Below are 230,686 nucleotides of genomic sequence, written 5' to 3' on the forward strand. Positions count from 1 at the left end.
TTGCGGTCATGACCACGGTCATGATCACGGCCACGACCATGATCACGACCACGGCGGCGGTTGCTGCGGCGGCGGTCATCATGCTCACAGCCATGATGCAGCCGAAGAGAAGAGCGGTTGCTGCGGTGGCGGCAGCTGCGGCAGCCAGGATCATCAACACTGATCCCCTGCCTTCTTTCGTAAAAAACCCGCGCCTGGCGCGGGTTTTTTTATGGGCGATCCATTGTCTGCGGCGACTCAGTAATGGGGAGGGGGGATCTCTTCGGCCATGCTGGCGATCTGGCTCGGCTCCACCCCTTGCAGCTTGTCGATCAACAACTGGATCTGATGCTTGAGCCTGTCGAGTTCGCGGCCCTGGGTCGTCACTTCGTCATTGAGCTGCTCTATGGTGTACTCGGCATAGGCGAGACGGGTTTCCAGGAGTTCGATGCGTTCGCGTTCTTGCTGGCTCATGGGCCTTGGGTCCTCACTTGATGGTCCAGATTTCTGCCAGGCCGCTGGAGCTGGCACTGACGAGGTGGTCATTGTCGCGCAAAGCGGCGGCGTACACCACTGCGCTCGGTGGTTTGACCCCGGGACGAGGGGCCACCGCCCAGTTTGCCAGCGCCTTGCCATCCTTTACCTGCCACAGGGTCAGCTTGCGCGACGGGGCCCCGGTGACCAGCCATTGCCCCTGATTGACGAAGCGGGCGCTGGTGTAAACCTCGAAACGGGCCTGTTTGTCGAGCCGGCTCAACTCCTTGCCGCTGACCAGATCCCAGATGCGACCGCTGCGACTGTCGGCGGTGAAGGCATAGCGACCGGACTCGTCGAGCCGTACCATCACCACTCGTCCCTCATGGTTGAAGCGATGCAGCACTTGGCCGCTTTGGGTATCCCACAGGTAGGCGCTGTAGTCATTGCCACCGGTCAGGGCGTAGCGGCCATTGGGGGAGAGGTCCACGCTGTTGACCTGCTCGGTATGACCAAGAAACTGCAAACGACGGCCGGTGCGGGTATCAATCCATTCCGCTTTGCCATCTTCGCGCCCGACCAGCACATCATGACCATCGCTCGAGATGGCGATGTCGCGCAGCCTGGATTCGGGCAGGGAGTAGTAGCCTTCTGCCTGACCATTATCCAGTCGCCAGATGGCAAAGGTGTCCAGGCTCGCTATCACGGCATGGCTGTCGCCCGGCCCGAAACGCGTGATAAACACCTGCTCCTTGGGGCTGTCAGACAGGTGCCAGCGCCATAACTGCTTGTCGTGCTCCAGATCCCAGGCGAGGGTGCCCTGTTCGATGCTGGTGACCAGGGCCAGCTTGCCATCTGCACTCAAATCCGCGCTCACGGCGCCGACACTGGAGAGGGGGATCTGGCGGTCGGAGGGAGGCTCCGAATGACAGCCGGTCAGTATCAGACAAATACCGATAAGATAAATGGCACTTTTTATCATTTTTCCTGTCTCATGCTTTCGTTACCTGCGATCACGGCGTTAGTATAAGGCGCTTATCACGATAAACCTCTCATTTCACGAAGGAACCGAGAGCGGTATTTAGAGTTTTGGAGAAACTGATGAACAATTTTCTGAAGGTGTCCCTGTTGGCCGCGGCCGTTGCCGTAGGTCTGACTGCTTGCCAAAAAGATGAAGCCCCTGCCGCCAAGAATGCAGAGGTGAAGGCAGAAGCCAGCAAGCCGGCAGAGGCCCCTAAGGCTGATGCCAAGAGCTTCGAAGAACAGTCTGGTTATGCTATTGGCCTCTCCATGGGTCGTTATATCGCCAATACCCTCGAGCGCCAGCAAGAACTCGGTATCAAGCTGGATAACGCCGTCATTCTCAAAGGGGTAACCGACGGCCTGGAGAAGAAGGCAGACATGAAGGATGAAGAGATCCAGAAAGTGCTGCAGGCCTATGACGCCAAGATCAACGAACTGACCAAGTCCAAGGCTGACAAGGATGCACAGGACAACCTGAAGAAGGGTGAAGAGTTCCTGGCCGGCAACCTGAAGAAAGAGGGCATCAAGAGCACCGAATCCGGCCTGCAGTATCAGGTCGAGAAGATGGGTGACGGCGCCAAACCCAAAGCCACCGACGTGGTCAAGGTTCACTATACCGGTACCCTGATTGACGGCACCAAGTTCGACAGCTCCGTCGATCGCGGTGAGCCGGCGACCTTCCCGCTCAACCAGGTTATCCCGGGTTGGACCGAAGGCGTACAGCTGATGCCAGTTGGCTCCAAGTTCAAATTCTTCCTGCCCTCCAAGCTGGGCTATGGTGAGCACGGCGCAGGCTCCATCCCGGCGAACGCCGTACTGGAGTTTGACGTTGAGCTGCTCGCCATCGAGAAGCCGGCTGCCGAAGGCGATGCCGCCAAAGCGGACGCCGCTGCCAAGCAGTAAGGCGACTCTGTGATGAAAAACGGCTCCCTCGGGAGCCGTTTTTATTGGTGCCAGCCCCGTTTAGGGGGAAGATAGCAACCATCGCAGGCTTGAGTCCGTGGCGATAGCCCATCAAAATAGACAAGCAAATCAATTGCAAGGATGAGTCGCCGTGGCGGAAAACAAACCCCGAGTGCTGTTGGTGGAAGATACCCGCAGTCTGGCTGTGGTCTACGAGCAGTACTTGCGTCAGGAGGGCTATGAGGTCACCTTGGCCGACTGTGGCCAGCGGGCCATCGAGCTGTTGCTGACTCGGCCGCCGACGGTGGTGCTGCTCGATCTTGAACTGCCGGACATGTCGGGGATGGACATATTGCAGCAGATCACCGAGCAGCAGTTACCGAGTGCCGTGGTGGTGATCACCGCTCACGGATCGGTGGATGTGGCGGTGGAGGCGATGCGTCTGGGGGCCTTTGACTTCCTGACCAAGCCGTTTGATGGCAAGCGGTTGTGCGCCACTGTGCGCAATGCGGTCAATCATCAGCAGCTCAGCTCTCTGGTGGCCCAATACCGGGAGAACTTCGAGCGCAGCTCCTTCGCCGGCTTCATCGGCTCGTCCATGCCGATGCAGGCTGTCTATCGCATCATAGAGAGCGCGGCGCCGAGCAAGGCGACGGTCTTTATCATGGGGGAGAGCGGCACCGGCAAGGAGGTGTGCGCCGAGGCCATTCATCAATGCAGCCCCCGTCGGGATCAGCCCTTCATCGCACTCAACTGCGCCGCCATTCCCCATGATCTGATGGAGAGCGAGATCTTCGGCCACGTGAAGGGATCCTTTACCGGCGCTCAGGGGGATCGCAAGGGGGCGGCCAGCCTGGCCAATGGCGGCACCCTGTTTCTGGATGAGATCTGCGAGATGGATCTCGACTTGCAAAGCAAACTGCTGCGTTTCATTCAGACCGGCACCTTGCAGCGGGTCGGCAGCGGCAAGCTGGAGACGGTGGACGTGCGCTTCGTCTGCGCCACCAACCGGGATCCGCTGACCGAGGTGAAGGCGGGACGTTTTCGGGAGGATCTCTACTACCGCCTGCACGTGATCCCGCTCACCCTGCCCCCCCTGCGCGAGCGCGGCGAAGACATTTTGCTGCTGGCCCGCAATCTGCTGCAGAGCTATGCCAGGGAGGAGAATAAACGTTTCAAGGATTTCGATGCCGGCGCCGTGCGGGTGCTGCTCGATTACCCCTGGCCCGGCAACGTGCGCGAGTTGCAAAACGTGGTGCGCAACATAGTGGTGCTCAACGATTGCGACATCGTGAGCCCGGCCATACTGCCGCCACCGTTGCAAGGGGGCATGGGGGTCGCGCCACCTCCCTTGAGTCAGGGGCAGGCTCAGGTCGGCAGTCGCGATCAGGCAGGGCCGATCCGGCCGCTCTGGCAGGTGGAGAAGGAGACCATCGAGAGGGCCATTGCCAGCTGTGATGGCAACATCCCCAAGGCGGCGGCCCTGCTCGAGATCAGCCCCTCCACCATCTACCGCAAGAAACAGAGCTGGGAAGAGGCTGATCTGGCCTGAGTGGTGGGCGGCGCTTGGGTCGCCCCGGTCTAGAGCTTGGCCAGCTGCTTGAGCCTGGCCAGTCGCTCTGCCGCGTTGGCCTTGAGCCAGGGATCCTGTGACAGCAGAAACCAGGCGCGGGCGAAGTATTCGGCCGCGGCCGGGTCAGACAGCGCCAGTGAATTTTCCCCCAGCTCCTCGAACAGATAGCCATCCTCCGGCTCGCCAGTCTCCACCATCTGTGCCTGCAACTGCGTCAGTTCGGCCAGCGCCTGTTCGTGCAAGCCTTGCGCCCGGGTTAGCCGCGCCAGACTCCAGCGGGCGATAAAGGCCTTGGCCGGGTTGTGGTGCTGCGCGTGCCAGGCCAGGCATTTTTGCTGATACTGGCGGGCCTCTTCCAGGCGGCCCAGTTCGAACAGCGTCCAGCCCTGGTTGTTGTAGAGGCTGGGGAGCCAGCCGCGGACCTTCTCGTCACTGCTGCGCTCCGCCAGTGCCATCGCCAGCTGGTGCCAGCGCCTCTGCTCCTCCAGCGGTGCGGCGATGGCGACCATGTGGGCGGCATCGATGGCGAGGTAATCCTCTTTCAGGGCGAGAGCCAACTGCCAGGCCTGTTCGAACAGGGGGCGGGCGGCCTCCTTGTCGGCTGCGCTGTTGAAACAGCGTCCCCGCTCGAGCAGCCACCTGAGCCTGGCCCGTTCCGTGTGGGCGGTGAGGCGGGGCGTCATGGCATCGAGCAGCTGATGAGCCTCATCGAACTGGTGGCGCAGGGAGTGGGTACGTGCCAGCTGGGTAATGAGCTCGAGTTCGAGGGGGAGATCGCCGCTGGCAACCGCCTCGGCGAGTTGAGTTTGAAAGCGCATGGCGCTGGTGACGGGATCCTGATAATCCCAGAGGGTCATGAAGTCGATCTGCATCTGGCCTCCGTGCCATTCGTCCTGATGACACCATGCCTCTTGACCACTCTTCATACAAGAGGGCCCCGTCACAGCCTGATCACGTGGAGACAGACTGGCGGGGCCCCAGCAGCAGGGCCTGTCGCCCCGTCATTTTTACCGGCTAGATCAGTAGACCATGGCCAGGCTCATCATCATCAACCCCAGGGCCGCGAAGGCCCCCTCCTTGATGGCCAGACGTGGCACCAGCGCCTTGGGCAGAGCAGGGAACAGGCACAGGGCAAAGCCCAGCCCTGGCATCAGCCAGTGAAAACCCGGGCTGCGCAGACTGGGGTCGGCGGCGCCGTTGATAACGATAAGCAGGATAAACAGGGTGAAGGCGGGCAGGATGAACCAGCGGGCGCTGCCCGATGCCACGGCGCGCAGGGGCGAGATGCGATAGAGCACCAGGGTGACGATAAAGAGCACCAAGGGCGCGAGCAGGTAGAGAGGAGCCGGATTCATGATGCTGTCCTGTGAGTAACGAATGGGGTGACGCAGAATGTGACAAGGGCTGGGTGGCGGATTTAACCAGTGTGCCGGGCCCTTGACCAGCCGAATGGACCCGTCCTGTGAGGAAGATCCCAGGCAAAGGTTTGCGAATGGCGTGCCGCTCAGGTGCGATCAGTGGCGGTTCAACCAGTACCAGGCGGCAAAGCCTGCCCAGCTCAGCGCCAGCAGCAGCCAGGGCAGGGGGTGTTGACGGCTCACCTCGACCAGCTCGATGGCGGACTCCTCTTCTGGCGTGTGGGACGCTGGCGCCTTGCTGCGGCTCTGCTGTTTCTTCTGACGGCTGGCCTCACGGGCGCGGGTCTTCATCTGCTTCTTGTACTCTTCGATGCCCTTTTGAATACCCTGGGCGATCAGCTGAGTCTGCTCCTTGGTCTGGCCAGGTTTTTGATTGGCGCGAGCCACACTCAAGGCCGCCTGCTGGGTCTCAGGGGAAATTTTGTCGTACTTGGCCATCTAGCTGCTCCATGTGGGCGAGGGCGCATTATGGCATAGCCATGGCGCTGACGGCAGCGGTGTTGGGTCTCTCCAGAGCTGGGCGATGGCCTTCATCTGCAGAAAAACGTTTGCCAACCTTGTTGAGCTAATTGGAAATAAGCCGAGATCACACTTATGTCATTTTTCCCGGGCAGGATGCCGATTGGATATCAATCGTTGATATATTGCCCCTGACCAAAGTCGGAATGGTCAGACTAAATACTAACAAAATCAAGGTGTGAAGGAATGAAACATAATTTGATCAAGGGGACCCTGGCACTGGCCGTGCTGGCGGCTCTGGCTGGCTGCAACAGTTCGAAAAATGAGAGCAAGGCCTGCGTTGAGGATGTGTGCAAGCTGACCGTGCTGCACACCAACGATACCCATGGCCGCTTCTGGCACAATGAAGATGGCGAATATGGCATGGCGGCCCAGAAGACCCTGGTCGATCGGCTGAGAGCCGAGGCCAAGGCCGCCAACAGCGAGGTGCTGGTGCTCTCCGGGGGAGACGTCAACACCGGGGTGCCCGAGTCAGACCTGCAAAATGCCGAACCCGATTTCATCGCCATGAACCACATCGGCTATGACGCCATGGCGGTCGGCAACCACGAGTTCGACAATCCGCTGGATATTCTCGAGCTGCAGCGCCAATGGGCCAAGTTCCCCATGGTGTCGGCCAACATCTATGACAAGAAGAGCGGCAAGCGCTACTTCGACCCCTACAAGATCTTCAAGTTGAACAACGGTCTGCGGATCGCCGTTATCGGCCTGACCACGGAAGATACCGCCCAGCTGGTCGACCCCAATCATGTACTCAACCTGGAGTTCCGCGACCCCAAGGTGGAAGTTGAGCAGGTGATCGATGGCATCAAGAAAGACAATGCGGCCGATGTCATCTTCGCCATCACCCACATGGGTCACTATGCCGATGGCGAACACGGCAGCAATGCGCCCGGTGATGTCGAGATGGCCCGTCAGCTGCCCGCTGGCAAGCTCGATGCCATCATTGGCGGCCACTCCCAGAATCCGGTCTGCATGGAGCCGGGGGTTGCGAACCAGTACGCCGACTTCAAACCTGGCGATGATTGCCAGCCGGATCAGCAAAATGGCACCTGGATCATGCAGGCCCACGAATGGGGCAAGTATGTGGGGCGCGCCCAGTTCGATTACCAGGATGGCAACTTCACCCTCACCAGCTATGAGCTGATCCCGGTCAACCTCAAGGATGAGAACGGCGCCTTCATCCAGGAGGAGATAGTGCGGGATCCGGCCCTGGAAGGGGTGTTGCAGGTCTATCAGGACAAGGGCTCCGAGGAGCTGGGTGTGGTCATTGCCGCGACCGATGGCCTGCTCGATGGCGAGCGCGCCAATGTGCGCAACAGGCAGACCAACCTGGGCCGACTCATCACCACGGCGACGGCAGAGACCCTGCGCACCGATTTTGGCATCGTCAACTCGGGCGGGGTGCGTGCCTCCATTCAGGCGGGGGATATCTCCTATCGCGACGTGCTGACCGTGCATCCGTTTGGCAACACGGTCAACAAGGCGATGATGCCGGGCAGCGAGCTGGTGACTTATCTGGGTCAGGTGGCCACCAAAACCGGCAACACCGGCGGTTATGCCCAGTTTGGCGGCATAGAGATGGCGGTGGATTGCCAGGCCAAGTCGGTCAGCATCACCAGCATAGGCGGCAAGCCGTTTGATGCGGGCACTCAGTACAGCTTCACCATCCCCAGCTTCAGCGCGGCCGGCGGCGATGGCTATCCCAAGATAGACACCGTCAATGCCGGTCTGGTCGATGCCGCGGTGCTCAAGGATTATCTGGCCGCCAAACAGGTGATCCATGTCGCCGACTACGCCCCCAAGGGTGAGGTGAGCTACCTCAACTCGGCCTCCAGCGAGTCGTGCAAATAAGCAGGCACCCAGTGCCGGACAACAAAAAACCGCAAGCCCCTGGCTTGCGGTTTTTTTATTGGGCGCGACCTATGGCTCAGGAGAGGAAGGGCAGCGCCATAAACAGCTTGATCACCATGGCGTTGATGATGTCGATGAAGAAGGCACCGACCATGGGCACCACCAGGAAGGCCAGGTGTGAGGGACCAAAGCGCATGGTGACCGCCTGCATGTTGGCAATGGCCGTCGGGGTGGCGCCGAGGCCGAAACCACAGTGGCCGGCGGCCAGCACGACGGCATCATAGTTACTGCCCATGACCCGGAAGGTGACGAAGATGGCGTAGAGCGCCATGGCCAGGGTCTGGGCCATCAGCAACACGAAGATGGGCAGCGCCAGACTCGCCAGATCCCACAATTTCAGGCTCATCAAAGCCATGGCGAGGAAGAGCGACAGGCTGACGTTGCCGAGCAGGGAGACCTCTCTGTCGCTCACCTCATGCCAGTTGAGCAGGGTCAGCAGGTTGCGCAGCAAGACGCCGACGAACAAGACACAGACGAAGATTGGCAGTTCGAAGGCGGTGCCGAGCATCGCCTGGGAGAGCAGTTCGCCCCCCTTGAGGCTGATGGCGATGAGTGCCAGGGTCTCGATGACGCTGAAGGTGGTGATGTGCCGTTCCGTTTCGGGCATCTCGAAGCCTTGGGGCACTTCGTCCAGGTTATGTTCCTCGCCCGGGACTTGCACCTTCTTGACCAGATAACGGGCCACCGGGCCGCCAATCAGACCACCCAGTACCAGACCGAAGGTGGCACAGGCAATGGCCAGCTCCGCTGCCGACTTGACGCCGTATTTGTCGGCAAAGGTCGCGCTCCAGGCCGCCCCGGTGCCATGGCCGCCGGACAAGGTGATGGAGCCGGCCAGCAGCCCCATATGGGGATCCAGCCCCATCAGGCTGGCCAGGGCGACCCCCAGGCCGTTTTGCATCAAGAGCAGGCCGGTCACTACACCGAGAAAGGTGAACACGGCGCGCCCGCCGCGCTTGAGGCTGGCGAGATCGGCGGAGAGGCCGATGGAGGCGAAGAAGGCCAGCATCAAGGGCGTTTGCAGGCTGGTGTCGAACTTGATTTCGATCCCGGCAGTCAGGCGCAGGGTCAGCAGTACCAGGGCAACCAGCAGGCCGCCAGCGACCGGCTTGGGGATGTTGAAGGTGCGCAGCCGCTCGACCCGGTTGACCAGCAGGCGGCCGAGCAGGAGGACCAGGGTGGCGGCAACTAATGTGGCATAAGCATCGAGTTGTAACATTGAGTACTCCCATGGTGATTGGCTGTGTCCTCGCTTGCGAAGACGCACAGATTCAGCCGGGATTGAAACAGTGTGGCTCAAGAGTATGGATAAGAACCATACGGATATGAGGCCATCAAAATGAGGGGCAAACTTGCCCGGCCTGGCAGTGATATACCTGGCCTGTCGGGCCCTGCAGGGTAGGAGCCGCGGATGTAGACTTTGCTATAACGGCGGCGATATTAGCAAAAAGCACTGATAACATCCAAATTTCTTAGAAACTAAACCTGTTAATTACCTTTTGTTGACATTTTTATCTAATTTGTGAATGAGTGATTTCGGTGACTTGGCCTTGATTTCCAACGGTTCGGGCTGTCATTGTCGTCGGTAAACTCTATAATTCGCCGGTTTCCAGCCCAGATGAGGAGAGGGTGTGAAGAAGTCCATCTATATAGCCTATACAGGCGGCACCATAGGCATGCAGCGCTCCGACCACGGTTATGTGCCGATGGCGGGCTTCATGGAAGATTGTCTGGCGCGGATGCCCGAGTTCCACAGACCCGAGATGCCGGATTACCATATCCACGAGTACGCCCCCCTCATCGACTCCTCCGACATGACCCCGGCGGATTGGCAACGGATCGCCGAAGACATTCGTGACAACTACGACAAGTACGATGGTTTCGTGATCCTGCACGGCACCGACACCATGTCGTTCACCGCCTCGGCCCTCTCCTTCATGCTGGAAGAGTTGCACAAGCCGGTGATCATCACAGGTTCCCAGATCCCCCTCGCCGAGCTGCGCTCCGACGGTCAGCAGAACTTGCTCAATGCGCTCTATATTGCCGCCAACTACCCGATCCACGAGGTGACGCTGTTTTTCAACAATCAGCTCTACCGTGGCAACCGCAGCAAGAAGGTCCATGCGGATGGCTTCCACGCCTTCGACTCCCCCAACTACCCGCCGCTGCTCAACGCCGGTATCGCCATCTCCCTGGACGCGGGTGAGCTCGGCAAGCCTTGTCAGGCGCCCCTGGTGCTCCATGACATCACCCCCCAGCCCATCGGCGTGGTGACCCTGTATCCGGGGATCTCGAGCGAGGTGATCGCCAATATCTTGCAGCAACCGGTCCGGGCGCTGATCCTGCTGTCGTTCGGGGTGGGCAATGCCCCCCAGAACCCCGCCATGCTGGCCCTGCTCTCCGAGGCCTCGGCCCGGGGCGTCATCATTGTCAATCTGAGCCAGTGCCTGCACGGCAAGGTCAACATGGGCGGCTATGCCACCGGCAATGCCCTGTCCCGCGCCGGGGTGATCTCGGGCTTTGACATGACCGCCGAGGCGGCGCTCACCAAGCTGCACTTCCTGCTCAGCCAGGATTTGCCGGCGCCGCGCATTCGCGAGCTGATGCAACAATCCCTGCGCGGCGAGCTGACGCCCTGAGAAACTGTCCACGCTCTTACTGCGAAGCCGTGATCAAGGCTCATGTGCTGCTCGCGTGTTTGTGAACCAGAGGCTCACGTATATCTATACGCTCCGGTTCCTGCGCTGCTCTTCACCTTGCTGACGCCTTCTCGCGACAGGTCGTGAACAGCTTCTGGCCTCCTCACCATGAGGGGGAGAGGAAAAGAGAGGGGAGCCATATTGGCTCCCCTCTCTTTTATCTGCCGTGCCCGGTCGCGGCATGGGCGGTGCGCCTCAGTGACTGAGATCGACGCGGATGATCTCTTCCTCATCACGATACTGGCGCTTGAGTTCACTCTTGCTCTTCATCACGATTTCGCCATCGGCCCCGATATTCATGTGCTCGGGGTTGGTCAGGTGCATCGCCTGCCAGGCCATCACGGCCTGCAGCGAGGTGGCCTTCTGCTCCTCGGAGAGAGGCTGGCCGTCCGGCCACTTGCCGAGTTCAACCGCGGTCTTGAGCCGCTCGTATACTTCCTCGGGCATCTGCCCTATAACCTGTTGAAATGACATGCGTCTCTCCTTGAAAACCCGAAATCATGAATGCCTGGTTCAGGCGGGCAGATCCTGACGGATCACGCCAGCCATTTTCTCCATCACCCGCACCACCTGGCAGCTGTAACCGAACTCGTTGTCATACCAGACGTAGAGCACGCAGTGATCCTCCTCGGCGATGGTCGCCTGGGAGTCCACTATACCGGCAAAACGGGAACCCACCATGTCGGAGGAGACCAGCTCAGTGCTGGCACTGAAATCAATCTGGCGATGGAGGGAGGAACTCAAGGAGGCCTGCTGCAGATAAGCATTCAGGCTCTCCCGGTCTGTGCCCTGTTCCAGTGACAGATTGATGATGGCCAGGGATACGTTGGGGGTCGGTACCCGGATGGCGTTGCCGGTCAGCTTGCCCTTGAGCTCGGGCAGCGCCTTGGCGACCGCCTTGGCAGCACCCGTGCTGGTCATCACCATGTTGAGCACGGCACTGCGCCCGCGTCGCTCGCCACTGTGGTAGTTGTCAATCAGGTTCTGATCGTTGGTGTAGGAGTGCACCGTCTCCACATGGCCATGACGAATGCCGTATCTGTCCTGCATCACCTTGAGCACCGGGGTGATGGCATTGGTGGTGCAGGAGGCGGCGGAGATGATGTTATCTTGCGGCGTGATCACGTCGTGATTGACCCCGAACACCACGTTCTTCATCTCACCCTTGCCGGGGGCGGTCAGCAGCACCTTGGCGGCGCCGCGGGCCTTGAGGTGCTCGCTAAGGCCCAGCTCATCGCGCCAGACCCCGGTGTTATCGACGATGAGCGCACGGTCGATGCCGTAGGCGGTATAGTCGATGTCGCTGGGCTGCTTGGCATAGATCACCTGGATGAAGGTGCCGTTGGCGATGATGGCGCTGCGTTCCAGATCCACCTCGATGGAGCCGTTGAAGGAGCCATGCACCGAGTCGCGACGCAGCAGGCTGGCCCGCTTCTCCAGATCCCCCTCACGGCCACCGCGCACCACGATGGCGCGCAGACGCAGGGCATTGGCGGCGCCGGTGCGCTCGATCAGCAGTCGGGCGAGCAGACGGCCGATGCGGCCAAAGCCGTAGAGCACCACGTCGGTCGGTGCCGGCAGGGCGCCCTGGCCGAGGGCGGGTGCCAGCTTGGCGGCCAGGTAATCGACTATGCCGCTTTCATCGCTGTGATCGCGCCAGTAGCCGACCGCCAGCTTGCCCAAGTCTATCTCGGCGGCGCTGGGGGCCAGCTCGCACAAGGCCTTAAGAAGCGGGAAGCAGTGTTGTATGGCGAGGGGTTGGCCTTCGTGGCGGCGAACCACCCGGTGGGCTTTGAGGATGTCGATGGTGGAGGCGTTTTGCAGGGGGCGTCCGTAGACGGTGATCTCGATCCCTTGCTGGCGGTAGAGGCGACCTATCAAGGGTTGCATGGCTTCGGCGAGCTCCTGGCTCTCCTGCCACGCTTGCAAATGGTGCTCGTGGGTCATTAACCAGATCCTTTATTTCACGTAACCGTGTTTTTCACGTTGTTGAAGCAAAAAGAAATTCGTCGAGTGCAGCTCACTGTAGGGGCGTATAATTCGTTATATTATTCTGCAATCGCGGCCAGCTTTTGGCGCGCGCATTGTAATGGATATGTGAGTGGTTTGCTAGCCGATGGTGGCTAAAGCGGGCTGTCGATGTTATCAACCAGATATGAACCATGACCCATCTTCCACTACGTCGGGCTGCTTTCGGTCTCGCCATGGGGCTCAGCCTCGTGGCCTGCAATGATGATCGCCTCCAGAACATCTGTGCCAACCATGCTGAGCTCTGTCTGGATCTGGTCGATGATGGCTGGTGCCGCATTGAGCGCACCGATGTGATCCGGGCGCGCTTCTCCCTCAAGCAGGAGGCGAGTGATCGCCACAAGTACGAGCTGATGAGCAAGCTGGAAGGCTATCTGCGCTGCATCGAACGTTCGACCCACATCGAGTACAAGTACGCCAAGGAGCGCAAGAGCGACCGGGTCGAGGGCATGCTGGCCGCCGGCGCCGAGTTGGAGCGACTCGATGGCGAGACCCGCCAATCCCTGGATCCCTATCTGCTGATCTGGCACTGGACCAACAATACCAATGATCAGGCCCGTCAGCAGTTTCTGGCGCAGGCGGGGACACCATCTCTGGAAGAGCCCGCCTTGCAGCTGGCGCTGGGGGGGATCTATGCCAAGACGGATCCCGAGCGTGCCATCAAGGTGATGAAACACGGCCTCTCCCTCTATCGGGAGGGGGATGAGGTTGACAGCCGTCTGCTCACCTCGCTCAGCACGCTCCACATGGGTCAGAAGCACTACCCGGATGCGTATCTATGGGGCAAGGTCAGCGCGGCCTTTCTGGGGGGGAGCGAGGTCTCGGCCAAGCGCTTCAGTCTCTATCACAGTCTGAGCAAGGCGGAGCTGGCGATCCTGGATACCCAGGCTGCCGAGCTGGTGCAGCAGATCAAGGCGGGGAGTTACCGGCCGTGAGCGAGATCACAAATGAGGCCATGGAAGATGCAATCATGATAGGCTCATCCCCTTTCTCCCTGCGTCTGATGCACGGTGATTTCCCCAAGCTGGAACGGCTGCTCGAACGCGTGACGGTGCGCGCCGTGGTACTGCGCGGCGATGAGTTGTTGCTGGTGCATTCGAGCGTCAATGGCGACTTCATGTTCCCGGGCGGCGGGGTTGAGGCGGGGGAGAGCCATCAGGATGCCCTGGCCCGCGAGCTGCGCGAGGAGTGCGGTGCCGAGCTGCTGGCCAAGGGGGGCTTGCTCGGCGAGACCCGGGAGTATCGCAGCGCTCGCGAGCCTGACTATGATGCCTACTGCATCCGCTCCCTCTATTACCTGTGCCGGGTGGGCGAGCACAGGGTCCCGCCAAGGTTGCAGGCCTATGAAGAGCGTCTTGGCTTCAAGGCGGGCTGGCATGCACTGGAGGAGGCGCTGCACAACAACCAGTGGCTGCTCGGTGGCCACTGCCCGCAGTGGACCCATCGTGAGACCCGGGTGCTGGCCCAGCTGTACCGTTGGCACAAGGATGGCGTGCTGCTGCCCCTGTAGGCATGCACAGATTGCGGATCTTCCCTCCATCGCCCCGGTGAAAACCAATAAAAAACCGCCCCGAGAGGCGGTTTTTTTGATGGCGATTAGCCATGGCTATCAGCGGCAGACGGGACACCAGGCATAGGTGCCCTGAGGGTCGTTGAAGCGCACCAGGGGATCGAGCGCCCGGTTGAGGGCGGTGAGGCTCTGGCCGAGTGGCGCCGGGATCACCCCCTTGAGGGAGGGAGCCAGGGCCTGGGCGCTGCTGCCGAGCAGCTCACGCAGGAACTTATCCTTGGTGGACTCTTCAGGCTCGATGGGGGTCACCTGCCACTCCTTCAGGTTGGCCAGCTCGGCGGCGGCGGCAATGGCATCGCTCTGGTTGCCAAATTCATCCACCAGGCCCAGCGCCTTGGCATCCAGGCCCGTCCAGACACGGCCCTCCGCCGCTTTCTCCGCCTCTTCCTGGCTCAGGCCACGGCCCTTGCCGACCAGCCCCAGGAAGCGCTGATAGGTGTTCTCCACATTGAGCTGGATGGCCTGGCCCACGTGTTCCGGCAGGGCGCGGGTCACGCCCAGGCCGACGAAGTCGGTGGTGCCGACCCCATCACTGTGGATGCCGAACTGGGAGAGGGCTTGATCGACGGTGGCAAAGAGGCCAAAGACGCCGATTGAGCCGGTGAGGGTGGTGGGGGAGGCGAAGATCTTGTCCGCATCGGCGGAGATCCAGTAGCCCCCGGAGGCGGCATAGCTGCCCATGGAGACCACCACTGGCTTGCCCGCTTGCTTGAGGGACAACAGTTCGGCACGGATCTGCTCGGCGGCGAAGGCGCTGCCCCCCGGGCTGTCGACCCGCAATACCACGGCTTTGATCTGGTCATCCAGCCGGGCATCGGCCAGCAAGTTGGCCAGGCTGTCGCCGCCTATGGTGCCAGCGGGCTGGATGCCGTCCATGATGGCGCCACTGGCGACAATGAGACCCACCTCATCCTTGCCACTCTGGGGATACTGTTCGGGAATGGCGGCCAGATAATCCTCGAGGCCAATCCCTTTCCAGATGTGATCCTCGGTCTCGCCAACCTCCTTGATCACCGCCTGGTTCATCTCTTCCCGGGTCGCCAGCTCATCGACCAGACCATTGTCCAGGGCATAGCCTGCGGCATTGCCCCCCGCTTTTTTCAGACGCTCGAGGAACTGCTCCTTGCTGGGGGAGACGGCATCGGGCTCGACTTCCCGCTGCTCGGCCACGTCCTGGACATAGGCCTGCCACAGCTGATCCAGCCAGCGCTGGTTCGCCTCCTTGCTCTCCGGGGACATCTCATCCCGGGTATAGGGCTCGACGAAGGACTTGTAGGTGCCGACCTTGAACACATGGGGAGTGACATTGAGCTTCTCCAGCGCCGACTTGAAGTAGGTCTGGTAGACCCCCAGTCCTTCGAGCAGCACGGCGCCGCTCTGGTTGAGCAGCACATGGTCGGCGTGGGCCGCCAGCAGGTACTGGCCCTGGGTGTAGTAGTCGGCCATGGCGATGACCGGCTTACCGCTTTGTTTGAAATCATCGATGGCGGCGGCCACCTCCTGCAGCTTGGAGAGGTTGCCTTGCAGCCCCTGGGGCTTGAGCACCAGAGCCTGAATGCGGTCATCTTCCTTGGCGGAGCGGATGGCCCACAGCAGATCCGATAGCAGGAACTCATGGGGCAAGTCTTCGCTGCTGCCCATCTGTTGCAGCAGCTGCTCGGTTGGACTTGTCTGGGTGAGCTGTTCGACCAGGGTGCCGTCGAGATTCAGGGTCAAGGCCCCTTCGACCGGGGCCTGGGGCGTATCTTTCTGTCCCAGTACAAAGACCAGGACCAGGACGACAAACAGAAATAGCAGATTGACCAGCATCAGTCGGGTGAAGTTGATCAGGCGCCAGAGGCTGCGAAAAATCCAGCCCAGGCCTTTGAAAATAGACATAGTCGCGTTATCGCCCTGTTAATGGGTTAGTGAGGCCATTATTAACCAGTTGCACCGTCGATTGCCATGCTCCATCACTCGCGGATTTGGCGTTACGCCTGTTCGCTGAAAAAACACCCAAACATTTGTTTGAAAAAGCAATTTCGATTCTTTACTCTACTGCAACTTGATAACAAAAAATTAACCGGAGGCCTCGTGAGCCATAACCCTGGTCTGCTGATGTCATCTGGCCCCGGCGTTACCCCGTGGTCATACCGGGCATTGGGTACTATCCCATGCCACCTGGCCTCAAAGAGGAGAGCATGATGAGCCGTTACCCCAAGCTGCTGGCCCCCCTTGATCTTGGGTTTACCCAGCTCAAGAACCGGGTATTGATGGGCTCCATGCATACCGGTCTGGAGGAGGAGAAGGGGGGCTTTGACAAGCTGGCCGCCTTCTATGCCGAGCGGGCTCGTGGCGGTGTGGCCTTGATCGTCACCGGCGGCATAGCCCCCAACCTGCGTGGTCGCCTGGTACCTCATGGCTCCCAGCTCAGCTTCCCCTGGCAGGTCGGCAAGCATCGCAAGTTAACCGAGGCGGTGCATGGTGAGGGGGGCAAAATCGCGCTGCAGATCCTCCATGCCGGTCGTTATGCCTACCATCCGTTCAGCCTGGCGCCGAGCGCCCTCAAGGCGCCGATCTCCCCGTTCAAGCCCCGTGCCATGAGCGAACGGCAGATCCGTGGCACCATACGGGACTTCGCCTCGACCGCCGCCCTCGCCAAGGCGGCGGGCTATGACGGGGTCGAGGTAATGGGCTCGGAAGGTTATCTCATCAACCAGTTCATCTGTGAGCGTACCAACCAGCGCCGCGACGGCTGGGGCGGCAGCAGCGAAAACCGGATGCGCTTCCCGCTGGAAATAGTGCGGGCCATTCGCGAGCGGGTCGGCACCGATTTCATCATCATCTTCCGTCTCTCCATGCTGGATCTGGTAGAGAAGGGCTCCTCCCTGGAAGAGGTGATAGCACTCGGGAAAGCGCTGGAGCAGGCCGGGGTCAGCCTCATCAATACCGGCATCGGCTGGCATGAGGCGCGCATCCCCACCATCGCCACCAGCGTGCCGCGCGGTGCCTTCAGCTGGGTCACCGCCGAGCTGAAGAAGCACCTCAAGGTGCCCCTGATTGCCACCAACCGCATCAATACCCCGCAAGTGGCGGAGGACATATTGGCGGGCGGGGATGCGGACATGGTCTCCATGGCGCGCCCCTTCCTGGCCGATCCCGAGTTTGTCATCAAGGCGGCCGAAGACAGGGCGGACGAGATCAACACCTGCATCGCCTGCAACCAGGCCTGCCTCGATCACGTGTTCAAACAAAAACGTGCCTCCTGCCTGGTCAATCCCCGCGCCTGTTTCGAGACCGAGCTCACCTTTGGCCGGGTACCTCAAGCCAAACGGCTGGCGGTGGTGGGGGCCGGGCCGGCCGGGCTGGCGTTCGCCTGCTACGCCGCCGAGCGTGGCCATCAGGTGAGCCTGTTCGATCAGGGCAGCGAGATCGGCGGCCAGTTCAACTTTGCCAAGCAGATCCCGGGCAAGGAGGAGTTTCACGAGACCCTGCGTTACTTTGCCAGGCGGCTGGAAAAGTGTGGCGTCGAACTCTATCTCGGCCAGCGCCAGAGCGCCGAGAGCCTGCTTGGCGGTGGCTTTGACGAGGTGATCCTCGCCACCGGCATCCGGCCACGTACCCCCAATATTCCTGGTATCGAACATGCCAAGGTACTCAATTATCTCGACGTGTTGCGCGATGGCAAACCGGTGGGTGACAAGGTGGCGGTGATCGGGGCCGGCGGCATCGGCTTCGACGTGGCCGAGTTTCTGGTGGAGAAGAAGAAGGACGGGAGCGCTGATCATCATCGCGATCACTGGCTCAAGGAGTGGGGCATCGACAAGAACCTCAAGGAGCCTGGCGGCCTGATGAGAGCGGAAATTGACGCACCCGAGCGCGAGATCTGGCTGCTGCAACGCAAGGAGAGCAAGGTGGGTGATGGCCTGGGCAAGACCACCGGCTGGATCCACCGTACCGTGCTCAAGAATCGCAAGGTCAAGATGCTCGCAGGGGTGCACTACCAGCGCATCGATGATGAGGGGCTGCATGTGGTGATAGAGGGTAGAGAGCAGTGCCTGCCGGTAGACAATGTCATCATCTGTGCGGGGCAGGAGCCGCTGCGGGAGTTGCAAGCGGGGTTGCAGGCGGCGGGCAAGCCGGTACACATCATCGGCGGCGCCGATGTGGCCGCAGAGCTGGATGCCAAGCGCGCCATCCGTCAGGGAGCCGAACTGGCTGCCATCATCTGAAGCCACTCATCCGAATGACAAAGGGACGCAAGGTCCCTTTTTTTCATCCTCCCGCGCCCCTCGTCCTGTCGTATCCAAATAGTTAGCTGTTAAGCTGCTGCGTCATTTAAATGTTGCGCAATGTCACAAAATAATTCAGTTTGTGTCGACTTCTGCCTGGGGTTACATGACGGCAAAGTTGCAAAAGCGTTCGAACCATTAGATGAAGGACATGTCATGTCCTGCAGGGTAGCGGGAATGGATCCCACGCCCTGTTCGGTGCAGGTCTCAACATGAGCCGCCGATCCGTTAGCAGGAAAATAATAATGAGCCAAGAAAAGTCCAACACCTCCCTTGCCCAGACGGGTTACCGACTGAGCGCCACCGCCTTGACGATGGCCATGGTCTTGCACAGCGGTGCCAGCCAGGCGGATCCCAAGGGGCAGATCATCTTCCTCGGCTGGACCGCCGATCTGCAACATTCGGTCTGGCTCTCCGCCATCTCGCCCGGCAAATTCGATGTCAGCTCCGCCAAGACCAACCAACCCTATGATGTCTGGACTCAGAATCACAAGGGATTGCACCTCACCGTCTCCCCGGAGCGGGAGGAGTGGGGCGGCACCCATATTCTCTATAGCTATGCCAATGCCGATACCAGTATCTATGACAGGCGTTTCGTCGATTCCGATAATCAGCGGCCGGATCGCTTCACCTTCCCGAATCAGTTCACTCCGCCAACTTTGCCCCCCAAACCCACCCAACCCGGGCCCAGTGCCCCCCCTGAGGGGATAACGCCAACCCTGCCCGGTGGCGTGCAGCCACCGGTGGGTACCTTGCCGCCGCAGGGAATAACGCCGACCCTGCCCGGTGGCGTGCAGCCACCGATAGCCACCTTGCCGCCGCAGGGAATAACGCCGACCCTGCCCGGTGGCGTGCAGCCACCGGTGGGTACCTTGCCGCCGCAGGGAATAACGCCGACCCTGCCCGGTGGCGTGCAGCCACCGATAGCCACCTTGCCGCCGCAGGGAATAACGCCGACCCTGCCCGGTGGCGTGCAGCCACCGATAGCCACCTTGCCGCCGCAGGGAATAACGCCAACCCTGCCCGGTGGCGTGCAGCCGCCAGTGGGTACTCTGCCGCCGCAAGGGATAACACCGACCCTGCCGGGAGGCGTGCAGCCGCCGGTGGGCACTCTGCCGCCGCAGGGAATAACGCCAACTCTGCCCGGTGGCGTGCAGCCGCCAGTGGGTACTCTGCCGCCGCAGGGAATAACGCCGACCCTGCCGGGAGGTGTGCAGCCGCCGGTGGGCACTCTGCCGCCGCAGGGAATAACGCCGACCCTGCCCGGTGGCGTGCAGCCGCCAGTGGGCACTCTGCCGCCGCAGGGAATAACGCCGACTCTGCCCGGTGGCGTGCAACCGCCAGTGGGCACTCTGCCGCCGCAGGGGTTGACCCCAGGTATGCCGACTACACCTCCTCAGGGATTGATGCCAAGCCGCCCCACTCTTGGAGACAGGCCCTTTATCATCCGCCCAGGTGCGATGCAGCCACCAATAGCCACCTTGCCGCCGCAGGGGATAACACCAACTCTGCCCGGTGGTGTGCAGCCACCAGTAGCCACCTTGCCGCCGCAGGGGATAACGCCGACCCTGCCCGGTGGTGTGCAGCCACCAGTAGCCACCTTGCCGCCGCAGGGGATAACGCCGACCCTGCCCGGTGGTGTGCAGCCACCGGTAGGCACCTTGCCGCCGCAGGGAATAACGCCGACCCTGCCGGGAGGTGTGCAGCCGCCAGTTGGCACCTTGCCGCCGCAGGGGATAACGCCAACCCTGCCGGGAGGCGTGCAGCCGCCGGTAGCTACTCTGCCGCCGCAGGGAATAACGCCGACCCTGCCGGGAGGTGTGCAGCCACCGGTAGGAACCTTGCCGCCGCAGGGGGGGATGCCCACTCGCCCTCCCTTGGGTGAACGGCCCTTTATCACTCTGCCGGGCGGCGTGCAGCCGCTGCCCGGCACCTTGATTCCCGAAGGGCGCTTACCGCCCCCGGCGATCCCGGCGCAGCCTGGTTATTTACCGGGTCAGCAGAGCGCGGGCCAACAGGCAAGCGAGCGAGCACTGAACGAGCGGACCCTGTGCGTGATGGCCGATGAGCGGGCTAAATTGCCGCCCGAGCAACAGGCTCAATACCCGGATTGCCCCTTCACCCGTGCCGAGTTGGCCGCAGGTCAAGGGGGCCAGCCAGTGGCTCAGCCTGAATCTGTGGAACGACGTTGGAACCTGTGGGCGGATGAGGTCTATTACGACATCTCGGATCACCGCGAGGGATTGGATATGTCGGGCTCAACCAATGTGTTCAGCCTGGGAGCCGATACCCGGTTGGACAAGAACACCATCCTCGGCTTTAGCGTCTCCCGGGTCGACAGCAAGGTGGACTCCTTCAATGGCGGCATGCGCATGGCGGCCGGTGGCTTCAACATAGGCCCCTACCTGGCGTATCAGGTATCGGACAGCTGGATGCTGGATGGCACGCTGATCTATGGCTGGATGGACAACAAGCAGGATCTGCTGTTCCTCTCCGGTGACTATGGCTCGACCTCGCTGAGCGGTAGTCTGGGGGCCACAGGTCAGTACTTCTGGTCCAATACCTCAATACGCCCGCGTCTGGCTATCAACTACAGCCACAACCGCAGCAAGGGTTACCGGATGAGCGGTGATTATCAGGGATTGGCGCTGCATCTTGATAATGAGAGTGGCAGCTACAACCAGGGCAACATGACGGGGACGGTTGAATTTAGCCGTGTCTATTACACCGACATAGGTCTGCCGCTGATGCCTTACGCCGAGCTGGGACTGGATTACGGCTTTGAGAGACCGAACGATGGCTATATCCTGACGGGAGATCTCAGTTCGGCTCGCACAGAACCGCTCAGCGGCACCATGCGATTGGGGCTGCGTACCCTGATTGGTGGCGAGGCCACCCTGACCACCAGTGCCGGTTACACCAGCATAGGGCAGGATGATCTCAATATCTGGGAGTGGCGCATCAATCTCTCCAAGCCGTTCTGATCCCCTATCGACACAGGGGCCTATGCTGGCCCCTCATGACTCAGAAGGAGCATCACATGGATGCATTGACCCTACTGCTTAACCGCCACTCCTGTGCCCGTCTGACGACGCCTGCCCCGAGTGGCGAAGCGCTCGACAACATCCTCAAGGCGGGGCTGCGCGCACCGGATCACGGCACCCTGACCCCTTGGCAGTTCATCCTGTTTGAGGGGGAGGGGCGTGAGCGACTCGGCACCCTGCTCGGCGACGCGGCCCGGCTGCGTGGTGACGACGATGACAGCATCAGCAAGAGTGAGCAGGCGCCCCTGCGTGCGCCGCTGGTGGTGGCCGTTGCGAGCCGTTTTCAGGATCACCCCAAGGTGCCGAAGCTGGAGCAGGAACTCTCTGCCGGTTGTGCGCTGATGGCGATGCAGATGGCCGCCCAGGCGCAAGGGTTCAATGGTATCTGGCGCTCCGGCTGGTTTATCTTCGACGAGCACATTCGTCAAGGGCTGGGGCTAGGGGAGCAGGATCAGCTGGTGGGTTTCCTCTACCTGGGTACCCCTCAACTGGAGGCTCGCAAGCTGCGTGAACTGCCCTTGGCCGATTTCGTCCGCCACTTCTGATGATGGCGAGCTGAGTGAATGGTGCATGCCATGAGACTTGAATGGAAAGCCCTGTTCTATCAGGGCTTTTTTTATGGAGCCGGAAATAATAACCAGAGCTGGGAGGGGAAATAAAGGGGGCAAGCAAGGCATTTTCTGTGGCAGCAAACACTTTTTTTAATAGTGAGAGGAAGTTCGCAAAATGAGTCGATCTCACTATGTAAAACGTTTGCGCCCCGTTATCATCCCTGTCGCCAGTTCAGAAGGCTCGCCTTCTGATTTTCTGCGATGAGAGTCGCAATTCCGTAGCACCTTTTATATAGCCCAACGTCTTCGTGACCTTGGGCTTCATTTTTTGGGTGCAACCTCATGGGCCCAGTGGGCGACATGAGGGCAAAAAAAGTGTGCGCTCCCCGGATTGGCCGCCCGTCAGTGGCTCTGCCTCGGGGGCAGTATGCGGGCAGGGTTGCCCACCACCCGCGCCCCGGCCGGTACATCCCTGCTCACCACGGCGCCTGCGCCGACGATGGCCTCCCGGCCTATGGTGACCCCTGGCAGCAAGATGGCGCCGCCACCTATCCACACCCTGTCTGCTATGGTGACCGGCAGTGCCGTCTCCACCCCGGCCAGGCGCTCATCGGCATTCAGGGCATGGGCGGCGGTATAGATCTGCACATTGGGGCCCATCATGACGCCGGCCCCGATGCGGATCGGGGCATTGTCCAGCAGGGTGGCCCCCATATTGATGAACGAGCCCACCCCCAGGCTGATATGGCGACCATAGCTGCACTGAAAGGGCGGGCAGATGAAGGCGCCTTCTGCCAGTTCACCCACCAGGGCTTTGAGCAGGATCTGCTGTGCATCCTCATCGTCCTCCCGATTGAAGCGGCGATAGAGGCTCATTGCCGTCTTGCGCAAGGCGGTGAGCTCGGGGGCCATGCAGTTGTAAGGCTGGCTGTCGATCATCAACTGGTAGTCGGTCATGGAGGGCCTCGTCGGTTGGGTGGCATGCAGGTTCGGTGCGTGCAGATGTTACCCCTTTATGGCGAGGAGAAGGGTGAGCGGTGGCGCACTGCTGATCCAGAACCGTGAGCTAACAATCGGGCCTGCTCTGGATCGGAGCAAAAGCCAGAAACAACAAGGGCACTTGACGGTGCCCTTGTGGGTTTACTCGCTGGCCATGGGCGGTGCTTGCGCACCGCCGCCGTTCAATCAGCCGTGCTTGCGGCCCGAGAGGCGGCACCACTCCTCTTTCACTGCGGTCTGGTCCATGTCGAACCACTGGCCGTAGATGGTCTCCAGCTCCGGCGCCTGGCTCTCCAGCACGCCGGACAGTGCCATCAGGCTGCCGGGCTTGCCCAGACCCTTGATGAGCGGCGCCAGTTCGCGCAGCGGGCCAGCCAGGATATTGGCGACCACCACGTCGGCACTGATGCCGTCCGGCTGATCCGCAGGCAGGTAGAGCTCTATCTGACCCGCGACGCCATTACGTTCGGCGTTATCGCGGCTGGCCTGAATGGCCTGCGGGTCTATGTCGATGCCGATGACCCGGGCGGCGCCGAGCTTGAGGGCGGCGATGCCGAGGATGCCGGAGCCACAACCGAAGTCGACCACGGTTTTACCGGTCAGATCCAGGCCATCGAGCCACTGCAGGCAGAGCGCCGTGGTGGGGTGGGTGCCGGTACCGAATGCCAGACCGGGATCCAGCATGACGTTGACCGCATCGGGGTTGGGCACATCGCGCCAGCTCGGGCAGATCCAGAGCCGCTCGCCAAACTGCATAGGGTGGAAGTGATCCATCCACTCGCGCACCCAATCCTTGTCTTCCAGCTGCTCGACCTTGTAACCGACATCTTCCCCGAAGATCTGCTGGAAGAAGGCGATGGTGGGGGCTGGATCCGTCTCGGCATCGAACAGCCCCATCACCTCGGTCTCGCCCCAGAGCGGCGTTTCACCTGGCAGCGGCTCGTAGACGGGCACATCCTGAGCATCCATAAAGGTCACCGCCTGGGCTCCACGCCCCAGCAGCATGTTGCTCACCTTGTCCGCGGTTTTAGCGGTGGCGTTGATTCGAATTTGTATCCAGGGCATGGGGTCGACTCTTCATGAATGTGAAACCGCGGGATTCTACCATTCCGGGCCTGCGCTGTCGTGGTTTGCCCGCGGCCGAAAGGAGCCGACTCCGTCCGTCAGCCTCTCATGAGAGAAAAACAAGGACCATCAGCAAGGTTGGCACGGTTAATGTATTAATCCTTACTGCTTTGCTCTAGGAAAGTTCCGTCATCTTTCACGCCACCCTCGGGTGGCGATTTTTTTTGGTGAAAGCCAGCCAGGAGAGAGGCTACGAGGAGGGCACGGCCGCACTGGCCAATAAAAATGACCCAGAGCGGGTCATTTTTATTGAGTTGGCACGGTAGCTGCAATCAATAAATTATCCTGCAAAGGATGTGTGTGTGATTGTTACCCCCAACGTTCAGGTATTTAGGGTCATCCCGGTCGGGATGGCCCCTTTTTTTGTCCGCTATGGCGTATGTTGGCCCTTTGAGCCGCCAGGGGGGCTCGCCGAGGGGTCAGGGCGTCACGAAATAGCCGTGCTGGGGAGGTGGGGTGCGCTTCCCTGTACGCTTTTGGTGCCTATCCCTGGTGAAATCACCCCATGATGGTGCGATTTCTACCCACTTAGGGGAGGGGTTAAGCGAACTCGGCCATGTCGATCACCAGTTTGCCGATCATCCGTCCCGCTTCTACCTCTGCGTGTGCTTGCGCCAGGGTGGCTGGGGTCAATGCAGTCAGGGTCTGGCCTAGGGTGGTGCGCACTGTTCCCTGATCGACCAGCTGGCTGACCTCGCTCAGCAGCCTGTGCTGTTCAATCATGTCCGGGGTCTGGAACAGGGAGCGGGTGAACATGAACTCCTGGCTGAAGGTGACGCTCTTTGCCTTGAGCAGGCCGAGATCCCAGGGCTCATTGGATTCGGCAATGGTGCAGATATGGCCGAATGGACGTATCAGGCTCGCCATGGCGCTCCAGTGCTGTTCGGTGGCATTGGTGCAGAAGATAGCATCGAGCTGATTGATGCCAAGGGCCGCAAGATCTCCCTGCAGGTTGTGATGGCTCACTACCCGGTGAGCCCCCATTGCCAGGCACCAGTCGCGGGTTTCTGGCCGGGAGGCGGTGGCGATCACCTCCATCCCGGTGAGCTGGCGAGCGAGCTGGATGGCGATGGAACCCACGCCGCCCGCCCCGCCGATGATGAGCAAGTGCCCCTTGCTGTCCCGCTGGAGGCCGATGCGATCGAACAGCGCCTCCCAGGCGGTGATGGCGGTAAGCGGCAGGGCGGCGGCTTCGACATCGGACAGGCTGGCGGGGGCCAGGGCGACGATCCGCTCATCGACCAGTTGCAGTTCGCTGTTGCTGCCGGGGCGACTGATATCCCCCGCGTACCAGACCCGGTCACCCGCCTTGAACAGGGTGACCTCGCTGCCGACAGCGACCACGTTACCCACCGCATCCCAACCCAGTACCCGTGGGCTGGCCTCCACTTTATCCTTGGGGGCGCGTACCTTGGTATCGACCGGGTTGATGGAGGTGGCGCCGACCTTCACCAGCAGATCCCGCGGGCCGGGAGTGGGGGTGGGGAGGCTGGCCTCGATGAAGCAGTGGGGATGATCGCTTGGCAGATAATGGGTGAGGGCGATGGCTTTCATGGCAATTCCTTGTCGGACAGATTGGGATTGCCTCGCAGTCTAGTCTGGTTAATTATTCCTATTAAGATGGGTAATTGGTAAAGACTGTTTGAATATATGAACAATCCAGAACTAGAGCTGATGGGGATCTTCGCCACTGTGGTGGAGCAGGGCAGTTTCACCGCCGCCGCCGAGTTGCTCGGCATGCCAAAGTCTTCGGTGAGCCAGAAGATATCGCGGCTCGAATCCCTGCTCGGCATGCGGCTGTTGCAACGGACCACCCGTCGCCTCAGTCTGACTCCCCAGGGCGAGATCTATGTGGAGCACTGCCAGGCGTTGCTCAATGTGGCGCGCGGGGCACACCTGGCGATGGCGCGGCTGCGTGAGGCGCCGGCAGGGAAGGTGAGGATCACGGCGCCAGAGGCAACCGGCACCCTGCTGCTCGGCAAGATACTGGCCGAGTTTCGGCTCCTCTATCCCGAGGTGGTGATAGAGCTGACCCTGAGCGATGAACAGCTGGATCTGGTGGCAAAGGGTTACGATCTGGCGCTGCGGGCGGCGCCGCTGAAAGATTCCAGCCTTATTTGCCGGCAGATTGGGCAGGTGGCGCGTCACCTGGTGGCGGCGCCTGGTTACCTCGCCCGGGCGGGGCGGCCGGATACCGTGGCCGATCTGAGCGGGCATGCCTGTCTGGTGCACAGTGCGCTGCCCCTGTGGCCATTGCAACCAGAGGGGTGGCGGCCAAAGGGAGTCTGTCTCTCCAACAGCCTGCTGGCCCTGCGAGAGCTGGCCATTCATGAAGGGGGAATCGCCCTGCTGCCTGCTCATGTCTGTCGGGATGAGTTGCTCAGCGGCAAACTGGTCAGCCTGTTGCCAGCGCACCCCATACCCAGCAATCCCTTCTATCTCATCTACCCGAGCCGGGAGCATCTGGCGCCCGCCTTGCGATCCTTGATGGATTTTGTCGCCGAGCGACTGGCGTTCACCCCTTAGCAAAAGCCCTGCCGACCGGCAACGTTCAGGGACTGCGCCTACCAGCGGATCTGGCTGCTCGACGCCTGATTGGGCTTGAGGCCAAGCGGCACAGACTGGCGCTCGGCCAGCATGCGGATCTGCCCCGCGATGAGCCCTGCATTGGGGCCCAGCACCAATACCAGCTGATGCTCGTTGAGTGCTATCCAGGAGAGGCAACCCAGGTTGAGCAGCTGGGATTGATCCACCAACTCCATGTTGCGTACCCGGATGCTGAGCCGGGTCAGGCAGACGCTGATGGCTTGCAGGTTGTCCATGCCGCCGAGCAGCTTGAGATAGCGGATGGCCAGCATCTGGGGGTCGGCAGGGGGAACATTGGCCATCTCCTGGGGGACAAGCTGCTGGTTGGAGAGGCTGAGGGGGGAGCGCCCCAGCATCTGATAGAACAGCAGGGCATAGGCCACGAAAAAGAGGATCCCCAGGGGAATGATCCAGAAGGCATGCACCCCGCTGCCATAGCTCAGACTGAGATCCAGCAACCCGGCGGAGAAGTAACTGCCGAGCTGGATATCGAGGGCACTGCAGATGGCGAACGACAGGCCGGTGAGCAGGGCATGGGCCAGAAACAGCCAGGGCGCCGTGAAGGCAAACAGAAACTCGATGGGCTCGGTGATGCCGATGCAGGCGGACGTGAGGGCCAGGGTCAGCAGCAGGGCACCGTGGGGCAGTTGCCGGAGGCGATGACGGTGCAACCAGATGGCGAAACAGGCACCGGGCAAGCCGAACATGATAATGGGATAGAGACCGGCGCCATAGCCTTGGTGCAGCGGCTGTGCCGCCGCCAGGGCCAGCTGATTGCTGGCACCCAGGGTCACCAGATTGCCCAACAGCTGGTGCAACCCGAGAGGGAGCAACAGACGGTTGAGCACCCCGTAACTGAAGGCGCCAAGGGGGGTCCCCAGATCCGTGGTTATCTGGCTGATCCCCTGCTCCAGGGCTGGCCAGATCAGTGAGAGTGGCACGGCGATCAGCAGGCAGACGAAGGCACTGAGCAGGGGGCCTTGCCAGGGACCGGGCAGATAGAGGCGTATCGGCTTGGGCACTGAGGGCGACCAGGGGCCAAACAGGGCCGTCATGATGCCCGCCAGCATGCCACAGACAAGATCGGCATGCAGGCCCGGGGCCAGCGCCGAGAGCGCGGAGCTCAGCAGCAGGAAGTTGACGGCCCCCGAGAGCGCCAACCCCCCCCGCTCGGTGCGACCAATCCCGAAGGCAATGGCGACCGCATAGATGAGGGGCATCTGACCGAAGATGGCCTGTCCGCTCAGCACCAGCACGGGCAGATCGAGGGCATCTGGCTGGCCGAGTCGATGGAGCAGGGCGGCCAATGGCAGGATGGAGACGGGCAGCAGCAAGGCATAGCCCAGTCGCTGCATGGCCTGGATCAGCGTCTGTCGGCGAGAAGGTGGCGTCATTGAAGAGGGGTGAAGTGTGACATAGCGCACACTTTACCCTTTACTCCCCTTAAGGGATAGCCTTCGAGGGATTAATCACCAATAAGTTAACCCCGATCAAACAGTTGGCGTACTACCACCCCTGGTGGTGGGGTCAGCAGGCTTACCAGTACGAAGACGAACAGACCCAGCCCCAGGCTGGGCACTATGGCGTGCAGTCCCGCCAGCTTGATGCCCCAATGGCTCAATACGCCATAGCAGAGAATGCCGCTGACCATGCAGGCCAGTGCCCCCTGGCCGTTGGCTCGGGGCCAATAGAGGCCGAGCACCAGGGGCCAGAGGAAGACGGCCTGCAGGCCGCCGAAGGCGAGCAGGTTGAGCCAGATGATCATCTCGGGGGGCTGCAGCGCGGCCAGCAGCACCAGGGTGCCCAGGATCAGGGTGGTGATCAGCGACAGGCGGGGAATCCGCACCTCCAGCTTCTGTTGGGACTGTTTGGGGCTCAGATAGTTGAGCCAGAGATCCTTGACCAGGGTCGCCGAGGTCTGGATCAGCTGGGAGTCGATGGTCGACATGATGGCGGCCATGGGGGCGGCCAGGAAGATACCCGCCAGCCAGGGAGGCAGCACCTCCATCATCAGGGCTGGCATGATCTTGTCAGGACTGTCCATGGCGGGCAGGATGGCGCGGCCCAGAGCGCCAGCCAGGTGCATGCCGAACATCAGCAGGGCACTGACGATGGTGCCGATGAGGATGCCGCGATGGAGCGCCTTGCTGTCTTTGTAGCCGAAGCAGCGCAGCGCCGAATGGGGCAGGCCGATGACGCCGACGCAGACCAGGATCCAGAAACTCAGCATGAAGGGCTGGGTCAGCATGTCCCCGGCCCCCTGGGGGCTGACCAGTTTGGGATCGATCACCTCGAGTTGATGGATGAGGTTGGGCAGACCGTCACCGGCTATCAACACCCCGGCCAGCAGGGCCCCGGTGCCTATCAGCATGATGATCCCCTGCAGGGCATCCGTCATCACCACGGCGCGAAAACCGCCGATCACCGTGTAGAGCAGCACGCAGCTGGCAAACAGGAAGAGCCCCTGCTGGTAGCTGAGACCGGTGGCGGTCTCCAGCAGACGAGCCCCGCCGATGAACTGCACCACCATGGTGGCGATGAAGGCGAGAATGATGGTCACCGAACCCAGCACCACCACCGCCTTGCTCTGATAGCGGGCCCACAGCATGTCGTTGATGGTCACCGCATTGACCCGGCGGGCGATGATGGCGAATTTCTTGCCAAGCACCCCCAGGGTGAGCCAGACGGTGGGCAGCTGGATCATCGCCAGCAGCACCCATCCCAACCCAATCTTGTAAGCGGCGCCAGGGCCGCCGATGAAGGAGGAGGCCGAGGTGTAGGTCGCCACCAGGGTCATGGCCAGCACCAGGCCACCCATGCTGCGATTGCCGATGAAGTACTCCTGCATGAAGTCTCCACCTTGGCGACGGCGGCTGGCCCAGTAGCCGATACCAAGCACCAGCAGCAGATAGATGAGCAGCGGCAGCAACAGTTCAATATTCATGACGGGGCTCCTGCGGGCTGGGTAACTCGGGGCTGAGGGGGATCTCGATAAACGGCAGGTTCACCATGAAGGCCTCTATTCCCATCAACAGCTGCGGTGCAGGCATCGGTAGTTGATCAAGCTTCATGACGGGGCTCCTGCTGGCTTGGCAATGCTGAGTCGAGGGGGATCTCGATAAACGGCAGGTTCACCATGAAGGCCTCTATTCCCATCAACAGCTGCGGTGCAGGCATCGGTAGTTGCTCAAACTTCATGACGGGGCTCCTGAGGGCTTGGCAACTCGGGATCGAGGGGGATCTCGATAAACAGCCAGTTCACCATGACAGCGCAGAGCACCATGAACAATAGGGGCATCAGTATGCAACTGAGCAGGAACCAGAGGGGCATACCCCAATACTGAAGCGTCTCGGGAATGAAATAGGCACAGCCATACCAGGCGACGAAATAGAGCAGGGTCAGCAGCAGGCAGAGGGTGGCTTCCCGGCGGGCGAGGTTGAAACGAGACATGTTGAATGCAGCCTCCAGAGAGTGAAGGGCGCAAGGATAACAAAAAAGGGCCATGTCGCCATGGCCCTTTTATTCGGGTCTCTTACAGACTCAACGTCTGGTGCAGATGATGGTTGTTACACGCCATCTTGCCCAGCGGCACTGTCTGCATTGAGCGGTCCTTACAGACCCAACTTCTTGTGCAGGTAGTGGATGTTGGTGCCACCGTGCTGGAAGTTTTCGTCCTTCATGATCTCTTTTTGCAGCGCCACGTTGGTCTTGATCCCTTCGACGACCAGTTCGTCCAGAGAGTGACGCATACGCGCGATGGCGATGTCGCGGTTCTCACCGTAACAGATCAGCTTGCCAATCATGGAGTCGTAGTAAGGCGGAACCTTGTAGCCAGCGTAGATGTGGGAGTCCCAACGCACGCCCATGCCACCCGGCGCATGGAAGCGCTGGATGAGGCCAGGAGACGGCATGAAGGTGGCCGGATCTTCGGCATTGATCCGGCATTCGATGGCATGGCCACGGATGCGGATGTCCTGCTGGGTGATAGACAGGGGCTGGCCGGCGGCGATGCGCAGCTGCTCCTTGATCAGATCCACGCCGGTGACCATCTCGGTGACCGGATGCTCAACCTGGATACGGGTGTTCATCTCGATGAAGTAGAACTCGCCGTTCTCGTACAGGAACTCGAAGGTACCGGCACCGCGGTAGCCGATTTCGAGGCAGGCGCGCACGCAGCGCTCACCGATGAACTTGCGCATCTCTTCGGTGATGCCCGGTGCCGGTGCCTCTTCGACCACTTTCTGGTGGCGACGCTGCATGGAGCAGTCACGCTCGCCCAGATAGATGGCGCTGCCCTGACCGTCAGCCAATATCTGAATTTCGATATGGCGTGGGTTTTCCAGGTACTTCTCCATGTAGACCATGTCGTTCTTGAAGAACTGGCCTGCTTCGGATTTGGTCAGGGCGATGGCGGCAGCCAGCTCGGCTTCACTGCGCACCACGCGCATGCCGCGACCACCACCGCCACCGGCGGCCTTGATGATCACCGGATAGCCGATGCGCTTGGCGACACTGGCGTTGTGCTTGGTATCGCTGTCGACCGGGCCGTCGGAGCCGGGGACGCAGGGCACACCGGCCTTCTTCATGGCTTCGATGGCGGAAACCTTGTCACCCATCAGGCGAATGGTTTCGGCGCGCGGGCCGATGAAGATGAAGCCGGACTGCTCGACCACTTCGGCGAAGTCGGCGTTTTCGGAGAGGAAACCGTAGCCGGGGTGGATGGCGACGGCCCCCGTCACCTCGGCGGCGGCGATGATGGCCGGCACATTGAGGTAGGATTCCCCGCTGGCAGGCTTGCCGATGCAGATGGATTCGTCGGCCAGCAGCACATGTTTGAGCTCCCGATCGGCGGTGGAGTGAACGGCCACTGTCTTGATCCCGAGCTCTTTGCAGGCGCGCAGGATCCGCAGGGCAATTTCACCGCGGTTGGCGATGACTACTTTGTCCAACATGGGTGAATATCCCCTTATTCGATGATGAACAGCGGCTCGTCGAATTCGACGGCCTGGCCATTCTCGACCAGAACGGCCTTGATCACGCCAGCCTTGTCAGATTCAATCTGGTTCATCATTTTCATGGCTTCGACGATGCACAGAGTGTCACCGACATTGACTTGCTGACCGACTTCCACGAAGGGTTTGGCTTCCGGGCTGGAGGAGCGATAGAAGGAGCCAACCATGGGGGAGCGCATCAGGTGACCACTCGGGGCGGCAGCCTCGGCGGTGGCAGCAGCAGGGGCGGCGACTGCGGCAGCGGCAGGTGCCATGGCAGGCTGCATCATCATCTGTGGTGCGACGTTGACCTGGCCGGAGAAATTACGGCTGATGCGAACAGACTCTTCCCCTTCGGAGATTTCCAGCTCGGCGATGCCGGACTCTTCAACCAGTTCAATCAGCTTTTTGATTTTGCGGATATCCATTAGCATTCTCTTTCTTCTTTGTCTGATCAGTGATTATCAAGCCGTGCCAAGTGACGCACAGCCGCGGTTAAAGCAAAGGTATAACCATCCGGCCCGAGTCCACAGATGACCCCTTTCGCGACATCAGACAGATAAGAGTGATGGCGGAACGGCTCTCTGGCATGGACGTTGGAGAGGTGCACCTCGATAAAGGGGATAGCAACCCCCAGCAGGGCATCTCGCAGCGCGACACTGGTATGGGTGAAGGCGGCAGGATTGATGATGATAAAATCCACCTGGCCCATGGCCTGGTGGATGCGCTCCAGCAGCAGATGTTCGGCGTTGGATTGCAGGTGGTCCAGTGTGACACCGAGTTGGCTGGCCTGGCGCTGCAGATCGGCGACGATCTCGTCGAGGGTCTGGCTGCCGTAGATACCGGGTTCCCGTTTGCCCAGCAGGTTCAAGTTAGGACCGTTGAGCAGAAGAATGCGGTGATGTTGCGACATAATGAGTACATCCTCGATGATAATGCTGTTAACTATCAGCTATCTTGCGGATGACCAGAAATCTAGCCATTTTTTGCGCAATTCGGTGTGCACTGACACACAGTTTTCGCAATTATATTGATTTCGTGAAAATTAGCAGCATTTTACTGGTCTAATCTCTACATCTGGCTGTTTATTGAGCATATTGATGCGCGGAGCCGCTCTGCCGCAGTGCCCGCCTCTTCAGGCTTTCCAGACACGATAAAGCCGGCACAAGGCCGGCTTTGTCGATCAGCAAGCGAAGGGGATCATGCCGCCTCTGACTTCTCGCGGATAAGTTTGTCCACGACCCCCGGATCCGCCAGGGTGGAGATATCTCCCAGGCTGTCGGTCTCGCCGGTGGCTATCTTGCGCAAGATCCGACGCATGATCTTGCCGGAACGGGTCTTGGGCAGCCCCTCGGCCCAGTGGATCACGTCCGGCGTGGCGATGGCGCCTATCTCCTTGCGCACCCACTCCTTCACTTCCTTAAGCAGCTCGCGGCTCGGCTCTTCCCCGGCGATCAGGGTGACATAGGCGTAGATGCCCTGACCCTTGATCTCGTGAGGCACCCCCACCACGGCCGCTTCGGCAATCTTGGGATGGGCGACCAGGGCCGACTCTATCTCGGCGGTACCCATGCGGTGGCCGGAGACGTTGAGTACATCATCGACCCGACCGGTGATCCAGTAGTAGCCATCCTCGTCGCGACGAGCGCCGTCGCCGGTGAAGTAGCGACCGGGGAAGGTGGAGAAATAGGTCTGCTCGAAACGCTCATGGTCGCCGAACACGGTACGCATCTGACCCGGCCAGGAGTCGGTGATCACCAGGTTGCCCTCGGTGGCGCCCTCCAGTGGCTCGCCCAGGTTGTCTACCAGTGCCGGTTGTACCCCGAAGAAGGGACGGGTGGCCGAGCCGGGTTTGAGGTCGGTGACGCCGGGCAGGGGGCTGATCAGGATGCCGCCGGTCTCGGTCTGCCACCAGGTGTCGACGATGGGGCAGCGCTCATCGCCTATGGTGCGGTAGTACCACTCCCAGGCTTCCGGGTTGATGGGCTCGCCCACGGACCCCATGATGCGCAGACTGGCACGAGAGGTGCCTTCGATGGCATCTTTACCTTTGGCCATCAGGGCACGGATGGCGGTCGGTGCCGTATAGAGGATGCTGACCTGGTGCTTGTCCACTACCTGGCTCATGCGGTTGGTGGCCGGGTAGTTGGGCACCCCTTCGAACATGAGGGTGGTGGCACCGTTGGCGAGCGGCCCATAGACCAGATAGGAGTGGCCTGTCACCCAGCCCACGTCGGCGGTACACCAGTAGATGTCCTCTTCGTGGTAGTCGAACACGTACTTGAAGGTGAGCGCCGCATAGACCAGATAGCCGCCGGTGGTGTGCAGCACCCCCTTGGGTTTGCCGGTGGAGCCCGAGGTGTAGAGCACGAACAGCGGGTCCTCGGCGTTCATCGCCTCGGGCGGGCAGTCGCTGCTTGCCGTGGCCATGGCCTCGTGCCACCAGAGATCCCGTGCGCCGTGCCAGGCAACCTGACCGCCGGTGCGCTTGAGCACTATCACTTTCTCGATGCGGGTTTCGGGGTTGGCGAGGGCGTCGTCGACGTTCTTCTTGAGGGGCACGGCACGGCCGCCGCGCAGCCCCTCATCGGCGGTGATGACGATGGAGGAGCCGGAGTCGATGATGCGGCCGGCCAGGGCTTCGGGGGAGAAGCCGCCGAAGACGATGGAGTGAACGGCGCCGATGCGGGTACAGGCCAGCATGGCCACGGCGGCTTCCGGCACCATGGGCATGTAGAGACAGACCACATCGCCGCGTTTGACCCCTTGGGCTTTGAGCACGTTGGCAAACTTGCACACTTCACCGTGCAGCTCGCGGTAGGTCAGCTTGCGATCTTCGGCCGGGTTGTCCCCTTCCCAGATGATGGCGACCTTGTCGCCACGCTCGTGGAGATGACGGTCGAGGCAGTTGGCGGAGACGTTGAGCTGGCCATCTTCGAACCATTTGATGGAGACGTGGCCGGGATCGTAGGAGCTGTTCTTGACCTTGGTATAGGGCTTCATCCAGTCGATGATCTTGCCTTGCTCTCCCCAGAAGGCATCGGGATCCTGTACCGAGGCCCGATACATGGCCTCATAGCCGGCCTTGTCCAGCAGGGCGTCCTGGCTGATGTGGGATTTGACCGGGTAGACCTTGTGCTCGCTCATTGTTCACTCCTTTGAATACATCTTCTTAATGATTACATAACAACTTATACCTTTGCCGGGGGAGGGCAATTAGACTTTTGGATAGCCGTGCGCTAGCGCCCACTTAGTGTTTCAAACGGCGTATTTTGCCGGTTCAAGGTTTGGGTGAGGGCTGGCGGCGGGGGCGTGTCGGTATGCTGGGGGGCTGGCGAAGAGAGTGCCAAAGAGAGTGCCAAAGAGAGTGCTGAAGAGAGTGCCGAAGTGGCCATTCTCAGGGGACCTTGGTTGGCGCGGGGCAAGGCAGGCCGGTGCGGGTTAGCCCTTCTGACGGCCGAAGGCCTGAAGACCGCGCACCAGCACCAGCAAGCTGAGGATGTGGAAGGGCAGCGCCAGTGCCCACAGCTGCCACCAGTTGGGTTCCCCCGCATAGCAGTTGATGAAGGCCACCCAGGCGACCAGCAGGGTCAGCATGCCTGCGAGCTGAAAGCGGCGGCGCAGCACCACTTCTACCCCCAGATTGGCGAGATAGAGCGTCAGCAGCACACCGCCAAACCCGGTGAGCTGGGCGCTGCCATAGAGGTCACGGTTGCTGTCAAACAGCAACCTGATAAGGGGAGTCAGGCCCTGCTCGCTCGGGATCAGGGCGAGTAGCCAGCAGGCGATGAGCAACAGGGCCGTCTTCATGACTCAGGACTCCTGGCCCTGAACCAGGCTGAGGTAATTGGCATCCATCACCAGGAAGACCCCGAGCAGGCGGGCGCAGGCGCCATAGAAGCCGAAGGCATCTTTGGCGCGGCACCCCTGTTCGAAGCGTTCGAACCAGCCGAGCAGGTGGTCATGCAGCAGTGCAGCCTGTTCGGCGAGCCAGCGGCTGCGCTCATCGGCGTTGGTGGCTTCGGCGGCGCGAATGATGAGGTTGCCCATCAGATCCAGCTCGATGGCCAGGTGATCTTCCGGCTCCTTGTACTTGTCGCTGACGCTGATGCCAAGCCGGGTGAGGCGCGCCTGCATCAGGGTCATGGGCGCCTGCATCAACAAGCCCCCTTCGCCGCGATAGAGGGATTCATAAGGCGGCACCCCTTGCTTGGGGTCACTGAGGAACAGACCGGCGAAATCGGCGGCCAGCTCCAGCTGGCGATCGGGGCGCACCAGCAGACGGGCGATGGCGTCGTTGAGCTCGGCCACGGCGTCACGCATGGGATCCAGGGTCGAGAGACTCTTCAAGAAGCTGCGCACGTCGTAGCTATCGTATTCGGCGATCTGCTCATCAGACAGTTCGGCGGCAAACAGGGTGGCAAACCACCAGTAGAGTTCGGCCCTGCGTTCGCTTGTGGCCAGAAATTCCTGCATTTTTCCTCCGTTGATGACAATCGGGAGCCATGATGGCCCCCGATTCTAACGACTTTGATAATAAAGGAAACCGTGGTTTCCCTTTTGTCCGGGCTAGCCTCGTTGGCTCGCCGCCCGAGCCGGGAACATGGGGTCTATGCCCGCTGCCGTGTCGGGCGCGCCAAAGGCGGTGATGGCCGGGATGGTGCCTTCGAACTTCTCGACGTCCACCAGGGCGGTGTGCGCCGTGGTGGCCTGGGAGAGGCGAGAAGCGCCGATATCGGCAGTCAACACGTTCGGGTCGCCATAGGTGCACAGGGTGCCCACCTTGCCCCCCTCCTGGGGGCCATACCAGGCACCTTCGTGGATGCGCACCACCCCGGGGGCGTAGTCCTCGCTCACCACCAGTCCCGCCAGCACCTGACCACGGGCGTTGAAGGCGCGCACCAGATCGCCATCCTTGAGACCGCGTGCCTTGGCATCTTGCGGGCTCATGTAGAGTGGCTCCCGCCCCTGCACCGCGTAGCTGGCGCGGAAGTGGTCCGAGGAGCAGAGCTGGCTGTGCAGCCGCTTGTCCGGGTGGCAAGATTGCAGATGCAGCGGATAGCGCTGGCTGCCAGAACCACCGTGGGAGCGCTCATAGGGTTCAATCCAGACCGGATGGCCGGGGCAATCGGCGTAACCGAAGTCGGCGATGGTCTTGGAATAGATCTCGATGAGGCCGGATGGCGTGCCGAGCGGCTCCAGATCTGGCTCCTGACGGAACGCCGCGTGGCGCACCCAGGGCTCACCCGCAGGCAGACTGACGAAGCCCTCTCCGTGCCAGAACTGGCTGAAGCGAGGCAAACGAATACCGATGCCGCGACCCTGCAGGCGGGCGTCGTCATAGATGCTCTGGATCCACTCCAGCTTGCTCTTGCCGCCGGTGAACTCGGCCTCGCGCCCGAAGCGGCGGCAGAGATCGGCGAAGATATCGTAGTCGTCGCGGGCTTCGAACAGGGGCTCCACAATCTTGTGCATCGCCAGGATGCCGGCATTGGCATGGGAACCCCACTGCTCGATGTCATCGCGCTCGTAGGTGGTGGTGGCGGGCAACACTATGTCGGCGAAGCGGCAGCTGGCGGTCCACTGGTGATCGATGTTGACCACGGTCTCCAGCTTGCGCCAGGCCGCGATCATCTTGTTGCGATCCTGCTGGTGATGGAAGGGGTTGTTGCCGCAGAACACCGCCATCTTCATTTCCGGGTAGGTGATGGTCTGGCCGTTGAAGTCGATGGTCTGCCCCGGATTGAGGATGCAGTCCACGAAGCGCGCCACCGGGATGTACTTGGAGTACCCCTTGAAGTCGCCGTCATGGATCGGCTTGGCGCCGGGGATGACGGAGCTGAAGCCGGACATGATGGGGCCGGTCGAGGTGATGGTACCGGCACCGTTGTAGTGCCAGCCAAAGCCAAATCCCCCCCCGGGCAGGCCAATCTGGCCCAGCATGGCGGCCAGTACCACCAGCATCCAGGCGTACTGTTCGCCATGGTGCATGCGCTGCACGCACCAGCCACCGATGAGCTGGGTTCGCCCGCCTGCGAGGGTGCGGGCCAGCTCGCGGATGGTGTCGGCGGAGATGCCGCAGAGGGGGGCGGCCCAGTCGGCGTCCTTGGCTTGACCGTCCTGCTCCCCCAGCAAGTAAGGCAGAAACTTGTCGTAGCCGGTGGTGTACTCCTTGAGGAACTTGGCATCGTGCAGACCCTCGCTGTGCAGGGTGTGCGCCAGGGCCAGCATCAAGGGGAGATCCGTCTGGGGGTTGAGGGCGACCTGCTCGCAGCCAAGGAACTTCTGGGTCTTGGACTTGACCGGATCGACGCTGATCACCCGGATCTCGCCCCTGGCGACCTTCTCCCTGAGCTGCTCCCAATAGGCATAGACCCCGTGATCCGGCACCAGCCAACCCACCTGCAGGTTCTTGATGGGATCGGATCCCCAGATGACGATGGTCTTGCTGTGCTCCAGCACCAGGGGCCAGGAGGTCTGCTGTTCGTACACCTCCATGGCGCCCGCCACGTGGGGCAGGATCACCTGGGCGGCGCCGGTGGAGTAATCCCCGGCCTTGCTCAGATAGGTGCCGTGCAGGTTCATGGCGCGGCCCAGCATGGCGCCGGCGGAGTGGAACTTGCCCACCGATTGCCAGCCGGAGTGGCCGGCATAGAGGGCGCTCGGGCCATGGTTTTTCTGCACTCGTTCCAGCTCGTGATAGAAGAAGTCCAGGGCCTGGGACCAGCTGACGCGCACGAAGCGATTCTGGCCACGCTCCTGGGTATCGGAGAGGTGTCCCTTGCGCAGCCAATCGAGGCGCACCATGGGGTAGCGGACGCGGGAGGGGTTGTAGACCACCTCACGCAAGCCTTGCAACATCTCGGTCGGGTGTTTGTCATGCTCGAATGGCCGGGTCTCGACCCAGCGCCCCTCGACCACCCGGGCGCGAAACGCACCCCAGTGGGAACCTGACAGCACCAGCTTGTCCTGGGCCTCGGCGGCTTGCACCGCACGGCCCAGCAAGGAGGGGCCGACCAGGGCCGCCGCGCCACCGGCCAGCATGCCCCCCAGAAAACCACGTCGGGAAACTGTGATCATTGTGTCTGTCCTCTTTCAAATGGGGTTAGTGCTGGCCCTGGCCACCGGTATCGGCGGCGTGGCTTTGCAGATATTTGAGCAGGGTGCGCTCTTCCTCTTTGCTGAGGCGGTAGTAGGCAGACATCGCCTTGAGCCCGGAGATCCAGCCGTTGGCGGTGAAGTGGGCCGGATCCGGCGCCCCGTGGCAGGAGTTGCAGGTGGATTTGTACATCTCGCCGGCGTAGTCCCAGATGGGTTTGAGTGAGGATTCGAGCCCCTGGCCGTCGACCCAGGCACTCACCTTCACCTGCTGCCACTGGATATGGGTGGCCGGATCCGTCTGCTCGGCGAGGATCTGTTCACCGGCCTTGAGCTCGTCGCGCACCGTGGCGACGAAGACTCGCTTGCCCATGTACTCGCTCAGCACCCGACCCTTGCCGTCACGTTCGCGCCAGCCTTCGATGTTGACCCTGAGCCGATCGCCACTGCGTTCCAGCACCTCGATACGGGAGGCGGGCAGCAGGCGCCCGGCCGGCTCGCTCGCCGTCTTGCTGGCAAACAGGTCCTTCTCGCCCAGGCTGTAGAGCACCTCGGCGGCCGGTGCCGCTATGGCCTCTGCCTGCAACTTGGCGAAGCTGGCCCTGAAGCCCCCCGCCATGTTGGGCAGCTCATGGGCGATGCCCTTGTGGCACTCGATGCAGTTCATGTTCTTGGCGGCGGCATCTTTCATGGCCAGGGCCGCGGCGGGGGACTGCTTGGCGTGATCCATGTTGTCGTAGCTGTGGCAGGACTTGCAGGTCTTGGAGTTCTGGCTGCTCATCCGTGCCCAGACCCGCTCGGCCAGGTGCAGACGCCTGTCCTCGAACTTCTCCTGGGTATCGATGCTGTGGCCGATGAACTGCTGATAGAGATCGTTGGCCGCCTCCATCTTGCGTACCACCTTGCCGACGAAGTCTTTGGGCTGATGGCAATCGGTGCAGATGGCCTGCACCCCTGAGGCGTTCTTGAAGTGCACCGACTCCTTGTACTCGGGGTAGACGGTGCTCTCCATGGTGTGACAGGAGACACAAAATTCGAGGCTGCTGGTCTTCTCGAAGCCGTAATGCAGACCCACCGAGCCCGCCAGGGTCACGCCGACGCCGACCAGTACCAGGGCCAGTACCGACCAGCGTCGACTGGGAGTGCGCAGCCATTGCCACAGTTTTTTCATGAGTGTTTGCTCTTATGACTCTTTTGATGGGCTCATGATAGGGAGATGCTGTGAACAGGGTTGGCGGGGGAAATGAATGAAATAGGGGTATTTATGACAAAATATGAATAGAATAATGACCCTGTTACTGCTGTGGAATCTACCGATGCGCCCTCATATCCTGGTTGTTGAAGACGATGCCGTGACCCGCGAGAAGCTGGTCGGCTATTTCGAGCGTGAGGGCTATCGGGTGAGCGCGGCGGGTGACGGCAAGGAGATGCGGGCCCTGATGGCGCGTGATAGCGTCTCCCTGGTGATGCTCGACATCAACCTGCCCGGTGAGGATGGCCTGCTGCTGACCCGTGAGCTCAGGGCCCAGAGTACAGTTGGCATCATCTTGGTGACGGGGCGCAGTGATGCGGTGGACAGGATCGTCGGCCTGGAGATGGGGGCCGATGACTATGTCACCAAGCCGTTCGAGTTGCGCGAGCTGCTGGTGCGGGTCAAAAACTTGCTGTGGCGCATCGCCCTGATGGGCAGCCAGACTCAGGCCGAGGAGAGCGATGATGCGGTGCGTTTTGGCCCCTGGCGCTTCGACATTCCCCGCCGCCAGCTCAGCAAGGATGGCATTGCCGTGCGCCTGACCAAGGCGGAATATGAGCTGCTGGTGGCCTTCGTGGCTCACCCTGGCCGGGTGCTGAGCCGGGAGCGGATCCTCTCCCTTATCAGTCACCGCGGCGACGGCCCAGGGGATCGCACCATAGACGTGCTGATCCGCCGCCTGCGCGGCAAGATGGAACAAAGTCCCCAGGATCCCCAGCTGTTTGTCACAGTGCATGGCGAGGGATACCTGTTCGCCGCCGATATCCACTCCTGAGTCATGCCGCTGAGAGCGATACCAGCCTCTCAGCTGTCACCGTGCATGGCGAAGGGTATCTGTTCGCCGCCGATATCCAGTCCTGAGTCATATCGTGGAGGGAGATGCCAGCCTCTCAGTGCCCTAGGGGTTTGTCACGGCACATGGACATCGCATGCTTGCGAGGTCACACCCGCACCGGCCGCGCTACTGGGTCCTGAACAGTACCTGGTGGCAGTGAGGACAGGCATATTGATGGCGAAAGTCGGCGAGATGTACCAGACCCTGGGCTTGCAGATGTTGGTGACCGCAGTGGTGGCAGGCTATCTGGTCATCGACCCGGGACTCGGGGTGCAGGATCAGGTACTGCTCCCGGGTTGGCAGGGCCTGCCAGCCGGCTCGGTTGGCCCGTTTGCGCCCGGCACAATAGTAGACCCAATAGAAGATGAAAAAGACCAACACTATCAGTAAAAACAGGGGGTTGTTCATGGTGATTTCCTCTTTGTGCTAAGGGGGCTGGCATAGCGCATGGGGGGCATCAGGGGGGTCAGATCTTTGACGAGCAGTTGACCTCGCTCATCGGCGCGACCCTCTTTGCGCCAGCCTTGGCGCAGATAGAAGCACTCGGCGGCGAGATGGGTCGGCACATAACGCAACCCGGCCGAGGTACTGCCTGCGGCGCGGATCCGTTGCAGCGCCTGTTCCAGCAACCAGCGTCCCAGACCGCGGCCCCGCCATTGCGGCACCAGATAAAGCAGATAGATGTATCCCCCCAGGCTGCCATCCATGCGTGCCATGGCGGGCGCCAACTCAAGCTGACCGATGGGGCTGTGATGACGCCAGAGGTGCAGCAACCCCTGGGGCTGTTCCCGTGTCAGGGTATCGAGCCAGACCCGCGTCTGCGCCTCATCAAAGCCGGCGACGCTGCCATGACTGATGCACCAGGCATCGCGGTGGCAGGCCAGAGCAAACTCGGGATAGAGGTCAAGGCAGGCAGGCTTGAGTCTGAGGCTGGTCATCTGCTTCTCCTACCGTGTCACAGGTTGAACAGACAAAAAGGTTCATATGGAGATCGTGCAGCCATCATATGAGGGGCTTGCCCGAGGAACCATGACGAGGGTCAGGTTTCGCGACAAAGAAGTGACAATCGAATCCTGGTACAGCTCCGGTTCAGCATCGGTGTCTAAAAAGACCCCATGAACGGCCTGTCCGGCAGCTTGTCGTCTGTCAGCCCTCGCTCTTGGCCCTCTGCAGATGAGTGACGCGTCGCTGCGCCTGAGCTAGTGCCCGGTGGAGTGGTTGCTGGGTTCGACCCGATAGACGGGGCGAAAATTGGGATCAGACAGGGTGCGGCTGTCTGTCATCATGGCACTGCTCAGGGTGAGGATAGGGGGGCCCATATGGCGAGGGCATTGCTGCTCATCGGCCTGGGGGGATTGCAGCAGACAGACGGCCTGGGCAACGGCCAGACGGCCTTGCTCGCGCATCTGGTCGCTGTTTGCCAGGGCCAGTTTGCCGCGCAGCAGGGCGCGCTCCACCCCGTGGCTGGAATAGATGGCGAGCACCGCGGGCTGGCGGGACTGGCTGGTTGTCGCGTCATCCGGGCTGCGCCGCGTCAATTCGTTCACCGCCACCTCGGCGGCCATGGCCCCTCCCACCAGGTAATCCAGATGGGGATGCTGGGTCAGCAGTTGCTGTACCAGAGTGCGCTGGATCTCGCGGCTGTTGTCGCCGCGCAGGGTGTCGACCAGCTCGACCGCACTGCCGTCAATGGCGGCGGTGAAGCCGGGCTCGACCACCTGATTGCCGCCTCGCCCCTCGGGGCCCGGCAACAAGGCCACTCGCACCGGCGGCGTGCCAGCCGGGTGACGCTCCGCCAACCAGTGGCCGATGCGCCAGCCCATCTGATACCAGGCCACCCCCACCTGGGCGACGACCAGATCCGATGGCAGGGCATTGACCAGCCCGAACACCGGCAAGGGGCTCTGGCGAATGGCGTTGGTCAGCGCCGGGCCGTCGACGGCGCCGAGCAAGATGGCATCGCTCCCCTCTCTGGCACACTCATCGAGCTGGCGAGCCTGCTCGACCTGGGCACCATAACCGCCCGCTTCATGGACCCGCAAGCCGACACCGAGCCGCCTGGCCTCTTCCACCATGCCCTGATTGACCGAGAGCCAGTAGGCATCGCGAAGGTGCGGATAGAGGGCGCATAGCACCCATGGTTGCGTGGCCCGCTCGGGCCCCGTCCAGGTGGTCACGGGGGATGTCTGCGGCGCCTCCGCGGCCGTGGGCCAGCGCTGGATCTCGAAGGCCGCATGGGCGAATGCAGGGGGCTGGGTGAGCAGCAGGCTGAGGATCAGGCATCGCATGGCGGCGGCTTTTGTTAGAGTGTGAGGCCATATTATCCCGACAATCACTGTGACAACCAAGAGGCCCTGTTGTGCGAACTCTCTCCGGTCTTGGCGGCAAGCTGCTGCTCGCCTTCTCCCTGATGGCCCTGCTGACCCTGACCGCCTCCCTGGTCGGCTGGTTTGGCCTCAGTCATCTGGGCACCCTGGACCGACGTCTGCAACACACCTTGTTGACCCTGGATGGCGCCCGGGAGCTGGCCCAGGTGAGTAGCGACATACTCGCCTCCTCCCGTCTGCTCACCATGGCGGCCAACGAGGCGGAGCGTACCCACCAGGGCCGATTGCTGACCTTGCAGGGCCAGCAGCTCCAGCGCCTGCTGGGTCAGCTTGGGGAGGGGCGCGAGCAGGATCCAGACTGGCAGTCTCTCGATCAGCTGGGCCTCGCCATTCTCGGCAATGTGGGGCAGCAGGGGCGGCTGGTGGGTGAGCGGTTGGCGTTGCAGGGGCAGGGGGAGCCACTGCGCGCCGAACTGGTGGCGGCCGCTGGTCGAGTCGCCGAGCTGGCGCGCAGCCAGATGGAGAATGCCCAGACGGTGACGGTGGCCAACATCGGCGGCCTCTATCGTCTGCAGGGGGAAGCCGCTCGCTCGGCGCTCGATACCCTGCTCGAACAGGATCTCGACTGGCTCGAGCAGATGACGGAGCTGCGCCACCGTACCCTGATGCAGCAGCAGCGGATCGAGGAGCTGTGGCGAGCCGAGCGTGGTGAGCGCCTCGACAGCTTGATGAGCGATTATGCACAGGACTTGGCGGTGATCCGGCTCAGGGCAGGGGCCGTGGCCGATCCGGGGCGCAGTCAGAAGGTGAGGGAGGCACTGAGTCAATTGGCGCAAGGGGAGCGACTCGCCCAGACACGCCGCCAATGGCTGGGGGTGGGTCAGGCCCTGGTCGCGCTCTCGGCCAGCAATCAGGTATTGATGGAGCGACTCAATCGCAACGTGGCAGAACGGGTCAAGGGGGCACGCAGCTCCCTCGAGCAGAGCCAGCAGCAGCTTAGCGAGCGACTGACCCAGACCAGACATGCACTGGGGGTGATCGGTGTCCTGACCTTGCTGTCGCTCGGGCTGCTGATGTGGCGCTTCGTCTATGGCCGCATTGTCTGGCCGTTGCAGCGCACCACCCGCAGCCTCAGCGCCCTGGCCCAGGGGGATCTGGGTCAGCCCCTCGTCCCTGTCAGCGGGCGGGATGAACTGGCGCGGCTTGCTCAGGCCCTTGGGGTCTTTCGCGACAACGCCATCGAGCTGCGCCGTTATCAGCAAGCGCTCGAATCCCGGGTCGCGGAGCGCACCGATCAGCTCAGCCTGGCCAATGTGCGTCTCAACGAAGAGGTGGCCAAGCAGGCTCAGGCCAGGGCCGAGGCGGAGCAGGCCAACCGCGCAAAATCCATCTTCCTCGCCACCATGAGCCACGAAATTCGCACCCCCATGAACGGCATACTCGGTGGACTCAGCCTGCTGGAGGAGACAGGGCTGAGTCCGGGCCAGCAGCGCTATCTGGCCGCCATCAGCCAGAGCGGCGAGTCCCTGCTCGAGATCCTCAATGACATACTCGACTACTCCAAGATAGAGGCGGGTCACCTGGAGGCCAGGCGGGCGCCCTTCGATCTCCATGGGCTTGCCGATGAGCTGTTGGCGCTGTTTCGCCCAAGAGCCGAGGCCAAGGGGCTGCTATTGAGCCTGTCAGTGGCCCCCGAGCTGCCACGCGCCGTGGAGGGGGATGGCGGCAAACTGCGCCAGGTACTGGCCAATCTGCTCGGCAATGGCATCAAGTTCACCCGCAGCGGCGAGGTGCGGCTGAGCCTCTCCTCTCTGGGCTGCCATGGGCCCTGCCCCCAGCCCTGCATCCTGTTCACGGTGAGCGATAGCGGGCCCGGCATACCGGCGAGCGAGCAGGAGCGGGTATTCGAGGCATTTCGCCAACGCCGTCGGGATGCGGGTCATCAGGGCGGGACCGGGCTGGGGTTGGCCATCAGCCGCCGCCTGGTCGGCGCCATGGGGGGGGAGCTGCAACTCGCCAGCGAGCCGGGTCAGGGTTGCCGCTTCTCCTTCAGTCTGGCGCTGCAACCCACCGCCTTGTTGCGACCGCGCCAGCAGGCCCGCATCAGCCTCAACGAGCCGCGGGACATCCTGCTGGTGGAGGATAACGAGATCAATCGGCTGGTGGCCGAGGGGATGCTGCTGCGCCTCGGTCATCGGGTGGTGATGGCCGAGGATGGCCGCACCGCCCTGGCCGCCATCACGGCGCGCCCCTTCGATCTGGCCCTGCTCGACATCAATCTGCCAGACATGGATGGCATCAGCCTGCGCGAGGATCTCGCCGCCATCAGCGAGGAGGAGCATGGTCAACCCCTGCCCGCCATCGCCATCTCGGCCCAGATGTACCCGGAAGATATACAGCACTGCCTGGGGAGCGGCTTTGCCGGGTTCGTCGGCAAGCCGGTACGGCTGGCTGAGCTGGCAGACAGCATCGCCGGGATCTTCATCCCACCGATGAACCCACATGCCTTGCAGTCCGCCCTGCCTGTTGCCGATGGCCAGGCAAGGGAGGAGGAGGTGGCGCCTCCTCATGTCGGGTATTCGCGGCATGCCGGGCCCTGGGAGGCAGATCCTGCCGAGCTGGCCGCCGTGGGAGCCATATTGGATGAGGATCTCCGCCAACTGGGCAGCAAGCGCATCGCGACCATGCTGAGGTTGTTCGAGCAGCAGGGAGAGGGCTTGGTGAGCGAGCTGCTGGTGACGGCCCCCGGCGAGGCGCGTCGTCGGCTCGCCCACAAGCTCAGGGGCAGCGCCGCCAGTCTGGGGCTGAACGCCTTGGCCGCCCTCTGCGAGCAGCTGGAGGCGGGGCAGGGGGATCCCGAGGCGCTGGCACGCCAGTGGCCTCAGGCGTTGGCCGCCCTGGCGCTGTGGCGACGGGCCCAGGGATGGGCTGAGGAGTCAGGGAGCCGGTGAGACTATGGTGCGGGCGGTGGCGGCCGGACTGTGGGGGCTCCGGGCCAAGGTGGCGCAGGATCTGGCCTGCCTCGGCGATGTGGTGGCGCTGCCCATCGCCCCTCTGCTGCTCTGCCTGCTGCGCGAACGCCCGCTCTCCTCCCTGACTCAGGCTTGCTGCAATAGCCTGGCAATCCCGCCCACCGTTGACTCTCCTGGTGTCGCCCTGGCTGGCCGAGTCCTGATGCCGCCGCTGCTGAGGCCATGTTGCATCTGGCAGGGATAGGGCCTGGCACTCAGCCCGAGCCCCCATTCGGGGAGTGGTGACACTCACTTATGGTTTTTTTTACATATATTCAACATTTTTTTGGGTGGTCGGACTGTCCCTTTGATGTCGCTGCGGTTACAATGCGCGGGCCCCATATCGCCCACGCGCAAACGATTTTCAGGAGATAAACGGATGTTGAAACGTGACATGACCATCGCAGGCTATGACCCTCAGCTGTGGCAGGCCATCACAGACGAAACCCGTCGTCAGGAAGAGCATATCGAACTGATCGCGTCTGAGAACTACACCAGCCCCCGGGTCATGGAAGCCCAGGGCTCCCAGTTGACCAACAAGTACGCCGAAGGCTATCCGGCCAAGCGCTACTACGGTGGTTGCGAGTACGTCGACGTGGTCGAAACCCTGGCCATCGAACGTGCCAAGGAGCTGTTTGGTGCCACTTACGCCAACGTGCAGCCGCACTCCGGCTCCCAGGCCAACAGCGCCGTCTATATGGCGCTGCTGCAGCCGGGCGATACCGTACTGGGCATGAACCTGGCCCACGGCGGTCACCTGACTCATGGCTCCCCGGTCAACTTCTCCGGCAAGCTGTACAACATCATCCCTTACGGCATCGATGAGTCCGGCAAGATTGACTATGACGAGATGGAGCGCCTGGCCGTTGAGCACAAGCCGAAGATGATGATCGGTGGCTTCTCCGCCTACTCCGGTGTGGTTGACTGGGCGCGTATGCGCGAGATCGCCGACAAGATTGGCGCCTGGCTGTTCGTCGACATGGCCCACGTGGCGGGTCTGATCGCCGCTGGCGTCTACCCGAACCCGGTGCCCCATGCTCACATCGTCACCTCCACCACCCACAAGACCCTGGCCGGTCCCCGTGGTGGTCTGATCCTCTCCGCCGCCGATGACGAAGATCTCTACAAGAAGCTGAACTCCGCCGTCTTCCCTGGCGGCCAGGGCGGCCCGCTGATGCACGTCATCGCCGGCAAGGCCGTGGCCTTCAAGGAAGCGCTGGAGCCCGAGTTCAAGACCTACCAGGCTCAGGTTGTCAAAAACGCCAAAGCCATGGCGGCGACCTTCATCGAGCGCGGCTACAAGATCGTCTCCGGCGGCACCGACAACCATCTGATGCTGGTGGACCTGATCGGCCGTGAGCTGACTGGCAAAGAGGCCGATGCGGCCCTTGGCAAAGCCAACATCACCGTCAACAAGAACTCGGTGCCCAATGATCCGCGTTCCCCCTTCGTCACCTCGGGTGTGCGGATCGGTACCCCGGCCATTACCCGCCGTGGTTTCAAGGAAGCCGAGTCCATTGAGTTGACCCACTGGATCTGCGACGTGCTGGACAACCACGACAACGACGAAGTGCTGGCCACAGTGCGCGAGAAAGTGCTGGCCATCTGCGCGCGTCTGCCGGTTTATGCCTGATACGCCAGATATCTTGGTTTGATAACAATGCCACCCTCGGGTGGCATTGTTTTTTGCATTCCGGCCCCGCCATGGGCACCATGCTTGTGCAACCAAGCGAGGAGGCTGCATGCCCAAAGAGACCACCATCACCGACGAGGAAGCGATCCTGTCCATCCGCGCCCAGTACCACTTTCGCCCCGCGCCCGAGGGGCTGCTGGCCTGGGATGTGCGCAGGCTGGTGAGGCTCAGCCGTGCGCTGCCGGTGCGCGCGGTGCCGCTTGCGCAGATTGCTGAGCTGGACAGCGTGCACTGGTACGGGCATGGCAGCGTGCAGCCCACGGTGCGCAGCATCGTCGAGCACTGCCAGCTGATGCTGGCCGCGGATCTCGCCTATCCCATCATCCTGGACAGCGCGGGCCGGGTCATGGATGGCATGCACAGGGTGAGCAAGGCGCTGATGCAGGGGGCGACCCACATCGATGCGGTGCAGTTCGGGCAAGATCCGGTGCCCGACTTTGTGGATTGCGATCCCGATACCTTGCCCTATGACGACTGAATTGGCGTCATTTAAGCCCCAACGCCACCTGCGGGTGGCATTGTTTTTTCTGGGCTTTTACCGGTTTTGGGTGGCCGTGTTACACTGGCTGGCCACGATCCTGACCCCGCGGGGCAGGTGCCTTTTCCGTTAACGCCGGAGGTCCGATGCATTGCCCTTTCTGTAGTGCCGTTGATACCAAGGTGATCGATTCCCGGTTGGTGGCAGAAGGCCATCAGGTGCGCCGCCGCCGTGAGTGTCTGCTCTGTCATGAGCGTTTCACTACCTTCGAGATGGCCGAGCTGGTGATGCCGCGGGTCATCAAGTCCAATGGCTCGCGCGAGCCCTTCAACGAGGACAAGCTGCGTGCCGGCATACTGCGGGCGCTGGAGAAGCGACCGGTGAGCATGGAGGCCATCGAAAAAGGGGTCAACCACATCAAGTCGCGGCTGCGCGCCACCGGCGAGCGGGAAGTTCCCTCCAAGATGGTGGGTAACCTGGTGATGGACGAGCTCAAGAGCCTCGACAAGGTCGCCTATATCCGCTTTGCCTCCGTCTATCGCAGCTTTGAAGACATTCGTGAGTTTGGCGAAGAGATCGCCAAGCTGGAGAAGTAATGCTATCGGGTGGGCAAGGTGATATCCGCTTCGCTCCCCCTACCTCAGGTTTGAGGACATTCGCCTTGTTTATGACAAGAAGCGGCGAAGAGATCGCCAAGCTGGAGAAGTAAGTCTTTCTGCTAACCCATGTTGCCGCGTCCGATTACGCTGCGCTAATCGAACCTACGATACTGCGCAAAGCCGGGATGTTTTGTCAGAGGAGCCCAGATGTTTAGTCAAGATGATTACCAATGGATGAGTCGGGCCCTCGAACTGGCTCGCCGTGGCCGCTATACCACGGCCCCCAACCCCTGCGTCGGCTGCGTGCTGGTCAAGGATGGCGTCGTGGTCGGCGAGGGCTGGCACCAGCGTGCCGGCCAGCCTCATGCCGAGGTTTATGCCCTCCATGGCGCAGGTGAAGTCGCCCGTGGCGCGACTGCCTACGTGACCCTGGAGCCCTGCTCCCATCATGGCCGCACGCCGCCCTGCGCCGAGGCCTTGATTGAGGCGGGTGTGGCCCGGGTGGTGGCCGCCATGGTCGATCCCAATCCCCAGGTCGGCGGGCGTGGTCTGCGCATGCTCTCCGAGGCCGGCATCAAGACCGACTTCGGTCTGCTCAGCGCTGAGGCCGAAGCCCTCAACCCCGGTTTCTTCAAACGGATGCGCACCGGCTTCCCGCAGGTCACCGTCAAGCTCGGTGCCAGCCTGGATGGGCGCACCGCCATGAAGAGTGGCGAGAGCCAGTGGATCACCGGCCCCCTGGCCCGTGCCGACGTACAGCGGCTGCGGGCGCGTCACGATGCCGTGCTCTCCAGTGCCGAGACGGTGCTGGCCGACGGCGCGTCCCTCAACGTGCGCTGGGACGAGTTGCCAGCCTCAGTCAAGCTCGCCTATCCCAAGGAGAGCCTGCGCCAGCCCTTGCGGGTGGTGATTGACTCCCAAAACCGCATCACGCCGGACTTGCCGCTCTTTGCAAGCCCGGGCCCCGTGCTGCTGGCGAGGCTGCAAAGTGAAGGGGAGTGGCCAGAGACGGTGCAGCAGCTCACCCTGCCCAAGCTGGATGGGCGGGTCGATCTGGTCAGTCTGTTCATGTTGCTGGCCAAGCAGGGGATCAACTCTGTACTGGTCGAGGCGGGGCCGCGCCTGTGTGGTGCCCTGCTTGAGAAGGGGCTGGTGGATGAGCTGGTGCTCTATCAGGCGCCTAAATTGCTGGGTGACGAGGGCAGAGGCATGTTCCAGTTGCCGGGCCTGGATCGTCTGTTCCAGGCACCCAAACTGACCCTGAAAGATGTGCGACTGGTCGGTCAGGACATCAGGATCACGGCCAAGCTAGCTTGAGCCAGATGAGGTAGAAACCATGTTTACCGGAATTATCGAAACCATGGGCACCCTGGTCGAGCTGCGTCGCCAGGGGGAAGACGTGGTCTTGACGGTCGAGGCCCCCGGGCTCGATTTTAGCGACGTCAAGCTGGGCGACTCCATTGCCACCAATGGCGTCTGTCTCACCGTCGTCACCCTGGGCGACAAGCGCTACAGCGCGGATGTCTCGCTCGAAACCTTGTCGCGCAGCGGCTTTGCCCAGGCAAGAGTCGGGGACAGGGTCAATCTGGAGAAGGCACTGACCCCGAGTTCGCGGCTCGGCGGCCACCTGGTCTCCGGTCATGTGGATGGCGTGGGAGAGGTGAAGAGCAAGTCCAGCAGCGGTCGCGCCATCGAGTACTGGGTGAAGGCGCCCGCGGAACTCTCGCGCTACATCGCCGAGAAGGGATCCATCGCGGTGGATGGCATCAGCCTGACGGTCAACGCCGTCAAGGGCGACGATTTTCGGCTCACCATAGTGCCTCACACCGCCCAGGAGACCACGATCGCGAATTGGAAGCCGGGCCACAGGGTCAACCTGGAGGTGGATCAGATAGCCCGCTATCTCGAACGGCTGCTGCAAGGTGGCGCCCAAGGCAGACAAGGGGCACCGGCCTCCAACCTGACCTTGGAGAAGTTGGCCCAATCGGGTTTTTTGTGAACCCGGTCTGATTGAAACGGGGCCAGCTGCCCCCATCTAGTCTTTATGCTTTTATCACCTTTGACGGAGTAGCCCATGGCGCTGAGCACAACCCAGGAAATCATTGCCGATATCAAGGCTGGCAAGATGGTTATCCTGATGGATGACGAAGACAGGGAGAATGAAGGGGACCTCATCATGGCGGCCTCCTGCGTGCGCCCCGAGGACATCAACTTCATGGCCCGCTACGGCCGTGGCCTCATCTGTCTGACCCTGACCCGGGATCGCTGCAAACAGCTGGCGCTGCCGCTCATGGTAGACCGCAACAACGCCCAGTTCTCCACCGCGTTCACCGTGACCATAGAAGCGGCCGAAGGGGTGACGACCGGCATCTCCGCCGCCGATCGCGCCGTGACCGTGCTGGCCGCGGTGGCCCCCGATGCCAAGGCCGCCGATCTGGTGCAGCCGGGTCACATCTTCCCGTTGATGGCGCAGGATGGCGGCGTGCTGACCCGTGCCGGTCACACCGAGGCAGGTTGCGATCTGGCTCGCCTTGCGGGCTTTGAGGCGGCCTCGGTCATCGTCGAGATCCTCAACGAAGATGGCAGCATGGCCCGTCGTCCTGACCTTGAAATCTTCGCCGAGCAGCACGGCATCCGCCTCGGCACCATCGCCGATCTCATCGAATACCGTAACCAGCACGAGACCACGGTGGAGAAGGTGGCCGAGTGCAAGCTGCCCACCGAGTTCGGTGAATTTGATCTGGTCACCTTCCGCGACACCATCGACAACCAGGTGCACTTCGCCCTCAAGAAAGGGGAGGTCAAGGCTGACCAGCCCACTCTGGTGCGGGTGCATCTGCACGACGTGCTGAGCGATCTGCTGCTGACCGATCGTCACGCCGCCCGTAGCTGGCCTTTGCCCAAATCCATGGCCCGTATCGCGGCCGAGGGCGGTGTGCTGGTGATCCTGGGGGCGGAAGCCGATGGCAATGAGCTGCTGGCGCGGGTCAAGGGATTCGAGGCCACGGATAAAGGGCTGGCGCCGGAAGGGGCCAAGTGGCAGGGCACCTCGCGCCGGGTCGGCGTCGGTTCCCAGATCCTCAAGGCGCTCGGGGTCGGCAAGATGCGCCTGCTTAGCTCGCCGAAGAAATACCATGCCCTCGGCGGTTTCGGCCTGGAAGTGGTCGAATACGTCGGCGAGTAAACGAGACTCCGATTTTGAATATGTAAACTCATGCCCGCCATGCGGGCATGGTTTTTGTCGAGGGTCTGTTGTGCTAGACTGTGCGCACTTTTGACCCCGGCCACATTTGACTGCACAGCTACAGGATTGCCAATGAAGGTTATCGAAGGGAATATCGCCGCCCCCGAGGCGCGCGTTGCAATTGTCGTTGCCCGTTTCAACAGCTTCATCAACGAGAGCCTGATCGATGGCGCCGTTGACGTATTGAAGCGTCAAGGTCAGGTGCAAGACAGCAATCTCACCCTGGTGCGTGTGCCGGGTGCCGTCGAAATTCCGCTGGCTATCAAGAAGCTGGCCAAGAGTGGCAACTACGACGCCATCGTTGCCCTGGGCACCGTCATTCGCGGTGGCACTTACCACTTCGAACTGGTGGCCAGCGAGAGCAGCAAGGGCATGGCCCAGGTGATGATGGAGTATGAAATCCCCGTCGCCTTTGGCGTATTGACCACTGAGAACATAGAACAAGCCATCGAGCGCGCCGGTACCAAGGCGGGTAACAAGGGTGCAGAGGCTGCATTGAGTGCGCTCGAAATGATCAACGTCCTGAAACAGCTTTAAGGAATAATACATTGAAACCGTCCGAGCGCCGTAAGGCCCGCCATTGCGCCACTCAGGCCATCTACCAGTGGCAGATGACCAAGGCAAACGTAGGTGACATCGAAGAGCAGTTCAAGATAGATCAGGACACCAAAGGGGTGGATCTGAGCTATTTCCGTGACTTGCTGTTCGGGGTTGCCCTGCATTGCAACGAGCTGGACAAGGTGTTTGCACCTTTCCTCTCCCGTCCGCTGGAAGAAGTGGACATGGTGGACAAGGCAATCCTGCGCCTGGCGACCTATGAGCTGACTCGTCGTGATGATGTGCCGCCACGGGTGGTGATCAACGAGGCGATCGAGCTGGCCAAGGCGTTTGCCGCCGATGACAGCCACAAGTTTGTCAACGGCGTCCTGGACAAGGTCATCAAGACGTTGAGCAAGCGTTAATCCCTGTTCCACAGCATTAAGAGAGGAGCCAGCCTAACCGCTGGCTTTTTACTGTATGGGTGAATTTGAGCTGATAGAGAAGTACTTCAAGGTCCCTCACGCCCGCAAGGATGTGGTGATGGGCCCCGGAGATGACTGTGCCCTGCTGACCCTGCCCGCCGATACCCAACTGGCGGTGAGCACCGATACCCTGGTGAGTGGCGTGCACTTCTTTCCCGACATGGATCCGGTGGATCTCGGCTACAAGGCGTTGGCGGTCAATCTGTCCGATCTCGCCGCCATGGGCGCCGAGCCGCGCTGGGTCTCCCTGGCGCTGACCCTGCCAGCCATCAACGAGCAGTGGGTCGCGGGGTTTGCCGAGGGCTTCCTCGAACTCGCCGAATATTACAACGTGGCCCTGGTGGGGGGAGACATGACCCGCGGGCCGCTCTCCATCACCGTCTCGGTCAAAGGTTCTGTGCCGACCGGCCGTGCCCTGCTGCGCAGTGGCGCCAAGGCGGGGGATGGCATCTATGTCACCGGCACCCTCGGGGATGCGGCCCTGGCGCTCTCTCATCTGCTCGGCAAACGGGTGCTCAACGAGAACCAGCTCGCCGCCGTCCTGCCGCGTCTCGATCACCCCCATCCACGCATTCTGGCAGGCCAGGCATTGCGGGGACTGGCGGGCAGTGCCCTGGATCTCTCCGATGGTCTGGCGTCGGATCTGGGCCACATCTTGAAAGCATCCGGGGTCAGGGCCCAGATTGACTTGGATCTGCTGCCGCTCTCGCCCGTCATGCAAGATGCCGTCTTCCCGGAAGATGCCTGGCAATTGGCGCTGGCGGGGGGTGATGATTACGAACTCTGCTTCACCGTGCCGGAAGAGCATCGAGGAGCCCTGGATACCGCCCTGGCTCACAGTGGGGTCAAGTTCAGCCGTATCGGCCGCATCCTGGCCGGTGAACCGGGCATCGATTATGTGCGCGCAGAGCAAGCGGTCGAACTAGATCTAAAAGGCTGGGATCACTTCGCGTGATGCCTTGGCAAGGCTGGGATTATCTGCATGATGCAATTGAAAGGAGGGGATTCCTCACATGATCAAACCCGAGCTTAAGAGACTGAACCTGAGAAATCCGCTCCATCTGCTGGCGGTGGGGTTTGGCGCCGGTCTCTCTCCCAAGGCACCTGGCACCATGGGGACACTGGTCGCCATTCCACTCTATCTGCTGGTGAGTGGCCTCTCTACGCCCTGGTTTATCGCCCTGTTGGTGCTGGGCTTCGTGGCTGGCATCTCTATCTGCCAGAGCGCCACCGATGCCATCGGCATGGATGACCATGGCGGCATCGTCTGGGACGAGGTGATTGGCTTTGGCATCACCATGATCGCGGCGCCAGCGGGCTGGTGCTGGATCCTGGCGGGTTTCCTGCTGTTCCGGCTGTTTGATGTGCTCAAACCCTGGCCCATCAGCTGGTTCGATCGCCGCATTCATGGGGGGATCGGCATCATGCTCGATGATGTCATCGCGGGCCTGTTTGCCCTGCTTTGTATGCAATTACTGGCCATCTGGCTGATTTGAGCCGGATGAAGGAGGGCACCCCTGAGGCGCCCTCCTTATATATGACTGTTTGGTTTTCATTCACTGGCAGATGCTGCCGTCAAAAAAACATTTCACATAAATATTCACTACTCATTCGACACTTCCCACTATCACTTCGTTAGTCACTTATGCTGCTTGTTAATAGATTGTGTCATATCAACTTTGTTTATATAGGCAATAATTAGTTTAATCAGCTACTTTTTGCGTAATAGATCACGATTTATGGCTGGTGATGCACCATGACGCACCGCAAAGTATTGCGAAATTGTATATCCAGATCATTTACTCTTTCGGCCAAAGCGTCTAAGTTACTGGCGGGTTATTCCAAAAAAATGCAAAAAACCCGCCCGGATCGCTGGTTTCCCTGCCTCATGGATTGAGCACTCTTTGCCCAAGGTACAAACCGGCATCTGCGGCTGATTTACGGAAGAATTATTTGGGACGGATGTCCCCCGCAGAGGTAAATATGTCCTTGCTAGAAGTTAAAAACTTGCGGATTGAGTACCCCTCCCGCTACGGGGTACTGGCCGCGGTGAAGGATCTCTCTTTCTGTGTCGAGAAGGGTGAGGTCGTTGGCGTCGTGGGTGAGTCCGGCGCTGGCAAATCCACCATCGGCAATGCGGTGATCGATTTGCTGAGTCCACCGGGTCATATCGCCCGGGGGGATATCTATCTCAATGGCGAACTCATCTCCGGCAAGAGTCAGAACGAGATGCGGGCCATTCGTGGCTCCCGCATCGGTTTCATCTTCCAGGATCCCATGACCTCGCTGAATCCGCTGTTTACCGTGGAGCATCAGCTGGTTGAGACCATACTCGCCAATACCGAGCTCAACCACAGTCAGGCGGTCGCCAAGGCCCTCGAGCTGATGACGGCGGTCGGGATCCCGAGCCCGGAGCTGCGCATCAAGCAGTATCCCCATCAGTTTTCCGGTGGCATGCGTCAGCGGGTGGTCATCGCCATCGCGCTCTCCTGCGATCCCGAGCTCATCATCGCCGATGAGCCGACCACGGCGCTGGACGTCTCCATCCAGGACCAGATCCTGCAACTCATCCGCACCCTCTGCAAGGAGCGGGACGTGGGCTGCATGCTGGTCACCCATGACATGGGCGTGGTCTCCAACGTCACCGACAAGGTGGCGGTCATGTATCGCGGCGACCTGGTGGAATTCGGCACTACCGAGCAGGTACTGGGGGCCCCGAATCACCCCTATACCCGCAGCCTCATCTCGGCGGTGCCCCGCTCCGACGTGAAGCTGGTGCGCTTCCCGCTGGTCTCGTACATCGAAGATGCCAGTGCGCCCGATACCAGCATTGACCTCAAGACCCACTGGCTCGGCCAGAGTCAGGATCAGCGTACCTATGAAGGCGCCCTGTTGCGGGTCGAGCAGGTGGATCTGAAGTTCGTCACCAAGGACTCCTTCTTCCCGAGCCGCCGTGAATACGTGCAGGCCTGCAACAATATCAACTTCGAGATCTTCGAAGGGGAGACCTTCGGTCTGGTGGGGGAGTCCGGCTCCGGCAAGTCCACCATAGCCCGTGCCATCACCGGTCTCTATCCGCCTGACAGCGGCAAGATAGTGTTCGAGGGGATAGATCTCACCGCCATCAAACACGAGAGCGAGCGTCGTCCGCTGCGCCGCCAGATGCAGATGGTGTTCCAGAACCCTTACTCCTCGATGAATCCGCGCATGAAGGTCCGTGACATCATCTCCGAGCCCATCCGTTTCCACCGGCTGGCCGAGGAGAATCAGATCGACGGCATCGTCAGCGATCTGCTCGATCATGTCGGCCTTGGTCGGGGCGCCGGGGTCAAGTACCCCCACGAGTTCTCCGGCGGCCAGCGCCAGCGCATCTCTATCGCTCGCGCCCTGGCGACCCGGCCCCGTTTCCTGATCTGCGACGAGCCTACCTCGGCGCTGGATGTCTCGGTTCAGGCGCAGATACTCAATTTGCTCAAGGATCTGCAAAAAGAGCTCGGCCTCACCATGCTGTTTATCAGCCATGATCTGCCGGTTATCCGCCAGATGTGCGATCGCATCGGGGTGATGAAACATGGTCATCTGGTCGAGGTGGCCGAGACGGAAAAACTCTTTACCAATGCCGAGCATGAGTACAGCCGCAAGCTGATCTCCCTCATGCCGGAATTTAAGGGAATGTCCCGCGAGGGGCTGGAAATCGCAAGCTAGGAAAGCACCGGCCTGCCGGTTTTTTGTGAAAAAGAGTGTCAATAAAAAGCTAACAGCATGGAGAAAGACATGAAGAAAGGATTATCCAAGATTGCAATGGCATTGTTTGCGGCCGGTTTGGCCTTCAATGTTTCTGCCGCCGATATCAAGGTTGCCGTGGCCTCGGATCCGACCTCGCTGGATCCCCAGGAGCAGCTCTCCGGTCAGACCCTGGAGATGTCTCACCTGGTGTTCGATCCCTTGATGCGTTACACCCAGGATCTGCAGTTCGAGCCGCGTCTGGCCGAGAAATTTGAACGTATCGATGACAAGACGGTCCGTTTCCACCTGCGCAAGGGCGTCAAGTTCCACTCCGGCAACGACTTCACCGCCGATGATGTGGTGTGGACCGTCAACCGTCTGAAAGCCTCTGTCGATTTCAAGGCCATCTTCGACCCTATCGCCGAAGTGAAGAAAGTGGATGACTACACCGTCGATCTGATCACGGCCAAGCCATTCCCCTTGGTACTGCAGACAGTGACCTACATCTTCCCGATGGACTCCAAGTTCTATACCGGCAAGGATGAGAACGGTAAAGACAAGGCCGAGATCGTCAAGAATGGCAGCTCCTATGCCTCTACCCATGTTTCCGGTACTGGCCCGTTCAGCGTCAAGTTCCGCGAGCAGGGTGTCAAGCTGGAATACACCCGCAACGCCAACTACTGGGACAAAGCCTCCAAGGGTAACGTTCAGAATCTGACCCTGGTACCGATCAAGGAAGATGCGACCCGTGTCGCTGCCCTGCTCGGCGGTGACGTTGATGTCATCTACCCGGTGGCCCCGAACGATCTGGAACGCGTCCAGAAAGGCAAGGACACCCAGCTGGTGACCCTGTCCGGTACGCGTGCCATCATCATCGAGCTGAACCAGGCCACCAACCCGGCCCTGAAAGACAAGCGTGTGCGTCAGGCCATCAACTACGCCATCAACCAGGTGGGCATCGTCGAGAAGATCAACAAAGGCTTCGGTACTCCCGCTGGCCAGCTGAGCCCGAAAGGCTACGCTGGTCACAACGAAGCCCTGGTGCCTCAATATGACTTGACCAAGGCCAAGGCACTGATGAAGGAAGCCGGTTACGAGCAGGGCTTCAAGATGAGCTTCATCTCCCCGGCCGCCCGTTATGTCAACGATGTCAAAATTGCCCAGGCCGTCTCCGCCATGCTCTCCAAGATCAACATCAAGGTTGACCTGAAGACCATGCCGGTGGCCCAGTACTGGCCAGAGTTTGACAAGTGTGCCGCTGACATGCAGCTGATCGGCTGGCACTCAGACACCGAAGATACCGCCAACTTCTTCGAGTTCCTGACCTTCACCAAGAGCGCCGAGACTGGCATGGGCCAGTACAACTGTGGTGGCTACGCCAACCCAGAAGCTGACAAGATGGTGATGGAAGCCAACACCGAAACTGACCCGGCCAAGCGCAGTGCCATGCTGCAGAAAGTCGAAGCCATGCTGATCGACGATGCCGCCTATGTGCCCTTGCATTGGGAAAACCTGGCCTACGGTGCCAAGAAAAATGCCGACATCAAGCCCATCGTCAACGTGATGAACTTCCCGTACTTTGGCGACCTGGTCGTAGGCAAGTAATAGCGTCATAAGAAGGACCGGCGGGGGCATCACTGGCAACAGTGGCCCCCGCCATTAACAGAAGCCGGTGCCAAGACATCGGCCAGAGTCAAGGACAAGCATGTTTACATTCCTGCTGAAACGGTTCTATCAGGCCGTGATAGTGATGTTCGTCATCAGCCTGGTCGCCTTCTCCATCCAGGACAATCTGGGGGATCCTCTGCGTGAGTTGGTGGGACAATCTGTCTCCGAGGCTCAGCGTCAGGCGTTGCGCGATCAGATGGGGCTCAACGATCCCTTCCTGGTGAAGTACAGTCGCTTCTTGAAAAATGCGCTGCAAGGAGATCTGGGCACGTCCTATTTCTTCAAGCGTCCGGCCCTCGAAGTCATACTCGACAAGCTGGTTGCGACACTCGAACTGGTGTTCGGGGCGGCCCTCATCATAGTCGTGGTCTCTATTCCGCTCGGCGTTTATTCCGCTATCCGTCCGCGCAGCATAATGACCAAAATCATCATGGCAGTGAGCAGCATAGGCATCTCAATTCCTGTGTTCTTGACCGCTATCATGCTGATGTACCTCTTCTCTATCCAACTTGGCTGGTTGCCCGCCTATGGCCGTGGCGAGACCTATAACCTGCTGGGTTGGGAATCAGGTTTCTTCACCTGGGACGGCATCTTGCACCTGATCCTGCCCGCGGTGTCGCTCTCTTCCATCATGCTGCCGCTGTTTATCCGGCTGGTGCGCTCCGAAATGCTGGAGCAGCTCTCTTCCGAGTACGTGAAGTTTGCCCGTGCCAAGGGGTTGGATAACAACAAGGTCTACTACCAGCATGCCCTGAAGAACACCATGCTGCCGGTGATCACCGTCGGCGGCGTGCAGATCGGTACCATGGTGGCCTACACCATCTTGACCGAGAGCGTGTTCCAGTGGCCGGGGACAGGTTTCCTGTTCCTGGAAGCCATCCACCGGGTCGATACCCCGCTGATCACTGCCTATGTCATCTTCGTGGGTCTTATCTTCGTGGTGACCAATACCCTGGTCGACCTGCTCTACGGGTTCATCAACCCGACCGTTAACCTGACTGCCAAGGGGTAAGCATGACTAACGCTGTGACTGCAAGCCCAAGCCGCTGGGCGCGTTTTAAAAATTCCGACATCGTCTACTATTTCCTGCGCGATAAAGTAGCCATGTTCAGCTTTGCCATCTTCGTGGCATTCGTGTTGGCCGCCTTGCTGGCACCCTGGCTGGCGCCGCACAATGTCTACGATCTGACCAGCTTCGACCTGATGGATGCCGAGCTGCCGCCCTCCTGGCTGGAAGGGGGAGACATACGTTTTTGGCTGGGCACCGATAACCAGGGACGGGATATCTGGAGCACCATTTTGTATGGCGCCCGTATCTCGCTGACCATAGGTCTGTTCGCGGTGGGTCTGCAACTGGTGCTGGGCATCGTCATCGGCCTCATCGCCGGCTATTACGGTGGCCGTATCGACAGCCTGCTGATGCGCTTCGCCGATGTGCAGTTGTCATTCTCCACCATGATGGTGGCCATCATCATCTCTGCCATCTTCCAGGCAAGTTTTGGCTCCGAACTCTATGCCGAGTTCGCCATCATCATGTTGGTGGTGATCATCGGCATCGCCGAGTGGCCGCAATATGCCCGGACGGTACGCGCCTCCGTGCTGGCGGAGAAGAAGAAAGAGTATGTGGAATCTGCGCAGGTGATGGGATTCCGTGCCCCGCGCATCATGTTCCGTCACATACTGCCAAACTGCCTGTCGCCCATCCTGGTCATCTCTACCGTACAGGTTGCGAATGCCATCATGAGTGAGGCGGCGCTCTCCTTCCTGGGGCTCGGCATGCCGGTGGATCAGCCCTCGCTGGGGTCGCTCATCAGTGTCGGTTTCAACTACATCTTCTCCGGCTCCTGGTGGATCACCGCCTTCCCAGGCATCTGTCTGGTGGTGCTGGTGCTGGTCATCAACCTGCTGGGTGACTGGCTGCGGGATGTGTTTAACCCGAAAATCTACAAGGGTTAACTCGGGTTAGCGGTAAAACAAGAAGGGCGCCATAAGGCGCCCTTCTCTATTGCTCGTAGGTCATCTCATCAGGCCTGCTGCCAGGCCTGGATGCTGGCCAGGATGCCTGCACTGTCGAGACCCAGCATGGCGTAGATCTCCTCCTGGGTGCCCTGTTCGATAAAGCGATCGGGCAGGCCAAGATTGAGTACCGGTTTGCACTGCCTGGTCCGCATCAGCAGCTCGTTCACCGCAGAGCCGGCACCGCCCATGATGGCGTTGTCCTCTATGGTGACGAACTCATGGTGGCTGGCAGCCAGGGAGAGCACCAGGGCCTCATCCATGGGTTTGACGAAGCGCATGTCCACCAGGGTGGCATCCAGCGCCTCGGCGGCGGCCTTGGCTTGATGGAGCAGGGTGCCAAACGCCAAGATGGCGAGCCCCTTGCCGTCGCGAAGGATGCGACCTTTGCCCAGCGTCAATGCCTGCATCTCGGTCTGAACCTCGATGCCACAGCCACTGCCGCGCGGATAGCGCACCGCCGCAGGCTGGTTGCACTGATAGCCGGTGTAGAGCATCTGGCGGCACTCGTTCTCATCGGACGGGGTCATGACGACCATGTTCGGCACGGTGCGCAGGAAGCTGATGTCAAACGCGCCCTGATGAGTGGGGCCGTCGGCACCGACCAGACCGGCGCGGTCGATGGCGAACAGCACCGGCAGCTCTTGCAGGGCCACGTCGTGGATCAGCTGGTCATAGGCCCGTTGCAGGAAGCTGGAGTAGATGGCGACCACGGGTTTCTGGCCCGAGATGGCGAGCCCGGCGGCGAAGGTCACTGCATGCTGTTCGGCGATGGCCACATCGAAGTAGCGGTTGGGGTACTGCTGGCTGAATTTGACCAACCCTGAACCTTCGCGCATGGCGGGGGTAATGCCGACCAGACGTTCATCTGCGGCGGCCATGTCGCACAGCCACTGGCCGAAGATAGCCGAGAAGCTCGGTTTGCCCGGGGTCGACTTGGGCAGTGCCCATTCGTCCGGGTTGAACTTGGGCACGGCGTGATAACCGATAGGATCCTTCTCGGCAGGCTCGTAGCCCTTGCCCTTCTTGGTTTTGATGTGCAGCAGCTGGGGACCCTTGAGGTTGCGCATGTTGCGCAGGGTCTCGACCAGGGCATCGATATCGTGGCCGTCGATGGGACCTATGTAATTGAAACCGAACTCTTCAAACAGGGTGCCTGGCACCACCATGCCCTTGAGGTGCTCCTCTGCGCGCCTGGCCAGTTCCTTGACGGGAGGCAGGCCGGACAACACCTTCTTGCCCCCTTCGCGAATGGTGGTGTAGAGCTTGCCTGACATGATGCGGGCGAGGTGATTATTCAGCGCGCCGACATTTTCCGAGATAGACATCTCGTTGTCATTGAGCACCACCAACATGTCCTTGTGGACGTCCCCTGCATGATTGAGTGCCTCGAAGGCCATGCCGGCGGTGATGGCGCCATCGCCGATCACCGCCACTACCTTGCGACCCAATCCTTCGCTTTCGGCGGCGACGGCCATGCCGAGCGCAGCGCCGATGGAGGTGCTGGAGTGGCCGACCGAGAGCACGTCATATTCGCTCTCGCCGCGCCAGGGGAAGGGGTGCAGACCATCCTTCTTGCGAATGCTATGAATGCGTTCGCGCCGCCCGGTCAAAATCTTGTGGGGATAGGCTTGATGGCCCACGTCCCACACCAGCCGATCGAAGGGGGTGTTGTAGACGTAATGCAGGGCGACCGTCAGCTCGACCGTGCCAAGACCAGAGGCGAAGTGCCCGCTGGAACGGCTCACCGAGCGCAGCAAGTACTCACGTAACTCGTTGCACAGGACGGGCAGGCGCTCCTTGGGCAGGGATCTTAACTCAACCGGGGTGTCAGCGAGGGCCAGGTTGGGGAACTTGCTTATATCAACGCTCATATTGTTACTGTTATCCAGCGTTCAGTGGGTTCGCTCGATGATGTAATCGGCAAACGCTTCCAGAATATCGGTATTGTAGGGCAAAGGGCGCAGGGCTGTTAAGGCTTTGCCGTGCAGTTCGCGAGCCAGCTCACGGGCCTGCTCCAGGCCGAGCAGCGCCGGGTAGGTGCTCTTGGCCAGTGCCAGATCCGAGCCCTGAGGCTTGCCTAGGGTGGCGGTATCCCCGGTGATGTCCAGTATGTCGTCTTGCACCTGGAAGGCGAGACCGATGGCGGCGGCATACGCTTGCAGCGCACTCAGGGTCTGTGCATCGATATCAGCCTTGCACAGGGCCCCCAGGGTGACGGCGCATTCGATGAGCGCCCCGGTCTTGTGGCGATGTACCTGCTCGAGTTCGGTCAAGCTTATCTGCCGACCTTCGGCTTGCAGGTCGAGTGCCTGGCCACCGCACATCCCCAGATAGCCCGAGGCGCGGGCCAGGGTACTGAGCATTCGGACCCGGTTTGCCATCAATGCGCCAGGCATGGGGTGGTCTGCCAGGATAGAGAACGCCAGGGTTTGCAGGGCGTCTCCCGCCAGGATGGCGGTACCTTCGTCGAACGCCTTGTGCACAGTGGGTTGACCACGACGCAGATCGTCGTCATCCATGGCGGGCAGATCGTCGTGCAGCAGGGAATAGGCGTGAATGCACTCTACCGCCGCCGCCGGACCATCGAGCAGATCAGCCTCAACGGCCAACATCTCGCCGACGGCATAGACCAGGAAGGGGCGCACCCGTTTCCCACCCAATAGCAGACCGTATTTCATGGCGTCGCGCAGACGCGGCGCCATGGGGGGCAGGGCATCGAGCTGTTGTGACAGCCGATCATCGATACGCTGGCGATGGAGGCGAGAGAAACTATCCAGCGACACGGTTCAGGCTCCTTGTTCGGGTTGGAAGGGAACAGCCTGCTCGCTGCCATCGGCCTGGCTCAGCAGGATGTGGATTTTCTGCTCGGCCTGCTCCAGCTTCTGCTGACCGGCTCGCACCAGATGGATACCCTGCTCGAACTGCTTGAGTGCCTCTTCAAGGGGGAGCGCGCCCTGCTCGAGTTGATGAACAATGGTTTCCAGCTCTTCCAAGGTGGCATCAAAACTCAGTCGGTCGATTTTCTTAACGGCCATGTTCATCCTCGAGGATTGAAAAAACGGCTCATCTTAACATCCTCGACCCCTGGGGGGGAGGGTGAAAGCGTCATTGCCTCAAACTCTGGCCACCGCTGCCGATATATAAGGCGACTGGGGTCAAGTGCGCACTTTCGAGCTTGCTGCTCGGGATGCAATAGCAGAAAATTCAATGAAATATAGTGAATTCAAGAATCGGCTGACAGGAGTTGCGGCGTGGATCTAGGTAGTCTTATCGGCATAGTGCTCGGTTTCTCGGTGGTGATCTACGGCATGGTGCTGGGGGGATCCCTCAGCATGTTCGTTGATGTGCCTTCTGTCTGTATCACAGTGCTGGGCTCCATCTTCATTGCCATGATGAAGTTCAACGTTGGCCAGTTCTTCGGTGCCTTCAAGATTGCGGGCAAGGCGTTCATTCACAAAAGCGAGAAGATCGACGATCTGATCCAGAAGGCGGTCGAACTGGCAGATGCGGCGCGTAAGGGGGGCTTCCTGGCATTGGAGGCGGCGGAAATCCCCAATAGCTTTATGAAGAAGGGCATCGACATGCTGGTCGACGGTCATGATGCTGAGGTGGTGCGTGCCGTGATGGAGAAAGACATGGAGCTCACCTCGGACAGGCACGTCATCGCCATCAAGGTGTTTCGGGCCCTCGGCGATCTCGGACCCGCCATGGGGATGATAGGCACGCTGGTGGGGCTGGTTGCCATGTTGTCGAACATGAGCGATCCCAAATCCATCGGCCCCGCCATGGCCGTTGCCTTGCTGACCACCCTCTATGGCGCCATCCAGGCCAACATGTTTGCCATTCCCATTGCCGACAAACTGGAGCTGCGCAGCGGTGAGGAGCGCCTCTCACGGGCGTTGATCCTGGACGCCATCATGGGGATCCAGGATGGCCAGAACCCCAGGGTGATCCAGTCCATGCTGCAAAACTACCTGCATCAGTCCAAACGCAACGCAGGCACCGAGTAGGAGTCGCCATGTCTAAATGCAACTGTCCTCCTCCCGGCCTGCCAGCCTATATGGGTACCTTCGCCGACTTGATGTCGCTGCTGATGTGCTTTTTCGTGCTGCTGCTCTCTTTTGCCGAGATGGATGTGCTCAAGTTCAAGCAGATCGCGGGCTCCATGAAGTATGCCTTCGGGGTACAGAATTTATTGGAGGTCAAGGATATCCCCAAGGGAACCTCTGTGATCGCCCAGGAGTTCAGGCCGGGACGACCCGAGCCGACCCCGATAGACACCATCATGCAGCAGACCATCGACATGACCCAGACCGAGCTGGAGTTCCAGCCGGGGGAGTCCGATCAGTCCGGTGGCCAGCAGAAGGATGCGGGTAACCTGACCGGAGGCAAGACCAGCGAGCAGGCGCAAGAGCAGCAACAGCAGCAACAGGCCCAATCCAATGAGCTGGCCAAGAAGCTGGCGGAGCAGCTTCAGGATCAGATCCAGGATGGCGCCATCGAAATAGAGTCCCTCGGCCAGCAGATCATCATTCGCATCCGTGAGAAGGCCTCCTTCCCGGCGGGCTCTGCCTTCCTGCAGCCCCAGTTCTGGCCGGTGATCCGCAGGGTCGCCAGTCTGCTCAAGGATGTGCCGGGGGAGATTACCGTCTCCGGTCATACCGATGACGTCGCGACCGAGAATGAGCTATTTAACTCCAACTGGGAGCTCTCTTCCCAACGGGCGGTGGCGGTTGCGCATCAGATGATCAAGGTGCCAGGTTTCGATCAAAGCCGGCTCGTGGTGCAAGGCATGGCTGACTCTCAGCCGCTGGTACCGAATAACTCGACCGAGAACCGCAGCAGCAATCGCCGGGTCGAGATTGCCATCCTGCAAGGCAAGCCGAGCGCTTCGACGCCGATTGCACTGCCAAACGAGGTTAAATAAGCCGGAGAGAGGATAAAGGTGGGGCTGGGGGGGACCATGGATTTTCCCCTGACTTCATATTAAGATGCCTCATCCAAACCGATGGCAGCGGCTCTCCCTTGATAGCCGCTGTCTCATTTTCAAGCAACTCAGGTTTTGACTATGAATCCTACTCCGATGACTGTGCGCGGCGCCGAGCAGCTGCGCAAAGAGCTCGATTATCTTAAGACCGAGCTGCGTCCGCAGATTATCGAAGCGATTGCTGATGCCCGTGAGCATGGTGATTTGAAAGAGAACGCCGAATACCATGCCGCCCGTGAGCAGCAAGGCTTCTGTGAAGGCCGCATTCAGGAAATTGAAGCCAAACTCTCCAATGTCCAGATCATCGATGTCACCAAGATCGCCAACAATGGTCGCGTCATCTTCGGTGCCACCGTCAATCTGCTCAAGTCGGAGACGGAAGAAGAGGTGACCTATCGCATCGTCGGTGACGATGAGGCTGATATTAAAAAGAACCTCATCTCGGTGAACTCCCCCATAGCCCGTGCCCTGATCGGCAAGGAAGTGGATGATGTCGCCATCGTCAAAACCCCGGCGGGCGATGTGGAATATGAAGTATTGAGCGTCGACTACCTGTAATAGGCAGCGTGACAGCGAAGAGGGGAGCCTGGCTCCCCTCTTGTCATTTGTGCGTCTGCCTCACTCCGTGGGCGGCGCATAAGCCTGGGTGAAGGTGCTCTGGTGGTGCTGGAACATCCAGCCACGCAGCAGCTCCTGATCCGTCTCGTTCATCTGGAAGTTGATGGCCCAGCCTATGCTGGTTTGCTGCTCGCGCACCTCCCGGATCAGGACGCCACTGAGCATCAGAGGTGCCAACTCATCCAGCCTCAGGATGGCACTGATGGCATCCCCTCGCTTTAGATGACTGGGCAGTTGCTGGACGATGAGACCATTGAGGGAGAGGCTGGTGATCCGATAATCCTCCCCGTTGTGCTGCAGCCAGCCTTCCGTATCCAGGCGCCAGGCGCGGGGATGCTCGTGGCTGAGTTCCTGAATGACGGGGGCCGCGATGCGTGGCTCGAGAAAGCCGTCATCGCCTTGGGTGAAATAGAGAGGGAAATGGAGCTGATGACCGGCGAAGCGGGCCTCCAGGGCCAGCATGTCGGCTCGTTGCAGCAGGCCAAGCAGCGGGGTATCCAGATAGCCGCTCAGGGATTGCCCGGCGGCCGACTCCTGGTCTTTCCCCAGCTCCCGCAACATGGTCAGTTCTTCGTCAGTGAGTATCTGCTGGTGATCCATGGCGTCGTTTCCAAGTATTCATCGCAGGTTAAGGCCCCGGCGACTACTTTGGCAAGCGACTTAGGAAGAGGGGGAATGAGGGAGAGAGCAGTGCTCTCTCTTACTTGCGGGGCAGTTGGATTTTTGGTTCGTTGGCCTTGCGATAGATGGTCAGCACATGACCCATGCTCTGCACCTTGATGGCGCCAGTTTCGCGAACGATGGCTTCCATCACCAGCGCCTTCATCTCACGATCTTCGGCGGCAACTTTCACCTTGATCAGCTCGTGATGGGCCAGTGCGAGATCGATCTCGGCGAGAACGCCTTCGGTCAGGCCGTGCTGGCCAAGCAGTACGACGGGTTTCAGGCTGTGGGCCAAGCCCTTGAGGTACTGTTTCTGTTTATTGTTGAGCATCATGGCAAAATTCTTCATAAGTCAGGGTTGAAAGGGGCGTATTCTACCCCCACTTAGCCCTTAATACTAATAACCCTTGTGGTTTTTTAAAGCCGATCACCATGACCCAGAAAAAACGTTCCCCCAGTTCAACGCGCTGGTTGAAAGAGCATTTCGACGACCAATACGTCAAAAAAGCCCAGAAGCTTGGGCTGAGATCTCGTGCCGTGTTCAAGATTGACGAGATCCAGGACAAGGACAAGTTGCTCAAGCCTGGCATGACGGTGGTGGATCTTGGCGCCGCTCCCGGTGGCTGGTCCCAGTTTGCCATCGATCAGGTGGGTGACAATGGACGTGTCATCGCATGTGACATTTTGCCGATGGATTCCATCGCCGGTGTCGATTTCCTGCAAGGGGACTTTCGGGAGGAAACTGTCCTGGCTGCGCTGCTGGCGCGGGTGGGGCCGGACAAGGTGGACGTGGTCATGTCTGACATGGCACCCAACATGAGCGGCACTCAGCAGGTGGATCAGGCGCGAGCCATGTATCTGGTCGAGCTGGCGCTGGACATGTGCAACCAGGTGCTGCGCGCTAATGGCAGTTTCGTGGCCAAGGTGTTCCAGGGAGAGGGATTTGATATCTATCTCAATGAAATACGACAACTTTTTACAGCAGTCAAGATACGCAAGCCGGACTCATCAAGAGCCCGCTCGCGCGAAGTGTACATTGTGGCTACCGGTTTTAAACTGTAGTACCCTACCTTTTAGCGTTAACTGTCAGTCTGCGAGGTTACTGATTTGAGTGACATGGCGAAAAACTTAATCCTGTGGCTGGTCATCGCCGTCGTGCTGATGTCGGTATTCAACAGCTTCAGCCCCAGTGATACCACCAGTCGCCAGCTGGACTATTCCAGCTTTGTAAAAGAAGTGGCCCAAGAGCAGATCCGTGAAGTGCGGATGGACGGTAAGGTCATCAATGGCGTCAAGCGCACCGGTGAACGTTTCCAGACGATCATTCCGGCGCCGGATCCCCAGTTGCTCAACGACATGCTCAATCACAATGTGAAGGTCATGGGTGAGAAGCCGGAAGAGCCGTCGTTGCTGACGTCCATCTTCATCTCCTGGTTCCCGATGCTGTTGCTGATCGGTGTCTGGGTCTTCTTCATGCGTCAGATGCAAGGCGGCGGTGGCAAGGGTGCCATGTCGTTTGGCAAGAGCAAGGCTCGCCTGATGAGTGAAGAGCAGATCAAGACCACCTTCGGTGACGTCGCAGGCTGTGACGAAGCGAAGGAAGAGGTGAAGGAGCTGGTTGACTATCTGCGCGATCCTTCCAAGTTCCAGAAGCTGGGCGGCAAGATCCCGACGGGTGTGTTGCTGGTCGGCCCGCCTGGTACCGGTAAGACCCTGCTGGCCAAGGCCATTGCGGGGGAGGCCAAGGTGCCTTTCTTCACCATCTCGGGTTCCGACTTTGTCGAAATGTTCGTGGGTGTGGGTGCCTCCCGGGTACGCGACATGTTCGAGCAAGCCAAGAAGTCATCGCCCTGCATCATCTTCATCGATGAAATTGATGCGGTCGGTCGTCAGCGTGGCGCCGGTCTGGGTGGTGGTCACGACGAGCGTGAGCAGACCCTGAACCAGATGCTGGTTGAGATGGATGGTTTCGAGGGCAATGAAGGCATCATCGTCATCGCCGCCACCAACCGTCCTGACGTGCTGGATCCTGCCTTGCTGCGCCCGGGCCGTTTCGACCGCCAGGTCGTGGTTGGTCTGCCGGATGTGCGTGGCCGCGAGCAGATCCTGAAAGTGCACATGCGTAAAGTGCCGTTGGCCGATGACGTCAATGCTGCCGTCATTGCACGGGGTACCCCGGGTTTCTCCGGTGCCGACTTGGCCAACCTGGTCAACGAAGCCGCCCTGTTCTCGGCGCGTGAGAGCCGCCGTGTGGTCTCCATGTCCGAGTTCGAACGGGCCAAGGACAAGATCATGATGGGCGCCGAACGCCGCTCCATGGTGATGCAGGAGTCCGAGAAGGAGATGACGGCCTATCATGAGGCTGGTCATGCCATCATCGGTCGTATGGTGCCGGATCATGATCCTGTCTATAAGGTCTCGATCATCCCCCGTGGCCGTGCCCTGGGTGTGACCATGTACCTGCCGGAGCAAGATCGCTGGAGCCACTCCAAGCAGCATCTGGAGTCCATGATCTCCAGCCTGTACGGCGGCCGTTTGGCGGAAGAGCTGATCTACGGTGCCGAGAAGGTATCGACCGGTGCGTCCAACGACATCGAGCGCGCCACCGACATCGCACGCAAGATGGTGACCCAGTGGGGCATGTCCGAGCGTCTTGGTCCCATGCTCTATGCAGAAGAAGACGGCGAGGTATTCCTCGGTCGTAGCATGGCCAAGGCCAAGCATATGTCCGATGATACTGCCCGGGTCATTGATGCCGAGATCAAACTGGTCATCGATCGCAACTATGATCGTGCCAAGCAGATCCTGATGGACAACATGGATGTATTGCACACCATGAAGGATGCGCTGATGAAGTACGAAACCATCGACGCCAAACAGATCGACGATCTGATGGCCCGTCGCGAGGTGCGTGCCCCCAGCAACTGGCATGACGATCACAGTGGCGACACACCAAACGGTGGCAGTGCGACCAAGGCCGAGCCTGAAGAGGTGAAAGCCGAAGAGCCGAAAGAGGCGAATGTCGATATCGACAAAGCCAACGACGTTCCGGCCAAATAAGATTTATCTCTCTCAAACCCCGGGCTCGCCCGGGGTTTTTTCATTGATGAAAATGGATTCGATCATGCAGTTATCCAGCAAGGGGATCAGCCTCTCCCTCGACCGCCCCCATGTCATGGGGATCCTCAATGTGACTCCGGACTCCTTCTCCGATGGTGGCCGCTTCAATCAGATAGAGCAGGCGCTGACTCACGCCCGTCAGATGGTGAGCGATGGCGCTACCCTGATCGACATAGGGGGAGAGTCGACTCGCCCCGGTGCTCCCGATGTGAGCGAGCAAGAAGAGCTGGATCGGGTGGTGCCTGTGGTAGAGCGGATCGCCAGCGAGCTGGAGGTGATGATCTCCCTCGATACCTCCAAGGCCATAGTGATGAGCGAGGGGTGCGCCGCTGGCGGTCACCTCATCAATGATGTGCGTGCCCTGCTGGAGCCCGGAGCCCTGGCCGCTGCGGCGCAGGCTGACGTGTCCGTTTGCCTGATGCACATGCAAGGACAACCAAGAACCATGCAGGCCGAGCCTCATTACGATGATCTGCTGGGGGAGGTGAGGGCTTTCTTCGATGAGAGGATTGCTGCCTGTCTCGCCGCTGGCATCCTCCGTGAGCAGTTGTTGCTCGATCCCGGCTACGGCTTTGGCAAGACTCTCGCGCACAATTACCAACTGCTCGCCAGGCAAGCTGACTTGCTCGATTATGGGCTGCCGCTCTTGGTGGGGATGTCGCGAAAGTCTATGATAGGGAGCTTGCTGGGTCGCCATGTCGACGAGCGCCTCGCCGGCAGTCTGGCTTGCGCCCTGATAGGGATGCAACAGGGGGCTCGCATCATACGGGTGCACGACGTGCGCGCTACCATGGATGCGCTACGCATCGGTTGGTTGGCAATGACGGGAAATGATTTTATCTCCAAATAAAATAACGAGAACAAACCATGGCTAGAAAATACTTTGGCACCGATGGGGTGCGCGGCAAGGTGGGTGAATACCCTATCACTCCGGACTTCGTGATGAAGCTGGGTTGGGCCGCCGGTAAGGTGCTCTCCAAGAAGGGTACCAAGAAGGTGCTGATCGGCAAGGATACCCGTATCTCTGGTTACATGCTGGAGTCGGCCCTGGAAGCTGGCCTCTCGGCCGCTGGCCTCAAAGCGATATTGATGGGCCCCATGCCCACACCGGCGGTGGCTTATCTGACCCGCACATTCCGCGCCGAAGCGGGTATCGTCATCAGTGCATCCCACAACCCCTTCTATGATAACGGCATCAAGTTCTTCTCCGCCGACGGTACCAAGTTGCCAGATGAGGTCGAATTGGCCATCGAGGCCGAACTCGACAACGAGCTCAAGTGCGTCGAGTCGGCAGAGCTTGGCAAGGCGGTGCGTATCGAGGATGCCGCCGGTCGCTACATCGAGTTTTGCAAGAGTACCTTCCCCTCCCATCTCAGCCTGGAAGGGCTCAAGATGGTGGTAGATTGTGGTCATGGTGCCACTTATCACATCGCGCCTTCCGTATTTCGCGAGTTAGGGGCCGAAGTCATCGCCATCGGTTGCAGCCCGGATGGCCTCAACATCAATGAAGGGGTTGGCTCCACCGCGCCCGAGGCCCTGGTCGCCAAGGTGCTGGAAACCAAGGCTGATTTGGGTATCGCCTTTGATGGTGATGGTGACCGTCTGGTCATGGTCGATCATGCGGGTTACATCATAGATGGGGATGAGATCCTCTATATCATTGCGCGCGACGCCCTGCGTAACGGCCGCCTCAAGGGCGGTGTGGTCGGTACTCTGATGGCCAATATGGGCCTGGAGCTGGCGCTGCAGACCCTGGGGATCCCGTTTGCCCGTGCCAAGGTGGGTGATCGCTATGTACTGGAGATGCTCAACGAGAAAGGTTGGCGCATCGGCGGCGAGAACTCGGGCCACATCATCTGCCTGGATCAAACCACCACCGGAGATGGCATCGTCGCCGCCCTGCAGGTGCTCACCGCCATGTGTACCGCCGAGATGCCTCTTGCCAAACTGCGTTCTGGCATGAGCAAGTTCCCCCAGATACTGGTCAACGTGCGCTTTGCCGAAGGGCAGGATCCCCTGACCTCGCCCGCCGTGCTCGACGAGGTGAAGCGGGTGGAGCAAGAGCTGGCTGGTCGTGGGCGGGTACTGCTACGTAAGTCAGGTACAGAGCCTTTGATCCGTGTCATGGTGGAAGGTGAGCAAGAAGAGCAGGTCCGTGACATGGCCGAACGCATTGCCCAACAGGTAAAATCGGCGTTTTAATGAGCGATAAGGGCGGTTTTTACACCGCCCTGGTTGTATCTTGTTCAAACGATTCGAAAAATCATAAATAGCGCTTGTCAGTTCAATGTCCTCTGGATATTATCTGCCTCGCTTTCGCAAGGGAGTTTGCCGATGGGAAATCGGAAGCCGTTTGTAGCAGCCAACTGGAAGTTACACGGTAGCAGGTCGCAGTTAGAAAGATTCACCACCGCTTGCCTCAAGGGGTTGAGTGATGACGTTGAAACTGTGTTGTGTCCATCCCATGTGCATCTTGACTTCACGTCGAATCTGCTCGCAGAGCAGCATTTGATGAAGTTGGGGGCTCAGAGTGTGAGTCAGCACAAATCAGGCGCTTATACGGGGGAAGTCTCGTGTGAGATGTTGATTGAGGCAGGGTGTCGATACGTTATTGTAGGGCACTCCGAGCGTAGGCGTCTCTTTGGAGAAACCAGTTTCATAGTCGCGGAGAAGTTCGCGGCCGTCAGAGCGGCAGGCTTGATCCCCATCCTTTGTTTGGGTGAGTCAGGGGCGGCAAGGCAGGCGAGGCGTACCTTCGAGGTGATAGCTGAGGAGCTGGACATAGTCCTAGAGAAGAATGGCGCGATGGCTTTCGATAATGCTATCATCGCCTACGAGCCGATTTGGGCTGTAGGCACAGGTAAATGCGCCACACCCGAGCAGGCACAAGAGGTTCATTCCTTCATTCGTGGTCGCTTGGCGGAGGATACTCCGGTAATAGGTGATAAGGTTAGAATCATCTATGGTGGGAGCCTGACACCGGCCAATGCGAGAGATTTGTTTGCCCAGCCCGACGTTGACGGCGGTCTGATTGGTGGAGCAAGCCTCGATGACCAGGCGTTCTTAGGAATTGTTGAAGCGGCAAAGGGTGCAAGTTAAATGTACGAAATTCTTTTAGTCGTTTATCTGCTGGTATCACTGACTCTGATTGGTCTGGTGATGATACAGCAAGGTAAAGGGGCTGACATGGGCGCCTCCTTCGGCGCAGGGGCATCGAATACCGTATTCGGCTCCAGCGGCTCAGGTAATTTCCTGACCCGTACAACAGCAATTTTGGCAACTCTGTTTTTTGTTATCAGCTTGGTGCTTGGATCTATGTCCGGTCATAAAGCGAAACAGGGTAGCGAGTGGGAAAATCTGCAACAAACCCAACAGGTTGAGCAGACTGAAACGCCGGTTAAGAAAGATTCCGACGTTCCCAACTGAGTGAGTTTTGCCGTGGTGGTGGAATTGGTAGACACGCTATCTTGAGGGGGTAGTGCTCTAGGGTGTGCGGGTTCGAGTCCCGCCCACGGCACCAATTTAGTAGTGAGCTTGGGTAACCAAGTATATTATGGCCCTTCTTTCTTGTACGAAAAGATTGATAAGGCTATAATCTCGCACGATTTCGGACGCGGGGTGGAGCAGCATGGTAGCTCGTCGGGCTCATAACCCGAAGGTCGTCGGTTCAAATCCGGCCCCCGCAACCAAATTTCACGCATTCCTTCGCTCAGGAAAGCGGTCGCTGCGAGGCGACAATCAGGGTACAGCGCCAAGCCCCGATTTGACATCGGGGCTTTTTGTTATGTGCAATTTACTCTGACTTTGTACTTCATCTGGGCTATATGCCCTTTTTTTGTTTTTTTCGGAGGGTAACTTTGGCTACGTTGGAACAGCGTTTGACCGATCTGCTCGAGGCGCCTATCAAAGCCTTGGGTTTTGAACTTTGGGGTGTGGAGTTTATCCGTGCGGGTAAACACTCAACCCTGCGTGTCTATATCGATAGCGAGCAGGGTGTGACCGTTGAAAACTGCGCCGAGGTGAGCCGTCAGACCGGTGCCATCATGGACGTTGAAGATCCCATCACTGAGGAGTACTACCTGGAAGTCTCCTCTCCCGGTCTGGATCGCCCGCTGTTCAAGGTTGCCCAGTTCGAAAAATACGTTGGCCAGGAGGCGGCGGTGCAGCTTCGAATGGCAACAAATAACCGCCGCAAGTTCAAAGGCGTAATCAAAGCCGTGCAGGGGGATACCATCACCCTGACGGTGGATGGTAAGGACGAGCTGTTCGCTTTCACCAATATCCAAAAAGCGAACATAGTGCCGAACTTTGGTTAACGAGGCTATCGGATATGAATAAAGAAATTTTGCTGGTCGTTGACGCCGTGTCACACGAGAAAGCCGTGCCCCGCGAGAAGATCTTCGAGGCGCTGGAAACTGCGCTGGCGACGGCGACCAAGAAGAAATACGAAGGCGAGATCGAAGTTCGCGTCGAGATCGACCGCAAGACCGGTGACTATGATACCTATCGTCGCTGGGTTGTGGTCGCCGATCAGGCTTCCATGGAGAACGCCTACGGCGAGATCACCCTGGAAGCGGCTCAGATCGATGACCCCGAGATCCAGATCGGTGACTATGTTGAAGACCAGATTGACTCTGTCACCTTCGACCGTATCACCACCCAGACCGCCAAGCAGGTTATCGTGCAGAAAGTGCGCGAAGCCGAGCGTTCCCAGGTCGTGGATCAGTTCAAGGACAAAGAAGGCACCATCATCAGTGGTGTGGTCAAGAAGAGCAACCGTGACAACGTGATCCTGGATCTGGGCAGCAATGCCGAGGCCGTGATCTTCCGTGACGACATGCTGCCGCGCGAGACCTTCCGTCCCGGCGACCGTATCCGTGGTCTGCTCTATGCGGTACGTCCTGAGGCGCGTGGCTCCCAGCTGTTCGTCAGCCGTTCCAGCCCTGAGTTCATCAAAGAGTTGTTCCGCATCGAAGTACCGGAAATCGGTGAAGAGATGATCGAAATCATGGGCGCCGCCCGTGACCCGGGTTCCCGCGCCAAGATCGCGGTCAAGACCAACGATCGTCGTATCGATCCTATCGGTGCCTGTATCGGCATGCGTGGCGCTCGTGTGCAGGCGGTTTCCGCCGAGCTGAGTGGCGAGCGCGCTGATATCGTCTTGTACGATGACAACCCGGCTCAATACGTGATCAATGCCATGGCACCGGCTGATGTGGCCTCCATCATCGTTGATGAAGACAACCACACCATGGATATCGCCGTGGAAGCCGCCAACCTGGCCCAGGCCATCGGCCGTAACGGTCAGAACGTGCGTCTGGCGTCCCAGCTGACCGGTTGGGAGCTGAACGTCATGACCGTCGAGGACATGCGTGCCAAGCACCAGGCCGAGAACGACCGCATCCTGACCCTGTTCACCAGCACCCTGGACATCGACGATGATTTCGCCGGTCTGCTGATGGAAGAGGGCTTCTCGACGCTGGAAGAGATTGCCTTCGTACCGGTCAACGAGTTGCTGGCTATCGACGGTCTGGATGAAGACATGGTCGAAGAGCTGCGTACCCGTGCCAAGGATGCTCTGACCACTCAGGCCCTGGCCAAAGAAGAATCGTTCGAAGGTGTTGAGCCTTCCGAAGAACTGCTCGGTCTCAAAGGCCTTGACCGCGAAATGGCTTATGCATTGGCCGCCCGTGGTATTGGCAATCTGGAAGATCTGGCAGAGCAAGGCATCGATGACCTTGCTGATATTGAAGAACTGACCGCGGAGAAGGCGGGGGAGCTGATTATGGCTGCTCGCAACATCTGCTGGTTCGGAGAAGAGCAGTCTAGTTAAGATCAAACGGAGGATAATGAATGGCAGAAGTATCAGTCAAACAACTTGCCACTGACATCGACACACCGGTTGATCGTCTTCTCCAGCAGTTTGTCGACGCCGGTATCAGCAAGAGCAAGGCCGACGATCTGGTCAGCGAGTCTGAGAAGCAGACTCTGTTGGCCCATCTGAAGAAACAGCATGGCGGTGATGAGACGCTCGCACCTGCCCGCATGACCTTGCAGCGCAAGACCAAGAGCACCCTGAATGTTCAAGGTACTGGCGGCAAGAATAAAGAAGTGCAGGTAGAAGTGCGTAAGTCTCGCACCTATGTAAGACGTTCGGCGCTCGAAGATGAGCAGCGCCAGACGGAAGCCGAGGAAACAGCGCGTTTGGAAGCAGAAGAAAAAGTCCGTCACGAAGCCGAAGAAAAGGCTCGCCGTGAGGCTGAAGAGAAGGCTCGCCTGGCGGCTGAGCAAACTCGTCGTGAAGCTGAGGAAAAGGCGCGCACCGAGGCACAATCAAAGGCCAAGCAGGCTCAACAGCCCGCTAAAGCAGCCGGTAGCACAGCTCAGCAAGAGGCAGAAAAGATGGCCAAGCGCGAAGCAGAAGAACTGAAGCGCCAACAGGAACAAGCAGCCTTGACCAAGGCTGAAGAACTCGCCGCGAAGAAAGCCGAAGAGGCTCGCATCATGGCGGAACAGAACGGTCCCCGCTGGGCCGAGGAAGAAGCCGCTCGCGCCAAAGAGAGCAGCGACTACCACCTGACCACCAACAAGCATGCGCAAGCAGCCGAAGACGAACTGGATCGCAAAGAAGAGACCAGCCGTCGTACCGCCGCCGCCGCCAAGAGTGCGCCCAAGAAACCGGGTCGCCGCGAAGATGATCGCAACTCCCGTGACCCGCGTGCTCGCAAGGGCAAGCGCGGCAAGATGGCCATGCCTAACGCCATGAAGCACGGCTTCAACAAGCCGGCTGCCGTGGTCAACCGTGACGTCGTCATCGGCGAGACCATCACAGTGGCCGAGCTGGCCAACAAGATGGCCGTCAAGGGTGTCGAAGTCATCAAGGCAATGATGAAGATGGGCGCCATGGCCACCATCAACCAGGTCATCGACCAGGAAACCGCTCAGCTGGTTGCCGAGGAGATGGGCCACAAGGTTGTGCTGCGCCGTGAGAACGAACTGGAAGAGGCGGTACTGTCCGATCGTGACGAGACCTCCGAAGCCAAGCCGCGCGCTCCCGTGGTCACCATCATGGGTCACGTCGACCATGGCAAGACCTCGTTGCTGGATTACATCCGTAAAGCCAAGGTTGCCGCAGGGGAAGCCGGTGGCATTACCCAGCACATCGGTGCCTACCACGTCGAAACCGACAGTGGCATGATCACCTTCCTGGATACCCCGGGTCACGCGGCCTTTACCTCCATGCGTGCTCGTGGTGCTCAGGCGACCGATATCGTTGTCCTGGTCGTGGCGGCCGATGACGGCGTCATGCCGCAGACCATCGAAGCCATCCAGCACGCCAAGGCGGCCGGTGTCCCCATCGTGGTTGCGGTCAACAAGATCGACAAGCCAGAAGCGGATCCGGATCGCGTCAAGACCGAGCTGTCCCGCTACAACGTCATGTCCGAAGATTGGGGTGGTGACAGCCAGTTCGTGCACGTCTCCGCCAAGTCTGGCGAAGGCATCGACGATCTGCTGGAAGCCATCCTGGTTCAGTCCGAAGTACTGGAGCTGAAAGCGGTGGTCGATGGCATGGCCAACGGCGTCGTGATCGAGTCCTTCCTGGACAAGGGTCGCGGTCCTGTTGCGACCGTACTGGTACAAGAAGGTACTCTGCGCCAGGGCGATATCGTGCTCTGTGGTCTGGAATACGGCCGTGTTCGTGCCATGCGTGACGAACTGGGTCGTGAGATCAAGGAAGCGGGTCCTTCCCTGCCAGTCGAAATCCTGGGTCTGTCCGGGGTTCCCTCTGCCGGTGACGAAGCCACCGTTGTACGTGACGAGAAGAAAGCCCGTGAAGTGGCGCTCTATCGTCAGGGCAAGTTCCGCGAAGTCAAGCTGGCTCGCCAGCAGAAGGCCAAGCTGGAGAATATGTTCGCCAACATGACCGAGGGCGAAGTGTCCGAAGTGAACGTGGTGATCAAGGCCGACGTACAGGGTTCAGTGCAAGCCATCTGTGATGCGCTGGTCAAGCTGTCCACCGAAGAGGTCAAGGTCAAGATTGTTGGCTCCGGCGTCGGTGGCATCACCGAGACCGATGCCACCCTGGCTGCCGCTTCCAGCGGTATCCTGGTCGGCTTCAACGTCCGTGCCGACGCTTCCGCTCGCAAGGTTATCGAAGCCGAGAACCTGGATCTGCGTTACTACTCCGTCATCTATGACCTGATCGACGAAGTGAAGCAGGCCATGAGCGGCATGCTGGCTCCTGAATATCGTCAGGAGATCATCGGTCTGGCTCAGGTGCGTAGCGTCTTCAAGTCACCGAAGTTCGGCGCCGTTGCCGGCTGTATGGTCACCGAAGGTGTGGTCAAGCGCTCCAACCGTATCCGTGTACTGCGTGAGAACGTGGTCATCTATGAAGGCGAGCTGGAATCCCTGCGCCGCTTCAAGGATGACGTCAACGAAGTCCGCAACGGTTACGAGTGTGGTATCGCGGTCAAGAACTACAATGACGTACGCGAAGGCGACCAGATCGAAGTTTACGAGACTGTTGAAATTCAACGGACTCTGTAAGCCGAGAGCACGACAAAATAGGGGGCTGCGGCCCCCTTTTATCGCAGGATAGAAATATGGGCAGAGAATTCAGCCGGACCAACAGGGTCGGCCAGCAGATCCAGCGCGAAATCGCGCTCATTCTGCAACGTGAGGTGAAAGACCCACGTATCGGCATGGTAACCGTCTCGGACGTGGAAGTGTCCAAGGACCTTAACTACGCCAAGGTGTATGTCACCTTCTTGCAGCTGGAGAATGACGGCGAGCGTATCAAGGAAGGGCTCAAGGGCCTGACCGAGGCGGCCGGTTACATCCGCAGCCTGCTCGGCAGTGCCATGCGTCTGCGCGTGGTACCCGAGCTGCGTTTCTACTACGACCAGACTCTGGTCGAAGGGATGCGCATCTCCAACCTGGTGTCCAATACCGTGCGTGACGACAAGCGTCGCATGGCCGAAGCCGGCCGTGAAGACGAAACGCCCGCCGCCGATGGCAGCACAGAGGATAAAGCCTGAGATGTCTCGTAAACGTCGTTTCAAGGGCCGTGACGTACACGGCATCCTGCTGCTGGACAAGCCGACCGGGCTGACCTCCAACGATGTGTTGCAGAAGGTCAAGCGCATCTACAACGCCGCCAAGGCTGGTCATACCGGTGCCCTGGATCCCCTGGCGACTGGCATGTTGCCGATTTGCCTCGGCGAGGCCACCAAGTTCTCCCAGTATCTGCTGGAAGCGGACAAGCGTTATGAAGTGACCGCCAAGCTTGGCGAGCGCACCAATACCAGCGACTCCGACGGCGAAGTGGTCACCACCCGTGCCGTGAACGTGGCCATGGGGACCCTGATAGAGTCGCTGGATCAATTCCGCGGCCCCATCATGCAGGTGCCATCCATGTTCTCGGCCCTCAAGCACAATGGCCGCCCGCTCTATGAATATGCCCGTGAAGGCATCGTCATCGAGCGGGAAGCGCGCCCCATCACCATCTTCGAACTCAAGCTGCTCAGCTTTGAGGGCGATGAAGTGAAGCTTGAGGTGCATTGCAGCAAGGGCACCTACATTCGTACCCTGGTCGATGATCTGGGTGAGGTGCTGGGCTGTGGCGCGCACGTCACCGCGTTGCGTCGCACGCAAGTGGCGCAGTACCCCTATGATCGGATGCTGACCCTGGAGCAGCTCGAGTGCATCTTCGAGCAGACCAAGGCCGAGAGCGTGCCACCCCGCGAGCAGCTCGATCCCTTGCTGCTGCCGATGGATACCGCGGTCGCAGCCCTGCCCGAGGTGAACATGTTGACGGCCGTCGCAGCCTACGTGAACCAGGGTCAGGCGGTGCAGGTGGCGGGTAGCCCGCAAAGTGGTCAGGTCCGCATGACGGTCGGCCCGGAGCGCGAGTTTATCGGGGTAGGCGAGATCGACGACGAAGGGCGAGTCGCTCCCAAGCGTCTGGTGCGCTATCACGACGAAGATTAATGGCGGATAAGGTGGGGGCCGAGTTAACCATTGCGTTAGCTGGTCGCTGCGATTATGATACCGCCCTCATTTCACGGCTGAATTAGAGATTGGCTGTGATTCTTTAAACACTCTATCGGAGTAACATTATGTCTCTAAATGCTGAGATCAAAGCTTCCATCGTTGCTGACAACGCTCGTTGCGCCAATGACACTGGCTCTCCTGAAGTTCAGGTTGCCCTGCTGACTGCCCAGATCAACCATCTGCAAGGTCACTTCAAACAGCACTCCAAAGACCACCACGGTCGTCGCGGTCTGCTGCGCATGGTTTCCCAGCGTCGTAAGCTGCTGGACTACCTGAAGCGTAAGGACGTTCAGCGTTATGCTGCTCTGATCGCCAAGCTGGGTCTGCGTCGTTAATCGACAATCAGATTTTGCGAAAAAGGGGAACCGCGAGGTTCCCCTTTTTTATTGCTTCGCAAGCTGTTGTCTTATCACTCAATTCAGGTAAGCGCTTACCTTTTGGTTCGGATCAAGTATACTTGCACGCGAATTTAAAGAGCCAAATTGTCAAAAGGAAATTCACGTGAATCCTATTGTAAAGTCATTCCAGTACGGTCAACACACCGTCACACTGGAAACCGGTGTGATGGCCCGTCAAGCCACTGCGGCCGTTATGGTCAGCATGGACGATACCTGCGTATTTGTGACCGTTGTTGGTAAGAAAGAGGCCGACCACGGTCGCGATTTCTTCCCGCTGACCGTCAACTATCAGGAGCGTACCTATGCTGCTGGTCGTATCCCGGGTGGTTTCTTCCGTCGTGAAGGCCGTCCCAGCGAAGGTGAGACCCTGATCTCCCGCCTGATCGACCGCCCTATCCGCCCGCTGTTCCCGGAAGGCTTCCTCAATGAGGTTCAGGTGGTTGCCACCGTCATGTCCGTGAACCCGGCCGTGTCCCCTGATATCGTTGCCCTGATCGGTGCCTCCGCCGCCCTGGCCACCTCCGGCATCCCGTTCGGCGGCCCTATCGGTGCTGCTCGCGTCGGTTACATGAACGGCCAGTATGTGCTGAACCCGACCACCACCGAACTGCCCCTGAGCGATCTGGATCTGGTGGTTGCCGGTACCGCCAACGCGGTGCTGATGGTGGAATCCGAAGCGGCCATCCTCTCTGAAGAAGTGATGCTGGGCGCGGTCGTTTATGGCCACGAGCAGATGCAAGTTGCGATCAATGCCATCAACGAATTCGCCGCCGACGTAGCTACCCAGCCATGGGATTGGACCCCGCCTGCCGTCAACGAGCCGCTGAAGGCCAAGATTGCCGAGCTGGCAACCGCTGAACTGGGTGAAGCCTACCGCATCACCGAGAAGGCCGTGCGCTACGCCGCCATCGGTGCCATCAAGCAGCGTGTGGTCGAGCAGGTTATCGCCTCCGGCGTGGAAGCCGATGCCAAGAAAATTGGTGAAGCCTTCCACAATCTGGAAAGCCGCATCGTCCGTGGTCGTGTGGTCCGTGGTGAGCCGCGTATCGATGGTCGCGATCCAGAGATGATCCGTGCCCTGCACGTTGGCACCGGCGTACTGCCGCGCGCTCACGGCTCCGCCCTGTTCACCCGTGGTGAGACTCAGGCCATGGTCGTTGCGACCCTGGGTACCGAGCGTGACGCCCAGAACATCGACGAGCTGACCGGCCACCGTGCCGACCGCTTTATGCTGCACTACAACTTCCCGCCGTACTGCGTCGGTGAGACTGGCATGATGGGGAGCCCAAAGCGTCGTGAAATCGGTCACGGTCGTCTGGCCAAGCGCGGCGTTGCTGCCGTGATGCCGAGCGCCGCCGAGTTCCCGTATGTGGTGCGTGTGGTCTCTGAGATCACCGAATCCAACGGTTCCTCCTCCATGGCCTCCGTCTGTGGCTCCTCCCTGGCGCTGATGGATGCGGGTGTGCCGATCAAGGCCTCCGTTGCCGGTATCGCCATGGGTCTGGTGAAGGAAGAAGAAGGTTTCGTGGTGCTGTCCGACATCCTGGGTGACGAAGATCACCTGGGTGACATGGACTTCAAGGTTGCCGGTACCACCCAGGGCATCACTGCGCTGCAGATGGACATCAAGATTGAAGGCATCACCAAAGAGATCATGGAGATTGCCCTCAAGCAAGCTCGTGGCGCTCGTCTGCACATTCTGAAGGTCATGGACGAAGCCATCCAGGCTCCGCGCAGCGAGATCTCCGATTTCGCACCGCGTATCCACACCATCAAGATCAATCCTGAGAAGATCAAGGATGTGATCGGCAAGGGTGGCTCCGTGATCCGTGCCCTGACCGAAGAGACCGGCACCAACATCGAGCTGGATGATGACGGTACTGTCCGCATCTCCGCCGTTGCCAACGAAGCCGCCATGGAAGCCATCCGTCGCATCGAGGCGATCACCGCCGAGATCGAAGTGAACCGCATCTATGAAGGCAAGGTTGTGCGTCTGGCCGATTTCGGTGCCTTCGTCAACATTCTGCCGGGTAAAGACGGTCTGGTGCATATCTCCCAGATCACCGATGCCCGCGTACAGAACGTGGCTGACCACCTGACCATAGGTGACGTGGTCAAGGTCAAGGTACTGGAAGTGGATCGTCAAGGCCGTGTGCGTCTCTCCATCAAGGAAGCGAATGCACCGACCGAGGCTGCCGCTCCGGCCGCCGATGTGGCCGTTGCCGCCACCGAAGAGCCAGCTGCCGAGTAAGGCATCTGTGCTGTGAAAAAGCCGACCTCAGGGTCGGCTTTTTTGTGTCTGGATGTTATCTGTGCCAATTTCATTGTTTCTTTTGAAGCCCATTGTTATAACGGATGACCCGCTCTCAAGCTGTCATAAGGAGTTGCAGTATGTCGTGGGCCTATCTCAGGCAATTTCCCCCGCTGGTCTGGATCGTGATCCTGGGCACCTTCATGGTGCGAACCAGCTTCTTCATGGTCTGGCCCTTCCTCTCCATCCTGCTCTATCGCGATTATGCGCTCTCGGCGACCCTGATCGGCCTCATCCTGGGGGCCACGGCGGCCCTATCGACCCTGGTGAGCTTCTATGGTGGCTGGCTGTCGGACAAGTGGGGGCGGCGCAACATACTGCTGTTCGGCTGCCTGGTCTCTGCGCTCAGCTTCGGCCTGCTTGGCCTCTCCCACCAAGTCGCCTGGCTGGCACTCGGGGTGATTGGCAGCGGCCTCTCCTACGGACTCATCGATTCACCGGGCAAGGCGCTGATGGCCGACAGCCTGGCCGAACCCAAGGCCCGCGAACTGGCGCTGCACCTGCGCTATTTTCTTCTCAATCTGGGGGCGGCCATTGGTCCCCTGATTGGGGTCACCTATGGCCTGAGTGCGCGCCAGGAGACCTTCCTGCTGCTTGGCATCAGCTATCTGCTGCTCGGAGTCACCTTCTTCATCGGTTTTAGGTTGGCCCGTTGCCGGGCTGGCAGCACGGCCGGTCCCGGCATGCGCGCCGTGCTGAGGGTGCTGGCCCGGGATCGCGGCTTCTTGCTGCTGACCCTGGCCAACGTGTTGCTGATGCTGGTCTACGCCCAGTTCGAGTCGCCGCTTATCCAATATTTGACCCGGGCGGGTACACCGGAGGTGGAGCGGCTCATCGGCCTGCTGGTGACCGCCAATGCGCTGACCATAGTGATACTGCAGTTCCCGCTGCTGCACCTGACCGCAAGTTGGCGGATCAAGCACAGGTTGCAGCTCGGGGTCGCCCTCTTTCTCGGCGCCCAGCTGCTGTTTGCCTTGGGCGATACCGCCATCTGGTGGCACTGGTTGGTGGCTGTGGTGCTGCTGAGCGTGGGGGAGTGCATCCTGTTCCCGCTGCTCAATGTCTTGATCGATCAGATGGCACCGGCACACCTCAAAGGCAGTTACTTCGGCGCGGCCTCCATGTCTGGCATGGGGGTCGCCATGGGTGCCCTGCTCGGGGGCTGGATGATCGCAAACTGGGGCGGTGGCTGGCTCTACGGGCTGATGGCCCTGCTCTGCCTCGCTATCCTGGCGCTCTATGAGTGGGGCACTCGCATGCCGCGCCCGACCGAGCTGCAGTCGGTGCCCGCCCGCGAATAGCTGAGGCCCCATCAGACCGCATGAAAAAGGCCGGGATCCCAGATCCCGGCCTTTACTCATCTGGATGCTTTACAGGGTGAAGCGGAGGGTGAGCTGCTGCAGGTGGCTGGTCAGCTGACTCAGCTCGGTGCAGGCCTGAGCGGTGTGTTGTGCCCCCTTGGCATTCTCATCCGAGACATTGTGAATGTTCACTATGTTGTGGTTGAGCTCGGCGGTGACCGAATTCTGTTGCTCGGTGGCGCTGGCAATCTGAGTGTTCATGTCGGTGATCCGGGTGACCGCTTCATGGATCCTGGCAATGCTCTGGCCCGCATCCTGCGCCAGTTCGACGCTGGTCTGCATCTGGGCATGGCTGCTGTGCATGGCCTGGCCCGCCAGCGCTGCACGGCTCTGCAGGCTCTCTATCATCTTATGGATCTCGGCGGTGGAGTCCTGGGTGCGTCTGGCCAGGGTACGAACCTCATCGGCGACCACGGCAAAGCCTCGGCCCTGTTCGCCGGCACGGGCGGCTTCAATGGCGGCATTGAGTGCCAGCAGGTTGGTCTGATCGGCGATGCTGCGGATCACATCCAGTACCAGGCCGATATTGGCGCTCTCCTGTTCGAGTTGTTGCACTACCTGACCTGCCTCACCCATCTTGCCCGCGACCTGCTCGATACTGCCGATGGCGCTCTGTACCACCGCCTGGCCTGCCATGGAAGCCTGGGAGGCATGCTGGGCGGCGTTGGCGGCATCAGTGGTGTTGCGGGACACCTCGAACACAGTGCTCTGCATCTCGTTCATGGCAGTTGCCACCTGGGTTATCTCGCCTTGCTGCTGGCGTATCCCCAGGGCGGACTGTTCGGAGATGGCGCTCACTTCGCCTACCGAGGTGCTGAGCTGGCTGACCGAGGTGGCGATCTCGTTGACCAGATCGCTGAGCCCCTCCTTCATCTGACGCACCGACAGGGCCAGCTCGCCGATTTCATCCCGATTGAGCTTGCCTGCATCGATGTAATCGCACAGCTCGCCTCGGCCCAGATAACCGCCGGCAACCAGTTTGGCCTGCTTGGCCAGCAGCACGATGGGATCGCGGATCTGGCGGGTCAGCAGGGTGGCGAAGACGATGACCAGTAGGATGGCGAGGAGCAGGGTGAGGAGCAGGACGGTGCGGGCACTCTCGTAGGTGCTCTGGGACTCATCACGGCCGAGCTTGGCATAGTAGCGGTTCTGGGCAATCAACCCTTCGACCGCATCATGGAGTGCGACATAGGTCGGGGCGCCTGCCAGGAACTGCTCCGTACCCGCGGCGTGTTCCCCCCGGGCCAGTTGTGCCATGACGGCATCGTGCAATGCCAGATAGCGCAGCCAGTTGGCGCTGACTGCCTGATAGCGGCGTGTCTCTTCGGCATCGAACAGCGTCTTGCCATACTGGGTCAGCGCTCCCTTGATCTTCTCTATCTCGCTGCGCATCTGGTTGCCGTACTCCGCCTGACGGGCTGGGTTCTCATCGACCAGCAGGTAGCTCAGTTCGAAGCGCCGCAAGTTGGCTACCGTCTGCCCCATGTCATTGACGCGATTGATGCTGGGAATGATGGCATCGGTCAGCTCGAGTGAGCGACTGTTGATGCGGTCAAATTGCAACAGAGAGAAGCCGCCGATGGCGACCATCATCAGGCCGAAGGTCGCGAAGGCGACGCTCAGCTTCTTACCAATATTCATGTTCATCAATGACATCGCTGTTCCGGAACGGTAGGCAGAAAGACTCGACCCAGGGTCGAGGGAGTAAGGTTTCGCTTATTCATCCCGAAATAGCCAAACGGCCGCCTGAGGCGACCGGTTCATTTTTATTGTCAGTGCAGGGCCAGGCTTGTGTAACGGATGCCATTGGCCAAAAAAATCGTCCTGTTGGGCATGGGAACAGGGGGTTCCATAGGCCTCAAAGGGCTGCAAAGGCTGGGCACTTTATGTACGGGAAGGGGGGAAGTCAAGGCTTGTTGCGCATGAAACCACACAGCGAAATGATTATTGATTGGTCACTATTGGCTTGTTTTTTGACCGCACAGTATCAAGGGGTCAAGGCAGGCTAGCTCAGGGGTAAGTGATGACTCACCCCTGGCAATCTAGAAGGTCAGTACCTTGTCGGCGGCCACTGTCCATTGGGCCAGGGTCGGCAGGCGGTCGATGCGGATCCCTTCGATAAGCGGCAGGGTGCCAATGCCACGGGCATCACAACAGCTCTGGCACAATCGCACTTCGGCCCCTTGCACCAGCAAGATGTCCAGCATCTGACGCAGGTGATAGCCCTCGGCCGGGGCCTGACTGGCGATGGCGGCCCCCACCGCATCTGACAAGAGAAACAGCCTGAGGCTGGCCCCCTCTTCCTGCAGTGCCAAGCCGAGGCGCAGGGCGTTGAACAGGGACTCGCTGCCATAGGGGGCACCGCTGGCGATGATCAGTATCTGTTGGCTCATGGAAGCTCCTGATGACAAAGCCCCATTGTAGATCGCCCTGATGATCCCCATCATGATGTTGCGCAAACCGTGTCGCACCACTTTCGTGCAGTCTTGACCTGCGAGGTGCCCTTGAGGTCAGATGAGCATCATTTAAAAGGTGGTGAATGAGCAGTGTGCTTGAAGTTGGATGAGCATCATTCACGGAACGACGGTGAACGAGAGGTGGAAAATGAACAAGAGGATAGCCGTGCTGGCATTGGGGTTCTGGCTGGCGGGACCTGTGGTGGCGGCCCCTGCGGTGGGGTGTGCTGCCAAGCGTGATGCCCTTATCTCGGCTCTGAGCGAGGCACGGGCCCATGACAACGATCGCCAGGTCGCTGGCTTGCAGGAGGCGCTCAATAATGTCGAGGCTTATTGTGACGATGGCGCTTTGCTCAAAGAGAGTGACAGCAAGCTGGCCGAGTTGAAAACCAAGGTCGACGAACGGCTCAGTGAGTTGCAGAGTGCCCGGGTGGAGGGCAAGCCGGACAAGATCGCCAAGAAGCAGACCAAGCTCGATGAGGCTCAGGCCAAATACCAGCAGGAGCAGATCCACAATGGAGCCTTGCGTGCCCTGGTCGATAGCAAGAGTAAGTGAACACTGACTGCCTCCGGGCTCCGCTGACGCCTTGCTCAGAGTAGGGGACTTCTATGTGTATGCGGATGGCTCTATTCGGTGCGATGACAGCGTCGTGGCTGGGATGGCCGCGAGGCGGGCCAGCCATGATGGTGGCGGATAACAGTGAGGCCGGGCATTGCCCGGCCTCACTGTTTGCCCATCTCTGGCCAGTCAGCTGCGATGAAGCTTCACAAACTTCTCCATCAACTGCGCTTCGCTCTCCACCCGCTGGGGATCCCAGATGATGCAGTCGATGGGGCAGACGCTGATGCAGGTGGGCTTCTCATAGTGGCCGACGCATTCGGTGCACAAGTCTGGATTGATCTCGTAGATGGCCTCACCCAGGCTGATGGCCTGGTTCGGACACTCGGGATCGCACATGTCACAGTTGATGCACTTGTCGGTGATGAGCAGCGCCATCTCAGGCCGCCGTATGGGGGTTGCGGCTGTCCTGACGATCGCCCAGATTACGCAGCAATATGCCGTGGCTGATGTCGATCTCCTGGGGAACGGGCACATAGACGATGTGGCCGTTGCCCGGCGCCGTGTCGACGAGCTCACCCTTGCGGTTTTGCATCTGTTCCAGGTTGAAGCTGAGGTTGCCCTGCGGGGTCATCAACTCCAGGCTGTTGCCGACCAGGAATTTGTTCTTCACGTCCACTTCCACCATGTCGCCATTGCGACCGGTGATCTCGCCGACGAACTGCTGGGTGTCGGAGATGGAGTAGCCATAGTCGTAGTTCTGGTACTCGCTGTGGTTGTGACGGCGCAAGAAGCCTTCGGTATAGCCACGGTGGGCCAGGTTCTCAAGGGTGCCCATCAGGGTTGCGTCGAACGGACGACCGGCGACCGCATCGTCGATGGCCTTGCGATAGACCTGGGCGGTACGGGCGCAGTAGTAGAAGGATTTGGTGCGGCCTTCGATTTTCAGGGAGTGCACGCCCATCCTGGTCAGGCGCTCGACGTGCTCGACGGCGCGCAAGTCCTTGGAGTTCATGATGTAGGTGCCGTGTTCATCCTCGAACGCCGTCATGTACTCGCCGGGGCGGTTGGCCTCTTCCAGCAGTACCAGCGCATCGCTCGGCTTGCCGAGCCCCAGGGTGTTGTCCGGGCGCACCGCAATGGGCTCCTGGCGATGCACTATCTGGCCCACCTCATTCTCCTTGCCTTCGTGAACCTTGTAGTCCCAGCGGCAGGAGTTGGTGCAGGTACCCTGGTTGGGGTCGCGCTTGTTGATGTAGCCAGAGAGCAGGCAGCGGCCGGAGTAGGCCATGCACAGGGCGCCGTGCACGAAGACTTCCAGCTCCATCTCCGGCACCTGCATGCGGATCTCTTCAATTTCGTCCAGGGAGAGTTCGCGGGAGAGGATGACGCGAGTCAGGCCCATTTGATGCCAGAACTTTACCGTGGCCCAGTTGACCGCATTGGCCTGCACCGACAGGTGAATGGGCATGTGGGGGAAGGCTTCGCGCATCATCATGATGAGACCGGGATCTGACATGATGATGGCGTCCGGTCCCATCTCGATCACCGGGCGCATGTCGCGCACGAAGGTCTTGAGCTTGGAGTTGTGGGGCTGGATGTTGGCCACCACATAGAACTGCTTGCCGAGGGCGTGGGCTTCGTTGATGCCCAGGCGCAAGTTGTCGTGGTCGAACTCGTTGTTACGCACCCGCAGGCTGTAGCGCGGCTGGCCGGCATAGACGGCATCGGCGCCATAGGCGAAGGCGTAACGCATATTTTTGAGGGTCCCGGCGGGGGAGAGCAATTCTGGTCTGAACATGATTATCTCGCTGGTCTGATTGCAAATCAGGGCGACGCCACCGAGTGGCATCGCAATAAGGATGACGGCACAGCGCTGCACCCTCTGGAGGGTTAAGGCCATGACATCCCAATAAGGGTGCGAGATTGTACTCTTGCCGCTCCCCGGGCGCAATTAACCCGGGTAGGTGAAGGAGAGAGGATTGTCTTGTCGGTGTCAGTGAGCCGCGTTACTGCGGGGGGCTGACCACCAGAGTGGTGGGACGCATGGACGGGGCTTGAGGGTGCAGGGCCTGGCTCAACCAGTGCCAATCAAGGGGAGGGCTGTTCTGCTTGAAGCGCTGCAACGGCTGGCCATCACGCACGGTCAGAAACAGGGTGCTCGACAGGCCGATGCGGTTGCGATAACGCACCATGAGTTCGCCGCTGTAGCGACTGATATGGATCTGCAACTGCTCCAGGCTCAGGCCTGAGTGATAACCCTGTTCATCCCACACTTCCAGCATGATGCGCCTTCCTTGCGAATATCAGGGCTTACTATCCGGGCAGTTTACATAACGGGCAATTGTCAGATCTGACAGGGACAGAAAGCGAAAACCCGGCGCTGGGCCGGGTTTTCTTGAATGATGGTGGAGGGAGAAGGATTCGAACCTTCGAAGGCAGAGCCGTCAGATTTACAGTCTGATCCCTTTGGCCACTCGGGAACCCCTCCACAGGGGTATTAAAAGCCACTTATTTCAGGAAGATGGTGGAGGGAGAAGGATTCGAACCTTCGAAGGCAGAGCCGTCAGATTTACAGTCTGATCCCTTTGGCCACTCGGGAACCCCTCCACGGGGTATTTTCCTGATTGTACTATCTCATCACACTTGAATGGTGGAGGGAGAAGGATTCGAACCTTCGAAGGCAGAGCCGTCAGATTTACAGTCTGATCCCTTTGGCCACTCGGGAACCCCTCCTCAAGTGCGAGGCGCATACTAACAGATCCCACGGCTTTGTGAACCCCAAACTTGCAATCAATGTAGAAAAATATGCGAGTCGCTCATTTTTTGATATTGGTCGTTCAAAATTCAATCTTTTCATAGGCTTCAGAACAAAAAAAACACAGCTAACCGGGCAGGAAATCGAGGCTGTCGCCTTGTCATCTCGGGGGACGAGTCATTGTTGGTAGTGTTTTATGCTGGTTTACTCTCTTTGTTCTGTGAATGTGATGGCGGATGGGTTTGGGTGTGGACTTTGCTGCTACCTGATCTTAATCTCGCCATGTTATCTAACTGTTACATGGAACGTGATCCTATGCAGCCTCTCGATGTCGCCGTCCTGCGCGGCCAGTTTCCTGCCCTCAACCAGTTGATCGATGGCAAATCCCCACTCTTCTTCGACGGCCCTGGGGGTGCCCAGGTTCCCCATCGTGTCTTGGGGGCCATGACCGACTATCTGGGGCGCTTCAACGCCAATCTGGGGGGGACCTTCTTCTCGGGCCGGGAGACGGAGCAACAGGCGTTGCGTGCCCGCAAGGCCGCGGCGACCCTGCTCGGTGCCGACAGCTGGCAGGAGATAGTGTTTGGCGCCAACTTCACCAGCCTCACCTTCGCCTTCAGCCGTGCCCTGGCCCGTGAGTGGCAGGCGGGGGATGAGATAGTCGTCAGCGCCCTGGATCACTACTCCAATGTCTCCAGCTGGCAGCAGGCGGCCGAGGATCGCGGCGCCATCGTCCATCAGGTGCGGGTGGATACCGCCAGCGGCGGCCTCGACATGGATCATCTGCTGAGCCTGCTTGGCCCGCGTACCCGGCTGGTGGCCGTGACCGCCGCTTCCAATACCACGGGCACCCTGGTGGACATTCCCGCCATCGCCGATGCGGTACACCAGGCTGGTGCCCTGCTCTATGTGGATGCGGTGCACTTTGCGCCCCATGAGCGCATCGATGTGCAAGCCTGGGACTGCGACTTCCTCGGCTGCTCGGCCTACAAGTTCTTCGGTCCGCACTTGGGGATCCTCTATGGCAAGCATCGCCATCTGGAGCGATTGACCCCCTACAAGGTGGAACCGGCCAAGAACGTCTCGCCCTACAAGTGGGAGACGGGCACCCAGAGCTGGGAAGCCTTGGCCGGGCTGGAGGCGACCATTGACTACCTGGCCTCCCTCTCTGGTCTGGAGGCGGAGGAGGCTTCCCTGGAAGAGCGGCTCGATCTCGCCTTTGCCCGCAGCCAGGGGCATGAACAGCAGCTCAGCGAGCAGGTATTGGCCAAGCTGGCGGAGCGTCCATGGTTGAGCCTGCATGGTATCCATGGCGCACAGGGGCGAACGCCCACCTTCGCCCTCACCTCGAGTCGCCACACGCCGGCCGAGATGGCTGTCTATCTGGGGGAGCATCAGGTATGCAGCTGGGCGGGGCACTTCTATGCCCTGGGATTGATCGCGGCCCTGGGGGTCGGTGAGGGAGGGGTACTGCGCATCGGCTGCATGCACTACAACACCCATGCCGAAATAGACAGGTTGTTCAGTCTGCTCGATGCCATGCCGGCGGCGTAACGTGGCAGTCAGCGATGTCACGCCATCAGACCCCGCTGCCGGTTCGCCACAGCGGGGTCTCTCATTTGGCAATAATCTGGTGGATCTGATCGAGAGGGACGATATGGCGGGCTGCGCCGAGCTTGATCGCCTCCTTGGGCATGCCGAATACCACGCAGGAGGCCTCATCCTGGGCATAGGTGATGGCCCCCGCCTCCTGCATCTCCTTGAGGCCGCGGGCACCATCATCTCCCATGCCGGTCATGATGATGCCGGTGGCATTCTTGCCAGCGTATTTGGCCACTGAGCGAAACAGCACATCGACCGAGGGGCGATGGCGATTGATCAGAGGGCCATCCATGACGTCCACATGGTAGTAAGCGCCGCTGCGCTTGAGCAGCATGTGTTTGCCACCCGGCGCGATCAGGGCCAGCCCCGGGATCACCCTGTCATTGTGTCTGGCCTCACGCACTTCTATCTGGCACAGGCCGTTGAGCCGTTCGGCGAAGGAGGCGGTGAACTTCTCCGGCATGTGCTGCACGATGACGATGCCGGGGCTGACCCTGGGCAAGGCGGTGAGTACCAGCTCCAGGGCCTGGGTGCCGCCGGTGGAGGTGCCCATGGCGACGATGCGCTCCGTGGTTTGTGCCAGGGCCTGGCCGCCCGCCGGTAGCCAGGCATCAACGCTGATCTTGGCGGGCACGGCCAGTGGTGCCTTGCGCAACTGTTTGACATTGGCCATGGCCGCGGCCCGTACCGCCATGGCGAGATCCTGGGCGGACTCTTGCAGAAAGTCTTTGAGGCCTATGGTCGGCTTGGTGATGATATCCACCGCACCGGCCGCCATGGCCTGCAAGGTGGTCTCGGCGCCGCGCGCGGTGAGGGAGGAGCAGATAACGACCGGGGTCGGTCGCTCGGTCATTATCTTCTGCAGGAAGGTGATGCCATCCATGCGCGGCATCTCCACGTCGAGCACTATCACGTCCGGCCAGGCCCGCTTGAGTTTTTCCAGGGCAAAGAGGGGATCCGAGGCGGTGGCGATGACACTGATATCCGGCTCACGCTCCAGCACGCTCTGCAATACCTGCCTGACCACGGCGGAGTCATCGACCAGCATGACGGTAATCTGTTTCATCTCTCTCTCCTCATTCGAATGAAGGGGCGGTCAGGGGCTGGATCCCGCGGTGGCCTCATTGGCCGGTGCGGCGACGCTCATCGACCCGCTCCGGATCCCGTATCAACGGACTGTGCCTGACCCAGACATGGCCGGTATTGAGCTCGAAGATCAGCGCCCTGTGGCCTGTGCCGCCCAGATCGTGGGCGCTGACATCGAGGCCCTGAGCGCGGACCAGCGCCCAGGCGGCCGCCACATTCTGGCTGGCGATATCCGGGGCATGACGTCCCCCCAACTGGGGGAACATGTTGCCGCCGCCAAACAGCTTGACCACATATTCCCCGGGGGCTGAGCCCGCTTTGGCAACCCCTTGCAGCAAGATGGCCAGCGCCTCATCCGCATACTTGCCATTGAGCGAGTCAGGCCTCTGCCGTGCCATCTGCCTCTGGCTCAGCGGTCGATCGCGATGGCGCCGACTCGGCAGCATGAAGTGGCACATGCCGCCCCAGTGGTGGCGTGGGTGCCAGAGTGTCAGGCTGACACAGGAGCCGAGCTGGGTGCGCATCACCATAGGCTCCCGGCTAAACAGGGCCTCGCCGGGTTGCAGAGTCACCTCTCTCATGGGGCTCAGGGTTTGCGATAGATGGAAGGGGAGACCAGCTGCAGGCCAGTCTGGAGGCCATGCAGACTCTCGGCGTGGCTGATGATGAGATAACCCCCCTGACGCAGCAGGGGAAGCAGGCGGGCGAGCACTTGCTCCTTGGTCTCCCGGTTGAAGTAGATCATCACGTTGCGGATGAAGATGAGGTCGAACTGGCCGAGATCCGGCAGCGGCTTGTTGAGGTTGACCTGGCTGAAATGCACCCTCTCCTTGAGCTTGCGGTCGATGAGGAAGGTGCCCTCTTGCTGACCTATGCCCTTGAGGCAGTATTTCATCAGGTAGGCGGTCGGTATGTTGTGGGCCCGCTCTATGGCATAGAGGCCAGCCTTGGCCTGGGCCAGAACCCGGGAGCTGATATCGGAGGCGATGATCTCCCAGGGGGCCGCGGCGCGGCGCTCTGCCAGGGTCATGGCGAGGCTGTAGGCCTCTTCCCCCGAGGAGCTGGCCGCGCTCCAGATCCGCAGTGCACGCTCCCGCGGGAAGTGGGGCACTATCTGCTCGCTCAGGAATTCGAAATGTTTGGGTTCGCGAAAGAAGTAGGTCTCATTGGTGGTCAGCAAGTCCAGGGCCAGTTGCAGCTCCAGCTTGGCCGAATCGCCCATGATGAGGTGAAAGTAATCCCCAAAACTCGGCAACTGGTAGTGGGAGAGCCGTTTGGCCAGCCGACTGCTGACCAGTGTCTTCTTGGCAGGGGAGAGATCGATACCGGTGGCTTGATGCAGCCAGCGCTGAAATTGGCTGAATTCCTGATCGCTCAGGGCGGCATGTTCCAGCAAGTTCGCCTTCCTTGTGTGGTGTATCCGGTCGCTGACCGGAGCGAGCGGGAAGCCTTGGCTCCCCGCCCTCCTGGCTCAACGGCGCATCAGAAGCGCACAAAATCACCGTCGCTCTGACTTTTGCCATGAGCGGCCGAGATCTCCTGCGGCGATCCCTCCTGATTGAGGAAGCGGCCTCGGCTGTTGCCTCGTGGGGTCGCCACCTTGAGTTCGGTCACCGTCCTGTGCTGCGCCAGGGTGAAGAAGCCCATGGATTGTTGCAGCTGTTCGGCCTGGCCGCTCATCTCCTCCGCGGTGGCGGCCAGCTCCTCACTGCTGGACGCGTTCTGCTGGGTCACCTGGCTGAGCTGGCTCATGGCCTTGTTGATCTGACTGACCCCGGTGGATTGTTCCGCCGAGGCGGCACTGATCTCCTGCACCAGATCCGAGGTTCGGTTGATGGAGGGCACGATTTGATCGAGCAACTCTCCCGCGCGCTCTGCCATGTCGACACTGCTGGAGGCCAGTTCGCCAATCTCCTGGGCCGCGACCTGGCTGCGTTCTGCCAGCTTGCGCACCTCGGCCGCCACCACGGCAAATCCCTTGCCATGATCGCCAGCCCGGGCTGCCTCTATGGCTGCGTTGAGTGCCAGCAGGTTCGTCTGGTAGGCGATGTCATCGATGATGCTGATGCGTTTGGCTATCTGCTTCATGGCATCCACCGTCTGCTTGACCGCGCCGCCCCCTTCTATCGCCTCCTTGGCGGCCTTGCTTGCCATGCCATCGGTGACCTGGGCGTTCTCCGTGTTCTGGTTGATGCTGGCGCTCATCTGCTCGATGGAGGCGCTGGTCTCCTCCATGCTCGAGGCCTGTTCACTGCTCGATTGGCTGATGCTCTGGGCGGTGGCGCTGACCTGTTCCGAGGCACTGGACAGGTTGTCCGAGGCGCTGCGCACCTCTGTGACTATGGTGGTGAGGGCCGTGATGGTCTGGTTCAGGGCATCCTTGGTGGTGCCAAAGACCCCGGGGTAGTTCGCCTCGACCTTTTGGGTCAGATCCCCTTCGGCCAGGGCCTGAACCACCCGGATCACGTCCTTGAGGCTGGTGTCGATGACCTCGGCAATCTTGTTAATGCCTTCCCCCAAGTTCTTGAAGAAGCCAGCCTTGTCACCGAGGGCCATGCGTTTGCTCAGCTCGCCATCGATGACGGCTTGCACAATTTCGGATACCTCCCGTTCGACGGCGACCTCCTTGGTGCGGTCGTCCCACTCCACCACTGAACCGAGTCGCTCGCCCGCATCGCTGAACACAGGGTTGGCGACCAGGGAGAAGGTGCGCCCGCCGAGCTGGATCTGGGTGCGATAGGTGTTGGCCAATTTGGCCAGCATGCCGCGCTGGTGGCTGGGGTTCTTGTGGAAGGTATCTATGTTACTGCCCATCAGCTGGCTGGTGTTGAAGTGGGGCAGCTCTGTCTTGATATCGCGCTCGGCCTCGGCCAGCATGACCTTGACCGACTCGTTCATGTAGATGATGTCGAGGTCGTTGTCGGCGATCATGACGTTGGTGGTGGCGCAGTCCAGCGCCTTCTTGACCCTCATGCTCTCGTCGGATGCTTGCTTGGCCGCGGCGTTGGCGGCCTTGACCTCCAACTCGATGGCGACCTCCTTGGTGCGATCGGTCCACTCAACTACGGTGCCGAGCCGTTCACCACTATCGCTGAACACAGGGTTGGCGACCAGGGCGAAGGTGCGCCCGCCGAGCAGTATCTGAGCGCGGTGAGTACTGGCGAGTTTGGCCAGCATGGTGCGCTGGTGGCTCGGGTTCTTGTGGAAGATGTCGATGTTTTTACCCATCAACTGACTGGCGTTGAAGTGGGGAAGATCGGTCTTGATGTCCGGCTCGGCGTCGAGCAGCATGGTGCCGACCGCTTCGTTCATATAGATGATGTCGAGGTTGTTGTCGGCGATCATCACGTTGGTGGTGGCGCAGTCCAGCGCCTTCTTCACCCTCAGGCTCTCCTCGGATGCCAGCTTGGCGGCGGTGTTGGCGGCCTTGATCTCGTTCTCGATGGCGACCTCTTTGGTGAGATCGTTCCACTCCACTACTGTACCGAGCCGATCGCCTTCATTGTTGACGACGGGGCTGGCGATGAGGGAGAAGATGCGACCACCCAGGGCTATCTGGGTGCGGTAGGTTTTGTCGAGCTTGGCCAGCATGGCCCGCTGGTGGGAAGGATTCTTGTGAAAGCTGTCGATGTTCTTGCCCATCAGTTGCTTGACATCAAAGGCGGTCAGCTCCTTCTTGATGTCGCTTTCGGCCAGGCTGAGCATCTCCTTGATCGCCTCGTTCATGTAGATGATGTTGAGGTCTGTGTCGGCGATCATCAGGTTGGTCGTGGCACCGTCGAGGGCCTTGCGCACCCGGAAGTTTTCGGTATGAAGCTGTTGACTGGTCTGGGCCTCGGCCAGGTTGTTGCGCACCGTCTGGCCGAGGCGATCGAGCAGAAGATTGAACTCCTGGCAGAGCTCCAGCAAGGGGCCACCGAGCCCGGTGAGGGGCAAGGGCTGCTCGAACTGGCCACTGGCTGCGGCCAGGTTGATGGCCCTGACATCGCCCAGGGTCTGGGTTAACTGGGACAACAGCTGGGGGTGATCGTCGTTGTTGCCAAACAGCTTGCCGAAAAATGATTGAGTCATGAGCCTTATCCTTGTGCTGACACTCAGGTGATAGAAGTTGGGTACCTTACTATTGGGTCACTGCCATGGCCGCGTCCGGGCGATGGGATAGATCGTGAAGTTGCGCCATCTCGTCGATGGAGAGCACCTTTTGGGTGTTGAGCAAGATGACGAATCTGCCATTGACCTTGCCCATGCCGCTGATGAAGTCGGCGCGGATCTTGGCGCCGAAGCTGGGGGGCGGCTCTATTTCGTTGCGCGGTATGGTGAGCACCTCGGAGACGGCATCTACCACCACCCCTATGTCCTGGGTCTCCCCCTGATGTTCTCCCTCCTGGCTCAAGACCTCTATGATGACGATGCAACTGCGGCGGGTGATGGTCGAGGCGATATTGCCGAAGCGGGCATTGAGATCGACCACGGACACGACGGCGCCGCGCAGGTTGATGACACCACGAATAAAGTCGGGCATCAGGGGGATGGGGGTGATGTTGCCGTATTCGAGGATCTCCTTGACCCCGAGTATGTTGATGGCAAACATCTCGCCGTTGATGACGAAGGTGAGGTACTGGGCATCTCCCTGGGCCACGGAGGGCAGCAGGGGAGAGGCAAGGGTCAGTGCGGTGGATGGATTCATGGGGCCTCCGGTCAGAAACGAATAAAGTCGGCGTCATCCACCGGGCTCTTGTGACCCGTGGGTGCGCTCTGGGGTGGGGTCAGAAAGTGGCCTCGGGGTTGGGCGGTTTTGACTCTGATTTGACTGGCACCCACGCTGCGGGCGGGGGCGCTTGCCAGGGTGAAGAAGTCCATGGTCTGTTGCAGATCCCCGGCTTGGCTACTCATCTCTTCGGCCGTGGCGGCCAGCTCCTCGCTGCTGGCCGCGTTCTGCTGGGTTACCTGATTGAGCTGGTTCATCGCCTGGCTTATCTGGGTCACTGCGCCCGCCTGTTCGCCGGAGGCGGCACTGATCTCCTGTACCAGATCCGAGGTCTTGCGAATGGAGGGGACTATCCGTACCAGCAGCTCGCCAGCCAGCTCGGCCTGTTCCACACTGCTGCTCGACAGCTCGCTAATTTCCTGAGCGGCGACCTGGCTGCGTTCGGCCAGCTTGCGCACCTCGGCGGCCACCACGGCAAAACCTTTACCATGTTCGCCCGCCCTGGCCGCTTCGATGGCCGCGTTGAGGGCCAACAGATTCGTCTGGTAGGCGATGTCATCTATGATGCTCACCTTGCGCGCTATCTGCTGCATGGCGGTCACGGTTTGTTGCACAGAGGCACCGCCTTCTCCCGCCTCCCGGGCCGCCTGACCGGCCATGGCATCCGTCTGGCGGGCGTTGTCCGTGTTCTGGTTGATGCTGGCACTCATCTGCTCGACGGCCGCGCTGGTTTGCTCGACGCTGGCCGCCTGCTCGCTGGTGGCCTGACTCAGGGATTGGGCCGTGACACTGACCTGATTGGAGGCATTGCTCAGGTTGTCGGTGGCGCTGCGTACCTCGTCGATGATGTTGGTGAGGGCTGTGATGGTGTCGTTGAGACCATCCTTGGTGCGACCGAACACGCCCGGATAGGGCTGTTCTATGCGCTGGGTCAGGTCTCCCTTGGCCAAGGCAGTGGCGATGCGCATCACATCTCCCAGGCTGGTATCCGTCACCTCGGAGAGGCGATTGAGCAGCTCGCTCAGTCGCTTCACATACCCCTGACGCTGTTCCAGGCTGATACGGTAGCTGAAGTCGCCCTGCTCCACGGCGGCACTCACCTGCTGCTCTATGTCGTTGATGAGGGCCCCCAGCTTGTCGACCATGTATTGCATGGCCTCAAGCAGCTGCCCCGCCTCGTCGCGGGAGTGGATCTCCAGCTTGACGTCAAGATCCCCCTCGGCCAACTGACGGGCGGCTTTGAGTGCCTGATTGATGGGGCCTGTGATGCTGCGAATGAGGCGCAGGCCAAACCAGATGGCCACCATCAGCCCCAGGACTATGCCCACTACCACAGTGGGCAGCAGGCTGTGATAAGCGGATTGAGCCCGTTCAAATTCGGCCTTGGCAACCTCAAGTTGCAGATTGACCAGCTCGGTTACCTTGCTGCTGATGGGATCTATGGTCCCATAGAGGCGGCCATCGAACTCATCCAGTGTCCCCGTTACCAGGCCATGCTGGGTCGCCAGGCGGTGGGTGAGCAAATTGAGATCCCGGTTTGCCGCCTCGAACAGGTTGATGGTCTGGGCCGATAGCCGCTGTTCATCTTCGGTGAGACGGGTTGCCTGATAGGTTTGCCATACCTGTTCAATCTGCTGCTGGGCATCGTTAAGCTCCTTGAGTGCCACCTCGGCACTGATGAGGCCCGCATTTGCCTTGTTGACGTTATCGATGATGGCGACGGCGTACAGATCCGATATCTCCTTGAGTTGCTTGAGGGGCACGACCCTGTCCTGATAGACCCGCAGCAGGCCCTGATTGCCGTGGTGCATGCCGTACAGGCCCAGGCTGCTCAGCAGCAATAGCAACGCGCAGAGCGCGCCGAGCAGCAGAAAGAGGCGGGTCTTGATGGTGGCATCCTTGAACATGGCTTGCTCCTATTCAGTTGATACTCGATGGGGACGGAACATGCCCCGCGCCCTGATGGCCCAGCTGATGCAACTCCCGCTGGATGGCCGACTGCATCAAGGCGGGGATATCCAGGATCAGGGCGATGTCGCCCCCTCCGAGGATGGAGGAGCCGCTGATGCCGCGCAGATGGTTGAACAGTTTGCCGAGGGGCTTGATGACGGTTTGCAGCTCCCCCAGCAGTTCGTCCACCACCAGTCCGGATTTTTGACCGCCATGGCTCACTACCACTATGTTTTCCCGTCGTCCCGGCTGGCTCTGGATGTCGAAATGCTGTTGCAGACGAACGAAGGGCAGTACCTCGCCGCGCAGGTTGATGTAGTCGCGTCCCAGGGTGTCTTGCAGTGCATCCTCGGTCAGCTCGACACACTCGATCACCATGTCCAGGGGGATGACGTAGTGAGCGCTGCCAACCCGCACCAGGAAACCGTCTATGATGGCCAGGGTCAGGGGCAGGCGGATCCGGACCAGGGTGCCCTTGCCGGCTTCGCTATGCAGTTCGACGCTGCCACGCAGCGCCTGAATGTTGCGTTTGACCACATCCATGCCGACCCCGCGCCCGGACAAATTGGTGACTGCCTCGGCGGTGGAAAAACCCGGCTCGAAGATGAGCTGGTAGATATCCTGCTCGCTGAGCTGTTGCCCCGGGACAATGATGTCGCGTTCCAGGGCTTTCTTGAGGATCCGCTCCTTGTCGAGCCCGGCGCCATCGTCCTGGATCTCGAGGACTATGCTGCCGGAGTCATGAAAGGCGTTGAGGGTGAGGATGCCCTGGTTCGGCTTGCCAGCCTGCTGACGGCGCTCGGCTGATTCGATGCCGTGATCCATGGCATTGCGCACCAGGTGCATCAAGGGATCGCCAATCTTCTCCACCACCGACTTGTCGAGTTCGGTATCGGCCCCCGAGATGCGCAGGGTGATCTCTTTGCCAAGTTCCTGGCTCACGTCCCGTACCACTCGCTGGAAACGGTTGAAGGTCTCGCCGATGGGCACCATGCGCAGGTGCAGGGCGCCGTCGCGGATCTCCTCGACCAGCATGGCGATGACAGAGGTCGCCTCCAGCAATTGACTGTCGCGGGAACGCTGGGCCAGCAAATTGGCACCCGAGCTTGCCACCACCAACTCGCCGACCAGGTTGATGAGGTCATCCAGTTTGTCGGCGTGTACCCGCACGAAGCGCTGCTCCTTGTTCTTCTGCTCCTTGCCCTGGCTCTGTTTCTTGAGGGCGGCATCGACTACCACCTCGTCCACGGCGCCCTGGGAGATGAGGATCTCGCCGAGCCGGGTATGAGGGGTCTGCCCATGGCGATCCTGCAGGCGCAGGGCCGCCTCCAGTTCGAGCTGGGTGAGGGCCCCTGTCTTGACCAGCAACTGGCCCAGCATCTCGTTGTCTTCCGGCAGCGCCTCGATCAGCGCCAGGTACTCTTCCAGCTTGCTGTGGGGAGGCAGTATCAGGATCTGGCAGTCGTCGCGCACGAATTCGAACACCTCGCTGATGCTCTCCTTGCTGGCGGTGGAGTCGAAGTCGATCTCGTAACCGAGATAGCAGTTCTCGGGGTCGAACCCTTGCCAGTCGGGCAGGGCCATGGTGATGGTCTCTATCGCGACTATTTCCCCCAGCGTGGCGAGGTAGCGCAGAAACGAGGTGGGCTCCATGCCGTGTTTGAACACCTCTTGTCCAAAACGCAGGGAGATATGCCACAGCCCGGTCATGGCCTGCGGACCCTGATCTTGCCGCTCGACGGGGCTGGGCTGGCTCCTGGGGAGCATTGCCAGGGGGGCTATATCATCCTGCTGATAGATCTGCAGGCGCTCACGCAGCGCCCCATCCTGGGCAAGCTCGGCCGGCCCAGGTTCATCCCCCTGCTCGACCACGATATTGACCAGCAGATTGATGTGATCGCAGCTCTCCAGCAGCAGCTTGATCAGCTCGGCAGAGATGGCGAGCCGGTGATTGCGCACCTGATCGAGTATGTCCTCGACGATGTGGGTAAAGCCTATGATGGGGGCCAGCCCGAACAGGCCAGCCGAACCCTTGATGGTGTGAGCGGCCCGGAATACGGCACCGATCAGTTCGTCATCGTCCGGGGTCGACTCCAGGCGCAGCAGGGAAGACTCCATCTCCTCCAGCAACTCCCGTGCCTCGACAAGGTAGGTTTGTAACGCCTGATCCAGATCCATGCTCGGGCTCCTTGTCGGTCTAGTCGTTGAGGGTGTAGCGCAGCAGAGTGGGATCGCCGAAGAAGCCGGAGAGGTTGCACAGCTCTATGGCATCGAGCACGGCCTGACTGTGAAACAGCAGATGCAGGCTACGCCCCTTGGCTTGGGACGCTTGCTTGGCGGCGATCAGCAGTTGCAGGCCGGCGCTGTCTATTTCGCTGACACCGGACAGGTCCATCTCAATCTCTTGCGGCTGCTCCAGCCATTCGCTCATCTGTTCCTTGAGTTCGCGGGCATGGTAGATGGTCATTTCTCCTTCCAGTTTCATGGCGATCTTGTCTGACATTCGTTCGGCATGTAGCGGCATAGGCACCTCTGACTAAGGCATGATGAGTTTGGCGACGGCGGCCAACATCTGCTCCGGTTGGAACGGCTTGACGACCCAGGCCTTGGCCCCGGCTGCCTGCCCTTCCTGCTTCTTGCTGTCCTGGGATTCGGTGGTCAGCATGATGATGGGGGTGAATTTGTAGCTGGGCAGCTTCTTGGCCTCCTTGACGAAGCTGATCCCGTCCATATTCGGCATATTGACGTCACTGATGATGAGGTTGATCTTCTTGCCATCGAGTTTGCGCAAGGCATCCCGGCCATCGCAGGCATCGATGACATCGTAGCCAGCGGTTTTGAGAGTCATGCCGACAACCTGACGAATGGTGGCCGAGTCATCCACGATCAAGATGGTTTTTCCCATGCTTAGCTCCTAAAAAAAGGTGATGTCAGTGTCTGTTTTCTGTGCGGCGGCGTGCTTGCCATGGTGGATATTGCGCTGTTCGTCGGTGGCATAGGAGAGCTCCATGTCCGACAGCCAGCGCTCGGCATCGATGGCGAGCCGTTCATGGGCTGGAGCCTGTTTTGCTGCAATGAGGTGGTCAGACAGGCTCTCCATGTTCTGGCGAACATGGCTGAGGATCTGGCTGACCCTGTCCTGGAACTGGAGAGAGACGATGACGTCAGATATCTCGGCATGGATGCCGCTGCTCTCGTGTTGCAAGAGGGCCGCAGACTCGGCCAGGCTGGCGGTGGCACTGCGAAAGCGGGTCAACACTTGTTCTATGGATTGCTCCGAGTTCGCAACGGACTCGTGATCCTTGGTTGCCGCCAACTCGGCTATCTGGAGCACCTGACCAATGCCGGTGTTGATGGTATCGACCTTGCCGGACATCTTCTTGGCCGTCTCACTCGACAAGTGCGACAGGGTGCGCACCTCGCCGGCAACCACGGCGAAGCCGCGGCCCGCCTCGCCGGCCCGGGCCGCTTCGATGGCCGCATTGAGGGCGAGCAGATTGGTTTGGGACGCTATCTTGGCCACATCCAGGGCCATGGCATTGAGCTCCTGGGTATAGGCGGTGAGCCCCTTGATCTCCGCCAGCATGGCGTCCCTGTTCTGCTGGGCCCTGTGCATGCTGGCCAGCACGGCATTAAGCTGTTGCTGACTCTCGGTCAGCACGGCGGCCATGCCTTGCGAGTTTTCACCGGCCAGGTCCCCGGCTGCGTGATGGGACGCGGCGACCGCTTCTTCGAGCTTGGTGGAGATGCCGACGAAGCGTTCGGTGAGGCTGATCATGGCTCCCTCACTCTGCTGGCGGGAGTTCTCGATCTGCTTGGTCCAAATGGGGACGGCCTGTTCGCAGACCTGCTCTAGTCCAGCCAGGGCAGGCGCCACCACAGGTTGCAGGTTCTCAGGGGCAGGTTGCTGTGCGCTGGTCTGGTGGCGACTGAGCCAGATGCCAAAGATCAGAGCCAATGCCAGGTTGAGGGCCAGATAGGGATAAGGTATCCCCTGGGCCTGGATACAGAGCAGGATCCCGTTGATCACTGCCATGGTGAGCAGCCAGAAGAGGGGCGCCCGACCGGGGAAGATAGCGTTTTGTTTTGCCATACGTGAGCTCATCCGTGAACACGAGGGGAGCAATCGGTACTTATTTAAGGGCTGGGAAGTACAAGCAAATGCCGCTAATAATCGATTGCTCAGTAATGGTAGCTCAAAAAGAAAAAAGGCAAGGGATCAGCAAGATAAAGCGTGGAGAGGGGATGAACTGGGGGAGGGGTGAGGCAGAGGATGGCACTGGACCATCCTCTTATGGAACTTATCTTCGTGAAAGATCGCTTGCAGAAAACCCGCGACTGACGCTCGCAGAGGAGCGCCTCGCTACGACGCGGATCCTTCCGGGCGAGCGGCCTGCTGGCAACCCGCGACGGCATGGGCAATGAGTTCAAGGCCCGTCTGCTCGCAAGGAGGGAGCTCGGCATCACAGTGGCGAAGCGGGGTGACCCTGTCCCCCCACTTGATGAGGGCGGCCCCCCAGGTCAGGCCTGCGCCGAAGGCGGCGGTGAGCAGCCAGCTGTTGGGGGCGACTCGGCCCTGCTCCAGTGCCTCGCACAGGGCGATAGGGACTGTGGCAGCGGAGGTGTTGCCATAGTTTTCGATGTTGATCATCACCTTGTCCATGGGCGCATTCATGCGCTTGGCGAGGGTCTCTATGATGCGGATATTGGCCTGATGGGGCACCATGAGGTCGACCTGCTCCGGGCTGATATTGGCCTGGGCCAACACGGCGCCGATCGCCTCACCCATGCCACGTACCGCGCGTTTGAAGATCTCCTGACCTTCGAAGTTGAAGGTGAACAGGCCATCAATATCGGCGAAACGGATGCGATCAGTGCCAAAGTTCGGGATGTGCAGGATCTCGCGCGCCTCGCCGTCACACCCCAGCTTGTTGGCGATGAGCCCAGCTTGCTGGTGGCTTGCCTCGACCACCACGGCCCCGGCGCCATCACCAAACAAGACGGCGGTGTCCCGCTTGGCCCAGTCCAGCAGTGTGGTCAGGCGTTCGGCGCCTATCACCAGCACCTTCTTCATCATGCCGGTCTGCACCAGGGCGGTGGCCACCGAGAGGGCATAGACAAATCCCGTACAGGCGGCATTGAGGTCGAATACGGCGGCATTGTGCGCTCCCAGCGCTTGCTGCACCGCTGAGGCGCCGTTCGGTACCAGCGTCCCCGGGGTGGCGGTCGCGAGTATGATGCCATCGAGTTGGTCGGCATCGAGGCCGGCACAGGCCAGAGCGCGACGAGCGGCCAGGGTGGCGAGGGCAGAGGTGCTGACATGGGAGACTCGGCGGGCCTTGATGCCGGTGCGGGAGTGGATCCACTCATCCGATGTTGCCATGATGGTGCAGAGATCGTCATTGCTCAGCACTGCGGGGGGCAGGCATTTTCCCCAACCTGTGATATTGGCGTAATTCATGGTGTGACCACTTGTCTGAGGGCCCTCAATCGGGCGAAGCATGAGGCGAAAAGTGGCGCAATTATGGCGTAATGGCCGGGATCTGTCATCCAGTGGTCATCTCGGGGCGGCATGGGGATGAAGGGCTGCGTCGGGTTGGATTACCGGTTGCAAACTGTTGCAGGTGCTTGAGGTCGTTGGCTATTTCGGCTCGGGTTAGGGAATGACGCCGCCCTGGATTAAGATGGACTTGGCCGACAAGGAGTGCGCGCGTGACATCAAGTATGAACCCCAATCTGAACCTGCTTCCCACCCTGAAAGTGCTGCTGGCAACCCGCAATCTCAGCCGGGCGGCGGAGCTTTTGCATCTGAGCCAACCGGCTATCAGCAAGCAGCTGAGCCAGCTTCGGGAGGAGTTTGGCGATGCGTTGCTGGTTCGGGAGGGACAACGCTGGCTGTTGACGCCAAGGGCCGAGGCCCTTGCCGTGGTGCTGGGAGAGTCGCTGGCCGGGATCGAGCGGCTCTATGCATCCCCCATCTTTGCCCCCGCCGACTGCGAGCGGGTGTTCAAGCTGGCCTCCTCGGACTACGTGGCTCAGTACATATTGCCGGATATTTGTGCCGAACTGGCCCGACAGGCGCCGGGAGCGGCGCTGGAGTACAACCTGTGGGACAAGCGTCAGTTACCCGAATTGTGGCGATCCGACCTGGATCTCGTGTCCACCATCACGGATCTGGTACCGGATCAGATCCGGGGTCTGCATCAGGGAGAGGACCAGCTGGCGGTGCTGATGGGACGCCATCACCCCCTCGCCGGGCGAGCGCTCAGCCTGGAAGATTACCTGGCCTGGCCCCACTTGCAGGTGAGTGGCGGCGGCGATAAAGACAGCCCGGTGGAGCAAGTACTGGCCCCGCAGGGGTTGACGCGGCGTTGGTTCGCCAGGGTCCCTTTTTTCCAGGCTGCCCTCGAGGTCTTGCTGCGCACCGATTGCCTGATGACGACTCCGGCACATATCGCCTGGCAGTTGAGCCAGCGCCATCAGCTCTGTTTTGTCTCACTGCCATTTCAGACAAGTTTCCAGCAGTACCACCTGATGTGGCACCAGCGTCACCATCAGGATCCGGCACATCGCTGGTTTCGCGAACTCGCTTTTCCTTTTCTGAAGGAGCATCTGCAGCGCACCATGAGGGCCAGCCGGGCCTGATCTTGGCGCCCGGCGCATCCGCCAGTTGCGGCTACCGCCCATGCATCGGGTGCTGAACTGGTGCGGCCCGATCCGCTATAGCCATGGGTTATGGATTCTATTCATAACTTTCACTACTGGCATGGTGGGTATGGCGCTACCTTGACCAGCACTATGGGTTTTCGGAGTCACTGATATGGAATTGACAAGCTGGTTGGCCCTCGCTGCCATCTGCGTGATGGGCGCCATCAGCCCGGGGCCCAGTCTGGCATTGATCATCCGCAATACGGTACAGGGTGGGCAGCGGCACGGGGTGGCGACCGCGCTCGGCCATGGTCTGGGGGTCGGGATCTATGCGCTGATCACCGCCCTCGGCCTCGCCATCCTGATCACTCAGACCCCGCTGCTGTTTGATCTCATTCGCTATGGCGGCGCCGCCTTCCTCGCCTGGCTCGGCATCAAGGCGCTGCTTGCCAAACCCCAGGCCACTGGCGTCGAAGCGGGTGAGCATCAGAGCCGGGGCCGTCAGGGGGCCTTCGAAGGGTTCATGGTTGCCTTCCTCAACCCCCAGCTTGCCATCTTCTTCCTGGCGTTGTTCAGCCAGTTCGTCCACGCCGATACCGGTTGGCGGGAGGGGAGCATCATGATGCTGACCGCAGGTGGCATAGACGCGCTCTGGTATGTGCTGGTGGCCCTGCTGCTCTCCCGTGGCCCCGTGCTGGCCTGGCTCAAGGCCAAATCCTCCGTCATCGACAAACTGAGTGGCCTGGTGCTGCTGGGACTGGCGCTGAAAGTGGTGCTCTGACCCTCTGTTGAGGCTCATCCCCAATGAAGCAGCTTTATCGCCCAGCCTGATGCATACAAGCCAAGACCGAACACCCCATGGGCGATGAGACTCTGGATCCGGGCAGAGGTCGGGTGCGTTGTGCGGGAGGCGGCGATGCCGGCGCCCATGCCTGGCTGCATGAGCAGGAAGGGCGCCACGACGGTACCAATGCCAATGATCAGTGCCGGGCCCAGAGTGGGAGCCTGAGTCCAGGATCCCCCCCAGATGCCAATCAGCAGTGCGGCGAAGGCGATACCTGTCAGGTAATGGGCCATCCATCGGCGACAGCTCGGCACGGGGTCATCTGTCACTGACGATCTCCCTGGCTTCTGTCTGTGCAACGAGGTCGGAGCCAGGGGGAGGATGCTTCAATGCGTTAACTATCTATCCCCTCCAGCTTGAGCAGCGCCTGCTTGATCGCCAATCCCCCCGCGTAGCCGGTCAGGCTGCCATTTTGGCCGATCACCCTATGGCAGGGCACTATGATGGAGAGCGGATTGCGGCCGTTGGCGGCGCCCACGGCGCGTACCGCCTTGGGCCTGCCGATGCGACGCGCTATCTCCCCATAGCTGCAGGTCTCGCCATAGGGAATGTCGCGCAGCGCCTGCCACACCGCTTGCTGGAACTCGGTTCCTTTGGCCGCGAGTGGCAGGGTGAACTCTTGGCGCTCCCCGGTAAAATACTCGCGAAACTCCGCCAGATAGGGGGCCAGGGCTGCGGCATCTTGCTGCCACTCATCCTGGATGGCCAGGGGGCGTTCACCTTCCAGAAAATCCACATGACACAGACCCTGCGCATTGATGGCAATGAGCAAAGGACCGCAGTCGGTGGTCAGCAGGTCGTAACGGATCATGATGTTGTCTCCGGGTTGTCAGGGGTTGCGGTGGTCGGGGCGCTCTTGGGCCGTTTCGGCCTGGGGCCACTCTCGATGCCAAGCAGTTCAGGGGCAACGCTCATGGCGTGCCATAACCAGCTGGCGGCGTAAGCGCGCCAGGGGTGCCAGGGTTGACTGCGCGTCTCCATCTCGGGAACCGGCAGCTTTTGTCCGGTGCCGAGCGCCTTTTGCAACACGAGATCCGAGGCCGGAAACGCATCCGTATCGCGACCGGTGCGCAGGCGCCAGTAAGCAATCGTCCAGGGACCTATGCCGGGAAGGGCGAGTAACGCCTCATCACAATCCCCCTCCAGCACCAGCGCGCCGCTCACCATGGCGGCGGCGACCCCTTGCAGCGTGCGAATGCGGCTGCCGGGCATGCCGATGCCATCGAGATCCAGTGCGCACAACTGTGCCGGGGTCGGCAGCGCCGCCTCGCCAAATTGTGCCTCGGTGCGAGCCACCAGCCGCCCCATGATGGTAATGGCACCCTTGACCGATACCTGCTGGCCGACGATGGCGCGCAGCAGCACCTCATAATCACTCCAACCCGCGGGCAGTCGCACGCCAGGGCTGTGCGCCGCGAGCCGTGCCAACAGCGGATCCCGGGTCAGATGTGCGCTTATCTGCCCCAGATCTGCATCCAGATCCCACATGCGCCGCACCCTGTGCAAGATGTCCGGCAGGGCGCGCAGCGCCACACCGCTCAGCGTCACGTTCAGGCTGTGGCCCAGGCCCGGCTCGACGCGGATCCACCCCTCACTGCCCTGAACCCGGTGGCGTCGCTCGTAAAAATCCGCTCCGGCTCGCTCCAGCCCCGGGATGGCGCGCAGCCGATAAAATGCCAGCATGGCGTGCACGTCATAAGGGGGCCGGTAGGCAAGGCGCAGCGTCAAGGTCGTCTCCCCCTTGAGCTCGGGAAGGGATGGGTAAGAGGAGGCGGCCCGCTGGGTGCGCGGCGCCATGCCATAGGCGTGTTGCCAGGCATCATTGAAGCGGCGAATGCTCGTGAAACCGGCCGCGTAGGCTATCTCGGTGATCGGCAGGCGGGTATCGGCGAGCAGGCGCTTCGCGAGCAGCAGACGCCGCGTCTGCTCTATCTGCATCGGCGCGGCGCCGAGATGCTGTTCGAACTGGCGGCGCAGCGTGCGCTCGGTGACGCCGAGCGCGCGAGCGAGTTGCGCCAGGGATTGTTCGGCGAGCATGCCACTATCTATCGCCCTGAGCGCGCGAGTCAGTACCTCAGGCAGCACCTGCTGTAGGCCGGGGGCAAGCTCGGGGCGACAGCGCAGACAGGGTCTTAGCCCGAACTGCTCCGCATTCGCGGCGCTCTGAAAATAACGCACGTTGCGCTCAAGCGGCGCGCGCGCCGGGCAGATGGGACGGCAATAGATGCCGGTCGACAGCACGCCGGTGAAGAAGCGGCCATCGAAACGCGCATCGTGCGCCAACCGCGCCTCCAGACACTCGGCACGACTCAAGCCGATGCGGGCCTGCTCGTGCGCCTCGGCATGATCCGTGCCCGGTGCGGTCCCCTCGCTCACCACATGGGCGGTGGTGCTGGTGGAAACGGCACGCTTCGCGGGATCTGAACTGGCCATGACGCGGCTCCTGTGACTGTGCGGCAGCACGAATATTGCCTTGGGAATAGGGTGGCGAGGGTGGGGGATGGCCCCATCACTCGCGTTTGCTAGAGGCAGAGTAAGCGGGGTCGTGGGCGGATACTAGCCAGGATCGGACAGCAATATAAAAAAACAGACGCCCGGGGGCGTCTGTGTTGGCTGGGCCTGGCTCAAGGTGGTTGGGCGTGCACATCAGCGCAGGTAGCGTTGCTCGAGGTGTTTACGCAGCCATTGCGGGTTCAGCGCCTCGCCCGTTGCCCTGGCGATCAGCTCGTCCGTGTCGAACGCGCTGCCGTGTTGCCACAGGTTTTGCTGCAACCAGCCGAACACCTCGGCGAGTCGCCCCTGGGCAACCAGGTTGCCCAGGGTTTCACCGAGGTTGCGCTCCAGCGCGAAGCGCAGCTGCGCCGCGTACATGGCGCCGAGCGTGTAGCTCGGGAAGTATCCGAATGAGCCATCAGTCCAGTGGATGTCCTGCATGCAACCATTCTGGTAATTGTCCTTGGTCGACAGGCCGAGCCACTGCTGCATCTTCATATCCCACAACGCGGGGATGTCTGCGACCTCGATGCGACCCTCGATGAGATCGCGCTCCAGCTCGTAGCGCAGTATGACGTGCGCCGGGTAGGTCACTTCGTCCGCATCGACACGGATGAGGCCGGGTTCGACCCGCTGGTACAGTTTTTCGAGATTCGCGGGGGCGAGGGCGGCCTGAGTGCCGAAATGGTGCTGGATGCGGGGGGCGATCAGATTCAAGAACGCGGGGTCATGGCCGAGCTGCATCTCGCAAAACAGGCTCTGGCTCTCGTGGATACCCATGGATCGCGCCTCGGCGACCGGCTGACCGAGCAGATTGCGTGGCAGACCCTGCTCATAACGGGCGTGGCCCGTCTCGTGCACTATGCCCATCAGGCTGGAGACGAACTCCTGCTCGTTGTAGCGGGTCGTGATCCGCACATCCGTCGGCACGCCGCCGCAGAACGGGTGGCTGCTGACGTCGAGGCGGCCGTGGGCGAAATCGAAGCCGAGCAGTGCCATCACCTCCTTGCCAAGTGCCTGCTGGGTGGCGATGGGGAAGGGGCCTTGCGGGGCAAGCAGCTCGTCACTCTGCTGTCGTGCGCTCACCGTCTGGATGAGGTTCGGCAGCCAGGCGCTGAGATCGCCGAAGATGCCATCGAGTCGTGCGCTCGTCATGCCCGGCTCATAGAGCGCCAGCATGGCGTCATAGGGACGGACATTGAGCGCCTCGGCGCGCAAGGAGGCCACCTCCCGCGACAGGGTCACCACCTCCTTGAGGTTGGGGGCAAAACCGGCCCAGTCGTTCTGCTTGCGCTGGCTGCGCCAGGCGTGTTCGCACTTGCTGCCGGCGAGCGACAATGCCTCGACGAGATCGCTCGGCAGCAGGCTCGCATCTTGCCAATGGCGTTTTATTTCGCGCAAGTTGGCGCCTTGCAGTTCGTCGAGCGGCTCGCCCTCGGCGGCGGCAATCCAGTCTGCTATCTGAGGCGCTGTGCGTTTGCCATGGATCAGCACCTCCAGCTCGGCCATGGCCTCGGCGCGGGCCTCATTGCCCCCCTCTGGCATGACGGCGGCCTGATCCCAGCCGCAGATGGCGCCAAGGTGTGCCAGACGGTGCAGCTGCTGTTGGTGCTGTGCAAGCTTCTGATATGACATACAGGGTCCTTGTTATTGTGTTTGGGTCCTTGCTGCCCGTGGGCAGCCCCGCTCCTGGCAAGGGCGGGCGCCCTGATGCTAGCATCGCCCCGGCGCCCGGGCCAACACCCGCCTGGTCAGTCATCGGTGTTCAGGGGTCGTTGCTTGCCGGTCATCCCTGGCTTAGCCCGCCATCGCATCGGCATGCTGACCTGCAGGCTGTCACGCTCAGTGACGACGGATTGAGGAGGCGGCGCGCGCTCAGGGATGGCAGGTCATCGCCATCGCAACACAGGCCTGACAATGGTGCAGCCATCAGGCGGCGCGGCGCATGTCCCGCGTGGCAAAGAGGCAGTAAAACGGGCGCCTTGGCGCCCGTTTTACTCTGGATATCATTTTATTGCGGATATTTGGGACGGGTTCAGTGGTGGGACGGCTTGGTATCTGGCTGCACCTCCTCTATCGGGGGCTGCGCCTTGTGTACCTTGTAGATGAAGTAGCCGGCATAGAAGCTGATCAGGGCCGCCGTCACCAGTATGACCAGCATGGACATCCACCCCACCGGGTGACCAAACATCAGGTTCAACCAAAAATCCATCTCATCTGCTCCTGCCATCCATCGATGACAGGCATGATAGATACCCCTTTAGAGGGCAGGAATGATCTCGATCAACTCCCATGTCGCTTATTTAATCGACGCTGACTTCTGTGATCAGACTCACGAGCATGGTTGCACCTAGCCCTGGATCCTGGCCTCGGTCAGGGCATCAATGCGCCAACCCGCGCCTTCAAGCAGGGCCAGCAGTCCCTGGTCGCCATAGAGGTGCAGGGCGCCGACCACCACGAAACTCTCGTTTGGCAGCTTGCCCAGACGTGTGAGCCAGTTGTGGTTGCGCTTGGCGAGCAGGGTCTGTTCCAGCCACTGTTGCAACTCGGGGGGGGCCATGTCGGCCTTGAGCAGAGCAATCAGCTGGCCCTGATCGCCATCCTGCCACGCCTGGAGAATGGCGGCGAAGCTGACATCGAGTTCGGGTAGCTCGTCCAGGGTGGCACTCAGCATCAGGTCTTGATGCTCGGCCACGCTCGCGAGGTAACCGAGCTGTTCGGTGAGACTCTCCAGCCCCTGTATGGGCTTGCCGCTCTTGGCGGCCAGGGTGGTGAAGTGCTGATCGATGCCGTATTGACCGCTAAACGCCGTCTTGGCGAGGGCGCTCTGGGTCAGGGTGATGGCGGCAAACCAGGGTTGCAGCGCATCCAGGCTCCCATCCGGCAGGCCCAACTGTCTGGCCGCCACTATGGTGCGTTGATAGAGCGCAGGTTCTATCTGGCTGGCCAGGGTCTGGCCGCTCGGCAAGCGCGTCAGACTCGCCATCTGTTGCCATTCGCTGCTCGGAATATTCTGCATGTCGACCTCGACGACCAGGGCCCGACTCTGGGCCCAGGCGCGCTCTATGCTGGTCGGCAGGGGATAGATGCTCGCCTCGGCGGCATGGATGGAGCCGAGCAGCCAGAACTGCTGGTCCCCCTTGCTCAGCTGATAGAAGGCGGGTTCGGCCAGCAGCCTTGTTGGCAGCAGCAGCCAGAGGAGCAGGGGCAGTAGCAAGCGGGGGGTGGGCATGGAACTCCTTAACGGTGGGCAGTTTGCACATGATTCATGGGATGGCTTGGGTCTATGATAAGGCCTCATCACTATCAGCCAAGAGGTTTTCCCATGCCCCACCTGCGTTTTCGCGCCGTCGACATCGAGACAGTACAAGGGATCAGCACTCGGCTCGTTGCCGATCTCTGCACCCTGACCGGCGGTAAACCCGAGTTTGTCACCCTGGAGTGCCTGACCCATCCCTTCGTGCGCGACGGGGCGCAGGAGCGGGGCAACCCCTTCGTCGAGCTGCTCTGGTTTGCCCGCCCGCAGGCGCAACAAGATGAGGCGGCGGCGCTCATCACCCGCCATCTCAAGCAGGCGCTGGGGGAGCAGACCCATGTGGTGGTGCAGGTGTTGCCCATCGACAAATCAGCCTACTACAGCAACGGCGAGCATTACTGAGGGGTTCACTGTGCAGGAGCCGCACCGACCTCGGTTAACCACGGGCTATGGCCTGTTCCTGTCTACCCCAGGCTGACGGAGATCAGGCGGATTTGGCGAGCAGGGCGTCGAGCCAGCGACTCGGCAGCAGGCGGCGCAAGATGGCAAACAGCTTGGTCGGCAGCGTCACCCCATAGCGATGGCGGGGGCGCCGGCTCCCTAGCGCATGGAGCAGGGGCGGCACGCACGCCTCACTTGGCAGGGTGAAGCGCCCGCTTGGCCCCTCTTTCTCCAACCTGGCGAGGGTCAGGCGATAATCCCCTTCATGGCGACTGCGGACCGAGCCCAGGTGATGCAAGAACGCGGCGCGGGCATTGGCGCGAAAACGGGTGTCGATAGGGCCCGGCTCTATCAGGCTGACCTCGACGCCGCTGCCCCTGAGTTCGAGGCGCAGGGTGTCGGTGTAACCCTCAAGGGCAAACTTGCTGGCGTTATAGGCGCCGCGATATCTCATGGCAACCAGTCCCAGCACAGAGCTGTTTTGCACGATGCGGCCCTCGCCTGCGGCCAGCATGCTTGGCAGCACCTGGCGAATGAGATGATGCCAGCCGAACAGATTGGTCTGGAATTGCGCACGCAGGGCAGGGGTCGGCAGATCTTCGATGGCGCCGGGCTGGCCGTAGGCACCGTTATTGAACAGGCCATAGAGGCGGCCTCCGGCCAGTTGCATCGCCTCGCGGGCGCCAGCCTCAATGCTGGCTTCATCATCGAGATCCAGCCGCACCGCCAGCAGACCTTCCCCTTGCAAACGTGTCACGTCTTCGGGGCGTCTGGCCGAGGCGATGGCCGTGAAGCCGGCAGCGCCGAGGGCCCGGGCGGCGGCCAGGCCTATGCCGCTGGAGCAACCGGTGATCAGCACGAAACGGGACATGGCACTCTCCTTGGGAAGGGAAGGCGTCATAGTAGCGCGCAACCCCATAAAACAAAACCGGGCCAATTGGCCCGGTTTTTCTTTATGGTCAGCAGCTTACAGAATGGTAAACGGCATGATGATGTGGAACTTGACGTCATGCTCGGAGGTGAACATGTTCGGGTAGTACCAGCTGCCCTTCTCGTCTTGTTCGTTGTTGTAATCGGTGTAGTGCAGTTTGAACAGGGTGCCTTTCAGCTTGCCGTCTTGCACTGTGTACATGACGTCGAAGTTGGCGGCCCACTCTTTGCCGTCTTCATCCAGGCTCTTGTCGCCATTCTGAGCGCCCCAACCATAGGCACCGGAGACACCGACGGTCCAGCCAGGGGCACCGACCAGATCATCCAGGGAGCGAGTCACACCGGCAAACAGGGCGATCTCGCCGTTCTCGTTCCAGTCGGAGCGGGAATCCCACCAAATCTCGTTCGCACCCTGGGAGTTGGCGTAGCCAGTGGTCAGACGGGGCAGGTAGTTACCCAGGTCACCATCAGCCTTGGTGTACAGACCCTCGGCACGGAAGCCGTAAGGACCCATGGCCCAGCTGGCGGTCAGCGCCTGTTGCCATGCCAGACCGTCGTAGTCGTCGTTGTCGGTGTTGGAGCCGTAGAACTGGTAGCTGGTGTTCAGGCCACCCAGTACGTCAAATTTGTGGGCCAGCTTGAAGTGGTAGCTGTCCATGTAGCCTTGGGATTGCCCGAAGGAGCCAGTGACCGCGGTGCCGCCATCGAAGGTGTAGCGAGCGGCCAGACCGTGGATGTAGTCGATGCTGTTTTCGTCATTGAAGGCGACATCGCTGCCGGCATACATGGTCTTCTTGGAGAAACCAGCGGTTTCCTTGAACCAGGGGGCCTTGTATTCGTCGGCAATGGCGTAGGTCAGGTAGAGACCACCGAAGTTACCCTCGATCTGGCCACCACGGTAGGTACCGGGTTGATAGGACCAGTTGACACCCAGGATACCCGGTACGTAGAGCTGAGTCAGACCACCCTTGGCGGTGATGGCACCGTCCATGAAGCGCAGTTTCAGCGCCGCGTTGGAGAGGCTGAAGCCACCCTCGGGCACGCCGTCCATCTTGTCGCCCCACTTGGTGCCGATGAAGGAGAATTCGTTCTCCTCGTTGACGCCGTTGCTCTCGTCGACAGACAGGTCATAGGCACCGAAACCACCCACATCGATACCGACCACATCCCAGGCATGGCCGGAGTTGTAGTTCAGGGAAATCTGGGAGGTGGCGTGGGCCAGGTTATCGTGGTACTTGCCGTCACCGGCGCCCTCTTTACGGACACGGTCACGCTGGAAGTAGAAGAGACCGCCGTTGAGCTTGCCCTCTTCGTAGAATTTGCTGGCAGCCGCTTTATAGGCGGGGCTGACTTCATCGGCAGCCAATGCCAAACCGGGGGAGAGCAGCGCGGCGATGACCGCAGTACTCAAGGCAGCACGCTTGAAGATCACTTTTTCCATTTTAAATTGCTCCTGATTATATGGACTTAGCTTTTTTATCCGGCGATCTGGCATCAGGCCGTCGCACGGTATTGGCATTGCAATCAAAACCCTGAAGGGCAAAAAAAAGACGTTTCTCTCGCTGTTCTGCCTCGATGTCTTGGCTCATCAATCGCGAACAGTGCTTGGCTCTGTACAACTTTTATTTTTTGTGTACCGACCTTGGCGGATCGGATAAGGCAAGAGTACGTTCGCGGTGCGAAATATCAATTAAAAGTTCCCGCCAAGTTTCAAAAATATGACCGAGTGCAAATAAATGTATCATTAAGGGGAAAGTCGCTCAGGCGGCGGTATGACTGGCACGATAACGTTTTCAGATGTAATTGTGTCACCCCGGTGCGGTGGCAGGCGGCTTGTGCCGAACTTTGTATGTTAACCAGTATTTAACAGTTAATTTTGTGCCGCAAAAAAAGCTCGCGCGAGGCGAGCCGAATAAAATGAGCGGTGCTGGCGCCTGTGATTCAGGGCTGATGGCCGAGGATCTTGGGGATCTGCCCTGCCTGGTGCTGTATGTGCCCCGAGACCTGGACCGAGAGCTGGCTGACCTGGTGGGCATGCTGGCTGATCTTGCCGATCAGTGCCGCGAAAGTGGCGAGCTTGCGCTCCTGGCTCTTGGCGTTGTCCGCTCCCTGCAGGGCGATGACGGCCGTGCTGCGCGCCATGTCCCGTACCTGCTGGGTGGTCTGGCGCAGTTGCTCGGCCTGCTGGCGTTGCTGGGCCGACTCGCGATGAATGCGGCCAAGGACTGCGGTGATCTGCTCTCCCGAGCCGGTGAGGCGCTGCAATATCTCGGTGATCTGGCCAAGGGAGCGCTGGGTGTCGCCGGAGAGGTGGCGCACCTCGTCGGCCACCACGGCAAACCCCCGGCCATGCTCCCCTGCCCGGGCCGCTTCGATGGCGGCATTGAGCGCCAGCAAGTTGGTCTGCTGGGCGATATGGCCAATCACATCGACGATGGCGGTGACGTCATCGACGGAGCGGCGCAGTTCGGTCAGGGCATCGCCACTCTCATGGATAGCCTGGCCGGTCAGTTCGGTCGCCTGCAGCATGCCTCCCACCAGTTGTTCACTGTCTGTCATCGACTGTTCGTTGTGTTGGGCATGGAGGGCGATATCCGCGGCAACCTGATGCACCTCGCTGGCGAGCAGGTTCAGTTCGTTCATCATCAGCTCCCCTTCGTCCACCGCCTGCTCAGCGGTGTGAGTGCGCTGGTGGATGTCCTGCACCTGACTGACCATGCCTTGCAAACTGAGGGAGACCGCCTCGAGCTGGCCCTCCTTGTGCGACTGTTCCTGCTGCTTGTGGGCGAGCAACCGGTTGTAGCTTGCCACTATGTCGGCCAGCTCGTTACGCTCGCGCCCCTGCCGCAAGGGCTCGGCCAGGCCGGTCTGCTCGAGCTGGATGAAGGCGGCGCGCAGTCGATGCAGGGGGCCGACTATCCAGCGCCGCTGACACCAGGCGAACAGCAGCGCCGTCATGACCAGGGCGAGGGCCAGGCTGCCCAGCACGGTGGCCAGCTGGCCATTGACCTGCTGGCGCTCGGCGCCGAGGGCATCCCCCATCCGGGTCAAGGCGGCGAGCATCTTGTCGAGATCCCGATTGACCGCCTCGCGGGCCGCCTCTTGCCGGGCCAGGGCCTGCTGGCTGTTGATCAGCTCCTGAGGGTAGCGACGCAGCAGGCTCTGCAACTCGTTGCGGGGCTGCTGGCCCAGATCGCGCCGCTCGGGCTCGCCCAGGGTGAACTCCTCTTCGGCGGGAGCCGCCTCGAGCAGCCCAAGCAGTGGCAGGGCGGCCAGCGCGTCGGCCTGGCGGCTCAGGCTGGCGAGCTCAAACTGCAGGGCCTCTAATTGCTGGGCACTGCCCTGGGCCATGTATTGCTGGCGCAGATGAATGAGGTGGGGCAGGGCGGCGAGCATGTCCGCGGCGCCCTGGCGATAGGCGGCCGCGCTCGGGGCATCGCTGCCCTGGCCGTAGCGCAGCAGCATCTTGGCCTGCTCGGTCAGCTCGCGTTCGGCATTTTGCAGCAAACCCTGACTGTTGCCGGAGAGCTTGCCGGCGGCGAGATAGTCGCTCGCTATCTTCTTGCCCATTAGCTCAAGCTCGGCTCTGAGGGGCATGGTCTGCGGGCTATCCAGGTGATCCAGCTGATTGAGGGCCTGGCGGCGCGCCCCTTCGGCACTGGCGAGACGCACCGGATCACCGCTGGCCAGATAGTCGCGCAGTGCCCCTTGCAGGGTGCTGGTGAGCCGCTGGGCGAGGCGATCATGCTGATGCTGGTTGGCTTCGCTCACACTGAGCTGGCGCCAGCCATAGCCGAGGGCTGCGCTGAGCACGCTGGCGAGCAAGATCAAAACCAGTGCTGCGAGGGCGGAGTAACGGGAGATATTCACCAAAAGAGTCCTGCTTGAACGACGAACGGCGTCAGCTTAAGCAGGCTTGATGGCAGTTTGATGACAAGGATTCAGGGGGTTGCGTTGGGCAGGAGTGGCTCATTTTTGGCCGGGCTGGCCTTGAGACCGAGCAGGGCGCCCCCCAGGATCAGGGTGCCGGCCAGCACGTGGCGCAGGGTCAGCTCCTCCCCATTGAGCCAGACCAGCAGCAGGGTGCTGAGCAGTGGCGTCAGGTAGGAGAGGGCCCCGATACGGCGGGGATCCCCGTCCCGCAGCGCCAGATACCAGGTGACGAAGGCTGCGCCCATGGGTCCAAGGGCCAGACCTGTGATGAGGGCCCAGTCACCGGTTGGTATGGTCGTCAGGGGCAGGGGGCCTTCCAGTTGCCAGGCCATCAGCAGGGCGAGCAGGCCTGCGGGCAGGCAGGCGGCCGCGACCATGACCGCCGGGGCGGCGGGCAGGCGCCGTGACAATACCGAATAGCCGCCCCAGATGATGGCGGCGCCCAGGGCCAGCAGATAGCCGGGCAGATAGGCATATTGCAGCTGCAGCTCGCCATTGACCATCACCAGCACACTGCCGGCCAGCCCCAGCAGCCCCGCCAGCAGGTGGTGACCCTGCAGGGGATGACCGGGCAGCAACAGCGGGGTGAACAGTATGATGAACAGCGGCCACAGATAGTTGATGAGATTGGCCTCAAGCACGGGGGCGTGGCGAAAGCTCATAAACAGCAGTAGGTGGTAGAACAGCAGCGCGGTGATGGTGACCAGCCAGGTGACGGGGCTGGCGCGCCATTGGCGCCAGAATGGCAGGGCGCCTGCGCCGCAAAACAGCAGCACCAGGCCCACCAGCACCAGAGGTGACACGCTGGTGACTCTGGAGGTGAGAGCGGCCAGAGAGGCCCACAGCAAGATGGTGAGCAGGGCAAAACCGGTGGAGCGATCGCGCAGGGGCGAACCAGACATCTTCCAATCCTTGTGAGAGAAGCCAGAGAGGGGGCCAGTCTAGCAGACGGGCCCCCTCTCTCCTATGCCTGCCGACCTGGGGTCGGGCAGGCTTTTTCATCCATTCATTCGCCGGTCTGTGATGCCAGGCGAGTTGCCCGAGCCTGACTCAAGGTTGACGCACCGGCGCCGGGCCAGGCAACCCCAGCGGCTGACGACGCACCCCCCAGATGATGAGGGCCAGCACCAGCAGCGGCAGCACGGGGTCGAACCAGGTGCCCCCCGAACCGAACAGCAGGTTGAGCAGGGCGACCCCGGTACCACCTATGGCCCAGGCGATGGTGGTCGGGATGGACCAGACGATCATCTGCTGCTTCACGTCCGAGATGCCCATCATGCGGTTCACGACCCAGAACAGGCTGTCGTTGAAGTAACCGAAGAAGAGCGAGCCCATGGTGGCGGCCTGGGCGGCGAGCAGCATGTTGACCCCGGGGATCTGCGCCAGTATGGGGGCCGAGATGGAGGCCGCCGTCACCATGGCAACCGTGCCCGAGCCCTGGATGAGCCGCACCAGGGTGGCGACGATAAAGGGGATCAGAATGGGGGAGATGGGCAGCCCCGCTATCTGTTCGGCGAGCTGGTTGCCAGCCCCGCTGTCGCGCAATACGGCCCCCAGGGCGCCACCGGCACCGGTGACCAGCAGTATGATGCCCGCGGACTGCAGACCCTCTTCGAGACGCTCGGCGGTGGCGTGACGATCCAGGTGCGGCACCAGGGTATAGACGGCCAGCAAGACGCTGATGGCCAGCGCGATGATGGGGGTACCGATGAAGCCTATTCCTTGCACCAGCGGGTTGCTGCCGAGGGATTCAAACCCCTCGAACGTGGCCAGAGTGGTCAGCATCGCCTTGCAGAAGATGAGGACGATGGGCACCAGGATCGGCAGCAGGGAGAGGGTCAGGCTGGGCAGCACTTTGCCCTCCTTCTCCTTGAGATACTGCTCATAGGTGACTTGCAGCTCGTCCTGGCTCTTGATCGCCTGCTCGCCAAACTCCGGGTACTTCTTGTCGAGCCACTGGGCGTAGAGCACGATGCCGATGACGCAGGGCACCGCCAGGCACATGCCGGTCAGCAGCATGGCGCCGATGTCGACCCCGAACAGGCCCGCTACCCCGAGCGGACCCGGTGTGGGGGGTACCGTATGGTGAGTCACCACCAGACCACCGGCCAGGGCCACCCCCAGGGTCAGCAGGGAGCGCTTGCCACTCTTGGCCAGCGCCTTGGCGACCGGGAACAGGATGACGAAGGCGGAGTCGACGAAGATGGGGATGCTGACGATATAGCCGGTGATGGCCAGCGCCCACTCTTCCCGGCGTTTGCCGAGCCACTTGATGAAGCTGTAGGCGATCTGTTCGGCCGCCCCCGACACCTCCAGCAGGCGACCCATCATGACCCCGAGGCCGATGACGATGCCGATGCTGCCGAGGGTGGAGCCAAAGCCCTGGGTGATGACGGTGAGGGTCTTGTCGATGCTCATGCCACCGGTGACCCCGGCGATGCAGGCCGCGGCCAGCATGGCGATCAGGGCGTGAACCCGGGTGCGCAGCACCAGGAAGACCAGGGCAAATACCGCGATGATGAGCCCTATGATGGGGGTAGGTATATCGATCATGATGCCTCCTGCATGTCATGGGTGATAAAGCTGTCGATGATGTCGGCGAACGTCCTGTCCGCCACGAAGCCGAGCTCGCAAGCGCGGCTATTGTCGATGCGACCGGGCCAGCTCGCGACGATGCGTTCGATGGCGGGATCCGGCGTCATGGTGACCCTGTCCCGGGCGGCTTGGCCGCCGCTGAGGGTCAGGGTGGCCAGCATCTCGTCGACGGTGACGCTGATGCCGGGCAGGTTGATGCTGCGCCAGTGCTTGGGGGCCTCCAGGGTGGCGGCGGTGAGGAAGTTGCTCACCACTGTCGCCGGGCTCGACAGCCAGAGTCGCAGGGCGGGATCGACCGGGCACTGGGTGGCTTCCCCCTGGAGTGGCTCGCGAATGATGGCGCTCACGAACGAAGACGCGGCGCGGTTCGGCTTGCCGGGGCGCACGCAGATGGTGGGCAGACGCAGCACCAGGCCATCCACATACCCCTTGCGGCTGTAGTCATTGACCAGCAGCTCCCCCATCGCCTTCTGGGCGCCGTAGGAGCTGGTGGGCGTCAGTGCTGTGCTGTCGTCCACCTGCTCGGGCAGGGTGCCGCCGTAGACCGCCAGGGAGCTGGTGAACACGAAGCGGATGCCGGGTCTGGCGTGGCGGCACGCCTCCAGCAGGGTGCGGGTGGTGTCCAGGTTCACCCGCCAGCCGAGATCGAAATCCTGCTCGGCATGGCTGCTGACGATGGCGGCCAGGTGATAGACGATCCCCGTCTCCTTGGTGATCAGGGTCTCGGCTACCCCGGGGACGGTGAGATCCCCTTGCAGGCAGCGCACCCTGGGATCGGGCAGTGGGCTCATCGGCATCTGTATGTCCACCAGCAGCAATTCGCTGAAGGGGAGAGGTCCTTGCAACAGGGCTCGGGCCAGGCGCTGGCCGAGAAAGCCGCCGCCCCCCGTGATGATGATCTGCATCTTGTTATCCTCAGACTCGTTCGTGTGTGTGTCGTTCTTGTTGTGTTATTGCGACTGCCATTGCGTCAGCCAGCCAAGGCCCGCCTGGGTGCCAGCCTTGGGGTGGTATTCGCAGCCAATCCAGTCCCGGTAGCCGGCCCGTGCCAGTGCGGCGAGCAGGTGGGGATAGTGGATCTCCCCCCGATCCGGCTCGTGGCGATCCGGCACCGAGGCTATCTGGACATGGCCGATGGCCTGGCCGAGGGTGTCGATGAGCCGGGTCAGGTCTCCATCCATGATCTGGGCGTGGTAGAGATCGAGCTGGACCGCCACGTTCGGCCTGTCTATCTCCTCCACCAGCGCCAGGGCATCGAGCTGGTGGGCCAGGAAGTACCCGGGCACGTCCCGGCTGTTGAGGGGTTCTAGCAGCACCTTGATGCCGTCCGCCGCCAGGTAGTCGGCGGCGTGGCGAATGTTGTCAATCAGCGTCTGGCGATGGGCGGCCAGGGAGTGGGCCGGATCAATCAGGCCGCTCATGGCATGCACCTTTTTGCAGCCGAGCGCCAGGGCGTAGTCACGCACCCTGGGCAGCTGGGCGCGAAACTCGGCCTCACGGCCCGGGATGGCGGCCATGCCGCGCTCCCCGGCCGACCAGTCTCCGGCGGGCATGTTGAACAGTGTCTGGGTGAGGCCATGCTCGCTCAACTGGCGGGCCAGCTCGGCGGCGGGCCACTCGTAGGGGAAGAGGCACTCCACGGCCTCGAAACCGGCGGCGCGGGCCGCCGCGAAGCGCTCGATAAAGGGCAGTTCGGTGAACAGCAGGGTCAGGTTGGCGGCAAATTTGCTCATGGCTTCAGACTCCTCAATTCGGCCACTTCGGACTCGCTCAGGTAACGGATGGGCTGACCATGGAGCAACAGGGCGAGGCGAGCCGTCTCTTCCAGCTCCTCCATGTTGTTGACCGCTTCCACCAGGTTCTTGCCCATCACCACGGGGCCGTGGTTGGCGAGCAGGAAGGCGCCCGCCTCCTGGGCGCGCCGCCCCAGCTCTTCGGCGATGCGGGCATCCCCGGGTTTGTAGTAGGGGATGAGCGGCAGGCTGCCGACCCGCATCACGTAATAGGGGGTGAAGGGGCGGATCACATTGGCCGGGTTCAGCCCATCCAGGCAGGAGAGCGCGGTCAGATGGGTACAGTGCAGGTGCACCACCGCCTGGCACTCAGGGTTGTTGTGATAGAGGGCCAGGTGGAAAGCCACCTCCTTGGAGGGGCGATCCCCGTCGAGATGACGGCCATCCAGGCTCACCTTGGCCAGGCGGTCTGCCTCGAGGCGACCCAGGCAAGAGCCGGTCGGGGTGGCGATCAGGGTGCCATCCGGTAGCCGGGCCGAGAGATTGCCCGCCCCGCCCGTGGCATAGCCTCGCGCAAACAGGGAGGCCCCCAGCATGACCATGGTGTCGCGCAGTGATTGTTCAGTCATAAAAGAACTCCTGAGCGATGGAGAAGAAGCCCTCATCGCCGAAATTGCCTGACTTGAGTGCCAGGGAGAGGGGTCTGTCCGTGGCCCTGACCCAGGGCACACCCGGCGCTATCTGGGGGCCAATGTGGAAGGCGTTGATGTCGAGGGCCTGGGTGACCCGGCTCGAGGTCTCGCCACCGGCGATGATGAGGTTGCTCACCCCGGCGGCGACCAGCCGCTCGGCCAGGGCGGCGAAGCAGGCTTCCACCGCCTCGCTGGCGGCCTGAGCCCCATGTTGGCGCTGGATGTCGCCGAGGACCTCAGGAGTGGTAGTGGCGTAGATCAGGGGGGCCGGGCCTGGGCCCTGACTGAGCACCCAATCGGCCAGTCTGGCCGGGTAGGTCGGGTCCTTGAGGCACTCCTCGACCGACAGGGCCAGGCTCGGTGCCTGTTCGCGGTAGTGGGCGACCTGGCGATTGGTCATCTGGGAGCAGGAGCCGGACAAGATGGCGCAGCGACCCGGCATGGGATGGCCCGACGCCCGGGCCGTTTCTGCCTGGCCCTGGCTAAACAGCCGGGCCAGACCGATGGCGAGCCCGGATCCACCGGTGACCAGCGGCCAGTCGCTGACGGCGGCGGCGATATCCAGCAGATGTTGCTCGGTCAGGGTATCGACCACGGCGTAGCGATAGCCATCTTCCCTGAGGGTGGTCAGGGCGGCGGCAATGGCCTCGGGCCCCGCCGCTATGGTGTTGAAGGGCACCAGTCCGGTACGCCCGCGACCCTGGGCATCCATCAGTCGCAGCAGATTGCTGTCGGTCATGGGGGTGAGGGGATGGTGGCGCATGCCGGATTCTGACAGGGGCTGGGGACCGACAAAGAGGTTGCCCTGATAGACGGTGCGGCCGTTGACTGGCAGTGAAGGGCAGATCAGGGTGAAGTCAGCGCCCAGGGCATCGAGCAGCGCATCCGTCACCGGCCCTATGTTGCCCTCGCGGGTGCTGTCGAAGGTGGAGCAGTACTTCTGATAGATGCGATCGCAACCTTGTTCGCGCAGCCAGGCGAGGGCGGTGAGGGAGTGGGTCACCGCCTCCTGTGCCGGGCAGGAGCGGCTCTTGAGGCTGACTACCAGGGCGTCCGCCACGGGCAGATCGGCGTTGTCCGGGATTCCCGAGAGCTGCAAGGTGGCGAGGCCGTTCTCTACCAGGAAGCCGGCGATGTCGGTGGCGCCAGTGAAGTCGTCCGCGATGACCCCGAGTTTCATTGGGCGGCCTCCGGCAGTTGAATGCCCGCGTAGGCCTTGATGACGGCACTGTCGTCCTCCTGGCCGTGGCCTGCGTTACTGGCGCTGAGGAACTGATTGAGGGCGGCGCTCGCCAGAGGCAGCGGGAAATTCAGTGCCTGGCCCTGCTCGGCGACCAGCTTGAGATCCTTGACGAAGATGTCCACCGCAGAGCGGGGACTGTAGTCGCCGCTCAGTACCCTTGGCATGCGATTCTCAAACATCCAGGAGTTGCCTGCCGCCTGGGTCACGACTTGATACATGAGATCCAGCGGCACCCCTGCGCGGCTCGCCAGCGCCATGGCCTCGGCGGCGACGGCGATATGTACCCCGGCCAGCAGCTGGTGGATGATCTTGACCGTGCTGCCCTGACCCGGACGCTCGCCGATGGCGAAGACATGGGCGGCTACCGCATCGAGCACGGGTTGCAGACGATCGAAGGCGGCCTGGCTACCTGAGGCCATCACCGTCATCTCGCCGGCCTCGGCCTTGATGGCGCCGCCGGAGACTGGGGCATCCAGCACCAGCAGGTTCAGGGCGCCGAGTTCGGCGGCGATGGCCTGTGCCTCTTCGCTGGCGATGGTGGCGCTGATCATGATGGCGGTACCGGGGGTGAGGCGGCGAGCCAGCCCCTCTTCGCCGAGCAGGATGCGGCGCACCTGGGCGGCATTGACCACCAGCAGCAGCACGGCATCGAGCCGGTCTGCGATGGCATGGGCATCCGCGCCGACACTGGTGGCACCGGCGGTGGCCAGTCGTTCACGGGCCGATGAGTCGAGGTCTATGCCATGGGTGTGGAGCCCGGCCCGCAGGCAGGAGAGGGCGGCGCCCATGCCCATGGCGCCAAGGCCGATGACGGCAACCTGATAAGGGTGAGACATGCTGAGTTCCTCTATGAGACGGCGTATGGGCTCATAGTAGGGATTAACGGCGGTCAAATATCAGGCTTAACTCACATTTTTTAACTTAATTGATGTTATTTTTTGTGATTTGGTTCGGTTGAAGCCCTATTAATGCGGATTAATAACGTCACGTGTGTGACTAAATGTTAATTTTGGTGATTGTGGTGAAGTTTTATCATTTTTTACCATTTAGCTGGGCTAGAATGGCGGCTCAACAGGGAGGAGCCCCCATGATCCCCATAGAACGACAGCAACAGATATTGCAACTGCTGACCGAGCGCGGCGTGGTCAGCATATTGGCGCTCACCGAGCGGCTCGGCGTCTCTCACATGACGGTGCGCCGGGATATCCAGAAGCTGGAGCGACAGGGGCGGGTGCTGTCGGTCTCGGGCGGGGTCAGCCTCTCCCAGCGGATCAAGAGCGAGCCTTCCCACGCCGCCAAGCGCAGCCTGATGCAGGCGGCCAAGCTCGCCATCGCGCGCCTGGCCGCGGATCAGGCACCTGCGGGTTGCACTGTCTATCTGGATGCGGGCACCACCTCCCTGGAGCTGGCGCGGGAGCTGGCCCTGCGCGACGACCTCATGATAGTGACCAATGACTTCATGGTGTGCGCCTACCTGATCGAACATGGTCTGGGTCGCCTCTATCACACCGGTGGCATGGTGATCCGTGACAATCAGTCTTGCGCCGGGGAGGCGACCGCCCACTTCCTGCGCAATCTGCATCTGGATATTGCCTTCCTCTCCTCCTCCTCCTGGGACTTGCATGGTATCTCGACCCCCAATGAGGAGAAGGTGCCGGTCAAGCGCGCCGTGGTCGAGGCGGCCTCGACCCGCATCCTCATCTGTGACTCGTCCAAATATGGCAAGGTGGGCACCTTCAAGGTGGTGGGCTGGGAGGCGGTCGATCAGGTGATCACCGATGACAGACTGGCCCAGAATGCCCGCGATATGCTGGCCCAGCACGGGGTTCAGCTATCTCTGGTGAGCCTGGATGGGGATCCCCTGGCTCAGGCCAGCGCCTAATGGCCCTGACGGGGTCTGAGAGAGGGCTCTGGGCGCGGTTGAGCAGATTGAGCCACCGCCTCGGGACGGTATCGGGCTCGTCGTCTGCGCTTCACCTGTGCCTCAAGGGGGGCGGTCAATGGCCGTGGTGCAGGGGGAGCGACAGGCTCCCCCTGCTGGTACTCAGAAGAGTTCCGGAATATAGCGGAACGGATGGTCGGTGGGTTTGACCTTGCCAATCTTGCGCTTGGGCAACTTGACCGTGTCGGCGGGCAGATCCTCGTAGGGGATGTGGGCCAGCAGGTGGGAGATGATGTTGAGTCGCACCCGTTTCTTGTCCTCGGAGCGCGCCACGAACCAGGGGGCCCAGGTGGTGTCGGTGGCGGCAAACATGGCATCCCGCGCCTGGGTGTAGTCATCCCAGCGATCGAATGACTTGATGTCCATGGGGGAGAGCTTCCAGGTCTTGCGACCATCATCGATACGATCTCGCAGCCGCCGCTCCTGCTCCTCCGGGCTCACTTCCAGCCAGTATTTCAGCAAGATGATCCCCGAATCGACCATGGACCACTCCATCTGCGGCGTGCTGGCCAGGAACTTGTCGCTCGCCTCCGGGGTGCAGAACCCCATGATCCGCTCCACCCCCGCCCTGTTGTACCAGCTGCGATCGAAGATGACGATCTCGCCGGCGGCGGGCAGATGGGGGACGTAGCGCTGGACATAGAGCTGGCTCTTCTCCCGCTCTGTGGGGGCGGGCAGGGCCACGACCCTGAACACGCGGGGACTGACCCGCTCGGTGATCGCCTTGATGGTGCCCCCTTTGCCGGCACCGTCGCGCCCCTCGAAGACGATGCACACCTTGAGCCCTTTATGCACGACCCACTGCTGCAGCTTCACCAGCTCCACGTGCAGGCGGCGTAGCTCCTTTGCGTACTCCTTGTTACCCAGTTGTTCACGGGCCGTTGTCGGCACTGATTGTTCAGCTTTGGCTTTCTTCTTGTTACCCATGATTCCCTTCTCTTGTCTGATCCCTGTGGAGGAGGGCCGCCTGCATCGACGGCCAACAGCAAGAGTGTAACTGAGTCAAGGGGGCGGTCACAGCTGGAACCGTGGATCGCCAGGATGAGCCCCCTGCTTGGCAGCCAGCCGCGCTCTGTTAACGGGGGCTGGCGCAGTGAACAAGCGCAAGGGGATCCTCGGCACGGGAAGGCGATGACGCGGGCGAGCGGGATGTCTATTTGGTCGCGGAGCAATGGGAAGTGGCAACAGCCCCTGCTCTTGGCCGTGACAAACGCTGTGGCAAGCCGGGGGGGCAGGGGTGACAGAGAAGGGGGCCAGGCGGCAGGGTACCGCCCGGCTGGGGTTATTTGTCGGCGCTCTTTTGAATTTTTTCGCCGACCTTTTCGACATCTTTGCCCATGCCGCTCATGGTATTGCAAGCAAACAGCAGGCCGCAGCAGAGGATAATCATCAGGGTTTTCATCATTGTGCTCCTTGTGGAGGTTGGGGATGCCGGTCGCCTCAAGTCTAGCCGAGGGGGCGCTCAGGGGATCAACCGCAGCAACTTGCCCGCCGCGCCGTCGGTGAGCAGGTAGAGCGCGCCATCCGGGCCCTCTTTGACGGTGCGGATCCGCTCCCCCCGCTCCCCGAGCAGGGTGCGTTCGCCGACTATGATGTCACCGGCCAGGGTCAGCTCTCGCAGTGACTGGCCGCGCAGGGCGCCGATAAACAGCTTGTCCCGCCACTGGGGGTAGTGAGCGCCCGAGTGAAATGCCATGCCCGAGGGGGCGATGGAGGGAACCCAAACCTTGAGCGGGCTCGTCAAGCCGGGGGCCGAACTGCCCTCGCCAATCTTGCCGCCGCCATACTCCTCGCCGAAGCTGACCCTGGGCCAGCCATAGTTGCGACCACCCAGAATGAGATTGACCTCATCCCCGCCCTGGGGGCCGTGCTCATGGGTCCAGAACTGGTTGACTTCGGGCCGCCAGGCGGCTCCTTGCATGTTGCGATGGCCCAGGCTCCAGATCTCGGGCAGGGCTCCCTGGGTGTGAATAAAGGGGTTATCCGGCGGCAGGCTGCCGTCCCGGTTCAGGCGAATGGTCTTGCCGAGGTGATTGTCGAGGTGCTGGGCCTGACTGCGGTAATTGAAGCGATCGCCCAGGGTAATGTAGAGCAGGCCATCACTCCCCAGCACCAGGCGCGAGCCGAAGTGTGCCCCCCCTTCCACCTTGGGTCGCTGACTGAACAGAGGCTGCACCTCGACCAGCGCATTATTTTGCAGCTTGGCGCGGGACACGGCGGTACTGCTGCCCCCGGCGCCTGGCTCGCTGTAGCTGAAATAGAGCCAGCCCTGCTCATCCAGTGCCAGATCGAGCAGGCCACCCTGGCCCTGGGCTGCTATCTCGGGCAGGCCTGACACCTTCTGGCGCTGGCCATCGGCCTGGATGCGCAGCAGGCGGCCGGGTCGCTCGCTCACCAGCAGATCGCCGCCGGGCAGAAAGACCAGGCCCCAGGGGTGTACCAACCCCTTGTGCACTATCTCGACCCTGAGCGGGCTTGCCCCGGGCAGGGGAGCCAAGGTGAGGCAGAGCAGCAGACAGAGGGTAACGCGCAGCAGCATGGGAGGCCTTGGGTGAAGGGGGTATCGGCCAAGTATAGAGGGGAGGGCGCCATCTGCGCCGGGTCTGGCGTGGGGTCGTGATGGGGAGGGGGAATGGCCGCCGGGTGGCTGGCGCCGCCTGAATGAAGGCGGCGCCAGCGGTCGAGGTTATCCGGCGAGCTGGGCATCCCACTGGGGCTGTGGCGCTCTCTGGGTCAGGTGCTGACGGCGCCGATCCGACACGGCATCGGCCAGCATGGCGAGCAGGCGCAGGCTGTCGTCCCAGTGGAGGCAGGCATCGGTCACCGACTGGCCGTAAGTGAGCTCGCTCAAGGGGGCGGGGGCCTGGCTGCCTTCGATCAGGAAGCTCTCGACCATGACGGCGGCGATGGCCTGGCTGCCATCGGCCAGCTGATGGCAGAGGGCCTCGGCCACCCTGAGCTGGTTCTTGTGCTGCTTCTGGCTGTTGCCATGGCTGCAATCGACCATCAATCGCCCGTTGAGCCCCTGTTGGCGCAGCTGCGCGGCGGCGGCCTCCACATCGGCTCTGTGGTAATTGGGGTGGGCGCCACCCCGCAAGATGATGTGCCCTGCCTCATTGCCCTCACTGCGGATCACGACCATGCTGCCCTCGCTGCCTGGCGCCGTGAACAGGTGAGAGGCCTGACTTGCCTGAATGGCATCCATGGCAACCCTGACATTACCGTCAGTGCCATTCTTGAAGCCGACCGGGCAGGGCAGGGCCGAGGCAAGCTGACGATGGACCTGGGACTCCGTGGTGCGGGCGCCGATGGCGCCCCAGCTGATGAGGTCGGCGAGATAGAGGAAGCTGGTGGTATCGAGGAACTCGGTCGCTGTCGCCAGGCCAAGGTCACCGATGTCGAGCAGCAGTTGGCGCGCCAGGCGCAGGCCCTGGTCGAGATCATGGCTGCCATCCAGGTGCGGATCGAATACCAGCCCTTTCCAGCCGACAGTGGTGCGCGGTTTTTCGAAGTAGGCCCGCATCACGATCTGCAGACGATCGCCATACTGCTCGGCCAGCGGGGCCAGCCGTTTGGCATAGTCGAGGGCAGCCTCGGGATCGTGCAGGGAGCAGGGGCCTATCACCACCAGCAGGCGGTCGTCGGCGCCGCTCAGAATGTTGCTGGCCTGCTGACGATGTTGTGCTATCCGGGCCTGCATGGGGGCCGGGCAGGGTTGTTGTGCCAAGAGTTCGGCCGGGGTGGGGAGTGCTGCCACTGCGCAGGCACGCATTACCGAGTTCAAGACTGCCATCAGGGTTACCTTGTGATGCGAACGGAAGAGAAGGGGCCGGATACAACAGATCTGGTGTTGCTCATGGGCTATCCAGCGCCTCAATTGAGAGTGATTATCATTATCTTGTTTTGTGCCCGACATGCAAGCACTAACGAGGGGGAGAGCAGAATGGGGATGGCCGAAACAAGCAGGGCCCGGGCTGGTGCGCCGCGGGCCCTGACAGGAACCGATGGAGGATTAGCTGTCCATCACGTCGTGGCGGTCATGGTGGTAGGCCTCTTCGTCTTTACCATGGCGCCAGTAGGGCACGGCATAGACGCGGCTGCGATCCACGTCCAGGGTGCGCCTGACATGGCGACGCATGGGCACGACCAGGCCCTCCTCACCACCGAACCAGAAGTAACTCTGCTCGCCCGTCATGGGCAGGCTGGTGAAGTGGCTGACCAGGGCCGCGGTCTGATCCGGGTTGCCGATGAACCAGCGCAGGCTGACGCCGGCTGGCAGAGCAATATCCTGGATCTCCTGCTCATGGGGCACCAGCAGGGCTATGTGTCCCCGGGCCTGGCTTGGCATCACCTCGGCCATGGCGCAGATGGCGGGCAGGGAGGTGAGATCCCCCACCATGTAGTAGTTATCGGCCACCTGCAGCATGGGGTTGGGGCCACCGGGGCCCGAGATGGCGAGGCTATCCCCCGGCTTGACATGGAGGGCGAACCGGCTGGCCGGGCCTGTCTCGCCATGGAGGGCGAAATCGATATCCAGCTCCAGCGCCTCGCGGCGAAAGGCGCGAATGGTGAAGGTGCGCATGATGGGCTTCTGACTCGCGTCCTCCCAGCGGGGGCCTTGCGGGGTGGGTGTTGGCAAGACGGCATGGGGCTGCCCGGGTTGCGGCAACATGATCTTGATATGGGCGCCACCACAGGTGAAGGGGTAGTCGGCGAGATCGGGGCCTGTCAGGCAGACTCGGCGCATATGAGGGGTTAGATCCTGCACCCCCTTGACGGTGAGCAGACGGGGACGATTGACCGGGACGGGCTGGGACATGGGAAGACTCCTGGCTGACAATGGCGCTTATTCTCAGGCAAATGAAAATTATTATCAATTACCTGTGAGAGTGTGAATTGGCTGACACCTCGCCATGGGTTGCCACTTGCTCGCGCCTGACGGTTTGGCGCCCTTCCTGGACGCCAGTCGGTCATTCTCTGTCGCAGCCCCGGATTGAAGAAGGAGTTAGCTCAGGGGCAGGCGTCCTGCCGTTCGTCGCACCCGGCCCCCGGCATGGCTATACCCGTATAAAGGTTCCAGTTATGTCCCGAGTAAATTCCATTGACCTGGGGATTTCAAAGCGAGTATTTTAGCGCCGCATAAATACAAACTGATAATGATTATCATTTTGAGTCGTATTAAATGGGTGTGATATGGATACTCTTGTGATGGAAACCCGTGCGCCGGTTCAGGCCGCGCCCCCCGACATCCTGTTTACGTCGAGCCTGGGAGAGATCCGGGCTCATGATCTGGGCCAGCCGATCAGGACGCCAGCCTGTGAATGGTCGCGGCTGGAGCGGCAGATAGCCCAGGCCCTGGCGGCAGCGCAGGCCGCAGGCCAGGCTAACCCGCTGTTGATCGGCGCCTTTGCCTTCGATCCTGGCGAGGCCTCCTGCCTCTATGTGCCTGGCCGCGTTGAGCGCAGCTCGCGCCGGGTCAGCGCGCCTTCTCCCCAGGTGTCTAACCAGGCCATCTCGGTGCGCAGCATCCCCGCCGCCGCCGAGTTTCAGGCCTCGGTGAGTTCGGCCCTCGATGCGTTCGCGCAAGGCACCCTCGCCAAGGTGGTGCTGTCGCGCAAGCTCACGCTGCAACTGAGCCAACCCGCCGACCCCGAGCAGGTGCTGGCCCGCTTGATGGCCCAGAACCCCAACGCCTTTCACTTCTCCTTGCCGCTCGGGCAGGGCCGCCGCCTTATCGGCGCCAGCCCCGAACTGCTGCTGCGGGTCAGTGAGGGCGCGGTCTTCACCCATCCGCTGGCCGGTTCGGCCAAGCGCGGCGGCGAGCCGGAGCAGGATGAGGCGGTGGCGAGCAAGCTGCTGGCCTCCCACAAGGATCAGCATGAACACCGGCTGGTGATCGACGAGATCCGGCGGGTGCTGGCCCCTCACTGCCGTGAGCTGACCATTCCCCCGTCACCCTCATTGATGAGCACCGACACCCTCTGGCATCTGGGCACCCCCATCGCGGGCCAGTTGCACGGGGGAGAGGCCTCGGTGCTCTCCCTCGCCTGCCAGCTGCACCCCACCCCGGCCCTGTGCGGTTATCCCACCGAGCTGGCGCGCCAGTTCATCCGCGAGCAGGAGCCCTTCAGGCGCGCCCTGTTCAGCGGCATCGTCGGCTGGTGCGACAGCCAGGGCAACGGCGAGTGGGCTGTGGTGATCCGCTGCGGCGTGCTCGATGGCCACCATGTGGAGCTGTTCGCCGGGGCTGGCATCGTCGCGGGCTCGGATCCCGCCATGGAGTGGGCCGAGACCGGCACCAAGCTCGGCACCATGCTAAAAGCCCTGGGCCTCGGCACCGAGGTGGCGTTATGAGTCAATCCAACCGCTTCCTGCCCTACACCCGCTGGCCGACCGAGCTGGCCGAATCGTACCGCGCCAAGGGTCATTGGCGGGGTGAACCGCTGACCGCCATGTTGAGCCGCCAGTGCGACGCGGCGCCGGATGCCACTGCCACTGCCATTGTCTGCGGCGAGCGCAGCCTCAGCTACGTTGAACTCGATGCCAGCTCGACCCGGCTGGCCGCGCGGCTCGCCCGCCATGGCTTCAGGGTCGGCGATACTGCCCTGGTGCAACTGCCCAACGTGGCCGAGTTTTATCAGGTGTTCTTCGCCCTGCTCAAAGTCGGCATAGCCCCGGTCAATGCGCTCTTTAGCCACAATCGGCTGGAGCTGGCCTCTTACGCCGAGCAGATCCGCCCCAGGCTGTTTATCGGCTCGCTCGCTCATCCCCTGTTTGCAAGCGGAGATCGCAGCGGTGAATTGCTGCAAACCATGGGCGCCGAGCTGGTGCTGCTCGATGGTGAAGGCGGTGCGTTGGGATTGGCCCACTGGCTCGGTGAGATGGATGTCAGCCCGACCCAGACTCCGGCCCATGGCCCGAGCCCGGCGGACGAGGTGGCCTTCTTCCAGCTCTCCGGCGGCAGCACAGGCACTCCCAAGCTCATTCCCCGCACTCACGACGACTATCTCTACAGCGTGCGCCGCAGCAACGAGATCTGTGGCCTCGGCCCCCATACCCGTTACCTGTGCGCCCTGCCGGCCCCCCACAACTTCCCCCTGAGCTCCCCCGGTGCGCTGGGGGTGTTCGAGGCGGGTGGCACCGTGGTGCTGGCCCAAGATCCCAGCCCCACGAGCTGTTTCCCGCTGGTGGCCCGCCACAGCGTCAACCTGACCTCATTGGTGCCGCCTGCGGTCTCCCTCTGGTTGCAGGCGGCCGAAGCCGACCCGTCAGTGCGCAGTCAGCTCGCCAGCCTGACCTTGCTGCAAGTGGGCGGTGCCAAGCTGGCCGAGGCGGTGGCCAGAAAGATCCGCCCGCTGCTCGGTTGCCGGCTGCAGCAGGTGTTCGGCATGGCCGAAGGCCTGGTCAACTACACCCGGCTCTCTGACCCCGACGAGAAGATCATCCACACCCAGGGCAGCCCCATGAGCCCGGATGACGAGGTGCGCATCCTCGATGAGGCGGGCAATCCGGTCTCCCCGGGCCAGCCCGGCGCCCTGCACACCCGCGGCCCCTACACCTTCCGCGGCTACTACCAGAGCCCGGCCCACAACGCTCGGGTGTTCGATAGCGAGGGCTTCTACTGCTCCGGCGATCTGGTGGTACAAGACCCCGATGGTTACCTGACCGTGGTGGGTCGGCAGAAGGATCAGATCAACCGCGGCGGCGAGAAGATAGCGGCGGAAGAGGTGGAGAACCAGTTGCTGCACCACCCGGCCATCACCCAGGCGGCTCTGGTCTCCATGCCGGACAGCACCATGGGGGAGAAGAGCTGCGCCTTTATCGTCACCACCGAGCCGGGCCTCAAGGCGCTTATCTTGCGCAAGTTCCTGCGCTCGCGCGGCGTGGCCGAATTCAAATTGCCGGACCGCTTCGAGATCCTCGCGGCCCTGCCTATGACGGCGGTGGGCAAGATTGACAAGAAGGGACTGCGTGAGCGCATCGCCCACTCTCTTGCCAGCAGCCAGGCAGACAGCACATTCACAGTTTAAAACTAAAAGGAATCATGACGTTATGGCTATCCCTACTCTGAACAATTACGCCATGCCCAGCCAATGGAAGGCCAACAAGGTCAGCTGGACCCTGGAGCCGCGCCGCGCCGCCCTGCTCATCCACGACATGCAGGAGTACTTCACCGCCTTCTATGGCGAGCACAGCCCTCTCATTGGCGAGCTTGTCGCGCGTCTGGCCGCGGTGCGCAAGCACTGCAAGGCCCTCGGCATTCCGGTTTACTACACGGCCCAGCCCAAGGATCAGGCGCCAGAGGATCGCGCCCTGCTCAACGACATGTGGGGCCCGGGGCTGAACAAGCGCCCGGAGCTGCAGCAGGTGGTGGCACCGCTGTGTCCCGAGCGGGACGATGTGGTGCTGGTCAAGTGGCGCTACAGCGCCTTCCAGCGCTCCGAGCTCGAGCAGATGCTCAAAGCGCAGGGGCGGGATCAGCTCATCATCGGCGGCATCTACGGCCATATCGGCTGCATGATGACCGCCTGCGACGCCTTTATGCGCGACATCCAGCCCTTCTTCCTGGCGGACGGGGTGGCGGACTTTTCCCTGGCCGATCACCAGATGGCGCTGGACTACGTGGCGACCCGCTGCGGCAAGGTAGTGCTTTGCGAGGAGGTGCTGGCCATAGCACCAGTGGCCAAGGCGGCTCAAGCAGAAGAGCAGAACCCCTTGCTGAGCTATGACGGGCTCAAGGCCAGGCTGCTGAGCCATATCGACGAGGATGAAGAAGAGTTCGATGCGGACGAGAACCTCATCGACTACGGTCTCGACTCGGTGCGCATCATGTCCCTGCTCACCGAGTGGCGCGCCGCCGGGGTGGAGCTCGGCTTCGTGGACTTGGCCAAGACGCCGACCCTCAATGGCTGGTGGCGCCTGGTGGAGTCTAAGCTGGCTGAGCAAAAAACCTTGGAGGTGACCCCATGAGTCGCTTCCCCCTCACCATTCCCCAGCAGGGGCTCTGGTCCGGTCATCTACTCAACGATGACAAGGCGATGTTCAACACCGCCGAGTGCATCGCCTTCGATGGCAAGGTCGATGGCAACCTGCTGGTGGCCGCGCTCACCAGGGCTGTGGGCGAGTGCGAGGCCCTCAAGGGCCACTTCGAGCAGAACGGGGAGGCGGTCTGCTTCGTCTCCCACGAGGCACCGCTCGCCTATGGGGAGGTGAACCTTGCGAGTGACGACGAGGCCGCCGCCCGCGCCTGGGCCTGGGCGGATCTGCGCCGTCCGTTCGAGCTGACCCGCGAATCCCCCTGCCGCTTCGCCCTGCTGCGTGGATTGGAGCGGGATTATCTCTACAGCTGTGTGCATCACATCGCCCTCGATGGTTTTGGTACCACCTTGCTGTTTCAGCGCATCGCCGAGCTCTATGGGGAAGGGCTGACGGGGGCCATGCTGTCGCCGTCCCCCTTCGGCCTGCTGGATGAGGTGTTGGCAGAAGAAGTGACCCGGGAAGAGAGCGGCAAGAACGCCGCCGCCCGCAGCTTCTGGCAGGAGCAGTTGCAGGACTGGCCCGAGGTGAAGTCCTTTGGCGAGGCCCGCGCCCCCATCGCCGCCGAGTTTATTCGCGAGAGCCGCCCGCTGCCGGCGGCACTGTGGCAATCCCTGACCGGCTTTGCCGACGAGCACAAGCTGGGTTGGCCCGATCTGCTGCTGGCCGGTCTCTCGGCCCAGCTGTCGCTGGCCAGCGGCCAGCGCGAGACCCTGCTCGGCCTGATGATGATGAACCGCATCGGATCGGCGTCCCTGACCGTGCCCTGCATGCAGATGAACATCACCCCGCTGGCGCTGGATCTCGGGGATGCCCTGGATCTGGCGGGCGCCGCCGGCTCAGTTGCCAAGGCCAAGCGCGGGGTGCGCAAGCATCAACACTATCGCTACGAGTTGCTGCGTCGCGACCTTGGGCTGGTGGGAGGCGACAAGCGCCTGTTTGGCCCCCTGGTCAACATCATGCCGTTCGATCATGCCCGCCGCTTCGGGCCGCTCAGTGCCCATATCCTCAACATCAGCGCCGGGCCGGTGGAGGATCTCACCATCGAAATCCAGGTCGGCGTCGATGGCCAGCCCAGACTGGATCTGGATGCCAACCCCGGCTGCTACCAGCAGACCGATCTGGCGGCCATCGCCGATACCCTGTTCACCCTGCTGGGCCGCTGGCTGGCCCAGCCCGCCCTGACCCTGGGCACCCTCAAGGCCGACTGGCTGGCCGAGCAGCGTCAGGGGGCCCTTATCTGCGGCCCCGCCCACGAGCAGCTCAAGGTGCAGCCGGTGCTGGACGCGCTCTGTCACTTCGCGGCGCACACCCCGCACAAGATAGCGCTGGGGCAGGGAGAGGCCCGCTTTAGCTACGAAGGGCTGCTGACCCGCGCCGAGCAGATGGCCGCAGCCCTGCAGGCTGCCGGTGTGCAGCCGGGGGAGCGGGTCGGCGTCATGCTCTCTCGCTCTCCCCAGGCCATCTTCGCCCAGCTGGCGGTGCTGCTGGCCGGCGCCGTCTATGTGCCGCTGGATCCCGAGCAGCCCCTGGAGCGTCAGGGCCATATCCTGCGGCTGGGGGAGGTCAAGACGCTCATCACCCAGGCCGAATATCGCCACAAGCTGGCCAGCCTGTTTGAAGGCCGCACCCTGTTGGCCGGGGATCTGGTGAGCGCGGATCGCCTCTGCCAACCCGCCAGCGGCAACGCCCTGGCCTATCTGATGTTCACCTCGGGCTCGACCGGTCTGCCCAAGGGGGTAGCCATCAGCCACGGCGCCCTGGATCACTTCGCCGCCGCCGCCCGCTGCCGTTATCACCTGGATGAAGGCGCGCGGATGCTGCAGTTCGCCCCCTTCAACTTCGACGCCAGCATCGAGGAGGTGTTTGCCACCCTGAGCGCCGGTGCGACCCTGGTGCTGCGCACCGACGCCCTGCTCGAATCCATTCCCGCCTTCGTGGCCGGGATAGAGCAGCAGGGGATCACCCATCTCGATTTGCCTACCGCCTTCTGGAACGAGTGGGTGGTGTCGCTGGGGGCGGGTCAGGCCCATATTCCGGCATCGCTCGCCACCGTCATCATCGGTGGCGAGGCTGTCTACCCCGAGCAGCTGGCCCAGTGGCAGCGCCAGGGCCGCCTTGATGTGCGCCTGTTCAACACCTACGGCCCCACCGAGACCACTGTGGTGGTCACTACTCATGAGCTGCAAGGGGAAGATCCGACCCAGGCCCAGCTGCCCATCGGCCTGCCGCTGCCTGGCATGCAGGCGCTCATTCTGGGGGCGGGGGAGCAACCCGCCGAGGAGGGGGAGCTGGTGCTGCTCGGCCCGCAGCTCGCCAACGGCTATGTGGGCGGCGTTACGGGAAGCTTTGGCACCCTGAGGATCGGTGAGGGGGATCTGCCCGTCTATCGCACCGGCGATCGGGTGCGCTGGGTGGCCGGTCGTCTGGTCTACCTGGGGCGCCGTGACAACGAGTTCAAGATAAGCGGCTATCGCATCCAGCCCGGCGAGGTGGAGGCCCAGCTGCTGGCCCTGCCCGGGGTGGATGAGGCCTGCGTGCAGGGGGTGAGCATCGGCAATGTGCGCCGGCTGGTGGCCTTCGTGGCCGGGGCCGAGCGCGACAGCCGGGTCATCAAGGGGCAGCTCGCCAAAGTGCTGCCCGCCGCCATGATCCCCACCGACTATCGCCACTTTGATCAACTGCCCCGCACCGGCTCCAACAAGCTGGATCGTAAGGGGCTGCTGGCCCAGTACCAGGCGGGCGGGGAAGCCCTGACCCTGGGCAGCGAGACCGAGAACAGGGTTGGCGCCATCTGGCAGCAGATCCTGGGGCTGGCCACCATGGCGCCTGCGGACAACTTCTTCGAGCTGGGGGGCCAGTCCCTGCAGACCATACAGATAGTGAACCGGCTCGGCGCCGAGTTCGGGGTGCAGGTCAAGGTCTCCGACGTGTTCGATCACCCGCGCCTCGATGATTTCTGCCGCTTCCTCGACGGCAAGCTGACTGAAGACGAAGAGAGCGTGGAGATGGTGTGGTGATGGAGACAGTGATGAAGCAGGAGCAGCAAAAGATGGCCTTTGATTTCACCGGCAAGCGGGTCTGGGTGACCGGGGCCGGCCGTGGCATAGGGCGCGAGGTGGCACAGCAGTTCGTCGCCGCCGGCGCCGAGGTGATCGGGCTGGATCAAGCCTTCCCCCATGCGGATTACCCCTTCGCCACCCGGCTGCTGGACATTCGCGACTCAGGTGCGGTCAATGCCTGCTGTGAACGGCTGCTGGCCGATGGCGGGCTGGATGTGCTGGTCAACGGGGCCGGGGTGTTGCGCCTCGGCCCCACCGAAACCCTGAGCGACGCGGATTGGGATGACTGCATAGGGGTCAACGCCAGCGGCGTCTTCTATCTCTTGCGGGCCCTGGTGCCCCACTTCAAGGGGCAGCAGCGCGGCGCCATCGTCACCATCGGCTCCAACGCCGCCCATGTGCCGCGCATGCAGATGGCGGCCTACTGCGCCTCCAAGGCGGCGGTCACCAGCCTGACCCAGACGGTCGGGCTGGAGCTGGCAACCTTCGGCGTGCGGGTCAACCTGGTGTCACCGGGCTCGACGGATACCGAAATGCTGCGCGGCATGTTGCCGGATGAGGCGGCCATGGCCCGCACCATCAAAGGGCTGCCGGATCAGTTCAAGCTCGGTATACCACTGAACAAGATCGCCACCCCGGCGGAGATTGCCAATACCGTCCTCTTCCTGGCCTCGGACTTGGCCAGTCACATCACCCTGCAGGATCTGGTCGTCGATGGCGGCGCCACCTTGAGTGCCTGAGGTCTGAGAAACAGATGAACAATATGATTTTGCTGTTGAAACAGCTGGAGCGGCAGGGGGTGAAGCTGGCCCTGAATGACAAGGGCCAGCTCATCTCCCAATCGAGCAAGGAGGCGGTGACCCCGGCCATCGGCGCCCTCATCAAGGCGCACAAGGATGAGCTGGTGCGCTGCCTGGCGGCCCGCGCCGCCTTCGAGGCCCCCATCCTTGCCCAGATTGAAACGAAAGGCGCCCAGCAGGGGCCGCTCTCCTCCTCCCAGAGCGGACTCTGGTTTATCGAGCAGTACGAAGAGGCCTCCCACCTCTACAACATGCCGGTCTACTTCCGGGTCAGTGGCGAGCTGGACACGGCCGCCCTGGAATTTGCCTTCGATCACCTGTTTGCCCGCCACCCCAGCATGCGTACCCGCTTCGTCAAGGACGAGGCGGGCAGGGGGGCCCAGGAGATCCTGCCCCACCAGCCGTTCAGGCTGCAGATTGAGGATGTGAGTGCAGAGCCTGATGTCGAGCGCGAGGCCTATGTGGCCCGCCGGGTGCGCGAAGAGATAGGGCGCCCCTTCTCCCTGACCCAGGGGGATCTCAGCCGGGTGCACCTGATCCGCCTCGGCAGCCATGAGCACGTGCTGCTCATCACCCAGCACCACATCATCTCCGACGGCTGGTCGGTCAAGAACATGTTCGCCGATCTCAAGCGCGCCTTCCTGGCCCATCAGAACCGGGAGTCCTTGAGCGTGCCCGAGTTGCCGCTCACCTATCTCGACTATGCCCGCTGGTTCAACTCCCCGCGTTTTCTGGATTATCACGCCGAGTTCAAGCCGTTTTGGGTGGACAGGCTCGGCGGCAGCCCCGAGGTACATGGCCTGCCGCTGGACAAGCCGCGCCCGGCCCATCAGGCCAGCGGCGGCGAGCTGGTCTTCTCCACCATAGACAACGCCCTGTGGGAGAGCTTCAAGCGCCTCTGCCAGCGCCACAACACCTCGAATTTTATCGGTCTGCACGCCCTGTTCGCCCTGCTGATGGTGCGCCAGAGCGGCGAAAAGGAAATCGTCATCGGCACCCCGCTCGCCTACCGCGAGCGCCACGAAATCGAGTCTCTGGTGGGCTTCTTCGTCAATACCCTGGTACTGCGCACTCAACTCAGCGGTAAGCCCAGCTTTATCGACTATCTGCAGCAGTGCCGGGAGGAGGATCTGGCGGCCTTCGATCACCAGCTCTACCGCTTCGAGGCGCTGGCCGAGGCAATAGGCGCCGATCGCACCACCGCCATCAACCCCATCTTCCAGATCATGCTGGTCTATCAGGCCAAGGTGGATTTCAACGATCTCATTCCCGGCTGTCAGCTGCTGGAGGAGACCTCGCCGGTGCTGCCCGCCAAGACCGACATCTCGGTCAAGGTGACCGAGCTGATGGATTCCGTCAGGGTGGACTGGCTGTTCGCCACCGCTCTGTTCGAGCGCGCCACCATCGAGTCTTACGCCGATCGCCTGCTGCATTTGATGCGCGCCGTGGTGGCGGCCCCGGAGACCGATATCTGGCAACTGCCCCTGGAAGCGGGTACAGACAGTGCCGCGCTCGCCGCCGAGCTGGCCAGCCTGCCGCAGGACTACCCCAGCCGCGACACCCTGCTCTGCCAGTTCGAACGTCGCGCAGCGTCCCGTCCAGACGCCCTGGCGGTGAGTGACGGCGAGGGTGCCCTGAGTTACGGCGAGCTGGAAGAGCGCGCCAACCGGCTGGCCCACTGGCTGCAATCCTGCGGCGTGACCCCGGGCGCCGCCATCGGCATCCAGGCCAGGCGGGACGCTGCCTTCGTCATCGCCTTGCTCGCCTGCTGGAAAGTGGGGGCGGCCTATGTGCCGCTCGATCCCGCCTATCCTGCCGAGCGGCTGGCCCATATCCTGAGCGACGCTGGCATCGCGCTGGTGCTAGGGGGCGAGCCGGATGCGCGGCTTGGGGAGGCGCTGGCGGGCACGGCTGCCGGTTACCACAACCTGCACCGGCTGGCGCTGGATGGGCTGCCGACCAGCGCCCCCGCCATCCCCCGGGATGCCGCCATGCTGGCCCAGATCATCTACACCTCGGGCTCCACAGGTCTGCCCAAGGGGGTCATGGTGGAGCAGGGCAGCCTGGTCAACCTGATGGGGGATCACGGGGCGCGCATCGATCTCGATCAGGACGGCGCCATGTTCAACTGCATGTCCCTCTCGTTCGATGCGGGCAACATGACCACCTTGCTGCCGCTCTCTTGCGGCGCGGCCCTGCACTTCGGCGAGCCGGGGGAGGGGGTGATCGATGGGGCCATGGCGTGCGGCGCCAGCCATATGATATTGCCCACCGCCCTGCTGGCCAATCTGCTGCCGCCAGCGGATCTCGGCTCCCTGCGTGCCATCGGCTTTGGCGGCGAAGCCTGCCCGAGCAGCCTGGTGGAGCGCTGGGGAGACAGGGTGGCGCTGTTTAACATGTACGGCCCGACCGAGTGCACCGTCACGGCGCTCTGCGCGCGGCTCAGCCCGGGGGCGCCCATCACCATAGGCCAGCCCATCAGCAATTTAAAAGCGCTGATCCTGGACGAGGCAGGCAACCCCTGCCCGGTCGGGGTACCCGGCGAGCTCTGCCTGGCCGGGCTCGGCCTGGCCCGTGGCTACCTCAACTTGCCGGAGCGTACCAATGAGGCCTTCGTCGAGCTGACTCACGCCGGTCGTACACATCGCCTCTACCGCACCGGCGATCGGGCGCTGCTGCGCCGCGATGGCAATGTCAGCTATCTGGGCCGACTGGACGAGCAGATCAAGCTGCGCGGCTATCGCATCGAGCCGGGGGAGATAGAAACCCAGATTGCGGCGTTGGAGCCCGCCATCCGCCAGATCAAGGTGGTGGTACAACAGGGTCGCCTGCTCGCTTACGCCAGCCTGCAAGCCGGGGCGAGGGAGCCCGATGGCGAAGCCCTGCTGCAACGGGCCGGTGAACAGCTGCCGGAATACATGGTGCCAGTGAAGCTCTGTTGGCTGGCCGAGATGCCGCTCACCCCGAACGGCAAGCTGGACTTGCGCCGCCTGCCCGCCATCGATTGGCAGGAGAGCAAGAGCGAGGCCAAGGATGAGCTGGAGCGACAAGTGCTCGCTATCTGGCAAGGGGTGCTCAAGCAGCCCCTCGGGGTCGAGGATGACTTCTTCCGCCTCGGCGGGGATTCCATCCTCAGCATCCAGCTCACCACGCGGCTAAGGGATGCGGGGCTGCATTGCAGCGTCAAGGACGTGTTCGAGGCCAAGACGGTGCGCCGCCTCTGCCGCCAGCTCGGCCAGCAGCAGCTCAGCCACCTGACGGAGCAGGGCCTGCTCGAGGGGGAATTCCCCCTGCACCCCATTCAGCACTGGTTCTTCGAGCAGGGCTTTGCCAAGGCGGGTCACTGGAACCAGGGGGTGATCCTGCGTCTGCCCGTCGGTATCGACGATGCCGCCCTGATCGGCTGGATGAATACCCTGCTCGGTCACCACGACGCCCTGCGTCTGGCCGTGACCGAGACCGGTCAGCGCTATCTGCCCGCGCTGACCCTGCCACCCCTGCATGTGCTGGATGCGGCCGGACTGGATGAGACCGAGTTGCAGGCCCGCCTGACCCAGTGGCAGGGCGATTTTGCGCCAGAGCAGGGCCAGACCCTGGCCTGGGCGCGGCTGTGCAACCTCGCGAGCGAGGTGGACGCAGCGCCGGTTGAAGGGCTCTTTATCGCCTTCCACCATCTGGTCATCGATGCCGTCTCCTGGCGGATCCTGGCCGAAGATCTGGTGCATCTCGCCGAGGGCAAGGGGCTGCCGGCCAAGGGCAGCAGCTATCGCCAGTGGGGCGAAGGGCTGGCCGCGTATGCTACTCGCGAAGCCGCGCAACTGGCGTTCTGGCAGGCCCAGGGGGAAGGTATGGATCAACGGCTGCTGGAGGCGCAGCGCGCCACGGATGGCCGCGCCGCCGCCAGCCTGCTGCGTCTGGATGAAAGCACCACGGCTCGCCTCATCGATGAGGCCAATCGGGCTCACTTCACCCAGGTGCCGGACTTGCTGCTGGCGGCCCTGACCCGCACCTTGAGCGAGCTCGGTTACGGCACCAAACAGTGCGTGATGTTGGAAGGGCATGGCCGTGAGGCTATCGACCCGCAACTGGATGTGAGTCGCACCCTCGGCTGGTTCACCAGCACCTATCCGCTGGCGTTGGCCAATAACGCGTCGTGGAGCGATCTGGTGTGCGACACCAAGGAGCGGCTGCGGGCGGTGCCGGACAAGGGGGTGGGCTTCAACGCCCTGCGCCTGCACCACCCTGGTGGTCAGGCATTGCCTCACTCCGTTATCGTCTTTAACTACCTGGGGGTCTCCCACCGGGGTACGCCGGCCCCTTGGCAACCATTGCCCATCGCGCCGGGCCAACCCTCGGCGCCACAGAACCTGCCGCGCGAGCTCATCAGCCTGCACGGCGGCGTCTATGGCGGTTGCCTCACCCTGCGCCAGGTCGGCGCGCTTAACCAAACGGCGAGCGACGCTCTGATGACGGCCCTGGCGGCCAATCTGACGGCGCTGGTCGAGGCCTGCTGCGCGGTGCAGCAGCCGCGCCACACCCCGAGCGACTTCCCGGGGTTGCCCCTCTCCCAGGCTGCGCTGGATCGGGTACTGGATCCACAACTGGCGGGGGGCGAGGTCGAGACCCTGCTACCCATGACCTCTTTGCAGGAGAGCATGGTCTATCACAGGGCGCTGGCCCCCAGAGATAGCGCCTACCACCTGCAGACCGAGATGGACTATCACCAGGGGCTGGATGTGACTGCCTACCAGGCCGCCTGGCAGGGGCAGCTCGCCCGCTGGCCCGTGCTGCGCGCCGCCTTGCTGGTGGAGGAGGGCGTTGCCCTGCAGCGCATCCTGCGCCACGCCGAGCTGCCGTTCCACTATGAGGACTTGTCTGGCGACGTGCAGGCCGAGGCGCACATCGCGGCCTATCGCCAGCAGGACTTGGCCCGGCCCATTGCGCTGGACAAGGCCCCGCTGCTGCGCATCGCCTGCTTCAAACTGGCCCCCGACCACCACAGGGTGATCCTGAGCGCTCACCATGGGGTGCTGGATGGCTGGAGCGGCCCTGTGCTGCTGGGTAGCCTGCATCGTCACTATCAACAGGGGATGCAGCAGGCCGAGCTCGACGAGCGGCTGCCGCAGCCAAGTCCGGACCGGGCCTGGCTCGAATTCGGCCGCCATATCGTCAGTCACAGAGCCGAGCATGAGGCCTATTGGCAGGGGCGCGCCCACTTGCTGGCACGGCCCAACGATCTGGCCGTCCTGTTCGGGGTGGCACTGGAGCCGCACCTCACCCAGCACAGGCCGGCGGTCTGCGGCCAGACCCTGGCATCAGACGTCTCTACCCAACTGGAAAGTCGGGCCCGCGAGCTCGGCGTGACCGCCGGGCTGTTGGCCCAGTATGCCTGGCATCGGCTGCTCGCTCGCCAGTGCGGCGACGAGGTCACCCTGGTCGGCAACGTGACCCCGGGCCGGGACTTCCCCATCGAGGGGATCACCGACAGCGTCGGGCTCTATATCAACAGCCTGCCGCTCGCCCTGGATTGGCGCACCGAGGCGAGCCTCGGGCAGCACATCGCGCAGCTGCAACGGGACTCGCTGGCCCTCAACCAGCACGGCACCCAGTCCCTCGCCGCCCTGACCAAGGGCCGGGCTCGTCTGTTCCAGAGCCTGTTCGTGTTCGAGAACTACCCCATGCCGGCGCGGCCCCGGACGCTGGAGCCCCATCAGCTGATGCCGCACTTTGGCAGCGTGGTCGAGAAGGTGGAGCTGCCGCTCTCCCTGGTGGTGAATGCCCGTGGCGGGCAACTCAATCTGCGCTTCGAATACGATGGCGAGCTGATAGGGCGTGAACGCGCCGAGGCGGTCCTTGGGCAGTGGATGGCGGAGCTTGAATGGCTGGCAGAGGCCTCCCTGAGCGAGCCCGCTCGTTTGGCGGGCATCGAGGCGGCCCGTGCAGCGGCTCCGAGTCTGGCCCCTGCGCAGCGCGAGGCCTGTCCGGTCGATGCCTTGGCCCAGGATCCCCAGGCCCGTCGTCTGCTGGCCCTGTGGCAGCAACACTGTGGCGAGGGAGCGAGCTGGCAGCAGAGCCTGACCGGGCTCGGGGTGGATTCGGTGCAGCAGCTCACCCTGCTGGCGGCGCTGAATCGGGCCTTTGCGGCGGATCACCAGCCGCTGACCCTGCGGGATCTCAAGGCCCATGCCTCACCCAGCGCACTGTTCAACCACTGGCTGGTGCGTCTGGCGGAGGCGGTGTCATGACGGCGCAGGCATTGCTGGCAGCCAGCAAGGCGGGGACAACCCCGCCACATGCCGAGGTGGTTGGGCAGGGGTTGAGTGCCCGCTTGACGAGCATGCTCAATGGCACACCACTGGCTCCGGCCATCGCCATGGATGGAGTCTGGCAAGACTATGGGGCGCTGAGTGGCCGGGTCGACCAGATTGCCGCCAGCCTGCAGGGGCTGGCGGTGGGGGAGCGGGTAGGTCTCTATCTGGATCGCACGCCGGATCTGGTGGCCAGCCTGCTCGCCTGTTTGCGGCTCGGCCTCACCTTCGTGCCCCTGGAGCCTGATTTCCCGGTGGTGCGGTTGCAGGGCATCGCCCGGCAGGCCCGGCTCTCGGCGGTGATCTGCAACCATGGCGAAGGGGTGCCCGACTTTGGTTGCCCGCTGCGCCCGCTATCGCGGCTGGCACCCGGCGACGAGAACGCGGCCATGTTCTGGCCTCGGGTGGATGACAGTCAAGCGGCCTACATGATGTTCACCTCGGGTTCGACCGGTGAACCCAAGGGGGTGGTGATCAGTCGGCGTGCGCTGCTCTGCTTCCTCGACGGGATCCGCGAGCGGCTCGGGTTGACCCCGGCTTGTCACTGGCTCTTCATCACCACCCCGGCCTTCGACATCTCCCTGCTGGAGATGCTGGGGCCGCTCTGGAGCGGGGGTCGGCTGACGGTGGCGGGCAACCGGCACAACAAGGATCCCCTGGGGATGATGGCGTTGCTGGCGGCGGACAGGTCGATCAACTGGCTGCAGGCCACCCCGGCTTGCTGGCGCATGCTGCTCAAAGCGGGCTGGCAGGGGAGTGACAGCCTGACCGCCCTGTGCGGCGGCGAGGCGCTGGATCCGGGGCTGGCCGAGCAGCTGTGCAGCCGCACCCGGCGGCTGTGGAACTGTTATGGCCCGACCGAGGCCACCGTCTGGTCTCTGGTGAGCGAGGTGCGCTGGCCCCCGGCGGATGGGCAGATCACCATCAGTCACAGCCTGCCCGGCTATCGCCACTGGGTGCTGGACGAGACGGGGCAGCCGGTGGCCGACGGGGAGTGCGGCGAGCTCTGCATCGAGAGCCCGGCCCTGTGCGAGGGTTACTGGCGCAAACCCGCCCTCACCGCGGCGGCCTTCCTGCGGCTCGATAATCATCGCCTCTATCGCACGGGCGACAGAGTGCGGCAGCTGGGGGCGGATAGCTTCCGCTATCTGGGGCGGCGGGACGATCAGATAAAACTGCGCGGTTTTCGCATCGAACTCGGCGAGGTTGAGGCGGGCCTGCGCCGTCAACCCGGGGTGCAGGAGGCGGCGGTGCGGCTGCTTGGCGAAGGGGACGAGGCCATGCTGGTGGGCTATGTGGAGGCCAAGGCCGGGATAACTCTCAATCGCCTGGCCCTGCGCAAGGGGCTACAGGCCAGCCTGCCGCACTATATGGTGCCGGCGCGTATCATCCTGCTGGACGCCCTGCCCAAGACCGGCAGCGGGAAACTGGACAGAAAGGCGCTGCCTTTACCGGAGTGATGGAGGGCTGGCAGGCCAGCTGCCTCAGCAACAGGGTGCCGGTGCGTATTATTTTGCTCGATGCCCTGCCCAAGACCGGCAGCGGGAAACTGGACAGAAAGGCGCTGCCCTTGCCGGAGTGAGGCGACGGGACAACTCAAGAAGCCGATAAACAAGAAGCCCGCAGCGATGCGGGCTTCTCTTTTTGACGGGGGGACGGGCAGGATCAGCGGGTGACGGGGAGCGCATCCGGTTTGCTCATCAGCTGCTCGACATCGTCGATCACCTTGAGGGCGGCCTGGGGACCACCGGTGGAGGTCCAGAGCGACCCGTCCACGGCGCCGAAACGCTTGGCCTTGATGGCACCGAGCTGCTGGAAGGCCGGGGTCTGCTCGGCCTGCTGCATGGCATCCACCGCATCGCCGCTGGCACTCAGGGTGCCGATCACCAGCCAGTCACCGTCCAGCAGATTGAGGGACTCCAGGCTCAGGGCCGGGGAGTGGGGGCTCTTGTCGCCTATCTGGTGCGGCGGGCGGGCCAGACCCATCTCCATCACCACGCTGCTGGCGAAGGTGCCGCCGTGCATGTAGCTCGGTCCCTTCGGATTCCAGCGCACTATGCTCAAGCGCTCGCCCTGATGCTGGGCAAGCGTGGTGCGGGCCTGTTGCAGACGGGCCTCATACTGGGCGAGGAAGGCCTTGCCTTCGGCTTCTTTATTGAGCACCAGGGCGCTGCGGCTGAACACCTCTTTCCAGGGCTGACCCCAGTTGCCGGTGACCACGGTGGGGGCGATTTCCTTGAGCAGGCTCAGCAGCTCGGGCTTGGTCTGATTGGTCAGGATGAGATCTGGCTCCAGATCGATCAAGCGCTCCAGATTGGGATTGTCCAGATCCCCGACCACGGCGATATCTTTGCCCGCCTTGCCTTGCAGGTAGCGGGGCAGGGTAGCCTGGCCACGGCCATTGACGGTGCCGACCGGTTGCACCCCCAGGGTCAGGGCGGTGTCGAGATCGAGCTCACTCAGCACCACCACCCGCTTGGGGTGAGCGGGCACGCTCAGGGTGTTGCCATCGGCATCGGTCACTTGACGGGTGTCAGTCTGGGCCTGGGCCTGACAGCCGATCACACTGGCCAGTACCAGCGCGGCTACCAAGGGGGAGGGGATCGTCATGGTTACATCCTTAATGGGTGAAATCGGCGCCACCGTTTGCGGGCACTATTTGATTACCGGAACGTGACTACCGGCACGTGACTGCCGGAACGCGTTGCCTGAATGAGCCGTCTGCTACTGGCCCCAAATGGGCGGGACTATGCTATCACAAGTTAATTGAGAAACGTTGTCATTTGTATTTGTGCCATGACGGCGCTTTGCTACCATGGACTCCCCATTGCGAGATTGTGCTGATGCTACCTTCCCTTACCCCCGCTACGGAGTTCATCCGCCACACCGACCTGCTGACAGTGGCGGGGATGGACAAGCTGCCGATCCACCGGGTCTGTTTCGACTTCGCTGCGTTCAGTTCGGCCAGCTTCGATGCCCATGCCATCACCCTGCCCGCCAACCTGAAAGGGGCCGTGGCCAAACGCCAGGGGGAGTTTCTGGCGGGTCGGCTGGCGGCGCGCCATGCCCTGAGCCCCTACGGCCTGGGGGACCAGGTGGTGACCATAGGCGCGGCCCGCGAGCCGCGCTGGCCAGCAGGCATGGAGGGCAGCATCAGCCACAGCCAGCTGCTGGGGGAGGGGATGGCGCTCTGTGCAGTGCGCCCCGGCCACGCCGGGCTCGGGCTGGATCTGGAGGCCTGGCTCGATGCCGACCAGGCCGCGCAGCTCTGGCCCGGCATCGTCGATAAGGAGGAGTGGGCGAGGCTGGCAGAGAGCGCCACCGCTGCCGATCTGAGCGTGGCAGAGGGGCTGACCCTGGTGTTTTCGGCCAAGGAGAGCCTGTTCAAGGCGCTCCATCCCAGGGTGGGGCGCTATTTCGATTTTCTCGATGCCAGCTGGTCGGCCATGGGGGCCCAATCTCTGACTTTGAGCCTGAAGACAGCGCTTGCCCCGGACTTGCCCGCGGGCTGGCACTGCACCCTGCACTGGCAACGGCTGCCCGGGGGTCTGCTCACCCTGCTGGCACTTTGACGGCGGATGGGGGCAAGACATAAGGGATGAGACAGTAAAAAACCGCCGGATGGGCGGTTTTTTCATTCAGGCCTGCTGTCTGGCCGCAGGGTTATCCGTTTGCGAAGCCGCTTCGGTGCGTCTGCGCGGCACTATCACCGGGGCGCCGTCGCCGGGGGCGTGCAGGATATCGACGTCGGTCTGGTAGAGGCGGTCGATGAGCGCCTTGGTCACCACCTCCCGGGCGGGCCCCATGGCCTGAACGCCGCCGTCTCCCAGGGCGATCAGCTCGTCGCAGTAGCGGGCGGCGGTGGCGAGATCGTGAATGACGATGAGCACCGTCTTGCCCTCGGCGGTGATCTGGTGGATGGCCTCCATCACCTCGGTCTGGTGGCCGATGTCCAGCGCGCTGGTGGGTTCGTCCAGCAAGATGATGTCCGCATCCTGGGCCAGCACCATGGCGAGCCAGACCCGCTGGGCCTGACCGCCGGACAGCGAACTGGCACTCTGCTGCCAGATGGCATCGAGCTGCATCTGCTCCCGGGCCCAGCGCACCATGCGCGCATCCTCCTCGCTCCACTGATTGAACCAGCCCTGATGGGGATGGCGACCATATTGCACCAGCTGCTCGACCCGGATACCGGCGGGCATCAGCGGCCGCTGGGGCAGGTAGGCCAGCTCCCGGGCCAGGGCCTTCATGCCATAGCTCCCTAGGGGCTTGCCCTTGAGCAGGATCTCCCCGCTCTGGGGCTGCTCCTGGCCCGCCAGCAGCTTGAGCAGGGTGGACTTGCCACCGCCGTTGGGGCCGACGATGCCCACCAGTTTGCCCCTGGGAATGGTGAAGGAGACGTCGTTGAAGACCGTCTTGTGCTGATAGCCGAAATGCAGGTTATGGGTGGTGAGCGTCATCAGGCGGCCCTCGGTCTGTCTTGGAAATGGATGAGTGTCATGATCAGTCCGCCCGTTGTCTGTCTTTGATCAGAATGAACAGCAGCAGCATGCCGCCAAGAATACGGGTCATGATGCCGGTGGCGACCTCATGGGGGCTGGCCAGCACCCGCACCAGGGTATCGCTCGCCAGCAGCAGCAGGGCGCCGGACAGCGCTGCTATCCAGAGCGGCACTGTGCGATCCCGGCTGAGCCAGGAGGCGAGGATGGGGGCGGCCATGGCGATGAACACCACCGGGCCGCCGATGGCGGTGCCGAGCGCCGCCACCATGATGGCCTGGGCCAGCACCCCGAGCTGCACCCGGTTCACATTCACCCCGAGGGTCTGGGCGGTGACGGATCCTAGGCGCAACACGCCGAGGGCGCGGGAGAGGTAGATGATCCAGGGGCAGATGAGCAGGATCAGTATTCCCACCGGTACGACAGTGCCATAGCCCTGGCCGACGAAGTTGCCCATGTTCCACAGATAGAGGCTGGTGAGGTGCACCAGGGATTGGGTGGACATGGCGAACTGGCCGATGGCGTTCATCAGCTCGGAGACGCCGATGCCGATCACCACGAACAGGTAACCCTGCTCCCCCGGCTTGTTGCACAGGGCATAGAGCACGGCCGCGGCGAACAGGGCGCCGAGCGGCGCGGCCCACCAGGGCCAGCTGCCCAGGGTCAGGTAGAGGGAGAAGATGATGATGGCCAGGGAGGCCCCCTCGTTGACCCCGATCATGTCCGGGGTGGCGAGGCGGTTGCGAATGAGGGTCTGTACCAGGCAGCCGGAGAGGCCCATGGCGGCGCCCGCCACCAGCACGGCGACGATGCGCGGCAAGCGGATCTTGAACACCGTCACCTCGCTGAGGCGGCTCCCCTCGCCCAGCAGGGTCTGGATGACCCCCAGCATGGTGATCTTGCCCGAGCCCAGGGTCAGCGCCAGCAGGGAGAGCAGCACCAGCACCACCGCCAGGGCGAGGGTGATGAACCAGGCCCGGCGCTCAAGCAGCAGGGTACGGCTGCCCATTCGCAGGCAGAAGGTGCCGCTTGGCAGGGCGGGCGAGGGAGTCTTGTTGATTGGGTGTGTCATGAGATGCCCTATTTCACGGCCAACAGGGAGCGGAAACCGCCGCTGCGCACCACCAGGATGAGTACGGGGGCGCCGATCAGCGCCAGGATCACCCCGTTCGGCAGCTCGAACGGCTGCAGCAGCCAGCGTGCCAGTATGTCGGCACCGAGCAGGAACAGCACCCCGAACAGGGCGGAGAAGCGCACCTGGATGGCGAGGCGTACCGGCTCCACCAGACGGGCGCAATAGGCCGCCAGGAAGCCGACGAAACCGATGGGGCCAGCGATGGCGATGGCGCAGGCGGTGAACAGGGTGGCGGCCAAGAGCACGCCGATGCGCACCCGGGTCGGCCGGATGCCGAGGGCCTGGGCCTGGTTGTCCCCCATCTGCATCAGGGTGAGCTGGCGGCACAGGGCCAGGGTCAGCAGCAGGCCAGCCAGGGCGAAGGGCAGCACGGTCAGCACCGCATCCTGACTGGAGGCGGCCAGGGATCCTAAGTTCCAGAAACGGAACTGCTCAAGCACCACCTTGTTGGAGAGCAGCAGGAAGTTGGAGAGGCCGCCGAAGGTGGCGGAGAGGGCGACCCCCACCAGGATGAGCTTGAGCGGGTTGGATTTACCCACCATCAGGCCGAGGCCCAGTACGATGACATTGCCGAGCAGGGCGCCCATGCCGGACCAGAGCAGATAACCGTAGGCGGATTCGACCCCGAAGTAGGTGAGGCCGATCACCAGGGCGAAGACGGCGCCGGCGTTGACGCCGAGCAGGCCGGGTTCGGCCAGGGGATTGCGGGTGGCACTTTGCAGCATGGAGGCGGCCAGCGCGAGACAGACACCCACCACCAGGGCCGCCAGGGTGCGGGGCAGGCGCAGGGTATTGACTATCATGGCGAGTTTTTCATCGGCGACGAGGAGAGGATCGCCCAACAGGAAACCGGCGACCTCGCGGCCACCATAGACACCGGCGCCAGTGGCCAATGACAGAGAAATCAGCAGGAAGAGGAGCAGCACTCCGAGCCAGAACAACTGAGCTTGGTATCTGAGCACTCAAAGACTCCTTTAAATCGAGACGATAGAAACGCAAAAAGGGAGCCCGCTTGGGCTCCCGCATACAGGGGTTATTACAGCTTGTACTCTACGCCGGCGTAGACGGAGCGACCTTCCAGGATGAAGTCTGCGTCGGTGGCGACTTCGTCTCGCTGGGTGTTGGTGAGATTGGTGATGCCGAGCTTGAAGTCCAGGGCCTGGGTCACTGTCCAGTTGGTGTTGAGATCCAGGGTCTGGTAGCTCTCGGACTTGAACGCCTGGGCGTTGCGCGCCGGCACCTTGATGATCTGGCTGCCCACATATTGCCAGGCCAGGTTGGCGCTGACGACGTCGGACGCTTGCCAGTCCAGGCTGAGGTTGCCGGTGTGATCCGGGGTCTTGGCCAGATCGTCGCCGGTGCTGCGATCGACGGAGTCAAGCAGGGTCCAGTTCGCGCCCAGCTGCACATTGTCCAGCACATCGACCCAACCGGTCAGTTCCAGACCCTTGATGCGGGCCTTCTTGACGTTGAGGTAGGTCATCACGGTCGGACGGTAGCCAGGGCCCCACTGATCGCTCTGGATCAAGTCTTCGATTTCGTTGTGGAAACCGGTCACACCGGCACCGAAACGATCGGCCTCGTAGGCGGTACCGAACTCATAGCTGACCGCGGTTTCCGGCTTCAGATCCGGGTTGCCGATCACCTGGCAGGCGCCACGACAGGCGGTGGTGGAGAAGCCTTCGCTGGACTGGGCCAGGGTCGGGGCCTTGAACGCCTTGCCGATACCGCCCTTGAGCACCCACTCATCGGTCAGGGTGTAGAGGGCATAGGCACGGGGGCTGAACTCGTTGCCATAGGTCTCGTGGTGATCGAGGCGACCGGAGAGGGTCAGGGCCAGATCGCCGAAGCCGAACTCGTCTTGCAGATAGACGGCGCTCTGGCTGGCGCTGACGCTGCCAGTGGTGATGTTGCGGCTGTGCTCGAGCTCGGTATCGCGGAATTCGGCGCCCGAGGTGAGCAGGTGATCCCCAAGGTAGCCACTGACCTGACCGTCGACGGTGTTGTTGGTCTGGGTGACATCGGCGGCACCGCCATTGAGCTGGGAGTCATCCATCAGATCGGTCTGCTCGAAGTAGTAGCGGACCCGGCTGTCGAAATGTTGCCAACGGCCATTGTGGGTCAGCCCCAGGCTCAGGCGATCGAGCTCCTGCACGTTGTGCGGGGTGGCCGGTGCGGTCGGGGCGCGCGGCACGTTGTTGAAGTAGCTGTCCATGTCGTTCTGGTTGTAGCCCAGATCGAAATCGATGTCCTGGTTGTCGCTGACCAGCCACTTCAGGCTGGAGAGCACGTTGACCACTTCACGCTTTTCCAGGGCATCGGCATCCGGGTTGTTGCTCTGCTCGCTCTTCCAGTTGTCACGCTGATACCCCTCGACCACCACGCTGCCCAGCAGCTTGTTGTCGATCAGGGCACCAGAGACAAAGGCGCTGCCCTGGTTGGCATCGCCACCCTCACCCTTGGTGGGCATGGTGTGGGTGTAGGCCACGGCTGCCTCGGTTTTTTCCTTGGCCTGGCGCAGGATCACGTTGACCACGCCGCCCAGCGCATCGGCACCGTACAGGGAGGAGACGGGGCCACGGATCACCTCGATGCGCTCGATGGCCGCCATGGGGATGGAGCTCAGGTCGAAGTCGTTGCCATAGGCGCTGCCCAGGGTCTCGCGGGCATTGACGCGCTTGCCGTTGATCAGCAGCAGGGTGTAGTCACCGCCCATGCCACGGATCTTGATCTCGTTACGGCCGGTGGGGTTGGTGGCGATGATGTTGACACCCGGCACATGCTTGAGCGCATCGCCAATGTTATTGACGTTCATCTTGTCCAGATCGGCGCGGCTCACCACGGACACGCTGGCCGGTGCGGTGAACTCGGTGTGCTTGGTCTGGGTCGCAGTGACGACTATGGTCTCGTTGGCTTTGGTTGGCTCAGTCTGAGCCAGGGCTGGCATCGCCAGCAGGCCGAGGGAGATCAGGCTGGTTTGCAACGGGTTCAAGGGAAAGCCGGGGGTGAACTGCATGTCAAAACTCCATTTAAACGTATTTATTGTTGAGGAAAAACAGCTTGTTAGGCTCACTAACTTCCCTGTCTGACCTGCTTGTCAGACCTATTATTGTTATGTGAATTCTTCAGTGCCCTGAGCAGCAATACCACACCCAGGCAAGCCAGCAGGGTGCAGGCGATATTGAGCCAGGCGAGGGTGTCGAAGCCCAGCAGACGGGCCTGTTCATCCGATTGCAGATAGCGGGCCGATCCCAGGCTGGCGAGCCCGGCGGCAATATTGGTGACCGTCCCCTGGAATGACATGAAGGCGGCGCGCTGCTGGGGGGCGGGGATGGCCGCCGTGATGGCCAGGGTGGTGCTGGAGCGGGCCGAGCTCAGCGCCATAAACAGGGTGAACAACAGATAGATGGGCAGCCCCAAGGGCTGGGCGAAGCCAACGAAGGTGACCAGCGCGAGCAGCAGACTGGTGATCAGGATGGCACCCTGAGCGCGGCCGCCATCAATCCAGACACCGCACAGCCGCATGGTTGCCATGCTGGCCAGGCCACCGCACAGGTAGAGGGCGGCTATCTGTTCCCGGGGGAAAGCCAGGTTGAACTGGAAGTAGTTGGCAAAGTGCGGAATGAGCAGAAAGTGGCCGGCCATCTGCAGGGCAAGCACGGTGAGGGCTCCCTGGCAGAGGGGGGATGTTGCCAGACGCCAGATGCCAACCAGACTCGGCTCCTGCTTGACCGGCAGGGAGGGCAGCAGCAGATAGGCGGCCAACACCAGCAGCAGCCCGGCGCCGCCGAGCAACAGGAAGGGGCTCTGCCAGCCGAACCACTGAGAGAGCGTCAGGGAGAGAGGCACTATCAATATGGCGGCGAGGGAAAAAGCCATGCCGACATAGGCCAGCTTGCGGCCCCGCTCGGCCGGGGGTACCAGATCCAGCACCGCCGCCATCAAGATGGCCGAGAGCGGGCCGGCGACACAGCCGGAGAGAATGAAGAGGATCAGCAGTTGCTGGCTGTTTTGTACCAGAGAGCAGGCGATCAGCAGCAGGAAGCGCAGGGTGAGCAGCAGCAGCAGAGCCGGGCGTCGATTGAAGCGATCCAGCCAGGGGGCGGCGAGGAGTCCCACCAGGGCCGCCCCCAGGGTCGCGCCACCACTGAAGTAACCGGTCAGCTCGGGTGCCATGCCCAGATAAAGCACCAGATCCGCCCCAAGCGGCATCACCATCATCATGCTACCCATAGATAACATATTGATTAATAGTGCTAAATGTATGACCGACGAGGGGTAGGCACTGTGGAGCTTAGGGATCACAAGAGTCTTCTCGAGCAAAGGAGCCCGAATTCTATCCGAGGATTTTTTTCATGACAACAAATGATAATTGTTTTTATTTGTATTAGTTAATCTCGATCACATCCTTAAAGCCGCGTTAAACGGACTCTTGCTCGATAAACCTGCTCCTGCCAACTGGATTGACCCGAGGTTTACCCCTGGCGGCGGTCTGAACCGCCCGGCGCCCCCCAACCTCCAGACGCTTCCCTCACGCTTTTGCGAGGCATATCACAAAGCTGGGGCCTCAGAAGTGACCTCTGGTTCAGGCCGTATCATGGTTGATGGTGGCTCATTTGTGACACAGTATGACAGTGCTGCCATCACAATGTCGTCATACGCTGCAAGCATAAAAATGAGTACCAGCGCCGAGCCGGGATCCAGCGATGCATCGAGTCTGCTGGAGTTAACCCTTTGTGTTAGTGCTCATTTTAATGTGGCACTTTCGTATGTCGGGTGGCTGAAACGGTGTGTTTTATAAACAAAGGCAACCATCCTAAGTTGCTTTGTCTATACACTGAGTCCGACCTTCTAAAAAATGGAGTCATGAGAATGCTGAACAGCCTACCATCCAAAAGGACCTTGATCGCCAGCATGTTGACGCTGGCCTTTGGTGCTACTTCTTCGGCACATGCTGCCGACGCGGCCAAAACCGCCCCAGAGCAAGACAAAGGAAAACCCAACATAGTGGTCATCTTCGGTGATGACATTGGTTATTGGAACCTGAGTACCTATAACCAGGGCATGATGGGTTACCAGACCCCCAATATCGACAGCATTGCTGCAGAGGGGGCCAAGTTCACCTCCTACTATGCGGAGCAGAGCTCGACGGCAGGCCGTTCCTCTTTCATTACCGGTCAGATGCCGTTTCGTACCGGGATGAGCAAGGTAGGGATGCCCGGGGCACCTCAGGGTCTGCAAAAAGAAGATCCCACCATAGCCGAAATGTTGAAAAATCTTGGCTATGCTACCGGCCAATTTGGCAAGAACCACCTGGGGGATCGCGATGAATTCTTGCCGACCGCCCATGGTTTCGACGAGTTCATGGGCAACCTCTATCACCTGAATGCGGAAGAGGAGCCGGAGAACTCGGATTACCCGAAAGACCCCGCCTTCCGCAAGCAGTTTGGCCCGCGCGGCGTCATCAAGAGCAGTGCCGATGGCAAGATTGAAGATACCGGCCCGCTTACCATCAAGCGCATGGGCACTGTCGATGAAGAGACCCTGGCCGCCAACAACGACTTTATGGAGCGTCAGGTCAAGGCCAAGAAGCCATTCTTCACCTGGTTCAACACCACCCGCATGCACAACAAGACTCACCTGAAAGATGGCAGCAAGGGTGAGACTGGCTTGGGTGATTACGCAGATGGCATGGTCGAGCACGACAAGATGGTTGGCGAGGTCCTGAAGAAGATCAAAGACCTCGGTATCGAAGACAACACCATCGTCGTCTACACCACGGATAACGGTCCCATGACGGCAACCTGGCCTGACGCCGGCATTACACCGTTCCGCGGCGAGAAGAACACCGGTTGGGAAGGGGGCTTCCGGGTGCCGGCCATGGCCAAATGGCCGGGGCACATCAAACCGGGCACCATGATCAACGATATCTTTGGCAGTAATGACTGGTTCCCGACCCTGGTGGCCGCAGCGGGCGAGCCTGACATCAAGGACAAGCTGCTCAAGGGTTACAAGACCGCCAAGATGACCTACAAGGTTCATCTGGATGGTTATAACCAGCTTGGCTATCTGCAAGGGAAGGAGCCGAGCCAACGTAAAGAGTTCTTCTACTGGAGTGATGACGGCGACCTGCTTGCCATGCGCTACGGTCGCTGGAAGGCCCACTTCATGATCCAGGAACACGCAGGCATGGATGTGTGGAAGTATCCCTTCACCAAGCTGCGTGTGCCCCTTATCTTCGATCTGGAAGTGGATCCGTTAGAGAAGGGCACTGATGGTATGGGCTACAACGCCTGGTTCTATGATCGCCTCTATCTGCTTGGCGGTGCGCAGAAATACGCAACAGACATGATCAAGAGCTTCGAGGCGTTCCCGCCACGGCAGAAGCCGGGCAGTTTCACCGTCTCTGATGTCAGTGCGCTGATTGAGAATGGCTCCAAGAACAACTGATAGATGTATTTGGGTGGGGATTTTCCCCACCCCTCTTTAGGGAGCATTATGAAGCACAGCACAACATTGCCTGTTAAAGCCTTGGCGTCGGCAGAGAAATATATCGGCAAGGGACCAGCTTGGGTGCGGCGTTTTCATGTGATGGCCAAGCCGACAGGCTCAACCTGCAACATAGATTGCACCTACTGCTTCTACCTGCATAAAGAAGAGTTGCTGCATCAGGATCGCCATACTGGTATGAGCGATGAGGTGCTGGAAAATTTTGTCCGTCAATACATTGCCAGCCAGGATGGAGAACAAGTTGTCTTCTCATGGCAAGGCGGTGAACCAACGCTGATGGGCCTGGGGTTTTTCCACAAGGTCGTCAAGTTTCAACAGCAATATAAAAAGCCGGGTCAACGCATCGAGAATGACCTGCAAACCAATGGCATCCTGATCAATGATCAATGGGCCGAGTTCCTGAAGGAACACCATTTTTTAGTGGGTCTGTCCATCGACGGGCCCCGTGAGTTACATGACAGATATCGCCTGACCCGCAGCGGCAAGCCCACCTTCGATAAGGTGATGGATGGGGTTGCCGCGCTCAAGCGCCATCAGGTTCCTTTCAATGCCCTCGTCACCATCAACCGCACCAATGCTCGCTTCCCCCTCGAGGTGTATCGTTTTCTGACTCAGGAGCTGGGGGCAACCTACATCCAGTTCAACCCTTGTGTTGAACCTGTCGATTTTAAGTCAACCGCGCCGCAGTTTTGGCATGACGACACCATTCCCGTAACGGGATCGCGACGGGCCAAACCGGGAGATCTGGATTCTATTGTGACGGATTGGTCGGTCGATCCCGATGACTGGGGACGCTTCCTGATCGCGGTGTTTGAGGAGTGGGTCAACAACGATCTGGGCCGTGTGCAGGTCAATCTGTTCGAGACGGCGGTTGCCCAGACCATGGGGATGCCTGCCCAGATCTGCATCACCTCGGAGTTTTGTGGCAAGGGGTTGGCCGTTGAGAAGAATGGCGATATCTATTCCTGCGATCACTACGTCTATCCGGAATATCAGTTGGGCAATATTGAGACCACCCCACTGGCGCACATGGCCTTTTCCGAGCGTCAGAAAGCCTTTGGGTTCGGCAAGAAAGATACCCTGCCTGACTACTGCAAGCGTTGTCCTTACCTCAGCCTGTGCTGGGGGGAGTGCCCTAAAAATCGCATAGTGAGAACCCCTGATGGCGAGTTGGGCCTCAACTACCTCTGCCCGGGCATCAAGGCCTTCTTCGACTTCGCCCAGCCCATGGTGGTGGGGATTGCCACTATCTTGCAAAACGAACAATCGGGAGCTCGTTCATGAGTCACAGGGAGAAGCTGCGCCAGCTTGAGCTGCGCATGAATGAACAGGTGATCGGGCAAGAGGGGTTGGTCAGGATGCTGATCATCGCGTTGCTATGCGATGGGCACGTGCTGCTGGAGGGCTTGCCAGGCTTGGCCAAGACCCGCGCGGTGCGCGCGCTTGCCCGACAGATAGAAGGGGAATATAGCCGGATTCAGTTCACGCCTGATCTGCTGCCATCGGATATTACCGGCAGCGAAATCTACCAGCAGCATGCAACCACGGAGGAAGAGCAGTTCAGGTTCAGACCTGGCCCCGTGTTTGGCAATATCATTCTCGCCGACGAGATCAACCGCGCCTCCGCCCGGGTGCAGTCGGCCTTGCTCGAGGCGATGGAAGAGCGCCATGTGACCGTGGCTGGGAAAAGCTGGCCATTGCCAGGGCTCTTCATGGTGTTGGCCACTCAGAACCCGGTCGACCAGGAGGGGACCTGGCCACTGCCAGAGGCCCAGTTGGACAGATTCTTGATGAAAGTGTTGGTGGAGTATCCCTCCAAAGAGAACGAACAGCTTGTCATGCAACTGGTCAGGGCAGAACAGCGGGAGAAGTATGAGGGCATCAGCCCCGGCACAGACAGTGCGCCCTCTGTGATGCCAGACAAACTGGTGGGGCAACAGGATCTACAGGCCTGTTGGCAGGAGGTATCCCGAGTCCATGTTGCCCCGGCCATGGAGCACTATATCGTCAACCTGGTGGCCATGACCCGCCATCCGCAAGGGGTGAGTGACGCCCTGGCGAGCTACATCAGCCTCGGGGTCAGTCCACGGGGAACATTGGCACTGGAGCGCTGCGCCCGAGCCAACGCCTGGTTGGCAGGACGTGACAGCGTCTTGCCACAAGACATCAAGGATATTGCCCCTGCCGTGTTGCGCCATCGTCTGATGATGAGCTATCAGGCCAATGCGGACGGTTTCTCGGCAGATGATGCCATCCGGACACTGCTCGAGACCGTTGTCGCCTGATGGAACCATTATTCAGCATCGATCGCGCCGCATTGATGGCGCTGGCAGGGGAGGCCAAGTTGCTCAACAATGCCCCCGAGCGGCTTTCGCCAGGAGCCCTTGCCGGGGAGCGAGTCTCCCGTCAGCAGGGACGGGGCTTGAACTTTGAAGGGCTGCGCCGCTATCAGGCGGGTGATGACGTGCGCCTTATTGACTGGCAAGCCACGGCACGCCTGCGTACTCCCTGGATTCGTCTCTATAACGAGGAGCGGGAGAGGCCCGTTTTCCTGTTGATTGACCAACGCCTGGATATGTATTTCACCACGCGAGGCAAAACCAAGTCGGTGGCGGCCGCCATGATAGCTGGCCTGTTTGCCTGGCGCAGCTGGCATGACAGCGACCGCTTGGGGGCCGTGGTATTTAGCGATGAGGATCTGGCTGTCCACCCTTGCCGCTCCCCGAAACAGAATCTGGGACCGGTGCTTGAGGACATCAGCCGCTTCAATCAAGCCTTGGTACAGCGCTACCCTGCCGAGCCCCAGAAAGAGTTGGGATTGGCCGAGGTATTGCAGCAGGTGCATCGCTTGATCCCGCCGGGAGCCTGGCTGGCAATGATCAGTGATTTTCACGATCTGGATACGCGCTGTGAAGCCATCCTTGCGGGGTTAAGGCGCCGCTGTGAGGTGAATGCCTTCGTCGTCTATGACGATCTCCATCTGCGGCTCCCCACTCAGGGGACTGTGGGAGCCCGTTATCAGGGACTCGATGCCACAGTGTCGCTCTCGACCTCCATGACCCAGGAGATTCAACGGGCGATCACCCAGCGGCTGGCAGACCAGGAGCAGCGTCTGAGCAGGTTAGGTGCCAGGGTTCATCATATTGTGACCAGCCAGGATCTGGTTCGGCAACTCCAGAAAGGGGCATGAATGCTTGAAAAAGGCTTTACCGTACCCGAGTTGCTGCACCCCCCCTTGCCAGCCAGTGTCTCTTGGTTGCCACAGGCCCCAGGTTGGTATCTGCTGGCTACCCTGCTGCTGCTGGGGGCGCTTGTTATGCTGATAAGCCGTCTCGCCCGTTGGCGGCGCAACCTGTGGCGGCGTGAGGCAAGCCAGCTGCTTACCACGCTGGAAGATGCCGATGGTTGGATCACCATGATCAAACGTATTTTACTCATGCATCGACCCCGCGCCGACATAGCGAAAGCCCTCTCGCCGGTGCAATTATTGGATGGCGTTCCCATCGACGAGGCACTGCGATCCCTGTTGTGCGAGCGTTACTGCCAACAGGATAATCAGTTGTCTGATGAACAAAATGCCCGATTGGTTCAGCAGGTCGCAACCTGGATAGGGAGCCTGCCTCATGTCTGATTGGCTATCCCGGTTTGACTTTGCCTGGCCCTGGGCCTGGTTGCTGATAATGTTGCCCCTCATCAGTCGTTTCTTGCTACCCCAAGAGCGGCCACTTGCAGAGTATGTACGGGTCCCTTTTCTCCCTCATCTGATCGAAGAGCTGAACCTCAAGGCGGCGCCGCCACAATCCAGTGTGTGGCAGCGCCTGCTGTTTTGGCTCATCTGGGGGTTGTTGGTCTGTGCACTGGCTCGCCCCGAGTTGCTGACCCCGCCTCAGCACATCACCAAACCGATGCGAGACATGGTGCTGATCCTCGATGTCTCTGGGTCCATGGGGAAAAATGATCTGCCAGGGGGGGATACCCGCTTGAAAGCCATGCAGGATTCTGTCGCCAAGTTTGTCTCGGCACGAAAACAAGACAGAATGGGTCTGGTTATTTTTGCCAGCAACGCTTACCCGTTTGCGCCGATCAGCGCGGATAAGCATGCGCTACAGGCTCGCATCACCCAGCTCGCTCCCGCCATGATAGGGGAGCAGACTGCCATTGGGGATGCCATCGGGGTTGCGGTCAAGATGCTAGACAAGGGACAAGATGGGGACACCAGCAAGTTAGTCATCTTGTTGACGGATGGCAATGATACCGCCTCGCAGCTGGCGCCGACCCTGGCCGCCCAGTTGGCCGCCAAGCATCAGGTGCAGATCCACACCATCGCCTTTGGGAATGAACAGAGTGAGGGCGATGACAAGGTCGATCTTGCACTGTTAAAGCAGATAGCCGACATCACCGGGGGGCGTAGCTGGCAAGCTGCGCGCACGGGCGCGGCCCTCGATAGCGCTTGGCAAGCCATTGATGAGCTGACGCCGGTACAGGTGAAAACCCTGGGCTGGTCCTGGCAGCAGCCCTTATACCAATGGCCCTTGTTGCTGGCCCTGCTGCTCTTGTTGCTCTCGACCCTGGTGGCTCATCGCAAGGAGAGCCTGACATGAGCGATTTTCATTTCCTCTACCCCTGGCGTCTGCTGGGCTTGCTGCTCTGCGTGGGCCTGTGGTTTGTGGTCCGCCATTCGCGAAGTGCCTGGTACCAGGTCATGGACAAGCCGGTGGCCAAGGCACTGATCATCGGGCAAACAAGGCCCTTGCTGCAGCTGTTACCCCTATTGTGTGTGTTGGGGGTGATTGGGCTGGCGGGACCGAGTTGGCAGAAGCAGCTGCCCGCAGCCTTGTCGCCACAGAGCAGTGTCATGGTGTTGTTGCAACAGGATCTGGCGATGTATGCGCAAGATCTGACCCCCAGTCGCCACCAACGCATGCAGCACAAGATAATGTCGCTGGTGTCGCGTTCCCCCGGCACTGGATTTGGGCTCATCGTCTATGACAGTTCTGCGCACCTGACCACGCCCTTGACCCAGGATCCGGACTTCTTCTCCCTCTTTCTCGACGCGCAAGATCCGGGATTGATGCCCAAGGGGGATGGTTCGGCTCTAGGTCAAGCCATTGATCTGGCGCAGAAAAACTTACCTGACACCCCGGATGGGGCAAACAGCTTGCTGATCGTCGCGGATGCCATCACGGCCGAGGAGGCGACCTTCTTGACCGGGTCCAGACTCCCCGTGCAGGTCTGGGTCGTGGGCACAGAGCGAGGGGGCACCATGCCGGCGGCTTATGCCGAACGCGGTATCGATACCCGGCTCAATGTCGACCAGTTTCAGTCCCTGCAAGATGCCGGCATCCCGGTTACCCTGGCCAGTGCTGATGATGGGGATATCGCCGCCATCTCGGGCAACATCGCCCATGCGGTGCAGGCGCAGAACAATGCACGCCAGGATCTGAAGTGGAAAGACAGTGGCTACTGGTTGGTGATTCCCATCTTGGTGCTGCTGCTCTTTTGGCGCAGGCAACTGCTGTGTGTGGCATTGGTGGCCTTGCCGCTCGGCCTCTACTCCGGCCACAGCGAGGCCGCTTGGATCAACTGGTGGTTGACAGGGGATCAGCAAGGTCAGCTTGCGTTTGATCGCCAGGATTATGCCCAGGCGGCGCAACAGTTTGAGGAGCCCTTGCGCCGGGGGCTAGCCAGCTATTACGCCGGGGATTATGTGGCGGCTTCAACCGCCTTGCGCCAGGCGCCAGCGACGCCGGAGTCTCTGCTCTGGCTTGGTAACAGCTATGCCCAGCAGAAATCCTGGCAACAGGCGATCGACAGTTATGATCAGGCCCTCAGTCTGCGGCCCGACTGGGAGATGGCACAGACCAACCGTGCCAAGATAGCCGAGATCATCATGCAACTGCGTAAAAAAGAGCGGGATAAAGAGGCCTCACAAGAGGAGCAAGAGGGGATTGATCCCGATGAGATCAAAGATGATCTGAAAAAAGGGGAGGGGGTCAATCAGCAGGATATCCAACCAGGTGACACTGCCAATCCCCAGTTGGAGCAGTGGTATGACAATGTGCAACTTTCTCCTGCGGGCTTGCTGCGCAATCTTTATCAGGCCGACGCGCCGGAGGGCCAATGAGACACTGGCTATTGCTATTGCTGATCATCAGTTTTCCAGGGCACAGCGAGATGAATATCAGCCGTGAGCTGGTGGCACCTGCCAAGGTCGTGCCGGGCCAACCGTTGCGCATTGCCGTGACTTACTGGACAGATTCCTGGTTCAACCCGCCGCCAAGCTGGCCCGATATGGTCGTCGAGAATGGTGCCCTGCTGACCACCCCGCTGCCCAATCAGCTGTTGACGCGCCAGGAGGGGGGAAAGAGCTGGAGTGGTATTCGGCTGGAGAAACTGGTGGCTGCCTGGGATCAGGGTACCCTCAGGTTTGCACCGATGGAGGTGACCCTCTCCTCGGCGGGGCAGGCGCCTCATACGGTTCAACTGCCTGCCATAGAGCAAGCGATCGCCTGGCCTGCGGATGTCCGGCAACCGGATCGTTTTTTGCCCGCCAGCAAGGTGACGCTGACACAGCAGATTGCACTTTATCGTGCAGGAGAGGGCGATAGCCTGCATGCCGGCGACGCGATCGAGCGTCAGGTGACGGTGAAGGCAGAGGGCGCCGTGCCCGCACAAATACCGCAACTGCTCTACGCCATCCAAGGAACGCAAACCCAGCGACTCACCCCCGTGAGTGGGCTGCTGGAGTCTGGGCGAGGCGACTTCCTTGGTGGCCAACGCGAAGAGCGACTGCGCTATCTGCCCGTGCAACAAGGCACCATCACTCTTCCACCGCTCGCTTTGAGGTGGTGGGATACCGAGCGGCAAGAGTGGCAATTGGCCGAACTTCCCGGAGCCGATTACCGGATAGGGGCACCCCGAGCCGCCGGTCGGGAAGCTGTGTTGCGTGCCTCGACCCAGGCTCACCCATGGTGGTATGTACTGACAATCTCAATACTCATCATCTTGGCTGGTGCCGGATACCTGGCACGTCGTCCGCTCCGGCGTAGCTGGTTGTTTGCCCAGGCCGCCATGAAACGATTCTGGGATCCTGTTCCCTTACCCGATCTCATCCCGACGACGAAGGAGAAATGAAGATGAAGCTAAACCGCATACTCTGCGCCTTGATCCTGGGCACGGCATTTTGTGCGAATGCCGAAAGCGTTCCCGACCCTCTCTCGGCCTGGCAAGAGACGGCGGCCAAGGGCTCCATCAAAGCCTGGGTGGCTGGTGCGACCCAAGTGGGCACCAACACCTTCATTCCGGTCAACAAGCGTTATGTCGTCTTTGACAACGATGGCACCCTCTGGCCCGAGGCTCCGCTGACCTTCCAGTTGCAGTTTGCCATCGATGAGATAAAGCGGCTCGCCCCGAAACACCCCGAGTGGCAGCAAGATGCCATCGTCAAGGCGGTCTTGGCCAATGACATGCCGGCCTTGGTCAAGTCGGGCAAGAAAGGGCTCTTGCAGTTGCTGACCTTGACTCACAGTGACATGACCACAGAGGAATATGCCAAGCGGGTTCGACACTGGTTGGATAACCGCGAGCATCCACGCTTTGGTTGCCATTATGACCAACTTGCTTATCTGCCCATGAAGCAACTGCTTGAATATTTGCGGGATAATGGTTTCAAAACCTGGATAGTTTCCGGTGGTGGCATCGATTTTATGCGCGTCTTCGCCGAGCAGATGTACGGCATTCCCCCCGAGCAAGTGGTGGGTTCTTTTGCGCTGGGCGAGTTTGCGGTGGCAGAGGATGGCACCTCGATAAGGAAGACGATGAAGGGGGCCTATTACGATGATGAGGCCGCCAAACCTGCCGCTATCCACCTCTTTATGGGCCAGCGTCCGGTGGGTGCATTTGGCAACAGTGACGGAGATGTTCCTATGTTGCAGTACACCACGAGCAATCCTGACTTCAAGCCATTTGGCCTGATTGTTCGCCATACGGATGAGAAGCGGGAATATGCCTATGACAGCCATCCCCCCAGCAGCGGTACTCTGGTGGAGGGGCTGAAACTGGCGCCCAAATATGGCTGGACAGTGGTCGACATGAAAAAGGACTGGAAAGCGGTATTTGACCCGGCGCAGTGCGCCTTCAAATAGGCTATCTCCCAGATAGGATTCATAGAGATCGTTGACTGAGGCTTATCGACCTTGTTTGCCTGAATGCCCCTTTTTACTCCCTCACAATGCCGCAAGCACTCTGCATCAGGCCTTGGGGTAATAGCGTGTAGCCGAGAGGGGAAACGGGCCGAAAATGACAAAGGGATTAGCATCATAAAGATGCTAATCCCTCGTTGTATCTGGTGCTCCCGACTGGATTCGAACCAGTGGCCTGTCCCTTAGGAGGGGACCGCTCTATCCAGCTGAGCTACGGGAGCGAGTGGCGGGCATTATACAAAAACCACCGCACTTTTAAACTCTTGATTTCTATTCCAATAGGGCAAAATCGCCGACTTGGATGTTAAATGGCGAATATTTGTTCCGTGTCGACAGTATGGCGCCGTCGTCAAACAGCTGAACCACCTCGAACAGGCCATTGGCCGGGTTGCGTTGCATGCGTGCCTTGCCGTAGGGATCGGTGAAGTCGGCGCTGTGCTGGATGCGGAATTGATCCCCCAGCTTGACGCCATTTAGCCGCCCCAGATTGATATGGGGGCCGCGCTCGCCCATGGCGACGATGCGGGCGGTGACCGGGGCGCAACTCAGCTGGCTGATGATGTCCTGCACCGCCTGCTTGAGCTGATAATCCACCTCCTGGCCGTAGCTGGAACGCCAGAATTCACTGCTGTCACTGCCTACCTGGTCTTGCTTGGCGAAGGTCCAGTCGGCGCGTCCCTGGTACTCCTTGCGGCCCATCAGGCTGCCGTTGATGCCATCAAACAGATAGAGCTGCATGCGAAAACTGCGCACCGGATCCCGATACCAGCTGGTCAGCTGGTTGCCCTGAGGCTCGAGGGAGAGATCGTCCAGGCTGCCGAGCACCAGATACTGGCTGTCGGTGCGCAGACTCAGCGCCTTGATCTCCTCCAGGGCGCTGCGATCCCCCTGTTGCAGGTGCAGCGGGTCTATGGCGAGGTTCTCATCGAGCCACTGATGTGCCAACACCCCTTTGGGGGCAGCGGCCAGTTGCTCGAACAGGCGGCGGGAGAGGCTGGCGGGCAGATCGTCGAGGGCGCCATAGCTCGCCTGCTCGGGATGACGCAACCTGAGCCGGACCAGCGTCAAATCCTTGGCGTACTCCTGGCTCGGACAGATCTGGCGCTGGGCCTGGATATCGGCCTGGACAGTGATGTACATGCGGCCGTTGCGCACCTCTTCGCGTTTGAGGCGATAGTGGCGAATGTCCCCCCCCGAACGGATCTGGATCTGCTCGGATTTCAGGCTGCCGTTTTCCAGGCGCTGCACGCTGGAGATGGCGGCGCCGCTGGCCAACAGCGCCTGGCGCAGGGCATCCCGGGTGGCCTCCTCGCGGGCATAGGCCTCGTCGCCATCCAGGATGGCGGCGCTGCCCTGGGCCTCGATCAGCTCGGCTCGCAGGCCAGTGGTGACCAGCAGCAGGGCAAGCAGCAGCGACGTTTTGATTATTCTCATAACATGAACCTTGCAGGGGGCAGGGAGTTCCCATGCCGACTCGGGTGTGGATGCTGGCGAAAATAAAGCAAGAGTCGTGCCTTATTCCACACTCAAGCTTTGTCAGTCTCGTCCGATAACAGGTGAGATGCAGAACAGGAAGCTTATCCATGAATAGATTGATCACGGCGTTGGCCCTTGCCCTGGCCTTGTCTGCCTGTGGTTCCGAGCCCATAGATCGCAAGGTGGGGGATCCCCGCCAGGCCGCGCCCGGTATGGAGCTGAACTGGCTGGTGGCGCGCATGACGGATCAGCTGATGGAGCGTAAGTCACTTTCCACCCTGACCGAACCCATTGCCGTCTCCTCCTTCGTCGATCTCGATACCCTGCAGGACACCAACTGGATGGGCCAGCAGATAGAAGAGGGCTTCATCTATGAGCTGAACCGGCGCGGTGAGGTGGTGGTCGACTTCAAGATGACCGGCAATATCAAGGTGACCCCGCAAGGGGACTTCGTGATGAGCCGCAACTACAAGGATCTCTCTGCCAGGCTGCCCATCACCCGCATCCTGACCGGCACCTTCAGCCGCAACAAGCAGGGCATTTTAGTGAACGCCCGCATCATAGACTTGCGTACCAAGATGGTGGAGACCACGGCCCAGAGCCTGATCCCGCTGCAGTACCTCTCTGGTGCCAGCAACTCATTCGGACGTGCCTCGGTCAACCGGGGCCTGTTGCAGCGCGGCTCGGGGACAACCCCTCAGGGCCATCTGGTCAACCTGACCCCCTGAGGGTGCGGCGCCGGTGCGCCCCCCAAGCCAAGATGGAGTAAGCAAGATGAAGACCCTGTTTGGATGCCTGCTCGCCCTGCTGCTCACCGCATGCAGTGGCAACCGTGTGGTGGAATATGGCAACAACGTCAGTGAGCCGGATGATTTCCCCGTGCTCAAGGCGGTGGGATATGCGGTGATCGACATCCAGCCCGGCCCCTCCCAGTCCGAGCGGATGCTGCAAGCCATTCGCGCCTCCAAGATGGATGCCTATCGTGAACTGGCCGAGCAGCTCAATGGCCAGCAGGTCAGTGCCAGCTCCCGCTATCAGGATCTCAAGCAGGTCTCCAATGCCCTGGATGTCTCGGTGGCAGGCATGGTGCGTGGCGCCCGGGTGGTGGCGACCTATCCCCGTGGCAACACCTACGCCACCGAGCTGGAGCTTGATACTCGCAACCTCTACCATCTCAATCAGTTGATGGCGGGGCAATACTGAGCATCAGTCTCTATTGACGGCATCGCTAGATAGCAACCAGTTGCGTAGAAAACAACAAGGCGACCCGTGGGTCGCCTTGTTGTTTTCGCGGCATGTTGCCGTGCCGCTCCTGGTGCGGGGCGGCGCTATCTTGCCGCCCCTACCTGACGCCTGAACCCCTGGTTTGGCTTATCCCAGGATAACGGGGGGCACGGCCGTGGGTTTGACATCCTCGCTCGGGTAGCAGCCCAGTACCTTGATGTAGCGGGTGATCTGGGTCAGCTCGACCAGGGCCGCCTGCATCTCGGCGCTCTGCAAATTGGCCGAGACATCCAGATAGAACATCTCCTCCCAGGGGTTGCCCTGCACGGGACGGGACTCCAGCTTGGTCATGTTGATGCTGTTATTGCGCAGCACCAGCAGCGCCTCGACCAGGGAGCCCGGCTTTTGCGAGGTGGACATGATGAGCGTGGTCTTGGCCGGGATCTGCGACGCCACATCGATGGGCTTGCGCGCCACGACGATGAAGCGGCTGTAGTTCTCTTTCTGGTTGGCCAACTGCTCGGCCAGTACCGACAGGCCATACAACTCGCCGCCATCCGCGCTGCCAATAGCGGCCGCCTCGGGGCTGGCCAGCTCTTTCACTTTCATCATGGCACTGGAGGAGGAGTCGCAGATCTCGTGGCGGGCTCCCTCCAGCTTGCTCAGGTAGTGGGAGCACTGCTGGAACACCTGGGGATGGGCGTAGAAGGTCTTGATGCGTTCGAGCCCGGTCGGCACGGCCGTCAGCACGCAGTGCTCGATTGGGTAGGTGAGTTCGCCGACGATGGAGAGGCTGGTGTGCTGCATCACGTCATATACCTCGTTGATGGAGCCCGAGCTGGTGTTCTCGATGGGCAGCACCCCGAAGGCGGCACGGCCTGACTCCACGGAGTCCAGTACCTCGCGGAAGTTCTGGCAGTTGACCTCGACCACCTGATCCTTGTAGCGAGCCAGGTACTTGCGTGCCGCCAGGCTGGAGTAGGAGCCACGGGGCCCCAAGTAGGCGACGCTGGTCATGGGCTCTTGCTGCTCAGGGTTGAGCAGCCCTTGCAGGTAGGCCTGCTGGGAGAGCACCGAATCTTCGATGATGGTGTGATAGAGACGGGTCACATACTGGGCATCCAGACCCAGCACCCGCCCTTTCTGGATCAGGGCGACCAGCAGATCCTGTTCCCGCTGATGATCGCGAATGGGGCGCGGATTGGCCTGCTTGGCGCGGGCGACCGCTATGCTCAGGGCCTTGCGCTTGGCCAGCAGGGCAAGCAGCTCTTGATCCAACTGGGTGATGTCCTGCCTGATGTCGTCTAGGGTTACCATGATACGTACCTGTCCAGATATGCCATTGATATTATTCATAAAAAAGCCTCCGCTAGGGAGGCTCGATTCGTCTTTAGTTTCCGGTTTATACGACGATTGGCCTTCCCTCAGGTGGGCCGGATAAACGAGAAGCGAAAGAGGAATAGTGAATGCATGGGACTGCCTTGGAATGTCAATGCCCTAGCTTTAAGGGATTTGCCGATGTGATGCAAGTAAAACTTGCCAGCAGGGGATGCTCATTGGCGGCTGTGGACAGGGTCGCATTCGCTGATATGGGCAGGTTGATCTGGATCATGATTAATAGCCATTGACGATGGAAGTGTCATTTTTATGATATCTCATTTATGACCCATTCAGGATCCACGGGTCAAAATGCCCCCCTGGATTCACAGACGAGGCATCCATGGATACCAACATTGTTCTACTGAATCAGGGATATGATCAGACTTTTCAGGCCAGGGAGCAGCGCCTCATCGACATCCTGTCCACCTATGACGAGCTGGTCGTCTCTTTCTCGGGACGGTTGGAATCTTGCTATGGCATGGATCTCTGTCGCGCCAGCGGGACGCGCATCCGTGCCCTGACCCTGGACAATCCACTGCTCAGCCGACGTGAGTTGGCCCGCGCCCATCGCTACTGCCAGCGCTACAACATAGAGCAGCGCGTCCTCAAGACCGACGAGATGCTGTTTTGCGATATCGAGCAGCCACCCAAGGTGGCGCGGGATCCGGTGCGTCTCATCGATGAGGCCAAGGCGCAACAGGCGGGCTGGGAACATCTGCCGCTGCTGATCCCGGCGTCGGTCGAGGAGATGCAAGCCTATCTGGGGCGCTTTCATCAGGCGCCGCCACGGACTCTCTGGCTCTTCGCCAGGGAGGGGATGTGCCACAGGGATTTTCGTTACGGCTTCCACAAGCGTGAACTCGACCGCTGGGGCAAGGCCAGCGGTGGCTACCTCAATCGCCGATTCCAGCACATCAGCCAGATGGATCGAAGCCATGTACAGATGATCGACATGGCGGAGCAGGTTCTGGCCGACATGGGACTCGACGAGGCGGAGGTGCATTTTCACACCCTGAGCGATGACAGCATCACCCTGGCCAGGGTGCGGCTGCCATCCCATCAGCGCGCCCATGGGTTCGATCGTCAACTCGACATCTATCGCGCCCTCAAGGGGATGGCCTTTGACTATGTCACCCTGGACATGGCCCTGCCCAATTGCCATGACATCGCGGGTTGACCGGTCGTGACGCCAGCAGTGTGAGCGGCGTCATAGGCAAGCAGGGGGCGACTGTTTATACTGGCGCCCCTTTTTGCATCTGCCTGACAGGAATGCCATGAAAGCCCTTCCCCTGCTGCTCGCCCTCTCCCTCGGTCCAGTGCTGGCCCAGGCCGCGCCGCTCACTCAGGTGACCCTGGCCGACGGCCGCGTGGTACAGCTCAACGATGACTTCAGCTGGGAGTACCTGCTGATCAAGCCTGCAAAAAGCAGCACAACGACGACGCAGACCACGACTCCTCGCGCCGTGGCTGTGCCCGTATTGACCGAGCAGGCCCTGGCCAATCCCAAGTTGCTGAGCGAGGCATCCCGGGACGGTGTGGTAGTGAGCCTGGACAGCCTGGTGGCGGAAGATCCCTATCGGCTGCATTTCATGGTGCACAACACCGGGACCCGCAACGTGGTCGGTGTGCGGGGCTATGTCAGCCTGTTCGATGGTCAGGGTGTCCAGTTGGCGCGCCAGGAGGCCCGTTTCTGGGTCGCCGAGAACCGCCTGCCCGAGACCTATCTGCGCAAGGGCGAGAAGCGTCCTTCCCTCGAGATCGAGATGGCCAGGCCGGCCGGGCAGGGTGACCAGCCTCTGGTGCGGGTCGAGATAGAGGAAGTGCTGTTCCGTTGAGTCCTGTTGTCGATAAAAACCTCCTGCGGGAGGTTTTTTTATGCCTAAAAACAGTCGGTTAAATCTGACAGCAACAGTTGCTTACATCTGACATGGTTTGGCAACAGCTTGGCTCTCGGCACCGGGAGGGGAGATGGGCACAATGACGCCATCTCAACGAGGAGTCATCAAAATGAAAAAACTTACCCTTTCCGTCATGGTGCTGGCCGCCTGCTCTTCCGCTTCCGCCATGGCGCAGGATGCCTTCAGTTATGCCAAAGGGGCCGCGACCTGGGCCCATACCAAGTCCGAGTTCGTGGGTGGCAAGGACAATGACAATCGCGACTTTGGTGGTCTGAGCCTGGACTTGTCCAAGTCCTTTTCAGGCAACTTCTATGGCCGGTTGAGCAGCGAATACAGCTCCCGCAATGACGGCAACGACAGCATGGCCATCTCCAGCCTGGGCGTGGGTGTGTTCACGCCGATCAGCACCGGCCTGAACCTCTATGGGGAGACCGGCCTGATGGGTTACAGCCTGGAGCGCGAGTTGAGCCATGACGTCGAGGGTTGGGACTCCGTGGCCCGCAAGCAGAGCGGTAGTCTCTATGGTGAAGTGGGCATGCGTTACGACCTGGGTCAGGTTGAACTCTCTACCGCCTATCGCTACGCCAACATGACCGACGACATGCAAGACTTCAAGGTCGGCGCTGCCTACAAGCTCACCCAGAGTTTGGCCCTGACCGCCGATTACACCTATCGCCACTGGGACTTGCAGCAAGGCTCCATCACCAGCCTGGGTGTGAAGTACAGCTTCTGACCCCCCTTGTTCATACTGGATTTTCCCCAAGTAAGCCGCTTGCCCATGACAGTGTCATGGGCTTTTTTTATTTTCGGTGATCCTGTTTTCCCCCTTGTGTCGTATCGGTCCGTAATAGTTATACAACTTTCATTTATTTGTATAACTGCTATAACTGGTTCAATGCTTATACAAGGGGCGCAATCATGTACAAGATCAAGGTCGGTATCAGTGCCTGTCTGCTGGGGCAGGAAGTGCGCTTCGACGGGGGCCACAAGCGCTCCAGTTTCTGCGAACGGGATCTTGGCGTCCACTTCGAATACCAGCCTATCTGCCCGGAGATGGCCATAGGACTGGGCTCGCCCCGGGCCGCCATCCGCCTGGTCAAGCGCCAGGGGTCGATCCGCGCCGAGGCGAGCAATGGCAGCTTCGATGTCACCGACGCCCTGACGGCCTTCAGTGAACGGCAGGCGCGCCAGCTTGACCACATCGCCGGCTACATCCTCTGCGCCAAGTCGCCGAGCTGCGGCATGGAGCGGGTGCGTATTTACTCGACCAACAAGAGTGGCGCCAACAGCGAGGGCAGTGCCAAGGAGGGCATTGGCCTGTTCGCCAAGGCGCTGATGGAGGCCAACCCCCTGTTGCCGGTGGAGGAAGATGGCCGCCTTTGCGACCCCATATTGCGGGAGAACTTCGTGTTGCGGGTGTTCGCCTATCACGACTGGCAACAGTTGTGTGCCAGCGGGATCAGCAAGGCGAGCCTGATTGCCTTTCACTCCCGCTACAAATATCTGGTCTTCTCCCATGCCCCCAGTCACTACCAGGCCCTCGGCCGGTTGCTCGGCAACTTGCATCAACAAACCCTCTCCCAGAGTGCCGACGCTTATATCAAGGGGTTGATGACGGCGCTCAAGCTTCGCGCCAATCGCCGTGGTCATGCCAATGTGTTGATGCATCTGCAGGGCTATTTCAAGCGGGTGCTGACCCCGGCCCAGAAGCAGGAGCTTGCCGACACCATAGACAAGTACCGCACCGGCATCTTCCCGCTGCTGGTGCCGCTCACCCTGATCCGCCACTACCTGCGGGAATACCCCAATACCTATCTCGCGGAGCAGGTCTATCTCAATCCCCATCCCGATACGCTCAAGCTGCGTTACGGGCTATGACCCCAGCTTGTCGCCCCGGCGCGTTGTCAGCGGCCGGGGCGCCCATACCCTGTTGAACGGAAGTAACCATGTCAGATTTACCACAAGATGATGCTGCCAAACCGGATGAGGGGATCTACCCCATCCGCGAGGTCTCCCGCCTCACCGGGGTCAATGCCGTCACCCTGCGTGCCTGGCAGCGCCGCTACGGCCTGGTGCAGCCGGCCCGCACCGACAAGGGGCACCGCCTCTACAGCGAGCAGGATATCCGCCAGATAGGCGAGATCCTGAGCTGGCTTGAGCGGGGGGTGAGCATAGGCCAGGTCAAGGGGCTCCTGAGCGAGCCCCAGTCCCAGCCGGTGAGCGATCACTGGCAGCAGACCCTGGAGCAGTTCAGCCAGGCGTTGCTCGCCTTCAACCAGCGCAAGGTGGAGGCCGAGCTTAACGACCTGCTGGCGAGCTATCCCTTCGAGCTGGTGCGCAGCCGGGTGCTGCAGCCGCTGGTGGAGCGGCTGCTGGGCCTGTGGCGCGAGCGACCTGACGGCGAGCTGCTGCAACAGGTGTGGCTGGGCTGGCTTCACACCCGCTTCGCCCGCCACCTCATCGAGCAGGAAAAGGGCATGCCGGTCACCCTGGCAAGCTGGGGCCAGGTAGGCCCGCTCGATCTGGTCTGGGCTGCCTACGAGCTGATAGGTCAGGGCTATGAGGTGCAACTGCTGGGGGCGGTGGAGCCGCGCCACGTCGCCCTGCTGGAGGGGCGGGCTGTCACCCCCTGGCGGGTGTTGCTGGGGGCCGGGCTTGGCAAGCCGGCGCAGGCCGCCGACTGGCCTGCCGGTACCCGGCTCTTTGGCGAGCTGGGGCGACTCTATGATGCTGAGTGGCTGGCCGCCCACGGCTGGCGGGCGACCCTGGCCGAGGTGATGGCAGACAAGCCTGCCGCGCGCGGCTTGGGCGGGCGCGGGAGCAAGAAATCATGAGACTGGTCTGGTTTCGCAATGACTTGCGCCTGGCCGACAACCCGGCGCTGCGCTCTTGCTGCGGCAATGCCGGCGCCGATGAGGAGCCGGTAGCTGCCCTCTTTGTCATCTCGCCGACCCAGTGGCGGCAGCACAAGATGGCCCCCATACGTCAGCGCTTCATCCTGGCCCAGGTGGATGCGCTGGGCCTCGAACTGGCGACCCTCGGCATAGAGCTTCATCTGCTGCGGGTCGAGACCTTTGCCGAGGTGCCTGCGGCGCTTGCGAGCCTCTGCCGCGAGCTCGGCGTCACCCGGCTCTATGCCAATCAGGCCATCGAACTTGACGAACAGCGCCGGGATGGTGCCGTCACCGCAGCGCTGGCAGAGCAGGAGGTGAGTTGCCACTGGCTCAACGGCTGCTGCGTGCTGCCACCGGGACGGGTGCTGACCGGTTCCAGGGAGATGTTCAAGGTCTTCACCCCCTTCAGTCGCGCCTGGCTCAAGGCGCTGGATGAAGATGGTTTCGTCATCCACCGCGCCCCGGCGCCCCGTGGCGACTCCCTGCCCTGGCAGCCGCTCGCCGAGAGGGCCTTTGTCGATGAGGCGCTTGGGGAGACGACCCCGGATCCCCACTGGCCCGTGGGGGAGGCCGAGGCCCTGCGGCGACTGCACGCCTTCCTGGATCAGGGGGTGCTGGACTACGGCGAGACCCGGGATTTTCCGGCTATGGCGGGCACTTCCGTTCTCTCTCCCTATCTGGCGGCGGGCATCATAAGCCCCCGTCAGTGCGTGGCAGCCTTGCAGCAGCGGCTCGGCGGCCGCCCCCAGTCCAAGGCGCAGCCCGGTTTCGTCTGGCTCAACGAGCTCATCTGGCGCGAGTTCTATCGCCACCTGCTGGTGCTGGTGCCAGGCCTCTCCATGAACCGGCCCTTCAAGCCGGAGACGGCGGCCCTGCCCTGGAGCTGGGATCCGGATGCCTTCGCCGCCTGGTGCGAGGGGCGTACCGGTTACCCCATAGTCGACGCCGCCATGCGCTGCCTCAACGCCACCGGCTGGATGCACAACCGGCTGCGGATGATAGTGGCGAGCTTCCTCACCAAGGATCTGCACATTCACTGGCGGCTCGGGGAGGATTACTTCATGAGCAAGCTCATCGACGGGGATCTGGCGGCCAACAATGGCGGCTGGCAGTGGGCGGCGGGCACCGGCGCCGATGCGGCCCCCTATTTTCGGGTGTTCAATCCGACCACTCAGGGCCAACGTTTTGATCCACAAGGGGAGTTTGTGCGTACTTGGGTAACAGAGCTGATTGATGTGCCGGAGCCATACCTGCATCAACCCCATGAGTGGTTAAGAGCCAAGGGGCGCGATGGGTATCCGGCTCCCATGGTGGACCACGGCAAAGCGAGGCTGGTGGCCATCGATATGTTCCGTCATCTGGAGAAACCTTGATGAGTCACTCTGTTATTTCGTTTCTGGCCTTCTGCGCTGACCGAGCGCTGACATGAGCGCGGCCCTGGATCGTTTTATCTCGCTCTATCAGGGGCTCGACAAGCGTCAGCTCCACCGACTGCGGGAGGTCTATGCCGAGGATGTGCTGTTCGTGGATCCGGCCCATCGCATCCAGGGACTGGCGGCCCTCGAACACTACTTCGCCGAGCTGTATGGCGGGCTCGAATCCTGCACCTTCGAGATAGAACGCAGTCAGCAGCAGGGCGACTGTGCCTGGCTCGGCTGGGCCATGACACTGCGCCACCCCAGGCTGGCCCGGGGGGCACCGGTGAGCGTGCGGGGCGCCACAGCGCTGGAGTTCAATGACGCGGGCCAGGTTCGCCTGCATCAAGACTATTTCGACCTGGGCGCCATGCTCTACGAGCAGTTGCCCCTGCTCGGCCCCCTGGTCCGCATCATCAAGGGAAGGTTGGGAAAATGATGGCTAACTCATTATTTCAGTTAGCGATTTCTCTTCCTGTTGTTATTGTCTCTTTTGTCATCACAAGGAGGTGGGGGCCATGAGCAAGGGGGTATTGATCACGGGGGCCAGTTCGGGACTCGGTCGCCAGTTGGCGCTGGATTATCATGGCGATGGTTGGCGGGTGTGGGCCTGTGGCCGCGATGAGGGGCGACTGGCCGAGCTGGCGGCCCTCGGGATCCAGACGCTCTGCTTCGATACCCGGGATCCTGTGGCCTGCCAGGGGGCGGCCCGGCAGTTGAATGGGCTGGATCTGTTGATCCTCAATGCCGGTAGCTGCGAATACCTGGATGAGTTGCCACGCTTCGATGGGGCCCTGTTCGCCCGGGTGATAGAGACCAATCTGGTGGCGACCGGCCACTGTCTGGCGGCCCTGCTGCCCCAGCTCGGTCCCGGTGGCCGCTTGGCCATCGTCAGCTCGTCGGTCACCTGGCTGCCGCTGCCAAGGGCCGAGGCCTATGGCGCCTCCAAGGCGGCGCTTGATTATCTGGCGGCCAGCCTGCGTCTGGATCTAAAGGCATCGGGGATAGGGGTCAGCCTGATCCGTCCGGGATTCATCGACACACCGCTCACGGCCCGCAACCGCTTCACCATGCCCTGTCTGATGACGGTGGCCCAGGCCGCCAGCGCCACCCGGCGTGGTCTGGCGCGGGGCCTGCACAATATTCACTACCCAAATGGCTTCATCTGCCTGCTGCGCCTGCTGGGTGCCTTGCCGACCGGGCTCTGGTTACGGCTCTCGAAAGGACTCGGATAATGAAAAAAATCGCCATCGTCGGCGCGGGGATCTCGGGATTGACCGCGGGCCACCTGCTGCACCGCCATCATGAGATCACCCTGTTCGAAGCCGCCCCCGTGCTCGGTGGCCACACGGCGACCGTGGATGTCAACCTGGATGGGCAGAGTCATGCCGTCGACACCGGCTTCATCGTCTTCAATGACCGCACCTACCCCCATTTTCTGCGCCTGCTCGATCGTATCGGTGTGGCCCGCCAGGCCACGGAGATGAGTTTTTCCGTCAAGAGCGCCACGGGGCTCGAATACAACGGTCACAATCTGGACACCCTGTTTGCCCAGCGCCGCAATCTGCTCAGACCCGGTTTTTACCGCTTCATCGGGGAGATCTTGCGTTTCAATCGCGAGGCCAAGGCCTGGCTGGCCGAGGAGGGGAAAGAGGCAGAGCCGGAACTGACCCTGGGGCGCTTCCTGCAAGAGGGGCGATTTAGCGACTACTTCGCTCGCCATTACATCTTGCCGATGGGGGCGGCCATCTGGTCATCGACCCTGGCGGACATGCGCGGCTTCCCCCTCGGTTTCTTCCTGCGCTTCTTCGATCATCACGGCCTGCTCAACGTGGCAAATCGTCCCCAGTGGTACGTGATCCCCGGGGGCTCACGGCAATACATAGCGCCCCTGACTCGGGGTTGGCAGGCGCGAGTCCGGCTCGCCAGTCCGGTGCAGGCCATCTTTCGCACCGAGCGGGGCGTCAGGATCCACAGTCGCCACGGGGAGGAGGCGTTCGATGAGGTGATCCTCGCCTGTCACAGCGACCAGGCCCTCGGCCTGCTCCGGGATGCCAGCGCGGATGAGCAGCGCCTGCTTGGTGCCATGGCCTATCAGGCCAACGATGTCTGGCTCCATACCGATGCAACTTGTCTGCCGACCCGCCCCAAGGCCTGGGCGAGCTGGAACTACCAGCTTGGGGAGGGCGAGACCCAGCGCCCCCTGGTCAGCTACAACATGAACATCTTGCAGGGGATCCGCACCAGAGAGGCGCTCTGCGTCAGTCTCAATCCCCAGGGACAGGTCGATGAGGGCAAGGTATTGCGCCGCTTTGTCTATGAGCATCCCGTCTTCAATCTGGGGTCCCTGGCGGCTCAGGAGCAGAGGATGCAGATTTGTGGCCAGCGCCATACCCATTTCTGCGGCGCTTACTGGTACAACGGCTTTCACGAAGACGGGGTGCGCAGCGCCCTCGACGTGACCCGCCGTTTCGGGGTGGACCTATGACTGCGGCCGATGCGATCAGGCACAGTGCCCTCTGGCAAGGGTCGGTGCGCCATCGCCGCTTCGCCCCCCGGGCCCACGCTTTCTCCTATGGCCTCTTCATGCTGGGGCTGGACTTGGATGAGCTGCCAACCCTCAACCGGGGCCTCTGGTTCGGGGTCGAGCGGGCAGGCTTGCTGTCGTTTTGTCGGCGGGATTATCTGCCTGGCAGCGAGGGCTCCCTCAAGGGGGCTGTGTGGGCCAAGGTGAGGGAGTTGGGCGGCGAAGCCGAGCTCGATGAGCGGGTGCTGCTGCTGGGCAACGTGCGCTGTCTGGGGTTCTACTTCAGCCCGGTCAATTTCTATTTCTGCTATCGGGGGGCGGCGGCCCGCTATCTGCTGGCCGAAGTGGCCAATACCCCCTGGAACGAGCGCCACTACTACCTGCTCGACCTCGCCGCCCTGGCCCCCCACCCCAAGGATTTTCACGTCTCCCCCTTCATGGGACTGGCGATGCGTTATCACTGGCGCATTCGCTCCCCGGGGGAGCACACCCTGATCCACATAGAGAGCCATCCCGACACCGGGGAGGCCAAGTTGTTCGATGCCACCCTGGCGCTGGCCCGGCAGCCGTTCGAACGTGGCGCCCTGATGAGGCTGCTGCTGCGCTGGCCCTGGATGACCATGCGGGTACTGCTCGGCATCTATTGGCAGGCGCTGCGTCTGTTTATCAAACGAACCCCACTCTTTAGCCATCCGGAGACTCGCTGATGGAACTGGTGCAATCCCCGACCTCAATGACGCTTATCGATCGCTGGGCCCGCACCCTGGTGCTTGGCCTGCTGCCCAGGCTGGAACAGGGCCATCTATTGTTGCGCGATGGCGAGCGCCAGTTCAGCTTCGGCGAACCCGCTGCCGAGCTGCAGTGCGAGCTGGTGGTGCACGATCCCGGCTTCTACCGTCGCCTGCTGCTGGGGGGCAGTATCGCCGCCGGGGAGACCTGGGTTGAAGGGCTCTGGACCAGCCCGGATCCGGTCGCCCTGGTGCGGTTATTGGTGCGCAACATGGCGCTGCTCGACAAGCTGGAGCGGCGTTTGAGCTGGCTCAGCTTCCCGTTCAACAAGGTGCGTCACTGGGTCAATCGCAACACGCTTACGGGGTCTAGATCCAACATTGCGGCTCACTACGATCTGGGCAATCGGCTCTATCAGGGCTTTCTCGATAGCCAGATGCAATATTCGAGCGCTATCTATCCCCACGCGGAGGCGAGCCTGGAGGTGGCGCAGGAGGCCAAGCTGCGCACCATCTGCGAGCGGCTGGCGTTGGGCCCGGATGATCATCTGCTGGAAATCGGCACCGGCTGGGGGGGGCTCGCCATCTATGCCGCCCGCCATTATGGCTGCCGGGTGACCACGACGACGATCTCCCAGGCTCAGCATGACTACGCTCGCGACTGGATAGCGCGGGAGGGGCTCGGGGATCGCATCACCCTGCTGCTGGAGGATTACCGCAAGCTGGAGGGGCGCTTCGACAAGCTGGTCTCCATCGAGATGATCGAGGCGGTGGGCCATGTCTTCCTGCCGGACTATTTCCGCCAGCTGTCGCGGCTGCTCAAACCCGGTGGTCGGCTGCTGATCCAGGCCATCACCATCGCCGATCAGCGCCACGCCCAGTATCTGCGTAGCGTCGATTTCATCCAGCGCTACATCTTCCCCGGCGGCTGTCTGCCGAGCGTCTCCCAGATGGCGTCATTGATTGCCAGGGAGACCGACATGCAGCTGGTGCGGCTGCATGATCACGGTCATCACTATGCCAGGACCCTGGCCCACTGGCGTGAACGCTTCCTCGCCCTGGCCCCCGAGCTGCCCCGGCTCGGTTACAGCCAGGACTTCATCCGACTGTGGCACTTCTATTTCGCCTATTGCGAGGGGGGATTTTGGGAGCGGGCCATCAGTCTGGTACAGCTTGAGGCCGCCAAGCCGGGCCCGACGGCCTGGCACGGCGGCGCGCCGGTCGGGGATTGAACGCCTTGTCCCGCACGGGGGCGCCCATCTGGCGCTGGGGTCAGCTGCTGGGGTTCAACCTCTATTGGTGGTTGGCGGTCAGTGAGCAGCTGATCTGGCCGCTGGGGCTCTTGCTGGCGCTACACCTGCTCTGTTCGCCAACACCCTGGCGGGATTTGCGGTTGTTGCCGCTGGCATTGCTCGGCTGTGCCCTGGACTATGGATTGATGGTGCTTGGGCTCTTTGAATTCGATGACGGCTTTCCGTCCTGGCTCGCCCTGCTCTGGCTCGGGTTTGCCCTCACCCTGGCCCACGGTCTGGATTGGCTGGCCAATCTGCCCCGTTGGCAACAGGCCGTGCTAGGGGGGCTGGGTGGCGCCGGCTCTTATCTTATCGGTGCCAAACTTGACGCAGTACACTTAGGATCTGAAATAGGAGGATGGGGCATCGGGGATGGGGGCATCATTTTACTGCTCATATGGAGCTTTTTGTTGCCCCTCCTGGTGAGGCTAAGGGTCATGCTTTGGAGGTGAGTCAAGATGAACACCTTTTCGACCGAGACACTGCTTTTTTCAAAATGGACCAAGGAGACTCAGTTCGAACAGGCCGAGCGCTTCTTTCTGGTGATCTCTTGCCAGCGGGACGGTCAGGGCCAGCTCAACAGGGTCATTTTGCAAGACATCAATACCTTGCAAGAACAGGAGCTAGATTGGCATGAACTGGAAGATCCTGCGCGTTGGCACATGGGCTGGCATTAGCCTGCTCTGTTGGAGCGCTGTGAGCTGGGCGGCCCCCTGGCAGCAGCTTCGAACTGTGGGGCAGGGGGAGATGCACTGGCTCTGGTTCAAGCTCTATGACGCAACCCTCTACAGCCAGGATGGCCGCTATGTGGCGCGCCGCTACCCTCAGGCGCTCTCCCTCACCTATGCCCGGGACATAGACCGGCAGGATATTCTGGATGCTACCGGCCAGGAGTGGCAGCGGCTGGGTCTTGGGGATGCGCAGCAGCAGGGTCGCTGGCTGGGGGCGCTGTCGAGCCTGCTGCCCGACGTCAACAAGGGTGACAGGCTCACCTTCTATGTCAACGAGCAGGGGCTGGGTGAACTCTGGCTGCGGGACGCCCCCCTGGGCCCCATCACCGAACCTGGCTTTCCTGACGCTTTTCTCGCCATCTGGCTCGCCGACAACAGTCGGGATCCGGCCCTGACTCGCCGCCTGCGTGGTCAACCCTGATGCGGGCAGCGATCCTGTGTCGCTGTGTCCTCGTATCTCATCTGTGAGGCATAGCCCGGGTCAGCATCACTGACACCGGGCTTGACCCGATCCCTGTGATGGAGGCTCCAGACAAGAGCCACACAGTGCCAGGGGGTTGCAGTCCCACCATCAGGAGTCCGTTATGACTGGATATCATGGCCGCGGGCGCGGCATCATTCTCTTGCTGCTTCTGGCCTGCCTCGGCGGCTGTGGGGTGAGCCTCGATACCTATCGCGGCCAGGGACCAGACTGGGATCTTGCCCGCTTCTTCAACGGCAAGCTGGTGGCTCATGGCCTGGTGACCGACCGTAGCGGCGAGGTGACCAGTCGCTTCCGGGTCGAGATGCAGGGGCATTGGCAGGATGGCAAGGGGGAGCTGTTCGAGCAGTTCTATTTCGATGACGGCCGCCAACAGACCCGCACCTGGTTCTTGAGCAAGGGGGCGGATGGTCACTGGCGCGGCACCGCGAGCGATGTGGTGGGGGAAGCGGTGGGCAAAACCGCAGGCTTTGCCCTCAACTGGCGCTATCAACTCGATCTGGTGCTGCCGGATGACCAGGTGGTGAGGGTCAGTTTCGATGACTGGATGTATCTGCTCGATGAGGATCGCCTCATCAACCGGGCCGAGATCAGCAAGCTTGGCATTCACCTCGGCGAGGTGATCCTCTATATCGAGCGACAGGAGACCACTGCGCCCTCCCGAGCCTCATCATGACCCTCGGGAGAGCGCACTGATAGCCAATTCCTATCAGCGGCTTAGTTAACAACGATTACCTTTTGAGTCTGCCTGGCGATAAGCTACTCCTGTTTTCAAATCTGGAGGTGCATGATGAAAAATCCAATTGGTCTGGATACCGCCCAATCTCAAGCCCTGGCAACCGAGCTGAATCAGCTGTTGGCCAGCTACCAGATCCTCTACATGAATGTGCGTGGCTTCCACTGGAACATCCGCGGCAATCAGTTTTTCGAACTGCATCTGAAGTTCGAGGAGATCTACAACGATCTGCTGCTGAAAGTCGATGCCCTGGCCGAGCGTATCCTCACCCTGGATGGCGTGCCGCTCCATAGCTTCAGCGACTATCTCAAGGTGTCTGCCATCCCCGAGCAGAAAGGGCTGCATGACGGCCGTGCCTGTGTCGGTTCCCTGCTGGATGGTTTTCGCGAATTGCTCGGCACTCAGCGCCGTATCCTGAGTCTCGCCGCCGAGGCGGGGGACGAGGGCACCAGTGCCCTGCTGTCTGACTACATACAGCAACAGGAGAAGTTGGTGTGGATGTTGCGAGCCTATCTGGATTGAACCCATAACCGGTATCAATGCGCTGAATTGTTTCTCCTTTTTATCTGGCTATCCACCCAGTTGCCGCCCGTTTGGGCGGCTTTTTTGTTTTTGATCTGCATCAATGAAAACTTAATTGTCAAATTGAATGCCTATTAAGTTGCTGGCGAGGGGCATAGAATCGCCACAAAACAAGTAACTGAAATGTCCAATTAGGAGAGGCATGATGTTTTGTGTGCAATGTGAACAGACAATTCGTACCCCCGCAGGCAATGGTTGTGCTTATGCACAGGGTATGTGCGGCAAGACGGCCGAAACCTCGGATCTGCAGGATGTGCTGATCTATGCCCTGCAGGGCCTCAGCGCCTGGGCGCTGGCGGCCCGCGAGCACGGCATCGTCGATGACGAGGTAGATGCCTTCGTGCCCAAGGCCTTCTTCGCCACCCTCACCAACGTCAACTTCGACTCCGCCCGCATCGTGGCCTATGTGAACCAGGCACTGGTTCATCGTCAGCAGCTGGCCGACCGTCTGGCCGCGCTGGCGGTGCAGGTCAGAGATCTGCCCGCCGCCGCCGGTTTCGAACCCGGTGCCGAGCTGCTGGAACAGCTGGCTCATGCGCCGCAGACCGCGGTCAATCGCGGCAAGAGCGAGGTCAACGAAGACATCATGGGGCTGCGCCTGCTCTGCCTCTACGGCCTCAAAGGCGCCGCCGCCTACATGGAGCACGCCCGGGTGCTGGATCAGCAAGACAGCGCCGTGGCGGCCGAATTCCATCGCATCATGAGCTGGCTCAGCACGGATCCGAGCGATCTGGATCCCCTGTTCAAGTGCGCCATGGAGATAGGTCTGCTCAACTTCCGCATCATGGAGATGCTGGATCTCGGCGAGACCACGGCGTTTGGCCACCCTGAGCCGACCCAGGTGCGCGTCACCCCTGTGCCGGGCAAGTGCATCCTGGTCTCAGGCCACGACATGATGGATCTCAAGCTGATCCTGGAGCAGACCGCTGGTACCGGCATCAATGTCTACACCCACGGCGAGATGCTGCCGGCGCTGGCCTATCCCTTCTTCAAGCAGTACCCCCATCTGGTGGGCAACTACGGCTCCGCCTGGCAGAACCAGCAAAAAGAGTTTGCCAACTTCCCCGGCGCCGTGGTGATGACCTCCAACTGCATCATAGATCCCAACGTGGGCGACTATAGCGATCGCATCTTCACCCGCTCCATCGTCGGCTGGCCGGGCGTGACGCACCTGGAAGGGGATGACTTCTCCGCCGTGGTGGCGAAGGCGCAGGCGCTGGAGGGCTTCAAGCACACCGAGCTCGAGCACTTCATCACCATAGGCTTTGCCCGAAACGCCTTGATGCAAGCCGCCCCTGCGGTGATCGACAAGGTCAAGGCCGGCGAGATCAGCCACTTCTTCCTGGTGGGCGGTTGTGACGGCGACAAGGCCGAGCGCGCCTACTTTACCGAGTTTGCCAAGGCCGCCCCCCAAGACAGCCTGTTGCTCACCCTGGGCTGCGGCAAGTACAAGTTCAACAAGCTCGACTTCGGCAACATTGGCGGCATTCCCCGTCTGCTGGATGTGGGCCAGTGCAACGATGCCTACTCCGCCATCCAGCTGGCACTGGCGCTTTCCGAGGCGTTCGAGTGCGGCGTCAACGATCTGCCGCTGACCCTAGTGCTCTCCTGGTTCGAGCAAAAAGCCATTGTCATTTTGCTCACCCTGCTGGCGCTCGGTGTGAAAGACATCCGCACCGGCCCGACCGCCCCGGCCTTCCTCACCCCGGCCCTGCTCAAGGTGCTGGAGGAGCAGTTCGGTCTCAAGGGAACCACCACGGCCGAAGCAGATCTGGCCGAGATACTGGCGGCCTGATCAAGGTGCTGGAGACATAGTCCGGTCTCAAGGGAACCCCCACGGCCGAAGCGGATCTGGCCGAGACCCTGGCTGCCTGATCAAGGCGCTGGAGACATAGTCCGGTCTCAAGGGAACCACCACGGCCGAAGCAGAACTGGCCGAGATACTGGCGGCCTGATCCGGGCGTGGCCCACCATGTTGTAAGCCTTTGGCGAGCCCCCGGCTCGCCTTTTTTCGAATCAGACCTTTTCATCAGACCGAGGAGCCTTGTGATGACCTCTCTCACCCTGCGCTGCATTGGCCGCCGCGCCGACACCCACGACGTGACAAGCTGGCAGTTTGTCGCCGCCGAGGGCACGCTGCCCCCTGTGCTGGCCGGTCAGTGCGTGACCCTGCACACCGAGATTGACGGCCAGCCCCAGTGCCGTGCCTATACCCTCTCCTCCAGCCCGCAGGACCCTTGCTGGCAGGTCACCATCAAGGATGTGGGGCGGGTCTCCCACCATCTGCATCAGAGCCTGCAGGTGGGGGACCAGATCCGGGCCGACGGCCCCTTCGGCGACTTCAATCTGACTGCGCTGCCCTGCGAGCGGCCGCTGCTGCTGAGCGCGGGCTCCGGTATCACCCCCATGTGGGCCATGCTGCGTGGCGAGCTGGCCAGACGGCCTGGCGCGGACATCCGCTTTGTCCACAGCGCCCGATCGCCAGCGGATGTGATCTTCGCCGATGAATTGGCCGCGCTGGCCGAGGCTCATGCCGGGCTGCGTCATGCCTTGATATTGGAAGAGGCCCCGGCGGCTCACCCCTGGGTGGGGCGTCTCACACCCTCCATGCTCAAGGAACTGGCGCCGGACCTGCTCGGCCGCCACGTCTATCTGTGCGGCCCGGCCCCTTATATGGCAGCGGTGAGCACCATGCTGGCAGAGCTGGGGCTGCCGGCAGCGCAGTTGCATCAGGAGTCGTTCGGCCTGCCTGTTGTTACATCGGGTGCGGCGCCGGTTGCGGCCGTTGGCGACCATTTCTGGCTGACCCTCACCAAGAGCGGCAAGCAGGTGAAGATACTGCCGGGGCAGACCCTGCTCGCCGCCCTGGAAGAGGCGGGGGTGCGTATCAATGCCGCTTGTCGGGCCGGGGTCTGTGGCAGCTGTCGTTGTACCACCACGGGGGAGATAGAGCGCCAGAGCGTGGCGACCCTGACTCCGGCTGAGCTGGAGCAGGGAGTGGTGCTGGCCTGCTCTTGCACGGCCCGGGGAGATATTGGCCTGGATTGCTGAGGGCTCATTAGTATCTCACTCTTTTCCAGCCGGGTCAGGGCGAGTACACTCTGGCCAGTTTCACCAGAACACGGAATAAAAGAATGACAATACTGGTCACGGGCGGCGCCGGATATATCGGCTCTCACACCCTGGTTGAACTGCTCAATGCCGGGCAGCAACTGGTGGTACTGGATAATCTGTCGAACTCCTCCCTTGAGTCTCTCAGGCGGGTCGAGCGGATCACCGGCAAGGCCGTTACCTTCGTCGAGGGGGATATTCTCGACAGAGCCTGCCTGCAGGGGCTGTTTGCCTCGCACCAGATAGACGCTGTTATCCATTTTGCCGGGTTGAAGGCAGTAGGGGAGTCCGGCCAGATCCCGCTCACCTATTACCAGAACAACGTGACCGGCACCCTGGTGCTGTGTGAGGAGATGGCCAAGGCTGGCGTGTTCCGGCTGGTGTTCAGCTCCTCGGCCACCGTCTATGGCGATCCCGCCTCCGTGCCCCTGCGAGAAGACTTCCCCACCAGTGCCACCAACCCCTATGGTCGCTCCAAGCTGATGGTGGAGGAGATACTGCGGGATCTCTCTACGTCCGACCCCCGCTGGGCCATCGTCCTGCTCCGTTACTTCAACCCGGTCGGCGCCCACGAGAGCGGCCTCATCGGCGAAGACCCCAACGGCATCCCCAACAACCTGCTGCCCTATATCAGCCAGGTCGGGGTGGGCAAGCTCAAGGCGCTGGGGGTGTTTGGCAACGACTATCCGACCCCGGATGGCACCGGAGTGCGTGACTACATCCATGTGGTGGATCTCGCCATCGGCCACCTCAAGGCGCTGGCCCGCATCCAGAGCGACACCGGGGTGTTCACCTACAACCTGGGCACCGGTCAGGGCTATTCGGTGCTGGAGATGATCGCCGCATTTGAGGCCGCCAGTGGTCGCACCATTCCCTACCAGATAAAACCGCGTCGCCCCGGCGACATCGCCGAGTGCTGGGCAGAACCCCATAAAGCCAGTGCCGAACTCGGCTGGCAGGCAATGCGTGGGCTGGAACAGATGATGACAGATACCTGGCGCTGGCAGAGCGGCAACCCCGAGGGGTATAAGGGCTGACCGCCGACTGATCTGCAAGACAAGTAGCAAAACGCCCCGACCAATGGTCGGGGCGTTTTAGTTTGACAGCGAGAGTGTGACTAACCCGTTACTGGATGGCTTTACCGGCGCGCACATCTTTGATCACGTCTTGCAGGCTGGCCATGTCGCGGGGCGCACCACGGAGGATCTGATCGCCGATGATGAAACCCGGGGTGCCGGAGATGTTCATGGCTTCGGCAAGGGCTCGGTTGGTACCCAGCGCCTTGTCTATGCTGTCATCCTTGAACTTGGCCTCGGCCTTGCTCCAGTTGACCCCGGCGCTCTCGGCGATCTGCTTGACCTGAGCCTCGCTGGCCAGGGGGCCCTGATGGGCATAGAGAGCGTCATGGAAGGCCTGATATTTCTCGGGCTGACTGAGCTCAACCGCGAGGGCTGCGCGAGCGGCATAGGCGGAGGTCGGGCTCAGTATGGGGAACTGCTTGTAGATGTAGCGAATGTCCTTGTCTTCGGCCAGCAGCTGCTTGATGAGGGGGTGAGCCCGTTTGCAGTAGCCGCAGTTGTAATCGAAGAACTCGATCACGGTCAGCTTGCCTTTGGGATTACCGGTTTCGGGATCCTTGGCGGCATAGAGCTCCTTGGCATGGGACTGGATCATCGCCTTGTCATTCGCGGATTGTTGTCCCTCCTGCTTGGCACGCAGGGCGTTGGACATCTCGACCAGGATTTCCGGATTCTTGACCAGATAATCACGCACTATCTGTTCGACATCGGACTTGGTCAGTTCGCTGGCCTGGACGGGGGCCGCGAGCAGGGAGGCGCCAGCCAGGGCGCAAAACAGGGCATGCTTGATCGTCTTCATTCCATCTTTCCTGGCATTTTTACAGTGTTGCCTATAGTGGTGTAGCCATAACCCAAGTCAAGCCATCTGCTTGAAAAAGCATGGATTATGACCTTTTTGTCTACCAGATGCGCCAAATAGCCCAATAAAGCAGCAAACAGTCTGGCAGGGGATTTACAAGGGCACCGAGCATGGGTAATATCCGTCGCACTGCTGCGGAGGGGTGGCAGAGCGGCTGAATGCACCGGTCTTGAAAACCGGCGATGGGTGACCATCCGTGGGTTCAAATCCCACCTCCTCCGCCATATATATAGCCCAACTGATTGATTCGGTTGGGCTTTTTCGTATCTGTGATTTTTGGTATGCCACTAGGTATGCCATTTGATGTTGGCTGGCATGCTATCTAGATGAACGGCTTTGGACACCATATAGCGCTTATCTTCCTAGTTTTCTCTAATGCAAGAGAGGGCCGTTGGCCCTCTCTTGTGCTATCGGCCTTGTTATTCAGAGGTATCACTGTTTATCCACCGTAGTGAATCGAGGCCAGGTAGGACTCAGCATGGCTACCTAACAACAAGCGACGAGTAGTAAAAAACGCGGGCCATTTGCTACCAAACCAACGCGCTGACAATTTTGTAAAACACTGTTGATCATTTTTTGCGTGTGCAATTTTAATAGCCTGGTTGTAGGCTTTTAACACTTCTAGACGCTGAGCAGTTAACCTTGGACAGTTAAGATTCAGTATTTTTATAGTGTTATCAACCAGTTCTTGAACTGTGGCAAAACGATTATCAACAATGTTCACTTCGGCACATGTAGCTGGATTTGCCTTAAGCTCCCCTGTTCGTTTATCAAAGGCAAACAAGCATGGAGAGGAGGGCATGGTTAGTGGGTTGAGCAAATAGCCTTCCGGTGCCTCGTTGAGCTCGCCTTTCAAGTGCCCCTTATGTGCATCACAACTCAAATTGTCAGGGAGTGGATGAATCGTCTTATCCGCGTCACTACCGCCAACGCAGACTGCAAAGACATTTTGCCAATCCAATCCCCAGTTATGCGCGATCAGATCACTCTGATCAGATTTGTCATGGAAGTGTTCTACTCGCTGCTTATGTTCAAGCTGATCAATAACCTTACTTTCACAGTAGCCACACAGACCCCCTTGATCGTGCAGCATCAAACCACGTACATCCTTGTAATCTCGACTTTGGTTATGGCCACGAAAATCAGGATCCCAACTCGCCAATGGATTCTCTGCAGCAAAGTTGGTCAGCGGATTAGGCGGTAGAGATTTACTGATCTTCTTCAAGGCTACGCTCCCACAACTTGTTCTCGATGTAGAGGTCTGCCGCTGTTAAAGCAGGTTCTTCGAGGCCAAAATGCTCATTTAGACGAGCTCTCATTTCTAAGGCCGAAGGATCACTCCAATTGTCGTCGTAAACCATATCAAGATAATCGGTTAGTAAAATTGCCATCGGGTCAGACTTTGGTCTTGGGTCAACCAAAAATATGCTTCGTAAAACGCGAGCAGACTCTGCGCCTTGAGTACCTTGGGGGGCATTACAAACTTGCTCTCCAGTGATAATTCGGATGCTGTCATCATGCACCGTACTGATCACCTGCGGGCTATGGGTGGTGACAATAAATTGAATCTTGGGAAACGCCTGTTGCAGTGCACCTAACACCTGCTGTTGCCAAGCTGGGTGTAGGAACATATCAACCTCGTCAATCAACACCAAACCTGACGTTTGTACAGCCGCCTGTGCTCCTAGTTGCGGGTTGAGCTTGGTACAACGCCAAGCTAAATCGGCCACCAGCGACACCATGGCTCGCACCCCATCACTGAGCAGACTTACCGGTAAAACCCCCTGCTCGGGATGGAACATGACCAGCTCTTCATGGGAAAAACTGAAATGGAAGTTTTGCCAACCCGATGAGGGCCTCAATACTTTTTCAATGGCCAACTGTATCCCCTCAATTTGCTCTTTGAGGGAGTATCCCTGATAGACATCCGACATTTGTTGCTGCTGCAACTCTGCCAGGGTGGCTTTGCTAAACCACTGTTGCAGCTGTTTGTAGTTTGATGCTGTAGACAGGCAATCTTCATAGCCCATGCTGCGGCTAGCGCTGAGCACGGACTTGCGCTCCATATTCCGATGCTCTTGCCACAAGCGCCCAGTACCGTAGTAAGCAACAACCGGCAATGTGACCGCCTCAAGATTACGAACCTTTAACATAAACTCATCACCAAATGACACCAGGTCGCTGGCTTCTTTGATTGTGGTTTTGTTGTTAAGACCGGTCAGTGCTCGTTTGATCTGACATGCTGGCTCACGAAAAGTGGCTGCGATTTCAACCGGGAACATTTGTTCACTGCTCGTGGCCTGTTCCATACGTTGGTAGCGTGCATCCGACTTGGCAATGGGCCGCCCTTTACCCAAATCAAAGGCTGTGACAAATGGGCTAACTGCCACTGCGATGGCATCCAGTATGGTCGATTTACCAGCACCATTTGGCGCAACCAGTACGGTCAACTGCGGATGAAGTGTCACCGTTAGTGCGGCAAAACGCCGGAAGTTTTTTAGCGTGATCTGTTCAATGTTCATAGGTTGCCTTTGGTATTAGTGGCGCGTGAGAGCAAGTCTGCCAAATCATAATTGGTGCTTGCCACGCCTAAATTCTGCTCTTGGATCAAAGGTTGACGAATATAGTTCGAGCCCTCTGGCATTATCTCCAGCTGCGCATCTACAACCCCACCATCCTCTGTGCGCTTTGCATCCAGGATGCCTTGAACGCAGGATCATTAGCGAACAGCTTATAAAGCTCCAGCTCATCTTTTCTTCGTGCCAGCATGACTTCTTTCATGATCTTCTCGAAGGCCAGCTCACGGTTAATCGGGTCAGTGTTGTTTTGATACTTTGATTCAAAGTCTGGGTGCTTCTTCACGCTATCGAGGATATTAATGAACTTCACCCGCTGCTCTTCCGGTGTCGAGCTCCAGCCCTGGAACCACTTCTCGTTAAAGCTCCTGATGATCTCATCCAGCGGGTCGGTCTCTTTCTCGGTACCGTGGGCGCCGCGTGGATTGGGGTTTTGTGGCTCCAGCTCAGATTCTTCGTCATCCAGGGTGATCGCATGGTTGAGCTTCACGCGCTGCAGGCCGTAGGAGGAGAGATCCACAGATTCGAGCAACTCATCGAGCAGGTCGGCATCAGGGTCCTGCACCTTGAGTTTGGGGATCAGGAACTTAAGGAACCAGAACAGCTTCTCCCAGGTCAGCATGTCGTAAGGCATGATGGCAGCCATCTGGCCGTAGATCTTCACGAACTGCTTGGCCTTGATCTTGATATCGGCCTTCTCTTCGTTACTCAGCTCCAGCTCATGGTTGAAACGGTCAGCGGCCACATCGATGATGGCGCTGAGCAGTTGAGCATCTTCGTTATTGAAGTAACGTGCAACAAACTCCTCGACCTCGAACCACTCATAGACACCGATATCGTCCAGCGCATCCTTGAGCTCATGTAGCACATTGATGTCGGTGGCGCCAGAGAGTGAGGTCGCGGTGTAGAAGGGATCGAACGATGACTTGATCTCTTCAACCGGGTTGAAGAAGTCGAGAATAAAGAGATCTTCGGTCTTCTTGCCCCATTTTGGCGCGGCCCGGTTCAGGCGGGATAGCGCCTGCACGCACAGAACGCCGTTCAACTTTTTATCGACATACATGGCACACAGCTTGGGTTGATCGAAACCGGTCAGGTATTTGTTGGCCACAATCAGCAGGCGATATTCATCGGTATCAAACTTGTCGCGGGTATCGCCCTCGGCAAAGCCGTTGAGATCAGCCTCGGTGTACTCAACGCCATTCACCTCCTTGCTGCCAGAGAAGGCAATCAGCACCTTGAACGGATTATCCATAGCCTCCAGCTGGCGGGTGATGGCCTTGTAATAGCGGATAGCAGAGACGATGCTCTGCGTCACCACCATCCCCTTGCCTTTGCCCTTGAGCTTCTTGGCATTCACCACATGGGGGATGAAGTGTTCGAGCATGATCTCGGCCTTGACGTCGATCGTCTCCTGGCTGCCTTCCACATAAGCCCGCAGCTTCTTCTGCGCCTTTTTACTGTCAAACAGCGGGTTCTCTTCAATGGACTTACTGATCTCGTAGTAGCTGCGATAGGTGGTGTAGTTAGCCACCACATCGAGAATGAACCCCTCCTCAATGGCCTGCTTCATCGAATAGAGGTGAAACGGCTGGAAGGTGCCATCCGGCTGCAACTGGCCGAACTTCTCCAACGTGGTGTTCTTCGGCGTGGCGGTAAAAGCGAAATAGGAGGCGTTACCACGCATCTTGCGCGAGCGCATGGCCTGCAGGATCAGGTCCTGGGTGTCCTCCACCTCCTCTTCCTGCAGCTTGCCCATCGCCGCGTTCATCTTGCCGTGGGCATCACCGGATTGTGAGCTGTGCGCCTCATCGATAATCACCGCAAAACGCTTGTCGCTCAGATCGCTGATGCCATCGACGATAAACGGGAACTTCTGGATGGTGGTGATGATGATCTTCTTGCCGTTCTCAAGGGCCGACTTGAGCTCGGATGACTTGTTGGCTGGCGCAATGATGTTCTTGACCTCGGAGAACTCCTTGATGTTCTCACGCAGCTGCTTGTCCAGCAGTCGCCGGTCGGTAACCACAATGATGGAATCAAACAGCGGCTGATCGACGGCCTTGGCACCATGTACGTCAGTGCTATGCGGATAAACCTCGATCAGCTGATATGCCGCCCAGGTGATGGAGTTGGATTTGCCGGAGCCCGCCGAGTGCTGAATGAGGTAGGTCTGGCCGACACCATGGTGAGCGGCATGGTCCACCAGCTTGCGCACCACATCCAGCTGATGGTAACGGGGGAAGAACAGGGTGCGTTTGCTCAGCAGCTCTTTGGCAGACCCATCCAGACGCACAAAGTGCTGGATGATATTGGCCAGGCTCTCCTTGCTAAAGACCTCTTGCCACAGGTAAGCGCTCTTATGGCCGTAGGGGTTGGGCGGATTCCCCTTGCCATGGCGATGCCCTTTGTTAAAGGGCAGAAAGAAGGTCGCCTTGCCAGCCAGCTTGGTGGTCATATAGACCTCGTCGGTATCCACCGCCATATGCACCAGACAACGACCAAAGTGCAGCAGGGGTTGGCTGATATCGCGATCGTCACGGTACTGCTTCTGACCGTGATAGCAGGCATTCTGGCCGGTCCAGTGGTTTTTCAGCTCAAGGGTTATCAGCGGGATGCCGTTGATAAACAGCACCATGTCGATCTCTTGCTTGGGGTTTTGCGCCGAATAGGCCACCTGCCGGGTGCAACTAAAGAGGTTGGCAGCAAAATCCTGGCTTACCGTCGCGCTGCTGCTAGCCAGCGGCGCCGGATACATCAAGGTCAGGTGAGCATCATCAACGCTCAGGCCCTTTTTCAGCAGATGCAGCACCCCCTGCTTTTTAATGATGCGATCGAAGCGCTCCAGCACCTTGCGCTGCCAATCGTGGGGATGATGCTGCTGGAGTTTGGCCAGCTCCATGGCCTGGGTGGTTTCAAGAAACTGCCAGAACAGCCGCTTATCGATGGCGTACTGTTTGTCAAAATCACCGGCTTGCCCTAACACAAAACCATGGTGTGGCTTGGCGTAGACGGCGGCACCCTCGCCAATGCTATTGCCTAGCGTTTCCAGACACTGGCCGGTCAGAGCCTGCTCAATGGCCGCTTCAAGGGCCTGTTCTTTGGTGTTGCTGACCATCAATACTCCCTGCTCTTTTGTTCTCGTTTACCTGCCCATGGTCATCTTGACTTGGCACTGATAAAAACCATTTTCCCTTGGGCTTTGACCGTATTGCGCTATTGCAGCCAAACGTCGTGATTGTGGCGTTTGGCTGGCCATGGCTACACCACCTTAATCTTGCCGGTGACGGCACTATTAATCAGTGTTGTTTTATATTCTTTGATCTTTTCTATTTCTGAAAAAGCGATATCAATAGCAGCATTAAACTTTTTACTTATTTCTTCAAGGTGAGAAAATATTTCTAATTGCTCTTGTTTAGGTGAAATAATTACAGGTAAGTTTTTCAACAACTCCTGACTTAGTGATGCCCTTGTTACAAGGTTCATTTCTTTCACAAAATAGTTTCTTAGCATTGGAGCATTGAAGTAATATTTCGAGTACTCCTTAGTTATAATATTTTTAACTGGTCGGAATCTTATTAAAAAACCAGAAAATATTGCATGAGGAATTGTCTCAAAACAAATTGATGCAAAACCAATTTCTTCTATGGTTTCGGATGTTCTCGTGAAGAACACATCACCATCTTGAACGGAATATAAATTCTGTTCATATTCTGACGAATTGGCCAATCCGCTTACAACTGCCGGTAATTGTCTATTTTTATATACGTCACTATAGTTAACAAAGGAATATCCATGACCGAAATACTCTGCACTTGCACTAATCCCATTCTGAGTCTGACCTAAATACCGTAATTTACGAATATCCCAATGTTCCGGAATCTTACCAATCCACGCAACACCAGAATCTTTCATCGGCACATTAGGGTCGAGACCTTGGGTCACGGCTTGCTGGATCAGGATCTGCTTGCGCTCGTTAAGCAGCGCGATCTGTTGCTCCTTGATAGCAATGGCCTCGTCAATCTGGGCGGTTTTCGCATCCAGAAAATTGGCGATGGCGGTTTGTTCCCATTGCGGAGGAATAAAGGTCTTGAATGCCATAAATGCATCCTTAGGAATTGTATTCCTTAGGCCTCTGTATAATGGCTTTAACCTTTTGCCCTGATCTAGGTTCAGATAAAAATAATAGAGAAATTTCCTGTCGAATGATTTGTCAACCTCAAAAACTGTGTAGGCTCCAGTGATCATGCCATTAAACAGAGATAAACCAACAGTTCGAGGTGTTTCTTCAACATCAAAAAGGCAGAAAACAAAATCGCCAGAATTGACTTCTTGGTATGTGTCAAACTCTGCAGGGAATTTACCCTCAGGGTTTTCCATGTCGCGCTTTATTACTCCACGTAGAGTCAATGACAACAAATCATATTGCTTTGAACGTTTGCCAACTAACGTTTTTCTGATTTTAAAAATATGTTTGTTAGCTAATGGTCGCCAATGGGAAGGGATATTACTTAACCAATCTACCCCAGAGTCTTTATAGACTTCATATTTCGGCATAGCAGTCAGTGTCATGATTTTTGTCTCCTGCTTATGCCTGGGATTGGGCTGTCGCGAGCCCCAAAATCTGGGCAATCAAGCCATCTGCCTGCTGTTCCAGCGCCAGGATCTCTTTGGCTACGGCCTCGAGCGAGCGCAGCGGCTTATGGCGGTAGAAATATTTGTTAAAGCTCACCTCATAGCCAATCTTGACCGACTCCATATTGAGCCAGGCCTCTGCCACATGGGGCTGCACCTCGTCGATAAAGTACTGGTAGATGCTCTGGGTAAGTGGAACCGATTCGCTATCGCGCAGATCGCTGCTGCTCTCATAGGTGACGAACTCACCTTTCTTACCTGTGGGGTAATAACCAAAGTCGGGCAGGTCGGACTCTTCACAGCTGTAGAGCTCCAGCAGTTCACCCAGCTTGTCGGCATTCAGTTTCACCACCTTTTTCACTACCTTAGCGGCGGTCTCGTCATACCAGCTCACGGCATTGAACAGGGCATTTTTTTCTGTGACGGAGAGTTTGAGCTTATTGGCCTTGAGCGTCGCCTCGACCTGCGCCTTAAACAGGTTGAAGTCGTTAAACTCGGCTTCACCGATCTCCTGCATCAGGGTATGAGCCGTATCGAACAGAGTGCGGGCAGCGCACCAGAAATCGGTGCTTAGCAGCTTTTCTTTGGCCTTGTTGTTCAGACTTATCTCGTTTTTCTCGCACCACTCGAGGATCTGCTTGCTGTGCTCGGTCAGGAACCCATCCTGATAGACCTGCTCGCCATACTCGGCAAAGCAGTGTTCCATCACCTCGTTTAAGGATTTGTCAAAACGCAGGGCGTTGAGACGATCGCGACTGAACTGAGCCTTGCGACGATCCGGACGCTCCACCATCACCTTGTGGTAACCAAAGTCCTCGTTATTGAACACCTTGCTGGCAATGCCGACCGGATCGTCCTTACTATCCAACAGGCGTTCTACATTGGCACAGGCGAGGTAGGTGTTGGTGATCTCCTCAATATGTTCGGGAGAGAACTCGCAATTTTTGTCACCCAGGTTCTTGCGCAGTTTGCGATAGAGCAGGCTGGCATCAATAAGCTGCACCTTGCCTTGCCGATGGGCAGGCTTGTGGTTGTTGAGCAGCCAGATATAGGTGGTGATGCCGGTGTTATAGAACAGGTTGTTCGGTAGCTGGACAATGGCCTCGAGCATGTCGTTTTCGATAAGGTAGCGACGGATATTGCTCTCACCACTGCCCGCATCGCCGGTAAACAGGCTGGAGCCGTTATGCACCGAGGCGATTCGGCTGCCCAGGGGGCTGGTCGATGGGGATTTCATCTTGTTGACCATCTCCATCAGGAACAGCAACTGACCATCGCTGGAGCGCGGGGTGGCGTCACAGCCTTTGGGATCGACCACGCCCCAGTAATCGGCCAGTTTTACCTTGAAGCGGCTGTCGATCACATCACTGCCATCTTTGATGTGCTTTTGCTCTGACGCCCAGCTTTTGCCGTAGGGCGGGTTGGAGAGCATAAAGTCAAAGCGCATATGGGAGAATTCATCGGTCGATAGGGTGGACCCCACCTTGATGTTGGCCGGATCATTGCCCCGGATCATCATGTCGGACTTACAAATTGCGTAAGTCTCGTCGTTGATCTCCTTGCCATAGAGGTGAATGTCACGGCTGACACCGGTAGCCGGGTATTTCTCTTCGATAAAGCCCTGGGATTCGGTCAGCATGCCGCCGCTACCACAGGCTGGGTCATAGATCGTCATGGTGAGCGGCAACTGATCCTTGATGGGATCAAACACCAGGTGGGTCATCAGCTCGATCACCTCGCGCGGGGTGAAGTGTTCCCCGGCCTCTTCGTTGTTCTCTTCGTTGAATTTGCGGATCAACTCTTCAAACACATACCCCATCCCGAGGTTGCTGAGGGCGGGCAGCTTGTTGCCTTCCGGGTCTTCAATATCGTTGGGGGTAAGGTTGATATAGGGGGAGACGAACTTCTCAATCACATCGAGCAACACCTGCTTTTCAGCCATATGGCGGATCTGCGCCTTGAGGTTAAAGCAGTTGACGATCTCCTTGACGTTATCACTGAAGCCGTTGAGGTATTCATTGACGTTTGCCAGCAGGATCTGCTGGTTGTTGGTGGCTGCGCTCAACAGGGATTTAAGCGTCCACTTGGAGATGTTGTAGAAGACATAACCAGAAGCTGCCTTGAGGGGCTCTTCGTCCAGCTCGACTGCATTCATCTCCTGCTGCTGGAAGCGGACCTCTTCCAGGACTGCTTCCTTGGTGGGTTCGAGCAAGGTATCCAGGCGGCGCAATACCACCATCGGCAAGATCACATCACGGTATTTGCCACGGACGTAAACGTCGCGCAGGCAGTCGTCGGCGATGTTCCAGATAAAAGAGACGAGTTTGTTATGAACACTGTGATCCATGTTGTTTTCCTGTCTCCGGGTTACCCCGGAATGCAAAAAGTGTGGCCTGAGGAATTAACCGCATACGCATGGCTCTTGTGTCGCCGGATGATGGGAAGCGATAGCGGATGTCAGGAGGAGGAGTAGCGCCACCGTTTATCACGAGGTTCAAATGGATGTTTTTTCGTGATCGTTCGAGCGGGTTGGCACAGCCTCAAAGTGGCCGCCAGTCTACCAGAATGGCTGACCGATTGCAGGCAAGCTGCTGTTTTAATTAACAGGGAAATGCGGGACAAAAACAAAGGGAAGGCCATAAATGGCCTTCCCCAAGACCTACCCACTTATCACGGACGAGTAGGTGCCAAAATGTTACCACAAGCGGATTTGTGGTCACGCTTTGCTACCAGGATTGGCATCCGTGCTCGTCGCAGGGTAAATGCAGATATAGAGATATCCATGGCTGCCCAAGGTATCGGCTTCACAGGTGAAACCGCCGTGCTGGATAGTGATGCAGTGTTGACGTTGGGCATCTAGTTCGCCGGTCAGCAATTTTGCTTCCAGCGCCTTGATGATTTCCGGGAAAGCTTGGTCGAGTTTGGCTATCAGCACCTCACTCCAGTCACCTATCAGACTGGCTCGATCGGATAGAAAATCGAGCCGGTAGCGACTCTGTATCAGACGAGCGCCAAAGCGTGGGGAGATATCACGCGGCAGACCCCAGCTAATGCTGGGGGCTTGTGCGGGAACTTGTAACTCTGAATTGTGGGCAGCAGGGTCAGAGTATGTGGAATGGCTCATGGTCATAATTAGCGATACCTCAGTTGAATATCGATGCGGGTGCCGGGCACGTTGTGACGCTGGCGCAATCTGGTCAGATGCGCTGGGAGGTCGGTCAGGCTTGCCAGTCGCCCCCGGTAGAGCCGGGAGAGATTGGTGTAGTCAGGGTGGCTCACCGTGATGGTCACCTGATGTCCTGGCTGCCATCGGCCAAACAGGCGGGCTTTGGCCTCTTTGATGGTGGTGATTCCGGGCGCTGGTAACGTTTGGCGGTTGCGCAGATGCAGTTTGTTGAGCTCGGGGGCATAGCGATGCACCTCGAGCCCGGTGATAAGACGAGTCATGAGAAATTACTCCGTCGATTCCAAGGGCCAGCCTGTGAGGGCTGGTCCTCTATGCTGTTTGTGGATGAGCGAGACGGTGGGGCGTCAACGAGCGCAGTCAGCTGTCTCATTGATAACCGGCTTGCAGTTGAGTCGGTCCAGCAGGTGCCGCGAGCCGTACTGGGCCACTAGTCGGTCTATTGCCATCTGGGCGCAGACTGTTCTGCTGGGCTTATTTTCGGGTATGGCGTAACGAGCGGTGAGCCAGCCGCCGAGCAGGGCTATGCGGTAGCCGCTCGGGATGTGGGTGAACGACGTACCGATACCTCTCCCATGAATGAGGAAGGGCACGGCCTGCCCGCCGATGTCGATATCGATGCGCTGACCCTTGAGCTCAAAGGTGGTGAGTTCGCCGGTTTGTGGATGTTTGCCAGGCACCTTGATGGTGATGCTCTTAGCTATCTCACACCTCCGGCTTGGCTTCAAAATGGCGGGCCACAACGCCCGCTTCCGGGTCGATACTGATAAATGCTGGGGCTTGCGGGTGGTACTGATAGAGCCGCGCCAATTCAGAGTAAAACGCCTCGACGTTCGGTGCTATCACATGGCAGGTATCGCCCTCTGCATAGGTAAAGGTCTCGCGCTTCTCTGTGTTAATCCAGATACCGAAATACCAGGCGTCCTCCTCGGTGTCGTACTGCTGCCAGCCTTGGGCCAGTAGCGTCCTGTCGTAGTAGTAACGGTCTGCTTGATGGCTACCCCGGTCGATGCGGCAGCCGGTCACTGTAAGTTCAAACGGGATACGGCCCGCTTTGTGGGCTTTCTTGACTCGGCGCAGCAGCGTGATGGCCTTGGCTCTGCTGCGACTATTACCGAGCGGGTGCGGCTGTCTGGCCCGCAATGCGAGGTGGCTCATTATCTTTGGCGTAGTGTTGTGGTTGAGCTGACTGATGGCAGTTGTAATCTGCTTCGGCGTCAGGGTCTTGTAATCACGCAGGCCGTGCATGGTGTGGTTCCTTCAAATGCAAACAGCCCCTCGGTATGAGGGGCTGCATGGGGTGGTGGTGTGCAGTTGTGGGGGGATTGTCTATAGCGATTGCTTGAGGCGGTTGACGGCTCGTTGATAGCGACGGCGGTGGCTGTGCCAAATCACCCGCTCGGCGGCAGCCTCCAGCAGCGCGGTGGTCACGGTGCGAGGCAGGACCAGATTTGCCCCGTCCCAGTTATTCAGGTTCAGTACGCCGGAGCGCATCAGACTGGCCAGCTGCGCATCGAGCTTGTGGGTCAGCGCCAGTGCGATGAACTCCTCGATATGGGCTCGGAGCCTGGTAATAGCGGCCTCTGGAACCATTGGTGGCGCAGTGGGCGTTGTCATGGTCATGTATGGCTACTCCAATCCGGCGCGTCGTTGCTGCCATGGTTAACGTAGGCACCGACTATCACCCGTTGCCACTCGCCGACCGGTTGACCCACTGCATTACAGGTGCAGCGGAAGCGGGCGAAGTTAATCTCACGTGGCAGGTGTTCACGCATATCCCGTGGACTGACAAAGAGCGTGGTCTTGTGCAGCACAGGATTAGGGGCGACCAGTGGGCCACCAATAAGCCTCCCTTCCACATCGTGGGCATAGGCAAAGCTCGGCAGCATCAACTGTTGGCTGATGAGCTTGGCAAGCCCTGGATGGGCACACATAGCCTCCGCCACGGCGGCCTGGCTAAAGCTATCGCTGAATTCGATCATGGTATTGCTCCTGATGAAGAAGGGTGTGAGTGACTGTTCTGACCATCACATCTCTCCCCAAGGGGCTTGGTCCCACAGTGACAGCCGGGTCAGCACGTCTTGGGTGAGAGCTTGTTGCAACTGCTGTATCACCTTCACTAGCCGGGGGGCCTGTTCAGGGCTGCCGGTCCATTCGCTCGATTGGTACAGGGCGCAGCAGGTGAATTTATACAGCGCCACCAGTTCGGCATCAGTGAGTGGCGCCTGGTGGTAACGATGGGCTGGTTTAAGCTGGCTTAGCTTGGTCGAGCGGTGCTGACGTGGTTCCTTGCTGTCTTGCTGGCGTCCCCGCTGATAGCGATGCCAGACCGCCCAGCGATTAGCGAGCATCATCAGCCGTGCTAACCGGTCAACCCGCCACGCCCAGGTACTGGTCGTGTCTGCTGGCGGCATCCACCAGAGGGTGCGCAGAAGTTCCAGGGTGTAATCGGGTGGCATCGGGGCATTGCAGAAACGGTGTAACTGTACGGCAAAGGCAAGGTAGTCCTTGCGGTCAATCATAAAAGCAGACATGTCGGTGGTTCCTTGAAATGACAAAGGCCACCTTTGGTGAGGTGGCCCTGTTGAGCGCGATGGATTATCGGGATCATGCTGGTTGTGACTGATATCCGTGTTGAGGCACAGAAGGGTCGGGTTGAATGAACTCGGTTTAGAGGTAACGGCTTTTCGTGGTACGGACTACGGCGCAGCACAAGGCGCAGACCGAGACCCGTATCGTGCTCTTGCTAGGCGCTATCCGACAAGCATCCCCCGTTCAGCCAGCGATACCACGCCCTCAACGCCAACCACCAGATGATCGAGCAACCGCACATCCACCAGAGCTAAGGCCTCTCTGAGGGCCTGAGTAAAGACCCGGTCTGAGTGGCTCGGCTCCGGGTCGCCGCTGGGGTGATTGTGCACCACGATGATGGCCCCACAGTTGAGCATCAGGGCCCGCTTGACCACTTCCCGTGGATAGATGCTGGCGCTGCCCAAGGTGCCGCGAAACAGCTCCTCAAAGGCCAGTACACGGTGTTGGGAGTCGAGGAACAGTGCACCAAACACCTCGTGCTCCCGGTCTTGTAACAAGGTTTGCAGTCGCTCGGCAGCGACAGTGGTACTGGTAATAGCGGTGCCTTTGGCCAGGCGCTTACGGGCAATCTGATTGGCAATATGCAGCAGGTCTTGCTCGGTCACGGGTTCGGTGACGACATAGGTGCCGGGGCACTCCCCGGCTTTGAGTTTGTGGTAACGCATGGTGGTCTCCTGAAAAAGAAAAACCCCGGCACGAGGCATACCGGGGCTAAATGCAGAGGTGTTGTTGGTTTGCTCGAAAGGGGTGTTCAGTTGGCAGTGGTGGTGACTCCTGCCGTGGTTGTGGATTCACGCTTCACCGGCATCAGCGATCCGGGGACCAGCACGGTGAGCGGGATGGCCAGTACCAGGCTCAAGCGATCTGCCAGTTGGTAGGCAGGGCTGATGGTCTCGTAGTCAGCTACCCATGTGGCCAGGGCCAATCCGCTGGCCTCTACCGCCCGCAGGTAGATGCTGTAGCCCTGTACGGTCAGGCCACTATCACGCACCACTTGTGTTTCTCCCTCTCGATTGATGGCTTCCAGCTCAACGGCTATCGGTTGTTTGGGCATCGTGTGCCTCCTTTTGGGGTAAGGGGTCACTCTCCACGCGATAGCCGCGCTGGGTGCAAATTCGCTGCAGGTCAGCCAGGAAGCTTGCCAGCACGCGGGGCTGCTCAGAGAGCGGGACCGGTCCAGCCTGGCAGCGCCAAAAACAGCGGCGCGTGGGGTCAACGCAGATTTCATCCACGGGCTGACTCATGGTGCGCCAGTCATCAGCATTGGTGAGGGAGCGCAGTTGCCACTGCGCCCCAGACCAGCGCAGATGCAGCGTGACAGTGCGGGCATGTGGGCTATCAGGAGTAAGGTGCAGCAACCAGCGCTCGCCCTGGTGAGTTGGCAGCAGCTTGGCCTTGGCGGCGACCAGGCCCAGCCACTGGCGTGAGTAATGGGAGAGCGGCAGTTCGTTAGTCATCACTTACCTCCTGTTCCCTGTTTGCAGTGGTGGTGAAATACTCCCGCTGGCAGTGGCCATGAAATGGCATGGTCATCATGGGGTGTCCTTGTCGTTAATCCCGAAACCAGCGCCAGGCGCGGTAGAGGCCGTAGGTGGCCACGAGGGAAAGGGTGATGGGAGCCGCGGTGGTGCTCAGTAGCGAGCTGGCGGCAGCGGCGACGGCGGTGGTTGCTGGGGGATTCAATACCGTGCGGGTGGCCAGCCCCGAGAGGGTCAGGGGGGGCGAAGCCGTGGAGGGATGTGTCACTGCACGAATGGCCTGATGGGCTACCCAGCCTGTCGCGATAAGCTGGTTAATCTGCTTGCTGTAGTGAAAGCCGTCGATACACCAGCGCACGAAGTGCTCACAGTTGTTCAAGAGCGTGCTGTAGTGCGCTTCCCCGAGGCGGGAGTAAGCCCGGTCGATGCTTTCTTCTCGGTTATAGGCCCGCATCCCGTGGTGCTGAACGTGGTAGCCTTGGCGTTGGCAAAACTCAGCCAGTGAGGTGATGGCAACCTGACCTGAGCGTTCACCGGCACTGACACCCCGGTAGTGGATAACCTGATGGTCACCCAGGAACAACCCGTGGTGCTGATAGCCGATACGGGGTGACACGAGGTGGTCCCCCGATTGTGGTAATGGCATCCATGACTCCTTACATGGCAAACGGCATAAAGACCAAGGGCACCGCGAGGGTGCCCTTGATGATGGAAGGTGAGAGATGATTACCCGGCAGGTCAGGATTGCTTGCGCAGTGCCATGGTGCGGCTATCCCAGGCCCAGGTTTCGGCGGGGTTGCCTGGCAGGACCAGCGTGAAGCCGTTGGCGTCATGCTTCAGCTTGCCCAGGTCGCTACAGGTGCCGAAGGTGGGAGTGAGCAGGGGAAGTGCATCCGGTCGGATGACGGCCAGCTGATAGAGCACCGGACAGGCGATGCCACCGGAGTTGAGTTCGAGCAACACGGCTTTTCCCTGCGCCAATGGTTGCTCATGATTGATGGTAATGGAATGGTACATGTCAGTACTCAACAGAACCTGTTCGCCATGAGCTACCACGATAGTGCCATCGTCCTGTGGGTTGATGGCAATGTCTGCTGAGGCTGGAGCCGAGAGTGTTGGCTCGAAATAGACACTCCCATTTGAGTATGTTTTCAGCGTGCCGGTTAGCGTGATGTGCTGGGCTACCAAATTCATCAGGTGCGGTTCGTCTGCTTCTTTAGCAAGCAATTCCACCTGCTGTCCCGAGACGGTCTCTACCCAGTACTTTAGGCTGGCATATTGCAACGTGCCTTCGATTTGACTTTGTTTGCTCGACACCACAGTGGGTGCTGACGGGGACAGGGCTGCAAAGGAATAGGGGCAACAAAGAGTGCTGGCCAAAATGATTGTTCTGCTGAGATTGAGGAGCATGTGATATCTCTTGATGGGGGTTAATCGAAGGTGTAGGACGCGTTGCCTTGGTCGGTGATGAACGTGACGTCCTTTAATCGACAAGGGTCTGTCATTGTGAATACGGCACTTTCCATGTAATTAAGCCTGCGTGGTAAGTAGTAGACATTTGCGAATTCCCCGCTACCGAGATTTTTCACCAGCACCTGGCATTGGCTCTGGCCGTCATTGACGATGATCTTGCTGATGCGGATCGGGTTGTCGTTAAGCGAGGTGGCTCGAAACTGCGCTCGCCCAATAGCGGTGTAGTACACATCAAGGTCGAATTCGGGGCTATCGGTGGACTCTGCATTGCAGGCACTCATTGATAGGCCGCAGGCCAGCAGTAAGGGATAAAGCAGTGTGTGATTCATGATGCCTCCTGGGTAAACATGGCAAAGGGATACCTGGCCGACGAAGCAAGCCTGTCGGGTTAACAGTGATTAACGCAATGGGTTAATGGTGGTGCTGGCCGATAGCCAAACACTACTGAAGGGGGATAAGGGTTAGGTCGTGTTGAACTCCTTTCGATGTTGGTGTGAGTATTTTAACGAATTAGATCTATTGAGGTGATCCTCATCGCAAAGGGTCCTTAATGTCAATGGGTCCATGGTCAACCATACGAGTTGACTGGAGGACTTATGACTGACATCAACTTTGAAGAGCTAGCCAAGAGCGTAGGTAAAGCGATAGGACGTCAACGACAGCAGGTGGGGCTGACTCAGGAGCAAGTGGCAGAACACCTAGGGATAGGTATGGAGGCCATCTCCCGGATGGAACGAGGTCTCGTGGTGCCGACAGTGGTGCGATTGGCAGAGCTCGCTCAGCTGTTTGAATGCGAGCTTGCAGACTTTCTGCGTGAAACCAGCAACCGCCCTACCGAGCAAGGTATTGTGCTTAGTCAGCGGTTGGCCAAACTCGATACAGCAGACAGGGCGCTGCTGTTGGAGGTGGTTGATAAACTGGTTGCGCGATTAGCGCCTTAATCCCACTCTGTGAGTATTAGTGACTCGCTGACATCCGATGCCAGGTTCGAGAACTTGGGAGGCCACAATGGCTCTTCCAAGCGGATTTACGGCGATCTCTGCTTGGCGTCCCTTGATGATATCTACCTGAGATTTTTTTCAATCGAAACGGCGGAGCGATAACCGTGGTCTCCCTGTGCGAGGGTGAACTAATGGGACCTCCATTCGTCCGAAGGTCCGGCGGCCCTTTGGCAAGGCTGCCAATATACGTTCATCAGATTTGGTCAGATAGCCGAGAGCGTCCAGTAGTAGGGCCTGTTTGCCAGAATCAGCGTAATGCACCATCCCTATCCCATCGGTCCCCCACTCCTGGTACTGGACTCGACGGCTATTGCAGTTGTAATAGTTCCCCTGTCCATCGGTGATGGCCTCCCACTGCTCACCCAGCGTTTTACCCAATGAGATATCTTGCTGATGCTCAGCTCCGTTGAAGATGAACGTGAGGTGGAAATGGAAACGCCGGTCGATGCCGTATTCTATCTTCCAGATATATCCCACCAGATGTTTGAATCGTCGCGGTATTACGCTCAGGTAATGACGCAAGTCATGGGTGATATTATCCGCAGTTAATCGATGGTAGTGGGCCTCACGATACCCGATATCCAAACGAATGAATAATAGTTTGGCATGTTGAGCGAATAGACTGTTGATATAGGTCGCTATGCTGAGCTGATTGCGTTTCTCAACACGTTGAAGGTTATTGAGACGCTTACGGTGCGACTGACTATTGGACGCGCTTAGGAAGGCTCCCAGAGCGTTATTGATAGCATCGGCCAGTTTATGGGCCGTCTGGCTATCGAGGGAGGGCATCCTGGCGAGGTGTAATCTGGGCACTGCTCGCATATGTGTCAGGAATAGCTCGATGGTGGGGTGGGCTGAGGATATCTCGGTGTGACAGTAGAAATAATCACGCACGGTCTCCAATGCGCTAAAGAGACAAGTCGATAATGACTGGTCTAGGCAATCTATATGCAACTCGCGGATAGGGGTATATGCCACGATGACGACTGGGAAAGTCGTATGCTGGAGTTTACGTGCCAGCGGCAGAATATTTAAGAGTCTTACGGTATTAAACATGATGGCCTCGTTTAGGCAGGGTTATTCCTACGCTGTGTGATTGGCACACGCGTATAGAGGGGAGGTAATTGGTAGGATGGCATTTGCTATACAGGCTGCATGACCACCACGTTACGTGGTGTAGTGGTATGCGGGAGTAGCATGAGGATACTGAGGTATCCATGGTGTTGGGTGGTAATGCGTGGTGTACGTAGTGGGTATGGGAGTGCTGAGGTAGTGATAATGAATAGAAGTGATATTAAATAATATATAAACCCAAACTCGCTAAGCCTCGACACTCGTGCCAAGAATGAAAATCAAATATAAGAAGAGATAGCGTATTTGGACGAGTCATCAGCTATAAAAAAGCTCGAACAATAACTGGAAGTTAAGGAGCCTGATGGCGACTAAAAGTTAATAACTCAGGACTGGCTTCGAAGAATAAGCCAACAGTCTACGTCATGCTCAAACCAGCCTATAGATGACTGGCCTATCTTAAACGGTTTGGGGAATGTCTCGTCATAACGAGGGGACTTGGGATTCATCCAGTCGTATATGGTGGAACGAGCCATGCCAATTTTAGCGATGAGGTCTTTGATGCGTAGGACTTTGATAGCAGTGCTCATGGTGTACTCCTGATGACATGGCGGGTTGTTTCATCAGAAGGACGGGGCAGTTAAAAAAAACCGATTAACTCGATTAGTTGGTGAGCGAAAAAAGAAGAGATTATGCTGAAAAGTTAGTTGCATGGGGCTCTAATCTATCTTTTTCAAGGTGTAGCCATGAGCATGTAAGGCATCTAAAGGCGGATGCCACATCATTTTTTAATGAAAAACTGGAGGGGGGAACAGATAGAATCCAGCAAAATCCCACCTCTCACACAACATTGCAAGTACGGCCATGTTATATTAAAAGATACCAAGCCACTCTGTAAGTGGTTGCTGTTGTGTTTAGGCGAGATAGGGTGTTGTTTACGTTTTTAAAATAAAATTATTCTGGTTTTTGTTATTTTAATGATGCACGTTTAGGCTGAAGGGGATGAGATAGTGAAAAATATAAGCAAAAAATTAAAGAGAGATATTGGAGGGATAGCAAAGTTCCAGAGAAGGGAGCCTGTTAAAAAAGTCAAGACTAAAGATGCTTACATTGAAGAAAATAAATCATCTCAAACCAACTCCTCTGCCCGCGATGATAACGTGACATCTCCTTCAACACCTTTAACGCGAACACGAAAAAGGAAAGCCAGAAAAACTAGAGAAATAAACATTGCCCCCAATGAGGGGAGGCCCTATGCAATATATGATTGTGATGAAAAGTGGGTTCACGCGGCTAAACGGACAAGAAAAAATGTGCACGGTGCGTTCTTGCGGGAAGGGTTGGGTGCGAAGGGGTTAAGTGTAGGTGAAATAAGTGAGATAGATTTATTCATTGAGGAAAATAAATCACATGATGTGATGTACAGTAAGAAAATTGCTCCGGCAGATGATTATGAAAATTTTATTTTCATATATGACATTTTACGTTTTATTTCATCCATCAGGGAGTTCAACTACCACACACCTCCTCGGGTTGGTCGGCGAATCGAAAAATACAATATACTTGAAGAGCTTAAGGCTGATATCAAGGGTAATGTGGAAATTGAAAATAAAAATAAATGGCGTGTATTCACTAAGGAGCAAAAGAAGATTGCAAAGGAAAAAGTAAGGAGCCTTTTAAAAAGAGGTATGAAGTCGTTTTCAAGTTATGAGGATTTTCTGAAAAATTTCAATGTGCATCCTGCAGTGCCACTTTTCATCCTAACAACGAATGCCAATAAAATAGACACAACCAACAAAGACGATTTCGAAAGTTATTTTTCGATGGATTTAATTACTGCCTTTGTTAATGAGTTTAACTTGATTTTTGACCAGCCAGCTTATAAAAAAGCAACCAGTAAAAGGTTGTTTAATGTGCAAGAAAACATCAATTCTGCCATGAGGCATGCTAGTTCAATCATGTCTAACGGTAGCTCTCATGCGATACGATTTTGTTTGGGCTTCAATTGCCCCCTTGATGATGAGCATGATACTAATTTTGAAAGGTGTCTCATGGATAGGTTTAATACGGCCGTTCAGATAAAAAACTATAGACTAACGACACTACGAGATGGCAGAAATGCGATATTTAGAAATGGGGCTAAGAACCCCGTAATGAGACATGTTGATGGGTATATATGGAAAATAGATTACTGCTCCGTTAGGGGGTATTACATTCATGTGATTTTATTTTTGAAATCAGGTTGGAGTAAGCATTGCGATGTCATGGAATCAATTGGTGAGATGTGGAGGGGAAAGGTTAAAAATGGAGATGTATTCTCATATCGAGGTACGCGTAGCAACGTGAGTTTACTAGCAGACGATAATAAACAAAAAGTACTGGGCGACATTAACGATTTATTTATTCAAGATATCCTGGCATATGCAGACACAACGCTATCAGATGGCAAGAAAATCCGCACCTTTGGTAAAGGTGAACAAAGAAAGGGAGTGTCTAGTTCGCTACGACACGGCCAAACCAAGCTGACTGAGCGTGAGAAAAAGCTGGCTGAGTTCCAGGCGATGTTGGTGCAGGCGGGGATTGACCCGGCTGAGTTGGTCGGTAGTGCTCCTTCCACATCTACCAGTGCGGTTAAAGCCAAGCGGGTTCCTCGTCCCCCGAAGTACCGTTATGTCGAGAATGGTGTAGAGAAAACTTGGACCGGTCAGGGTCGCACGCCCAAATTCCTGGCTGAGCAGCTCGAGCAAGGTCGCCAGTTGGATGAATTCCTCATTTAAATAAAGTCATGCTGATAGCTTGTCAGATTGATCGTTCTAACGACTGCAATTCAAATGAGATATCAGGTAGAAAGTAAATGGGGCATCGACGATGCCCCACCGACCTGTATTAAACTTTCGGATGGCTAATGTAATTGCCAACACGCAAGAAGGTTTCATGCTTGTTTGGCGAGTAGACGCACAACACACCTTGCTTGTTGGCTGCAATGTGCTGCCAAGTGCCTTCTTCGAGCACCAACTCTGTAAAGGACTCTCCTGTCTGACTTACGTAGAGCGTTTCGCGGCCCCAACGCGTCGTAAACAGACTCACATCCTGCAGATGGGCGCAGTCATTGATGCGGATATCCTGGGACTGAACCTTCCATTCGTAGCCATTTTTGTCGGACGTCATGACACAGCCAGAATAGAAACACAACTGGGTCTCGCCCATACGTGTGATGAGCGGCGAATCGTAGTTGTCGTCGTCACTGGTCCAGGTGCAGGTGCAGGTTCGCCAGCCTTTTCCAGGGATAAAGTAGCTGACGAATGAGGATGCGTTGTTCTTCTTTTTAAACGACGTATAGAGGTAGTCGTACTTGCAGAATGCGAGCAAGGTATTTCCGCCCGGCAATGGCTGGAGGCTCTCCACCACGACCCCCTCAGAAAAGCTCGGTGTGTCCTCCCAGCGTTGCCATTGATTATCGAGGTTCTCAGTACAGAATACGGCTATCTTGACGTAGCGGCTGGTCTTGGTTGAATCGAAGATTATGCCTTTTTCAATGTAGGAGTACTCCTTGTCTTCCTTGAAGCGCCAGAGCCACAGGCCGTTGAAATAGACGACATCTTCGGTGCGGGTAAAGTGATAGCCAGGTACGTCTGGGAAGTGACTTTGTTTCCAGTTCTGTGCATCACTGGAGTAATAGAAACCGTCACAGTAGCCCGCCATGGCGATCCATATCCCGTTCACGAAATCCAATTTTCTGATATACGGCGAATCTTCGGAGGCGCTGAGGTGCACGGTGTGCCAGTGCTCACGATCAAGGCTGCGATAGACCCGATGATCATTGTCGACGATCAGCCAGGTGGTACCGTCTGTCTTGATGTACTGAATTTTCTCTGGGTCGCAGGGCGGGTGTTCTACCAAGCTCCACTCGATGCTGAACAGATGATCACGGCCATCTTTTTCGATGGTGATCGATTGCTTGGCTAGTTTTTCCTGCTGTTGCTGGTCTAGCCGTGCGGCGTACTCTTTTGTCTTGAGTTCAACCACAGATTCGTCGAATCGACCTTCCTTGAATAGAGATAGCTGTTCTGCTACATCGCTACAGGCATCGGTGAAGGACTTCAGTGTGTTGTCCAACTGGCGTACAACGTGACTGAACTGAGTGTACCAGTCTTCGTTATTAACAGAGTTGTCCAGCTCGAAATCGGCATAGCCGAGCTCGTCCTTGAATGTAATAGAAGGTAGGCCCCAGCGCGTTAGCACACTATTTCCATGGTTCAAAGTGCTTGAATGCTTAGAGATAAACTCACGGATCTTTTTGCGCATCTCATTAAGCGAGGAGAGGCTGGAGCGGCGGGCAACAGCATAGGCCGTTCCTCCCACTTTGCTGACGGCCTTCAACAGGCGCGAATCATCATCCCACGCCCCCATAAAGTCCGAATAATCCGAGGCTTTAAAATACAAGTCGGTCAGGTCTTGCGAAAGCGTCGCTGCGCTTAAACGGATATTCTGCAGCTGGATATTTGTTTCGGAAAACGCTCTTTCGAAGCGCAACTCGCGGTAGCGTATGATGTTCTTCCAGCCGTGTGTTTGCTGCTGCAGCTTCTCGGCTGCGGCAAGTATGTTCTCCTCGTCCTTTTCGTTGAGCATCGTCAGTACTCGAGGGAATTGTTCCTTGAACCGTGCAGGCTTGAGCGCATTTAAGATACGCAGTATATGAGGGGCCTCGATTGGTTTCTGGCACAGTGTCACCAAGTAAAATGCATCGAGTAGCCAAGTGTAGGTCTTGTTGTCCCCATTGAGCAGCTCTTCTAGGGTCGGCAGGTAGTTCTGCACTTTACGAGGGTTATCCGCCAGTGCTGAGATTTCAGCGAGTATCTGTGGACACCCGGCTTTGTGCGCCAGTAACTCGAGAAACTCTCGGCCTTGTCTGTTCAATGACGCTGAGTTTTCGATGCTCAGAGCGAGTAACAATAGGTAGTTGTATCGAGCGTCAAGATCGTCTGTGCTGTCGAAGAAGGTGTGGGAGTGGATGTCCGGCAATGACGACACCAGTGCAACCGGTTCGCTGTTTGCATTCTCGGCGACTTCATCAGGCAGGCCGCTCAGCCCGTTCTGATCCTTGTAAATCTCCAAGGTCAGCAGACTACCGCCGATGATTTCCTCGATCAGGTTGCGCACCTTGTACTGCTTGTTAAGACCGGAAAACTCCTTGCCGAAGAATTTGGAAATGATGCGTCTGCGTTTCTCGTCACTATCACAGAGTTCACCGTCCGAGATCATGTCGGTGATACGTTCATACTCGTCGGAGAGGTAATACAGCGAATTGAACGCCAGACCCGAAATGTTTTGCTGGATGAAGTGCGAATCGGCAACGTGTTCTTCAAACGACAGCTCGATGACGGAACGATAGCGTTCGATGTTGCTGGCTTCGATCTGGTCGATCAATTCGATGATGAAACTCAACAACTCGACTTCTTCGTCGCAATCCACATCCAACTTTTCCAGTGTGACGATCAGATGATTGATGTCCTGCGTGGTTAGCATTACGCCGGGGTGACTGCGCATAAAATCATACGCTAGGTTCAGCACTAGCAGCGCCTTGGGCATCGACTTGAATCGGCGCTTGTTCGCTTCGATATTCAGCGCCCATTGGTGAAAGTTGGTGTTGTTCTCAACCCGGATGAGGCGTCGGTTGATCTTGTCGACCGCCTGGAAGAGGAATTCACGAGTTTCGATAATGTACTCGTTCATCGTGCCCAGATTATTGCGGATCACTGCAATGCTCTGGGCGTTGATTAGATTCTGCTGCTGCAGCTGTTTAAGATAGTGCCAAGCGAACTTTTGCATGTGTAGCGCGTCGACTTGGTTCTGCAACTGATTCTGGCGGTTCTTACCACTGAGCGCGCCTGCAAATCGTTTGAAGAATCCGCTCTCTGCTTGTTCTTTCAGGCGCTCATCGCTGCACGTGATTAGCCGTGAAGCGTCCACCGCCAGTTGCTGGGTCAGTGCTGCATTGTTTCGATGCAGGGCGACAAGAGCCTCGACAGCTTCCTGTTCCGAGGCATTCAGAGGTTGTTCGAACATGTTCTGAGGTGCTGTTTCGATCGTTTCGTTCATTGAAAATATCCCTTAAAGATTATCGATCAGGTTCTTTAATTGTGTGCTTTGGGTTGCCATGGTCTGAACTTGGCCTGCAAAGTGACGTTCGGACAGATATAACCCCTTGTGGAACTCGGCATAGAAAGACTGCGACATTTGCAGATATTCCAGAGAGTCATGCATAATCATTGCGTTGCTTGCCACAAGCTCGGTGGCTTCCAGAGTCAGGCGGAAGTTTTTCTCAATGTGATTGTCGATGGCGATGCTCATGGCCATCGTGGTGATCAGACCACCGATGATGCCGCCGACCAATGCGCCAATCGGTCCGCCGAGAGCACCTACTGCAGCGCCCACCGAGCTGCCGACAACGGCTGCACCGGACTGCAACAGGTTGTGCCCAGAACGGGTTTCGAGTTCTTCGCGGGTGATCTTGCCAGCCGCGAACAGCACTAGGTTCTGAACCACATCCACCGCACACACTGCAGCAGTAGCCACGCCGTTGTTGGCGAAAGTTCGTTTGAAGGCAGTACCTGCAAACATTGCAGGCAATTTCCGTGCAGTCATGCTGACCGCCGCAGTGGCGACACCCGCTTTCAACGCACTATCTCCAGCTGCGATAGCTGTATCTTGCAGAATTTGGAAAGTGGCTTGTTCCGCAGTGATCTCCCCGTCTCGTACACGTTTTATCGACTGGAAGGTGTTGATACTGCCAGCGATAACAGTGGTTATCACCGCTGCTGATTTTGCTGCGCGCAGGCTTTGCTGGACAGTAGACTTATTCAGGAAACCGTTCTGCATGTTTTCATGCAGCTCCTTACCGGTCTTATTCCCGCTACCTAAATGCTCGGCATCCCGCTTGCTTAGTGGGATCGATTGAGTTCCATCTACGTCAAGATTAGCTGTAGTCTTTTCACGTACCCTTTCAGCAGCTTTGGATACATCTGGACGAGTTTGCTGGTTTCGCAGCATGTCGCGTTCTGCTGCGTCCTTGATCTGCTCGATCTGATCTGCCGGGCCGATAAAAGCATCGCTGTCCTGATATTGATGGGTACCATCTTTGGTGGACCTGAATGCCTTTTGGGTTGCCTCGCCATCTTTGAAGTATTTCAGCTGGGCCCCGAGCAATTGTTCATCGCCTTTCATCACAACGATATCGTGGGTCGTATGGTTTTTGGTGAGAGGCGTATTGGTGAAGTTGTCGGTGAAGGCCCGAACGTCTTTGTCTTTAAGGATGGCGTCTAAGTTAAACGATTCGGCGTGCCAGGTCTCGGCCGCGAATCCGCCCTTTATCGCGCTGTTCTGTGCTGTTCCGGCAATTTTGTCGATAATAGCGTTCGCTTGATTGATCTCGTGCAGCATGTTGCCGATCTGCTCTGATGCTTTCGCAGGCCAGATCGGGCAGAGGCTGATTGAATTGTTCAATGCTCTTTTACGTTCGTTGTTCATAACACTATCCCTAATCATCGAAATACAGAGGTCGATCGGTACATGGTCACGAGTGAGGCTGGTGACCCGGTTCTGAGTAAAGAGTTCGTAAGTTGTTCAACTTCTGCCGTATTTCATCAACCCAAACCTGAGGCGAATAGATCCGAATGTTGTCGTTGAGCCCAAAAATCCACCACAAGGTCTCTCGATCCAGCGTTACCTGTGCGTGCAACCGCTTCCAGGTCTGGTTGGGGAGATCGCTGAGGCTCTGAACTGTGCTAAGCGGAGTCTCGCTGAGCAGGATGGCAATCTGTGGGTGTACGTCAGCAATCAATTCGGTCTGTACATTGGTTTGTCGATGGCTGAAAATTCCAGTGTCGATATAGTCATCGACGTCGAATGTGGCGTGCAAATCTGCAGCTTTATCTAGCACCCGGATCTCACATATGCGATGCAGGGCAAACTGTCGAAGATCGTCGTAGCCATCCACCGATGCCACCAGATAACTAATGGCATGTCGTGACACCAGCCCGGCAGGATGCAGACGGAAATGCTTGAGCTCATTTTTGCTACGGCTCTGGTAAGCCACTTCCAGTATTCGGTGTTCCAACAAGCCGGTTGAAACATCTTTCCAGACCTGCGGTACAATGTCGGCAGGAATCAAGACTTTACCACTAGGAACCGCTCTGACCCTCTTTGCCCAATCCGCTAAGTCGTTTTTACCAAGAACGCCTAAAAAGTTTCGGGCGCGCCTGAATTGAGGGGCTAGCTGGTCCAGCACTGCTTGTGGGAGCAAAGTGGTCAGATGCCTTTCGGAGAAGTAAAGCGCCAGAGCTGTTGGGGTATCCATGTCCTCCAATTTCAGCGGCGCGTCGCGTGTGAAACTCCAGCGAAAGGGAAGCTCACTGTCATCGCACTGTAGCGAGAAGGGGATTGATAAACTGTTCAAATCTCGCTGAACGGAGCGCAGCGTCACAGTAAAACCTTTATCTTGGAGCTTTTCCAAAAGTGTCGTTGTAGCAATACGCTGTGGCTCGGTGGGAATCAGCCGCAGTAATGCAAAATGGCGCAACAGCGTGTCTTTTGTTTGAGACATAGCAACTACCTTAATGGCCAAGACTGTTCTTGGCATCTCGTTTGGGGCCATTATATTCGCGATAGAAGGCCTAGTCTTTCTGTAGAACTACGCATGTTCCGGTCATTACAAATGTATCTTTTATAAGAGACTCCACTCTTGCAGTTATTGTCCTTATCGGGGCGACAAACTGTGTCGCCCAAAAGTCTTGCGAGTTCAGTTCACCGATATCAGAACGTAATACTCTGGCGCTCTCGGGACATTGGTTTGGAAATCTGTCATCTACTGCTTGGAAAAACAAAAAAAGAACATAGAAGGAAGCGGCCATCTGGCCGCCTTCTTCTTATTCCGTTGGCAAATTGCCGGATACAAACTCAGCCCACGTATTCATCATTGGACGCCGCAGGTCCAGCAGGTCAGTACGGTGGTACGCAGCTTCTACCTTGTTTTGCACGGTATGGGCTAACGCTCGTTCAGCGAGGTCTCTTGAATAACCTTGTTCACTACACCAATCTCGAAAGCTCGAACGAAAGCCATGAGCAGTTGCCATTCGACCAGGAGTACAACTCTCCGCTTTAGCTCTTCTCAGAAACATCGTCAGCACAGTGTCCGAGAGCGGCACTTGATCCCTGGGGGAAGGGAATACCAGCTCATCATGCAATCCCTGTAATCCCATCAGGATTTCGACGGCACGAAGAGATAACGGAACACGGTGTTGCTGTTTGGCCTTCATACGCTCAGAAGGCAGAGTCCAGATTTTTTCCTCCAAGTTCACCTCAGACCATTTCATGGCTCTGACTTCACCAGAGCGGCAAGCTGTCAGGATCAAGAACTCCAACATCGAGCGGGTTACATCGTATCGTTGTGCTGTTCTCAGATGTTGCTGAACAAAAGCAGGTATATCACGCCAGGGCATAGCTGGCTGGTGTTCAACCCTCACTGATTTGCTGGGTTGGGCCGGTAGTAAGTGACTCACCACATCCACCGGGTTTGCAGAGGTATAGCCGTGAGCCCATGCCCAAGCCATTACTGCGTGTAGGCGTTGCTTAACACGGCTTGCCGTTTCCGGGATCGTCAGCCATATCGGTTGCAGGACTGAAGCGATATGAGCTGGAGTTATCGCATCAATGGAGATAGCGCCAATGGTAGGAAAGGCATATTGCTCCAATGTGGTGATCCATTGTTTACCGTGTTTGGGGTTCTTCCAACCTGGTAACAAGCTTTCGTAGACCAATCTGGCAGATGCTTCCAACGTCGGGATTTTCGGCTTGTTCTGCTCCTGCAGCCGGACCTCTAGCGGATCCAGATTATTCGCCAGCTGTTCCCGCATTGCCTGTGCGTCTCGAGCTGCGTCAGCGATGGAGATCTCTGGATAAGTGCCGAGACCTGCGTTACGCCGTTTCTTCGTCAGTGGGCTGACATAGCGGAATACCCACTTGCCTCTACCCTTGGCAGTAGAAGGGTGTAGCGTCAACCCGGTGACACCACCATGAGCAAGGGGTTTATCTTCAGGCTTGATGCTACGAGCTTTGGTATCGGTGAGGATTGCCATCGGGTAACCTCCTTGAGAATTGAATGTGCCACTCAGTATGCCACCGCGTGTGCGCAGTGGTAATATGTGATTGGGATAGATTGGACAGTATTTGTTTCTAACATACTGATAGTAAATGGCTTACTGGATTGGTGTGGAGTTAGTTGGACTTGATTGCGGCGGGCACCTCCTCCGCCATTTATTGAAGTCAAAAAGGCCACCCAAGGGGTGGCCTTTTTGCATTGGATGTTTTTGTACTTGGGTGGTCAGCCATTATTGCGATGACCAATCTCGATAACTGCACAGGCGATAGCCTCGCTCGGCGATGAGGGCTGGCAGGGCCGGGTCGGTGAGGATGGCAAGCTCGGTGAGCCTGGGTTGGTGATAAGTGCTGCGCTGCACCTCGAGATCGATAAAGGCAGGGTGGCACATGATCTCCAGGGAGTTGACCCCTTGTTCATTGGCGTCATCCAGCAGTTGCAGCAACAGCTCCCGGGTGAGTGATTCACCATAGAAGCGGCTGTCAAAACGCTGGCAACTGAGCTCATGGTTGACGGTCAGGCCGTGACGGCGCACCTCCTCCCGATCGATGCGCATCGCAATGCCCTGCTGGTGGGCGAAGGCTTCCACCAGGGGATAGAGGCTCGGCAGCATATGCACATGGTGATGGCTGTCGATGTGGCTGGGCGAGCGGCCAAACAGGGTGACGAAACGGTCGAACTGCTGCCTTAACTCTTCCATGATTTCCCTTGCGACCAGCAGACCCTGCTCGTTTTTTTGCCAGATGCTCTTGTCCAGCTCGCCCTTGGCATTGACCAGGCAGGAGAGAGGAGAGAGCGGCTTGCCCCAACTGAGCACGAAGTGCAGTCCGATGGGCAAGTCCGGGAAGCGTTTGGCCAGCCAGGCCGCGTGTTCTATGGCCGGGGAGTTGACCATGGCGGTGGTCGAGCTGACCACCCCATGCTCGAAGGCTTCCACTATGCCGTAGCTCTGGGCAGGGCAGAGACCAAAGTCGTCGGCGTTGATAATCAATCTTTTATGCATCTCTATCTCCTGTATTGCCCCGCCGATGATCAACGGGGCCCAGTGTTCTCAGGCGAGATCCGCAATGGCGGCGGCAAACTTGGGCAGGTGCTCGCGGTGGGCCAGCAGCAGCTCCTGGGCAACGATTTTTGCCTCGTTGTCCGAGTGGATCAACGGATTGAGGTTCATGGCCAGCAGCAAGTCATCGAAGGAGCCGCTCAAGGCAGCCTGGGAGGCGGCAATCTCGAAGCTCTTGATGAGGTGAATGAGCCCGTTGACCTTGTCGTCGAAGCGGGTGAGGCGCGGGTGGGGAATGGCACCATCACGGCCCACCAGGCAAGTCATCTCGACGGTCCAGTCGGCCGGAATGTTGGTGACATGGCCATGGTGGGGAATTATCACATACTGTTCGCTGCGCTTGTCGTTATGGATGGCGCTGATCACCTCGCAGGCCGCATCCGAGTAGTAGGCGCCGCCGCGCAGCTCCAGCTCCTTGGGCTTCTCGTTGAGCTCAGGGTTCTGGTAGAGCTCAAACAGCGTCTTCTCCACTTTTTGTACCACCTGGGCCCGGGCGCCGCCCTTGTAGAATTCGCCCATCTCGATCCCCAGCATCTCTTTCTCTTTGAAGTAGTAACGCAGGTAGGAGCAGGGCAGCAGGCGCAGTCCGCGCATCAGGCTCGCATCGAAGGGCAGATCGAAGATGTTCTTGACCGAGCTGGAGCTGGTGAGGCTGCCGTCTATCACTCCCTCAAGCAGTTCATCGAAGCGCGATACCCCATTGACCAGCACGTCGCCGATGAACACCAGGTGATTGAGGCCGAAGATGTCGATGGAGAGGGCGTCCTCTGCGCTGACCTTGAGGGCGTCGCGCACAAACATCTGCATGCCGACCGGAATGTTGCACACCCCGATGAAGCGGCGGAACTGGGTGTGGCGATGCACGGCTTCGGTCACCATGCCGGCCGGATTGGTGAAGTTGATGAGCCAGGCATCCGGGCAGATCTCCTCGACGTCCCTGATGATGTCGAAGATGACGGGGATGGTGCGCAGCCCCTTGAACAGGCCGCCCGCGCCATTGGTCTCCTGACCCAGCAGGCCGTGGCTGAGGGGAATGCGCTCATCTTTTTCCCGGGCTTGCAGCTGGCCGACCCGCAGCTGGGTGGTGACGAAGCTGGCACCTTGCAGGGCGGCGCGGCGATCCAGGGTCTTGTGCAGCGTCATGGGGATGCCGGCTTTGCTGATCATGCGCTGGCAGAGGTCGAAAATGATGTCCAGTTTCCCCTGGCCTTCGGGGACATCGACCAGCCACAGCTCGTCGATGGGCAGCTCGGCGTAGCGCTTGATGAAGCCATCGACCAGCTCCGGGGTGTAGCTGCTTCCGCCACCTATGGTGACCACTTTAAGCGTCTTGTTCATAAACACCTCTTTCATCATTTTCAAATTGGGTTGAATAAGGGGCCGCCCTGCATCTGGGGTGCAGTGGGCCGCAGCCACCTGTGACAGGGGCCGGTCAATCTGGGACAGCTGTTTTGCAACGCGCTGTTTTTAAATAAAAATATGGTTAGCCCATCTCAGACTGGGGTCTCAAATTTCGGATAGAGATATTTGCGGTAACTGCCCGGGGTGAAGGAGGTCAGCTTCTTGAAGTTTTTGATAAAGAGGCTGACATCGTTGTAGCCGGTCTCGAAGGCAATGTCGGCCACGGAGTCGTTGGTGACTTCCAGCTGCATCTTGGCGTAGTTGACCCGGATCTCGTTGATGATCTGCATCGGCGTCTTGTTGTAGTAACGCCGGGTGGCACGGGTCAGGTACTCCTGGCTCTTGCCGGAGAGATGGATCAGATTGGCCAGGGCATCTTCGGCAAACAGCGGGCGATCGTGCATGCGCTCAACCGCCTCATGGAGCCAGAGCGGCAGATCCTCGCTGGCCGAGGCGTCCTTATGGTGGCGCAGCCGGTTCATCACCGAATAGGTCACCCCTTCGAGAAATTCGGTCAGCGCCTCTTCCCGAAAACCGGGGGAGACCAGCACCGACTCGATATAACTCAGAAATTCATGCTTGAGCGGATAGGCCTGGGACGCCACGAAGTGCTCCGGCAGCAGGTACTTGAAGTGCTCGTCAAAGTAGCTGCGGCTGATCCCGACGTTGAAAATCCGGGTGGTGCCGAACTCGTAGAAGCTCTGATGGGATGAGCCCAGCGGAATGAACACCAGATCGCCGCGCTCGAGCAGTACCCGCTTGCCGTTGACCTCCTGATAGTAACGACCGGTCAACACCAGGGTGAACTCGTAATAGTCGTGCTGATGCAACCCGGTTCCGCTCACCTGCTTGTTGTAGATGAACATGTGGAAGGGTCTGTTGTTGAACAGCTCGTTTTCCCGGATGGTCTTGACGCTCATTATTCGCCCCTTATGGCTGGCCGATGCCGCTGTTACTTGCCGAGCAGCTTTTCGTGCACGTCGATGAGTTCGTTGATGAGCTCCCGCGCCAGCATGGAGGTCATCAGGTGATCCTGGGCATGCACCAGCACCAGGGTGACCGGGATCTTGCCCTCGCCCTGGTCGCTCTCAATCAGCTGGGTCTGCACCAGGTGGGCGGCGTTGAGGGCCTCGCGGGATTGGGTCATCAGCAGGCGGGCGGCGGCCATGTCGCCCTCCTTGGCCTTCTTCAGGGCGCTGTAGGCCAGGCTGCGTGCCTGCCCCGAGTTGATGATGAGCCCCATCACCACCTCTTCCATGTCATCGCACGTCGTGGTCTCTGCCTCTATGTGGTCCATATCGAACATCTCTTTATCCCCTTGATTACGGCTAGTTGATTGAAAGCGGTTTAATTGAATCTCACTTAATTGAAACCATGATTGCGTGCCACCTCGGCGAACCAATAGCCACTCTTCTTGATGGTGCGGGTCTGGCTGTCAAGATCCAGCCGGACCAGGCCATAGCGATTCTTGTAGGCATTGAGCCAGGACCAGTTATCGATGAAGGTCCAGAGGTGATACCCGCAGCAGGCGCTGCCCTCTTGCAGGCCGCGATGCAGCCACTCGAGGTGACCACGAATGAAGTCGATGCGGTAGTCATCCTCGACCCGCCCTTCGGGCCCGATGAAGCGATCTTCCCCCTCGACCCCCATGCCATTTTCCGAGATGTAGCAACGGGGGTTGCCATAGCCAAGGCGCAGCTCGGTGAGGATGTCGTAGACCCCTTTCTCATAGATCTCCCAGCCCCGGTGCGGGTTCATCTTGCGACCCGGCATCTGGTAGAAATCGAACAGATCTTCGGGGGTGTGCGGCGCCCCTGCGCAGGGCTGCTCCTTGGCCTTGACTCGCCGTGGCTGGTAGTAGTTGATCCCTAGCCAATCCACTCGCCCGGCACTGAGTAGCGCCTTGTCACCGGCTTCCACCTCTGGCAGTAAATCATGCTGGCGCAGCAGAGCGACCAGCTCGGGGTCATAGCTCCCCTTCAGGGCCGGATCGAGAAAACTCTTGTTGAGCAGCAAGTCGGCCCAGCGCGCCGCCTGGCTGTCTGCCGCCGAATCGGATCTGGGGTAGGTGGGGCTCAGGTTGAGAATGATGCCAATCTCGCCACTGGCATGGGCATCGCGAAAGGCCTTGACCGCACCGGCATGGGCCAGGGCGGTGTGATAGGCGACAGTGACGGCGCGGCGAAAATCCACCACACAGGGGTAGTGGAAGTGGCCGAGATAGCCGCACTCGACCGGCACTATGGGTTCGTTGAAGGTAAACCAGTGCTGGATGCGCGAGCCAAACAGCTCGAAACAGATGCTGGCGTAACGCACATAGGCCGCCACCACGTCCCGGCTCTCCCAACCGCCCTGCTCCTGCATGCACAGCGGCATGTCGAAGTGGTAGAGATTGATGAAGGGGGTGATCCCCTCGGCCAGCAGGCGATCAAAGACCGCATGGTAGAAAGCGACCGCCTGCTGATTGACCTCGCCCGTCCCGTCCGGGATCAGCCGGGACCAGGAGATGGAGGTACGAAAACTGTTGTGATTGAGCTGCTTGAGCAGTGCGATATCGCTCTCGAAACGATCATAGAAGGTCGAGGCTTGCGCCGGGCCTATGCCCTGATGGAAGCGCGTCGGCTCAAGGGTGTGCCAGTAATCGAAGATGTTGTCGGACTTGCCATCTCGGCTGGAGGCTCCCTCCGCTTGGGGCGCCGAACTGGCACTGCCCCACCAAAAATCATCCGCAAAGCGATACATCATCATCTTCTCCTTCGGCTTGAAGAGGGAGGAGTCAGGCTCCTCCCGGGAGTGTCATCAGAATTTCAGGGCCAGGGCGATATCCTCTTCGCTCTCCTGTTCTTCCTCGATAACGGCCTGGGCCTTGTTGGCAATCAGCACGAAGGGGACATACATCAGGGTGGCTATCCCTAAGTTGAATATCGCCAGCAGGGCTGCGGCTATGCTGCCGTTGGTGTTGAAGAAGGCCCCCAATCCGGCTGGCATGGTCCAGGGCGCCATGTTGGTGATGGGCGGGATAAAGCCGGTGTTGTAGGCAAACAGGGTGATGGTCGCCAGCACCGGTTGCACCATCACGAAGGGGATAAGCAACACAGGGTTCATGATGACCGGCAGACCAAACAGGATGGGCTCGTTGATCTGGAAGATGCCGGCGGGCAGACCCAGCTTGGCCACCTGACGGTAGTCATCGCGACGCGACACCATGAACACCGCCAGGATGAGGCCTAACGTTGCACCCGTACCGCCGAGGAAGATGTAGGAGTCGAGCATCGGCTTGGTCCAGACGTGGAAGGTCTTGCCGGCGGCGATGGCGGCTTCAACGGAGCCGTATTGGGTATAGAGGGCGACGTTTTCCAGGGTGAAGGGCACCAGAATGCCGTTCTCCAGTGCAGACAGCGCCAAAGAACCATGGACCCCGAAGAACCAGAGCAGCGGGGAGAAGAGCACATAGACCCAGCCGACCAGGCCACCCATGTTGGACAGGGGGGTGGAGATGGTGTCCATGATGATCTGGTGGAAGTTGGTGCCCTCTGTCTGGAGCAGGTAGGCGACTATCCCCATGATGGAGAGGATGATGAAGCCGGGGATCAGCGCCGAGAAGGAGCGCGCTACCGAGGTCGGTACGCTGTCAGGCAGTCGGATCACCCAGTTGCGGCGAATGACGAAGGCAAACATCTCGGCCGAGACGAGACCAATGATCATGCCGGAGATGATGTTGGCGCCACCCAGCCAGTTGGCACCGACCGCATAGGCCTCACCGACGCTGAAGGGGGTGACCGTCATGAAGGCGGCGACCGAGAGCAGACCGGCCGAGAGGGGATCAACCTTGCGCTCTTCTGCCATGGCATGGCCGATGAAGAAGGGCGCCATCAGGGACATGATCCCCAGGGTGCCGTTATAGACGCTGCCGCCAATGCTCTTGAAGCCGTCCAGGGTGGCTATGGTGGCGGGATCGAGTCGCACCCCCATGGAGTAGAAGAAGGATCCCTCCCCAAAACTCAGGAAGACATTGTTGATCAGGACGAACATGGCCCCGGCCAGGGTCAGGGGCATCAGTTTGATGAAGCCATTCTTGATGGCGTTGACATGAGGCTGTTTACCCAGCTTGACGGCAATGGGCAATATGGCCTTTTCCAGGGATGCGATCATGGTGCTCACGGTGTTCTCCTTACTGAGTGAGGCTCTTCTTGATGGATGCGACGGCGGCCTTGAGGACCCCTAACCCATCGACCTTGCCATAGAGCAGGGAGTCGATGACTTCGACCGGCTTGCCCGGCAACAGGGTCTGGATCTCAGACAGCATGTAGGCAATCTGCGGGCCCAGCAGCACCAGATCCGCATCCTGCCCCTTCTCGGCTGCCAGGGTTTCCGGGTAGGCATCTATCTCCACGGGCACATCATATTTCTCAGCCTGGGCCTTCATCTTCGAGACCAGCAGTGACGTCGACATCCCGGCAGAGCAAAACAGGTAAATCCGTTTCTTTTCCATAACCACTACCTCACGATTAAAAACCAGTTGTATAGGGGGGATGAAGCTGTCTCTTGCCGTCACAACCTATGGTTAACTAATCATCCCTCATTGACATCATTGTAATGACTTACAGATCTAACTGATATTTCGCGTATCAATAAAATAGTTCCATATTGACCCGTTACTTTGGCGCCGTTCACGATCTCAAAGAATGGAAAAATAAGGAGTCATATGGGTTGTTTTTTAGTGAGGTTTGATTGTTATAAAAACAGATATATTTCAATTGCTTAGTTTGATTTTCGTCGTTTCACCTGCTAAGGCGATGAAAGCTGCCAATAATCGGCTGTGGTTCACACTTTCAGATTAATGGACTTAGCTTGATGTTGGTCACAATGCTGACCTTGGGGAAGAGGTAGTAATCATACGCTGTTGTTGACCAGCCCCTGAGCCCCTGATCCCCTTGTTGCGTTGGGGATCCTGGGTGACTGGCATGTTCTTGCCACCGATGACCATCGGATATCAGCGCAACCCTTTGCCTCTTCTTCCTTATGCTTGACCCCGATACTGTCCATCCTGGTTACGCCAAGGTCATGGGCGCGCAAGGCTCCTGGCCAGATCCGGCCATCAACCACCAGCGCAGAGGCGCTCATAAAAAAAGCCCTGAGGAGCAGGGCTTTGAACTGTTGCTGAAACAGGGGCGACTCAGAGGGCGGCAACGGCTTCCCGTACCAGCAGGGCCAACTCGTCCTTGCACATTGCTCGGGTCCACGTCAGGCATAGGGATGTGAACGGCGTTGCGTGATGACCAGAGGTTAAAGATGGCAGTGCTCCAGCCACGATTAACGTGCCGCCGCGGGTCAGGGAAAGGAGAGGTACGCAGATCAGGTCGAGTGCCTGCTTGCTACAGGCGGTGAAGCGGCTGGGAGAGCGGTTCTCTCCTCACGGCCGACACCGTTGAAGCTGAATGCCTGGTCCATCAGCTGGCCTGCCTCGATGGAGGATGGCATCAGTCTGTTGAGGCAGGGGAAAGGCGGTGTCACTGAACGACTCAATCCCATCCCGCGTACATAGGCACCATTGTGAGTCTGAGCGAGTTTGTGATGGCGGGCTCTCAAGGGATGGCGCTGAGGAGTCCGGGGTGAAGACATAAAAAAACCGACACCCGGAGGTGTCGGTTTTTATCTTGCCAAGGGCGCTGAGGCGGCTTAGCGCAGTATCATCTGCTCGCGACCCGGGCCGACGGAGACCATGGGCACCGGCACACCCAGCAGGGCTTCGATGCGCAGCACATAGTGCTGGGCAGCCTTGGGCAGGTCTTCGAACTTGCGGATGTGGGAGATCTCTTCGCTCCAGGCTTCCATGGACTCGTACACCGGCTTCAGACCGGCGGTCTGCGGCCAGATCGGGTTCTCGGTGTTGGCGCCTTCGTAGGCCACGCAGATCTTCAAGTCCGGCATGCCGGAGAGGCAGTCCAGCTTGGTCAGGGCGATCTCGTTGGCGGCCTGGATCTCCAGACCCTGCTTGGTGGCGACCGCATCGAAGTAGCCGATGTCACGGGGACGGCCGGTGGTGGCGCCGAACTCGTTGGCGAACTTGCGGAACTCTTCCTGGTTCTCCATGGCGGTGATCAGGGTGCCGGTACCGACAGAGGTACTGAACGCCTTGGCCACGGCAATCACGCGCTCGGGGCGCAGGGCCGGCAGGCCGCCACCGATCCCGGCGTAGGCGCCGGAGACGTGGGAGGAGGTCACCCAGGGATACTCACCGTAGATCAGGTCACGGCCTGCGCCCAGCTGGGCTTCGAACAGCAGGGTGCCGTTCTGGGCCTGAATGGCCTTGAGCGGCTCGCTGACGTTGCAGACGGCGTCGATCCAGGGGGCGGACACTTCCAGCAGCCAGTCGGCCATCTCCTGGGCGGTCTGGCTGAATTCGAAGCTTGGGTAGAGCGCCTTGAGCTGCGGCAGTTTCCAGTCGAGGAAGAACTGGATGCGTTCGACCAGTACTTCCGGCTGTTTCAGCCAGCCGACCAGGATCGCTTTTTTCATGACCCGATCACCGTAAGCCGGGGCAATGCCCTGACGGGTGGAGCCGTAGGCGCCATCGCCCAGACGGAGTTCTTCCAGGGTATCTTCCAGGGCGTGGATCGGCAGGCAGAAGGTGGCTCGGTCAGAGATGGCCATCTTGGGATTGACACCGGCGGCCTTCACTTCGGCCAATTCCTTGGTCAAAGGCTCTGGGCTGATGACCATGCCAGGGCCAAGCACGACCAGGCAATCGGGGTTGAATACGCCACTCGGCAGCTGGTGCAGCTTGAAGGTGCCCAGGTCGTTGACGACGGTGTGGCCGGCGTTGTTGCCGCCCTGAAAACGGATGCTGGCGGCGGATTGGCCTGCCAGATAATCGACGATGCGGCCTTTGCCTTCATCACCCCAGTTAGCACCTACGACTACGATAGACGACATGTGACTTTCTCCTAAGACGTTAGGCGTTCATCCTAGGAGCCTGGGGCGGATTAGAAAAATTAATTATCTTTATAATTCCGATAAGGAAGTCATATAATTGTGACCAATTTATCGGCAAAGACCCGCCATGACGCGCCACTGCGCGCCTGCCGCGGGCGAGAGTGACCCCATGTTGGATATTCACTGGCTCAATACCTTCGTCACCCTGGCGCGCTTGCAGCACTTTGGCCAGACGGCGACCGAACTGCACATGACCCAACCCAATGTCAGTCTGCACCTCAAGAATCTGGAGCAGGCGACCCGGGTGAGGTTGATCGAGCGCAGTCCCTTTCGGCTCACCCAGGCGGGGGAGCGCTTGCTGCAAAGCGCCGAGCGCGCCATTGCCGAGCTGCAACTCTGCCAAGCCGATCTCAATGCCCTGGGGCAATTCAGCCAAGGCAAGCTGGCCATCGCCGCCAGCGACATCATCTCGCGCCTGCTGCTGATCCAGCCATTTCAGCGTTTCAAGCAAGCCTTCCCCGGCATCGATCTCACCCTGTTCAACACCACCTCGGATCAGGCCGCCGAGTTGGTCAAGGCAGGGCGGGCGGATCTCGGCTTCGTGATGGCGCAAAAGCGCAGTGAACCGCTGTTCTATACCGAGCTGCAACAGGTGACCTGGTGCGCCCTGGGTCAGGGATTGAGCCGCTGGCAAGCCAGGGTCAGGGCGGGGCAGAGCGATCCCCTCGACGAGCCGACCCTGATCTTGCTCGGTCACGACACCCGCACCCGGGCGCTGATTGATCCCTCCTTGCCCCTGCTCGGGCTGCCACCCTGTCGCATCATGGAGGTGGGCAGCGTGGATGCCCAGCTCGACTGGGCCGAGGCGGGGTTCGGGGTCGCCATAGTGCCCGACTTCTCCTTGCACCCGCGGCTGAAGCTCACGGCGCCGGTCAGCGAGCTGCACGATTTCCCCAGTACCAGCCTGGGCTATGTGGTACGCCAGAATCAGGTGTTGTCCCGGGCCATCAAACAGCTGCTGCACTGGGTGGAGGAGGAGATACAGCGGCCCCATCCCTATCTGGGGCTGGAGTTGGCCTTGAGTGAGCAGGCCAAGGAGGGACAGGCCAAGGAGAGCACAGGGGGAGGAGATGAATAAGCGGTCGATGGGCCAGCCAGGGGGGCGATGGGTTTAGATGGGCAGGCGCGATGCATCCCATCTGGATGGCGACTGAGCGGATCCTCACCACATAACAACGGCCACCCTGGGGTGGCCGTTGTTTCATCGGGTAGTGCGGTTATCCGCCCAGCGGGCCTGACCGCAGACTCAAGGGGCTGGCTGAGCCGCTGATGGCTGAACGGCGTCGCTCACCGCGGGCTCCTGGCCAGCTGGCACTGGGTTGCTGGCGGCCGAGGCTGGTTGCTCTGTCTCGACTGGGGCGGGGACTGTGCCTGTTGCCATGGCCACTGGTGCGGATCCTTCGACGGCACCTTCTACGGCACCTTCGACGGCATTATCCACTTCGGTCGGGGTTGATTCGGTCGAGACAGCCCCGGAAACCAGGGTGGTGGCGTCGGCCGATGACGATGAGAGCTCAGGTTGCAGTGACGCTGGCATCAGGCTCGGCAGTGTGGCATCGCTTGCCGGGGGCGCATTGGCATCATCCAGCATGGCGGCATGGGGCGGTGCCGGAGTCGGCGCCATCATGCTCTCCTGGGTGAGCGCGATCAGGGCCGGGTGCAGGCGAGTGAACTGCTTGAGCCGCGCGTCCATGACCCGCCGCAGTTGATGTACCGTCTCGGCGGGCAAGGTATCGAGGGCCACCAGATCTGCGTACACCGCGATGGTGGGTAGAGAGAGTGTCTGGCCCGGATAGAGGTTGGCCGCGATGCGACCCTGCTCGTAATAGGTTGAGCCCTCGATCAGTTGATTGATTTTGGCATCCTCGATGGCAACCAGCCGTGCCTTGCAACGGCCGGTCAAGTCCGAGATAACCTGACTCGGTTGACCCGCGACCACGAAGGCGGCATCCAGGGTGCCATCACACAGACCTTGCAGGCGATCGGGCCCCTGTTCGGCCACGGTGCCGAAATCCTTGCTCTGCCAGCCCATGGCCTCAATGAGGGCCATGATGGTGATCCTGTCCCCCCCGTTGGCACTGCCGAGATCGACCCGCTTACCCAGCAGATCCCCCAGGCTGCTGATACTGCTCTTCTCGCTGACCAGCAGGGCGACCGACTCGCGATGAAGCCGGTAGAGGGTGCGCAGTGAGGCATCTGGGCCCTGCTGTGCGAAGGGGCCAGTGCCATGCACGGCGTGATAGAGCACATCGGATTGCACCAGGGCGAGTTGGCTCTTGCCACTCGCCAGATCGCGCAGATTGGCGAGTGAACCCTTGGTGCTCTGCACACTGCAGTGCAGGTTGTTGTACGCGCTATCTTCGTTGAACAGGCGACAGAGGGCGCCACCGACAGGGTAATAGACGCCGGTGAGGGCCCCGGTGCTGATGGTGAGGTAGCTGTCAGCGGCCTGGGCGTTTGTTCCCCAGCAGAGCAAGGCAAACAGGGGAGCGAGCAGGGTAGATATTCGTGGGCGCATAGATAACCAATCAGGAAAAAGGGGATGGGCCACTGGGCCCATCGGGTTTAGTTGGGCAGTGTGAGGATGGCTTGCTCCATGCGAGCCAGCGCCTTGGTTAGCAGTGCTCTGGTGCAGCCAAAGTTGAGGCGCACGAAATCGCCGTCACCAAACTGGGCTCCCGGGGAGAGACCAACCCCCGCCTGCTCGAAGAAGGCGATGGGATTCTCCAGGCCCAGGGCGCCCACATCTATCCAGGCCAGGTAAGTCGCTTGATTGCGCGCCATCTTGACCCCCGGCCAGCGGGCCACGGCCGCCTCGATCAGCGCCAGGTTGCCACGCAGATAGTCGAGCTGCGCCAGGAGCCAGGCCTCGCCTCCTTCATAGGCGGCTTCGGCCGCCACGAAACCGAGCAGGTTGACGTCGGCACTGATGCCGCGCATCGCCTGTTGCAACTTGAGGCGCAGCCGGGCATTGGGCACCACGGCGAAGGAGCAGCAGAGGCCGGCGATATTGAAGGTCTTGCTCGGCGCCATCATGACGGCGCTGCGCTGGGCGGCTTCAGCACTGATGGCGCCATAGGGAATGTGCCTGGCATCCTTGTCCAGCAGCAGGTCGCAGTGGATCTCGTCCGAGCAGACCACCAGGTTGTGGCGCTCGGCGATGGCATCGATGGTGGCCAGCTCTTCGCGGGTGAAGATGGTACCGCCCGGGTTTTGCGGATTGCAGAGCAGCAGCAGATCTGCCGAGGGAGCCTGACGCTCCAGCTCTTCGATATCGATCAGCCAGCGGCCCTCCTGCTCCACCATGGGCACGGTCAGCAGGGGCCGGTCATTGAAGCCTGGTGCCTGCAAGAAGGGGTAGTAGACCGGCTTGGGGGTGATGATGCCGCGACCGTGCTGGCTCCAGGCCTTGCAGGCCAGATTGAGACCAGGGACCACGCCGGGCAGGAATACCAGCCACTCGGCCTCTATCTGCCAGCCATAACGCTCACTCAGGCGAGCCATGATGAGTTCAATCAGACGAGGGGAGGGGCGCGAGTAACCAAAGATGCCGTGGGCGGCCCGCTCGGTCAGTGCTGCCAGCACGCTGGGAGGAGAGACGAAGTCGGTATCCGCGACCCACATGGGCAGCACGTCCTGGCCCTTGTACTTGTCCCACTTAAGACTCATGGTGCCGCTGCGGTCAATTTCCCTGTCAAAATCAAACATCTGCCATCCTTTTTTTAGCCAAATAGTCTTGTCGCCATGGGGTTGCCGGTCTGGGGCCCCGGCCACTGAGCTGCGAGGCCTGGCTGCCACTGGCTTGCCATCATGGGGAGTGCCGCCTGGCGACATGGCCTCTCAATGTACGGTGTCCGTGGGGGAGTCGCAAGCCTTGAGCTGGCTCTTGATAGTGTCATAAAATAGCCATCGTCATGCAGTGCACTCGCACCTCCTTCCTCCAATTCGGTGATAGCCCTATGAAATCCTTGACTGCGGTCATCAAACGTCCGGATCCCGTCTCGTTGTCGTTTCTGGCCGTCACCTTCATGACGGGGGTTGCGGTGGCCCTGCAGGTGCCCACCTTGAGCCTGTTCCTGGCCGAGGAGGTGCAGGTTCGTCCCTTCCTGGTCGGCCTGTTCTACACTGTCAATGCCCTGGTTGGCATCCTCGTCAGTCAATGGCTTGGCCACAGATCCGACAGTCAGGGGGATCGCAAGACCCTGATCCTGCGCTGCTGCGCCGCCGGTATCGTGCTCTCCCTGCTGTTTGCCTGGAACCGCAACTACTGGCTGTTAGTGAGTCTCGGGGTGCTGCTGGCCAGTCTGGCGGCCACCGCCAGCCCCCAGCTATTCGCCCTGGCGCGCGAGCACGCGGATCGCCAGCAGAAGCGCGCCGACATGTTCAGCTCAGTGATGCGGGCCCAGTTCTCCCTGGCCTGGGTGATAGGGCCGCCCATGGCGTTCGCCTTGGCCATTGGTTATGGCTTCGAGGTGATGTATCTCGCCTCCGCCCTGGCCTATCTCATTTGTGGTCTGGTGGTGTGGCGCTGGCTGCCGTCACTGCCACTGCCGGTGAAAGATGAGACTGCCCCCAGGGTCAGCAGCTGGCGGGATCCTTCGGTGCGGGCGCTGTTCATCGCCTCGACCCTGATGTGGACCTGCAACAGCATGTATCTCATCAACATGCCGCTCTACATCACCCGCGAGCTTGGACTGGATGAGAAGCTGGCCGGGATCTTGATGGGCACAGCGGCGGCGCTGGAGATCCCCTTCATGCTGCTGGCGGGCTACTACACCCGCCGCTTCGGCAAGCGGCCCATGATGCTGGTGGCGGTGCTGGCCGGGGTCGGTTTCTACATCGGCCTGGTGACGCTCTCTAGCCAGCAGGCACTGATCGCGCTGCAACTGTTCAATGCCATCTTCATCGGCATCATCGCCGGCATCGGCATGTCCTACTTCCAGGACTTGATGCCGGGCCGGGCCGGGGTCGCCACCACCCTGTTCGCCAACAGCATTCGCACCGGTTCCATACTGGCGGGCGCCATCGCCGGCATCGTCGCCGAGCTGTGGAGCTTCCACGGTGTCTTCATGGTGGCGC

At 60.0% G+C, this 230,686-nt stretch carries 206 protein-coding genes, 7 tRNA genes, 1 pseudogene and 1 other annotated feature (2 of these 215 running past the window's edge); of the genes and pseudogenes, 97 read left to right on the top strand and 117 right to left on the bottom strand.

The features are described 5' to 3' along the window. Positions 1–163: the 3' end of an FKBP-type peptidyl-prolyl cis-trans isomerase gene (locus tag KYK33_RS05255; protein ID WP_042040212.1), read on the top strand. The gene continues 467 nt to the left of window position 1, outside the view; the window shows 163 of its 630 coding nt (coding positions 468–630); the start codon falls outside the window, past its left edge; its stop codon occupies positions 161–163. A gap of 74 nt (positions 164–237) precedes the next feature. On the opposite strand, the gene KYK33_RS05260 is transcribed toward KYK33_RS05255, so the two are convergent. Both KYK33_RS05260 and KYK33_RS05265 read right to left on the bottom strand, forming a co-directional pair. After that, positions 238–453: a SlyX family protein gene (locus KYK33_RS05260; RefSeq protein WP_224432270.1), complete on the bottom strand. Its 216-nt coding sequence runs from the start codon at positions 451–453 to the stop codon at positions 238–240. Positions 454–466: 13 nt separating this feature from the next. Beyond that, entirely contained in the window at positions 467–1,435 is a 969-nt protein-coding gene (locus tag KYK33_RS05265; protein ID WP_224432271.1) for a WD40 repeat domain-containing protein, read from the bottom strand. A gap of 119 nt (positions 1,436–1,554) precedes the next feature. Between KYK33_RS05265 and fkpA the strand changes: the two genes are divergently transcribed. Together fkpA and KYK33_RS05275 are read left to right on the top strand one after the other, a co-directional pair. Continuing rightward, a complete protein-coding gene (gene fkpA / locus KYK33_RS05270; protein ID WP_224432272.1) occupies positions 1,555–2,379 on the top strand; it encodes an FKBP-type peptidyl-prolyl cis-trans isomerase in 825 nt (274 codons plus the stop codon). Positions 2,380–2,530: 151 nt separating this feature from the next. Continuing rightward, positions 2,531–3,931 (top strand): sigma-54-dependent transcriptional regulator, encoded by a 1,401-nt coding sequence (locus KYK33_RS05275; protein ID WP_224432273.1) that lies wholly within the window; start codon positions 2,531–2,533, stop codon positions 3,929–3,931. A 29-nt stretch (positions 3,932–3,960) separates the two neighbouring features. Here the strand turns inward: KYK33_RS05275 and KYK33_RS05280 are convergent, their stop codons facing one another. The 3 genes from KYK33_RS05280 to KYK33_RS05290 form a co-directional block, all read right to left on the bottom strand. Continuing rightward, positions 3,961–4,824: a tetratricopeptide repeat protein gene (locus KYK33_RS05280; protein WP_224432274.1), complete on the bottom strand. Its 864-nt coding sequence runs from the start codon at positions 4,822–4,824 to the stop codon at positions 3,961–3,963. 147 nt (positions 4,825–4,971) lie between these two features. Continuing rightward, entirely contained in the window at positions 4,972–5,307 is a 336-nt protein-coding gene (locus KYK33_RS05285; RefSeq protein WP_042040220.1) for a hypothetical protein, read from the bottom strand. Positions 5,308–5,466: 159 nt separating this feature from the next. After that, a complete protein-coding gene (locus KYK33_RS05290) occupies positions 5,467–5,808 on the bottom strand; it encodes a DUF2956 domain-containing protein (protein ID WP_042040221.1) in 342 nt (113 codons plus the stop codon). A 267-nt stretch (positions 5,809–6,075) separates the two neighbouring features. Between KYK33_RS05290 and ushA the strand changes: the two genes are divergently transcribed. Further along, positions 6,076–7,743: a bifunctional UDP-sugar hydrolase/5'-nucleotidase UshA gene (gene ushA, locus KYK33_RS05295; protein WP_224432275.1), complete on the top strand. Its 1,668-nt coding sequence runs from the start codon at positions 6,076–6,078 to the stop codon at positions 7,741–7,743. A gap of 76 nt (positions 7,744–7,819) precedes the next feature. Here the strand turns inward: ushA and gltS are convergent, their stop codons facing one another. Continuing rightward, complete coding sequence (gene gltS, locus KYK33_RS05300; RefSeq protein ID WP_224432276.1) at positions 7,820–9,022, bottom strand: sodium/glutamate symporter; 1,203 nt, start codon at positions 9,020–9,022, stop codon at positions 7,820–7,822. A gap of 412 nt (positions 9,023–9,434) precedes the next feature. Between gltS and ansA the strand changes: the two genes are divergently transcribed. Then, a complete protein-coding gene (ansA, locus tag KYK33_RS05305; protein ID WP_042040225.1) occupies positions 9,435–10,442 on the top strand; it encodes an asparaginase in 1,008 nt (335 codons plus the stop codon). 255 nt (positions 10,443–10,697) lie between these two features. Here the strand turns inward: ansA and KYK33_RS05310 are convergent, their stop codons facing one another. Together KYK33_RS05310 and KYK33_RS05315 are read right to left on the bottom strand one after the other, a co-directional pair. After that, positions 10,698–10,976 (bottom strand): YeaC family protein, encoded by a 279-nt coding sequence (locus KYK33_RS05310; RefSeq protein WP_224432277.1) that lies wholly within the window; start codon positions 10,974–10,976, stop codon positions 10,698–10,700. A gap of 39 nt (positions 10,977–11,015) precedes the next feature. Beyond that, positions 11,016–12,449 carry a glyceraldehyde-3-phosphate dehydrogenase gene (locus KYK33_RS05315; protein WP_224432278.1) on the bottom strand — a complete coding sequence of 478 codons (1,434 nt, stop codon included), beginning with the start codon at positions 12,447–12,449 and terminating at the stop codon, positions 11,016–11,018. Between the two features lie 215 nt (positions 12,450–12,664). On the opposite strand from KYK33_RS05315, the gene KYK33_RS05320 reads away from it, so the two are divergent. After that, a complete protein-coding gene (locus KYK33_RS05320) occupies positions 12,665–13,465 on the top strand; it encodes a DUF2989 domain-containing protein (protein ID WP_224432279.1) in 801 nt (266 codons plus the stop codon). A 35-nt stretch (positions 13,466–13,500) separates the two neighbouring features. Then, a complete protein-coding gene (locus tag KYK33_RS05325; protein ID WP_396021393.1) occupies positions 13,501–14,040 on the top strand; it encodes an NUDIX hydrolase in 540 nt (179 codons plus the stop codon). 99 nt (positions 14,041–14,139) lie between these two features. Here the strand turns inward: KYK33_RS05325 and sppA are convergent, their stop codons facing one another. After that, a complete protein-coding gene (gene sppA, locus KYK33_RS05330) occupies positions 14,140–15,978 on the bottom strand; it encodes a signal peptide peptidase SppA (protein WP_224432280.1) in 1,839 nt (612 codons plus the stop codon). A 305-nt stretch (positions 15,979–16,283) separates the two neighbouring features. On the opposite strand from sppA, the gene KYK33_RS05335 reads away from it, so the two are divergent. The 3 genes from KYK33_RS05335 (at position 16,284) to KYK33_RS05345 (ending at position 21,960) form a co-directional block, all read left to right on the top strand. Continuing rightward, positions 16,284–18,311 carry an NADPH-dependent 2,4-dienoyl-CoA reductase gene (locus KYK33_RS05335; RefSeq protein ID WP_224432951.1) on the top strand — a complete coding sequence of 676 codons (2,028 nt, stop codon included), beginning with the start codon at positions 16,284–16,286 and terminating at the stop codon, positions 18,309–18,311. Between the two features lie 305 nt (positions 18,312–18,616). Continuing rightward, positions 18,617–21,355: an autotransporter outer membrane beta-barrel domain-containing protein gene (locus KYK33_RS05340; RefSeq protein ID WP_224432281.1), complete on the top strand. Its 2,739-nt coding sequence runs from the start codon at positions 18,617–18,619 to the stop codon at positions 21,353–21,355. 56 nt (positions 21,356–21,411) lie between these two features. Continuing rightward, entirely contained in the window at positions 21,412–21,960 is a 549-nt protein-coding gene (locus tag KYK33_RS05345; RefSeq protein ID WP_042041284.1) for an NAD(P)H nitroreductase, read from the top strand. Positions 21,961–22,368: 408 nt separating this feature from the next. Here KYK33_RS05345 and KYK33_RS05350 read toward each other — a convergent pair whose 3' ends face one another. The 3 genes from KYK33_RS05350 to KYK33_RS05360 all read right to left on the bottom strand — a co-directional run bounded on the left by KYK33_RS05350 (position 22,369) and on the right by KYK33_RS05360 (position 25,644). Continuing rightward, on the bottom strand, positions 22,369–22,923 hold the full coding sequence (locus KYK33_RS05350; protein ID WP_042041285.1) for a sugar O-acetyltransferase: 555 nt from the start codon (positions 22,921–22,923) through the stop codon (positions 22,369–22,371). A gap of 228 nt (positions 22,924–23,151) precedes the next feature. Next, the gene (gene prmA / locus KYK33_RS05355) at positions 23,152–24,030 is read right to left on the bottom strand and encodes a 50S ribosomal protein L11 methyltransferase (RefSeq protein WP_224432282.1); all 879 of its coding nucleotides are present in this window, start codon (positions 24,028–24,030) and stop codon (positions 23,152–23,154) included. Between the two features lie 600 nt (positions 24,031–24,630). Then, positions 24,631–25,644: a zinc-binding alcohol dehydrogenase family protein gene (locus KYK33_RS05360; RefSeq protein ID WP_224432283.1), complete on the bottom strand. Its 1,014-nt coding sequence runs from the start codon at positions 25,642–25,644 to the stop codon at positions 24,631–24,633. A 96-nt stretch (positions 25,645–25,740) separates the two neighbouring features. Between KYK33_RS05360 and KYK33_RS05365 the strand changes: the two genes are divergently transcribed. Further along, a complete protein-coding gene (locus KYK33_RS05365; protein ID WP_224432284.1) occupies positions 25,741–26,616 on the top strand; it encodes a LysR family transcriptional regulator in 876 nt (291 codons plus the stop codon). Between the two features lie 38 nt (positions 26,617–26,654). Here the strand turns inward: KYK33_RS05365 and KYK33_RS05370 are convergent, their stop codons facing one another. The 13 genes from KYK33_RS05370 to torC all read right to left on the bottom strand — a co-directional run bounded on the left by KYK33_RS05370 (position 26,655) and on the right by torC (position 39,937). Then, positions 26,655–28,070 carry a PTS transporter subunit EIIC gene (locus KYK33_RS05370; RefSeq protein ID WP_224432285.1) on the bottom strand — a complete coding sequence of 472 codons (1,416 nt, stop codon included), beginning with the start codon at positions 28,068–28,070 and terminating at the stop codon, positions 26,655–26,657. Between the two features lie 86 nt (positions 28,071–28,156). Then, positions 28,157–29,620 (bottom strand): sodium/pantothenate symporter, encoded by a 1,464-nt coding sequence (gene panF, locus KYK33_RS05375; RefSeq protein ID WP_224432286.1) that lies wholly within the window; start codon positions 29,618–29,620, stop codon positions 28,157–28,159. Next, entirely contained in the window at positions 29,610–29,747 is a 138-nt protein-coding gene (locus tag KYK33_RS05380) for a hypothetical protein (RefSeq protein WP_224432287.1), read from the bottom strand. Before KYK33_RS05380 ends, panF begins: the two co-directional genes overlap by 11 nt. Further along, positions 29,737–29,874 (bottom strand): hypothetical protein, encoded by a 138-nt coding sequence (locus tag KYK33_RS05385; protein ID WP_224432288.1) that lies wholly within the window; start codon positions 29,872–29,874, stop codon positions 29,737–29,739. Before KYK33_RS05385 ends, KYK33_RS05380 begins: the two co-directional genes overlap by 11 nt. Then, the gene (locus KYK33_RS05390; protein WP_224432289.1) at positions 29,864–30,127 is read right to left on the bottom strand and encodes a YhdT family protein; all 264 of its coding nucleotides are present in this window, start codon (positions 30,125–30,127) and stop codon (positions 29,864–29,866) included. The genes KYK33_RS05385 and KYK33_RS05390 overlap by 11 nt, the downstream gene beginning before the upstream one ends. 161 nt (positions 30,128–30,288) lie before the next feature. Next, positions 30,289–31,629 carry an acetyl-CoA carboxylase biotin carboxylase subunit gene (gene accC / locus KYK33_RS05395; RefSeq protein WP_005900342.1) on the bottom strand — a complete coding sequence of 447 codons (1,341 nt, stop codon included), beginning with the start codon at positions 31,627–31,629 and terminating at the stop codon, positions 30,289–30,291. 14 nt (positions 31,630–31,643) lie between these two features. Further along, a complete protein-coding gene (gene accB, locus KYK33_RS05400; protein WP_224432290.1) occupies positions 31,644–32,096 on the bottom strand; it encodes an acetyl-CoA carboxylase biotin carboxyl carrier protein in 453 nt (150 codons plus the stop codon). Positions 32,097–32,122: 26 nt separating this feature from the next. Further along, a complete protein-coding gene (aroQ, locus tag KYK33_RS05405) occupies positions 32,123–32,581 on the bottom strand; it encodes a type II 3-dehydroquinate dehydratase (RefSeq protein ID WP_005900347.1) in 459 nt (152 codons plus the stop codon). Between the two features lie 287 nt (positions 32,582–32,868). Then, positions 32,869–34,815, bottom strand: a complete 1,947-nt coding sequence (gene acs / locus KYK33_RS05410) for an acetate--CoA ligase (protein ID WP_224432291.1) — start codon at positions 34,813–34,815, stop codon at positions 32,869–32,871. 294 nt (positions 34,816–35,109) lie between these two features. After that, complete coding sequence (locus tag KYK33_RS05415; RefSeq protein WP_224432292.1) at positions 35,110–35,478, bottom strand: hypothetical protein; 369 nt, start codon at positions 35,476–35,478, stop codon at positions 35,110–35,112. A gap of 3 nt (positions 35,479–35,481) precedes the next feature. Next, positions 35,482–36,144, bottom strand: coding sequence for a molecular chaperone TorD (torD, locus tag KYK33_RS05420; protein WP_042041297.1), 663 nt, complete (start codon positions 36,142–36,144; stop codon positions 35,482–35,484). Between the two features lie 93 nt (positions 36,145–36,237). After that, entirely contained in the window at positions 36,238–38,748 is a 2,511-nt protein-coding gene (torA, locus tag KYK33_RS05425; RefSeq protein WP_224432293.1) for a trimethylamine-N-oxide reductase TorA, read from the bottom strand. 25 nt (positions 38,749–38,773) lie between these two features. Then, entirely contained in the window at positions 38,774–39,937 is a 1,164-nt protein-coding gene (gene torC / locus KYK33_RS05430) for a pentaheme c-type cytochrome TorC (protein ID WP_224432294.1), read from the bottom strand. A 145-nt stretch (positions 39,938–40,082) separates the two neighbouring features. On the opposite strand from torC, the gene torR reads away from it, so the two are divergent. Beyond that, entirely contained in the window at positions 40,083–40,793 is a 711-nt protein-coding gene (gene torR, locus KYK33_RS05435) for a two-component system response regulator TorR (RefSeq protein WP_224432952.1), read from the top strand. A 186-nt stretch (positions 40,794–40,979) separates the two neighbouring features. On the opposite strand, the gene KYK33_RS05440 is transcribed toward torR, so the two are convergent. The 3 genes from KYK33_RS05440 to torT form a co-directional block, all read right to left on the bottom strand. Continuing rightward, on the bottom strand, positions 40,980–41,261 hold the full coding sequence (locus KYK33_RS05440) for a phage terminase large subunit family protein (RefSeq protein WP_224432295.1): 282 nt from the start codon (positions 41,259–41,261) through the stop codon (positions 40,980–40,982). Then, positions 41,258–41,791, bottom strand: a complete 534-nt coding sequence (locus KYK33_RS05445; RefSeq protein WP_224432296.1) for a GNAT family N-acetyltransferase — start codon at positions 41,789–41,791, stop codon at positions 41,258–41,260. Before KYK33_RS05445 ends, KYK33_RS05440 begins: the two co-directional genes overlap by 4 nt. 261 nt (positions 41,792–42,052) lie before the next feature. Continuing rightward, complete coding sequence (gene torT, locus KYK33_RS05450) at positions 42,053–43,141, bottom strand: TMAO reductase system periplasmic protein TorT (protein WP_224432297.1); 1,089 nt, start codon at positions 43,139–43,141, stop codon at positions 42,053–42,055. A gap of 71 nt (positions 43,142–43,212) precedes the next feature. Here torT and torS point away from each other — a divergent pair, with 71 nt between their 5' ends. The 16 genes from torS (at position 43,213) to KYK33_RS05530 (ending at position 60,577) form a co-directional block, all read left to right on the top strand. Next, positions 43,213–46,131 (top strand): TMAO reductase system sensor histidine kinase/response regulator TorS, encoded by a 2,919-nt coding sequence (gene torS / locus KYK33_RS05455; RefSeq protein ID WP_224432298.1) that lies wholly within the window; start codon positions 43,213–43,215, stop codon positions 46,129–46,131. 16 nt (positions 46,132–46,147) lie between these two features. After that, positions 46,148–46,396, top strand: coding sequence for a hypothetical protein (locus KYK33_RS05460; protein WP_224432299.1), 249 nt, complete (start codon positions 46,148–46,150; stop codon positions 46,394–46,396). A gap of 174 nt (positions 46,397–46,570) precedes the next feature. Further along, complete coding sequence (gene glyA, locus KYK33_RS05465) at positions 46,571–47,824, top strand: serine hydroxymethyltransferase (protein ID WP_224432300.1); 1,254 nt, start codon at positions 46,571–46,573, stop codon at positions 47,822–47,824. Positions 47,825–47,933: 109 nt separating this feature from the next. Then, positions 47,934–48,362 carry a hypothetical protein gene (locus KYK33_RS05470; RefSeq protein WP_224432301.1) on the top strand — a complete coding sequence of 143 codons (429 nt, stop codon included), beginning with the start codon at positions 47,934–47,936 and terminating at the stop codon, positions 48,360–48,362. A gap of 146 nt (positions 48,363–48,508) precedes the next feature. Further along, positions 48,509–48,958: a transcriptional regulator NrdR gene (gene nrdR, locus KYK33_RS05475; protein ID WP_042041300.1), complete on the top strand. Its 450-nt coding sequence runs from the start codon at positions 48,509–48,511 to the stop codon at positions 48,956–48,958. Positions 48,959–49,168: 210 nt separating this feature from the next. Beyond that, positions 49,169–50,278: a bifunctional diaminohydroxyphosphoribosylaminopyrimidine deaminase/5-amino-6-(5-phosphoribosylamino)uracil reductase RibD gene (gene ribD / locus KYK33_RS05480; protein WP_042041301.1), complete on the top strand. Its 1,110-nt coding sequence runs from the start codon at positions 49,169–49,171 to the stop codon at positions 50,276–50,278. Between the two features lie 19 nt (positions 50,279–50,297). After that, a complete protein-coding gene (locus KYK33_RS05485; RefSeq protein ID WP_042041302.1) occupies positions 50,298–50,960 on the top strand; it encodes a riboflavin synthase in 663 nt (220 codons plus the stop codon). A gap of 75 nt (positions 50,961–51,035) precedes the next feature. Beyond that, positions 51,036–52,145 carry a bifunctional 3,4-dihydroxy-2-butanone-4-phosphate synthase/GTP cyclohydrolase II gene (ribBA, locus tag KYK33_RS05490; RefSeq protein WP_224432302.1) on the top strand — a complete coding sequence of 370 codons (1,110 nt, stop codon included), beginning with the start codon at positions 51,036–51,038 and terminating at the stop codon, positions 52,143–52,145. Positions 52,146–52,277: 132 nt separating this feature from the next. Then, positions 52,278–52,742 carry a 6,7-dimethyl-8-ribityllumazine synthase gene (ribH, locus tag KYK33_RS05495; RefSeq protein WP_042041304.1) on the top strand — a complete coding sequence of 155 codons (465 nt, stop codon included), beginning with the start codon at positions 52,278–52,280 and terminating at the stop codon, positions 52,740–52,742. An 11-nt stretch (positions 52,743–52,753) separates the two neighbouring features. Continuing rightward, positions 52,754–53,167 (top strand): transcription antitermination factor NusB, encoded by a 414-nt coding sequence (gene nusB, locus KYK33_RS05500; protein ID WP_042018200.1) that lies wholly within the window; start codon positions 52,754–52,756, stop codon positions 53,165–53,167. A gap of 55 nt (positions 53,168–53,222) precedes the next feature. Continuing rightward, positions 53,223–54,182, top strand: a complete 960-nt coding sequence (gene thiL / locus KYK33_RS05505) for a thiamine-phosphate kinase (protein ID WP_224432303.1) — start codon at positions 53,223–53,225, stop codon at positions 54,180–54,182. Between the two features lie 58 nt (positions 54,183–54,240). Then, positions 54,241–54,723, top strand: a complete 483-nt coding sequence (locus KYK33_RS05510) for a phosphatidylglycerophosphatase A family protein (RefSeq protein WP_042041306.1) — start codon at positions 54,241–54,243, stop codon at positions 54,721–54,723. Between the two features lie 487 nt (positions 54,724–55,210). Then, positions 55,211–56,932, top strand: a complete 1,722-nt coding sequence (locus KYK33_RS05515) for a dipeptide ABC transporter ATP-binding protein (protein ID WP_224432304.1) — start codon at positions 55,211–55,213, stop codon at positions 56,930–56,932. A 69-nt stretch (positions 56,933–57,001) separates the two neighbouring features. Next, entirely contained in the window at positions 57,002–58,558 is a 1,557-nt protein-coding gene (locus KYK33_RS05520; RefSeq protein WP_224432305.1) for an ABC transporter substrate-binding protein, read from the top strand. 100 nt (positions 58,559–58,658) lie between these two features. After that, positions 58,659–59,633 carry an ABC transporter permease gene (locus tag KYK33_RS05525; protein ID WP_224432306.1) on the top strand — a complete coding sequence of 325 codons (975 nt, stop codon included), beginning with the start codon at positions 58,659–58,661 and terminating at the stop codon, positions 59,631–59,633. A gap of 2 nt (positions 59,634–59,635) precedes the next feature. After that, positions 59,636–60,577 (top strand): ABC transporter permease, encoded by a 942-nt coding sequence (locus KYK33_RS05530; protein ID WP_042041310.1) that lies wholly within the window; start codon positions 59,636–59,638, stop codon positions 60,575–60,577. Positions 60,578–60,645: 68 nt separating this feature from the next. On the opposite strand, the gene dxs is transcribed toward KYK33_RS05530, so the two are convergent. The 3 genes from dxs to xseB are packed head-to-tail and all read right to left on the bottom strand — an operon-like array spanning position 60,646 to position 63,675. After that, positions 60,646–62,511, bottom strand: a complete 1,866-nt coding sequence (gene dxs, locus KYK33_RS05535; protein ID WP_042041311.1) for a 1-deoxy-D-xylulose-5-phosphate synthase — start codon at positions 62,509–62,511, stop codon at positions 60,646–60,648. Positions 62,512–62,532: 21 nt separating this feature from the next. Further along, positions 62,533–63,423, bottom strand: a complete 891-nt coding sequence (ispA, locus tag KYK33_RS05540) for a (2E,6E)-farnesyl diphosphate synthase (RefSeq protein WP_224432307.1) — start codon at positions 63,421–63,423, stop codon at positions 62,533–62,535. Positions 63,424–63,426: 3 nt separating this feature from the next. Then, entirely contained in the window at positions 63,427–63,675 is a 249-nt protein-coding gene (xseB, locus tag KYK33_RS05545; protein ID WP_042041532.1) for an exodeoxyribonuclease VII small subunit, read from the bottom strand. Between the two features lie 216 nt (positions 63,676–63,891). Between xseB and pomA the strand changes: the two genes are divergently transcribed. From pomA to greA, 3 genes are all read left to right on the top strand, one after another. After that, positions 63,892–64,650 (top strand): flagellar motor protein PomA, encoded by a 759-nt coding sequence (gene pomA / locus KYK33_RS05550; protein WP_042041313.1) that lies wholly within the window; start codon positions 63,892–63,894, stop codon positions 64,648–64,650. Between the two features lie 8 nt (positions 64,651–64,658). Further along, positions 64,659–65,567 carry a flagellar motor protein MotB gene (locus KYK33_RS05555; protein WP_224432308.1) on the top strand — a complete coding sequence of 303 codons (909 nt, stop codon included), beginning with the start codon at positions 64,659–64,661 and terminating at the stop codon, positions 65,565–65,567. Positions 65,568–65,708: 141 nt separating this feature from the next. Beyond that, positions 65,709–66,185: a transcription elongation factor GreA gene (gene greA, locus KYK33_RS05560; RefSeq protein WP_005903968.1), complete on the top strand. Its 477-nt coding sequence runs from the start codon at positions 65,709–65,711 to the stop codon at positions 66,183–66,185. A 60-nt stretch (positions 66,186–66,245) separates the two neighbouring features. Here the strand turns inward: greA and KYK33_RS05565 are convergent, their stop codons facing one another. After that, positions 66,246–66,845 carry a PilZ domain-containing protein gene (locus tag KYK33_RS05565; RefSeq protein ID WP_224432309.1) on the bottom strand — a complete coding sequence of 200 codons (600 nt, stop codon included), beginning with the start codon at positions 66,843–66,845 and terminating at the stop codon, positions 66,246–66,248. 100 nt (positions 66,846–66,945) lie between these two features. Continuing rightward, positions 66,946–67,242, bottom strand: a complete 297-nt coding sequence (gene yhbY / locus KYK33_RS05570) for a ribosome assembly RNA-binding protein YhbY (protein WP_005903964.1) — start codon at positions 67,240–67,242, stop codon at positions 66,946–66,948. Positions 67,243–67,340: 98 nt separating this feature from the next. Between yhbY and rlmE the strand changes: the two genes are divergently transcribed. The 16 genes from rlmE to KYK33_RS05650 all read left to right on the top strand — a co-directional run bounded on the left by rlmE (position 67,341) and on the right by KYK33_RS05650 (position 84,094). Continuing rightward, positions 67,341–67,970: a 23S rRNA (uridine(2552)-2'-O)-methyltransferase RlmE gene (gene rlmE / locus KYK33_RS05575; protein ID WP_042041317.1), complete on the top strand. Its 630-nt coding sequence runs from the start codon at positions 67,341–67,343 to the stop codon at positions 67,968–67,970. 45 nt (positions 67,971–68,015) lie between these two features. Continuing rightward, positions 68,016–69,968: an ATP-dependent zinc metalloprotease FtsH gene (ftsH, locus tag KYK33_RS05580; protein ID WP_042041318.1), complete on the top strand. Its 1,953-nt coding sequence runs from the start codon at positions 68,016–68,018 to the stop codon at positions 69,966–69,968. A gap of 64 nt (positions 69,969–70,032) precedes the next feature. Next, complete coding sequence (gene folP / locus KYK33_RS05585) at positions 70,033–70,878, top strand: dihydropteroate synthase (protein ID WP_224432311.1); 846 nt, start codon at positions 70,033–70,035, stop codon at positions 70,876–70,878. A 17-nt stretch (positions 70,879–70,895) separates the two neighbouring features. Continuing rightward, positions 70,896–72,230 (top strand): phosphoglucosamine mutase, encoded by a 1,335-nt coding sequence (gene glmM / locus KYK33_RS05590; RefSeq protein WP_224432312.1) that lies wholly within the window; start codon positions 70,896–70,898, stop codon positions 72,228–72,230. 132 nt (positions 72,231–72,362) lie between these two features. Beyond that, complete coding sequence (gene tpiA, locus KYK33_RS05595; RefSeq protein WP_224432313.1) at positions 72,363–73,127, top strand: triose-phosphate isomerase; 765 nt, start codon at positions 72,363–72,365, stop codon at positions 73,125–73,127. Further along, the gene (secG, locus tag KYK33_RS05600) at positions 73,128–73,454 is read left to right on the top strand and encodes a preprotein translocase subunit SecG (RefSeq protein WP_005903953.1); all 327 of its coding nucleotides are present in this window, start codon (positions 73,128–73,130) and stop codon (positions 73,452–73,454) included. 9 nt (positions 73,455–73,463) lie between these two features. Next, positions 73,464–73,548, top strand: a tRNA-Leu gene (locus tag KYK33_RS05605). A 92-nt stretch (positions 73,549–73,640) separates the two neighbouring features. Then, a tRNA-Met gene (locus KYK33_RS05610) sits at positions 73,641–73,717 on the top strand. Between the two features lie 168 nt (positions 73,718–73,885). Beyond that, the gene (gene rimP / locus KYK33_RS05615) at positions 73,886–74,344 is read left to right on the top strand and encodes a ribosome maturation factor RimP (protein WP_042041323.1); all 459 of its coding nucleotides are present in this window, start codon (positions 73,886–73,888) and stop codon (positions 74,342–74,344) included. 14 nt (positions 74,345–74,358) lie between these two features. Beyond that, positions 74,359–75,861 carry a transcription termination factor NusA gene (gene nusA, locus KYK33_RS05620; RefSeq protein WP_224432314.1) on the top strand — a complete coding sequence of 501 codons (1,503 nt, stop codon included), beginning with the start codon at positions 74,359–74,361 and terminating at the stop codon, positions 75,859–75,861. A 20-nt stretch (positions 75,862–75,881) separates the two neighbouring features. Continuing rightward, entirely contained in the window at positions 75,882–78,578 is a 2,697-nt protein-coding gene (gene infB, locus KYK33_RS05625) for a translation initiation factor IF-2 (protein WP_042041326.1), read from the top strand. A 56-nt stretch (positions 78,579–78,634) separates the two neighbouring features. Beyond that, entirely contained in the window at positions 78,635–79,069 is a 435-nt protein-coding gene (rbfA, locus tag KYK33_RS05630) for a 30S ribosome-binding factor RbfA (protein ID WP_224432315.1), read from the top strand. Between the two features lies 1 nt (position 79,070). Continuing rightward, entirely contained in the window at positions 79,071–80,021 is a 951-nt protein-coding gene (gene truB, locus KYK33_RS05635) for a tRNA pseudouridine(55) synthase TruB (protein WP_224432316.1), read from the top strand. A 128-nt stretch (positions 80,022–80,149) separates the two neighbouring features. After that, on the top strand, positions 80,150–80,419 hold the full coding sequence (gene rpsO / locus KYK33_RS05640; protein WP_005905044.1) for a 30S ribosomal protein S15: 270 nt from the start codon (positions 80,150–80,152) through the stop codon (positions 80,417–80,419). A gap of 166 nt (positions 80,420–80,585) precedes the next feature. Beyond that, on the top strand, positions 80,586–82,733 hold the full coding sequence (gene pnp, locus KYK33_RS05645) for a polyribonucleotide nucleotidyltransferase (RefSeq protein WP_042041331.1): 2,148 nt from the start codon (positions 80,586–80,588) through the stop codon (positions 82,731–82,733). A gap of 140 nt (positions 82,734–82,873) precedes the next feature. Further along, positions 82,874–84,094, top strand: a complete 1,221-nt coding sequence (locus tag KYK33_RS05650; RefSeq protein WP_224432317.1) for an MDR family MFS transporter — start codon at positions 82,874–82,876, stop codon at positions 84,092–84,094. Positions 84,095–84,163: 69 nt separating this feature from the next. Here KYK33_RS05650 and KYK33_RS05655 read toward each other — a convergent pair whose 3' ends face one another. Together KYK33_RS05655 and KYK33_RS05660 are read right to left on the bottom strand one after the other, a co-directional pair. Continuing rightward, on the bottom strand, positions 84,164–85,810 hold the full coding sequence (locus KYK33_RS05655) for a methyl-accepting chemotaxis protein (protein WP_224432318.1): 1,647 nt from the start codon (positions 85,808–85,810) through the stop codon (positions 84,164–84,166). Between the two features lie 386 nt (positions 85,811–86,196). Continuing rightward, a complete protein-coding gene (locus KYK33_RS05660; protein WP_042041335.1) occupies positions 86,197–86,547 on the bottom strand; it encodes a DsrE/DsrF/TusD sulfur relay family protein in 351 nt (116 codons plus the stop codon). Positions 86,548–86,758: 211 nt separating this feature from the next. Here KYK33_RS05660 and KYK33_RS05665 point away from each other — a divergent pair, with 211 nt between their 5' ends. Further along, the gene (locus KYK33_RS05665; RefSeq protein WP_224432319.1) at positions 86,759–87,166 is read left to right on the top strand and encodes a DUF1090 domain-containing protein; all 408 of its coding nucleotides are present in this window, start codon (positions 86,759–86,761) and stop codon (positions 87,164–87,166) included. 192 nt (positions 87,167–87,358) lie between these two features. Here KYK33_RS05665 and KYK33_RS05670 read toward each other — a convergent pair whose 3' ends face one another. The 6 genes from KYK33_RS05670 to KYK33_RS05695 form a co-directional block, all read right to left on the bottom strand. Continuing rightward, positions 87,359–87,607, bottom strand: coding sequence for a YfhL family 4Fe-4S dicluster ferredoxin (locus KYK33_RS05670; protein ID WP_042041337.1), 249 nt, complete (start codon positions 87,605–87,607; stop codon positions 87,359–87,361). A 1-nt stretch (position 87,608) separates the two neighbouring features. Continuing rightward, a complete protein-coding gene (trhP, locus tag KYK33_RS05675) occupies positions 87,609–88,970 on the bottom strand; it encodes a prephenate-dependent tRNA uridine(34) hydroxylase TrhP (protein ID WP_224432320.1) in 1,362 nt (453 codons plus the stop codon). Between the two features lie 208 nt (positions 88,971–89,178). Then, complete coding sequence (locus KYK33_RS05680; protein WP_224432321.1) at positions 89,179–89,454, bottom strand: hypothetical protein; 276 nt, start codon at positions 89,452–89,454, stop codon at positions 89,179–89,181. Positions 89,455–89,575: 121 nt separating this feature from the next. Then, positions 89,576–89,660 (bottom strand) — tRNA-Tyr (locus KYK33_RS05685). Positions 89,661–89,694: 34 nt separating this feature from the next. Beyond that, a tRNA-Tyr gene (locus KYK33_RS05690) sits at positions 89,695–89,779 on the bottom strand. A gap of 41 nt (positions 89,780–89,820) precedes the next feature. Beyond that, positions 89,821–89,905, bottom strand: a tRNA-Tyr gene (locus KYK33_RS05695). 337 nt (positions 89,906–90,242) lie between these two features. On the opposite strand from KYK33_RS05695, the gene KYK33_RS05700 reads away from it, so the two are divergent. Beyond that, the gene (locus KYK33_RS05700; protein WP_224432322.1) at positions 90,243–91,481 is read left to right on the top strand and encodes a cysteine desulfurase-like protein; all 1,239 of its coding nucleotides are present in this window, start codon (positions 90,243–90,245) and stop codon (positions 91,479–91,481) included. 61 nt (positions 91,482–91,542) lie between these two features. Here the strand turns inward: KYK33_RS05700 and KYK33_RS05705 are convergent, their stop codons facing one another. The 11 genes from KYK33_RS05705 to KYK33_RS05755 form a co-directional block, all read right to left on the bottom strand. Beyond that, on the bottom strand, positions 91,543–92,595 hold the full coding sequence (locus KYK33_RS05705; protein WP_042041340.1) for a protein-glutamate methylesterase/protein-glutamine glutaminase: 1,053 nt from the start codon (positions 92,593–92,595) through the stop codon (positions 91,543–91,545). Positions 92,596–92,650: 55 nt separating this feature from the next. Beyond that, entirely contained in the window at positions 92,651–93,196 is a 546-nt protein-coding gene (locus tag KYK33_RS05710) for a chemotaxis protein CheD (RefSeq protein ID WP_224432323.1), read from the bottom strand. 5 nt (positions 93,197–93,201) lie between these two features. Continuing rightward, the gene (locus KYK33_RS05715) at positions 93,202–94,011 is read right to left on the bottom strand and encodes a CheR family methyltransferase (protein WP_042041344.1); all 810 of its coding nucleotides are present in this window, start codon (positions 94,009–94,011) and stop codon (positions 93,202–93,204) included. 86 nt (positions 94,012–94,097) lie between these two features. Continuing rightward, entirely contained in the window at positions 94,098–96,686 is a 2,589-nt protein-coding gene (locus KYK33_RS05720) for a methyl-accepting chemotaxis protein (RefSeq protein WP_318010413.1), read from the bottom strand. Between the two features lie 49 nt (positions 96,687–96,735). Then, the gene (locus KYK33_RS05725) at positions 96,736–97,302 is read right to left on the bottom strand and encodes a chemotaxis protein CheW (protein ID WP_042041345.1); all 567 of its coding nucleotides are present in this window, start codon (positions 97,300–97,302) and stop codon (positions 96,736–96,738) included. 11 nt (positions 97,303–97,313) lie between these two features. Then, the gene (locus tag KYK33_RS05730) at positions 97,314–99,230 is read right to left on the bottom strand and encodes a methyl-accepting chemotaxis protein (protein ID WP_224432324.1); all 1,917 of its coding nucleotides are present in this window, start codon (positions 99,228–99,230) and stop codon (positions 97,314–97,316) included. A 13-nt stretch (positions 99,231–99,243) separates the two neighbouring features. Further along, positions 99,244–101,451: a chemotaxis protein CheA gene (locus KYK33_RS05735; RefSeq protein ID WP_224432325.1), complete on the bottom strand. Its 2,208-nt coding sequence runs from the start codon at positions 101,449–101,451 to the stop codon at positions 99,244–99,246. Between the two features lie 19 nt (positions 101,452–101,470). Beyond that, on the bottom strand, positions 101,471–101,797 hold the full coding sequence (locus KYK33_RS05740) for an STAS domain-containing protein (protein WP_224432326.1): 327 nt from the start codon (positions 101,795–101,797) through the stop codon (positions 101,471–101,473). Between the two features lie 12 nt (positions 101,798–101,809). Then, the gene (locus KYK33_RS05745; RefSeq protein ID WP_042041350.1) at positions 101,810–102,178 is read right to left on the bottom strand and encodes a response regulator; all 369 of its coding nucleotides are present in this window, start codon (positions 102,176–102,178) and stop codon (positions 101,810–101,812) included. A gap of 9 nt (positions 102,179–102,187) precedes the next feature. Then, positions 102,188–103,366, bottom strand: coding sequence for a methyl-accepting chemotaxis protein (locus KYK33_RS05750; protein ID WP_224432327.1), 1,179 nt, complete (start codon positions 103,364–103,366; stop codon positions 102,188–102,190). 270 nt (positions 103,367–103,636) lie between these two features. Then, positions 103,637–104,734: a ketoacyl-ACP synthase III gene (locus KYK33_RS05755; RefSeq protein WP_224432328.1), complete on the bottom strand. Its 1,098-nt coding sequence runs from the start codon at positions 104,732–104,734 to the stop codon at positions 103,637–103,639. Between the two features lie 263 nt (positions 104,735–104,997). On the opposite strand from KYK33_RS05755, the gene KYK33_RS05760 reads away from it, so the two are divergent. Both KYK33_RS05760 and KYK33_RS05765 read left to right on the top strand, forming a co-directional pair. Further along, the gene (locus tag KYK33_RS05760) at positions 104,998–105,918 is read left to right on the top strand and encodes a LysR family transcriptional regulator (protein WP_224432953.1); all 921 of its coding nucleotides are present in this window, start codon (positions 104,998–105,000) and stop codon (positions 105,916–105,918) included. A gap of 175 nt (positions 105,919–106,093) precedes the next feature. Beyond that, complete coding sequence (locus KYK33_RS05765; protein WP_224432329.1) at positions 106,094–106,702, top strand: LysE family translocator; 609 nt, start codon at positions 106,094–106,096, stop codon at positions 106,700–106,702. A gap of 14 nt (positions 106,703–106,716) precedes the next feature. Here the strand turns inward: KYK33_RS05765 and KYK33_RS05770 are convergent, their stop codons facing one another. The 6 genes from KYK33_RS05770 to KYK33_RS05795 form a co-directional block, all read right to left on the bottom strand. Then, positions 106,717–107,034: a DUF2938 family protein gene (locus tag KYK33_RS05770; RefSeq protein ID WP_224432330.1), complete on the bottom strand. Its 318-nt coding sequence runs from the start codon at positions 107,032–107,034 to the stop codon at positions 106,717–106,719. Positions 107,035–107,099: 65 nt separating this feature from the next. Continuing rightward, positions 107,100–107,576: a methylated-DNA--[protein]-cysteine S-methyltransferase gene (locus KYK33_RS05775; protein WP_224432331.1), complete on the bottom strand. Its 477-nt coding sequence runs from the start codon at positions 107,574–107,576 to the stop codon at positions 107,100–107,102. Continuing rightward, positions 107,573–109,198 carry an AlkA N-terminal domain-containing protein gene (locus KYK33_RS05780; protein ID WP_224432332.1) on the bottom strand — a complete coding sequence of 542 codons (1,626 nt, stop codon included), beginning with the start codon at positions 109,196–109,198 and terminating at the stop codon, positions 107,573–107,575. The genes KYK33_RS05775 and KYK33_RS05780 overlap by 4 nt, the downstream gene beginning before the upstream one ends. Positions 109,199–109,411: 213 nt before the next feature. Continuing rightward, positions 109,412–110,893, bottom strand: a complete 1,482-nt coding sequence (locus KYK33_RS05785) for a carboxypeptidase M32 (RefSeq protein ID WP_224432333.1) — start codon at positions 110,891–110,893, stop codon at positions 109,412–109,414. Between the two features lie 400 nt (positions 110,894–111,293). Further along, entirely contained in the window at positions 111,294–111,470 is a 177-nt protein-coding gene (locus KYK33_RS05790) for a DUF3149 domain-containing protein (protein ID WP_084218167.1), read from the bottom strand. Positions 111,471–111,608: 138 nt separating this feature from the next. Continuing rightward, positions 111,609–112,490: a TraB/GumN family protein gene (locus KYK33_RS05795; RefSeq protein ID WP_224432334.1), complete on the bottom strand. Its 882-nt coding sequence runs from the start codon at positions 112,488–112,490 to the stop codon at positions 111,609–111,611. A gap of 93 nt (positions 112,491–112,583) precedes the next feature. Here KYK33_RS05795 and KYK33_RS05800 point away from each other — a divergent pair, with 93 nt between their 5' ends. After that, positions 112,584–112,916 (top strand): DUF1904 family protein, encoded by a 333-nt coding sequence (locus KYK33_RS05800; protein ID WP_224432335.1) that lies wholly within the window; start codon positions 112,584–112,586, stop codon positions 112,914–112,916. An 82-nt stretch (positions 112,917–112,998) separates the two neighbouring features. On the opposite strand, the gene KYK33_RS05805 is transcribed toward KYK33_RS05800, so the two are convergent. The 10 genes from KYK33_RS05805 to ltnD form a co-directional block, all read right to left on the bottom strand. Beyond that, the gene (locus KYK33_RS05805; protein ID WP_224432336.1) at positions 112,999–113,826 is read right to left on the bottom strand and encodes an SDR family oxidoreductase; all 828 of its coding nucleotides are present in this window, start codon (positions 113,824–113,826) and stop codon (positions 112,999–113,001) included. 96 nt (positions 113,827–113,922) lie between these two features. After that, entirely contained in the window at positions 113,923–115,326 is a 1,404-nt protein-coding gene (locus KYK33_RS05810) for an OprD family outer membrane porin (RefSeq protein ID WP_042041362.1), read from the bottom strand. Positions 115,327–115,826: 500 nt separating this feature from the next. Continuing rightward, positions 115,827–117,755: a methyl-accepting chemotaxis protein gene (locus tag KYK33_RS05815; protein WP_224432337.1), complete on the bottom strand. Its 1,929-nt coding sequence runs from the start codon at positions 117,753–117,755 to the stop codon at positions 115,827–115,829. A gap of 71 nt (positions 117,756–117,826) precedes the next feature. Then, positions 117,827–118,720 (bottom strand): DMT family transporter, encoded by an 894-nt coding sequence (locus tag KYK33_RS05820; RefSeq protein ID WP_224432338.1) that lies wholly within the window; start codon positions 118,718–118,720, stop codon positions 117,827–117,829. Between the two features lie 148 nt (positions 118,721–118,868). Further along, complete coding sequence (locus KYK33_RS05825) at positions 118,869–120,371, bottom strand: GntP family permease (RefSeq protein WP_042041365.1); 1,503 nt, start codon at positions 120,369–120,371, stop codon at positions 118,869–118,871. Continuing rightward, positions 120,368–121,318 carry a D-erythronate dehydrogenase gene (denD, locus tag KYK33_RS05830; protein WP_224432339.1) on the bottom strand — a complete coding sequence of 317 codons (951 nt, stop codon included), beginning with the start codon at positions 121,316–121,318 and terminating at the stop codon, positions 120,368–120,370. Before denD ends, KYK33_RS05825 begins: the two co-directional genes overlap by 4 nt. Positions 121,319–121,363: 45 nt before the next feature. Beyond that, the gene (gene otnI / locus KYK33_RS05835; RefSeq protein ID WP_224432340.1) at positions 121,364–122,146 is read right to left on the bottom strand and encodes a 2-oxo-tetronate isomerase; all 783 of its coding nucleotides are present in this window, start codon (positions 122,144–122,146) and stop codon (positions 121,364–121,366) included. Further along, the gene (gene otnC / locus KYK33_RS05840; protein ID WP_042041370.1) at positions 122,143–122,775 is read right to left on the bottom strand and encodes a 3-oxo-tetronate 4-phosphate decarboxylase; all 633 of its coding nucleotides are present in this window, start codon (positions 122,773–122,775) and stop codon (positions 122,143–122,145) included. Before otnC ends, otnI begins: the two co-directional genes overlap by 4 nt. Further along, complete coding sequence (otnK, locus tag KYK33_RS05845; protein ID WP_224432341.1) at positions 122,768–124,018, bottom strand: 3-oxo-tetronate kinase; 1,251 nt, start codon at positions 124,016–124,018, stop codon at positions 122,768–122,770. Before otnK ends, otnC begins: the two co-directional genes overlap by 8 nt. Beyond that, positions 124,015–124,917, bottom strand: coding sequence for an L-threonate dehydrogenase (ltnD, locus tag KYK33_RS05850; RefSeq protein ID WP_224432342.1), 903 nt, complete (start codon positions 124,915–124,917; stop codon positions 124,015–124,017). Before ltnD ends, otnK begins: the two co-directional genes overlap by 4 nt. A gap of 251 nt (positions 124,918–125,168) precedes the next feature. Between ltnD and KYK33_RS05855 the strand changes: the two genes are divergently transcribed. Continuing rightward, positions 125,169–125,963, top strand: coding sequence for a DeoR/GlpR family DNA-binding transcription regulator (locus KYK33_RS05855; protein WP_224432343.1), 795 nt, complete (start codon positions 125,169–125,171; stop codon positions 125,961–125,963). Between the two features lie 162 nt (positions 125,964–126,125). Here the strand turns inward: KYK33_RS05855 and ppk2 are convergent, their stop codons facing one another. The 5 genes from ppk2 to KYK33_RS05880 all read right to left on the bottom strand — a co-directional run bounded on the left by ppk2 (position 126,126) and on the right by KYK33_RS05880 (position 130,842). Further along, a complete protein-coding gene (gene ppk2, locus KYK33_RS05860) occupies positions 126,126–126,950 on the bottom strand; it encodes a polyphosphate kinase 2 (RefSeq protein ID WP_042041379.1) in 825 nt (274 codons plus the stop codon). A 355-nt stretch (positions 126,951–127,305) separates the two neighbouring features. Beyond that, complete coding sequence (locus tag KYK33_RS05865) at positions 127,306–127,425, bottom strand: entericidin A/B family lipoprotein (RefSeq protein ID WP_224432344.1); 120 nt, start codon at positions 127,423–127,425, stop codon at positions 127,306–127,308. A 60-nt stretch (positions 127,426–127,485) separates the two neighbouring features. Further along, the gene (locus KYK33_RS05870) at positions 127,486–128,562 is read right to left on the bottom strand and encodes a PQQ-dependent sugar dehydrogenase (RefSeq protein ID WP_224432345.1); all 1,077 of its coding nucleotides are present in this window, start codon (positions 128,560–128,562) and stop codon (positions 127,486–127,488) included. Between the two features lie 147 nt (positions 128,563–128,709). Next, entirely contained in the window at positions 128,710–129,816 is a 1,107-nt protein-coding gene (locus tag KYK33_RS05875) for a 3-deoxy-7-phosphoheptulonate synthase (RefSeq protein WP_224432346.1), read from the bottom strand. Between the two features lie 219 nt (positions 129,817–130,035). Next, positions 130,036–130,842 (bottom strand): siderophore-interacting protein, encoded by an 807-nt coding sequence (locus KYK33_RS05880; protein WP_224432347.1) that lies wholly within the window; start codon positions 130,840–130,842, stop codon positions 130,036–130,038. A 374-nt stretch (positions 130,843–131,216) separates the two neighbouring features. Between KYK33_RS05880 and KYK33_RS05885 the strand changes: the two genes are divergently transcribed. From KYK33_RS05885 to KYK33_RS20120, 8 genes are read left to right on the top strand one after another with little or no spacing between them, the layout of a single operon-like run. Continuing rightward, positions 131,217–132,377 (top strand): isochorismate synthase, encoded by a 1,161-nt coding sequence (locus tag KYK33_RS05885; protein WP_224432348.1) that lies wholly within the window; start codon positions 131,217–131,219, stop codon positions 132,375–132,377. Then, a complete protein-coding gene (locus KYK33_RS05890; RefSeq protein WP_224432349.1) occupies positions 132,374–134,053 on the top strand; it encodes a (2,3-dihydroxybenzoyl)adenylate synthase in 1,680 nt (559 codons plus the stop codon). Before KYK33_RS05885 ends, KYK33_RS05890 begins: the two co-directional genes overlap by 4 nt. A gap of 22 nt (positions 134,054–134,075) precedes the next feature. Further along, positions 134,076–134,993 (top strand): isochorismatase family protein, encoded by a 918-nt coding sequence (locus KYK33_RS05895; protein ID WP_224432350.1) that lies wholly within the window; start codon positions 134,076–134,078, stop codon positions 134,991–134,993. Then, entirely contained in the window at positions 134,990–138,079 is a 3,090-nt protein-coding gene (gene amoF / locus KYK33_RS05900; RefSeq protein ID WP_224432351.1) for an amonabactin biosynthesis non-ribosomal peptide synthetase AmoF, read from the top strand. Before KYK33_RS05895 ends, amoF begins: the two co-directional genes overlap by 4 nt. A 32-nt stretch (positions 138,080–138,111) precedes the next feature. Then, positions 138,112–138,861, top strand: a complete 750-nt coding sequence (gene dhbA / locus KYK33_RS05905) for a 2,3-dihydro-2,3-dihydroxybenzoate dehydrogenase (protein ID WP_224432954.1) — start codon at positions 138,112–138,114, stop codon at positions 138,859–138,861. 14 nt (positions 138,862–138,875) lie between these two features. Next, entirely contained in the window at positions 138,876–145,166 is a 6,291-nt protein-coding gene (locus KYK33_RS05910; protein ID WP_224432352.1) for a non-ribosomal peptide synthetase, read from the top strand. An 11-nt stretch (positions 145,167–145,177) separates the two neighbouring features. After that, positions 145,178–146,689, top strand: a complete 1,512-nt coding sequence (locus KYK33_RS05915; protein WP_396021394.1) for an amino acid adenylation domain-containing protein — start codon at positions 145,178–145,180, stop codon at positions 146,687–146,689. Then, on the top strand, positions 146,689–146,811 hold the full coding sequence (locus tag KYK33_RS20120) for a hypothetical protein (RefSeq protein ID WP_263480014.1): 123 nt from the start codon (positions 146,689–146,691) through the stop codon (positions 146,809–146,811). Before KYK33_RS05915 ends, KYK33_RS20120 begins: the two co-directional genes overlap by 1 nt. 83 nt (positions 146,812–146,894) lie before the next feature. Here the strand turns inward: KYK33_RS20120 and KYK33_RS05920 are convergent, their stop codons facing one another. Then, positions 146,895–147,839, bottom strand: coding sequence for an ABC transporter substrate-binding protein (locus tag KYK33_RS05920; RefSeq protein WP_224432353.1), 945 nt, complete (start codon positions 147,837–147,839; stop codon positions 146,895–146,897). Between the two features lie 233 nt (positions 147,840–148,072). Between KYK33_RS05920 and KYK33_RS05925 the strand changes: the two genes are divergently transcribed. After that, on the top strand, positions 148,073–148,801 hold the full coding sequence (locus KYK33_RS05925) for a 4'-phosphopantetheinyl transferase family protein (protein WP_396021381.1): 729 nt from the start codon (positions 148,073–148,075) through the stop codon (positions 148,799–148,801). A gap of 66 nt (positions 148,802–148,867) precedes the next feature. On the opposite strand, the gene KYK33_RS05930 is transcribed toward KYK33_RS05925, so the two are convergent. The 5 genes from KYK33_RS05930 to KYK33_RS05950 all read right to left on the bottom strand — a co-directional run bounded on the left by KYK33_RS05930 (position 148,868) and on the right by KYK33_RS05950 (position 155,105). Beyond that, positions 148,868–149,689, bottom strand: a complete 822-nt coding sequence (locus KYK33_RS05930; RefSeq protein WP_224432355.1) for an amonabactin ABC transporter ATP-binding protein — start codon at positions 149,687–149,689, stop codon at positions 148,868–148,870. Between the two features lie 43 nt (positions 149,690–149,732). Further along, positions 149,733–150,800 (bottom strand): amonabactin ABC transporter permease subunit 1, encoded by a 1,068-nt coding sequence (locus KYK33_RS05935; RefSeq protein WP_224432356.1) that lies wholly within the window; start codon positions 150,798–150,800, stop codon positions 149,733–149,735. 8 nt (positions 150,801–150,808) lie between these two features. Beyond that, a complete protein-coding gene (locus KYK33_RS05940; protein ID WP_224432357.1) occupies positions 150,809–151,825 on the bottom strand; it encodes an amonabactin ABC transporter permease subunit 2 in 1,017 nt (338 codons plus the stop codon). A 74-nt stretch (positions 151,826–151,899) separates the two neighbouring features. Continuing rightward, the gene (locus KYK33_RS05945) at positions 151,900–153,879 is read right to left on the bottom strand and encodes a siderophore amonabactin TonB-dependent receptor (protein WP_224432358.1); all 1,980 of its coding nucleotides are present in this window, start codon (positions 153,877–153,879) and stop codon (positions 151,900–151,902) included. A gap of 56 nt (positions 153,880–153,935) precedes the next feature. Then, positions 153,936–155,105, bottom strand: coding sequence for an MFS transporter (locus KYK33_RS05950; RefSeq protein ID WP_224432359.1), 1,170 nt, complete (start codon positions 155,103–155,105; stop codon positions 153,936–153,938). Between the two features lie 672 nt (positions 155,106–155,777). Here KYK33_RS05950 and KYK33_RS05955 point away from each other — a divergent pair. The 9 genes from KYK33_RS05955 to KYK33_RS05995 all read left to right on the top strand — a co-directional run bounded on the left by KYK33_RS05955 (position 155,778) and on the right by KYK33_RS05995 (position 165,517). Further along, positions 155,778–157,313: an arylsulfatase gene (locus KYK33_RS05955; protein WP_224432360.1), complete on the top strand. Its 1,536-nt coding sequence runs from the start codon at positions 155,778–155,780 to the stop codon at positions 157,311–157,313. A 123-nt stretch (positions 157,314–157,436) separates the two neighbouring features. Further along, a complete protein-coding gene (locus KYK33_RS05960) occupies positions 157,437–158,657 on the top strand; it encodes an anaerobic sulfatase maturase (RefSeq protein WP_224432361.1) in 1,221 nt (406 codons plus the stop codon). Further along, positions 158,654–159,658, top strand: coding sequence for an AAA family ATPase (locus KYK33_RS05965; protein ID WP_224432362.1), 1,005 nt, complete (start codon positions 158,654–158,656; stop codon positions 159,656–159,658). Before KYK33_RS05960 ends, KYK33_RS05965 begins: the two co-directional genes overlap by 4 nt. Further along, positions 159,658–160,563 (top strand): DUF58 domain-containing protein, encoded by a 906-nt coding sequence (locus KYK33_RS05970; RefSeq protein ID WP_224432363.1) that lies wholly within the window; start codon positions 159,658–159,660, stop codon positions 160,561–160,563. The genes KYK33_RS05965 and KYK33_RS05970 overlap by 1 nt, the downstream gene beginning before the upstream one ends. Beyond that, on the top strand, positions 160,564–161,004 hold the full coding sequence (locus KYK33_RS05975) for a DUF4381 domain-containing protein (protein WP_224432364.1): 441 nt from the start codon (positions 160,564–160,566) through the stop codon (positions 161,002–161,004). Further along, positions 160,997–161,974: a VWA domain-containing protein gene (locus KYK33_RS05980; RefSeq protein ID WP_224432365.1), complete on the top strand. Its 978-nt coding sequence runs from the start codon at positions 160,997–160,999 to the stop codon at positions 161,972–161,974. Before KYK33_RS05975 ends, KYK33_RS05980 begins: the two co-directional genes overlap by 8 nt. Further along, the gene (locus KYK33_RS05985) at positions 161,971–163,497 is read left to right on the top strand and encodes a VWA domain-containing protein (RefSeq protein ID WP_224432366.1); all 1,527 of its coding nucleotides are present in this window, start codon (positions 161,971–161,973) and stop codon (positions 163,495–163,497) included. The genes KYK33_RS05980 and KYK33_RS05985 overlap by 4 nt, the downstream gene beginning before the upstream one ends. Next, positions 163,494–164,507: an oxygen tolerance domain protein gene (locus KYK33_RS05990; RefSeq protein WP_224432367.1), complete on the top strand. Its 1,014-nt coding sequence runs from the start codon at positions 163,494–163,496 to the stop codon at positions 164,505–164,507. The genes KYK33_RS05985 and KYK33_RS05990 overlap by 4 nt, the downstream gene beginning before the upstream one ends. Before the next feature lie 2 nt (positions 164,508–164,509). Beyond that, a complete protein-coding gene (locus KYK33_RS05995) occupies positions 164,510–165,517 on the top strand; it encodes an HAD family hydrolase (RefSeq protein WP_224432368.1) in 1,008 nt (335 codons plus the stop codon). A gap of 201 nt (positions 165,518–165,718) precedes the next feature. On the opposite strand, the gene KYK33_RS06000 is transcribed toward KYK33_RS05995, so the two are convergent. Both KYK33_RS06000 and KYK33_RS06005 read right to left on the bottom strand, forming a co-directional pair. Then, a tRNA-Arg gene (locus KYK33_RS06000) sits at positions 165,719–165,795 on the bottom strand. A gap of 49 nt (positions 165,796–165,844) precedes the next feature. After that, complete coding sequence (locus tag KYK33_RS06005; protein WP_224432955.1) at positions 165,845–166,999, bottom strand: flagellar assembly protein FlgT; 1,155 nt, start codon at positions 166,997–166,999, stop codon at positions 165,845–165,847. A 158-nt stretch (positions 167,000–167,157) separates the two neighbouring features. On the opposite strand from KYK33_RS06005, the gene KYK33_RS06010 reads away from it, so the two are divergent. After that, complete coding sequence (locus KYK33_RS06010) at positions 167,158–167,778, top strand: FlgO family outer membrane protein (RefSeq protein WP_042041420.1); 621 nt, start codon at positions 167,158–167,160, stop codon at positions 167,776–167,778. A gap of 46 nt (positions 167,779–167,824) precedes the next feature. Beyond that, a complete protein-coding gene (locus tag KYK33_RS06015; RefSeq protein WP_042041422.1) occupies positions 167,825–168,253 on the top strand; it encodes an LPP20 family lipoprotein in 429 nt (142 codons plus the stop codon). Between the two features lie 168 nt (positions 168,254–168,421). On the opposite strand, the gene KYK33_RS06020 is transcribed toward KYK33_RS06015, so the two are convergent. Next, complete coding sequence (locus KYK33_RS06020; protein ID WP_224432956.1) at positions 168,422–169,591, bottom strand: chorismate mutase; 1,170 nt, start codon at positions 169,589–169,591, stop codon at positions 168,422–168,424. Positions 169,592–169,628: 37 nt separating this feature from the next. Next, positions 169,629–169,750, bottom strand: a sequence feature (Phe leader region). Positions 169,751–169,994: 244 nt separating this feature from the next. On the opposite strand from KYK33_RS06020, the gene KYK33_RS06025 reads away from it, so the two are divergent. The 19 genes from KYK33_RS06025 (at position 169,995) to galE (ending at position 187,086) form a co-directional block, all read left to right on the top strand. Then, the gene (locus KYK33_RS06025) at positions 169,995–170,831 is read left to right on the top strand and encodes an adenine nucleotide alpha-hydrolase family protein (protein WP_224432369.1); all 837 of its coding nucleotides are present in this window, start codon (positions 169,995–169,997) and stop codon (positions 170,829–170,831) included. Between the two features lie 97 nt (positions 170,832–170,928). Continuing rightward, positions 170,929–171,489 carry a DUF3157 family protein gene (locus KYK33_RS06030; protein WP_224432370.1) on the top strand — a complete coding sequence of 187 codons (561 nt, stop codon included), beginning with the start codon at positions 170,929–170,931 and terminating at the stop codon, positions 171,487–171,489. A gap of 172 nt (positions 171,490–171,661) precedes the next feature. Continuing rightward, on the top strand, positions 171,662–172,285 hold the full coding sequence (locus KYK33_RS06035) for an outer membrane beta-barrel protein (protein WP_224432371.1): 624 nt from the start codon (positions 171,662–171,664) through the stop codon (positions 172,283–172,285). Between the two features lie 185 nt (positions 172,286–172,470). Beyond that, positions 172,471–173,430 (top strand): YbgA family protein, encoded by a 960-nt coding sequence (locus tag KYK33_RS06040; protein WP_224432372.1) that lies wholly within the window; start codon positions 172,471–172,473, stop codon positions 173,428–173,430. 68 nt (positions 173,431–173,498) lie between these two features. Further along, positions 173,499–174,386, top strand: coding sequence for a MerR family transcriptional regulator (locus KYK33_RS06045; RefSeq protein ID WP_224432373.1), 888 nt, complete (start codon positions 173,499–173,501; stop codon positions 174,384–174,386). Continuing rightward, on the top strand, positions 174,383–175,819 hold the full coding sequence (gene phrB / locus KYK33_RS06050) for a deoxyribodipyrimidine photo-lyase (RefSeq protein ID WP_224432374.1): 1,437 nt from the start codon (positions 174,383–174,385) through the stop codon (positions 175,817–175,819). The genes KYK33_RS06045 and phrB overlap by 4 nt, the downstream gene beginning before the upstream one ends. A 52-nt stretch (positions 175,820–175,871) precedes the next feature. Next, positions 175,872–176,300: a nuclear transport factor 2 family protein gene (locus tag KYK33_RS06055; protein ID WP_224432375.1), complete on the top strand. Its 429-nt coding sequence runs from the start codon at positions 175,872–175,874 to the stop codon at positions 176,298–176,300. 79 nt (positions 176,301–176,379) lie between these two features. After that, complete coding sequence (locus tag KYK33_RS06060) at positions 176,380–177,096, top strand: SDR family NAD(P)-dependent oxidoreductase (protein ID WP_224432376.1); 717 nt, start codon at positions 176,380–176,382, stop codon at positions 177,094–177,096. After that, positions 177,093–178,349 carry an NAD(P)/FAD-dependent oxidoreductase gene (locus KYK33_RS06065; RefSeq protein ID WP_224432957.1) on the top strand — a complete coding sequence of 419 codons (1,257 nt, stop codon included), beginning with the start codon at positions 177,093–177,095 and terminating at the stop codon, positions 178,347–178,349. Before KYK33_RS06060 ends, KYK33_RS06065 begins: the two co-directional genes overlap by 4 nt. Next, positions 178,346–179,095, top strand: coding sequence for a DUF1365 domain-containing protein (locus tag KYK33_RS06070; RefSeq protein WP_224432377.1), 750 nt, complete (start codon positions 178,346–178,348; stop codon positions 179,093–179,095). Before KYK33_RS06065 ends, KYK33_RS06070 begins: the two co-directional genes overlap by 4 nt. Further along, positions 179,095–180,348: an SAM-dependent methyltransferase gene (locus tag KYK33_RS06075; RefSeq protein ID WP_224432378.1), complete on the top strand. Its 1,254-nt coding sequence runs from the start codon at positions 179,095–179,097 to the stop codon at positions 180,346–180,348. The genes KYK33_RS06070 and KYK33_RS06075 overlap by 1 nt, the downstream gene beginning before the upstream one ends. After that, positions 180,345–180,860 carry a DUF2878 family protein gene (locus tag KYK33_RS06080; RefSeq protein WP_224432379.1) on the top strand — a complete coding sequence of 172 codons (516 nt, stop codon included), beginning with the start codon at positions 180,345–180,347 and terminating at the stop codon, positions 180,858–180,860. Before KYK33_RS06075 ends, KYK33_RS06080 begins: the two co-directional genes overlap by 4 nt. A gap of 6 nt (positions 180,861–180,866) precedes the next feature. Then, on the top strand, positions 180,867–181,085 hold the full coding sequence (locus tag KYK33_RS06085; protein WP_042041445.1) for a TIGR02450 family Trp-rich protein: 219 nt from the start codon (positions 180,867–180,869) through the stop codon (positions 181,083–181,085). Continuing rightward, positions 181,042–181,560, top strand: coding sequence for a chalcone isomerase family protein (locus tag KYK33_RS06090; RefSeq protein WP_042041447.1), 519 nt, complete (start codon positions 181,042–181,044; stop codon positions 181,558–181,560). Before KYK33_RS06085 ends, KYK33_RS06090 begins: the two co-directional genes overlap by 44 nt. 163 nt (positions 181,561–181,723) lie before the next feature. Continuing rightward, a complete protein-coding gene (locus KYK33_RS06095) occupies positions 181,724–182,296 on the top strand; it encodes a DUF3833 domain-containing protein (protein ID WP_224432380.1) in 573 nt (190 codons plus the stop codon). A 114-nt stretch (positions 182,297–182,410) separates the two neighbouring features. Then, positions 182,411–182,878, top strand: a complete 468-nt coding sequence (locus tag KYK33_RS06100; RefSeq protein ID WP_224432381.1) for a Dps family protein — start codon at positions 182,411–182,413, stop codon at positions 182,876–182,878. Between the two features lie 205 nt (positions 182,879–183,083). Then, the gene (gene hcp, locus KYK33_RS06105) at positions 183,084–184,733 is read left to right on the top strand and encodes a hydroxylamine reductase (protein WP_224432958.1); all 1,650 of its coding nucleotides are present in this window, start codon (positions 183,084–183,086) and stop codon (positions 184,731–184,733) included. A gap of 254 nt (positions 184,734–184,987) precedes the next feature. Continuing rightward, positions 184,988–185,989 (top strand): hybrid-cluster NAD(P)-dependent oxidoreductase, encoded by a 1,002-nt coding sequence (locus KYK33_RS06110; protein WP_224432382.1) that lies wholly within the window; start codon positions 184,988–184,990, stop codon positions 185,987–185,989. An 83-nt stretch (positions 185,990–186,072) separates the two neighbouring features. Further along, a complete protein-coding gene (gene galE / locus KYK33_RS06115) occupies positions 186,073–187,086 on the top strand; it encodes a UDP-glucose 4-epimerase GalE (RefSeq protein WP_224432383.1) in 1,014 nt (337 codons plus the stop codon). Positions 187,087–187,174: 88 nt separating this feature from the next. Here galE and KYK33_RS06120 read toward each other — a convergent pair whose 3' ends face one another. Continuing rightward, positions 187,175–187,927 (bottom strand): DsbA family protein, encoded by a 753-nt coding sequence (locus KYK33_RS06120; RefSeq protein ID WP_042041457.1) that lies wholly within the window; start codon positions 187,925–187,927, stop codon positions 187,175–187,177. Positions 187,928–188,123: 196 nt separating this feature from the next. Between KYK33_RS06120 and KYK33_RS06125 the strand changes: the two genes are divergently transcribed. Continuing rightward, a tRNA-Ser gene (locus KYK33_RS06125) sits at positions 188,124–188,211 on the top strand. A gap of 215 nt (positions 188,212–188,426) precedes the next feature. Here KYK33_RS06125 and KYK33_RS06130 read toward each other — a convergent pair. The 18 genes from KYK33_RS06130 to KYK33_RS06215 all read right to left on the bottom strand — a co-directional run bounded on the left by KYK33_RS06130 (position 188,427) and on the right by KYK33_RS06215 (position 204,254). Next, the gene (locus tag KYK33_RS06130; protein WP_224432384.1) at positions 188,427–189,212 is read right to left on the bottom strand and encodes a retron system putative HNH endonuclease; all 786 of its coding nucleotides are present in this window, start codon (positions 189,210–189,212) and stop codon (positions 188,427–188,429) included. Continuing rightward, positions 189,196–190,509 (bottom strand): AAA family ATPase, encoded by a 1,314-nt coding sequence (locus KYK33_RS06135; protein ID WP_224432385.1) that lies wholly within the window; start codon positions 190,507–190,509, stop codon positions 189,196–189,198. The genes KYK33_RS06130 and KYK33_RS06135 overlap by 17 nt, the downstream gene beginning before the upstream one ends. Positions 190,510–190,648: 139 nt before the next feature. Beyond that, complete coding sequence (locus KYK33_RS06140; RefSeq protein WP_224432386.1) at positions 190,649–193,681, bottom strand: type I restriction endonuclease subunit R; 3,033 nt, start codon at positions 193,679–193,681, stop codon at positions 190,649–190,651. Positions 193,682–193,824: 143 nt separating this feature from the next. Then, the gene (locus tag KYK33_RS06145; protein WP_224432387.1) at positions 193,825–195,135 is read right to left on the bottom strand and encodes a restriction endonuclease subunit S; all 1,311 of its coding nucleotides are present in this window, start codon (positions 195,133–195,135) and stop codon (positions 193,825–193,827) included. A gap of 16 nt (positions 195,136–195,151) precedes the next feature. After that, positions 195,152–197,545 (bottom strand): type I restriction-modification system subunit M, encoded by a 2,394-nt coding sequence (locus tag KYK33_RS06150; protein WP_224432388.1) that lies wholly within the window; start codon positions 197,543–197,545, stop codon positions 195,152–195,154. A 369-nt stretch (positions 197,546–197,914) separates the two neighbouring features. Beyond that, on the bottom strand, positions 197,915–198,328 hold the full coding sequence (locus KYK33_RS06155; protein ID WP_224432389.1) for a type IV toxin-antitoxin system YeeU family antitoxin: 414 nt from the start codon (positions 198,326–198,328) through the stop codon (positions 197,915–197,917). A gap of 2 nt (positions 198,329–198,330) precedes the next feature. Next, entirely contained in the window at positions 198,331–198,645 is a 315-nt protein-coding gene (locus KYK33_RS06160; RefSeq protein ID WP_224432390.1) for a hypothetical protein, read from the bottom strand. Between the two features lie 84 nt (positions 198,646–198,729). After that, entirely contained in the window at positions 198,730–199,086 is a 357-nt protein-coding gene (locus KYK33_RS06165; protein WP_318010418.1) for a hypothetical protein, read from the bottom strand. 1 nt (position 199,087) lies between these two features. Further along, the gene (locus tag KYK33_RS06170; protein ID WP_224432392.1) at positions 199,088–199,630 is read right to left on the bottom strand and encodes a hypothetical protein; all 543 of its coding nucleotides are present in this window, start codon (positions 199,628–199,630) and stop codon (positions 199,088–199,090) included. A gap of 81 nt (positions 199,631–199,711) precedes the next feature. Beyond that, positions 199,712–199,975, bottom strand: coding sequence for a hypothetical protein (locus KYK33_RS06175; protein ID WP_224432393.1), 264 nt, complete (start codon positions 199,973–199,975; stop codon positions 199,712–199,714). 26 nt (positions 199,976–200,001) lie between these two features. Next, positions 200,002–200,364, bottom strand: a complete 363-nt coding sequence (locus tag KYK33_RS06180) for a hypothetical protein (protein ID WP_224432394.1) — start codon at positions 200,362–200,364, stop codon at positions 200,002–200,004. Positions 200,365–200,409: 45 nt separating this feature from the next. Then, positions 200,410–200,916 carry a hypothetical protein gene (locus KYK33_RS06185; RefSeq protein WP_224432395.1) on the bottom strand — a complete coding sequence of 169 codons (507 nt, stop codon included), beginning with the start codon at positions 200,914–200,916 and terminating at the stop codon, positions 200,410–200,412. Between the two features lie 219 nt (positions 200,917–201,135). Further along, positions 201,136–201,639, bottom strand: a complete 504-nt coding sequence (radC, locus tag KYK33_RS06190) for a RadC family protein (protein WP_224432396.1) — start codon at positions 201,637–201,639, stop codon at positions 201,136–201,138. A gap of 86 nt (positions 201,640–201,725) precedes the next feature. After that, complete coding sequence (locus KYK33_RS06195) at positions 201,726–202,028, bottom strand: hypothetical protein (RefSeq protein WP_224432397.1); 303 nt, start codon at positions 202,026–202,028, stop codon at positions 201,726–201,728. After that, positions 202,003–202,431: a hypothetical protein gene (locus KYK33_RS06200; protein WP_224432398.1), complete on the bottom strand. Its 429-nt coding sequence runs from the start codon at positions 202,429–202,431 to the stop codon at positions 202,003–202,005. Before KYK33_RS06200 ends, KYK33_RS06195 begins: the two co-directional genes overlap by 26 nt. A 94-nt stretch (positions 202,432–202,525) precedes the next feature. Beyond that, positions 202,526–203,098 carry a lecithin retinol acyltransferase family protein gene (locus KYK33_RS06205; RefSeq protein WP_224432399.1) on the bottom strand — a complete coding sequence of 191 codons (573 nt, stop codon included), beginning with the start codon at positions 203,096–203,098 and terminating at the stop codon, positions 202,526–202,528. A gap of 92 nt (positions 203,099–203,190) precedes the next feature. Then, positions 203,191–203,862 carry a hypothetical protein gene (locus KYK33_RS06210; protein WP_224432400.1) on the bottom strand — a complete coding sequence of 224 codons (672 nt, stop codon included), beginning with the start codon at positions 203,860–203,862 and terminating at the stop codon, positions 203,191–203,193. Positions 203,863–203,882: 20 nt separating this feature from the next. After that, on the bottom strand, positions 203,883–204,254 hold the full coding sequence (locus KYK33_RS06215) for a hypothetical protein (protein WP_224432401.1): 372 nt from the start codon (positions 204,252–204,254) through the stop codon (positions 203,883–203,885). Between the two features lie 267 nt (positions 204,255–204,521). On the opposite strand from KYK33_RS06215, the gene KYK33_RS06220 reads away from it, so the two are divergent. Next, positions 204,522–204,866: a helix-turn-helix domain-containing protein gene (locus KYK33_RS06220; RefSeq protein ID WP_224432402.1), complete on the top strand. Its 345-nt coding sequence runs from the start codon at positions 204,522–204,524 to the stop codon at positions 204,864–204,866. A gap of 138 nt (positions 204,867–205,004) precedes the next feature. Here the strand turns inward: KYK33_RS06220 and KYK33_RS06225 are convergent, their stop codons facing one another. Then, positions 205,005–205,982 (bottom strand): YagK/YfjJ domain-containing protein, encoded by a 978-nt coding sequence (locus KYK33_RS06225; protein ID WP_224432403.1) that lies wholly within the window; start codon positions 205,980–205,982, stop codon positions 205,005–205,007. A 401-nt stretch (positions 205,983–206,383) separates the two neighbouring features. Next, entirely contained in the window at positions 206,384–206,587 is a 204-nt protein-coding gene (locus KYK33_RS06230) for a helix-turn-helix transcriptional regulator (protein WP_224432404.1), read from the bottom strand. Positions 206,588–208,531: 1,944 nt separating this feature from the next. Between KYK33_RS06230 and KYK33_RS20230 the strand changes: the two are divergent. Beyond that, positions 208,532–208,774, top strand: a pseudogene (locus KYK33_RS20230) (H-NS histone family protein); the annotation flags it as partial. 109 nt (positions 208,775–208,883) lie between these two features. On the opposite strand, the gene KYK33_RS06240 reads toward KYK33_RS20230, so the two are convergent. The 12 genes from KYK33_RS06240 to KYK33_RS06295 all read right to left on the bottom strand — a co-directional run bounded on the left by KYK33_RS06240 (position 208,884) and on the right by KYK33_RS06295 (position 225,547). After that, complete coding sequence (locus tag KYK33_RS06240) at positions 208,884–212,096, bottom strand: hypothetical protein (RefSeq protein ID WP_224432405.1); 3,213 nt, start codon at positions 212,094–212,096, stop codon at positions 208,884–208,886. A 12-nt stretch (positions 212,097–212,108) separates the two neighbouring features. Continuing rightward, the gene (locus KYK33_RS06245) at positions 212,109–213,524 is read right to left on the bottom strand and encodes a hypothetical protein (protein ID WP_224432406.1); all 1,416 of its coding nucleotides are present in this window, start codon (positions 213,522–213,524) and stop codon (positions 212,109–212,111) included. A 46-nt stretch (positions 213,525–213,570) separates the two neighbouring features. Further along, positions 213,571–214,599, bottom strand: coding sequence for a helix-turn-helix transcriptional regulator (locus KYK33_RS06250; protein ID WP_224432407.1), 1,029 nt, complete (start codon positions 214,597–214,599; stop codon positions 213,571–213,573). A 322-nt stretch (positions 214,600–214,921) separates the two neighbouring features. Next, positions 214,922–216,130, bottom strand: a complete 1,209-nt coding sequence (locus tag KYK33_RS06255; RefSeq protein ID WP_224432408.1) for a tyrosine-type recombinase/integrase — start codon at positions 216,128–216,130, stop codon at positions 214,922–214,924. A 252-nt stretch (positions 216,131–216,382) separates the two neighbouring features. Then, positions 216,383–217,153: a chitin disaccharide deacetylase gene (chbG, locus tag KYK33_RS06260; protein ID WP_224432409.1), complete on the bottom strand. Its 771-nt coding sequence runs from the start codon at positions 217,151–217,153 to the stop codon at positions 216,383–216,385. A gap of 48 nt (positions 217,154–217,201) precedes the next feature. Beyond that, positions 217,202–218,548, bottom strand: a complete 1,347-nt coding sequence (locus tag KYK33_RS06265; protein WP_224432410.1) for a 6-phospho-beta-glucosidase — start codon at positions 218,546–218,548, stop codon at positions 217,202–217,204. A 155-nt stretch (positions 218,549–218,703) separates the two neighbouring features. Then, entirely contained in the window at positions 218,704–219,531 is an 828-nt protein-coding gene (gene chbR, locus KYK33_RS06270) for a transcriptional regulator ChbR (RefSeq protein ID WP_224432411.1), read from the bottom strand. A 32-nt stretch (positions 219,532–219,563) separates the two neighbouring features. Then, positions 219,564–219,917: a PTS N,N'-diacetylchitobiose transporter subunit IIA gene (gene chbA, locus KYK33_RS06275; protein ID WP_224432412.1), complete on the bottom strand. Its 354-nt coding sequence runs from the start codon at positions 219,915–219,917 to the stop codon at positions 219,564–219,566. Positions 219,918–219,973: 56 nt separating this feature from the next. Continuing rightward, positions 219,974–221,356 carry a glycoside hydrolase family 1 protein gene (locus tag KYK33_RS06280; protein WP_318010419.1) on the bottom strand — a complete coding sequence of 461 codons (1,383 nt, stop codon included), beginning with the start codon at positions 221,354–221,356 and terminating at the stop codon, positions 219,974–219,976. Positions 221,357–221,410: 54 nt separating this feature from the next. Continuing rightward, on the bottom strand, positions 221,411–222,763 hold the full coding sequence (chbC, locus tag KYK33_RS06285; protein ID WP_224432960.1) for a PTS N,N'-diacetylchitobiose transporter subunit IIC: 1,353 nt from the start codon (positions 222,761–222,763) through the stop codon (positions 221,411–221,413). 19 nt (positions 222,764–222,782) lie between these two features. After that, the gene (locus tag KYK33_RS06290; RefSeq protein WP_224432413.1) at positions 222,783–223,103 is read right to left on the bottom strand and encodes a PTS sugar transporter subunit IIB; all 321 of its coding nucleotides are present in this window, start codon (positions 223,101–223,103) and stop codon (positions 222,783–222,785) included. Between the two features lie 1,187 nt (positions 223,104–224,290). Next, positions 224,291–225,547, bottom strand: a complete 1,257-nt coding sequence (locus tag KYK33_RS06295; RefSeq protein WP_224432414.1) for an adenylosuccinate synthetase — start codon at positions 225,545–225,547, stop codon at positions 224,291–224,293. A gap of 169 nt (positions 225,548–225,716) precedes the next feature. Between KYK33_RS06295 and KYK33_RS06300 the strand changes: the two genes are divergently transcribed. Beyond that, the gene (locus KYK33_RS06300; RefSeq protein ID WP_224432961.1) at positions 225,717–226,685 is read left to right on the top strand and encodes a LysR family transcriptional regulator; all 969 of its coding nucleotides are present in this window, start codon (positions 225,717–225,719) and stop codon (positions 226,683–226,685) included. A gap of 168 nt (positions 226,686–226,853) precedes the next feature. Here the strand turns inward: KYK33_RS06300 and KYK33_RS06305 are convergent, their stop codons facing one another. Both KYK33_RS06305 and KYK33_RS06310 read right to left on the bottom strand, forming a co-directional pair. Then, positions 226,854–228,125 (bottom strand): TAXI family TRAP transporter solute-binding subunit, encoded by a 1,272-nt coding sequence (locus KYK33_RS06305; protein ID WP_224432415.1) that lies wholly within the window; start codon positions 228,123–228,125, stop codon positions 226,854–226,856. Positions 228,126–228,172: 47 nt separating this feature from the next. Next, positions 228,173–229,315, bottom strand: a complete 1,143-nt coding sequence (locus tag KYK33_RS06310; RefSeq protein WP_224432416.1) for a MalY/PatB family protein — start codon at positions 229,313–229,315, stop codon at positions 228,173–228,175. A 251-nt stretch (positions 229,316–229,566) separates the two neighbouring features. Between KYK33_RS06310 and KYK33_RS06315 the strand changes: the two genes are divergently transcribed. Next, positions 229,567–230,686, top strand: the 5' portion of a protein-coding gene (locus KYK33_RS06315) for an MFS transporter (protein ID WP_224432417.1). The gene runs 53 nt beyond the window's last position; only the first 1,120 of its 1,173 coding nucleotides appear in the window; its start codon is at positions 229,567–229,569; the stop codon falls past the right edge of the window.

This window comes from Aeromonas rivuli (assembly GCF_020149575.1).
Classification (GTDB): domain Bacteria; phylum Pseudomonadota; class Gammaproteobacteria; order Enterobacterales; family Aeromonadaceae; genus Aeromonas; species Aeromonas rivuli.

Bases quoted from the DNA above. Each gene is read 5' to 3' on its own strand.
- panF (WP_224432286.1), bottom strand. From the start codon at position 29,620: ATGAATATTGAACTGTTGCTGCCGCTGCTCATCTATCTGCTGCTGGTG.
- torA (WP_224432293.1), bottom strand. From the start codon at position 38,748: ATGATCACAGTTTCCCGACGTGGTTTTCTGGGGGGCATGCTGGCCGGT.
- chbR (WP_224432411.1), bottom strand. From the start codon at position 219,531: ATGAGCGTCAAGACCATCCGGGAAAACGAGCTGTTCAACAACAGACCC.
- ltnD (WP_224432342.1), bottom strand. From the start codon at position 124,917: ATGTCTCACCCTTATCAGGTTGCCGTCATCGGCCTTGGCGCCATGGGC.
- rbfA (WP_224432315.1), top strand. From the start codon at position 78,635: ATGGGCAGAGAATTCAGCCGGACCAACAGGGTCGGCCAGCAGATCCAG.
- glyA (WP_224432300.1), top strand. From the start codon at position 46,571: ATGTTGAAACGTGACATGACCATCGCAGGCTATGACCCTCAGCTGTGG.
- KYK33_RS06040 (WP_224432372.1), top strand. From the start codon at position 172,471: ATGTACAAGATCAAGGTCGGTATCAGTGCCTGTCTGCTGGGGCAGGAA.
- dxs (WP_042041311.1), bottom strand. From the start codon at position 62,511: ATGAGCGTTGATATAAGCAAGTTCCCCAACCTGGCCCTCGCTGACACC.
- KYK33_RS05750 (WP_224432327.1), bottom strand. From the start codon at position 103,366: ATGGCAAAACAAAACGCTATCTTCCCCGGTCGGGCGCCCCTCTTCTGG.
- KYK33_RS05925 (WP_396021381.1), top strand. From the start codon at position 148,073: ATGCTACCTTCCCTTACCCCCGCTACGGAGTTCATCCGCCACACCGAC.
- KYK33_RS06265 (WP_224432410.1), bottom strand. From the start codon at position 218,548: ATGAACAAGACGCTTAAAGTGGTCACCATAGGTGGCGGAAGCAGCTAC.
- KYK33_RS06205 (WP_224432399.1), bottom strand. From the start codon at position 203,098: ATGCCATTACCACAATCGGGGGACCACCTCGTGTCACCCCGTATCGGC.
- KYK33_RS05525 (WP_224432306.1), top strand. From the start codon at position 58,659: ATGTTTACATTCCTGCTGAAACGGTTCTATCAGGCCGTGATAGTGATG.
- rlmE (WP_042041317.1), top strand. From the start codon at position 67,341: ATGACCCAGAAAAAACGTTCCCCCAGTTCAACGCGCTGGTTGAAAGAG.
- KYK33_RS05980 (WP_224432365.1), top strand. From the start codon at position 160,997: ATGTCTGATTGGCTATCCCGGTTTGACTTTGCCTGGCCCTGGGCCTGG.
- KYK33_RS05765 (WP_224432329.1), top strand. From the start codon at position 106,094: ATGGAATTGACAAGCTGGTTGGCCCTCGCTGCCATCTGCGTGATGGGC.
- KYK33_RS05945 (WP_224432358.1), bottom strand. From the start codon at position 153,879: ATGCAGTTCACCCCCGGCTTTCCCTTGAACCCGTTGCAAACCAGCCTG.
- KYK33_RS06015 (WP_042041422.1), top strand. From the start codon at position 167,825: ATGAAGACCCTGTTTGGATGCCTGCTCGCCCTGCTGCTCACCGCATGC.
- KYK33_RS05320 (WP_224432279.1), top strand. From the start codon at position 12,665: ATGACCCATCTTCCACTACGTCGGGCTGCTTTCGGTCTCGCCATGGGG.
- KYK33_RS05995 (WP_224432368.1), top strand. From the start codon at position 164,510: ATGAAGCTAAACCGCATACTCTGCGCCTTGATCCTGGGCACGGCATTT.
- KYK33_RS05990 (WP_224432367.1), top strand. From the start codon at position 163,494: ATGAGACACTGGCTATTGCTATTGCTGATCATCAGTTTTCCAGGGCAC.
- KYK33_RS06145 (WP_224432387.1), bottom strand. From the start codon at position 195,135: ATGACACTGACTGCTATGCCGAAATATGAAGTCTATAAAGACTCTGGG.
- KYK33_RS05285 (WP_042040220.1), bottom strand. From the start codon at position 5,307: ATGAATCCGGCTCCTCTCTACCTGCTCGCGCCCTTGGTGCTCTTTATC.
- KYK33_RS05820 (WP_224432338.1), bottom strand. From the start codon at position 118,720: ATGTCTGGTTCGCCCCTGCGCGATCGCTCCACCGGTTTTGCCCTGCTC.
- dhbA (WP_224432954.1), top strand. From the start codon at position 138,112: ATGGCCTTTGATTTCACCGGCAAGCGGGTCTGGGTGACCGGGGCCGGC.
- trhP (WP_224432320.1), bottom strand. From the start codon at position 88,970: ATGTTCAGACCAGAATTGCTCTCCCCCGCCGGGACCCTCAAAAATATG.
- galE (WP_224432383.1), top strand. From the start codon at position 186,073: ATGACAATACTGGTCACGGGCGGCGCCGGATATATCGGCTCTCACACC.
- KYK33_RS05885 (WP_224432348.1), top strand. From the start codon at position 131,217: ATGGATACTCTTGTGATGGAAACCCGTGCGCCGGTTCAGGCCGCGCCC.
- accC (WP_005900342.1), bottom strand. From the start codon at position 31,629: ATGTTGGACAAAGTAGTCATCGCCAACCGCGGTGAAATTGCCCTGCGG.
- KYK33_RS05775 (WP_224432331.1), bottom strand. From the start codon at position 107,576: ATGATCCGTTACGACCTGCTGACCACCGACTGCGGTCCTTTGCTCATT.
- KYK33_RS05865 (WP_224432344.1), bottom strand. From the start codon at position 127,425: ATGAAAACCCTGATGATTATCCTCTGCTGCGGCCTGCTGTTTGCTTGC.
- KYK33_RS06085 (WP_042041445.1), top strand. From the start codon at position 180,867: ATGAACACCTTTTCGACCGAGACACTGCTTTTTTCAAAATGGACCAAG.
- KYK33_RS05445 (WP_224432296.1), bottom strand. From the start codon at position 41,791: ATGACCAGCCTCAGACTCAAGCCTGCCTGCCTTGACCTCTATCCCGAG.
- KYK33_RS06030 (WP_224432370.1), top strand. From the start codon at position 170,929: ATGAAAGCCCTTCCCCTGCTGCTCGCCCTCTCCCTCGGTCCAGTGCTG.
- KYK33_RS05660 (WP_042041335.1), bottom strand. From the start codon at position 86,547: ATGAGCCAACAGATACTGATCATCGCCAGCGGTGCCCCCTATGGCAGC.
- KYK33_RS05530 (WP_042041310.1), top strand. From the start codon at position 59,636: ATGACTAACGCTGTGACTGCAAGCCCAAGCCGCTGGGCGCGTTTTAAA.
- KYK33_RS05555 (WP_224432308.1), top strand. From the start codon at position 64,659: ATGTCTAAATGCAACTGTCCTCCTCCCGGCCTGCCAGCCTATATGGGT.
- KYK33_RS05955 (WP_224432360.1), top strand. From the start codon at position 155,778: ATGTTGACGCTGGCCTTTGGTGCTACTTCTTCGGCACATGCTGCCGAC.
- radC (WP_224432396.1), bottom strand. From the start codon at position 201,639: ATGCGTTACCACAAACTCAAAGCCGGGGAGTGCCCCGGCACCTATGTC.
- KYK33_RS06170 (WP_224432392.1), bottom strand. From the start codon at position 199,630: ATGCACGGCCTGCGTGATTACAAGACCCTGACGCCGAAGCAGATTACA.
- nrdR (WP_042041300.1), top strand. From the start codon at position 48,509: ATGCATTGCCCTTTCTGTAGTGCCGTTGATACCAAGGTGATCGATTCC.
- KYK33_RS05265 (WP_224432271.1), bottom strand. From the start codon at position 1,435: ATGATAAAAAGTGCCATTTATCTTATCGGTATTTGTCTGATACTGACC.
- KYK33_RS06120 (WP_042041457.1), bottom strand. From the start codon at position 187,927: ATGAAGACGATCAAGCATGCCCTGTTTTGCGCCCTGGCTGGCGCCTCC.
- KYK33_RS06035 (WP_224432371.1), top strand. From the start codon at position 171,662: ATGAAAAAACTTACCCTTTCCGTCATGGTGCTGGCCGCCTGCTCTTCC.
- KYK33_RS05805 (WP_224432336.1), bottom strand. From the start codon at position 113,826: ATGTCCCGTTTCGTGCTGATCACCGGTTGCTCCAGCGGCATAGGCCTG.
- KYK33_RS05520 (WP_224432305.1), top strand. From the start codon at position 57,002: ATGAAGAAAGGATTATCCAAGATTGCAATGGCATTGTTTGCGGCCGGT.
- KYK33_RS05365 (WP_224432284.1), top strand. From the start codon at position 25,741: ATGAACAATCCAGAACTAGAGCTGATGGGGATCTTCGCCACTGTGGTG.
- xseB (WP_042041532.1), bottom strand. From the start codon at position 63,675: ATGGCCGTTAAGAAAATCGACCGACTGAGTTTTGATGCCACCTTGGAA.
- KYK33_RS05705 (WP_042041340.1), bottom strand. From the start codon at position 92,595: ATGAAACAGATTACCGTCATGCTGGTCGATGACTCCGCCGTGGTCAGG.
- secG (WP_005903953.1), top strand. From the start codon at position 73,128: ATGTACGAAATTCTTTTAGTCGTTTATCTGCTGGTATCACTGACTCTG.
- KYK33_RS06230 (WP_224432404.1), bottom strand. From the start codon at position 206,587: ATGAGCACTGCTATCAAAGTCCTACGCATCAAAGACCTCATCGCTAAA.
- KYK33_RS06245 (WP_224432406.1), bottom strand. From the start codon at position 213,524: ATGAACAACGAACGTAAAAGAGCATTGAACAATTCAATCAGCCTCTGC.
- KYK33_RS05485 (WP_042041302.1), top strand. From the start codon at position 50,298: ATGTTTACCGGAATTATCGAAACCATGGGCACCCTGGTCGAGCTGCGT.
- KYK33_RS05345 (WP_042041284.1), top strand. From the start codon at position 21,412: ATGGATGCATTGACCCTACTGCTTAACCGCCACTCCTGTGCCCGTCTG.
- amoF (WP_224432351.1), top strand. From the start codon at position 134,990: ATGAGTCGCTTCCCCCTCACCATTCCCCAGCAGGGGCTCTGGTCCGGT.
- acs (WP_224432291.1), bottom strand. From the start codon at position 34,815: ATGAGCGAGCACAAGGTCTACCCGGTCAAATCCCACATCAGCCAGGAC.
- KYK33_RS06180 (WP_224432394.1), bottom strand. From the start codon at position 200,364: ATGATCGAATTCAGCGATAGCTTTAGCCAGGCCGCCGTGGCGGAGGCT.
- truB (WP_224432316.1), top strand. From the start codon at position 79,071: ATGTCTCGTAAACGTCGTTTCAAGGGCCGTGACGTACACGGCATCCTG.
- torD (WP_042041297.1), bottom strand. From the start codon at position 36,144: ATGCAGGAATTTCTGGCCACAAGCGAACGCAGGGCCGAACTCTACTGG.
- KYK33_RS05280 (WP_224432274.1), bottom strand. From the start codon at position 4,824: ATGCAGATCGACTTCATGACCCTCTGGGATTATCAGGATCCCGTCACC.
- ribH (WP_042041304.1), top strand. From the start codon at position 52,278: ATGAAGGTTATCGAAGGGAATATCGCCGCCCCCGAGGCGCGCGTTGCA.
- KYK33_RS06255 (WP_224432408.1), bottom strand. From the start codon at position 216,130: ATGGCAATCCTCACCGATACCAAAGCTCGTAGCATCAAGCCTGAAGAT.
- KYK33_RS05935 (WP_224432356.1), bottom strand. From the start codon at position 150,800: ATGACACACCCAATCAACAAGACTCCCTCGCCCGCCCTGCCAAGCGGC.
- otnK (WP_224432341.1), bottom strand. From the start codon at position 124,018: ATGAAACTCGGGGTCATCGCGGACGACTTCACTGGCGCCACCGACATC.
- KYK33_RS06195 (WP_224432397.1), bottom strand. From the start codon at position 202,028: ATGCCCAAACAACCGATAGCCGTTGAGCTGGAAGCCATCAATCGAGAG.
- KYK33_RS05785 (WP_224432333.1), bottom strand. From the start codon at position 110,893: ATGTCATATCAGAAGCTTGCACAGCACCAACAGCAGCTGCACCGTCTG.
- KYK33_RS06295 (WP_224432414.1), bottom strand. From the start codon at position 225,547: ATGTCGTCTATCGTAGTCGTAGGTGCTAACTGGGGTGATGAAGGCAAA.
- KYK33_RS05470 (WP_224432301.1), top strand. From the start codon at position 47,934: ATGCCCAAAGAGACCACCATCACCGACGAGGAAGCGATCCTGTCCATC.
- accB (WP_224432290.1), bottom strand. From the start codon at position 32,096: ATGGATATCCGCAAAATCAAAAAGCTGATTGAACTGGTTGAAGAGTCC.
- torR (WP_224432952.1), top strand. From the start codon at position 40,083: ATGCGCCCTCATATCCTGGTTGTTGAAGACGATGCCGTGACCCGCGAG.
- KYK33_RS05565 (WP_224432309.1), bottom strand. From the start codon at position 66,845: ATGGATCACCAGCAGATACTCACTGACGAAGAACTGACCATGTTGCGG.
- sppA (WP_224432280.1), bottom strand. From the start codon at position 15,978: ATGTCTATTTTCAAAGGCCTGGGCTGGATTTTTCGCAGCCTCTGGCGC.
- KYK33_RS06135 (WP_224432385.1), bottom strand. From the start codon at position 190,509: ATGAACATTGAACAGATCACGCTAAAAAACTTCCGGCGTTTTGCCGCA.
- KYK33_RS05670 (WP_042041337.1), bottom strand. From the start codon at position 87,607: ATGGCGCTGCTCATCACCGACAAGTGCATCAACTGTGACATGTGCGAT.
- otnC (WP_042041370.1), bottom strand. From the start codon at position 122,775: ATGACTGAACAATCACTGCGCGACACCATGGTCATGCTGGGGGCCTCC.
- torC (WP_224432294.1), bottom strand. From the start codon at position 39,937: ATGAAAAAACTGTGGCAATGGCTGCGCACTCCCAGTCGACGCTGGTCG.
- KYK33_RS05740 (WP_224432326.1), bottom strand. From the start codon at position 101,797: ATGCCGCTACATGCCGAACGAATGTCAGACAAGATCGCCATGAAACTG.
- KYK33_RS06025 (WP_224432369.1), top strand. From the start codon at position 169,995: ATGGATACCAACATTGTTCTACTGAATCAGGGATATGATCAGACTTTT.
- ushA (WP_224432275.1), top strand. From the start codon at position 6,076: ATGAAACATAATTTGATCAAGGGGACCCTGGCACTGGCCGTGCTGGCG.
- KYK33_RS05950 (WP_224432359.1), bottom strand. From the start codon at position 155,105: ATGTTATCTATGGGTAGCATGATGATGGTGATGCCGCTTGGGGCGGAT.
- phrB (WP_224432374.1), top strand. From the start codon at position 174,383: ATGAGACTGGTCTGGTTTCGCAATGACTTGCGCCTGGCCGACAACCCG.
- KYK33_RS06155 (WP_224432389.1), bottom strand. From the start codon at position 198,328: ATGACCATGAGCCATTCCACATACTCTGACCCTGCTGCCCACAATTCA.
- KYK33_RS06305 (WP_224432415.1), bottom strand. From the start codon at position 228,125: ATGCGCCCACGAATATCTACCCTGCTCGCTCCCCTGTTTGCCTTGCTC.
- KYK33_RS05290 (WP_042040221.1), bottom strand. From the start codon at position 5,808: ATGGCCAAGTACGACAAAATTTCCCCTGAGACCCAGCAGGCGGCCTTG.
- KYK33_RS05380 (WP_224432287.1), bottom strand. From the start codon at position 29,747: ATGAAGCTTGATCAACTACCGATGCCTGCACCGCAGCTGTTGATGGGA.
- KYK33_RS05335 (WP_224432951.1), top strand. From the start codon at position 16,284: ATGAGCCGTTACCCCAAGCTGCTGGCCCCCCTTGATCTTGGGTTTACC.
- KYK33_RS06070 (WP_224432377.1), top strand. From the start codon at position 178,346: ATGACTGCGGCCGATGCGATCAGGCACAGTGCCCTCTGGCAAGGGTCG.
- KYK33_RS06160 (WP_224432390.1), bottom strand. From the start codon at position 198,645: ATGACTCGTCTTATCACCGGGCTCGAGGTGCATCGCTATGCCCCCGAG.
- chbA (WP_224432412.1), bottom strand. From the start codon at position 219,917: ATGTTCGATATGGACCACATAGAGGCAGAGACCACGACGTGCGATGAC.
- denD (WP_224432339.1), bottom strand. From the start codon at position 121,318: ATGCAGATCATCATCACGGGGGGCGGCGGCTTTCTCGGCCAGCGCCTG.
- fkpA (WP_224432272.1), top strand. From the start codon at position 1,555: ATGAACAATTTTCTGAAGGTGTCCCTGTTGGCCGCGGCCGTTGCCGTA.
- ribD (WP_042041301.1), top strand. From the start codon at position 49,169: ATGTTTAGTCAAGATGATTACCAATGGATGAGTCGGGCCCTCGAACTG.
- nusA (WP_224432314.1), top strand. From the start codon at position 74,359: ATGAATAAAGAAATTTTGCTGGTCGTTGACGCCGTGTCACACGAGAAA.
- KYK33_RS05780 (WP_224432332.1), bottom strand. From the start codon at position 109,198: ATGGCCAGTTCAGATCCCGCGAAGCGTGCCGTTTCCACCAGCACCACC.
- KYK33_RS05810 (WP_042041362.1), bottom strand. From the start codon at position 115,326: ATGGAAAAAGTGATCTTCAAGCGTGCTGCCTTGAGTACTGCGGTCATC.
- yhbY (WP_005903964.1), bottom strand. From the start codon at position 67,242: ATGATGCTCAACAATAAACAGAAACAGTACCTCAAGGGCTTGGCCCAC.
- KYK33_RS05340 (WP_224432281.1), top strand. From the start codon at position 18,617: ATGAGCCAAGAAAAGTCCAACACCTCCCTTGCCCAGACGGGTTACCGA.
- KYK33_RS05795 (WP_224432334.1), bottom strand. From the start codon at position 112,490: ATGCCCACCCCCCGCTTGCTACTGCCCCTGCTCCTCTGGCTGCTGCTG.
- KYK33_RS05700 (WP_224432322.1), top strand. From the start codon at position 90,243: ATGCAGCCTCTCGATGTCGCCGTCCTGCGCGGCCAGTTTCCTGCCCTC.
- KYK33_RS05895 (WP_224432350.1), top strand. From the start codon at position 134,076: ATGGCTATCCCTACTCTGAACAATTACGCCATGCCCAGCCAATGGAAG.
- KYK33_RS05760 (WP_224432953.1), top strand. From the start codon at position 104,998: ATGAACCCCAATCTGAACCTGCTTCCCACCCTGAAAGTGCTGCTGGCA.
- KYK33_RS05855 (WP_224432343.1), top strand. From the start codon at position 125,169: ATGATCCCCATAGAACGACAGCAACAGATATTGCAACTGCTGACCGAG.
- KYK33_RS06075 (WP_224432378.1), top strand. From the start codon at position 179,095: ATGGAACTGGTGCAATCCCCGACCTCAATGACGCTTATCGATCGCTGG.
- KYK33_RS06280 (WP_318010419.1), bottom strand. From the start codon at position 221,356: ATGATGTATCGCTTTGCGGATGATTTTTGGTGGGGCAGTGCCAGTTCG.
- KYK33_RS05790 (WP_084218167.1), bottom strand. From the start codon at position 111,470: ATGGATTTTTGGTTGAACCTGATGTTTGGTCACCCGGTGGGGTGGATG.
- KYK33_RS06010 (WP_042041420.1), top strand. From the start codon at position 167,158: ATGAATAGATTGATCACGGCGTTGGCCCTTGCCCTGGCCTTGTCTGCC.
- KYK33_RS05730 (WP_224432324.1), bottom strand. From the start codon at position 99,230: ATGTTCAAGGATGCCACCATCAAGACCCGCCTCTTTCTGCTGCTCGGC.
- KYK33_RS06240 (WP_224432405.1), bottom strand. From the start codon at position 212,096: ATGAACGAAACGATCGAAACAGCACCTCAGAACATGTTCGAACAACCT.
- greA (WP_005903968.1), top strand. From the start codon at position 65,709: ATGAATCCTACTCCGATGACTGTGCGCGGCGCCGAGCAGCTGCGCAAA.
- KYK33_RS20120 (WP_263480014.1), top strand. From the start codon at position 146,689: ATGGAGGGCTGGCAGGCCAGCTGCCTCAGCAACAGGGTGCCGGTGCGT.
- KYK33_RS05735 (WP_224432325.1), bottom strand. From the start codon at position 101,451: ATGGATCTGGATCAGGCGTTACAAACCTACCTTGTCGAGGCACGGGAG.
- KYK33_RS06100 (WP_224432381.1), top strand. From the start codon at position 182,411: ATGAAAAATCCAATTGGTCTGGATACCGCCCAATCTCAAGCCCTGGCA.
- KYK33_RS05720 (WP_318010413.1), bottom strand. From the start codon at position 96,686: ATGACTCAATCATTTTTCGGCAAGCTGTTTGGCAACAACGACGATCAC.
- KYK33_RS05360 (WP_224432283.1), bottom strand. From the start codon at position 25,644: ATGAAAGCCATCGCCCTCACCCATTATCTGCCAAGCGATCATCCCCAC.
- folP (WP_224432311.1), top strand. From the start codon at position 70,033: ATGCAGTTATCCAGCAAGGGGATCAGCCTCTCCCTCGACCGCCCCCAT.
- KYK33_RS06300 (WP_224432961.1), top strand. From the start codon at position 225,717: ATGTTGGATATTCACTGGCTCAATACCTTCGTCACCCTGGCGCGCTTG.
- KYK33_RS06210 (WP_224432400.1), bottom strand. From the start codon at position 203,862: ATGCTCCTCAATCTCAGCAGAACAATCATTTTGGCCAGCACTCTTTGT.
- KYK33_RS06200 (WP_224432398.1), bottom strand. From the start codon at position 202,431: ATGACTAACGAACTGCCGCTCTCCCATTACTCACGCCAGTGGCTGGGC.
- thiL (WP_224432303.1), top strand. From the start codon at position 53,223: ATGGGTGAATTTGAGCTGATAGAGAAGTACTTCAAGGTCCCTCACGCC.
- KYK33_RS05310 (WP_224432277.1), bottom strand. From the start codon at position 10,976: ATGTCATTTCAACAGGTTATAGGGCAGATGCCCGAGGAAGTATACGAG.
- KYK33_RS05755 (WP_224432328.1), bottom strand. From the start codon at position 104,734: ATGAATTACGCCAATATCACAGGTTGGGGAAAATGCCTGCCCCCCGCA.
- KYK33_RS05870 (WP_224432345.1), bottom strand. From the start codon at position 128,562: ATGCTGCTGCGCGTTACCCTCTGTCTGCTGCTCTGCCTCACCTTGGCT.
- KYK33_RS05725 (WP_042041345.1), bottom strand. From the start codon at position 97,302: ATGAATCCATCCACCGCACTGACCCTTGCCTCTCCCCTGCTGCCCTCC.
- KYK33_RS05875 (WP_224432346.1), bottom strand. From the start codon at position 129,816: ATGGCAGTCTTGAACTCGGTAATGCGTGCCTGCGCAGTGGCAGCACTC.
- KYK33_RS05985 (WP_224432366.1), top strand. From the start codon at position 161,971: ATGAGCGATTTTCATTTCCTCTACCCCTGGCGTCTGCTGGGCTTGCTG.
- KYK33_RS06215 (WP_224432401.1), bottom strand. From the start codon at position 204,254: ATGAATCACACACTGCTTTATCCCTTACTGCTGGCCTGCGGCCTATCA.
- KYK33_RS05965 (WP_224432362.1), top strand. From the start codon at position 158,654: ATGAGTCACAGGGAGAAGCTGCGCCAGCTTGAGCTGCGCATGAATGAA.
- chbG (WP_224432409.1), bottom strand. From the start codon at position 217,153: ATGCATAAAAGATTGATTATCAACGCCGACGACTTTGGTCTCTGCCCT.
- KYK33_RS06060 (WP_224432376.1), top strand. From the start codon at position 176,380: ATGAGCAAGGGGGTATTGATCACGGGGGCCAGTTCGGGACTCGGTCGC.
- KYK33_RS05350 (WP_042041285.1), bottom strand. From the start codon at position 22,923: ATGACCGACTACCAGTTGATGATCGACAGCCAGCCTTACAACTGCATG.
- KYK33_RS05745 (WP_042041350.1), bottom strand. From the start codon at position 102,178: ATGGGAAAAACCATCTTGATCGTGGATGACTCGGCCACCATTCGTCAG.
- hcp (WP_224432958.1), top strand. From the start codon at position 183,084: ATGTTTTGTGTGCAATGTGAACAGACAATTCGTACCCCCGCAGGCAAT.
- KYK33_RS05390 (WP_224432289.1), bottom strand. From the start codon at position 30,127: ATGTCTCGTTTCAACCTCGCCCGCCGGGAAGCCACCCTCTGCCTGCTG.
- KYK33_RS05655 (WP_224432318.1), bottom strand. From the start codon at position 85,810: ATGTCATTGATGAACATGAATATTGGTAAGAAGCTGAGCGTCGCCTTC.
- KYK33_RS06185 (WP_224432395.1), bottom strand. From the start codon at position 200,916: ATGTCTGCTTTTATGATTGACCGCAAGGACTACCTTGCCTTTGCCGTA.
- KYK33_RS06150 (WP_224432388.1), bottom strand. From the start codon at position 197,545: ATGGATCACAGTGTTCATAACAAACTCGTCTCTTTTATCTGGAACATC.
- KYK33_RS06095 (WP_224432380.1), top strand. From the start codon at position 181,724: ATGACTGGATATCATGGCCGCGGGCGCGGCATCATTCTCTTGCTGCTT.
- KYK33_RS05710 (WP_224432323.1), bottom strand. From the start codon at position 93,196: ATGAGAGAGGTGACTCTGCAACCCGGCGAGGCCCTGTTTAGCCGGGAG.
- KYK33_RS05930 (WP_224432355.1), bottom strand. From the start codon at position 149,689: ATGACGCTCACCACCCATAACCTGCATTTCGGCTATCAGCACAAGACG.
- torT (WP_224432297.1), bottom strand. From the start codon at position 43,141: ATGCGATGCCTGATCCTCAGCCTGCTGCTCACCCAGCCCCCTGCATTC.
- KYK33_RS06225 (WP_224432403.1), bottom strand. From the start codon at position 205,982: ATGTTTAATACCGTAAGACTCTTAAATATTCTGCCGCTGGCACGTAAA.
- KYK33_RS06045 (WP_224432373.1), top strand. From the start codon at position 173,499: ATGTCAGATTTACCACAAGATGATGCTGCCAAACCGGATGAGGGGATC.
- KYK33_RS06020 (WP_224432956.1), bottom strand. From the start codon at position 169,591: ATGGTAACCCTAGACGACATCAGGCAGGACATCACCCAGTTGGATCAA.
- KYK33_RS05650 (WP_224432317.1), top strand. From the start codon at position 82,874: ATGTCGTGGGCCTATCTCAGGCAATTTCCCCCGCTGGTCTGGATCGTG.
- glmM (WP_224432312.1), top strand. From the start codon at position 70,896: ATGGCTAGAAAATACTTTGGCACCGATGGGGTGCGCGGCAAGGTGGGT.
- KYK33_RS05325 (WP_396021393.1), top strand. From the start codon at position 13,501: ATGATAGGCTCATCCCCTTTCTCCCTGCGTCTGATGCACGGTGATTTC.
- KYK33_RS06310 (WP_224432416.1), bottom strand. From the start codon at position 229,315: ATGTTTGATTTTGACAGGGAAATTGACCGCAGCGGCACCATGAGTCTT.
- KYK33_RS05315 (WP_224432278.1), bottom strand. From the start codon at position 12,449: ATGACCCACGAGCACCATTTGCAAGCGTGGCAGGAGAGCCAGGAGCTC.
- KYK33_RS06175 (WP_224432393.1), bottom strand. From the start codon at position 199,975: ATGGTTCCAGAGGCCGCTATTACCAGGCTCCGAGCCCATATCGAGGAG.
- KYK33_RS05975 (WP_224432364.1), top strand. From the start codon at position 160,564: ATGCTTGAAAAAGGCTTTACCGTACCCGAGTTGCTGCACCCCCCCTTG.
- KYK33_RS05880 (WP_224432347.1), bottom strand. From the start codon at position 130,842: ATGTCCCAGCCCGTCCCGGTCAATCGTCCCCGTCTGCTCACCGTCAAG.
- KYK33_RS05260 (WP_224432270.1), bottom strand. From the start codon at position 453: ATGAGCCAGCAAGAACGCGAACGCATCGAACTCCTGGAAACCCGTCTC.
- KYK33_RS05970 (WP_224432363.1), top strand. From the start codon at position 159,658: ATGGAACCATTATTCAGCATCGATCGCGCCGCATTGATGGCGCTGGCA.
- KYK33_RS06055 (WP_224432375.1), top strand. From the start codon at position 175,872: ATGAGCGCGGCCCTGGATCGTTTTATCTCGCTCTATCAGGGGCTCGAC.
- aroQ (WP_005900347.1), bottom strand. From the start codon at position 32,581: ATGTCGCAACATCACCGCATTCTTCTGCTCAACGGTCCTAACTTGAAC.
- KYK33_RS06110 (WP_224432382.1), top strand. From the start codon at position 184,988: ATGACCTCTCTCACCCTGCGCTGCATTGGCCGCCGCGCCGACACCCAC.
- infB (WP_042041326.1), top strand. From the start codon at position 75,882: ATGGCAGAAGTATCAGTCAAACAACTTGCCACTGACATCGACACACCG.
- KYK33_RS05910 (WP_224432352.1), top strand. From the start codon at position 138,876: ATGAACAATATGATTTTGCTGTTGAAACAGCTGGAGCGGCAGGGGGTG.
- KYK33_RS05385 (WP_224432288.1), bottom strand. From the start codon at position 29,874: ATGAAGTTTGAGCAACTACCGATGCCTGCACCGCAGCTGTTGATGGGA.
- KYK33_RS06090 (WP_042041447.1), top strand. From the start codon at position 181,042: ATGAACTGGAAGATCCTGCGCGTTGGCACATGGGCTGGCATTAGCCTG.
- KYK33_RS05920 (WP_224432353.1), bottom strand. From the start codon at position 147,839: ATGACGATCCCCTCCCCCTTGGTAGCCGCGCTGGTACTGGCCAGTGTG.
- gltS (WP_224432276.1), bottom strand. From the start codon at position 9,022: ATGTTACAACTCGATGCTTATGCCACATTAGTTGCCGCCACCCTGGTC.
- rpsO (WP_005905044.1), top strand. From the start codon at position 80,150: ATGTCTCTAAATGCTGAGATCAAAGCTTCCATCGTTGCTGACAACGCT.
- KYK33_RS06250 (WP_224432407.1), bottom strand. From the start codon at position 214,599: ATGTCTCAAACAAAAGACACGCTGTTGCGCCATTTTGCATTACTGCGG.
- KYK33_RS05440 (WP_224432295.1), bottom strand. From the start codon at position 41,261: ATGAACAACCCCCTGTTTTTACTGATAGTGTTGGTCTTTTTCATCTTC.
- KYK33_RS06220 (WP_224432402.1), top strand. From the start codon at position 204,522: ATGACTGACATCAACTTTGAAGAGCTAGCCAAGAGCGTAGGTAAAGCG.
- KYK33_RS05415 (WP_224432292.1), bottom strand. From the start codon at position 35,478: ATGAAGACGGCCCTGTTGCTCATCGCCTGCTGGCTACTCGCCCTGATC.
- KYK33_RS05510 (WP_042041306.1), top strand. From the start codon at position 54,241: ATGATCAAACCCGAGCTTAAGAGACTGAACCTGAGAAATCCGCTCCAT.
- ribBA (WP_224432302.1), top strand. From the start codon at position 51,036: ATGGCGCTGAGCACAACCCAGGAAATCATTGCCGATATCAAGGCTGGC.
- KYK33_RS06140 (WP_224432386.1), bottom strand. From the start codon at position 193,681: ATGGTCAGCAACACCAAAGAACAGGCCCTTGAAGCGGCCATTGAGCAG.
- KYK33_RS05800 (WP_224432335.1), top strand. From the start codon at position 112,584: ATGCCCCACCTGCGTTTTCGCGCCGTCGACATCGAGACAGTACAAGGG.
- otnI (WP_224432340.1), bottom strand. From the start codon at position 122,146: ATGAGCAAATTTGCCGCCAACCTGACCCTGCTGTTCACCGAACTGCCC.
- ppk2 (WP_042041379.1), bottom strand. From the start codon at position 126,950: ATGGGTAACAAGAAGAAAGCCAAAGCTGAACAATCAGTGCCGACAACG.
- KYK33_RS05890 (WP_224432349.1), top strand. From the start codon at position 132,374: ATGAGTCAATCCAACCGCTTCCTGCCCTACACCCGCTGGCCGACCGAG.
- tpiA (WP_224432313.1), top strand. From the start codon at position 72,363: ATGGGAAATCGGAAGCCGTTTGTAGCAGCCAACTGGAAGTTACACGGT.
- KYK33_RS05370 (WP_224432285.1), bottom strand. From the start codon at position 28,070: ATGACGCCACCTTCTCGCCGACAGACGCTGATCCAGGCCATGCAGCGA.
- KYK33_RS06290 (WP_224432413.1), bottom strand. From the start codon at position 223,103: ATGGAAAAGAAACGGATTTACCTGTTTTGCTCTGCCGGGATGTCGACG.
- KYK33_RS05680 (WP_224432321.1), bottom strand. From the start codon at position 89,454: ATGCTGGAAGTGTGGGATGAACAGGGTTATCACTCAGGCCTGAGCCTG.
- KYK33_RS05665 (WP_224432319.1), top strand. From the start codon at position 86,759: ATGAACAAGAGGATAGCCGTGCTGGCATTGGGGTTCTGGCTGGCGGGA.
- KYK33_RS05825 (WP_042041365.1), bottom strand. From the start codon at position 120,371: ATGATCGATATACCTACCCCCATCATAGGGCTCATCATCGCGGTATTT.
- chbC (WP_224432960.1), bottom strand. From the start codon at position 222,763: ATGATCGCATCCCTGGAAAAGGCCATATTGCCCATTGCCGTCAAGCTG.
- prmA (WP_224432282.1), bottom strand. From the start codon at position 24,030: ATGCCCTGGATACAAATTCGAATCAACGCCACCGCTAAAACCGCGGAC.
- KYK33_RS05515 (WP_224432304.1), top strand. From the start codon at position 55,211: ATGTCCTTGCTAGAAGTTAAAAACTTGCGGATTGAGTACCCCTCCCGC.